Origin of the sequence: Streptomyces sp. NPDC006602 (assembly GCF_042870385.1) — a bacterium.
Taxonomy (GTDB): Bacteria; Actinomycetota; Actinomycetes; order Streptomycetales; family Streptomycetaceae; genus Streptomyces.
In genome coordinates, this window is record NZ_JBIAHG010000010.1 from 55,081 (window position 1) to 262,783 (window position 207,703).

At 70.9% G+C, this 207,703-nt stretch carries 168 protein-coding genes and 9 pseudogenes; 72 read left to right on the forward strand and 105 right to left on the reverse strand.

The annotated features are described in order from the left end of the window. Positions 1-227: 227 nt before the first annotated feature. From ACFYO2_RS24830 to ACFYO2_RS24845, 4 genes and pseudogenes are all read left to right on the forward strand, one after another. Positions 228-473 (forward strand): annotated as a pseudogene (locus ACFYO2_RS24830) (MFS transporter); the annotation flags it as partial. Positions 474-520: 47 nt separating this feature from the next. Then, positions 521-1,035: pseudogene (locus tag ACFYO2_RS24835) on the forward strand (SDR family NAD(P)-dependent oxidoreductase); the annotation flags it as partial. Between the two features lie 162 nt (positions 1,036-1,197). Then, positions 1,198-2,259, forward strand: coding sequence for a hypothetical protein (locus ACFYO2_RS24840; RefSeq protein ID WP_388352959.1), 1,062 nt, complete (start codon positions 1,198-1,200; stop codon positions 2,257-2,259). Between the two features lie 52 nt (positions 2,260-2,311). Next, entirely contained in the window at positions 2,312-3,421 is a 1,110-nt protein-coding gene (locus tag ACFYO2_RS24845; protein ID WP_388352961.1) for a CapA family protein, read from the forward strand. A gap of 39 nt (positions 3,422-3,460) precedes the next feature. Here ACFYO2_RS24845 and polX read toward each other — a convergent pair whose 3' ends face one another. The 6 genes from polX to ACFYO2_RS24875 all read right to left on the reverse strand — a co-directional run bounded on the left by polX (position 3,461) and on the right by ACFYO2_RS24875 (position 12,035). Further along, complete coding sequence (gene polX, locus ACFYO2_RS24850) at positions 3,461-5,200, reverse strand: DNA polymerase/3'-5' exonuclease PolX (RefSeq protein WP_388352964.1); 1,740 nt, start codon at positions 5,198-5,200, stop codon at positions 3,461-3,463. Between the two features lie 150 nt (positions 5,201-5,350). Next, positions 5,351-5,620: a hypothetical protein gene (locus ACFYO2_RS24855; RefSeq protein ID WP_388352966.1), complete on the reverse strand. Its 270-nt coding sequence runs from the start codon at positions 5,618-5,620 to the stop codon at positions 5,351-5,353. Between the two features lie 134 nt (positions 5,621-5,754). Further along, positions 5,755-6,225 carry an SPW repeat protein gene (locus ACFYO2_RS24860; RefSeq protein WP_388352970.1) on the reverse strand — a complete coding sequence of 157 codons (471 nt, stop codon included), beginning with the start codon at positions 6,223-6,225 and terminating at the stop codon, positions 5,755-5,757. A gap of 202 nt (positions 6,226-6,427) precedes the next feature. After that, entirely contained in the window at positions 6,428-7,306 is an 879-nt protein-coding gene (locus ACFYO2_RS24865; protein ID WP_388352973.1) for a 3-hydroxybutyryl-CoA dehydrogenase, read from the reverse strand. Positions 7,307-7,368: 62 nt separating this feature from the next. Further along, positions 7,369-10,611, reverse strand: coding sequence for a fused isobutyryl-CoA mutase/GTPase IcmF (gene icmF / locus ACFYO2_RS24870; RefSeq protein WP_388352976.1), 3,243 nt, complete (start codon positions 10,609-10,611; stop codon positions 7,369-7,371). Positions 10,612-10,769: 158 nt separating this feature from the next. After that, on the reverse strand, positions 10,770-12,035 hold the full coding sequence (locus ACFYO2_RS24875) for an acyl-CoA dehydrogenase family protein (protein ID WP_388352979.1): 1,266 nt from the start codon (positions 12,033-12,035) through the stop codon (positions 10,770-10,772). 172 nt (positions 12,036-12,207) lie between these two features. Between ACFYO2_RS24875 and ACFYO2_RS24880 the strand changes: the two genes are divergently transcribed. The 7 genes from ACFYO2_RS24880 (at position 12,208) to ACFYO2_RS24910 (ending at position 19,895) form a co-directional block, all read left to right on the forward strand. Further along, entirely contained in the window at positions 12,208-13,032 is an 825-nt protein-coding gene (locus tag ACFYO2_RS24880; protein WP_388352981.1) for an enoyl-CoA hydratase/isomerase family protein, read from the forward strand. 149 nt (positions 13,033-13,181) lie between these two features. Beyond that, positions 13,182-13,814 (forward strand): hypothetical protein, encoded by a 633-nt coding sequence (locus tag ACFYO2_RS24885; RefSeq protein ID WP_388353520.1) that lies wholly within the window; start codon positions 13,182-13,184, stop codon positions 13,812-13,814. Continuing rightward, the gene (locus ACFYO2_RS24890) at positions 13,811-16,387 is read left to right on the forward strand and encodes a putative PEP-binding protein (protein WP_388352984.1); all 2,577 of its coding nucleotides are present in this window, start codon (positions 13,811-13,813) and stop codon (positions 16,385-16,387) included. Before ACFYO2_RS24885 ends, ACFYO2_RS24890 begins: the two co-directional genes overlap by 4 nt. Next, the gene (locus tag ACFYO2_RS24895) at positions 16,384-17,526 is read left to right on the forward strand and encodes an acyl-CoA dehydrogenase family protein (RefSeq protein WP_388352987.1); all 1,143 of its coding nucleotides are present in this window, start codon (positions 16,384-16,386) and stop codon (positions 17,524-17,526) included. The genes ACFYO2_RS24890 and ACFYO2_RS24895 overlap by 4 nt, the downstream gene beginning before the upstream one ends. Before the next feature lie 32 nt (positions 17,527-17,558). Continuing rightward, entirely contained in the window at positions 17,559-17,978 is a 420-nt protein-coding gene (locus tag ACFYO2_RS24900; protein WP_388352990.1) for a Zn-ribbon domain-containing OB-fold protein, read from the forward strand. Further along, positions 17,975-19,129, forward strand: coding sequence for a thiolase family protein (locus ACFYO2_RS24905; protein WP_388352994.1), 1,155 nt, complete (start codon positions 17,975-17,977; stop codon positions 19,127-19,129). Before ACFYO2_RS24900 ends, ACFYO2_RS24905 begins: the two co-directional genes overlap by 4 nt. Before the next feature lie 55 nt (positions 19,130-19,184). Next, positions 19,185-19,895 (forward strand): SDR family NAD(P)-dependent oxidoreductase, encoded by a 711-nt coding sequence (locus ACFYO2_RS24910; RefSeq protein ID WP_388352997.1) that lies wholly within the window; start codon positions 19,185-19,187, stop codon positions 19,893-19,895. 44 nt (positions 19,896-19,939) lie between these two features. Here the strand turns inward: ACFYO2_RS24910 and ACFYO2_RS24915 are convergent, their stop codons facing one another. Next, on the reverse strand, positions 19,940-20,599 hold the full coding sequence (locus ACFYO2_RS24915) for a TetR/AcrR family transcriptional regulator (protein ID WP_388353000.1): 660 nt from the start codon (positions 20,597-20,599) through the stop codon (positions 19,940-19,942). A 140-nt stretch (positions 20,600-20,739) separates the two neighbouring features. On the opposite strand from ACFYO2_RS24915, the gene ACFYO2_RS24920 reads away from it, so the two are divergent. Beyond that, positions 20,740-21,348 carry a TetR/AcrR family transcriptional regulator gene (locus ACFYO2_RS24920; RefSeq protein ID WP_388353003.1) on the forward strand — a complete coding sequence of 203 codons (609 nt, stop codon included), beginning with the start codon at positions 20,740-20,742 and terminating at the stop codon, positions 21,346-21,348. A 33-nt stretch (positions 21,349-21,381) separates the two neighbouring features. Here ACFYO2_RS24920 and ACFYO2_RS24925 read toward each other — a convergent pair whose 3' ends face one another. From ACFYO2_RS24925 to ACFYO2_RS24965, 9 genes are all read right to left on the reverse strand, one after another. Further along, a complete protein-coding gene (locus tag ACFYO2_RS24925) occupies positions 21,382-23,454 on the reverse strand; it encodes an ATP-binding protein (protein WP_388353006.1) in 2,073 nt (690 codons plus the stop codon). Positions 23,455-23,498: 44 nt separating this feature from the next. Then, entirely contained in the window at positions 23,499-25,040 is a 1,542-nt protein-coding gene (locus ACFYO2_RS24930) for a glycosyltransferase (protein ID WP_388353009.1), read from the reverse strand. Next, entirely contained in the window at positions 25,037-26,095 is a 1,059-nt protein-coding gene (locus ACFYO2_RS24935) for a HEAT repeat domain-containing protein (RefSeq protein ID WP_388353012.1), read from the reverse strand. Before ACFYO2_RS24935 ends, ACFYO2_RS24930 begins: the two co-directional genes overlap by 4 nt. A 38-nt stretch (positions 26,096-26,133) precedes the next feature. After that, positions 26,134-26,508 (reverse strand): response regulator transcription factor, encoded by a 375-nt coding sequence (locus ACFYO2_RS24940; RefSeq protein ID WP_388353015.1) that lies wholly within the window; start codon positions 26,506-26,508, stop codon positions 26,134-26,136. After that, positions 26,493-26,861, reverse strand: a complete 369-nt coding sequence (locus ACFYO2_RS24945; protein WP_388353018.1) for a response regulator — start codon at positions 26,859-26,861, stop codon at positions 26,493-26,495. Before ACFYO2_RS24945 ends, ACFYO2_RS24940 begins: the two co-directional genes overlap by 16 nt. A 158-nt stretch (positions 26,862-27,019) precedes the next feature. Continuing rightward, positions 27,020-28,462: a 2-oxo acid dehydrogenase subunit E2 gene (locus ACFYO2_RS24950; protein WP_388353021.1), complete on the reverse strand. Its 1,443-nt coding sequence runs from the start codon at positions 28,460-28,462 to the stop codon at positions 27,020-27,022. Between the two features lie 4 nt (positions 28,463-28,466). Beyond that, a complete protein-coding gene (locus tag ACFYO2_RS24955; RefSeq protein ID WP_388353024.1) occupies positions 28,467-29,492 on the reverse strand; it encodes an alpha-ketoacid dehydrogenase subunit beta in 1,026 nt (341 codons plus the stop codon). Between the two features lie 5 nt (positions 29,493-29,497). Then, on the reverse strand, positions 29,498-30,508 hold the full coding sequence (locus tag ACFYO2_RS24960) for a thiamine pyrophosphate-dependent dehydrogenase E1 component subunit alpha (protein WP_388353026.1): 1,011 nt from the start codon (positions 30,506-30,508) through the stop codon (positions 29,498-29,500). Positions 30,509-30,626: 118 nt separating this feature from the next. After that, positions 30,627-31,121, reverse strand: coding sequence for a VOC family protein (locus ACFYO2_RS24965; protein ID WP_388353029.1), 495 nt, complete (start codon positions 31,119-31,121; stop codon positions 30,627-30,629). Between the two features lie 245 nt (positions 31,122-31,366). Here ACFYO2_RS24965 and ACFYO2_RS24970 point away from each other — a divergent pair, with 245 nt between their 5' ends. From ACFYO2_RS24970 to ACFYO2_RS25005, 8 genes are all read left to right on the forward strand, one after another. Beyond that, complete coding sequence (locus tag ACFYO2_RS24970; RefSeq protein ID WP_388353032.1) at positions 31,367-32,632, forward strand: aromatic ring-hydroxylating dioxygenase subunit alpha; 1,266 nt, start codon at positions 31,367-31,369, stop codon at positions 32,630-32,632. Continuing rightward, entirely contained in the window at positions 32,629-33,453 is an 825-nt protein-coding gene (locus ACFYO2_RS24975) for an SDR family NAD(P)-dependent oxidoreductase (protein ID WP_388353034.1), read from the forward strand. The genes ACFYO2_RS24970 and ACFYO2_RS24975 overlap by 4 nt, the downstream gene beginning before the upstream one ends. Positions 33,454-33,485: 32 nt before the next feature. After that, on the forward strand, positions 33,486-35,222 hold the full coding sequence (locus ACFYO2_RS24980) for a PEP-utilizing enzyme (protein WP_388353037.1): 1,737 nt from the start codon (positions 33,486-33,488) through the stop codon (positions 35,220-35,222). A gap of 74 nt (positions 35,223-35,296) precedes the next feature. After that, a complete protein-coding gene (locus ACFYO2_RS24985) occupies positions 35,297-35,611 on the forward strand; it encodes a putative quinol monooxygenase (RefSeq protein ID WP_388353039.1) in 315 nt (104 codons plus the stop codon). A gap of 144 nt (positions 35,612-35,755) precedes the next feature. Then, positions 35,756-38,668, forward strand: coding sequence for a SpoIIE family protein phosphatase (locus ACFYO2_RS24990; RefSeq protein ID WP_388353042.1), 2,913 nt, complete (start codon positions 35,756-35,758; stop codon positions 38,666-38,668). Between the two features lie 58 nt (positions 38,669-38,726). Further along, positions 38,727-40,283 carry a sugar ABC transporter ATP-binding protein gene (locus ACFYO2_RS24995; RefSeq protein WP_388353045.1) on the forward strand — a complete coding sequence of 519 codons (1,557 nt, stop codon included), beginning with the start codon at positions 38,727-38,729 and terminating at the stop codon, positions 40,281-40,283. Continuing rightward, on the forward strand, positions 40,280-41,380 hold the full coding sequence (locus ACFYO2_RS25000; protein WP_388353048.1) for an ABC transporter permease: 1,101 nt from the start codon (positions 40,280-40,282) through the stop codon (positions 41,378-41,380). The genes ACFYO2_RS24995 and ACFYO2_RS25000 overlap by 4 nt, the downstream gene beginning before the upstream one ends. Before the next feature lie 79 nt (positions 41,381-41,459). Then, positions 41,460-42,602 carry a substrate-binding domain-containing protein gene (locus ACFYO2_RS25005; protein ID WP_388353522.1) on the forward strand — a complete coding sequence of 381 codons (1,143 nt, stop codon included), beginning with the start codon at positions 41,460-41,462 and terminating at the stop codon, positions 42,600-42,602. 68 nt (positions 42,603-42,670) lie between these two features. Here the strand turns inward: ACFYO2_RS25005 and ACFYO2_RS25010 are convergent, their stop codons facing one another. The 4 genes from ACFYO2_RS25010 to ACFYO2_RS25025 are packed head-to-tail and all read right to left on the reverse strand — an operon-like array spanning position 42,671 to position 45,664. After that, positions 42,671-43,714, reverse strand: a complete 1,044-nt coding sequence (locus tag ACFYO2_RS25010) for an NADP-dependent oxidoreductase (RefSeq protein WP_388353050.1) — start codon at positions 43,712-43,714, stop codon at positions 42,671-42,673. A 4-nt stretch (positions 43,715-43,718) separates the two neighbouring features. Then, complete coding sequence (locus ACFYO2_RS25015; RefSeq protein WP_388353052.1) at positions 43,719-43,937, reverse strand: transposase; 219 nt, start codon at positions 43,935-43,937, stop codon at positions 43,719-43,721. A 3-nt stretch (positions 43,938-43,940) separates the two neighbouring features. Continuing rightward, positions 43,941-44,261, reverse strand: coding sequence for a 2Fe-2S iron-sulfur cluster-binding protein (locus ACFYO2_RS25020; RefSeq protein WP_388353055.1), 321 nt, complete (start codon positions 44,259-44,261; stop codon positions 43,941-43,943). Then, positions 44,258-45,664, reverse strand: a complete 1,407-nt coding sequence (locus tag ACFYO2_RS25025; RefSeq protein ID WP_388353058.1) for an SRPBCC family protein — start codon at positions 45,662-45,664, stop codon at positions 44,258-44,260. Before ACFYO2_RS25025 ends, ACFYO2_RS25020 begins: the two co-directional genes overlap by 4 nt. 440 nt (positions 45,665-46,104) lie before the next feature. Here ACFYO2_RS25025 and ACFYO2_RS25030 point away from each other — a divergent pair, with 440 nt between their 5' ends. The 4 genes from ACFYO2_RS25030 to ACFYO2_RS25045 all read left to right on the forward strand — a co-directional run bounded on the left by ACFYO2_RS25030 (position 46,105) and on the right by ACFYO2_RS25045 (position 51,067). Next, positions 46,105-47,247: a sugar ABC transporter substrate-binding protein gene (locus ACFYO2_RS25030; protein ID WP_388353061.1), complete on the forward strand. Its 1,143-nt coding sequence runs from the start codon at positions 46,105-46,107 to the stop codon at positions 47,245-47,247. A gap of 67 nt (positions 47,248-47,314) precedes the next feature. Next, positions 47,315-48,901 carry a sugar ABC transporter ATP-binding protein gene (locus ACFYO2_RS25035; protein WP_388353064.1) on the forward strand — a complete coding sequence of 529 codons (1,587 nt, stop codon included), beginning with the start codon at positions 47,315-47,317 and terminating at the stop codon, positions 48,899-48,901. Position 48,902: 1 nt separating this feature from the next. Next, the gene (locus ACFYO2_RS25040; protein WP_388353067.1) at positions 48,903-50,021 is read left to right on the forward strand and encodes an ABC transporter permease; all 1,119 of its coding nucleotides are present in this window, start codon (positions 48,903-48,905) and stop codon (positions 50,019-50,021) included. 2 nt (positions 50,022-50,023) lie between these two features. Then, positions 50,024-51,067 carry an NAD(P)-dependent alcohol dehydrogenase gene (locus ACFYO2_RS25045; RefSeq protein ID WP_388353070.1) on the forward strand — a complete coding sequence of 348 codons (1,044 nt, stop codon included), beginning with the start codon at positions 50,024-50,026 and terminating at the stop codon, positions 51,065-51,067. Positions 51,068-51,299: 232 nt separating this feature from the next. Here the strand turns inward: ACFYO2_RS25045 and ACFYO2_RS25050 are convergent, their stop codons facing one another. Genes ACFYO2_RS25050 through ACFYO2_RS25060 form a run of 3 tightly spaced genes read right to left on the reverse strand, consistent with a single transcriptional unit; the run spans position 51,300 to position 54,133 of the window. After that, complete coding sequence (locus ACFYO2_RS25050) at positions 51,300-52,079, reverse strand: ThuA domain-containing protein (RefSeq protein ID WP_388353072.1); 780 nt, start codon at positions 52,077-52,079, stop codon at positions 51,300-51,302. A 3-nt stretch (positions 52,080-52,082) separates the two neighbouring features. After that, positions 52,083-52,847, reverse strand: a complete 765-nt coding sequence (locus ACFYO2_RS25055; RefSeq protein ID WP_383865529.1) for an SDR family NAD(P)-dependent oxidoreductase — start codon at positions 52,845-52,847, stop codon at positions 52,083-52,085. Between the two features lie 44 nt (positions 52,848-52,891). After that, positions 52,892-54,133, reverse strand: a complete 1,242-nt coding sequence (locus tag ACFYO2_RS25060; RefSeq protein ID WP_388353075.1) for an acyl-CoA dehydrogenase family protein — start codon at positions 54,131-54,133, stop codon at positions 52,892-52,894. A gap of 249 nt (positions 54,134-54,382) precedes the next feature. Between ACFYO2_RS25060 and ACFYO2_RS25065 the strand changes: the two genes are divergently transcribed. From ACFYO2_RS25065 to ACFYO2_RS25080, 4 genes are read left to right on the forward strand one after another with little or no spacing between them, the layout of a single operon-like run. Next, positions 54,383-55,921 carry an AMP-binding protein gene (locus ACFYO2_RS25065; protein WP_388353077.1) on the forward strand — a complete coding sequence of 513 codons (1,539 nt, stop codon included), beginning with the start codon at positions 54,383-54,385 and terminating at the stop codon, positions 55,919-55,921. Positions 55,922-55,972: 51 nt separating this feature from the next. Beyond that, entirely contained in the window at positions 55,973-56,578 is a 606-nt protein-coding gene (locus ACFYO2_RS25070; RefSeq protein ID WP_388353080.1) for a histidine phosphatase family protein, read from the forward strand. Positions 56,579-56,632: 54 nt separating this feature from the next. Beyond that, complete coding sequence (locus ACFYO2_RS25075; RefSeq protein ID WP_388353083.1) at positions 56,633-57,820, forward strand: acetyl-CoA C-acyltransferase; 1,188 nt, start codon at positions 56,633-56,635, stop codon at positions 57,818-57,820. Positions 57,821-57,875: 55 nt separating this feature from the next. Beyond that, positions 57,876-58,880 carry a PDR/VanB family oxidoreductase gene (locus tag ACFYO2_RS25080; protein ID WP_388353086.1) on the forward strand — a complete coding sequence of 335 codons (1,005 nt, stop codon included), beginning with the start codon at positions 57,876-57,878 and terminating at the stop codon, positions 58,878-58,880. A gap of 426 nt (positions 58,881-59,306) precedes the next feature. On the opposite strand, the gene ACFYO2_RS25085 is transcribed toward ACFYO2_RS25080, so the two are convergent. The 7 genes from ACFYO2_RS25085 to ACFYO2_RS25115 are packed head-to-tail and all read right to left on the reverse strand — an operon-like array spanning position 59,307 to position 66,677. Continuing rightward, on the reverse strand, positions 59,307-60,086 hold the full coding sequence (locus tag ACFYO2_RS25085) for a DUF6879 family protein (RefSeq protein WP_388353089.1): 780 nt from the start codon (positions 60,084-60,086) through the stop codon (positions 59,307-59,309). Next, a complete protein-coding gene (locus ACFYO2_RS25090; RefSeq protein ID WP_388353093.1) occupies positions 60,080-61,060 on the reverse strand; it encodes a hypothetical protein in 981 nt (326 codons plus the stop codon). Before ACFYO2_RS25090 ends, ACFYO2_RS25085 begins: the two co-directional genes overlap by 7 nt. Positions 61,061-61,119: 59 nt before the next feature. Continuing rightward, positions 61,120-62,070: an SCO2521 family protein gene (locus ACFYO2_RS25095; protein ID WP_388353095.1), complete on the reverse strand. Its 951-nt coding sequence runs from the start codon at positions 62,068-62,070 to the stop codon at positions 61,120-61,122. A gap of 1 nt (position 62,071) precedes the next feature. Beyond that, positions 62,072-63,067 (reverse strand): SCO2522 family protein, encoded by a 996-nt coding sequence (locus tag ACFYO2_RS25100; protein WP_388353098.1) that lies wholly within the window; start codon positions 63,065-63,067, stop codon positions 62,072-62,074. Then, entirely contained in the window at positions 63,064-63,984 is a 921-nt protein-coding gene (locus tag ACFYO2_RS25105) for an SCO2523 family variant P-loop protein (RefSeq protein ID WP_388353525.1), read from the reverse strand. The genes ACFYO2_RS25100 and ACFYO2_RS25105 overlap by 4 nt, the downstream gene beginning before the upstream one ends. Positions 63,985-63,986: 2 nt before the next feature. After that, complete coding sequence (locus tag ACFYO2_RS25110; protein WP_388353101.1) at positions 63,987-65,849, reverse strand: SCO2524 family protein; 1,863 nt, start codon at positions 65,847-65,849, stop codon at positions 63,987-63,989. Positions 65,850-65,897: 48 nt separating this feature from the next. Beyond that, on the reverse strand, positions 65,898-66,677 hold the full coding sequence (locus tag ACFYO2_RS25115; RefSeq protein WP_388353104.1) for an SCO2525 family SAM-dependent methyltransferase: 780 nt from the start codon (positions 66,675-66,677) through the stop codon (positions 65,898-65,900). Between the two features lie 152 nt (positions 66,678-66,829). Here ACFYO2_RS25115 and ACFYO2_RS25120 point away from each other — a divergent pair, with 152 nt between their 5' ends. Next, complete coding sequence (locus tag ACFYO2_RS25120) at positions 66,830-67,294, forward strand: GNAT family N-acetyltransferase (protein ID WP_388353106.1); 465 nt, start codon at positions 66,830-66,832, stop codon at positions 67,292-67,294. A gap of 54 nt (positions 67,295-67,348) precedes the next feature. Here ACFYO2_RS25120 and ACFYO2_RS25125 read toward each other — a convergent pair whose 3' ends face one another. From ACFYO2_RS25125 to ACFYO2_RS25140, 4 genes are read right to left on the reverse strand one after another with little or no spacing between them, the layout of a single operon-like run. Beyond that, the gene (locus ACFYO2_RS25125; RefSeq protein WP_388353109.1) at positions 67,349-68,737 is read right to left on the reverse strand and encodes an acyl-CoA reductase; all 1,389 of its coding nucleotides are present in this window, start codon (positions 68,735-68,737) and stop codon (positions 67,349-67,351) included. Continuing rightward, on the reverse strand, positions 68,734-70,077 hold the full coding sequence (locus ACFYO2_RS25130; protein ID WP_388353112.1) for a hypothetical protein: 1,344 nt from the start codon (positions 70,075-70,077) through the stop codon (positions 68,734-68,736). Before ACFYO2_RS25130 ends, ACFYO2_RS25125 begins: the two co-directional genes overlap by 4 nt. Positions 70,078-70,087: 10 nt before the next feature. Then, complete coding sequence (locus tag ACFYO2_RS25135) at positions 70,088-70,813, reverse strand: ABC transporter ATP-binding protein (RefSeq protein ID WP_388353116.1); 726 nt, start codon at positions 70,811-70,813, stop codon at positions 70,088-70,090. Positions 70,814-70,824: 11 nt separating this feature from the next. Beyond that, complete coding sequence (locus ACFYO2_RS25140) at positions 70,825-72,069, reverse strand: ABC transporter substrate-binding protein (protein ID WP_388353118.1); 1,245 nt, start codon at positions 72,067-72,069, stop codon at positions 70,825-70,827. Positions 72,070-72,198: 129 nt separating this feature from the next. Between ACFYO2_RS25140 and ACFYO2_RS25145 the strand changes: the two genes are divergently transcribed. Further along, a complete protein-coding gene (locus ACFYO2_RS25145; protein ID WP_388353121.1) occupies positions 72,199-74,916 on the forward strand; it encodes an ATP-binding cassette domain-containing protein in 2,718 nt (905 codons plus the stop codon). A gap of 16 nt (positions 74,917-74,932) precedes the next feature. On the opposite strand, the gene ACFYO2_RS25150 is transcribed toward ACFYO2_RS25145, so the two are convergent. The 7 genes from ACFYO2_RS25150 to fabG all read right to left on the reverse strand — a co-directional run bounded on the left by ACFYO2_RS25150 (position 74,933) and on the right by fabG (position 84,211). After that, positions 74,933-76,933 (reverse strand): primary-amine oxidase, encoded by a 2,001-nt coding sequence (locus ACFYO2_RS25150; RefSeq protein WP_388353124.1) that lies wholly within the window; start codon positions 76,931-76,933, stop codon positions 74,933-74,935. After that, a complete protein-coding gene (locus ACFYO2_RS25155; RefSeq protein ID WP_388353127.1) occupies positions 76,930-78,507 on the reverse strand; it encodes an APC family permease in 1,578 nt (525 codons plus the stop codon). The genes ACFYO2_RS25150 and ACFYO2_RS25155 overlap by 4 nt, the downstream gene beginning before the upstream one ends. 134 nt (positions 78,508-78,641) lie before the next feature. Then, positions 78,642-79,436 (reverse strand): SDR family NAD(P)-dependent oxidoreductase, encoded by a 795-nt coding sequence (locus ACFYO2_RS25160; RefSeq protein WP_388353130.1) that lies wholly within the window; start codon positions 79,434-79,436, stop codon positions 78,642-78,644. 16 nt (positions 79,437-79,452) lie between these two features. Beyond that, positions 79,453-80,661 carry an acetyl-CoA acetyltransferase gene (locus ACFYO2_RS25165; RefSeq protein WP_388353133.1) on the reverse strand — a complete coding sequence of 403 codons (1,209 nt, stop codon included), beginning with the start codon at positions 80,659-80,661 and terminating at the stop codon, positions 79,453-79,455. Beyond that, a complete protein-coding gene (locus ACFYO2_RS25170; RefSeq protein WP_388353135.1) occupies positions 80,661-82,106 on the reverse strand; it encodes an OB-fold domain-containing protein in 1,446 nt (481 codons plus the stop codon). The genes ACFYO2_RS25165 and ACFYO2_RS25170 overlap by 1 nt, the downstream gene beginning before the upstream one ends. 1 nt (position 82,107) lies before the next feature. Next, entirely contained in the window at positions 82,108-83,394 is a 1,287-nt protein-coding gene (locus ACFYO2_RS25175) for an acetyl-CoA C-acetyltransferase (protein ID WP_388353137.1), read from the reverse strand. A gap of 70 nt (positions 83,395-83,464) precedes the next feature. Beyond that, complete coding sequence (fabG, locus tag ACFYO2_RS25180; RefSeq protein WP_388353140.1) at positions 83,465-84,211, reverse strand: 3-oxoacyl-ACP reductase FabG; 747 nt, start codon at positions 84,209-84,211, stop codon at positions 83,465-83,467. A 113-nt stretch (positions 84,212-84,324) separates the two neighbouring features. On the opposite strand from fabG, the gene ACFYO2_RS25185 reads away from it, so the two are divergent. After that, the gene (locus ACFYO2_RS25185) at positions 84,325-85,542 is read left to right on the forward strand and encodes an acyl-CoA dehydrogenase family protein (protein WP_388353143.1); all 1,218 of its coding nucleotides are present in this window, start codon (positions 84,325-84,327) and stop codon (positions 85,540-85,542) included. On the opposite strand, the gene ACFYO2_RS25190 is transcribed toward ACFYO2_RS25185, so the two are convergent. Together ACFYO2_RS25190 and ACFYO2_RS25195 are read right to left on the reverse strand one after the other, a co-directional pair. Beyond that, complete coding sequence (locus tag ACFYO2_RS25190) at positions 85,539-86,117, reverse strand: DUF2889 domain-containing protein (RefSeq protein ID WP_388353146.1); 579 nt, start codon at positions 86,115-86,117, stop codon at positions 85,539-85,541. The two genes, ACFYO2_RS25185 and ACFYO2_RS25190, sit on opposite strands and share 4 nt — an antisense overlap. Beyond that, positions 86,114-87,001 carry an enoyl-CoA hydratase-related protein gene (locus ACFYO2_RS25195; RefSeq protein WP_388353149.1) on the reverse strand — a complete coding sequence of 296 codons (888 nt, stop codon included), beginning with the start codon at positions 86,999-87,001 and terminating at the stop codon, positions 86,114-86,116. Before ACFYO2_RS25195 ends, ACFYO2_RS25190 begins: the two co-directional genes overlap by 4 nt. 179 nt (positions 87,002-87,180) lie before the next feature. Here ACFYO2_RS25195 and ACFYO2_RS25200 point away from each other — a divergent pair, with 179 nt between their 5' ends. Both ACFYO2_RS25200 and ACFYO2_RS25205 read left to right on the forward strand, forming a co-directional pair. After that, on the forward strand, positions 87,181-87,984 hold the full coding sequence (locus ACFYO2_RS25200) for a FadR/GntR family transcriptional regulator (protein WP_388353152.1): 804 nt from the start codon (positions 87,181-87,183) through the stop codon (positions 87,982-87,984). 110 nt (positions 87,985-88,094) lie between these two features. After that, positions 88,095-89,276 carry an amidohydrolase family protein gene (locus ACFYO2_RS25205; protein ID WP_388353155.1) on the forward strand — a complete coding sequence of 394 codons (1,182 nt, stop codon included), beginning with the start codon at positions 88,095-88,097 and terminating at the stop codon, positions 89,274-89,276. A gap of 61 nt (positions 89,277-89,337) precedes the next feature. On the opposite strand, the gene ACFYO2_RS25210 is transcribed toward ACFYO2_RS25205, so the two are convergent. Genes ACFYO2_RS25210 through ACFYO2_RS25235 form a run of 6 tightly spaced genes read right to left on the reverse strand, consistent with a single transcriptional unit; the run spans position 89,338 to position 94,172 of the window. After that, the gene (locus ACFYO2_RS25210; protein ID WP_388353157.1) at positions 89,338-90,465 is read right to left on the reverse strand and encodes a serine hydrolase domain-containing protein; all 1,128 of its coding nucleotides are present in this window, start codon (positions 90,463-90,465) and stop codon (positions 89,338-89,340) included. After that, positions 90,455-91,921, reverse strand: a complete 1,467-nt coding sequence (locus tag ACFYO2_RS25215) for a class I adenylate-forming enzyme family protein (RefSeq protein WP_388353160.1) — start codon at positions 91,919-91,921, stop codon at positions 90,455-90,457. Before ACFYO2_RS25215 ends, ACFYO2_RS25210 begins: the two co-directional genes overlap by 11 nt. Before the next feature lie 4 nt (positions 91,922-91,925). Further along, a complete protein-coding gene (locus ACFYO2_RS25220) occupies positions 91,926-92,348 on the reverse strand; it encodes a MaoC/PaaZ C-terminal domain-containing protein (RefSeq protein WP_388353162.1) in 423 nt (140 codons plus the stop codon). After that, the gene (locus ACFYO2_RS25225; RefSeq protein WP_388353165.1) at positions 92,345-92,797 is read right to left on the reverse strand and encodes a MaoC family dehydratase N-terminal domain-containing protein; all 453 of its coding nucleotides are present in this window, start codon (positions 92,795-92,797) and stop codon (positions 92,345-92,347) included. Before ACFYO2_RS25225 ends, ACFYO2_RS25220 begins: the two co-directional genes overlap by 4 nt. 18 nt (positions 92,798-92,815) lie before the next feature. After that, a complete protein-coding gene (locus tag ACFYO2_RS25230) occupies positions 92,816-93,658 on the reverse strand; it encodes an enoyl-CoA hydratase-related protein (RefSeq protein ID WP_388353167.1) in 843 nt (280 codons plus the stop codon). Between the two features lie 22 nt (positions 93,659-93,680). Further along, a complete protein-coding gene (locus ACFYO2_RS25235) occupies positions 93,681-94,172 on the reverse strand; it encodes a PaaI family thioesterase (protein ID WP_388353170.1) in 492 nt (163 codons plus the stop codon). Between the two features lie 145 nt (positions 94,173-94,317). On the opposite strand from ACFYO2_RS25235, the gene ACFYO2_RS25240 reads away from it, so the two are divergent. After that, complete coding sequence (locus ACFYO2_RS25240) at positions 94,318-95,529, forward strand: CaiB/BaiF CoA transferase family protein (RefSeq protein ID WP_388353173.1); 1,212 nt, start codon at positions 94,318-94,320, stop codon at positions 95,527-95,529. 6 nt (positions 95,530-95,535) lie between these two features. Here ACFYO2_RS25240 and ACFYO2_RS25245 read toward each other — a convergent pair whose 3' ends face one another. From ACFYO2_RS25245 to ACFYO2_RS25260, 4 genes are read right to left on the reverse strand one after another with little or no spacing between them, the layout of a single operon-like run. After that, positions 95,536-96,291, reverse strand: coding sequence for an SDR family NAD(P)-dependent oxidoreductase (locus ACFYO2_RS25245; RefSeq protein ID WP_388353176.1), 756 nt, complete (start codon positions 96,289-96,291; stop codon positions 95,536-95,538). Continuing rightward, entirely contained in the window at positions 96,291-96,803 is a 513-nt protein-coding gene (locus ACFYO2_RS25250; protein WP_388353179.1) for a nuclear transport factor 2 family protein, read from the reverse strand. Before ACFYO2_RS25250 ends, ACFYO2_RS25245 begins: the two co-directional genes overlap by 1 nt. Further along, positions 96,800-97,978 (reverse strand): acyl-CoA dehydrogenase family protein, encoded by a 1,179-nt coding sequence (locus tag ACFYO2_RS25255; RefSeq protein ID WP_388353182.1) that lies wholly within the window; start codon positions 97,976-97,978, stop codon positions 96,800-96,802. Before ACFYO2_RS25255 ends, ACFYO2_RS25250 begins: the two co-directional genes overlap by 4 nt. Before the next feature lie 19 nt (positions 97,979-97,997). Beyond that, a complete protein-coding gene (locus ACFYO2_RS25260) occupies positions 97,998-99,128 on the reverse strand; it encodes an acyl-CoA dehydrogenase family protein (RefSeq protein WP_388353184.1) in 1,131 nt (376 codons plus the stop codon). A gap of 109 nt (positions 99,129-99,237) precedes the next feature. Here ACFYO2_RS25260 and ACFYO2_RS25265 point away from each other — a divergent pair, with 109 nt between their 5' ends. Continuing rightward, positions 99,238-100,059, forward strand: coding sequence for an enoyl-CoA hydratase/isomerase family protein (locus ACFYO2_RS25265; protein ID WP_388353187.1), 822 nt, complete (start codon positions 99,238-99,240; stop codon positions 100,057-100,059). A 23-nt stretch (positions 100,060-100,082) separates the two neighbouring features. Further along, a complete protein-coding gene (locus tag ACFYO2_RS25270; protein ID WP_388353189.1) occupies positions 100,083-100,583 on the forward strand; it encodes a MaoC family dehydratase N-terminal domain-containing protein in 501 nt (166 codons plus the stop codon). 14 nt (positions 100,584-100,597) lie between these two features. Here ACFYO2_RS25270 and ACFYO2_RS25275 read toward each other — a convergent pair whose 3' ends face one another. From ACFYO2_RS25275 to ACFYO2_RS25285, 3 genes are all read right to left on the reverse strand, one after another. Continuing rightward, positions 100,598-102,013 carry a family 1 glycosylhydrolase gene (locus tag ACFYO2_RS25275; protein ID WP_388353191.1) on the reverse strand — a complete coding sequence of 472 codons (1,416 nt, stop codon included), beginning with the start codon at positions 102,011-102,013 and terminating at the stop codon, positions 100,598-100,600. Positions 102,014-102,127: 114 nt separating this feature from the next. Beyond that, positions 102,128-103,729 carry a GMC family oxidoreductase gene (locus ACFYO2_RS25280; RefSeq protein WP_388353192.1) on the reverse strand — a complete coding sequence of 534 codons (1,602 nt, stop codon included), beginning with the start codon at positions 103,727-103,729 and terminating at the stop codon, positions 102,128-102,130. Continuing rightward, a complete protein-coding gene (locus ACFYO2_RS25285) occupies positions 103,726-104,619 on the reverse strand; it encodes a crotonase/enoyl-CoA hydratase family protein (protein ID WP_388353194.1) in 894 nt (297 codons plus the stop codon). Before ACFYO2_RS25285 ends, ACFYO2_RS25280 begins: the two co-directional genes overlap by 4 nt. A 95-nt stretch (positions 104,620-104,714) precedes the next feature. Here ACFYO2_RS25285 and ACFYO2_RS25290 point away from each other — a divergent pair, with 95 nt between their 5' ends. From ACFYO2_RS25290 to ACFYO2_RS25300, 3 genes are read left to right on the forward strand one after another with little or no spacing between them, the layout of a single operon-like run. Beyond that, complete coding sequence (locus tag ACFYO2_RS25290) at positions 104,715-105,512, forward strand: enoyl-CoA hydratase/isomerase family protein (RefSeq protein WP_388353197.1); 798 nt, start codon at positions 104,715-104,717, stop codon at positions 105,510-105,512. 3 nt (positions 105,513-105,515) lie between these two features. After that, on the forward strand, positions 105,516-106,670 hold the full coding sequence (locus tag ACFYO2_RS25295) for an acyl-CoA dehydrogenase family protein (RefSeq protein WP_388353200.1): 1,155 nt from the start codon (positions 105,516-105,518) through the stop codon (positions 106,668-106,670). Continuing rightward, positions 106,667-107,689 (forward strand): TIGR03617 family F420-dependent LLM class oxidoreductase, encoded by a 1,023-nt coding sequence (locus tag ACFYO2_RS25300; RefSeq protein ID WP_388353204.1) that lies wholly within the window; start codon positions 106,667-106,669, stop codon positions 107,687-107,689. The genes ACFYO2_RS25295 and ACFYO2_RS25300 overlap by 4 nt, the downstream gene beginning before the upstream one ends. 7 nt (positions 107,690-107,696) lie before the next feature. Here the strand turns inward: ACFYO2_RS25300 and ACFYO2_RS25305 are convergent, their stop codons facing one another. The 10 genes from ACFYO2_RS25305 to ACFYO2_RS25350 form a co-directional block, all read right to left on the reverse strand. Next, the gene (locus tag ACFYO2_RS25305) at positions 107,697-108,482 is read right to left on the reverse strand and encodes a FadR/GntR family transcriptional regulator (RefSeq protein WP_388353207.1); all 786 of its coding nucleotides are present in this window, start codon (positions 108,480-108,482) and stop codon (positions 107,697-107,699) included. Between the two features lie 89 nt (positions 108,483-108,571). Next, positions 108,572-109,168: an ATP/GTP-binding protein gene (locus ACFYO2_RS25310; RefSeq protein WP_388353210.1), complete on the reverse strand. Its 597-nt coding sequence runs from the start codon at positions 109,166-109,168 to the stop codon at positions 108,572-108,574. Beyond that, a complete protein-coding gene (locus ACFYO2_RS25315) occupies positions 109,149-109,517 on the reverse strand; it encodes a DUF742 domain-containing protein (protein WP_388353528.1) in 369 nt (122 codons plus the stop codon). Before ACFYO2_RS25315 ends, ACFYO2_RS25310 begins: the two co-directional genes overlap by 20 nt. Before the next feature lie 17 nt (positions 109,518-109,534). Continuing rightward, a complete protein-coding gene (locus ACFYO2_RS25320; protein ID WP_388353530.1) occupies positions 109,535-109,963 on the reverse strand; it encodes a roadblock/LC7 domain-containing protein in 429 nt (142 codons plus the stop codon). An 8-nt stretch (positions 109,964-109,971) separates the two neighbouring features. Further along, entirely contained in the window at positions 109,972-112,326 is a 2,355-nt protein-coding gene (locus ACFYO2_RS25325; protein ID WP_388353213.1) for a nitrate- and nitrite sensing domain-containing protein, read from the reverse strand. 239 nt (positions 112,327-112,565) lie between these two features. Then, entirely contained in the window at positions 112,566-112,961 is a 396-nt protein-coding gene (locus ACFYO2_RS25330; protein WP_388353216.1) for a Zn-ribbon domain-containing OB-fold protein, read from the reverse strand. Beyond that, positions 112,958-114,109, reverse strand: coding sequence for a thiolase family protein (locus tag ACFYO2_RS25335; RefSeq protein ID WP_388353220.1), 1,152 nt, complete (start codon positions 114,107-114,109; stop codon positions 112,958-112,960). Before ACFYO2_RS25335 ends, ACFYO2_RS25330 begins: the two co-directional genes overlap by 4 nt. Before the next feature lie 4 nt (positions 114,110-114,113). Continuing rightward, a complete protein-coding gene (locus tag ACFYO2_RS25340) occupies positions 114,114-115,688 on the reverse strand; it encodes an AMP-binding protein (protein WP_388353223.1) in 1,575 nt (524 codons plus the stop codon). A 36-nt stretch (positions 115,689-115,724) separates the two neighbouring features. Continuing rightward, positions 115,725-117,215, reverse strand: coding sequence for an aldehyde dehydrogenase family protein (locus tag ACFYO2_RS25345; protein WP_388353225.1), 1,491 nt, complete (start codon positions 117,213-117,215; stop codon positions 115,725-115,727). Between the two features lie 103 nt (positions 117,216-117,318). Next, a complete protein-coding gene (locus ACFYO2_RS25350) occupies positions 117,319-118,461 on the reverse strand; it encodes an acyl-CoA dehydrogenase family protein (RefSeq protein WP_388353228.1) in 1,143 nt (380 codons plus the stop codon). Positions 118,462-118,546: 85 nt separating this feature from the next. Here ACFYO2_RS25350 and ACFYO2_RS25355 point away from each other — a divergent pair, with 85 nt between their 5' ends. The 6 genes from ACFYO2_RS25355 (at position 118,547) to ACFYO2_RS25380 (ending at position 123,937) form a co-directional block, all read left to right on the forward strand. Further along, positions 118,547-119,302, forward strand: coding sequence for an SDR family NAD(P)-dependent oxidoreductase (locus ACFYO2_RS25355; RefSeq protein WP_388353231.1), 756 nt, complete (start codon positions 118,547-118,549; stop codon positions 119,300-119,302). A gap of 10 nt (positions 119,303-119,312) precedes the next feature. Continuing rightward, on the forward strand, positions 119,313-120,083 hold the full coding sequence (locus ACFYO2_RS25360; RefSeq protein ID WP_388353234.1) for an enoyl-CoA hydratase/isomerase family protein: 771 nt from the start codon (positions 119,313-119,315) through the stop codon (positions 120,081-120,083). A gap of 63 nt (positions 120,084-120,146) precedes the next feature. Then, on the forward strand, positions 120,147-121,301 hold the full coding sequence (locus ACFYO2_RS25365) for a CaiB/BaiF CoA transferase family protein (protein WP_388353237.1): 1,155 nt from the start codon (positions 120,147-120,149) through the stop codon (positions 121,299-121,301). Between the two features lie 23 nt (positions 121,302-121,324). Beyond that, positions 121,325-122,236, forward strand: coding sequence for an SDR family NAD(P)-dependent oxidoreductase (locus ACFYO2_RS25370; RefSeq protein ID WP_388353240.1), 912 nt, complete (start codon positions 121,325-121,327; stop codon positions 122,234-122,236). Further along, the gene (locus ACFYO2_RS25375; protein ID WP_388353243.1) at positions 122,233-122,751 is read left to right on the forward strand and encodes a DoxX family protein; all 519 of its coding nucleotides are present in this window, start codon (positions 122,233-122,235) and stop codon (positions 122,749-122,751) included. Before ACFYO2_RS25370 ends, ACFYO2_RS25375 begins: the two co-directional genes overlap by 4 nt. 28 nt (positions 122,752-122,779) lie before the next feature. Then, the gene (locus ACFYO2_RS25380) at positions 122,780-123,937 is read left to right on the forward strand and encodes an acyl-CoA dehydrogenase family protein (RefSeq protein WP_388353246.1); all 1,158 of its coding nucleotides are present in this window, start codon (positions 122,780-122,782) and stop codon (positions 123,935-123,937) included. A 75-nt stretch (positions 123,938-124,012) separates the two neighbouring features. Here ACFYO2_RS25380 and ACFYO2_RS25385 read toward each other — a convergent pair whose 3' ends face one another. The 7 genes from ACFYO2_RS25385 to ACFYO2_RS25415 are packed head-to-tail and all read right to left on the reverse strand — an operon-like array spanning position 124,013 to position 130,971. Further along, positions 124,013-125,128 carry an acyl-CoA dehydrogenase family protein gene (locus tag ACFYO2_RS25385; RefSeq protein ID WP_388353249.1) on the reverse strand — a complete coding sequence of 372 codons (1,116 nt, stop codon included), beginning with the start codon at positions 125,126-125,128 and terminating at the stop codon, positions 124,013-124,015. After that, a complete protein-coding gene (locus ACFYO2_RS25390; protein WP_388353252.1) occupies positions 125,125-126,369 on the reverse strand; it encodes an acyl-CoA dehydrogenase family protein in 1,245 nt (414 codons plus the stop codon). The genes ACFYO2_RS25385 and ACFYO2_RS25390 overlap by 4 nt, the downstream gene beginning before the upstream one ends. A 29-nt stretch (positions 126,370-126,398) precedes the next feature. After that, complete coding sequence (locus ACFYO2_RS25395; RefSeq protein ID WP_388353255.1) at positions 126,399-127,547, reverse strand: thiolase family protein; 1,149 nt, start codon at positions 127,545-127,547, stop codon at positions 126,399-126,401. Beyond that, complete coding sequence (locus ACFYO2_RS25400) at positions 127,544-128,002, reverse strand: Zn-ribbon domain-containing OB-fold protein (protein ID WP_388353258.1); 459 nt, start codon at positions 128,000-128,002, stop codon at positions 127,544-127,546. Before ACFYO2_RS25400 ends, ACFYO2_RS25395 begins: the two co-directional genes overlap by 4 nt. Position 128,003: 1 nt before the next feature. Then, positions 128,004-128,915, reverse strand: coding sequence for an SDR family oxidoreductase (locus tag ACFYO2_RS25405; protein ID WP_388353262.1), 912 nt, complete (start codon positions 128,913-128,915; stop codon positions 128,004-128,006). Positions 128,916-128,938: 23 nt separating this feature from the next. Further along, positions 128,939-129,649: a hypothetical protein gene (locus tag ACFYO2_RS25410; protein WP_388353265.1), complete on the reverse strand. Its 711-nt coding sequence runs from the start codon at positions 129,647-129,649 to the stop codon at positions 128,939-128,941. Continuing rightward, positions 129,649-130,971 carry a phenylacetate--CoA ligase family protein gene (locus tag ACFYO2_RS25415; protein ID WP_388353268.1) on the reverse strand — a complete coding sequence of 441 codons (1,323 nt, stop codon included), beginning with the start codon at positions 130,969-130,971 and terminating at the stop codon, positions 129,649-129,651. The genes ACFYO2_RS25410 and ACFYO2_RS25415 overlap by 1 nt, the downstream gene beginning before the upstream one ends. Before the next feature lie 161 nt (positions 130,972-131,132). Here ACFYO2_RS25415 and ACFYO2_RS25420 point away from each other — a divergent pair, with 161 nt between their 5' ends. The 6 genes from ACFYO2_RS25420 to ACFYO2_RS25445 all read left to right on the forward strand — a co-directional run bounded on the left by ACFYO2_RS25420 (position 131,133) and on the right by ACFYO2_RS25445 (position 138,169). Further along, entirely contained in the window at positions 131,133-131,894 is a 762-nt protein-coding gene (locus ACFYO2_RS25420) for an electron transfer flavoprotein subunit beta/FixA family protein (RefSeq protein ID WP_388353533.1), read from the forward strand. Between the two features lie 88 nt (positions 131,895-131,982). After that, complete coding sequence (locus tag ACFYO2_RS25425) at positions 131,983-132,945, forward strand: electron transfer flavoprotein subunit alpha/FixB family protein (RefSeq protein ID WP_388353270.1); 963 nt, start codon at positions 131,983-131,985, stop codon at positions 132,943-132,945. A gap of 98 nt (positions 132,946-133,043) precedes the next feature. Further along, positions 133,044-134,123, forward strand: coding sequence for an amidohydrolase family protein (locus tag ACFYO2_RS25430; protein ID WP_388353273.1), 1,080 nt, complete (start codon positions 133,044-133,046; stop codon positions 134,121-134,123). A 38-nt stretch (positions 134,124-134,161) separates the two neighbouring features. Further along, the gene (locus ACFYO2_RS25435) at positions 134,162-136,600 is read left to right on the forward strand and encodes a GNAT family N-acetyltransferase (RefSeq protein ID WP_388353276.1); all 2,439 of its coding nucleotides are present in this window, start codon (positions 134,162-134,164) and stop codon (positions 136,598-136,600) included. Further along, entirely contained in the window at positions 136,597-137,571 is a 975-nt protein-coding gene (locus ACFYO2_RS25440) for an LLM class flavin-dependent oxidoreductase (protein WP_388353280.1), read from the forward strand. Before ACFYO2_RS25435 ends, ACFYO2_RS25440 begins: the two co-directional genes overlap by 4 nt. A gap of 46 nt (positions 137,572-137,617) precedes the next feature. Beyond that, positions 137,618-138,169 carry a PaaI family thioesterase gene (locus ACFYO2_RS25445; protein ID WP_388353283.1) on the forward strand — a complete coding sequence of 184 codons (552 nt, stop codon included), beginning with the start codon at positions 137,618-137,620 and terminating at the stop codon, positions 138,167-138,169. On the opposite strand, the gene ACFYO2_RS25450 is transcribed toward ACFYO2_RS25445, so the two are convergent. After that, positions 138,163-139,314 carry an acyl-CoA dehydrogenase family protein gene (locus tag ACFYO2_RS25450; protein WP_388353286.1) on the reverse strand — a complete coding sequence of 384 codons (1,152 nt, stop codon included), beginning with the start codon at positions 139,312-139,314 and terminating at the stop codon, positions 138,163-138,165. The genes ACFYO2_RS25445 and ACFYO2_RS25450 overlap by 7 nt on opposite strands. A 170-nt stretch (positions 139,315-139,484) precedes the next feature. After that, positions 139,485-140,717: a cytochrome P450 gene (locus ACFYO2_RS25455; protein ID WP_388353289.1), complete on the reverse strand. Its 1,233-nt coding sequence runs from the start codon at positions 140,715-140,717 to the stop codon at positions 139,485-139,487. Between the two features lie 257 nt (positions 140,718-140,974). Between ACFYO2_RS25455 and ACFYO2_RS25460 the strand changes: the two genes are divergently transcribed. Continuing rightward, positions 140,975-142,390, forward strand: a complete 1,416-nt coding sequence (locus ACFYO2_RS25460) for a DEAD/DEAH box helicase (protein ID WP_388353291.1) — start codon at positions 140,975-140,977, stop codon at positions 142,388-142,390. A gap of 137 nt (positions 142,391-142,527) precedes the next feature. Here ACFYO2_RS25460 and lpdA read toward each other — a convergent pair whose 3' ends face one another. Beyond that, positions 142,528-143,940: a dihydrolipoyl dehydrogenase gene (gene lpdA, locus ACFYO2_RS25465; protein WP_388353294.1), complete on the reverse strand. Its 1,413-nt coding sequence runs from the start codon at positions 143,938-143,940 to the stop codon at positions 142,528-142,530. Between the two features lie 231 nt (positions 143,941-144,171). Here lpdA and ACFYO2_RS25470 point away from each other — a divergent pair. After that, positions 144,172-144,263: pseudogene (locus ACFYO2_RS25470) on the forward strand (transcriptional regulator); the annotation flags it as partial. Positions 144,264-144,463: 200 nt separating this feature from the next. Here ACFYO2_RS25470 and ACFYO2_RS25475 read toward each other — a convergent pair. Further along, positions 144,464-144,922, reverse strand: coding sequence for a GNAT family N-acetyltransferase (locus ACFYO2_RS25475; RefSeq protein WP_388353298.1), 459 nt, complete (start codon positions 144,920-144,922; stop codon positions 144,464-144,466). Between the two features lie 986 nt (positions 144,923-145,908). Here ACFYO2_RS25475 and ACFYO2_RS25480 point away from each other — a divergent pair. Beyond that, positions 145,909-146,562: a hypothetical protein gene (locus tag ACFYO2_RS25480; RefSeq protein WP_388353301.1), complete on the forward strand. Its 654-nt coding sequence runs from the start codon at positions 145,909-145,911 to the stop codon at positions 146,560-146,562. 60 nt (positions 146,563-146,622) lie between these two features. Here ACFYO2_RS25480 and ACFYO2_RS25485 read toward each other — a convergent pair whose 3' ends face one another. The 3 genes from ACFYO2_RS25485 to ACFYO2_RS25495 form a co-directional block, all read right to left on the reverse strand. After that, complete coding sequence (locus ACFYO2_RS25485) at positions 146,623-147,375, reverse strand: DUF4097 family beta strand repeat-containing protein (RefSeq protein ID WP_388353304.1); 753 nt, start codon at positions 147,373-147,375, stop codon at positions 146,623-146,625. Positions 147,376-147,786: 411 nt separating this feature from the next. Next, complete coding sequence (gene gap, locus ACFYO2_RS25490; protein WP_388353306.1) at positions 147,787-148,785, reverse strand: type I glyceraldehyde-3-phosphate dehydrogenase; 999 nt, start codon at positions 148,783-148,785, stop codon at positions 147,787-147,789. A gap of 103 nt (positions 148,786-148,888) precedes the next feature. After that, positions 148,889-149,845, reverse strand: a complete 957-nt coding sequence (locus ACFYO2_RS25495) for a GlxA family transcriptional regulator (RefSeq protein ID WP_388353309.1) — start codon at positions 149,843-149,845, stop codon at positions 148,889-148,891. 284 nt (positions 149,846-150,129) lie between these two features. On the opposite strand from ACFYO2_RS25495, the pseudogene ACFYO2_RS25500 reads away from it, so the two are divergent. The 4 genes and pseudogenes from ACFYO2_RS25500 to ACFYO2_RS25515 all read left to right on the forward strand — a co-directional run bounded on the left by ACFYO2_RS25500 (position 150,130) and on the right by ACFYO2_RS25515 (position 153,442). Beyond that, positions 150,130-150,806: pseudogene (locus ACFYO2_RS25500) on the forward strand (ATP-binding cassette domain-containing protein). Positions 150,807-150,832: 26 nt separating this feature from the next. After that, positions 150,833-152,203: a histidine kinase gene (locus ACFYO2_RS25505; protein WP_388353312.1), complete on the forward strand. Its 1,371-nt coding sequence runs from the start codon at positions 150,833-150,835 to the stop codon at positions 152,201-152,203. Next, positions 152,200-152,868 (forward strand): response regulator, encoded by a 669-nt coding sequence (locus ACFYO2_RS25510; protein WP_388353315.1) that lies wholly within the window; start codon positions 152,200-152,202, stop codon positions 152,866-152,868. Before ACFYO2_RS25505 ends, ACFYO2_RS25510 begins: the two co-directional genes overlap by 4 nt. 84 nt (positions 152,869-152,952) lie before the next feature. Next, positions 152,953-153,442: pseudogene (locus tag ACFYO2_RS25515) on the forward strand (carboxymuconolactone decarboxylase family protein). Positions 153,443-153,560: 118 nt separating this feature from the next. On the opposite strand, the gene ACFYO2_RS25520 reads toward ACFYO2_RS25515, so the two are convergent. Next, a complete protein-coding gene (locus ACFYO2_RS25520; protein ID WP_388353317.1) occupies positions 153,561-154,034 on the reverse strand; it encodes a MarR family winged helix-turn-helix transcriptional regulator in 474 nt (157 codons plus the stop codon). A gap of 50 nt (positions 154,035-154,084) precedes the next feature. Between ACFYO2_RS25520 and ACFYO2_RS25525 the strand changes: the two genes are divergently transcribed. After that, positions 154,085-154,267 carry a hypothetical protein gene (locus ACFYO2_RS25525; RefSeq protein ID WP_388353320.1) on the forward strand — a complete coding sequence of 61 codons (183 nt, stop codon included), beginning with the start codon at positions 154,085-154,087 and terminating at the stop codon, positions 154,265-154,267. Continuing rightward, positions 154,260-154,975 (forward strand): annotated as a pseudogene (locus ACFYO2_RS25530) (LLM class flavin-dependent oxidoreductase); the annotation flags it as partial. The gene ACFYO2_RS25525 and the pseudogene ACFYO2_RS25530, both read left to right, overlap by 8 nt. A gap of 145 nt (positions 154,976-155,120) precedes the next feature. Here the strand turns inward: ACFYO2_RS25530 and ACFYO2_RS25535 are convergent. Together ACFYO2_RS25535 and ACFYO2_RS25540 are read right to left on the reverse strand one after the other, a co-directional pair. Further along, a complete protein-coding gene (locus ACFYO2_RS25535) occupies positions 155,121-155,831 on the reverse strand; it encodes a hypothetical protein (RefSeq protein WP_388353323.1) in 711 nt (236 codons plus the stop codon). Between the two features lie 326 nt (positions 155,832-156,157). Further along, the gene (locus tag ACFYO2_RS25540; RefSeq protein ID WP_388353325.1) at positions 156,158-157,303 is read right to left on the reverse strand and encodes a glycoside hydrolase family 76 protein; all 1,146 of its coding nucleotides are present in this window, start codon (positions 157,301-157,303) and stop codon (positions 156,158-156,160) included. 147 nt (positions 157,304-157,450) lie between these two features. On the opposite strand from ACFYO2_RS25540, the gene ACFYO2_RS25545 reads away from it, so the two are divergent. Continuing rightward, a complete protein-coding gene (locus tag ACFYO2_RS25545; protein WP_388353328.1) occupies positions 157,451-158,215 on the forward strand; it encodes a DeoR/GlpR family DNA-binding transcription regulator in 765 nt (254 codons plus the stop codon). Positions 158,216-158,230: 15 nt separating this feature from the next. Here ACFYO2_RS25545 and ACFYO2_RS25550 read toward each other — a convergent pair whose 3' ends face one another. Further along, the gene (locus tag ACFYO2_RS25550) at positions 158,231-158,764 is read right to left on the reverse strand and encodes a GNAT family N-acetyltransferase (protein WP_388353330.1); all 534 of its coding nucleotides are present in this window, start codon (positions 158,762-158,764) and stop codon (positions 158,231-158,233) included. Positions 158,765-159,116: 352 nt separating this feature from the next. On the opposite strand from ACFYO2_RS25550, the gene ACFYO2_RS25555 reads away from it, so the two are divergent. Together ACFYO2_RS25555 and ACFYO2_RS25560 are read left to right on the forward strand one after the other, a co-directional pair. Then, positions 159,117-160,373, forward strand: coding sequence for an amidohydrolase family protein (locus tag ACFYO2_RS25555; RefSeq protein ID WP_388353333.1), 1,257 nt, complete (start codon positions 159,117-159,119; stop codon positions 160,371-160,373). Positions 160,374-160,458: 85 nt separating this feature from the next. Next, a complete protein-coding gene (locus ACFYO2_RS25560; protein ID WP_388353336.1) occupies positions 160,459-160,941 on the forward strand; it encodes a carboxymuconolactone decarboxylase family protein in 483 nt (160 codons plus the stop codon). Between the two features lie 41 nt (positions 160,942-160,982). Here the strand turns inward: ACFYO2_RS25560 and ACFYO2_RS25565 are convergent, their stop codons facing one another. Further along, positions 160,983-162,206 carry an MFS transporter gene (locus ACFYO2_RS25565; RefSeq protein WP_388353339.1) on the reverse strand — a complete coding sequence of 408 codons (1,224 nt, stop codon included), beginning with the start codon at positions 162,204-162,206 and terminating at the stop codon, positions 160,983-160,985. A 93-nt stretch (positions 162,207-162,299) separates the two neighbouring features. Between ACFYO2_RS25565 and ACFYO2_RS25570 the strand changes: the two are divergent. Beyond that, a pseudogene (locus ACFYO2_RS25570) lies at positions 162,300-162,554 on the forward strand (saccharopine dehydrogenase); the annotation flags it as partial. Positions 162,555-162,647: 93 nt separating this feature from the next. Here the strand turns inward: ACFYO2_RS25570 and ACFYO2_RS25575 are convergent. Then, positions 162,648-163,283 (reverse strand): DUF6629 family protein, encoded by a 636-nt coding sequence (locus ACFYO2_RS25575; protein WP_388353342.1) that lies wholly within the window; start codon positions 163,281-163,283, stop codon positions 162,648-162,650. Positions 163,284-163,385: 102 nt separating this feature from the next. Between ACFYO2_RS25575 and ACFYO2_RS25580 the strand changes: the two are divergent. The 4 genes and pseudogenes from ACFYO2_RS25580 to efeB all read left to right on the forward strand — a co-directional run. After that, positions 163,386-163,570 (forward strand): annotated as a pseudogene (locus ACFYO2_RS25580) (DUF2269 domain-containing protein); the annotation flags it as partial. A gap of 228 nt (positions 163,571-163,798) precedes the next feature. Further along, positions 163,799-165,190 carry a Tat pathway signal sequence domain protein gene (locus tag ACFYO2_RS25585; protein ID WP_388353344.1) on the forward strand — a complete coding sequence of 464 codons (1,392 nt, stop codon included), beginning with the start codon at positions 163,799-163,801 and terminating at the stop codon, positions 165,188-165,190. A 248-nt stretch (positions 165,191-165,438) separates the two neighbouring features. Beyond that, the gene (efeU, locus tag ACFYO2_RS25590; protein WP_388353347.1) at positions 165,439-167,550 is read left to right on the forward strand and encodes an iron uptake transporter permease EfeU; all 2,112 of its coding nucleotides are present in this window, start codon (positions 165,439-165,441) and stop codon (positions 167,548-167,550) included. A gap of 97 nt (positions 167,551-167,647) precedes the next feature. Continuing rightward, positions 167,648-168,937 (forward strand): iron uptake transporter deferrochelatase/peroxidase subunit, encoded by a 1,290-nt coding sequence (efeB, locus tag ACFYO2_RS25595; protein ID WP_388353350.1) that lies wholly within the window; start codon positions 167,648-167,650, stop codon positions 168,935-168,937. A 62-nt stretch (positions 168,938-168,999) separates the two neighbouring features. On the opposite strand, the gene ACFYO2_RS25600 is transcribed toward efeB, so the two are convergent. Next, positions 169,000-169,719, reverse strand: a complete 720-nt coding sequence (locus tag ACFYO2_RS25600) for a DUF6766 family protein (RefSeq protein WP_388353353.1) — start codon at positions 169,717-169,719, stop codon at positions 169,000-169,002. Between the two features lie 83 nt (positions 169,720-169,802). Beyond that, positions 169,803-170,210, reverse strand: coding sequence for a hypothetical protein (locus ACFYO2_RS25605; protein ID WP_388353355.1), 408 nt, complete (start codon positions 170,208-170,210; stop codon positions 169,803-169,805). A gap of 255 nt (positions 170,211-170,465) precedes the next feature. Here ACFYO2_RS25605 and ACFYO2_RS25610 point away from each other — a divergent pair, with 255 nt between their 5' ends. Further along, the gene (locus ACFYO2_RS25610; RefSeq protein ID WP_388353358.1) at positions 170,466-171,587 is read left to right on the forward strand and encodes an acyltransferase family protein; all 1,122 of its coding nucleotides are present in this window, start codon (positions 170,466-170,468) and stop codon (positions 171,585-171,587) included. Between the two features lie 59 nt (positions 171,588-171,646). On the opposite strand, the gene ACFYO2_RS25615 is transcribed toward ACFYO2_RS25610, so the two are convergent. The 6 genes from ACFYO2_RS25615 to ACFYO2_RS25640 all read right to left on the reverse strand — a co-directional run bounded on the left by ACFYO2_RS25615 (position 171,647) and on the right by ACFYO2_RS25640 (position 178,770). Beyond that, positions 171,647-172,465, reverse strand: coding sequence for a hypothetical protein (locus ACFYO2_RS25615; protein WP_388353361.1), 819 nt, complete (start codon positions 172,463-172,465; stop codon positions 171,647-171,649). A 2-nt stretch (positions 172,466-172,467) separates the two neighbouring features. Further along, positions 172,468-173,733: a glycosyltransferase family 4 protein gene (locus ACFYO2_RS25620; protein ID WP_388353364.1), complete on the reverse strand. Its 1,266-nt coding sequence runs from the start codon at positions 173,731-173,733 to the stop codon at positions 172,468-172,470. Between the two features lie 112 nt (positions 173,734-173,845). Beyond that, positions 173,846-175,291 (reverse strand): glyceraldehyde-3-phosphate dehydrogenase, encoded by a 1,446-nt coding sequence (locus tag ACFYO2_RS25625; RefSeq protein WP_388353367.1) that lies wholly within the window; start codon positions 175,289-175,291, stop codon positions 173,846-173,848. 386 nt (positions 175,292-175,677) lie between these two features. Next, positions 175,678-177,411, reverse strand: a complete 1,734-nt coding sequence (locus ACFYO2_RS25630) for a PLP-dependent aminotransferase family protein (protein ID WP_388353369.1) — start codon at positions 177,409-177,411, stop codon at positions 175,678-175,680. A gap of 43 nt (positions 177,412-177,454) precedes the next feature. After that, a complete protein-coding gene (locus ACFYO2_RS25635; RefSeq protein ID WP_388353372.1) occupies positions 177,455-178,156 on the reverse strand; it encodes a B3/4 domain-containing protein in 702 nt (233 codons plus the stop codon). A 2-nt stretch (positions 178,157-178,158) separates the two neighbouring features. Continuing rightward, complete coding sequence (locus tag ACFYO2_RS25640; protein WP_388353375.1) at positions 178,159-178,770, reverse strand: LysE family translocator; 612 nt, start codon at positions 178,768-178,770, stop codon at positions 178,159-178,161. A 189-nt stretch (positions 178,771-178,959) separates the two neighbouring features. On the opposite strand from ACFYO2_RS25640, the gene ACFYO2_RS25645 reads away from it, so the two are divergent. Then, a complete protein-coding gene (locus ACFYO2_RS25645) occupies positions 178,960-179,430 on the forward strand; it encodes a hypothetical protein (RefSeq protein ID WP_388353378.1) in 471 nt (156 codons plus the stop codon). A gap of 27 nt (positions 179,431-179,457) precedes the next feature. Here the strand turns inward: ACFYO2_RS25645 and ACFYO2_RS25650 are convergent, their stop codons facing one another. Continuing rightward, positions 179,458-180,321 (reverse strand): DUF1932 domain-containing protein, encoded by an 864-nt coding sequence (locus ACFYO2_RS25650; protein ID WP_388353380.1) that lies wholly within the window; start codon positions 180,319-180,321, stop codon positions 179,458-179,460. Between the two features lie 47 nt (positions 180,322-180,368). Here ACFYO2_RS25650 and ACFYO2_RS25655 point away from each other — a divergent pair. Then, positions 180,369-180,620 (forward strand): annotated as a pseudogene (locus tag ACFYO2_RS25655) (lamin tail domain-containing protein); the annotation flags it as partial. Positions 180,621-180,659: 39 nt separating this feature from the next. Here ACFYO2_RS25655 and ACFYO2_RS25660 read toward each other — a convergent pair. From ACFYO2_RS25660 to ACFYO2_RS25705, 10 genes are all read right to left on the reverse strand, one after another. Further along, positions 180,660-180,806, reverse strand: a complete 147-nt coding sequence (locus ACFYO2_RS25660) for a hypothetical protein (protein ID WP_388353383.1) — start codon at positions 180,804-180,806, stop codon at positions 180,660-180,662. A gap of 138 nt (positions 180,807-180,944) precedes the next feature. Further along, positions 180,945-182,144 carry a serine hydrolase domain-containing protein gene (locus tag ACFYO2_RS25665; protein ID WP_388353385.1) on the reverse strand — a complete coding sequence of 400 codons (1,200 nt, stop codon included), beginning with the start codon at positions 182,142-182,144 and terminating at the stop codon, positions 180,945-180,947. Positions 182,145-182,503: 359 nt separating this feature from the next. Beyond that, positions 182,504-183,283: an alpha/beta fold hydrolase gene (locus tag ACFYO2_RS25670; RefSeq protein ID WP_388353388.1), complete on the reverse strand. Its 780-nt coding sequence runs from the start codon at positions 183,281-183,283 to the stop codon at positions 182,504-182,506. 67 nt (positions 183,284-183,350) lie between these two features. Beyond that, the gene (locus ACFYO2_RS25675) at positions 183,351-184,487 is read right to left on the reverse strand and encodes an alpha/beta hydrolase (protein ID WP_388353391.1); all 1,137 of its coding nucleotides are present in this window, start codon (positions 184,485-184,487) and stop codon (positions 183,351-183,353) included. Continuing rightward, on the reverse strand, positions 184,484-187,267 hold the full coding sequence (locus ACFYO2_RS25680) for a thioester reductase domain-containing protein (RefSeq protein WP_388353394.1): 2,784 nt from the start codon (positions 187,265-187,267) through the stop codon (positions 184,484-184,486). The genes ACFYO2_RS25675 and ACFYO2_RS25680 overlap by 4 nt, the downstream gene beginning before the upstream one ends. A 51-nt stretch (positions 187,268-187,318) precedes the next feature. Then, on the reverse strand, positions 187,319-201,040 hold the full coding sequence (locus tag ACFYO2_RS25685) for an SDR family NAD(P)-dependent oxidoreductase (protein WP_388353397.1): 13,722 nt from the start codon (positions 201,038-201,040) through the stop codon (positions 187,319-187,321). A 152-nt stretch (positions 201,041-201,192) separates the two neighbouring features. Beyond that, positions 201,193-202,917: a fatty acyl-AMP ligase gene (locus ACFYO2_RS25690; protein ID WP_388353400.1), complete on the reverse strand. Its 1,725-nt coding sequence runs from the start codon at positions 202,915-202,917 to the stop codon at positions 201,193-201,195. A 308-nt stretch (positions 202,918-203,225) separates the two neighbouring features. Continuing rightward, positions 203,226-203,462, reverse strand: coding sequence for a hypothetical protein (locus tag ACFYO2_RS25695; protein ID WP_388353403.1), 237 nt, complete (start codon positions 203,460-203,462; stop codon positions 203,226-203,228). A 662-nt stretch (positions 203,463-204,124) separates the two neighbouring features. Continuing rightward, complete coding sequence (locus ACFYO2_RS25700) at positions 204,125-205,669, reverse strand: helix-turn-helix domain-containing protein (RefSeq protein ID WP_388353406.1); 1,545 nt, start codon at positions 205,667-205,669, stop codon at positions 204,125-204,127. A gap of 123 nt (positions 205,670-205,792) precedes the next feature. Next, on the reverse strand, positions 205,793-206,788 hold the full coding sequence (locus ACFYO2_RS25705) for an aldo/keto reductase (RefSeq protein WP_388353409.1): 996 nt from the start codon (positions 206,786-206,788) through the stop codon (positions 205,793-205,795). A gap of 131 nt (positions 206,789-206,919) precedes the next feature. Between ACFYO2_RS25705 and ACFYO2_RS25710 the strand changes: the two genes are divergently transcribed. Next, positions 206,920-207,703, forward strand: a 784-nt coding sequence (locus tag ACFYO2_RS25710) for a LysR family transcriptional regulator (protein WP_388353412.1), incomplete at its 3' end; no start/stop codon positions are given.

Below are 207,703 nucleotides of genomic sequence, written 5' to 3' on the forward strand. Positions count from 1 at the left end.
AACGTCCCGCATGGTCGGAGACGGGGGCCGGATGACGCCGGCCCGCCCGCTGCGAAGAAAGCTTTTAGCCGCACCGGATGCGCTCACGGTCTGCGCCGCGTCTCGCGCGTGCCGCGCAACCAGAATCCGCTGCGAGGAAGAGTCGGGCTGTCTGTCGTGCAGGATCCGCGGACAGCACCTGACGAACGCACGGGCCTGCGGCGTGGTGAAGCGCATTCACAGCGTGGATGACCGGTTCCCTTCCGCCGCCGCCTCTCACCGCGGTCGACGACGCTGCTCCGTCACCCGCCGCCGTGTCGGGCCCGGCCCATGTGCTGCGCGTGAGCCTGTTGATGGCGGGCAGCTGTCTGCCGATCCTGGGGGCGGTGCTGATCGCCCCGGTGCTGCCGAAGATGCAGGACCACTTCGCGTCGGTCCCGGGAGTCAAGGCGCTGGTGCCCCCCGCCCTGACCGTTCCGGCGTTGGCGCTGGCACCGTCTTCAACGACTGGTCCGCCCGCGACCTGCAGTCCGCCGAGAACAACAACGCGGGCGTCACCTGGCGCGCCCGCATCGACGAGGTACGCCCCGAGGACATGGCGCGGGTCCACGCGGTCAATGTCACCGGCCCGCTCCTGGGCATCCAGCACCTGTTGCCGCTGATGGGCCCGGGTGCCTCGATCGTGAACGTCGGTTCGTCGGCGGCGCTGACCGCCCACTACCCGGTCGCGTACACGGCGAGCAAGTGGGCGCTGCGCGGCCTGTCGAGGACCGCCGCCATGGAACTGGGGCCCCGGGGCATCCGCGTGAACACCATCACCCCGGCTTCATCGACACGGACATGACCGCCTCCGCGGCGCCCGCGTTCCGCGAGGCGAACCTGCTCGGTACGCCACTCGGCCGCACCGGAACCGTCGACGACATCGCCCCGCTCGTGGTGTTCCTGTTGTCCGACGACGCGTCCTTCATCACGGGAGCCGAGGTCCCGGTCGACGGCGGCCTCACCACGCACGGTGGCGCCAAGCCGATCTCGGACGCCCTGCGCGCGGACGCCTGAGCACACCGAGAGCCGGCGCGGACCTGATGTGCAGGTCTCGCCGGGCGATCTTGGCGTACGTCCTGCAGGATGGTCCCGGTTGCCCGGCCACGGAGGCTTGTGAGGCAGCCCCCTTCCCCTGCGCGGCGGAGTGCCGCCCCATCGTTCACTCAGGGAGCCCGTATGGCAGTGATGGCGGAGGAACTCGTACCGGTGCTGGAGGACGCACGCCAGGCTCATACGGCGGTCCTCGACCGGTTCCGGGCGGATGCGGCGGTCACCCCGCCGGGTGCGTACCGGCAGATGCTCGAACGCCAGGCGACGGAGGTGCAGGTCAGCCTCCAGCGCATCCAGCACCGGGTACGCGATCTGCGGCCCCGGGGGATTCTCGACACCGCAGCCGGTGTCACGCGGTTCGTCTCGCACGGCGCGGTCCGCACGGTCATGCTGCCGCTGACGATCACCACGGGGATCGTGCGGGACATGCTGCCCGGCGGCGGCCCGGCCGATGCACGGCAGCTGCTGAGGAACGCGGAGGACGAGTACGCGGCTGCGGCGCGGGCACTTGCCGCGTGCCGGGCCGGGGAGGTGCTCGCCGAACAGGTGGACGACGAGGACACCGCCGAGCTGCTCGGCGCGCTGCGCCGCCAGGACGAGGAACTCCTGCAGGCGCTGGAGGACAGCCTGGCCGAGCAGGCGCGCGCCGTCGTGGCATCCACCAACGGCTCCGGCCCACGCGGGAATCACCACGGCGGTGTGGCCGACACGGCAGGCCGGACCATGCGGACCGTTGTCGACCGGGCACGTCATGTCGCTCGGAGCGGTGTCCGACGTGCCAGTGGTGCCGACACCACGAGGACGGTGCGGGGTGTGCCCGAGCCCGGCCCCATGGCCGAGGAGGTCCTGGGGGCGGTCAGGCGGGAGGAGGACCTGCCGATCCCCGGGTTCAGCCAGCTCAGCACGGAGCAGATCCAGCGCCGGCTGCCCTCGCTGTCCCAGTTGGATCTCACGGTGATCGAGGGCTACGAGCACGCACATGCGCGCCGCAAGAGAGTCCTGGACGCCATCGAAAAGCTGCGCGGAGCCGAGCCGTGGACCGGCTACGACGCCATGCACGCGGACGACGTCGTCGCGAGCCTGCAGGACGCTCCCTCCGACCAGGCCCGTCAGGCACTGGAGTACGAACAGCGCCACCGCCGACGCCAGAAGGTCATCTCCGCCGCGCAAACACGCGTCTCCGGCTGACGAAGAGCCGTGGGCCTGATCCGATGCGACAGGCGCCGCCTAGGGTGGAGGTATGGGCGACGGCGTGGTGACGCTGTTCCTGTGCGGGGACGTGATGCTCGGGCGCGGCGTCGATCAGATCCTCCCGAACCCCGGTGATCCGGTGTTGCGGGAGGGCTATGTCGTGGACGCCCGGTCCTACGTCCGGATGGCGGAGGCGGTGGGTGGCCCGATTCCGGCTCCCGTCGATCCGTCCTGGCCGTGGGGTGAGGCACTGCGGCTGCTGGAGGAGGCCGGCCCGGACGTCCGGATCGTGAATCTGGAGACCGCCGTGACGCGCAGTAAGGCGTTCGCGCCGGGCAAGGCGGTCCACTACCGCATGCACCCCGACAACCTGCCCGCCCTCACGGTGGCCCGGCCGGACGTCTGCGTCCTGGCCAACAATCACGTGCTGGACTTCGGCCGCGCGGGCCTGGACGAAACCCTCGGCTCGCTGGCCCGTGCGGGTCTGCGGACGGCGGGCGCGGGGCAGAACGCGGACGAGGCGTACGCGCCCGCGGCGGTCCCGGTCTCTCCAGGTGGCCGCGTCCTTGTCTTCGCCCTCGGGGCACGCTCCAGCGGCATCCCGTCCGACTGGGCGGCGACCGCGGACCGCTCGGGCGTCGCTCACGTCCCCGAACTGTCGGCCTCAGCGGCCGACGCGGTGGTCCGCAACGTGGAGGAGACAAGGCGTGCGGGCGACATCGTGGTGGTGTCCGTGCACTGGGGTACCAACTGGGGTTATCTCGTCCCCCGCGACCAGGTCCGTTTCGCGCACGCCCTGGTGGACGCCGGAGTCGACCTCGTCCACGGACACTCCTCGCACCACCCCCGCCCGCTCGAGGTGTACCGGGAGCGGCTGGTCCTGCACGGCTGCGGCGACTTCATCGACGACTACGAGGGCATCCCCGGCTACGAGGAGTACCGCGACGACCTCCGGATCGCCTACGTCGTCACGGTGGCGGCGGACACGGGACGGCTGACCGGCCTGCGCATGGTCCCCCTGCGCGCCCGCCGCATGCGGCTGGAGCCCGCGCCGACCGGGGACCGCACCTGGCTCCGCACCACCCTCGACCGCATCAGCCGCGGCGTGCGCATCATCCTGGAGTCGGACGGCACCCTCACGGCGGCGACCGGGCCATGACCCCATGGCTGCGGCTGATCCTGCCGTCCTGCCTGCCGCTTACGTCGGTCGGCCGCCCTTCTCCAGGAAGCGTCGCAGCCGGGTGCGCGGCCAGGTGTTGATCACGTCCTCCTTGGTGAGCCAGCCGCGCTGTGCCGTGCCCACGCCGTACCGCATGTGGGCCAGGTGGAGGGCGGAGTGGGCGTCGCTGTCGATCGCGAACTTCACGCCGTGCCGCCGGGCCCGCAGGATGTCCTCGTCCCGCAGGTCGAGCCGGTCCGGATGGGCGTTGACCTCCAGGGCCGTGCCGGTGCGGGCGCAGGCGGCGAAGATCTGGTCGAGGTCGGCGTCGATGCCCGGCCGCTTGCCGAGGATGCGGGTGGTGGGGTGGCCGATGATGTTGACGTACGGGTTCTCGCAGGCCCGCACGATCCGCCGGGTCAGCGCTGCGCGGTCCTGGTTGAAGTGCGAGTGCACCGAGGCCACGCACAGGTCGAAGCCCGCCAGGAAGCCGGCCGGCCAGTCCACGCCGCCGTCCGGAGCGATGTTCAGCTCCACACCGTGCAGCAGCCGCATGCCGTGCTCCTTGCCGTACGCGCGGTCGAGCTGCCTTACCTGATCGCGCTGGGCGAGCATCCGCTCGTCGGTCATGCGCTGCATGTACAGGTCCGGTCCGTGATCGGTGATCGCGTAGTAGGCGTAGCCGCGCTCCGCCGCTGACCGGACCATCTCCTCCAGCGGGGCGAGGCCGTCGGTGAGGTCGGTGTGGGTGTGCAGGTCGCCCCGGATGTCGGACTCCGTGACCAGGTCGGGCAGTTCACCGCGCTGCCCGGCCTCGATCTCGCCGCGGTCCTCGCGCAGCGTGGGCTCGATCCACGGCAGGCCGAGTCGGGCGTACACGTCCTCCTCCGTCGCGGAGACGATCTTCTCGCCGCTCTCGGCGTCGAACAGCCCGTACTCGGAGAGCTTCAGCCCCTGGTGCACGGCGATCTCACGGATGCGGATGTTGTGCGCCTTGGAGCCGGTGAAGTACAGCAGAGCGGCGCCCCAGGAGTCGGGCGGCACGACCCGCAGGTCGATGGCCAGCCCCTTGCCGGTGCGGACCGACGTCTTCTTCTCGCCGTGGGCGATGACCTCCGTGACGTACGGCAGCTCGGTGAAGGCCCGCATGACGGGCACCGGCTTCGTCGCCGCGGCGAGGACGTCGATGTCACCGATCGTCTCCCGGAAGCGGCGCAGTGACCCGGCGTACGCGCACAGCCGGCAACCGGTCACCCGGGACAGCTCGGCGACGGTCTCCTCGGCGAGGTCGAGGGCCACGTCGAGCAGGACTCGCTCCCCGGAGGACTGCAGGAGCTCGATGCCGTGGAGGATGTTCTCCTCGGTCCTGGGGCCGAAGCCCTTCAGGTCGCGCAGCCGCTCCGCGTGGATCGCGTCGGCCAGTTCCTCGACGGAGGAGATCCCCAGCTCCTCGTGGAGCACCAGGGCTTTCTTCGGGCCGAGCGTGGGGATGGCCGTCAGCTGCCGGACCCCGGCGGGGATCTTCGCCCGCAGTTCCTCCACGGCGGACACACTGCCGTCGCGGAAGTACTCGACGACCTTCTCGGCGATCGACTTGCCGACACCGGGGATCTGCTGCAGGCCCTTCACGTCGAGCGTGCCGACATCGGCGTGGTGACCGCCGATCGCGCGGGCGGCCTTCTCGTAGACACGCGCCTTGAACGCGTCCCCGCCGGTGATCGAGATCAGGTCCGCATACTCGTGGAACAGAGCGGCGACCTCGTCGTTGGACCGAGCCACAACTCCTGGGTAGGCACGGAGCCGTGGGTCAAACCCCGCCGACCAGGTTCGCCCTGCCTCAACCGGGCGAACCGCACAGCCGGGGCGTGGGTGCCGCACCACGAGCCTGTCGTGGCCGCCGGGCACCAGCCACGGGGCCTGTCTGCGGGATCAGCTGTCCTTGCCGCCCATCGCCTTGCGCACGGCGTCGCGGGTACGGTCGACCACAGCCGCCACGGGCCCGACGGCGAGGTTCTGGGCCACGGACTCCACGCCCGGATGCGGGCGGGTGGGCGCCATGGCCTCGGCGGCCCGGACAGCCGTGGCCATCAGGGAGAGCTGCTGCGCACCGGTGTTCTCACGCAGCCGGGGAAACTCGTACTGCTCCTCCGAGGCCGCGTGCTGCAGCACGTCCGCGCGCAGATCCCGGAACCCACCCATGAATTTGGGGTCGTCAGTGCCGACCGCCCCGGCCCAGGCCGGGGCGGCGGGATGCGGTCCGATGATGCGCCGTGACGGTGACCGCGTGCCCCCGCGGTCACCGTCACTTGGCAGGCCGGCGCGCAGCACCCCGGTCAGGGGGTCATCCGGGCGGAGCGGCCACGACCGCCCCGGTCGGTGCCGCCCGCCGCCGAGCTTGCCGCGAGCGCGAGCAGCAGGGCGACGGCGCCGACGATGATGTTGTTGACCACGGTGCGTGTCGTGTCCACGTTTCCGGACACCACCCACGGCGCGACGATGGTCCAGACACCGATCATGGCGGCGGCCCACGCGCGGGCATGCGTGCGCTCGTAGGCTTGGCCGAAGCCGCCGAGGAGCAGTGCGTAGGCGATGCCGGTGATCAGGTTGTTCACGGCCAGGGTGGTGAAGCCGTTGAAGCCCGCGATCCAGGGGGATGCGGCCAGATAGACGCCGGTGGCGAGCGCCAGCGCTTCGACGGCCTGCCCCCGCTGGGTCGTCACGGCCCGCTCTGCCCGGGTGTGGCGTTCCCGCATATCCAGGATGTCCGGGTGCGACTCCATGGTCGTATGGGTCCGCTCTGTCATGATCGCCTCCAGATCGAGGGGTCACGTTCGATGTGGCCCGGCACCTGCCCGTGTACCCACCGGACGGCCGCAATCCCGCATTGACACCGATCCGATCAGAGGCGGCCCGAGCCCTGTGCGTGGCTGAACATGACCGCCTCGAGTTCGAGCCGGCAACGGGTGACCAGCCGCCAGGTCGCCCCGAGCCGTGCCGTCCGCGTTCTCACTTTCGCGTGGCGGTGTGGTCGTAGAACCCGTGGCCGCTCTTGCGGCCCAGCCGGCCGGCCGCGACCATGCGGCGCAGCAGCGCGGGGGGCGCGTACAGCGGCTCCTTGAACTCCTCGTACATCGACTCCGCGACCGCCTGCGCGGTGTCCAGGCCGATGAGGTCGAGCAGGCGCAGCGGGCCCATGGGGTGGGCGCAGCCCAGTTCCATGCCGCGGTCGATGTCCTCGGGGGTCGCGGATCCGGACTCCACCATGCGGACCGCGGCGAGCAGGTAGGGCACGAGGAGTGCGTTGACCACGAAGCCGGAGCGGTCGGTCGCCTCGACGACCTCCTTGCCCAGGGCTTCGGAGGCGAAGGCTCTGGCCCGTACAAGGGTCTCGGGACTTGTGGTGAGGGCCGGGATGATCTCGACGAGGGTTTGTACGGGCACGGGGTTGAAGAAGTGGATGCCCAGGACCTGGCTGGGCCGCTCGGTGGCCACCGCGAGGTCGACGATGGGGATCGACGAGGTGTTGGTGGCCAGAACGGCTTCGGGATCGGTGACGACCTGGTCGAGGGTTTTCAGGACGCCGGTCTTCAGGTCGCGGTTCTCGGCGACGGCCTCGATGACGAACTGGCGGTCGGCCATGGCCTTGAGGTCGTCGGTGAAGGTCAGCCGGGAGCGCGCGCCGTCCCGCGCCTCCTCGCTGATCTTGCCGCGGCGCAGAGCGCGGTCGAGGGATGCCTCGACGCGTCGGCGGCCGGCCGCGGCGGCGTCGGCGGACGACTCGGCGACCAGTACGTCGATGCCGCTGCCGCTGAGGGCGGCGACTTCGGCGATGCCGGAGCCCATGAGACCGCAGCCGACGACACCGAGACGCGAGACAGTTTCCATGCGGGTGGCCTTTGCTTGGGGCGAAGAGACGAAGAGGCGAGGAGGCGAGGAGACGGGCGTGTTCAGACGTTGCGGCGGTACTCTCCGCCGACTTCGAAGAACGCCTCGGTGATCTGCTGGAGCGAACACACCCGGGCGGCGTCCATCAGCACGGCGAAGGCGTTCTCGCCGCTGGTGGCGGCGCGCTTGAGTTCAGTGAGGGCGGCTTCCGCCTCGGTGCGGTGACGTCCGCGGAAGTCCTCGACGCGGGCGAGCTGTGACTGCTTCTCCCCCTCGGTGGCGCGGGCCAGTTCCACCGCACCGTGTTCGCTGTCACCGCCGGGCTTGCGGAAGGTGTTGACGCCGATGATCGGCAGCGTGCCGTCGTGCTTGCGCTGCTCGTAGAGCATCGACTCGTCCTGGATGCGGCCGCGCTGGTAGCCGGTCTCCATGGCGCCGAGGACTCCGCCGCGCTCACTGATGCGCTCGAACTCGGTGAGTACCGCCTCTTCTACGAGGTCGGTGAGTTCGTCGATGATGTACGAGCCCTGGAGCGGGTTCTCGTTCATCGCCAGGCCCCACTCGCGGTTGATGATGAGCTGGATGGCGAGGGCCCGGCGGACGGAGTCCTCGGTGGGGGTGGTGACGGCCTCGTCGTAGGCGTTGGTGTGCAGGCTGTTGCAGTTGTCATAGATGGCGATGAGGGCCTGCAGGGTGGTGCGGATGTCGTTGAAGTCCATCTCCTGGGCATGCAGGGAGCGACCCGAGGTCTGGACGTGGTACTTGAGTTTCTGACTGCGCTCCCCCGCCCCGTACTTCTCGCGCATGGCGACCGCCCAGATGCGGCGGGCGACCCGGCCGAGGACGGTGTACTCGGGGTCCATGCCGTTGGAGAAGAAGAAGGACAGGTTGGGCGCGAAGTCGTCGACGGACATGCCGCGGGCGAGGTACGCCTCGACGTAGGTGAAGCCGTTGGTGAGGGTGAAGGCGAGCTGGCTGATGGGGTTCGCGCCGGCCTCGGCGATGTGGTAGCCGGAGATGGACACCGAGTAGAAGTTGCGTACGCCCTGCTCGATGAACCACTCCTGGATGTCGGCCATCATCCGCAGGCTGAACTCGGTGGAGAACAGGCAGGTGTTCTGGCCCTGGTCCTCCTTGAGGATGTCGGCCTGGACCGTGCCCCGCGTGTTCTGCAGGACGTAGGCCCGGATCTCGGCCGTCTCCTCGGCGGTCGGTTCGCGGCCCTGTTCGGCGGTGAAGGCGTCGAGTCGCTGGTCGATGGCGGTGTTGAGGAAGAAGGCCAGGACGGTGGGCGCGGGGCCGTTGATGGTCATGGAGACCGAGGTGGTGGGGGAGGTGAGGTCGAAGCCCGCGTAGAGCGCCTTCATGTCGTCGAGGGTGGCCACGGAGACGCCCGAGGTGCCGACCTTGCCATAGATGTCGGGACGCAGGGCCGGGTCATGGCCGTAGAGGGTGACGGAGTCGAAGGCGGTGGACAGCCGGGTGGCCTCGCTGTCCTTGGACAGATAGCGGAAGCGGCGGTTGGTGCGCTGCGGGTCTCCCTCGCCGGCGAACATCCGTGCCGGGTCCTCGCCCTCGCGCTTGAACGGGAACACCCCGGCGGTGAAGGGGAAGCGGCCGGGCAGGTTCTCCGCTCGCAGGAAGCGCAGTAGTTCGCCGTGGTCCACATAGCGGGGCAGGGCGACCCGGGGGACGAGGTTGCCGGACAGGGACTCGCGGACCAGGGCGGTGCGCTGCTCGCGACCGCGGGTGACGGTGACCAGTTCCTCGCCCGAGTACGCCTGTACGGTCTCCGGCCAGTCCTCCAGCAGGTGGCGCGCGGACGCGTCGAGGCCGTCCTCGGCGTCGGCGAGCAGTTTCTCGACGTCGGCGGTGGATGCTTCGACCGCGGTCAGTTCGTCGCGTACGGCGGTCAGACGCTGGACGCGCCGGGCGGCGTCGGCCTGCGTGGCGGTGTCGGCGTGGTAGCCGCGTACGGTCTCGGCGATCTCGGCGAGGTAGCGCACCCGGGTGGTGGGCACGATCTGCGCCGCGCCGCTGGAGTGGCGTACGTCTGTCACCGGGAGGGTGCCGGCGCCGGCCGGGAGGCCGTGTTCGGTGAGCAGGCCGAGCAAGTGCTGGTAGAGGGCGGTGACGCCGTCGTCGTTGAAGGTGGCGGCGCTGGTCCCGTAGACCGGCATGTCCTCGGGGCGGGAGCCGAACGCCTCGCGGTTGCGGACCAGTTGGCGGCCGACGTCGCGCATCGCGTCCGCCGCGCCGCGCCGTTCGAACTTGTTGATGGCGACGACGTCGGCGAAGTCCAGCATGTCGATCTTCTCGAGCTGGGAGGCGGCGCCGAACTCGGGCGTCATGACGTACAGCGAGACGTCGGAGTACGGGGCGATGGCGGCGTCGCCCTGCCCGATGCCGGGGGTCTCCACGATCACCAGGTCGTATCCGGCGGCCTTGCAGGCGGCGATGGAGTCGGTGAGGCCTTCGGGGAGTTCGTGATGGCCGCGGGTGGCCAGGGACCGGAAGAAGACCCGGTCGCCGTCGAGGCTGTTCATCCTGATCCGGTCGCCGAGCAGGGCTCCGCCGCCGCGCCGCCGGGTCGGGTCGACGGCCAGCACGGCCACGCGCAACTTGTCCTGCTGGTCGACGCGCAGCCGCCGTACGAGTTCGTCGGTGAGGGAGGACTTGCCCGCGCCACCGGTGCCGGTGATGCCGAGGACGGGTACCGAGCGGGCGGCCGCGGCGCGGCGGAGCGCGTCAAGGTCCTGGTCCGGGACGGTGGCCGTCTGCAGGGCGCTCAGCAGCCGGGCGAGGGCAGGGCGTTCGCCCGCGAGTACGGCGGCGAGCTGGGCGGGGGTGTCCTCCCAGGGTGCCGAGTCGCAGTCCCGGATGATCGTGTTGATCATGCCGGTGAGGCCGAGGCGCTGCCCGTCCTCCGGAGAGAAGATCCGTACTCCGGCGTCGGCGAGCCGCTGGATCTCCTCGGGGACGATCACCCCTCCCCCGCCGCCGAAGACCTTCACATGGCTGGCGCCGCGTTCGCGGAGGAGTTCGGCGAGGTATTCGAAGTACTCGACATGGCCGCCCTGGTAGGAGCTGACGGCCACGCCCTGGACGTCCTCCTCCAGGGCGGCGTCGACGACCTCGCCCACCGAGCGGTTGTGACCGAGGTGGATGACCTCGGCCCCCTGCGCCTGGAGGATGCGCCGCATGATGTTGATCGAGGCGTCGTGGCCGTCGAAGAGGCTGGACGCGGTGACGAGGCGCACCGGGTGCTGCGCTTGGTGAAGCTGCGGTGTGGTGCCATCGCTCACGGTGTACTCCGGACGGCCTGCCCGTGGGGACGGGCGACGGGTGGGGGGCCAGGTTACTAGGACGTCCTAGTAAATTACTAGGACGTCCTAGTAAACCCTCATCAACTGGCTGTAGTCAATGACAAGAAACTAGGGTCTGGCAGGTGACCGACGCTCCGTCAGGAGTCGGCGGCTCCGGCCGGACGCGGCCGCCGGTACGGCTTCACCGCGCGGCGCGCGATGGCGAAGCGATGAGTCTCGGACGGGCCGTCATAGATCCGGAACGGACGCACCTCCCTGATCAGTCGCGCCAGCGGGGCGTCCTCGGCCGAGATGCCCAGCGCGCCACAGATCTGCACCGCCCGGTCGACGATGCGGCCCACCGCCTCCGCCACGAAGACCTTGGACACCGAGGAGAACTGCGCAGCACCGGCCGAGCCGTTGTCCAGCTCCCAGGCGGTACGCCAGATCAGCGCGCGGCTCGCCTCGATGTCGATCTCCGAGTCGGCCAGCATCTGCTGCACCATGCCGAGATCGCCCAGCAGCGAGCCGAAGGCCTCGCGGGTCCCCGCGCGCTCCAGGGCGACGTCCCGGGCACGCGTCGCGGCGCCGAGCCAGCGCATGCAGTGCGTGAGCCGGGCGGGACCGAGGCGGACCTGGGCGTTCTCGAAGCCCCGGTGCACCTGGCCGAGCACCTGGTCTTCGCCCACCACGCATTCCTCGAACACGACCTCGCTGTGTCCGGCGAAGAGGCTCTCGTCCAGCGTGTGAATGTTCCGGACGATGCGCATGCCCGGGTTGCCGGCGTCGACGAGGAACATGGTGGCGCCGCCCGAGCCGCCGGGGCTGCCGTCGGTGCGGGCCATCACGATGGCGAAGTCGGCGCCACTGGCCCCGGTGATGAACCACTTGCGCCCGTCGATGCGCCAGCCGCCGGGGACGCGAACCGCCGTGGTCCGCAGCGCGCGGGGGTCGCTGCCGGCGCCCGGCGCCGGTTCGGTCATCGCGAAGCAGGAGCGGTACTCGCCGGCGGCCAGCGGGCGCAGATAGCGCGCCTGCTGCTCCTCGGTGGCGACCTTCTCGAGCAGGTGCATGTTGCCCTCGTCCGGGGACGCGCAGTTCAGCGCCAGCGGGCCGAGCACGGAGTACCCGGCGGCCTCGAACACCACCGCCTGCCCGCGCAGGTCGAGCCCCTGTCCGCCCCATCGCTTCGGGACGTGCGGCGCGAACACACCCGCCTCACGGGCGGCTTTCTGCAAGGTCTCCCGTAGGGCCTGTGGTGCGTCATGGACGGACCCGCCGCACTCGCGCTCGGCCGGGATCACCACCTCGCGGACGAACTCGGCCGTGGCCTCGGCAAGCCGGGCGACTGACGGATCGACATCGAACTGGATCGGCACGGTTCCTCCCGCCGACAGGCGTACGGGCGCCGGTGCCCGTCGCATCGCCGAAACTGTACAACGGGTCAAGTATCTCGCCTACCAGGTCAGCGAAGAATGCTGTGCGGCGTGGCTCACTCGGGGAGAGCAGAGGGCGGCCCATTGCCGAAACTGTAGAGCGGGCCCAGTATGTGAGCGCCATTCTCAAGCAGTTCCCGATGACGGGAGAACTCCGCCGATGAGCACCCAGCCGGTCCGGATCGTCCGCCACTCCGACTCAGTCGTCGAGCTGTTGCTGGACGACCCCGGACGTGGAAACGCCCTGGATCTACCGACCGCCGAGGCCCTGCGCGACGCGGCCGCAGAAGTCACCGCGGATCCGGGCGGCGCCGTCCTGCTGCGGGCGGCGGGCGGCAACTTCTGCGTGGGCGGTGACCTGCGCGCCTTCGCCGGTCGGGGCGCGGACACCGCCTCCTATGTGCACGCGGTCGCCTCCGCCGCGCACGAGGCCGTGCAGGCGCTGCACGAGCTGCCCGTGCCCGTGGTGAGCGCCGTGCGCGGGGCGGCGGCGGGCGGCGGAATCGGGCTGGCCCTGGCGGGCGACCTCGTGGTGGCGGCCCGGTCGGCGCGCTTCCGGCTGGCGTACACAGCGATCGGGCTCACCCCGGACTGCGGGGCCTCATGGATCCTGCAGCGCCTGCTGGGCCCTCGGCGAGCGGCGGACCTGATCCTCACCAACCGGGTCCTGACCGGCGAGGACGCCGAGCGGTGGGGACTGGTGTCCCGGGTCGTGGAGGACGACGAACTGGACGACACCGCCTACCGGACCGCCGCCGAGCTGGCCGCCGGCTCCGGTACCGCGCTGCGGGCCGCGAAGGAGCTGCTGCGGGCGGGCGCCGAGGCGCCGCTGGAGAAACACCTCGCCGCGGAGGCGCGCTCGATCGCCGCCCTGGCGGGCGGCGCGGAGGCCCAGGCCGCGATGGAGTCCTTCCTCGCCGCACGGTCTCGCGGCAGGGCGCCTTCCGCCCGGTCGGCACAGGAAGAGCCGCAAAGTGTTTCTTGAGTACCTCTTCACTAACAGGGTCGCTCGGGCGTAACCTCCGGGCAACACAGATCGCAGTCCCTGCGACCCACCACCCGTCGCAGTTCCTGCGACCCGGCAACCGTCGCCGCGCGGCCTGAGCCCGCGCCCCACAGGAAAATGGTGTGGAGATGCATTCTGCTGCCGCGGAGCGGACAGACACGCTCGACAAGTCCCTCACCGATGCCGTCATCGACCTCGTCCTGCGCGGCATGTGGCGCGGAGTGCCGGAGGACCGGTACCGCCCCCTGGTCGACGCCGGGCTCGCCATGGTGAAGGGCCCGATGGTCCTGCCCACCGAGCACGCCAAGAACGCCGCGGCGAAGTTGCTGCGGATTCCGGCGGGCTCGGAGCTCCAGGACCAGATCAACGCCGTCTACGAGGCGTTCCTGCCGGTCAACAGGAAGGTGCGCGAGGTCTGCACGGCCTGGCAGTGCCGCCCGGACGGCAGCGTCAACGACCACACCGACAGCGTCTACGACGCCGAGGTGCGCGAGATGCTGGAGGACGTGCACGAGGCCATCCAGCCGGTGCTGCGTCGGCTGGAGCGGCTGCTCGCGGGCAGCGGCCGGTATCTCACCGGCCTGGAGGAGGCGCTCGACCGGTTCGACGACGGCGGCGCCCAGTGGCTGGCCTCCCCGCTGTGCGACTCGTACCACACCGTGTGGATGCGCCTGCACCAGGAACTGCTGCTGGTCCTGGGGATCAGCCGGGCCGACGACGAGGCCCTCGAGGAAAAGCTGGTGCGAAGGAGCCGAGGTTGAGCATCACCGACCGGCCGACGGGCACCGTCGCCCACCCGGAGGCCACCGGCCTGGCCCTGGTGCCGTACGGCCAGGGACGGATCCGCGGACTGGACGCCGACGAACTGGGCGCGCACGGCATGGCGATGGACCGGCTGGTGGCCCTGGGGCTGCCGGTGGTCCCGGGGCTGACCGTGCCCGCGGGCTCCGCGCGGGCGCTGGGCGAGCCCGGCACCGCACAGGCGGCCGTCGAACTCGTCGAGCAGCTGTCGGGACGCCGGGTCGGCGACGCCGCCCGGCCGCTGCTGCTGCGGCTGTCGGCGAGCGCGCCCGGCGAGGTCGCCGGGCTGCCGCCCGACCTCGCCTGTCTCGGCGCCACCCCGGACAACGCCGGGGACCTGTGCACCGTCATCGGCCGCGCGGACGGACTCCACGAGGTGTGGGCGGCCACGGTCCGCATGATCGCGGAGTACGCCCTCGACATACCGGCCGCCGTACTGGACGACGCGCTCCTCGACGCCCCCGAGCCCCGCGCCCGGGTCGAGGCACTGCTGTCCCTGGTCGCACGGCACGCCGGACGGCCCTTCCCCGACGACCCGGCCGAGCAGCTCGCCCTGGCCGCCCGGGCGGTCCTGGCCCGCTGGGACTCACCGCGCGCCAGAAGGTCCCGCAAGGCTCAGAAACTCCCCGCCGACCTGGGCATCGCCCTGCACGTACAGGCGCTGCGCGTCGGTCCCTCGGACCGCTCCGGCTACGGCACGGCGGTCAGCCGCCACCCCGAGACCGGCCGCTTCTCGGCCGAGGGCTCGTTCTTCCGGGGCGTACGCCGCAGCGCGCCGCCCCCGCACACCGGCGAACCGCTCAAGAAACTGACGGCGGGCACGACCCTCCTCGAGCATTCGCTGCTCACCCTCGAACGCCATCTGCACGCACCGGTCTGCGTCGACTTCGAGGTGCGCGACGGCGAGATCTCCCTGCTCGCCGCCTCCGTACAGAGCCGTCCGCCGCTGCGCGCCTCGGTGTGCCTCGCGGCGGACCTGGCCCAGGACGGGGCACTGGAGAAAGAGGACGCGGTACGCAGGATCAGTCCCGCGCAGGTGCAGGAACTGCTGCACCCGCAGTTGAAGCTGACCGGCGACGAAGACCTTCTCGTCCGCGGACTGCCCGCGTCCCCCGGGGCCGCGACCGGCGTCGTCGCGCTCTCCAGCGAACGCGCCCTGGAGCTGGCGGCGAAGGACACGCACGCCGTCCTGGTGATGCACGAGACCACACCGGCCGACGTCCCCGGCATGCTGGCCGCCGCCGCGGTCCTCACCGGCAGTGGAGGCATCGCCTCACACGCGGCCGTGGTGGCACGCGGCGCCGGCACGCCGGCGGTGTGCGGTGCCGAGGGACTGCGGGTGGACCGTACGGCCGGCACGGTACGGATCGGCGACCGGGTGCTGCACGAGGGCGACTCGGTGTCGCTCGACGGCCGCACCGGCGCCGTCTACGCCGGAACGCTGAGCATCAGCGTCGCCGGACCGCCGCCGGAGCTGTCCACCCTGCTCGAGTGGGCCGATGACGTGCGGCGGCTCGGAGTACGGGTCAACGCCGACACCGCGGCGGAGGTGAACACCGCCGTCGCCCTCGGCGCGGAGGGTGTGGGCCTGTGCCGTACGGAACACCAGTTCCTCGGCGAGCGGCTGCCCCTGATCCGCAGCGTCATCCTGGCCGCCGACCCCGCGGCCCGCGACGAGGCGCTGGTCGCCCTGGAGCACGCACAGCACGAGGATTTCAAGGCGCTGCTGGCCGCGGTCGGCGACCGCCCGGTCACCGTGCGCCTGCTCGACGCGCCGTTGCATGAGTTCCTGCCCGCTCCCGGCGAGGCCGGGGACGAGGCGGCGGAGCAGCGGGCCGCGTCACTGCGCGAGGCCAACCCCATGCTCGGGCTGCGCGGCGTACGTCTCGCGCTGCTGCACGAGCGGCTGTACCCGGCACAGGCCGAGGCGCTCTTCTCCGCGTGGGCCGATGTCGCCGCGACCGGTGTCCGGCCCCAGCTGGAGGTGATGATCCCGCTCGTCAGCCTGCCGGAGGAGCTTCAGGCCGCGGCCGGGTTCGTGCGCGACGCCGCCGCGACGGTGGCCGCTCGCACCGGTGTGGAGGTGCCGTACCGGCTCGGCACGATGATCGAGACGCCGCGGGCCGCCCTATTGGCCGCCGAACTCGCCGAGCACGCCGAGTTCTTCTCCTTCGGCACGAACGACCTCACCCAGCTCACCTACGGCTTCTCCCGGGACGACGTGGAACGCCAGGTGCTCGCCTCGTACCAGGAGCGCGGATTCCTCACCGCCAGCCCGTTCGCCCGGCTCGACCCGCACGGCGTCGGCGCGCTGATCGCCCTGGCCGTGGAGCGGGCGAGGAGCGTACGGCCGGACATCAAACTCGGCGTGTGCGGTGAGCACGGCGGGGATCCCGAGTCGATCGCGTTCTGCGACGACCTGGGACTGGACTACGTCTCCTGCTCGGCGCACCGCGTGCCGGTCGCCCGCATGGCGGCGGCGCACAGCGTGCTGCGCGGGCGTGGGAGCGAACGGAACGGGACAGCGACATGACCACTGTGACCGACCCCGCCGGCGAAGTGACCGCGGCCTCCGAGTCCGGACTGTCCGAGTCCGAACTGGAGGACCTGCGCGAGACCGTACGGTCGGTGTGCGCGGACGCCGGCGGCGTCGCGGCGGTGCGCTCGCTCGACGAGCACTCCCCCGGCATCGACGCCGGCCTGTGGGACACCCTCGGCCGGCAGGTGGGTCTCGCGGCCCTCGGCCTGCCGGAGGACGTGGGAGGCATCGGCGGCCTCGCGGAGATCGCCGTGGTCTGCGAGGAACTCGGCAGGACGCTGGCGCCGGTGCCGCTGCTGTCCTCCACCGTGCTGGCCGGACAGGTGCTGGCCGGCTGCGGTACCGCCGCGAAGCCGCTGGCGGAGCTGGCCGAAGGACGCGTGCACGCGCTGGCGGTGGCCGCGCCCGACGGCGTGTGGCGGCCGGACGCCGTGCCGGTGGGGGTTACATGGCGAGGTGGCGTCGCAATCCTTGACGGCACCGCGCCCTTCGTACTGGACGGAGCCGACGCCGAGACCCTGGTGGTCGCGGCCGCCGGTCCCGACGGCGTGGACCTGTTCCTCGCCGACCCGCGCGAACCGGGCGTGACCGTGCGCCGGGTGCCCACCCTGGACCTGAGCCGCGGCCAGGCGGTCGTCACCTTCTCCGGCGCCCGGGCTCGTGCCCTGACCGCCGGAGGCGAGGGGACGGAGGTCGTCACCCGCGCCCTGGACACCGCCCTGGTGGCGCTGGCCGCCGAGCAACTCGGCGGTGCGCAGGCCGCGTTGGACATGACCGTCGCACATGTACGGGACCGAACCCAGTTCGGCAGGGCGCTCGGCAGCTTCCAGGCGGTCAAGCACACCTGCGCGGACATGCTGCTCCAAGTCGAGTCCGCGCGGTCCGCGGTCGTCCGGGCCGTCCGCGTGGCCGGGTCTCCGGAAGCGCTCGCGGAGGCCGCCGCGGTGGCTCAGTCCTGGTGCGGCGAGGCGTTCACGTTCGTCGCGGCGGAGTGCGTCCAGTTGCACGGCGGCATGGGCTTCACCTGGGAGCACGACGCGCACCTGTACTTCCGGCGCGCGCAGTCCGACGCCGTGCTGCTGGGCGGCACCGCGCACCACCGGGAACGGCTCGCCGGGCTGCTGGGGTGGTAGCCCGTGGACCGGCAGGAGAACAGGACGACAGAATGACCACCAGACCCATCGACGACGGCCTGTTCGACGGCGCCGATCCCCCGCGCCTCGTGGGGGCGCGCTGCTCCGGATGCGGCACCGTCGTCTTTCCCCGGCAGGACTCCTGCCCGAGGTGCTCGGACGGGACCATGTCCGCGCACCCCCTGCCGGTAAGGGGCCGGGTGTGGTCGTGGACGCTGCAGGCGTTCGGGCCCAAGCCGCCCTACCGGCCGCCGGCCGATGGCCACCGGCCGTATCACATCGGCTATGTGGATCTCGGTGAGGTGCTGGTCGAGGCGCGGCTGGAGGTGTCCCGCCCGGAGGTACGGATCGGGCTTCCGGTTCGGCTCACCACGGTGCCCGCGTACCGGGACGAGGACGGGACCGACGTGCTGACGTTCGCGTTCCGTGCGGATCTGGGAGGACAGCGATGAGCCGGGCCGACGACATCTACGTGGTCGGCTGCGGGATGCATCCCTTCGGCCGCGACGAGTCCGTGACCGGGATGGACATGGCCGTGGGCGCGGTGCGGGAGGCGCTGGCCGACGCCGGTGTCGCCTGGGAGGACATCGGGTACGCGGCGGGCGGCTCCGACGTGTCCGGCAAGCCGGACACGCTGGTGGGCCGACTGGGGCTGACCGGTGTGCCGTTCGTCAATGTGCAGAACGGCTGCGCGACCGGCGCATCGACGGTGCTCGCGGTGGCCAACGCGCTGCGGGCGGGCGAGGCGTCACTGGGGCTGGCCGTGGGGTTCGACAAGCACGAGCGGGGCGCGTTCCATGTGTCGGCGGCCCGTTACGGTCTTCCTGACTGGTACGCGGAGACCGGGATGATGCTGACGACCCAGTTCTTCGCCCTCAAGACACAGCGCTATCTGCACGAGCACGGAATTCCGGAGCGGGCGCTGGCGATGGTGGCCGCGCGCGCCTTCCGCAACGGCTCCCGCCATCCGCTGGCCTGGCGGCGCAAGGAGCTGACGGTGGAGGAGATCCTCGACTCCGCCGAGGTCAGCCCGCCGCTCACCCAGTACATGTTCTGCTCCCCGGGCCAGGGCGCGGCAGCGCTGGTGCTGGCCCGCGGCGACCGCGCGTTCGACCTGTGCGAACAGCCGGTCAAGCTGGCCTCGTTGGCCTTCCGGACCAGGCGGTTCGGCTCGTTCGAGGTGTTCTCGCCCTGGCTGCCGCCGGGGCCGCACCGCAGCCCGAGCGTCGACGCCGCCCAGGCGGTGTTCCAGGGGGCCGGTCTGCGGCCCGCCGATGTGCGGGTGGCCCAGTTGCAGGACACCGACAGCGGCTCGGAGTTGATCCACCTGGCGGAGACCGGGCTGTGCGAGCACGGCGAGCAGGAGCAACTGCTGGCCGCGGGAGACACCGACCCCACGGGCCGCATCCCCGTCAACACCGACGGCGGGTGCCTTGCGGGCGGCGAACCGGTCGGAGCCTCGGGGCTTCGTCAGTTCCACGAGGTCGTTCGGCAGTTGCAGGGCCGCGCGCCGGGAGCGCAGGTACCGGGCGGTCCCCGGGTGGGCTTCACCCATGTGTACGGGGCGCCCGGGATCAGCGCGTGCGCGGTGCTGACGGTCTGAGCGGCCCAGCCGCGCGCGCCCATGGCCCGCCGGCGGAGAACGAGGGAGAACTCTCATGAGCGAGCACAGAACCGCCCTGGTCACCGGCGGTGCGCGCGGGATCGGCGCGGAGATCTGCCGACAGCTCGCGGACCGGGGGCTGCGGGTCCTGGTCGGGGCGCGGAAGCGGGAGGCCGCCGAGGAGGTCTGCCGCGCCATCGGCCCGGCGGCGCTGCCGCTCGCCCTGGACGTGGGTTCCGCGAAGAGCGTCACCGATGCGGTGCGCGAGGCCGGGGAACTGATCGGCGGCGGGGGCCGAATCGACGTACTGGTGAACAATGCCGGGGTGTCCCTGGACGGCGAGCTGCGGCCGCCGCACCTCGACGAGGAGGTCCTGCGCTCCACCCTGGACATCAACCTCGTGGGGGCCTGGCGCATGGCCGAGGCAGTCGTCCCGGGCATGGTGCGGGCGGGTTACGGACGCATCGTCAACCTCACCAGCTCGTACGGCTCACTCGCGCTGATGGACTCCGGCCGGCATCCCTCCTACCGCGTCTCCAAGACCGCGCTCAACGCGCTGACCCGGATGCTCGCGGGTGAGTTGGCCGGCACGGGCGTCCTGGTCAACGCGGCCGACCCCGGCTGGACCCGCAGCGGTATGGGCGGCCCGGCCGCGCCGCGCGGGCCGGAGGAAGGCGCGGACACGCCCGTCTGGCTGGCGACCCTGCCGGAAGGCGACGGGACGACAGGCGGGCTGTTCGCCGAGCGCAGACCGCTGCCCTGGTGAACCGACGCATCCTCGTCCAGGGCAGCCTGTCCGCCGGACAGGCCCTATGCCGGTGTGGCCGCGGGCTCGGCCTTCTGGCCGGCGGCGACGATGCGCAGTGCCAGCGACCTGACCGCCTCGTGCACGGACCGGGCCGGCATCCGGGACAGCGGCCCGCCCTCGGCGCGCAGCGCGGTCACCAGGATGGTCGTACTGATCAGCGTGCGCACCGCGAGCGCCTGCGAGGCGTGCCGTGCCTTGGCCGCCCGCGGGCTGCGGGTGGAGCTCTCGGGCAGGTAGTCGTACGCACGCTGGATGTGTCGCTGCTCGAACTCGTCGCGCAGCAGCTTGATGTTGCCGTTGGCGGAGGCGATCTGAACCTGGTAGAGCCGGGCTTCGTCCGGATTCCCCTCCACCCAGTCCCACACGGCGTCGATGACGCGGATCAGTCCCTCGGCGTCTCCGGGCTCGGTGTCCGGCCGGGCCGTCTCCACGACCGTGTTCAGCTGGTCGAAGACCCGCCGCATGGCGAGTTCGAGCAGCTCCTCCTTGCCCGCGAAGTGGTAGTAGACGGCCGTGGGCACCACCTGTGCCTCGTCCGCGATGTCCTGCACACTGGTCTCCGCGAAGCCGTTGCGGCCGAAGACCCGGACGGCGGCGCTGATGATGTGCTGACGTCGCGAGGGACGGTGGGCGGGCTGCTTGCCGTTCGTGGTGGCCATCATGCTCCCTGGCGGTTGCCGCGACCGGTGCCTGTGAGCCCCGGCGTAGTGACCATGTTATCCAGTTACTCCCACAGGTCGAGTCCGTAAACCCTGGTACCTGCGTGGCTCCGGAGTACCAAGGTCACGGCATACTTGACACCATGACTACATCCGGAACCCGCGCAGCTCACCGCCCTTCGCGCAGGCAGTGGGTGATCGAGGCAGCCACGGAGCTCTTCGCCACTCAGCCTCCGGACGAGGTGACCGTGGCCGACATCGCGGCTCGGGCGGAGATGACGTCGGCCGCGGTGTACTACCACTTCTCTTCCAAGGACCAGGTCCTGGTGGAGGGTATGAGGGTGTTCGCCGCCGCGCTGCGCGAGCAGTTGGAGACGCTCACCGAGGCGCACGAGCCCGGCGCGGACATCGGTCCGGCCGTCACGGCGCTGGTGGTCTGGCTGGGCGAGCACCGGTCCGCCGCGACCGTCTTCTTCGTGTCCTCGGCCGGCATGAGCCAGGAGGCGGAGGCGCTGCGGCACGAGATCCGGACGCAGTTGCTGGAGGAGCTGGTACGGCTGATCCGCAAGGGCCGTGAACCGGTCACGGACGCGGAGGCGGCGGTGATCGGCCTGGGGGTGCTGGCACTGCTCGAAGCCGCGGCGGTCTCGCAGGTCCGGGGGGACGACGTCTACCGCTCCCTCGGGCACCGTTCGTTCCTCCACGAAGTGGGCCGGCTCGCCGAGCGGATCGCCGGGGCGACGGGCGGATGACGCCCGCGGGACTCGCCGGGCGAGATGGGAGGATCAAGTGGGCTGCGCGGTACCGTCCACTGCCGCCAGCGGCAACCGCGCGGTGACGGTGGTGCCCTCGCCCTCCTGAGAGCGCACCTCCATCTCACCCCCGTGGTTCGCGACGATCGTCCGGACGATGGTCAGGCCGAGCCCGGTGCCCGGGATGGCCGCGTCGGTGGCGTTCGAGGCCCGGAAGAAGCGGTTGAAGAGTTCCTTCTGGTCCTTGGCGGGGATGCCGATGCCGGTGTCGCTGACGCTCAGTTCCACCTCGCCGTCCCGCGCGGCGGCCCGGACACTCACCTGCCCCCCGCCGGGCGTGAATTTCACCGCGTTGGACAGCAGATTCATCAGCACCCTGTCCAGTTGCTCGCTGTCCGCCTCCAGGATGAGCGGCTCCTGCGGGCAGTCCGTCTCCAGGTCGATGGAGGCGGCCGTGGCGGCCGGCTGGATGGCGTCCACCGCCGAACTCACCAGTCGGCGCAGGTCCACCGGCGCCTTCTGCGAGCTGAACGGGCCCGACTCGATCCGGGAGAGGGTCAGCAGATCCTCGATCAGTGCGCGCAGCCGGTTGGCATTGCGGTCGACGACGTCCAGCATGCGCCGCTGCGGCTCCGAGAGCGGGCCGGTGTCCTCGTCCATGAGCAGCTCGATGTATCCCACGATGCTGGTCAGCGGAGTCCGCAGCTCGTGGGAGACGGTGGACAGAAATTCACTCTTGGCCCGGTCCAGGCCCCGCAACTCCTCCACCAGGCGCGCCTCCTGGCTGTAGAGCAGTGAGTTGTGCAGGGCGCGGCCGAGACCGGATGCCATTGACTCCGCGATTTCGATCTCCACTTCCCGCCAGCGGTTGTCCGGTCGACAGCGGGAGATCAGCACGGCGCCGAGCGGCTCGTCCGCGACGACTCCGATCGGGGTGACCACCACCGAGCACAGGCCCAGCGCCTCGGCCGCGGCGCGTGCGTCCTTCGGGAGTCCGGCCTCACCGAAGGAGCCCGGGGCGTTCGGTAGGGCCGTGCCCTCGGACAGATAGTCGGGGAGATTGTGGATGACCCACGTGGTTCCCTGCCGGTAGTGCTCGCGCACCACCTCGGCGGGGACGGGCGGGAGCAGGTCAGGGTGGTTGGCGGAGAGCAGGCCCTTTTTCGCAGACCATCCCCGCGCAACGGGGACGACAGGGCTCTCACCCTCGGTGAGCATGACGAACACATGGTCGGCTTTCAGGCCCTCGCCGATTCCCGCGCAGGCCGCGTCCAGGACCTGGTCTGCGTCGAGGCGCTCGCGGATCTCGATGCCGACCCGCCGGGCGACCTCCGACAGCCGGCGCCGGTCGTTCTGGATCCCGCGCAGCCGGTCGCCTTCGTCGGCGAGCGTGTTCACCGAGCGGGCCACGGCCCGGATCTCGGTGGGGCCCTGCTCTTTCGCCCGGGCCGAGTGGTCCCCGGCCGTAAGCCGACCGAGTGCGCGTTCGACATCCTTGAGCGGTCGGACCAGACCACGGGTGGTCCGCAGCGCCGTGTAGACGGCGGCGGCCATGGCCGTGGCCAGCAGGACGCCGAACCCCGCGGCGCTGGCGTGGAGGATCGTGTCGGCGCGGTCCTGCAGCTGGCGCTCCTCCACCGTCAGCTGACGCTCCAGCTCGTGGTTGGTGACTTCGAACGCCTCGTACCGGGGCCCGGCCTCCCGGGTGAGCCTGGCGGCCTCCGCGCTTCTCGGTACGGCTTTGGCCTGTCGCTCGGCGTAGCTCAGATACACCTTGAGTTGCTGTTCCTGCTTCGCCAGATTCCGGTCGGTCTCAGGAGAGCCATGGTCACGGGCATCGGCCAGTACCGCCGGGTACCTGCGGAGCGCCTCGCGGTAGTGCTCCAGCTGCTCCGGATCGCCGGTGATCAGATAGCCGCGGATGGAGCGCTGCATGTGGTCGGCCTCGCCATGCAGGCGCAGGTTGTCGGCCAGGGACGGCTGCACCCGGTCGACGATCTCGTCGTTGGTGGCGTTCTCGAGAAGGGCACCGGTCAGCACGCCGCCCCCGACCAGCACGATGAGGCCGGTCAGTACGCCGAAGGCGGTGCCGAGCCGCCGCGTCATGGATTCGCCGGCGTGCCCGGCGCTTCTCCGTCTCCTGCCGCCGCTCACGCACGATCACCTCCGCTCGACCGCGCCTGCCCGGAGTCGGCGAATCCGCTGCGGGTCATGGAGCCCCACACCTGGGGAGAGTGGTGCAGCGCGTCCCACATCCCGCGCAGCCGCCACCACGCCGTGAGCTGGCGGTATCCGAGGTTCTCGGCGATCACCCCGACGAGGGCGCCCGCGGTGTCCCGCCATCGAGGGAAACGGTGGAAGGCGTACTCCTCCGTCACCAGCGACACCAGGCTGACCACCACGGCGTAGCCGTACGCGACGAGCAGGAAGCGCCACAGGAAGTCCACGTCGACCGCGCCGAGCAGTACGCCCAGCGGGACCAGGACGAGACCGGACAGTTCGACGATCGGGGCGAGCAGCTCGAAGACCACGTAGAACGGCAGCGCCAGCAGTCCGATCCGGCCGTACCGCGGATTGCCGATCATGCGGCGGTGCTTGAGCAGGATCTCCGTCAGACCGCGATGCCACCGCCGCCGCTGCCGGGCCAGGACCCTTGTCCGCGACGGCGCCTCGCTCCACGAAATCGGCTCGCTGACGAACACGATGCGGTACTCGCGGCCCTGCTCGCGCAGGTGCCGGTGGAGCCGGAAGACGAGTTCGGCGTCCTCACCGATGCAATCCGGATCCAATCCGCCCACCGCCACCACCATGTCCCGGCGGAAGAGGCCGAAGGCGCCGGCGATGACCAGCAGGCCGCCGATCTTCGACCATCCGGTTCGGCCGAGCAGGAAGGCGCGCAGATACTCGACCGTTTGGATGCGGCCCAGCAGATCCCGGGGCATCCGCGCGTCGACCACCCGTCCGGCCACGACCTCGCAGCCGTTGGCGATGCCGACCACGCCTCCGGTGGCCACCACCCGCAGCGGGTCGTCGGAGAACGGCTTGGCCACCGAGAGCAGCGCCTCGGAGTCCAGGATCGAGTCCGCGTCCACCATGCAGAGCAGGGGATAGCGCGCCAGATTGATCCCGACATTGAGCGCGTCGGCCTTGCCGCCGTTCTCCTTGCGGGCCACCACGAGCGGCACCGGGCCGCCTCTCGGCAGATGGACGGACTCCATGGCGCCGCGCACCGGAACGTCGTCGGGCACCACACGCTCCACCTCGACGAGGTCGAAGGCGTCCCGCAGGGCGTCCAGCGTCCCATCGGTGGAGCCGTCGTCGACGACGACGACCTCGAAGACCGGGTAACGCAGCAGGAGCATGGCACGGACCGCCTCCGCGATCCCCGCCTTCTCGTTGTACGCCGGCATGATCAGCGACACCGGCGGGGTGAAGGGGTTCCCGGACGCGTCGTCGTACCCGGCGAACGGCGCCCGGCGCAGCCTCCTGACGAACTCCGCCACGGCGAGGACGATCAACACCAGATAGCTGGTGTTGATGACGAAGAAGTACCCGATGATCACGTCGTCGCTCACGGCGATCAGGGTGCGCGCCGCATCGCCGAGCCACGGCAACGGCCCGTCGCCCCCCGCGCTCAAGGGACCGATGGCGTGCGTGGAACCCACCGCGCCGAGGGCGACCGTCTCACTCATGGGGCCACCTCGGCGACGTGACCGAAGGACGCGCCCGCGACCGACGACTCCGCCAGCGCCGCCCTGGCCTGCGCCGCCGCCCGGGCGCCGAAGCGGCCCGCGGCGGCAGCCCGCAATTCGGCGCTGCCCGCCTCACCGAGCCGCAGCAGCGAGCGGGCCGCGGTGGCGGCGACACGCTGGGCCGGGTCGTCGAGCAGTTCCCGCAGCCGGCCCGTCGCGGCTACCGCGCCCAGGTTCCCGAGCGCCCCCGCGGCCACCGTGCGCAGGGCGAGCGGCTGCCCCGGGTCCACGGCGGCCAGCAGCGGCTCCAGTCCGTCGGGCATACCGAGTCTGCCCAGCGCGCGTGCGGCCCTGATCCGCACCTCCGGATGAGGATCCTCGCTGAGAGAACGCGCGATTCCGGCGGTCCTGGAGACCCCGCCGATCGCGCCCAGGGTCTCGATGGCCACGGCCCGGACGACTGGTTCGCGGTGCTCCAGACCCGCAGCGATACCCCGGAGTGCCTCCGGCCCGAAGAACGTCAGCGCCCGGGTGATCACGGCGGGCGGTACCGTCCGCTGCCCGTGAAGGCTGTCCAGCAGCCGCGGTACGACCGACGGTTCCCCGATCCGGCCCAGGGCCCGTGCCGCGGCCGACCGCACTTCCGGGTCGCGGTCACCCAGCAGGCGGCAGAGCGCCGGCACGGCGGGCCGGTGACGGAGCCGTCCCAGTACCTCAGCCGCACGGCCTCGCCGGGCGGCGCTCCGGCATCCCAGGTCCGCCACGGTCTGCGTGGCGGCTCTACGCTGCTCGAACACCTCGATGAGCGCGGTCTGGGCTCGTCCGACGACTTTGCCGAGCATCGCCACCACGGTCGGTTCCAGGGCCGCCCAGGTACGGTCGTCGAGTTCCGTGAGCCTGGCCGACGCCTCGCTCTCGGACTCCTCCTCACCGCAGACGAGCTCCAGGAGCGCTCCCCGCACCGGTGCCACGATCCGGTCCTTGCGTCGCTGCCGGAGCCGACGGGTGATGCGAAGGCCGACGAGCAGCAGCAACATCAGGACTACCGACGCCATCAGGCACACGAGGGCCCCCGTGACGAGACCGGTGGCGATCACCGTCCGGCCCTCGTCAGCACGGCCTGAACTCGGCTGTTCAGCTCGCGCGGGCTGAACGGCTTGACGATGTAGTCGTCGGCTCCCGCCGCGAAGCCGGTCTCAATGTCTCCTTCCTGGGAGCGGGCGGTGAGCAGAATGACGGGAAGCGCGGCGGTCTCGGGCGCGGCGCGCAGTTCCCGGCAGACGTCCAGGCCGGACATCCCAGGCATACGAATATCGAGCAGAGCGAGGTCCACCGGCTGGTTGCGCGCTGCCTGGAGCGCGGCCATGCCGTCCTCCACCACGGTGACCTGGTGACCGCTCTGCATCAGCTTGAACGCCACCAGGTCCCGGATGTCGATGTCGTCGTCGGCGATCAGGACAGAAGCCATCGCCCCTCCCCCGACCCGGAACTCCGGAAGGAGTCCAGAAGCTGCGCCACCGTCGAGCGCCGGAAGGGTTTGGCCAGGAGTGCGTCCGCACCCAATTCGGCCATGTCCTGCTGGTCGAGCACAGAAGAGACGACGAGACGGCACTTTTTGGTGCGCTCGTCCGCACGCATCCTCCGGATGACCTCGCGACCGTCGATGCCGGGGAGCAGGATGTCGATGATCGCGATGTCCGGAGCGTTCGCGAAGGCCAACTCCAGACCTCGTTCACCGGTACCCGCGACTGTCACCCGGCAGCCCACTGCGCGGAGGTGCTGCTCCAGCAGTGCGCCGACATCCCGGTCGTCCTCGATCACGAGTACATGGGGAAAGTCCAATGGGTGTCCCGTCCCACGTGGCAGGGGTGTCATTCCTTTCACGCTAGGCACGATTCGCCTCTTCTGCCACATTTGTGGCAGCCCCTCGCCCGGGTCGGTCACGTTCGCGAACCGCGTGACCGCCCCGGGCGGCGGTTTCAGACCAATAGGCGCAGCGGCTTGCGCAGCAGGGCACCCACAGTCCGCAGATACTCGGCGGCCGGTGCCCCGTCCACGGCGCGGTGGTCGAAGGTGAGGCTCAGGGTGAGCACCTGGGTGCGCCGCGGCTGGTCGTCCACCCACTCGACGCCGTCCTTGAGCCTGCCCACGCCGAGGATGGCGACATTGCCGGGGTTGATCACGGGAGTGAAGAAGTCCACGCCGTACCCGCCCAGCGACGTGACGGTGAACGTCGCTCCTTCCAGCAGCGCCGGGGAGATCCGGCCGGATCGGGCACGGTCCGCCAACTCCCTTGACCTGCGGGCCATTTCGGGCAGCGACAGCTCCACCGCATCCTCGATCACCGGGACGAGCAGGCCGCCCGGCACCGCTACGGCGAACCCGAGGTGGATGCCCTCGTACAGGTGAACGCCGTCCTCGAGCACCGCCGCGTTGAGCAGCGGGTGTTCCCGCAGGGCGAGTGCGGCGGCCTTCATCAGGAAGTCGCCCAGGCTGGGCACCGGCAGATCACCGTCGGCCCACTCCTGCTTCAACTGGGCCCGCAGGGCCACGACGGCGTCCATCCGCACCTCGTAGCCGTGCGTCAGCTGCGCCATCTCCTGGAGGCTGGCGTGCATCCTGCGGGCGATGACGCCGCGCATCCCGGTCAGCGGGATGACGTCCCCGGGCTGTGGCGATGCGGTGGCCTGGCGGGCCGGCGCCGGCGCCGGCGCCGGGGTCGGTGCCGGTGCGGCCGCCGCGGTGGCGGCGTCGAGGTCGGCCCGCCTGATGCGTCCGCCCGCACCCGTGGGGCGTACGTCCGCGAGATCGATGCCCCGTTCCTTCGCCAGCCGACGGACCAGGGGCGAGGTGGGTGTCACCGGGTCCGCCGAAAGGACAGTGAGCGGCTGCGCCGCCGAGGCGAGCAGGTACTCCTCCACGTCCTCGGAGACGATCCGGCCGCCGGGCCCGGTGCCGCGTACTGCGGTGAGGTCGACGCCGGTCTCGGCCGCCACCCGGCGGGCGTTCGGGGAGGCCAGAAGCCGGCCCCCCGAGCCATTGAGCCCAACGGCCCCCCTGAGCCCCACAGCGCCGTTGAGCGACGGCGCCACGGAGGCATCGCCCTCGGCGGCCGGCACCGCGTCCGTGCCAGGGGCCACAGACCCGGTGGCCGGGGCCGTGTCCTGCGACCCCGGCGGCTGCTCCCCTTCGGCCAGCAGCCAGCCGATGAGCGCCCCTGCCGGAAGGGTCGCCCCGGCCTGGACCGCGGGGTGGAACAGTCCCCCGGCCTCCGCCTCGACATCCACGTCGACCTTGTCGGTCGCCAGCCGCAGCAGCGCGTCGCCCTCCGCGACGGCACCGCCGGTCGGCACGAGCCACTCGTCGATCGTGCCTTCCTGCATGGTCAGGCCGATCTTCGGCAGCAGAACCTCGACCGCCATTCGGTCACGACCTTTCGAGGAGACGACGGCAGCCCTGCACGATGCGGGCCTGGTCGGGCACGTAGGCCTTCTCCAGGACCGGGGAGAAGGGCACCGGGGAGAAGGGCGCGCCGATACGCAGGACCGGCGCGTCCAGGTAGTCGAAGGCCGCGTCCTGGATCTGGGCGGCGATCTCCCCGCCGAGCCCGCCGAAGGTCACGGCCTCGTGCACCACGAGAACCCGGTTGGTGCGGCGCGCGGAGGCGATCATGGTCTCGGTGTCGAGGGGCTGCACGGTGCGCGGGTCGATGACCTCGACCTCGATGCCTTCGGCGGCCAGTTCCTCGGCCGCCGCGAGGGCCTCGCCCACCATGCGGCCCAGGGCGATGACGGTGACGTCGGAGCCCTGCCGCGCGGTGTGGGCCTGGCCGAGCGGGATGCCGTAGATCTCCTCGGGCACCTCGCTCTTGCTGCCCAGCAGGACCTTGTTGAGCATGACGACGACCGGGTTGTTGTCCCGGATCGCGGAGACGGTCAGGCCCTTGGCTGTGTAGGCGTCGCACGGCATCACGACCTTGAGGCCGGGCACGTGGCAGAGCCAGGCCTCCAGGCTCTGGCTGTGCTGGGCGGCGGCGCCGAGGCCCGCGCCGGAGGCGGTGGTGATGGTGAGCGGCACGGAGACGGAGCCGCCGAACATGTACTTCATCTTGGCGGCCTGGTTGACGATCTGGTCCAGGCAGACGCCGATGAAGTCCATGAACATCAGGTCGACGACGGGGCGCAGCCCCCGGGCGGCGGCGCCCACGCCCAGGCCGACGAGCGCGGCCTCGGAGATCGGGGTGTCGATCATGCGGCGGGGGCCGAACTCGTCGAGCAGGTTGTCGAACATGCGGAAGACCCCGCCGTACCCGGCGACGTCCTCTCCGGCGACGAAGACGTTCTCGTCCTCGCGCATGACCTGCGCCAGGCCCTCGTTGAACGCCTTGACGTAGGTGAGCTTGCGGCCCGTGCCGTCCGGGGCAGGGGCCGGAGCTTCGGTGATGGTGGTCATGGCGGTCATCCCGAGTAGACGTTGAGGAGCAGGTCGGCGGTGTCGGGCAGCGGGCTGGCCTCGGCGTAGGCGATGGCCTCGGCGATCTCGTCGCGGGTGCGCTGCCAGGTGTCGTCCAGCTCGGCGCGGGTGGCGGTGCCGTCGGCGAGGGCGCGGGCCTCCAGCAGGTCGATCGCGTCGCGGGCCTTCCACTCCTCGACCTCCGCGTCCGAGCGGTAGGGGTGACGCAGTCCCTTGACGCCCTGGTGGTCGTAGTAGCGGTAGGTCTTGGCCTCGATGAACATGGGGCCCTCGCCGGCCCGGGCGCGTGCGACGGCCTCGACGGTGGCCTGGTGGACGGCGAGCGCGTCCATGCCGTCGACGATCACGCTGGGCATGCCGTAGGACGCGGCCCGTTCGGCGACGTCGGTGATCAGCATGTGCTTCGACTGCGGGGTGAACTCGGCGTAGCCGTTGTTCTCGCAGATGAACAGGACCGGCAGGCGCAGGATGGCGGCCATGTTGGCGCCCTCGTGGAAGCTGCCGATGTTGGTGGCGCCGTCGCCGAAGAAGGTGACGGCGATGTTGTCCTCGCCGCGGTACTGGGCGGCGAAGGCGGCGCCGACGGCGATCGGGACACCGGCGCCGACGATGCCGTTGGCGCCGAGCATGCCGAGGGTGACGTCGTTGATGTGCATGCTTCCGCCGCGGCCGAGGCAGGCGCCGGTGACGCGGCCGTACAGCTCGGAGTACATGTGCTTGAAGCTGACGCCCTTGGCCACGGCGTGTCCGTGTCCGCGGTGTGTGGAGGTGATCTGGTCGTCGTCACGGAGGGCCGCCATCACGCCCGCGGCGACTGCCTCCTGGCCGACGTAGAGGTGCAGGAAGCCTGGCAGCTTGCCGGCTTCCATGAGTTTTCCCGCCTCGGTCTCGAACAGGCGGATGCGCACCATGCGCTCGTGCAGATCCCTGACGACCTGCGCGGATGCCTGGTTCGCGACCGGATCGGCCGACTTCTTCGATGCCCTTTGAGCCATCGTCCGCCCCTTCGCCCCGAGCGAGGTGTGTCACGCAATCGGACTTTGTTGTGCCGGTCTACAGTAACCAGCTGGGGGCACCTTACTGAAGACGTTCTCTAATTACTACGGGCGGGACTCAACCGGCTTCGAGGCCGCCGCCACGCCGGTCCACGAGCTCCACACCGTTGCCCTCCGGATCAGCCCAGAAGGTGATCCGCCGGCCCCGTGCCGACACCACGACCGGCGACGACAGCGGCCTGGCACCGGCAGCCGGCAGCGCGGCAACAAGGGGCGCGATATCGTCCACGTGGAAGGTGAGGTAGGCCAGACCGCAGCGCTCGGCCAGCGGCACTGCCGACGGGAACGACGCCGCACCCGCCCGAGGGTGGATCAGCTTGATCCGGCCCCCGGACGGCACCTCCAGCCAGACGACGAGGAGCTGTCCGCCCAGTCCGGCCGGGCCGGCGATCTCCTGCGGGATGTGCGAGCGGTGCACGGGGACGCAGCCGAGCACCTCACCATAGAAACGCTCCATCACTTCCAGGTCCCGCACGACGACTCCGGCCTCGAAGGGCTGGGTCATCCGCGCCCTCCCGGGCACCTCGGCCGGACCGGTCGTCTCATCGGTCACCGGGCCACCTCTCCGTCAGCGGCCAACCATCTCACCGCGGCAGCTGGAGCCGTTCAATAGAAAGATCCATTCGAGTCGAGCGTGCACCTGCCACAGAAGGCAAGGGTGACCTGCGTAATTCCGCCCGGCGAAGTTCGGCACTTTCTATTGACACACAACACTAACTCCTGTTCTTGTGGCGGTCGCAGCGCAGCTGTAGCACCAGGACCCTTCACCAGCTCGCGGCTGGGAGGATTGAGGACATCGTGGTCCAGATCAATTCACCGGAGACCCAGGCGGCGGACGAACGTCCCCTGCCGCCCCCCGCTCCGGAATACAACTCATGGATCGGCCAGGACCGCTCCACAGACGCCGCGGGCACGGCGATGCGGCAGGACGCGGCCGAACTCGCCGAGCGTGTCGTCGAGCACTACATCAACAACACGACTCACGAGGCCGAGGAGCAGTGGACGGAACCCGTCGACAACTACCTCGACGCCGACCGCTGGCTGCGGGAGATGGACGCCGTCCACCGGAGCGTTCCGCTGCCGCTGGCGATGTCGTCGGAGCTTCCCGGACCGGGCACCTACAAGGCCCTGGACGTGCTCGGCGTCCCCATCCTGATCACCCGGGACCGCAAGGGCGTCGTCCACGCGATGATCAACGCCTGCCGGCACCGCGGCGCCGAGCTGGTCGAGCCGGGCTGCGGCGTGGCGAAGCGGATCACCTGCCCGTACCACGCCTGGTCGTACGACCTGTCGGGCGAGCTGCGCGGCGTGTACGCCGAGAAGACCTTCGGCGAGGTACCGCGCGAGAAGCGCAGCCTGATCCAGCTTCCCGCCGGTGAGCGCGCGGGCATCGTCTTCGTGTCGCTCGACCCGGCCGCCGAGCACAACCTGGACGCCTGGCTGGGGGATCTGCAGCCGCTCCTGGAGGGGCTCCGCTTCGCGGACTGCCACCACTACGCGACCCGTGAGCTGACCAGCCCGAACTGGAAGGTCACCCTCGACGGGTACCTGGAGACCTACCACTTCGCGTCACTGCACACGAAGACGGTCTTCGAGACGAACTTCTCCAACATGATGGCCCACGACACCTGGGGCCCTCATCAGCGCCTCGCTGCGGCCCTGCGGCCCATCGCCGACCTGGCGGAGCTGCCCGCGGAGCAGCGCGATCCGGGCGACATCGTAGGAGCCATCTACTGGCTCTTCCCCGGTCTGGCCATCGCCGGCACCTGGCGCAACAAGATCGCCGTCTCCATCGTGATTCCCCGTACGGCCACCGAATCGGTGACCCAGCAGATCATCCTGCTGCGTGAGCCCGCCGTCACCGAGGAGGAACGCCACGCCGCCGACCAGTTCGGCGAGTGGTTCTACGAGGTGGTCCGCGACGAGGACTACGCGACCACCTACGGAGTGCAGCGGGGGCTGAAGGCCCTCGCCGGGACCGACTTCGTCTTCGGACGCAACGAGCCCGGGCTCCAGCACTTCCACCGCACCATCCACCGCCTCCTGGACGAAGCGTCCAGATGACCAACACACAAGACTCGCAGGAGAACAGCATGGTGGCTACGGGCAGCCTCGACGGACGTGTCGCAGTGATCACGGGCAGCACGCGCAGTATCGGCCGCGCCATCGCCGAGGCCTTCCTGGCCGACGGGGCGACGGTCGTGCTCAGCGGCCGCTCGGAGGTCAAGGGCAAGCAGGCCCTGGAGGAACTCCAGGCCGGTGACAAGGCCGTCTTCCACGCCTGCGACTCGAGCAGCCAGGCGGACATCGAGGCACTCGTCGACTGGACGGTCGAGCGTTTCGGCCGGCTGGACATCATGGTCAACAACGTCGGCGGCACGGAGGGCTTCGCGCCCGTCCACCAGCTGAGCGACGAGGCGTGGCACAAGGCGCTCGACCTGAACCTCAACGCCTACTTCTACGGCACGCGCCGTGCGCTGAAGCCCATGCTGGACGGCGGCTGGGGCCGGGTCATCAACATCTCCTCGGTCGAGGGCAAGCAGGCCAACAAGCCCGCGATCAGCCACTACATCACCAACAAGCACGCCATCCACGGTCTGACCAAGGCGACCGCCTTCGAGTACGGCACCCTGGGCATCACCTGCAACGCGATCTGCCCCGGTGCCGTCGACACCGACCTGATGCGTGCCGCGGGACCGGCCGCGGCCGAGGCCGAGGGCATCAGTTACGAGGAGTGGCTGGGCCGGTTCGCCGAGCACGCCGCAACCAAGAAGATCACCACCGTCGAGCAGATCGCGTCAGTCGCCAGGCTGCTCGCGAGCGACGCGGGCGCGGGCATCACGGGCACGCTGATCAGCGTCGACGGCGGCACGGCGCAGTGGTGAGCGGCGCGACGGACGGCGGGAGCCCCATCACCATGAAGCACTGGATCACCGACTGGCAGCGCAACGAGCGACTGCCCCACTACACCCGCGCCAACGCGGGCGAGACCCTGCCGGAGCCGGCCAGCCCGCTGGGCTGGAGCCTGGTCTGGGGGCGCGGACTGCAGGGCTGGCGCCGCGGCTTCGTCGACTTCGGCATCTACCGCGAGGAGGAGATCGCCGGCGCCCGGCCTCCCTTCGTCGGAATCTTCGGCGGCTACTTCTACCTCAACCTCTCGCACCTGCGGCTGTTCGGCATCCGTATGGGCCAGACCGCGGCCGACATCGACGCGGCCTTCGTCGGCCAGCGCTCCGACACCCCGGTGTACGTGGCGCACCCCGACGACCAGGACGCGGAGCTGACGGCCAAGGCCGGCGGGATTCTGGGGCAGATGCTCGGCCAGACCGGCTACCCGGAGGGCGACGCCGATCATGAGCGGCTGCGCCGGATCCGCCGCGAGCGGCCCGACCTGACGCAGTTGTCCGACGCCGAGCTCGTGGTGCGTGCCCACGGCCTGCTGGACGAGGTGGAGACCACCTTCCAGAGGCATGTCGAGTCCTCGCTGCCCGCGTCGGTCGGACCGGCGATCCTCGGTCCGCTGTGCGCGAGCATCGACCGTCCCGGCGCGATGCTCGACCTCATCAGCGGTCTGGGGGACGTGGACTCGGCGGGCCCCTCGGCGGGCCTGTGGACACTGTCCCGGCAGGTGGCGGCCTCAGACGAACTGACGGCACTGTTCGACCAGGGACCGGCCGCGGTGGAGCAGGCGCTCGAGGGAGCGACCGGGGACGTGAAGACGTTCCGGGACTCGTTCGACGAGTTCCTCGCCGAGTCCGGCGACCGCGGCCCCAACGAGTGGGACATCCACGCGCTGTCCTGGGAGGCCGCCCCGATCCAGGCGCTGTCCCTGGTGGACCGGATCCGGCACAGCTCCGACGGTGATTCTCCGGCCGCCCGGCACGAGCGGCTCACGGCACACCGCCAGGCGACGGCCGCGGAGGTGCGTGGCGCCCTGCCCGAGGACGCGCAGCCGATGTTCGACGCCGGAATGCACGCGTCCAACGTGTGGATCCCGGCGCGCGAGCGGACCAAGGCGAACTGCGTCACCGTCATCAACGAGATCCGGATGGCGATCCGCGAGCTCGGCCGCCGCGGGGTCGAGGCGGGACGCTTCGCGCAGCCCGAAGACGTGATGATGCTGCTGGACACCGAGCTCGACGACTATGTCGCCGATCCGGACCGCTTCGGCTCCGTCATCGCCCAACGGCTTCAGGAGTACGGCGAACTGCGCGAACTGGAGCCGCCGTTCTTCATCGCGGACGACTCCCGGACCGAGATCGACAGCTGGCCGCGGCGCAGCGACGAGCACACCGAGGCCGCTGTCGGGGGCGACGTCCTCAAGGGCGTCGGTGGCAGCCACGGCACGTACACCGGCAGGGTACGGGTCGTCACCGACCCGGCCTCGTGCGAGGCGCTGGAGCCGGGCGAGGTGTTGGTGGCACCGATCACCGACGCCGCCTGGACCCCGCTGTTCCTCGTCGCCGGGGCGGCCGTCGTGGACGTCGGCGCGCTCAACAGCCACGCCGTCGTGGTCTGCCGCGAGCTGGGCATCCCCGCCGTCATCTCCGTCGAGGACGGTACCCAGCGGCTGCGGGACGGCATGGTCATCACGGTCGACGGCACCAAGGGCACGGTCACCGTGGACAGCGTCCCGGCGGCACTCGCCATCTGAACGGCCCGCGGGCCCGTCGTTCCTTCCTGACAGAGGGCGGCGGGCCCACGGGCATGAGTATGGAAAGGACCACCGTGGCAGAGGAAATCATCGTCGCCGGCTGGATGGACTACGAACCGGCGGACCGCGACACGATGCTGGGCCACCTCGTCGAGGTCGGAAAGCGTACCCGTGAGGCGGAACCCGGCTGCCTGGACTACGCCATGACGGCGGACCCGTCCGACGAGCGCCGGATCCGGGTGTACGAGCGGTGGGTGTCCCAGCAGGCCCTGGACGAGCACTTCACCACGGCGCACATCAAGGACTTCCGCGCGGCCACGTCCGGGCTGACCCGGGTGGGGGTCTCCCTGAAGACCTTCAGCGTCGCGGCGGCGCGGTCCATGCGCTAGCCGACCCTCGCAAATTCCTCTTCCAGGGCGAAACAAGCTTACTCATGGACATAGTTCTAATATCTACATGAGAGCGGGCGGCTTCTCGAACGGCGAGCGACCGGGCAGCAGCCGACCGCGGTCCGAAGAGGGAAGTGATCCGACATGGGATTTGTGGGGGATTCCATCGGTCCCTCACGTGCCCGTGAGCGGTTCCTGGAGGGCGGGCTGGTCGAGGGAGGCGTACGGGACCTGATCCTGAGTTCCTGGCAGCGCTCCGTGCTGCTCGGGCTCTCCCCGGACCAGTCCGAGCTCCCCTACCGCGAGGACGTCGATCTGGACAGCCGGCTCGTGCACGCGGCCGGGCCGGTGCTCGACCGGCTGCAGTCCAGGTTCGCGGGCAGCCGCATGAACGTGGCTCTGGCCGACGCCAGCGGGACGGTGCTGCAGCGCCGCTTCGGCGAGGCGTCCATGGCCTGGCAACTCGCCCCCATCCAGAGCGTTCCGGGGTTCGTGTTCGCCGAGGAGGTCGCCGGAACCAACGGCATCGGCATCGCGCTCGCGGAACGGCGGCTGTGCCAGGTCTACGGCGCCGAGCACTTCGCGGAGCGCTCACAGTCGAACGCCTGCTCGGCGATCCCCGTGCGTGATCTGCTCAGCGGAAGTGTCGAGGGCATCCTCTCCCTCGGATGTCCGCGCACCGAGGTGGATCCCGCGATGGACACCGTGATACGCGAGGCGGCAGGCGCCATCGAGCGGCGACTCCTGGCGGAGAACTCGGCGCGAGAGCGTGGGCTGCTGAGCGCGTATCTCGACACCAGGCGCCGGATGCGGGCCGGTGCGACGGGCGGGGACGGGTGCCTGGTCCCGGTGGACGAGCTGGTCCACAGCGGACTCAACCGGCGTGATCAGACGGTCCTCACGGAGAAGGCCGCCGAGTTGATCGCCTCGGCCCAGCGAGCCGGCGTCGAGGTGACCCTCTCGGACGGCCGGCAGGTTGTCCTGCTGAGCCATGTCGTGACAAGCGCCTCCGGTGTGGCAGGCGTCGCCGTCGAGGCGGTCCTCACCGACGACTCACCGGGGCAACGGCTCGCGGCACTCACACACCCGGGTGCGCGGCTCGGCCCCGCGCCACACAAAGCCGTCCCACCTGCCGTCCTGCCGACCGGACGCCCGGCCCACGTCACGCCCTTGCGGACCACCCACGCGGAGACCGGGGCGCAGGCCCGGCCCACAACCTCCCGCACGGCCGAGCCGGCCACCGCGCCCGACATCACCGACGGCGGCACCGACGGCGTGGACGGCGGACGGCTGGTGCTGCTGGGCGAACCGGGCGTGGGCATGCACGCCGTCGCTGCACGGCAGCGCCTGGAGCTGCTGTCCGAGGCCAGCGCCCGCATCGGAACCACGCTGGACGTACCCCGCACCGCCCGCGAACTCGCCGAGATGGCCGTGCCGCGCCTGGCCGACTTCGTCACCATCGACCTTCCCGAGGCGGTACTACGAGGCGAAGAGTCCGCCGATCCCCGCACCGACCTGCACCGCCGGGTGATCCACGGCATCCGCGACGACGGCCCCTTCCAGGCGCTCGGCGAGCGGATCCACCTACGTCCCGCCACTCCCCAGCTCCGCTGCCTGGCCGACGGACAAGCGGTACTGGAACCCGAATTGAGGGTCACCGCCGGCCGGTTCTCCCAGGACCCGGAGCACACCGGAGGCCTTCTCGCGTACGGGCTGCGCTCCCTCGTCACCGCCCCGCTGCTCGCCCGCGGCGTCGTCCTGGGCATCGTCAGCTTCTACCGCACGCGAGAGCGCGCCCCCTTCGGGGACGACGACCGTTCGCTGGCCCAGGAACTCGCCACCCGTGCCGCCGTCTGCATCGACAACGCCCGCCGCTACACCCGCGAACACAGCATGGTCCTGGCCCTGCAGCGCAGCCTGCTTCCGCAGCGCCTGCCCGAGCAGGACGCCGTCGAGGTCGCCCATCGCTATCTGCCCGCCGAGTCCGGAGTGGGCGGAGACTGGTTCGACGTCATCCCCCTCTCCGGCACCCGCGTCGCCCTTGTCCTCGGCGACGTCGTCGGCCATGGCCTGCACGCCGCCGTCACCATGGGCCGGCTGCGCATCGCCGCACGCAACTTCGCCGAGCTGGACCTGTCGCCCGACGAGGTCCTCACCCAGCTCGACAACCTCGTCGCCCGCCTCGACCGGGACGAAGGCGGCGAGGAACCGGGCACCGACGGCACCGGCATCATCGGCGCCACCTGCCTGTACGCCATCTACGACCCCACCTCGCAGCTGTGCACCCTGGCACGCGCCGGCCACCCCCCACCCGGGCTGGTGCATCCCGACGGCACGGTGACCTTTCCCGACCTGCCCGCCGGACCGCCCCTCGGACTGGGCGGCCTGCCCTTCGAGACCGCCGAGATCCACGTCCCCGAAGGCAGCCGGCTCGTCCTCTACACCGACGGGCTCATCGAAGACCGACACCGCGACATCGACACGGCCCTCGACCAACTGCGGGACGCCCTTGCCCGTTCGGGCCCCTCGCCCGAGGACACCTGCCAGGCGGTGGTGGACGCCGTGGTGCCCGATCACCCCGCCGACGACATCGCGCTGCTCGTCGCCCGCACCCAGACCCTGGCCCCCGACCGGATCGCCACCTGGGACCTCCCCGCCGACCCGGCTCGCGTCTCCGGCGTGCGCGCCGACGTGACCCGCCGGCTCACCGACTGGGGGCTCGACGAGGCCGTCTTCTCCGCCGAGCTGTTGCTCAGCGAGCTGGTCACCAACGCCATCCGCCACGCGAGCGGCCCCGTGCGGGTACGCGTGATCCACGGCCGCACCCTGATCTTCGAGGTCTCCGACACCAGCAGCACCGCCCCCCGGCTGCGTCACGCGGCCTCCACCGACGAGGGCGGTCGCGGCCTGTTCCTCGTCGCCCAGTTCGCTCAGGCATGGGGGACCCGCTACACCGCCGACGGCAAGGTCATCTGGGCCGAGTGCGCTCTGGATGTCCCTACGGGAATGCCGACCGTCGCCGGGATAGATTGGGACGATATTCCCGACATCGAATAGGTGAGCCGATCCGGTGCAGTCGGGATGGAACGCGGAAGCCGATCCCCGGAGAGAGTCTGTGCACGACGCTCCCGACGCCCCGACAAGCCGATCCGCAGGCCGCGGCCAGGACCCTCTGGTCTGGATCCGGGGTCTCGGCAAGCGGTTCGGAGGTACTCGCGCGTTGACCGAGGTCGACCTCGACGTCCGGTGCGGTGCCGTCCTCGCCCTTCTGGGCCCCAACGGCGCCGGGAAATCCACCCTCATCAAGGTGCTCGCCGGTGTCCATCGCGCCGACGAGGGCGAGGTGACCGTGGCCGGCCACCCGCTCGGCACGGCCGCGGCCTCCCGGCACATGGCCTTCATCCACCAGGATCTCGGTCTCGTCGAGTGGATGACGGTCGCCGAGAACATCGCCCTGGGCACCGGCTACCCGCGCCGCCGGGGCCTGATCTCCTGGCGGACGGCGCGGACGCGCTGCGTGGAGGCCCTGGAGATCGTCGCCGGACATCTCGCGCCCGACGCCCGCATCGCCGACCTGACCCGCGCGGAGCGTTCGCTGGTCGCCATCGCGCGGGCCCTGTCGAGCCGTGCGGAACTCGTCGTGCTCGACGAGCCGACCGCCAGCCTCCCCGCGGCCGACTGCGCCCGCCTCTTCGACGTCCTGCGCCGGCTGTGCGACCGCGATCACGGCATCATCTACGTCAGCCACCGGCTCGACGAGGTGTACCAGGTCGCCGACTCCTTCGCCGTCCTGCGCGACGGCCGGATCATCAGCCAGGGCCGCCTCGCAGGCCACAGCCCCGCTCGCCTCGTGCAGGACATCGTGGGCCGCGACCCTGCTCGCAGACCACCCGCCGCCGCCGTTCCCGGCCCCGAGGCCCCCGCCGTCCTGCGCCTCGACGGCGTACGGACCGAGAACGCCGGCCCGGTCGACCTCCGACTGCGCCCCGGCGAGATCCTGGGCATGGTTGGCCTCATCGGCGCCGGACACATGGACCTGGGCAGGGCGCTGGCCGGAGTCCGGCCCTTCGTGGGCGGGCGTGTGCTGCTGGACGGGCGGCCCTACCGTCCGCGTACGGTCGCCGCCGCCGTCGGTGCCGGTGTCGGCTTCGTGACCAGCAACCGGCTGGAGGAGGGTTGCGCCGCCGAACTGACCGTGCGGGAGAACCTGCTCGCCAACCCCCGCGCCGACGGCATGCCGGGGCCGCGCTGGATCAGCCCGCGGCGTGAGCGCGCCACTGCCACGGCTCTCGTCGAACGCTTCCGGGTGCACCCCCTCGACAGCGAGACCCCGATCGCCGTCCTGTCCGGCGGCAACCAGCAGAAGGTCATGCTCGGCCGGTGGCTCCACAGAAAGCGCCGGCTGCTGATCCTCGAGGAGCCGACGGCCGGCGTGGACGTGGGCGCCAAGGCGGAGATCTACCGCCTGCTGGACGAGGAGCTGGCCGCAGGGCTCGCCGTTCTGCTCATCTCCACCGATTTCGAGGAGGTCGCGAACGTGTGCCACCGCGCCCTGGTGTTCGTCCGCGGGACCGTGGCGGCCGAGCTGACCGGCGAAGCCCTCACCGTGACCCGGCTCACCCACACCGCGTCGGCCGTACCGCCCCTCACCGGAACGGAGACGGACGGATGAGCGAGGAACCGACGGGCGACGGGACGAACCGGCCGACGTCAACGTCACCCGCGCGCCGATCACGGCCGAGCCGCCCCCACGGGCACTTCATCGGCGCGTACGGACTGCTCGCCCTCGCCGTCCTGCTCTTCCTCGCCTTCTCCCTGTCCCTGCCCGACACCTTCCCCACGCTCGACAACATCTCCTCGATCCTGTCCAACCAGTCGGTCCCCGCGATCCTCGCGCTCGGCGCGATGGTCCCCATCGTCACGGGCAGGTTCGACCTGTCCATCGGCTACGGTCTCGGCCTTGCGCACGTCATGGTGCTCCAGCTGATCGTCAGCGAGGGCTGGTCCTGGCCGCTCGCCTGCGCGGCCGTGATCATCGGTGGAGCGGTCGTCGGCGTCCTCAACGGCGTCGTCGTCGAGTTCGCCCGGATCGACTCCTTCATCGCCACCCTCGGCACCGGCAGCGTGCTGTACGCCGTCACCGGCTGGATCACCGGCGGAACCCGCATCGTCTCCGGGCCGAACGGACTGCCGCCCGCCTTCACCGACCTCTACGACTCCAAGTTCCTCGGCCTGCCGGTGCCCGCGTTCTACGTCCTCGGGCTGGCCGTCGTCCTCTGGCTGCTGCTGGAGCGCCTGCCGCTGGGCCGCTACCTCTACGTCATCGGTTCGAACCCCCGCGCCGCCGACCTGGTCGGCATCCCCACGCGCCGCTACAGCGTCTACGCCTTCGCCCTGTCCGGTCTGATCGTCGGCTTCGCCGGCGTCCTGCTGGCGGCGCAGCAGCAGATCGGCAACCCGAGTGTCGGCCTGGACTACCTCCTGCCGGCCTTCGTCGGGGCCCTGCTCGGCTCCACCGCGATCAGACCCGGCCGCCCCAACGCCCTGGGCACCCTCGTGGCGGTCGCCATCCTCGCCATCGGGCTGGCCGGCATCGGCCAGCTCGGCGCGCAGTTCTGGGTCACCCCGCTGTTCAACGGCGCCACCCTGCTTCTCGCCGTCGGCTTCGCCGGGTACTCCGCCCGCCGTCGGCTGCGCTCCGGCGCCACCGCGAACCCTCGTGGCAGCAAGGTGGCGGGCACCTCCCAGGAGGCCCAGGACGTTCCGTAGCCCGTGGCCCGCTCCGCGTCCGTTCCTGACCTGCGGACGCGTCCCCTCGTAGCCATCACCACAGCAAGGAGCACCCGTGATCTCGTACCGCAGGTCCGCCCAGGCCCTCGCGGCCCTGACCACGGTCGTCGTCACCGTCGTCGGGTGTGAGCGAGGCTCGTCCACCGGCCCGGGAAACCCAACCGAGGGGGTCACGGCGGGCTGCCCGGCCGCCCTCGCCGAGGCGAGGTCCGCCGTCCGGCAGGCCGAGAAGGTGGACGTCTCCTGGAACGGCCCCACCACCGGCCCCGCGGCTCTGCCGGACAAAACGATCGTCTACGTCGCACAGACCATGACCAACCCCGGAGTCGCCGGCGTCGCGGACGGGCTGCGGGATGCCGCGAAGGTGATCGGCTGGAACGTCAGGGTCATCGACGGGCAGGGCACGCCCGCCGGCATCCAGGCGGCCCTCAGCCAGGCGGTCGGCGTCAGGCCCTCCGGCATCGTCCTCGGCGGCTTCGATCCCAATGCGACGTCGGCACAGGTCGCACGGGCCGACGCGGCGGGCATCCCGCTCATCGGCTGGCACGCGGTCGGCTCGCCCGGACCGAGCAGGCAACCCAAGCTCTTCACCAACGTCACGACCCAGGTCGAGGACGTCGCGCGGATCAGCGCCGACTGGATCATCGCGCACTCCAACGGCCGGGCGGGGGTCGTCGTCTTCACGGACGCCTCGATCCCCTTCGCCAGGAACAAGTCCCAGCTGATCGAGAAGCAGCTGGCCACCTGCGCCGACGTGCGTCTCCTGGCGTCCGAGAACATTCCCATCCCGGACGCGAGCAGCCGCACCCCTCAGGAGGTCTCCTCGCTCCTCTCCCGCTTCGGCAGCAGGTGGACGTACTCCGTGGCCATCAACGACCTGTACTTCGCCGACGCCGCGCCCGCCCTGCGCGAGGCGGGGCGGAAGGGCTCCGGTCCCCCGTTCAACATCGGCGCCGGTGACGGCGACTCCTCGGCCTTCCAGCGCATCAACAGCGGGCAGTTCCAGGCCGCCACCGTCCCGGAACCGCTCGCCGAACAGGGCTGGCAGATCGTCGACGAGTTCAACCGCGCCTTCGCCGGGGAGCCCGCCAGCGGATACGTCGCCCCGGTCCACATCTCCACGGCCGCCAACAGCAGCGGAGCGACGACCTGGGACCCACCCGGCTACCGCGAGGCGTACCTGAAGATCTGGGGCAGGTGAGAGCCGTTGGTCACGCGTCGTGCGTGACCGGATCCCGCGTCTCCCGTCGCCCCCAACGCTCTCTCCCCTCAAGAACGGCTGTAGGAATCCTCGGCCAGCCGGACCAACATCTTGCCGACGTTGCCACCGTTCAGCAGGGCCAGCAGGGCCTGAGCCGCGTTGTCGAGGCCGTCCGTCACCGTCTCGCGGGCGGTGATGCGGCCCGAACCGAGCCAGTCCGCGACGCGGCTTTCGAACTCGGGCCGCAGATCCTCATGGTCGCGGACGATGAAGCCGCGCAGGGTGAGCCGCTTGAGGACCGCTTGGATCAGCTGGTTGATGTCGGTGGACCGCCGCTCGCCGCCGAACTGCGACATCATGCCGCACAGGGCGACACGGCCGCCGGTGCGCAACGCGTGCAGGGCGGCGGCGAGTTGCTCCCCGCCGACATTGTCGAAATAGACGTCGATGCCGTCGGGTGCCAGCCTGGCCAGGGCGTCACGCACCGGCTCGGCTCGGTAGTCGGCGGCGTCGTCGTAGCCGAACTCCTTGACCAGCAGGGCGCACTTGTCCGGCCCTCCGGCGGTTCCGACGACGCGCTCCGCGCCCAGCAGCCGGGCGAACTGTCCGGCGGCGGTGCCCACCGCCCCGGCCGCCGCCGAGACGAACACGGTGTCGCCGGGCCGCACCTCGGCGATCCGCGCGAGCCCGACGTAGGCGGTGAATCCGGTCTGTCCGAGCAGCCCCAACCACGTGGGCAGCGGGGCGAGTTGCGGGTCGATACGGCCCGCGGCATCGGTGTCCGCGGCGTCGAGCACGGCCCACTCCCGCCAGCCGAGCTGGTGGCGTACGAAGGTGCCCGGCGGCACGGAGGAAGTGCGGCTCTCCTCCACGACGCCGAGGGCCCGGCCGTCCAGCGGCGATCCGGGCGTGAAGTTGTGCGTGTAGTGCTTCTCGGTGCTCTCCAGCCGCCCGCGCATCGACGGGTCGACGCTCATGTAGAGGTTGCGTACGAGCAGCTGCCCCTCGCTCAGGGGCGGGAGCGGGCGCTCCTCGACGGCGAAGTCCCCGAGGACCGGCTCTCCCTCAGGTCGGCGCACCAGGCAGACCACCCGGGTGGTACGGGGCGGCATCGGCTCACTCCCCCGGCCGGCGGACGCCGCGCCGCTGGGCGAGGCGGCCCACCCAGCCGGCCATCTGGAGGTCGGCGTGGCGCAGTTCGCCGGACTGCCAGCGGGCCTGGAAGTCGAAGATGCCCTGCGCCCCGGTCCTGGGGTCGGTCACCTCCACCAGCCCGTCCTCGGTGAGCCGGTACACCTGCCCGGTCAGCGGATGGGTCACTTGCTTGGCGCTCACGGCTCACTCCTGCGGTCTGCGGCGTACGCCGCGTTTGGTCACGGTCACCGGGCCCTGGACCAGAAGCCGGCAGGCGAGCCGGGTCAGGCCGTCCACCGGCTTGCGCAGGGCCTCGATGCCCTCGCGCTCCAGCGGGCCCACGGGCGAACAGTTCTCGGCGCCTTCCTCGACCGCCACGAAGCAGGTGCGGCAGGTGGCCTTGCCGCCGCAGAGGGTGGGCCAGCGGTAGCCGAGCCGCTGGGCGGCGCTGAACAGGTCCTCGCCGTCCCGCACCTCCAGCTCGACCCCGGAGGGCCGGACCGCGACCCGGTGGGTCACGGTCACTTGTCCATCCACTGCTCGAGCGTCTGGTTGAAGTGGCGGATGCGGCTCTCCTGGTAGTTGGCCAGGGTGATGCCCGGCTTGCGCATCGTCTTCAGGCCCTGCTGGACGTAGGGGAGGTTCTCGCAGTCCTGGTCGAAGACGGGCCCGAGGACACCGAGTTCGGGGATGTCCGCGAAGAGCATCTCCTCCGGCACCCAGCGGATCTTGACCGGGGGCGGCATCTCGCCGGGGTTCTTCGGGGCCGACATGAAGATGATCTCGGCGGTGCAGGAGTCGGGGTCGAGGCCGTTGGGCTTGAACCGGTAGATGATGTTGGACTTGGCGCCGCCCCAGGGATTGAAGTTGGGGAACAGCAGGTAGTTGATGGCGTCCAGCAGCTCGGTGTCGGCCGTCTTTGAGAAGTCCTGCTGCGAGGTGGCCGCCAGTTGGGCGCGCATCCGTTCGGCGAGGACCTGGCGGGCGGTGCCGCCGGGAGGGATCGCGGGCATCTCGTCCCCCTCCTGGATCACCAGGTCACGGCCCTGGGCAGCCGCGTAGAACGCCCGTGAGTCGTAGAACGTCTCCAGTACGTCCTCCTCCGTGACGGAGTCGGCCACGTGCGGGCTGGGGGCGCCCTGGATGTTGATCATGCGGTTCCAGTTGGGCTGGTCCGCCATGACGTCGTACTGGGAGTTGGCGTCGGCGAGCCAGGGCAGCATCTGCGGGTGCGTGGCGATCACGTGGAAGGACTCGATGAACGCGTCCTGGGCGATCTTCCAGTTGCAGGGCAGCACCTTGGCGATGTGCAGCGACTTGTAGCGGTCCTGCAGCGGCCAGATGTAGTACTCGTCGAAAGTGCCGCGGTAGCTGTCGAAGGACTCCGCGTACGGGTCCATGTTGATGAAGACGAAGCCGCGCCAGGTGGCCACCTTGGCCTCGGGAAGTGCGAACTTCTCGGGGGTGACATGGGGGAAGTCCCAGGCGCAGGGCGGGGTCTGCATGGTTCCGTCGAGGTTCCAGGCGAAGCCGTGGAACGGGCAGCGCAGCTCGGTGACGTTGCCACTGGACGTGCGCAGTTTGCGGCCGCGGTGCAAGCACGCGTTGACGTACGCGCGGATCTCGTCCGGCGCCGTGCGCACGATGATCAGCGAGTCGTCGCCGATCTCGTAGATCTCGTGGTCGCCGACCTCGGGGATCTCGCTCACCAGGCAGGCGAACTGCCACACGCGGCGCCATACCTGGCTCATCTCGCGCTCGGCCCATTCGCGGGAGGTGAAGCGGGTGGTGTCGATGTCCTCGCTGCCGAGGTAGTCGTTGTTGACGTACCTCAAGGCGGGGGGAACCGGCCGGCTGTCCCGGTCGAGGTAGTCCTGGACGCTGGGCCCGGGACACCGCGCCGTGCCCAACTCCGACGTTTCGTCCATGTTCTCTCCTCCGGCAGAAACTTTAGAGTGAGTGTAGTTATTAGTCCCGGCCGGGAGCAATACTCGCGACGCCGTCCAAGCCATCAGAGACCCGGTTCTCCGAAGGTGTCGACATTGCCCACCTTGAATTCGTTACGAACGGCCCCCTCCCCAAGTCCGTCGGAGCGTGCCACACTCCGTCGCACCCGAGGCTGTAGAGCCTCACAAGTTTCTCCGTGGCCGGGGGCAATGTCTGCCCCGTGTCGGCCACAGCGTCGCCGGGCTCTCCCGGCGGCCCGCGCCGTCCCCCACGACGGCGGTCCATACAGCCCACTCGATCACTGCACGTGCCGTCCCGGCCCTGGGGCGGCACAGGATCAGCCTGCACAGAGCCGACCGCCGCGGAAGCGCGAGCGACGCGGACCACGGCAGTCAGGCCCACACCACGGGAGTACTCAACGATGAGTTCCACACCCGGACGCGCGGTTCGTCGCGCGCTCACCGCGATCGTCCCCATCACCACTCTGCTCACCCTCGCGGCGTGCGGCACCGACGCGACTCCGGCCGCTGATTCCGCGAAGGCCACGGGTGCCGACTCCCCCGGCCTGACTGCGGCCAAGAAGGCGGCGGAGGAATACTCCCAGCGCCCGACCCAGATCCCGCTGACCCAGCCGGTGGGCAAGAAGATCCCCAAGGGCAAGACGGTCGACTACATCCTCTGCGGGGTCCAGTCCTGCAAGGACCTCGCGGACTTCTTCACCGCGGGCGCCAAGGAACTCGGCTGGAAGGTGAACCAGATCGCCACCCAGGGCACGCCGGAGTCCGTCCAGGCCGCCTACGAGCAGGCACTGCGCGACAAGCCGGACGCCGTCGTCTCCTCCGGATTCCCGCGCGCCGTCTACGCGAAGCAGCTCGCCAAGCTGAAGAAGGCCGGCATCCCCGTCCTCCAGTCGAACGCAGACGAAGTGTCGGGCGACGGCATCTCCCTGCTGAAGGCCGGGCCCGAGGAAGTCGTCGGCAACGGCGAGATGCTCGCCTCCTGGGTGGTGTCGAACAGCGGCGCCAACGCCAACACCGTCTATTTCGACCTCCCCGCGTACACCATCCTCAAGCCCGTCCTGAAGGGCTTCCAGGACAAGTACAAGGAGTGGTGCGACGGTTGCGCGATGGACGTCGTCGACGTGCCCATCACGGCGGTCGGCAAGGACATGCCGGACCGGGTCGTCTCCTACCTCCGCTCGCACCCGAAGGTGACGCACATCGTCTTCTCCCTCGGCCTGCTCAATGTGGGCGTCCCCGCCGCGATGAAGACCGCCGGGATCACCGGCAAGCACATCCTCGTCAACGTCGGTGACCCGCAGAACTACCAGTACATACAGGGCGGCCTCACCGACGGCGCGCTGGCCCTGGGCTCCCAGGAGCTGTCCTGGATGCAGGTCGACGCGCTGGCCCGCCAGTTCACCGGGCAGTCCATGGACGTCGACCAGAAGGCGGTGGCCAAGAACATGCTGGTCACCAAGGACAACCTGCCGTCGACCAAGGGTGACTTCCCGATCGTCGAGGACTTCCAGGCGCAGTTCAAGGCGCTCTGGGGCCTGAGCTGACCAACCCGCGCCGCCGTCGGCAGCACGCCGGCGGCGGCGCCATTGCCATTCGACCAATGGAGTAGCGGTGCACGCTGATACGTCAACGACGACGTCACGCGGACCGGTCGGGACGGACAAGACCGAACGGCCGGTGCTGCGGGTGACCGGGCTGTCGAAGCAATTCGGCGGGACCCAGGCACTGAAGGATGTGGACCTGGACATAGCCCACGGCGAGATCCACGCGCTGATCGGGCCCAACGGTTCCGGCAAGTCCACCCTCATCAAGATCCTCGCCGGATATCACCACGCGGAGCCGGGAGCGGTCGCCGAACTCGACGACGAGCCGTTCGAACTGGGCCATGTCACCGGTTCACGGCACGACCGGCTTCGCTTCGTCCACCAGGAACTGGGGCTGGTGGAGGAGCTGAGCGCCACGGACAATCTCGCGCTCAGCCGTGGCTTCGCCCGTACGGCCCTGGGCAACATCCGCTGGTCGGAGATGGAGCGCCGGACGACGGCGCTGGTCGAGCGGTTCGGCCTCGGCATCGATGTCCGCCGGCCACTGGCCCTGGCCACACCCGTTCAGCGCGCCGTGGTGGCCATCGCCGCCGCGCTGCAGGGCTGGGAGGGCCGGCGCGGCGTGCTGGTGCTCGACGAGCCGACCGCCGTACTGCCGCCCGGAGAGGTGGCCCGGCTCTTCGACATCGTGCGCGAGATCCGCGACGCCGGTGCCAGCGTCCTGTACGTCTCCCACCGCATGGACGAGATCTTCGCACTGGCCGACCGGGTCACCGTGATCCGCGGCGGACGCCGGATCGCCACGCGCGCCGTCTCCGAGCTCACTCCCCGGTCGCTGGCGGAGCTGATGGCGGGCGAGGAGATGGAGACCGAGCACCGGCCGCAGCCACCCTCCGGTCCGGCCGATGCCGTACTGGAGGTCCGCGACCTGTGGGCCGGACCGCTGCGCGGAGTCGGTTTCGACCTGGCGCGGGGCGAGCGGCTGGGCATCACGGGCCTGGTCGGCTCCGGTCACGAGATCGTGCCGTACGCGGTGTGCGGAGCGTATCCGGGCCCGGTGCGGGGCACGGTGCGGCTCCCGGAGCGCTCCGAGCGCTGGGCCGACGCGAAGGACGCCGCCGGGCTGGCCATCCCGCTGGTCCCCGCGGACCGGGCCACCGAGGGCGTGATCGGTGACTTCTCGGTCGGGGAGAACCTCACCCTGCCCCTGCTGGACCGGCTCCGCGCCCGGGCCGGACGGCTGAACCGACGCCGCGAATCCTCGCTCGCCGAGGAATGGATCCAACGGGTGGGCGTGCGCACGGCGGGACGCGGCGCACGGATCACCACCTTGAGCGGCGGCAACCAGCAGAAGGTCGTCATGGCCCGCTGCCTGGCCCAGGAGCCGCCGGTACTGGTGCTGTGCGAGCCCACGGCGGGCGTCGACATCGCGACCCGTCTGCAGCTCTATGACCTGATCGAGCGTCAGGCCGATGACGGCATGGGCGTGATCGTGTCCTCCTCCGACACGGAGGACCTGCTCGCGCTGTGCACCCGCGTCCTGGTGGTGCGGGACGGCCGGATCGTGCGGGAGATCAGCGGCCGGGACATCACCGAGTCCGCGCTGGTGCATGCCATGGAAGGGACCGAGTGGTCCTTGGAAGGAACCGAGTGAGATGACATCCACCCCGACCCGGGCCGCCGAGCCGCGGACCGCTTCACCGGAACTGCCGGCGGTGTCCGCCGTCAGCGCATGGGCCACGCTCGGCCGACGTGCGACGGCCGCCCTCTCGTTCCGCAACGTCGGCGCCGTCTATGTGTGGCTGCTGATCGTCGTGCTCTTCTCCATATGGGTGCCGGACACATTCCCGACCGCCATCACGGTCAAGCAGGTCCTGAACGGCAACTCCGTGGCAGGGCTGGTGGCGCTCAGCGTGGTGCCTCCGCTGGCCGCGCGGGTCTTCGACCTGTCGGTCGCCTACACGATGTCGCTGACCAGCGTGCTGACCGCCCACTTCCTGGTCTCCTCGGGCTTCGGCCCCGCGACCGCGATCGCGCTGGCGATGACGGCCGCACTGCTCGTCGGGGTGGTCAACGGGATCGTGGTGGTGGTGCTGCGGGTCGACTCGTTCATCGCCACGCTGGCCACCGGCGCGCTGATCCAGTCCCTCATCACCATGGTGACCAACGACAGCTCCATCACCGGGGTCCAACTGCTGGCCAAGCCGTTTTCGAGCATCGCCCAGCTGGACATGGGCGGCGTCACGCTGCCGGTGCTGTATCTGCTCCTCGCCGCGGTGGCCATCTGGTTCCTGCTGGAGCACACCGCCACCGGACGCCGTCTGTACGCGACCGGGTTCAACGAGAACGCGGCACGTCTTCAGGGTGTGCGTACCGACCGGCTGCGCTTCATGACCCTGGTCACGTCCGCGCTGCTGTCCGGTTTCGCCGGAGTCGTCTTCGCGTCCTCCGTCGGGTCCGGGTCGCCGACCGCCGGTACGCCGTATCTGCTGTCGGCCTACGCGGCGGCCTTCGTCGGAGCGACCCAGCTGCGTGCGGGCCGCTTCAACGCCTGGGGCACGGTGATCGCGGTCCTGCTGCTCGGCACGGGCATCACCGGGCTCGGGCTCGCCACCAGCGCGCAGTGGGCCACGAGCCTGTTCACCGGCTCGGTCCTGATCATCGCGCTCGTCCTCACGGGTGGACGGATCGCCCTGCCGGCCGTGTTGCGGCGCCGGAAGCCCCCGGTCGTCGCCGAGGCTGACGGCGTGCCCGTTCCGGGCAGGAAGGTCTGACGGTGAAGGCGGTTCAATACCGGACGGTGGGGAGCCCACCGGAGGTCGTCGAGGTTCCCGTGCCCGAGCCGGGGCCGGGCCAGGTGCTGCTGAAGGTGACGGCAGCGGGGCTGTGCCACTCGGACCTGGCGGTCATGAGCTGGCCTCAGGAGCAGTTCCCCTATCCCCTGCCCATGACGCTCGGTCACGAGGGTGTCGGCACCGTCGCGGCCCTGGGCAGCGGCGTCACCGGGGTGGCGGAGGGCGCGGAGGTGGCGGTGTACGGCCCGTGGGGCTGTGGCCGCTGCCGCAAGTGCGCCGAGGGCAAGGAGAACTGCTGCCCGCACGCCGCCGGGCTCGGCATCATGCCGCCCGGGCTCGGCTCACCGGGCGCTCTCGCGGAGTACATGGTGGTGGATTCGCCGCGCCACCTGGTGCCGCTGAACGGGCTGGACCCCGTACAGGCCGCCCCGCTCACCGACGCCGGGCTGACGCCGTATCACGCGATCCGCGCGTCCCTGCCCAAGCTCGTGCCGGGCAGTACCGCCGTGGTGATCGGCGTGGGTGGGCTGGGCCATATCGCCGTGCAGCTGCTACGTGCGCTGACGCCGGCCCGGGTGGTCGCCCTCGATGTGAGCAAGGAGAAGCTCGAACTGGCCCTCGCCGTCGGGGCCCACGAGACTCTGCTCTCCGACGGCGCGGCGGCTGCTCGGGTGCGGGAGCTGACCGGCGGCATCGGGGCGGAAGTGGTGCTGGACTTCGTGGGGGCGGAGGCGACCCTGGCGGTGGCCGCCGCGTCGGTGGCGGTGGCGGGTGATGTGACCGTCGTCGGCATCGGCGGAGGCACGCTCGCGGTCGGCTTCGGTGGTGGTCTGCCGTTCGAGGTGTCCGCCTCCGCCCCCTACTGGGGCAGCCGCCGCGAACTCATCGAGGTCGTCGACCTCGCGCGGCAGGGGCTCGTCTCCTCCCACGTCGAGACCTTCTCGATCGAGGACGCGCCGCTGGCGTACGAGCGCCTGCACGCCGGGGAGATCAACGGGCGTGCGGTGGTGCTGCCGCACGGGTGAGCGGGAGGGCGCGGTGGTGGTTCTTCGCCCCCGCCGCCCCTTCCCGTCCCGAACCTTGGGGGCTGCGCCCCCGAACCCCCACTCCTCAAACGCCGGAGGGGCTGATTTCAGCCCGTCTGGGGGTCCCCCCTCTGGGGGAGTTTGAGGACGAGGCCCGTTCAGGGCCGAAAGGGGGTCTGGGGGCGCAGCCCCCAGGGACGGGACGGGTAGGGGCGGCGGGGGCGAAAACCTGTCAGAGCCGCACCCGGTCGCCCACCATCCGGTCCACGCAGCGCTGGAGCACCGTCAGGAACTCCGGCGTCTCCCAGGGCCCCCGGTCCACGCGCCCGGTGTCGTCCACACCGAGGTCCTGCATGTCGTACCTGCCACGGCAGTGGCCGAGGGTGAAGTAGCAGACCTCGCCGAGGCCGTGCCGCTTCAGGTACAGCACGGGACGGGGCGCGTCGTCGAGCGCAGCCGTGTCACCCTCCGCGAACCCGCGACACGGCCCCGTGTACTCGGCGTGCAGCAGCACCTCCAGCTCCCCGTGCAGCTCACACACGTACAACTCGTCGGTGACCGTGAACGGCTCGATCCCGGCGACCAGCGGATGGTCCGGCCGGGTCACGCGTACCTCGTACGGCGCGATCGGCGGGTGGGCCAGGAACTGGCTGCCGAGCACCCCCGCCAGTTCACCGAACAGCCGCGGTGTGGTGAAGACCCGGGGCCCACCGTCGGCCGACGCCTCGATCACCGAATTGGTGCCGTGCAGGGCCAGCCAGCGCCCGCCCCGCTCCACGAACCGTGCCAGCGCGGCCCGCTGGGACGGGCGGGGCCGCACATCGCAGGTGTAGGTGACCAGCAGGTCGGCCTGTTCCAGCGCGGGTTCGCAGTCGTAGTCCTGGTGGACGGTGGTGCGGACTTGGGCGTGGTCGCCCAGCAGGTCCAGCAGCCGAAGCCGCGCGTAGTCGAAGTCGTGCCACTTCCCGCCGCAGACCAGTACGGCGTCCAGCCGGCCTGCCGGGCCCGCCACGGCTCAGTACTGGACGCGGGTGAGCAGCCCGCCGTCCACCACGAGGTTGACTCCGACACAGAAGGAGCCGGTGCGGCCCAGCAGGAAGGCCACTGCCGCGGCCACGTCCTCCGCGGTGCCGTAGCGGCCGATCGGCAGCTTGGCGAGGACCTCCTCGTACACCTCCGGACGGCTGGTGCGGATGGTCTCCCAGGCGCCGCCGGGGAAGTCGATGGGGCCGGGCGAGACGGTGTTGACCCGGATACCCTTCGGGGCCAGGGCATGGGCGAGGGCCGAGGCGTGCTGAACGACGGCGGCCTTCAGGGCGGAGTACGAGTTGGCTCCGGCCGGGCGGGCGGTGTCGGAGGCGTTGGTGGTGCCGATGGCCACGACGGCGGCCCGGTCCGAGGCCTCCAGATACGGCAGGGCCGCCTCGACGAGTCCCGCGAACGGGATCAGGTCGCCGCGCAGGCTGGCCTCCCACGACTCGGGGCCCTTGACGTTGCCCGCCGAGACGTTGGACACCAACAGGTCCAGGCCGCCGAGTTCACCGGCCGCCCGCTCCACGAAGCCCGCGAGCGCCGCCGGGTCGGTGACGTCGACCGGCTCTGCGAACACGGTCGCTCCCTCGCCGCGCAGTTCGGCGGCGGCTTTCGCGAGGGCCTCCTCGCCGCGGGCGCACAGTGCGAGTGCGCAGCCCTCGGCGGCGAGGGTTCCCGCGATCGCCCGGCCGATGCCCCGGCTCGCTCCGGTCACCAGTGCATTCGCACCTGTCAGTCCCAGATCCATCGATGTCACTCCTCAGTTGTTGCGGGTGTCGTCCCACCCATGGCTCAGTTGCCGGACAGTTCGGAAAAGGGCACCTTGTCGACCCGCGGCTCCCCCGGCAGCTTCAGCACCCGCTCGCCGATCAGGTTGCGCTGGATCTGGTCGGTGCCGCCGGCCAGCCGGTAGCCGGGGGCGCCGAGGAGGTGTTCGGTCCAGGCGAAGGTGCCCGGCTCGCCGGTGTCGGCGGTGATCCGGGCGCCCATCAGTTCGGCGGCTGCCTGTCCGGTGCGGGTGAGCAGGTCGGATGCCATGAGCTTGGTCAGCGAGGCCTCGGGGCCCGGCCGTCCGCCGGCCGCGCTCGCCCTGGCGACGCGGTCCACGGTGGCGGCCCGCAGTGCGCTGCGCACGTACAGGTCGGCGAGTTGTTGGCGCACCAGCGGGTCCCCGGTCCGGCTCAGCGAGCGCGCGAGGGCGAGTACGTCGTCGAAGGTGCCGCCCTTGCGCCGGTTTCCGGAGCCGGATGCGGTGCGCTCGAAGGCGAGGGTGGCATTGGCGACCTCCCAGCCCTGGCCGGGGCGGCCGATCCGCAGCCCGTCGGGGACGCGTACGCCGCTGAGGAAGACCTCGTTGAAGGAGGCGCCGCCGCTCATCTGGCGGATCGGGCGGATCTCCACACCGGGGCTGTCCATCGGGACCAGGAAGGCGGTGATGCCGGCCTGCTTGACCACGTCGGGGTCGGTACGGGCGAGGAGCAGGCCGTGGTCGGCGAACTGGGCGCCCGAGGTCCACACCTTCTGGCCGTCGATCACCCAGTCCTCGCCGTCTCGGCGGGCGCGGGTGCGCAGGGCGGCCAGGTCGGAGCCGGCGCCGGGTTCGCTGAAGAGCTGGCAGGCCAGCAGGTCCGTACGGAGGAAGGCGCGGGCGTAGGTCTCGCGCTGGTCGGGCGTTCCGAACAGGGAGACGGACATCGCGACCAACCGCACCGTGACGCTGATCAGCTCGGTGGACGGCGGTACGTCGAACGCCGCCTCCTCCTCCGCGAAGACAGCCGCGTGGGCGGCGGTCAGGCCCTGACCGCCGTTCTCCTCGGGAAGGGTGAGGGCCTGGTAGCCGGCCTCGTGCCGGACTCGCTGGTACGCGCGGCAGCGGTCGAGCAGCCGCCGCTCCTCTTCGTCCGGGAGGTTGTGGAACACGGCCAGATCGGCGGCGGTGTGACCGGTGGTCTCGGCCGCCCGCCGGGGTTGGAGCGTCCGGGCCAGCCACTGCCGGACCTCACCCCGCCACTCGTCCACATTCGGTTGGGGCATGGTGACCTCCTCGGCACACGGGTCCGTACGGCACTTACCAGACGGCTGCTTCAGTAAGAGTGACTCGGAGCTGAGCAGCGCACCCACACAACAAGGGGGTGTTCCTCCGGCTCGGGTCAGAGTGTTCCGTACTTTCTTGATAAACGCTACAGTCTTGGCGTCGACTCTCCCACCTGCCCGGCCGCTGGGCAGACGGGGTGCACCCGGTGGAGCGAGAGAGCCGACGAACCGAGGAGCGCCGGAGGATCCATGTCCCTACAGCCACTCGACCTGCGTGCCCGCGAACTGCCGAACGCGACCGCGCTGGCCGATGACACGGAAAGCCTGTCCTGGTCGCGGCTGGCCGACCAGGTGGCCCGCCTCACCGGGCGGTTCCTGGAGGTCGCGCCCCGGCCGGAGGACCGCGTCGCCGTCCTGGGCGACAACGCCGTGGCCACGCTGGTGGCCCATCTCGCCGGTCTGCGGGCCGGCGTCGGAACGGTGGCCGCCTCCCGGCAGCTGACCGCCCGGGAACTGGTCGACCTGCTCACCGACGCGGGTGCGAAGGCGGTGATCAGCGGCCCGGCGGGCGAGTCGGCCGCCCGGCAGGCGGGCGCGGAACTCGGCCTTACGGTCGTCGTGCACGGCACGCCGGCCAAGGACGACGCCATCGACTGGGCCCAGTGGCTCGCCGAAGCGGAACCGGTGCCGGCGCCCGTCGGCCGCCCCGCCCGTCCGCCGTTGGTCTACACCTCGGGCACCACGGGGCGGGCCCGCGGCACCGAGGTGCGCTGGGTGCAGGGCCCGGTGACGGACAGCGCCGCCTACCTGGAGGCGGTGGCCGCCCGCCCCGGCTTCCCGCCGGGACCGCACCTGGTGTGCGGACCCCTGCAGCACAACGGGCCGCTCACCTCACTGCGCCATCTCGCGGCCGGCCGGCCGGTGGTGATCCTCGGCAGGTTCGACGCGGAGGCGTTCCTGCACCGCGTGGAGCGCTGGCGGGTCACCTCCTCGGTGATGGTGCCGACCCACTTCACCCGCCTGCTCGCCCTGCCGGACGAGGTGCGCGAACGCTACGACGTCTCCAGCCTGATGCAGGTCGCGCACACCGGCTCCGCATGCCCTCCCGAGGTGAAACGGGCCATGATCGACTGGTTCGGCCCGGTGCTGACCGAGTCGTACGGGGCCAGCGAGGCGGGCACCGTCGCACGCATCAACAGCACCGAATGGCTGGAGCACCCCGGTTCGGTGGGGCGCGTCCAGTCGCCCTTCGACGTCCTGGTCACCGGCGACGACGGTCGTCCGCTGGCCGCCGGGGAGCTCGGGCTGCTGGCCTTCCGGGCGCCCGAGGGCCGCGGCGTGCGCTACCACGCGGACGAGGAGAAGACCAAGGCCGCCTACGTCTCCCCCGGCGTCTTCACCCTCGGCGACATCGGCTACGTCGACCCGGACGGCTACATCTTCATCACCGACCGGGCAGCGGACGTCGTGGTCTCCGGCGGGGTGAACCTGTACCCGGCGGAGAGCGAGGCGGTGCTGCACGAACACCCGGGGGTCGCCGAGGTGGCGGTCATCGGCGTGCCCGACCCGGACTTCGGCGAGTCGTTGCGGGCCCTGGTCGTCGTGACCGACAGCAGCGAACCGGCGGACGGGGAACTGGACACGTTCTGCCGCGAGCGGCTGGCCGCGTACAAGTGCCCGAAGTCGTACGAGGTCGTGCCCGAACTCCTCCGCAACGCCATGGGCAAGCTCGACAAGCGCGCGATGCGCCGCCCCTACTGGGGCTCCGACCGGACGATCGCCGGCTGAGCCGACCAGCACCCACGCCCCACAGCCATGTACCAGTACGAAGGATCATTCATGACGGAACTCCTGCTCGTCCGGCACGGCCTGCCCGTGGCCGGCGTGTTCGATCCCGGACTGTCGCCGGAGGGCATCGCCCAGGCCGAGCGCCTCGCCCCCTGGCTGGCGGACGAAGGCATAGACGCCCTCTACACCAGTCCCTTCGTGCGTGCCCGTGAGACAGTGGCGCCCCTCGAACGGCTGACGGGCATGACCGCCACCGTGCTGGACGACCTGCGCGAGTGGGACACCGACGTCTCGCACCCCTACACGCCGCCGGAGCAGATCAACGCGGACGACCCCCGGTCGGTGGCGCTCTCCGAGGGACGGTACGAGGACTTCGTACCGGACCTGGACTGGGACGCCTTCCGGGCCCGGGCGGTGCGGGCCATGAACACCATGCTGGACGCCCACCCAGGCGGGCGGATCGCGGCCGTCTGCCACGGCGGGATCACCAACACCTACCTGGCGACCGTGCTCGAGATTCCCCGGATGTTCTGGTTCCATCCCGGCTACACCTCGGTCAGCCGGGTGCGCCGCATGCCCGGTGGGCGGATCGTGCTGCACTCCGTCAACGAGACGGCCCATCTGGTCGCGGAGCGCGCCGTCGACCCGGTCGGCTGACACCCCGTTCACGCCGTCCCCTCAACTTCCCCACCCCCTCAGGAGGCACCGGACATGCCCGGATCCGTCATCGTCGCCGGAGCGAGAACACCCGTCGGCAAGCTCATGGGCGGGCTGAGCAGCCTGTCCGCCGCCGACCTCGGCGCCCACGCCATCCGCGCCGCACTGGCTGTGGCGCAGCTGGACCCGGCCGCCGTGGAGGCCGTTGTGATGGGCCATGTCGTCCAGGCCGGGGCCGGCCCCAACACGGCCCGGCAGGCCGCGGTGGCCGCCGGCATCCCGTTCTCCGTACCGGCGAGCACCGTCAACAAGCTGTGCCTGTCCGGGCTGCACGCCATCGCCCTGGCCGACCTCATGATCGCCTCGGGGCGCCACGAGGTGGTCGTGGCGGGCGGCATGGAGTCCATGTCCGGCGCCCCGCATCTGCTCCGCGGGTCCCGCACCGGCTGGAAATACGGGGCGGCGACCGTTGAGGACGCCCTCGACCGCGACGCGCTGACCTGTGCCTTCGACGGGGTCTCCATGGGCGCGGCCACCGAGCGCTACCAACAGCCCTTCGCCCTCACCCGTGAGGAACAGGACGAGTACAGCGCCCTGTCGCACCAGCGGGCCCACCGCGCCCAGGAGTCCGGCGCGTTCGCCGCCGAGATCGCCCCGGTCACGGTGGCCGGGCGCCGGGGCGAGACGGTGGTGGAGTCCGACGAGGGCATCCGGCCGCAGAGCACCGCTCAGAGCCTGGGCCGTCTCAAGCCCGCCTTCTCCTCCGAGGGCACGATCACCGCGGGCAACGCCTCACAGTTGTCCGACGGCGCGGCCGCCGTCCTCGTGATGAGCGCGGAGCGCGCCCGTCGGGAGGGCCTGACCCCGCTCGCGGAGATCGGCGCCTACGGCACCGTGGCGGGCCCCGATCCCTCGCTGCTCGTGCAGCCGGCCGGCGCGGTCCGCGACGCCTTGTCCCGGGACGGCCGACTGAAGGCCGCAGACCTCGACCTGTTCGAGATCAACGAGGCGTTCGCCGGGGTCGCCCTGGCCTCCGTACGTGAACTGGGCGTCCCCCTGGACAAGGTGAACGTCAACGGCGGCGCCATCGCCCTCGGCCACCCCGTCGGCATGACCGGCGCCCGGCTCGTACTGACCCTCGCCCGGGAACTGCGGCGGCGCGGTGGCGGTACCGGTGCCGCCGCCCTGTGCGGGGGCGGCGGCCAGGGCGACGCACTGCTGCTGCACATACCGGGCGTCTGAGGTTCCTGACCTCCCGCCCTCGTCCCCCACCCGTACGAGACTCAGGTTGACGCACATGACCAACCAACCGCTCCAGGTCCTCCGGGGCCCCGAGGCACCGCAGTCCCAGGCCGACCACAGCGAGGCAACCCTCGTCGTGGACGCCCGCGTCGATGTCGCCGACGGCGTCGTCTCCCTCGTCCTGCGCCACCCGGACGGCGATCCGCTCCCGGCCTGGGCGCCGGGTGCCCACATCGACGTGCTGCTGGACAACGGCCTCATCCGTCAGTACTCCCTGTGCGGAAATCCCGCAGACGGTGCCGCCTGGCAGATCGCCGTACTGCGCGCACCGGAGGGCCGGGGCGGTTCCTCGTACGTCCACGACCGGCTTCGGGCGGGCTCGGCCGTGCGGGTGCGCGGGCCGCGGAACAACTTCCCGCTGCGCCCTGCCGAGCGCCATCTCTTCATCGCGGGCGGGGTCGGCATCACCCCGATCCTGGCGATGGTGGAGGCCGCCGAGGCCGCGGGAGCCGACTGGCGGCTGCTGTACGGCGGCCGCACCCGCGATTCCATGGCGTTCCTGGACCGCCTGACGCCCTACGGTGACCGGGTGCTGATCCGGCCGCAGGACGAGTACGGCCTGCTGGACCTCGCCGCCTTCGTCGGCTCGCCCCGCGAGGGCACGCTGGTGCACGCCTGCGGTCCGGAACCACTGCTGCGGGCCGCGCAGGAGCAGTGTGCCGGCTGGCCCGCCGGCACCCTGGGCATCGAGCGGTTCGCCCCGGTCCAGCCCGCGGCCGGGGCCGCTGCGGCCGACACGTTCGAGGTGGTGCTCGCCCGGTCGGGGCGCACGCTCACCGTGCCGCCGGACCGGTCGGTGCTCGAAGTCGTGGAGGACGCGGGCGTCCCGGTGCTGTTCTCCTGCCGGGAAGGCACCTGCGGCACCTGTGAGACGGACGTCCTGGACGGTACGCCGGACCACCGGGACTCCCTGCTCGACGAGGACGAGCGTGCCGCGGGCGACACCATGCTGATCTGCGTCTCGCGTTCCTGCGGCCCCCGGCTGGTACTCGACCTCTGACCGCGGACCGGGTCCTGGGACAAGGAGCCTCTCACTCCGGGTCGGCAACGAGGACTGGCAAGCCGGAGGTGTCGAACTGGTGTCAGTCGCCTCGTCGGCCACCCACCGCGCTGGTCGGCCACTACTACAGTGCGGCCATGGAGATCAGGTATGCGCAATGCCAGAGTGTTGACCTTCAGCCCGGTTTCGTAGAAGACGGCGGTGACCACTCCAACGGCTACACCCGCTGGATACCCGGACAGCTGGAGCGGGGGCTCTTGGGAGGAGGCCAAGCGCTGGGGGCGCCCTCGCTTCCAGATCGATGCCTACCGATGCCCCTCCTGCGGCCACTTGGAGCTCTTCGCCCCGCATGAAGTCTGACGACCGAGGTCGTCGCCGTGCCCCACAGCGGAGCCAAGGGACCAAGACGGAGACGCTACCGAGTAGTCAGAGGTCGGCCGGGTCTGCAGCGTTCCACAGCAGGTCGAACCGGCGTACGAAATGCTCGACCTGTTGCGCGTCGGCGTTGATCGTGGTTGCGGATGTCTCACCGAGTCGGTCGAGGTGAACCTGGTAGGACAGCGCCCCGTCGAAAACGATGAAGTCGATCATCAGGCCCCGCTGGAGGATGGGCCGGAGTTCCTCCAGGACCGCTGTGCGGACTTGGATGCCCATCTGCCGCTGCTCGGTGCAGATCGGTGCGAGGGCGGCCAAATCCTCGTGGCGTTTGACGATGAACAGACGCCTGACGTTGATCAGCCGTTCGGCGATCGCCTCACCCTGGGCGCCCAGATAGCGGGCGGCCGGTTCGGTGTTCCAGAAGTCGTCGTCGACGGTGGTACTGACGGCGTCGATGCCCTTCCTGGCACACCTGGTGAGTGTCAGGAGCCAGTCGTGGTTCTCGCCGGGGCACTCGGCACCGAGCTGGGTGAGGGCCTGCAGGTGTGCGGCGAGACGGTCGGTCTCCTCGTACGCGAACTGGCGCAGGATGTCGGGTCCCACGGAGTCGACCTCGGTGGCGTACGCGGCGAGTCGGGGCACCGCGTCGCCGCGCAGCCTCTCCACCTGGCCGAAGAGCCTGGTCGCCTCGGTCACGTCGGCGAACCGCTTCCCCACCTCGTCCCTCAGATCGTTCAGCTGGTTCGCTACGGACGCCATGAACCGCATGGTCACCACGATGCCGACACACAGCACTGCCGACACCAGGACGGCAAGGAGCCTCACCACGCCGGCGGGCGTGGTGAGGGTTCTGGCCGGGGATTCGGCTCGGCGGCGGCCTCCCACAGGTCGTTGAAGCGCCTGACCTGGCCGTCGACACGACGGGCGTCGGCGTCGAGCCTGGTCTGGAGATTGCTCTGCTGCCGGTCCGGTTCGAACTCCAGATACAGCGCGCCATCGAAGATCACGATGTCTCGTGCCGCTGCCCGGGTGTGCCGCTGCGGGGAGAGGACCATGTAGCGCACTTTGATACCCAGGTCACGCTGTCCTTGGCAGAGCGTCATGAACCTGCTCATGAACTCATCGTCGCTCTCCTCGGCTGCATTGATCATGAAGAGGCGCCGGATGATCACCTCCGCAACCCGCATCGCCTCGATCTGTGCGTCCAGGTAGTGCCCAGCCGGGTCGGTGTCCCAGAAGGGCCGGTCGACGGAACTGCTCGTGGCGTCGATGGTGCGCCGGGCGCATTCGGTGAGCCTGATGAGCCACTCGTTGTTGTCCCGCTGCCAGTGGGCACTCATCCCGGTCAGATCCGTGACGACCGAGGCAAGGCTGTCAATCTCGGCACGGGCGAAGGCCTTCACGATCTCCGGGCCCTGCAGTCCCACCTGGCTCGCGCTCTTGATCAGACGCCTCGCGTCAGCAGTGCTCATGCCCGCCTGATCCAGCTCGTTCAGGAGCCCGGCAGCCTCACTGAGCTGGGTGAACCGGTGGCCGAGCACCTGTGTCTGGGTGTGCTGGCCAGTCTCCACCGCGCCCAGGCGCTTCTCGAAGTCGACCATGTACTGCACGATCAGTGCCGACCCCCCGATGACGACGGACATCGCGAGCTTCCACAGCTCGTCCTGGGACTGGTCGATCAGGTTGGTGATGACATAGGCGACCGTGCCCACGACCACGGTGATCAGTGTCTTGAGCACGACGGGCGCTATCCGCGCTCCGCTCGCCGCGCCCGGCCCCGGTGTGCCCGGTTCTCCGGCCATTCCTGCCCCCTCCCCGCCAGGTGTTCGTAGATGGTGCCCGGTCAGTGCGAGGTCAGCACCTAGTTCGTCAACCGGATGGCACGGAGCGCCAGTTGGTCGCGGATGCGCTGTGTCAGGCTGCTCCATTGCCTGCTGTAGCCCGAGTTCTCGTCCAACTCCTCCCAGGCGGTGCGCAGAGGGCGGTCGACGCGGCTCTGCGGCATCCACAGGTGCAACAGGTGATCGACGAGTGGGCGCAACACCTGGAGGACGGCTCTGTCGTCCGCGGAGGCGACCCGCAGTCCGTCGAGCTTGTCCGCGACCGTCGTCAGCAGCCAGTCGTGCAGGGCGAGGTCCTCGCACAGCTCGGCCGTGGCTGCGGGCGCGGTGCCACGGGGCAGCCGCAGCTCCACGGTCCGCAGCCCGTCGTCCGCCCTGGTGAACAGCACGGATGCCTCCATACCGTCGGTGGCCGGTGCCACGGTCCAGCGCAAGGTGGTGTCGGCGGTGTTGAGCGGCGGATCGTGGTCGAGGATCCGAAACTGTCGGGAGATCCTCGCCATCAGGCTCTCGGCGATCGATCCGACGTCCAGTTCGCCCGGTTGACGCCCCGCCAGGAACCCTTCGGTGACCGACCTCTCGGGAAGCCGGCCGACCGGGACCAGACAGCCGGGCCGGGCCAGGTAGTAGCCCCAGGGCCGGCGCCGGTCGGGGCCGACGCCCGGAGCGGAGAAGTACGCCGTGGACTGCAGGACCCGGCCCTCGACGAGCGCCGCCCGGGCCGTCACCGTGCCCACCGCGCGGCTCCTGGCGCCCGTGGCGGTGGGCAGCAGGCAGTCGACGCCGGTGAGGACGTCCGGGGAGACGGCGTGCCGGTTGGGGTGCCGGGAAAGCCTGACCCGTTCGTCCGCTCGCAGCCGCAGCAACTGTTCGGCGGCCCGCTCCTCCACCGCGTCGCGGGTGGGCAGCAGGCAGGTGCGCACCTCACCGCAGACAAGGACGGGACCGGAGACGATGCCCAGGCCGCTCATGTCACAGACCTGGCGGGAACACGTAGTAGGTGCGGTCCACGACCCCCGCGGGCAGGCTGAAGTCCTCCGCCGCGCATCGCTCGGCCACCTGCGTGAATGCCCCGGCCTCGACCTGGACCTGGTCGAGAATGACGCGTACGGCGTGCTCGACGGGCAGGAAGCGGGTGGGGAGCACGCTGCAGGTGACGTACGCGGTGAACGGCGCGGCCCGCGGGTTGAGGCGCAGTACGGGTGGCAGTGCGTCCCAATCGGCCGGGAACTTTTCGTCGTCCCAAGGGGTCGGGGTGAGCACGGCGCGTCCTTTGTCCCGCAGCAGTCCGAGACGGACCAGTTGCCAGACCGCGGCGAGGAAGGCGCAGGACCAGGTGCGCTCCTCCTCGTGACCGCTCCACAGTTCGACGTCCATGAAGACGGAGTGGCCGCGCGCGCCGGTCTCACTGGGCGGCTGCCAGACGGCGCCGGTGGACTCCAGGGCTGCGGAGGTGCGCTGGGCGGGGGCGCGCCGGCCGTTGGAGAGCCAGCCGGTGCGGCTGACAGGCTGGCGGAAGCCGGTGCTGCCGGGCGGTGGTGACTCGACCAGCCGGTGCAGGACGCACTCGGCGAGATCGGCCCGGTCGCGGTGGGCGGAGTCGCCGCGGAGGGGGCCGGCGCAGCCCGACTCGCGGGCCAGGTAGTCGATGGTCAGCCCGGCTGCGGCGGCCGTCTCCAACAGCGGCGGTATGAGTTCGGCGGGGGTGGACAGGCGGGAGAAGTAGTCGTCGATCAGGAAGCAGGTGCTGATGCGGGGCCGCCTGCCGGAGTGCGGCGGGCCGAGGACGGTGCGGGCGGCGTCCGCCCAGGGCCGCACCGCCGCGAAGTGCCGGCGCAGCCGGGAGGGTCCTTCGGCGAAGTCCTCCATGTACAAGTGACCCAGCTCCAGGGAGAGATGCGAAAACGGCACCGCTTCGGTGCGCGGCTCGGCGCTTGTTTCCCGGAAGACGGACTCCGTACCGCTCACACCTGCCCCCAGAACGTGTCGTCGGTCAGCCGCTGCGCGAGGTCTCCCATCGCCCGCCAGGTCTCGTTGTTGGCGATCCCGCGGTCGTGCACGTCCGCGTCGGTGATGAGGCGTTCCTGCCACTGCAGCACCGGCTCCAGCGGAATGGACGCCAGCACCCTGCTCCTGCCGATGCCACGGCCGGCCGCGAGTTCCTCGAGTTCCTTGTCGCACTGCCGCATCCACGCGTACTGGGCGGGCGACACCTGCGACCACAGCGGCGACTCCAGATCGGGAACGGCGGCTCGGACGAAGCGGATCGAGCCTCTGAGGGTGTCCGGCGGATGACCCATGTCTGTGCCGGCCCGCACGATTCCCTTTTTTCCGTAAGCGAGTTCGGCGGCGGCCATCACGTGCTGGCGGGTCCAGCGGTGAAAGACGAGCCAGCGGTTCCTGATCCGGCCGAGGCCGCCGCGCGGTGAGGTGGCCGCGAGTACGAGATCCACCGCGTAACTGCGTCCAGCGCTCAGGTCCACGATGACGACGTCGAATTCGCGCTGGAGTCGCACGACGAGATCCACACAGCGGTCGAGGTTCTCCTCGTCGGTGACGAATTCGCCACCCGTGCGGTCACCGGGCACCAGGACGAGCCGACCGGATCCGGCGGGCCTGCTGCGCAGGACGGGATGTTCGGTGCGAGACCAGACGTCGACCCGCAGCGGCTCGCCCGTCCGGCCCTTCAGATAGGAGTGCATTCCGCGCCCTTCGGCTTCGGAGACCACCTCGGGCAGGTCGAACACGGAGGTGGCGGTGGGCGATCCGAAGTCGAAATCCAGAAAGCAGACGTCGTCCCCGTCCAGCGACCGCTGGTAGGCGAGGTTGGCACTGGTCACGGAGCGACCGGTGCCTCCCTTGTCCGAGGCGGCGAAGACCAGCACGGTCACACCCCCTGGAAGCCGTTGCCCCGGGCGCGGGCGAGGGTGTCGAGTCGCGTCAGCACCCTGAGGGACAGCGCGTAGGCGATGCCGGGCTGCTTGTCGACCACGTGCCGGGCGCGGCGCAGGTCCGCCTCGATCCCCTTGATCTCTTCGCCCTGGACGCTTTTGGGGGCGGGAGCGGGGTGTTGCATCTGCTCCTTGCCCAAGAGGTGGGCAGCCTCACTGATCGCTGCCCGGGCCAGCTCGGACAGTTCAACGCTGCGGATCGGATCCTGGGCGTACAGCGCATGCGCGGCGACCATGCACTCGGTGACGCGCTGCGTGAGGCTCCAAGACAGTAACGGCCCCCGTCGGACGGGCGATTCGGGGTAGACCGCGTGCACGTCGTCCCACAAGCCGACACCTTCACCGTCGCTGATGCGCCGCTGCCAGAGGTGGCCGAGGATGTCCTCGGCGAGTCTGAGCAGCCGGTCCTGCGAGCCGATGTTCCGTGACAGCGTGCCCAGTTGGATGGCTCGCTTGAGCAGCTGCGCGGAAAAGTCGTTCATCGTCCACGTCATGGCGGGCCCCAGTTCCTCGCTGCCCAGCAGGGGCATGGTGACCCCGGGGTTGTGCAGGCCGATCGCCGGGTCTTCACGGGTGGTGCCGCTGGTGATCCGGCCGCGTTCGGCGAGGCGTTCCATGACACCGACGATGCGGGTGAGGTAGTGGTCGGTGGCGTGGCGGCGCATGAGGTCGTGGACGAGAATGGAAGCCACGCAGAGGGAGAAGTACTCCGACTCCCGTTGCCGGAGCGTAGCGCGCCAGGGAAGGTCTTCCAGCGGCCAGGCTCCGTCGCCGAAGCGGGCGATGGCTGACCAGTACTGCTGGGTGATCTCCCAGCGCAGCCTCAGCGCCTCGGCCAGCTTCTGCTGCTCGGCGTTGAGCAGGCCGAGGACGAGGGTGCGCTCGGAGAAGACGTCGACGATGCCGTCGAGGGCGACGACGGTGAAGTACAGGTAGGGCACGGGGCGGGCCACGCCTCGCGGCTGCCCGCCGATGTCCTGGGCGGTCACCGGCTCCACTTCTACCTCGGGTGCGCCCTTCACCGCACTCCACGCCCAGCCGCACTCGAACAGGCGGTTCTCATTGCGCAGTTGATCGCGGACGTCGGTGTCGAGGCCGAGCGTGACGCTCTCGGTGATGAGGGCCCGCATGGACTTGAAGCGGTGCTGGAAGCGGTGCAGGACCTGCCGGTCGGAGAGCCGGCCCCGGCCGAGCAATCGGGCGAGTGCCTGTCCCTGCTCGGAGGAGATGTCGACGACGTCGACCGTGAAGGAGCGCAACAGGCCCACCATGGCGGCCGTGAGCCGGGCGCTGGTGTCACCCCGGAGTTGGTCGATGCGGGCGACGGTGGACGCCCGCTGGGTCCGGCCCCGGAACACCTTGAGGAAGCCGAGGGTGGCCAGGCACAGGCTCACCGACATGGAGTAGGAGTCGACGACGCCCACTTCCCGCTGTTCCTTGGAGAGTTCCTGCTCGGGATCCTCCGGGGCGAAGTAGTGGCCGCCGGCGAAGGTGGGGCCATCCTCGCCGCGGTGCTTCTTCATGAAGTCGCCGATGATCTCCACGAGTCGTACGGGAATCTCGCTGGAGTCACCCGCGTTCCGCAAAGCCCGTTCCACGTCCTGCTCGGTGGTGTCGGGGTCGTCCAGACGGAAGGGGGCGATCTCCGTGGCGGGGTACAGGAGACAAAGCAGCCGCTCCGCGTCGGCCACACTGCTGAGCCCGCCCCACGCGCCCCAGGACCACTCCCCTTCGTCGAAGGAGTGACGTGCCACGGCCTGCCAGATCTCCAACAGGCGCTGACGCGGCTTGATCAGCATTCTGTGGCCCCCTCACAGATCACTTCTTTTCCCCACCCGAAAAGCCATTCAGGAGCTACCCGTTCGGCGGAAACCGCAAGCAAGGATCATGGAGGTGTAGCCCGGACGCACTTCCCCCGGTTCGCCGACCCGGTAGATCCGTAGGCGTTCGGCGAACTCCTCGATGCTGTCACGGATGTCGGATTCGCTCACGTCACAAGCGGGAAAGGGCGTCTCCCCCACCCAGTAGCCCTCGGAGTGTTCCATGAACGCGGCCGCGAAGGGTGCCCCCGGAGTGAGGGACCGCAGAAAGCACTCCACTCCCTCGCGGAACTTCTTGTCGGCGGTGGAAAGGGATTCGGCGACGAAGAACATGGTTCCGAGCTGCCACTGTTCCGGCCGGTCGACCAGCGCGCAGATGTCGCCCTGCTCGACCCGGGCGATCTCACTCAGCCGCTCCCAGGGCCCGCCGGGCAGGGCGGCATAGGCATCGTCCAGGCACAACTCCTGCCAGAAGGCGTCCCAGCCACGGTCGTGTTTGTCGAGTTGCTGCTCCAGATAGTGCAGGTTCGGCGTCGCCCGGTCCAACAGGGTGATCTCGTCGCACCAGGGCAGCATCATGAAGGTGGGATAAAGGTTGGCTCCGGCCCCCACGTCGATACCCCGGACCCGCAGGCCGGGAATTCCACGGAAATGATCACTGAAGTGGGCACGGACGATCGTCATGATCTCCGCATCGACAGGGAGCACTGTGCGGTAGTTCTTCCGGACGTAGGCCACGGGGTCGAAAGCGTCCCACCGTGCCTCCGCGTTCAACTGCGCCGGATTTCCCGGTGATCCCAAAGACATGCCCCACCGTATCAACACGGTCGATCCCCGGCTTCTCTTCCCTCCGATCGGCTCCCGGAGGAGGAGGTACGAGGGGCGCACGGCAGCATTCGTCACCAGACACCTGATCGCAGGACTTGTACGGTCCCGGATGATCGGGCAATTCTGGTTCGATGCCAGCACTTCGCCCATCCGTACGGGTACGCAACGCCGACGAGCGGGATCTGTCCGACCTCTCCCGGCTGGATCATGAGGCCTTTCCCCACGACCCGTATCCCTATTCCGTCCTGCGCCAGTTCATGGACGCGTTCGCAGAACATCTGCTGGTGGCGGAGGACGACGGCATCCTGTGCGGATACGTGCTGGCCACGCCACCGAACGAGGGGCGGAGCTGGATCTTCAGCCTGGGCGTCGCGCCCGCCATGCGGCGGCAGGGGCTGGGCCGGCAGCTGATGGTCGAAACGCTGATGAGACTCCGTGCCCAGGGCGCGCACACCGTTCTGCTCTGGGTCGAGCCGGGCAACGACCGGGCCATCACCCTTTACGAGTCCCTGGGCTTCGTGCCCGACCCGGTCGGCCGCCGCGAGAACCACTTCGGCCCCGGCGAGCACCGCCTCCTCATGACGCTCATCCTGTGAGCTCCAACCCGCTCGGGCGGCGCGCAGGGCGCCGCGTCGCCGCGGCAGGCGCCGTCACTCGTCGTTCACCCACCGCATGAGTCGTTGCAGCGGGTAGAAGCCGTCGTGGGAGAGGCCCGGCGGCATGCCCCCCGCCCTGCCGAGGGAGACCACGCGCTGCACACCGGCGCAAGCGAGGGCGTCACGCAGTTCCGCCTTGCGGGTGTCGGGGTACACGCCGACGGTCTGGGTGGCGACCCCGGCGTGTGCGACCGCCTCGGACAGTGCCCCGACGGGGACGACGTCGACGATCTTTCCGTCGGGGTGGAAGTCCACCGGTTCGGGAGAGCGGATGACCAGGCCCCGGCCGTCGTAGCCGCCCCACACCCGGTACTCGGGCGCCAGGGACCGCAGGACATCGATCTCCTCGCGCAGTTCCGCGGCGACCCTCGGGCCGCCGGCCGAGCTGAACTCCCTTGCCACGCCCAGGCGTTCGCACAGCAGGGCGGCGTAGCGGTCGGCGTCGTCCCAGGTCCCCTCGACGAACTGGAAGCGGCTGGCCACGCACGCCTGCTGGTTGAAGAACGTGGCGTCGGCGGCGCCCGCGTCGGCCGCCCTGGCCAGGGTCTCCTCGGACGCGAAGGCCTCGCGGCCGATCATGGAGATGGACGTCTTGGGGTCGAAGGAGACGAGCTCGAATCCCGGACCGACGTACTTCAGCGCCCCGCGGATCGTGGCCTCGCCGCCCCAGGCGACCAGTTTGTCGAAGAACTGCGGGCGGAACAGCACGCTTTCCACCGCCTCGTCGCCGCCGCGCCAGTACACCGCGGAGAACGAGCGCACCACGGGGTGGCCGGGGGCCACCGCGGCCATGGTGCGCAGGATCGCGGTCGCGGTGAACAGGTCGTTCGAGGGCAGCTTCAGGAGGTTGACGCCCTTGGTGAGCGCGCCGCGCACGACGGACATCGCCGCGACGCCGGGTGCGTTCCCGGCGATGATGTGCACCAGGCGCGGCGGGAACGCGCGGATGGCCGCGAGCCGGTCGTCGGGCAGGTGCACCTCGCGCCAGCCGTCGAGCACGTCCGCACCGCCGAGTTCGTTGTCGATCTGGGCGTACAGGCCTGGGCGTTGGAAGCTGCGCCACAGCACGGCGTAGGCGCGTTCGAGCACCTCGGCGGGGAGCGGGCTGACCCGGACCATCCGGTCCAGAGCCTCGGCGAGCAGGCCCTCGCGGTCCGCCTTGAGGGCCTCTCCGGTCTCCACCAGCACGTCGACGATCTCCGCCACAGGCACGTGGAAGGCGGGGCCGGGTTCGGTGCGCGGCCACACGAGGCGGTCCAGTTCGAGGGCCGGTGCGGTGAACCGGCCGAGGTCGAGTGCTGGGCTGTCGTCGACCTCGCCGCGGACCACGTGGACGACGGCCACCGAGCCGGCCGGGGTGCCGTCGAGCGTCGTGCCGCTCATCCGTGGATCATCCCCCGCACATAAGAGTCGAGTGTCGCGGCGCAGGTGATCTTGTCGTCGCCGCCGAGGTCTCCGTAGCGCTGGATGTCGGGCAGGACGACCGGTCCCGCCCTGCCGCAGTCGCACGGGGAGAAGTCCACGAAGACCCGGTCGCCGCTGATCAGGCCGCCCCAGCGGCCTTCCAGGGAGACGTCCAGGAACGCGAACCGCCCCTCGACGACGCCGCGCCCGGGGTCGAGCAGCTTCTCGCCGGCCTCGTCGAGCACCAGGGGGATCACCCACGGCGGCACGTGGTAATTGCCCTTCTCGCAGGCGAGGCAGGAGCCCTGGAGCTCCGTCATGCCGTAGCTGCGAACCCGCCGTACGCCGTCGTAGAAGGCGGCGAACTGCGCCTGGTAGTCGTCGGGCAGCGCACGGCCCTTGTTGCCGCCGCCGCTGAGCACCAGCGTGTCCGGATGGAGGCTCCCGTCGGGGACACCGCGGGCGCGCAGCGCCTGGATCAATGCGAACTGCTGGTTGTTCATCCCGGCGATCAGCAAGGGCTCGTCGCGGTGCGCGGCGATGTCCTCGACGATCCGCTCGACGGCCGCACCCAGCTCCTCCTCGCGGGCCGTGGAGGCGTTCTCGAAGGAGCTGATCTCCTGCGGGGTCGCGGTGCCCTCCGCCATCCGACGGCGCAGCAGGGCGCTGCTCATCAGCTCGGACACCCGCATCGGGTCCTCGGTGAGCAGATGGGTCTCGCCGGGCCGCGCGAAGACCTCCGCGTGCCACCGGAAGCCGTCGACGGAGCGCATCGGGCCGCTCGCCGGGGCGAGCAGGTAGCCGCGGCGGGTGGGCTTCGGCGGGAGCGGATCGGGCCAGCAGGTGAGGTTCTCCAGGATGTCGTGCAGGAAACTCAGGTCGCTCGCGTCGCAGTTGAGGAAGGACACCTTCCCGGAGGTGCCGCTGGTGATGTAGGGGCGGTGGCCGGCGGCGGTGATGCGTTCGGTCCACTCGTCGATGTCGCGTACGCCGTCCATGTCGACGTCACTCGGTTCGACCGCAGACACGGTCGTGTACCAGCGCAGGAGCCGGTCCCACCGGCCGGCGGTGATGAGAGAGACGGGGTACGACTTGTAGCTGGTGTGGGAGAACAGCAGCGGCACGAGGTCATCGAGACCGGTGATCTCGTGCACGCCGGTCTCCTGCGCCCGGGTCCGCAGCAGCGGGATGCGCTCGCGAAGAGCCGCGAAGGCCTCCCGTGCGGCTTCGAGCTGCACCTCGCGTAGGTCTTCGGCGGCTTGGTCGAAGGTGTCGCCGGAGAGGACGAGGGATCGGATCTGCTCGCGTGCGCCTGGCACAGCGTTCACCTCATTCAGTTGCGTACGTTGTCTTGTCCGCTGTGGTTTCCGCGAGGTACGACGACTCGATCGCGTCCAGGTCTCCGCGCAGTTCCTTCGGGGTGCCGGTCATGGTGACGCGGCCGCGGTGCAGGACGTACACGCGGTCCGCGATGTCCAGCACCTTGCGCACGTGCTGTTCGACGAGCAGCGCGCCGAGGCCCCGGTCGGCCGCTTCGCGTACCGCGCGCAGGAGGCGGTCGACCACCAACGGGGCGAGGCCGAGGGAGAGTTCGTCCGCGAGGAGCAGTTTGGGCGCGCGGCACAGGGCGCGGGCCAGCGAGAGCATCTGCTGCTCTCCGCCCGACAGCATGCCCGCGCCGGTTCTGAGGCGTTTTTCGAGTTCGGGGAAGAGTTCCAGCGCCTGCTGGGACCTCACCCGGCCGACCCGCAGGTTGTCCGCGGTGTCGAGCCGGGTGAAGACCGCCCGCTCACCGACGTACGCCAGGCCTTGGCGGGCGCGGCGGTGCAGCGGTGCGCGGCCGGGTTCGTCCAGCCAGCGCACCTCGCCGCCCATGAGGGCGAGGCTGCCGGAGAGCGCCCGGAGCGTGGTGGTCTTGCCCGCCCCGTTGGGGCCGAGCAGGGCGACGACCTCGCCGGGCCGGACCTCCAGGTCGAGTTCGCGTACGACCGGCTGGCTGCCGTATCCGGCGGACAGCGAGCGTGCTTCGATCAGGGGTGCGTCGGTGTTGTCCACGGGTTTGCTCCTCAGCCGGACATCGCGGCCGTCAGCACCTTGCGGACGTCGACGAAGGTCGATCCGGGCTTGGCCCATTCGATCTTTCCGTCGCGGATGGTCAGTTCGGTGGCGGTGGTGTTGTGGATGCGGTCCATGCCCTTGATGGGCAGGGCCGTGGACGCCTTCCAGCTCAGCGGCGGGGTCAGTCCGCCGGTGCTGATGCCCGGGGCGGTGTCGAGCTCCTGCACCAGGGCCTTCGCCGTGATCGTCGGGAGCTTCTTGGCGGCCTCGGTGAAGACCTTGAAGGCCACCCAGGTCGTCTCGTTGGCACCGTTGCTGGTGTCGATGTCCTTGTCGCCCTTGGTGGCTGCGAGGAAGTCGTTCCAGGCGGCGTCGGAGGTCGGCGGGAAGTAGCCGGTGATCGCGGCGCCCTCCAGAGGGCCGCCGGCTCCGCCGGTGCTCTCGGCGAGTTGCGGGGTGAGGTTGCCGACGACGCTGCCGAGCTCGGTCTTGGCGCCGGACTGGACGTACGACTTCACGAACAGGCCGGAGGCGGTGCCCATGATGACGCTCACGCAGTCGCTTCCCTTGGTCGCGGCGGCGACCTGCGGGGCGAGGTCGGTGGCGGTGAGCGGCACCTTGATGTCCTTGGGCGCCGGCGCCCCGGCGGAGACCGCGCCGACGGTGAGGAACTGCGAGACGACGGCGGCGGCGGCCACGTCGTAGCGCACGCCGGAGATCTTCTTGCAGCCGCTCTGCACCAGCTGCCGGCCGTGGGCCGCGAACACCACCGGGGTGCCGCCGTTGACCGGGAACGACAGCGGGTTGGAGAACTCGGCCGCCGAGACTCCGGTGCCGCCGATGTACGGGATGCCGGCCTTCTGCAGGATGGGCATGTAGCGATCACCGGCGAGGCTGTAGGAGCCCACCACCGCGACCACCTTCTCGGCGACCGCCTGCTGGGCGCACTTCTCGGCCTCGTCGGGGTTGCCCTTCTCGTTGCAGGTGAGGACCTTCAGCGGAGCGCCCTTGATCCCGCCGTTGGCGTTGATCCACTTCTCGTACGCCTGCGCGGTGAGCCGGACTCCGGGCTGGGCGCTGCCCTGGGTGTCCTCCGGCGCCCAGACCATCACCTTGACCGGTGTGCCCTTCAGGGCGGAGGTCTCCTCATTCGAACTGCCGGACGCCTCTCCCCCGCAGCCGGCGGCGAGCAGGACTCCGGTCACCGCGAGGGCGCTCGCTGCGGCGGTTCTGCGTCGGCGTGAGTGGTTCATGGTTCCTCCGCTGTGCTCGTCGTCGAGATGCCGAACAGCATGGGGTGCGTTTTGTGGTTAGTGAAGTACTCTCGGCATAATTATTTAAATGAATGTGCTGTCTCGCTCCTGCCCTCGGGAGGTTCCTCGATGGACGACGTCCTGCGTTTCGCGCTGCTCGGCCTCGGGCTCGGTGCCCTCTACGCGCTCACCGCGCACGGCATCGTGCTGGTCTACCGGGGCTCCGGCGTCCTGAACTTCGCGCACGGCGCGATCGGAATGGCCGGGGCCTATGTCCAGTGGGAGCTCGCCACCCAGCACGACGTGCCGTACTGGCCCGCCACCACCTGCGGCGTGCTCACCTCCGCGGTGCTGGGCGTGCTCACCCACCTGTTGGTGCTCCGCCCGCTGCGCAGAGCGTCCTCGCTGGCCCGCCTGGTCGGCACCCTGGCGGTCTTCATCGTGCTCACCGCGATCGCCGTCAAGCGCTACGGCGACAGCCTGGAGCTGGTGCCGGGCAAGCTGCCCACCAAGCTGCTGACGATCGCAGGCGCAACGGTCTCCGAGGACCGCATGTGGCTGATCGGCATCGCGGTCGTCGTGACCGTGCTCCTCCATCTCCTCTACAAGCGCACCCTGTTCGGCCTGGGCACCAGCGCGGTCGCGGAGAACGAGGGCGCGGCCGCCTCGCTCGGCTGGTCCCCGGACCTGATCGCCACCGGCAACTGGGCGCTGGGATCGGCGCTCGCCGGGCTGACGGGCATCCTGATCGTGCCGGTCATCGGTCTGTCGGTGACCGGGCTGACCACCCTCCTGCTGAGCGCCCTGGCCGCCGCCCTGGTCGGCAGGTTCTCCTCGTTCCCCGTCACGCTGGCGGGTGGCTTGGTCATCGGCGTCGTGCAGTCCGAACTGACCCGCTTCGGCTCCGACGTCACCGGGCTCGCCGCCTCGGTCCCCTTCCTGTTCATCGCCCTGGTGCTGGTCGCACGCGGCCGGGCGCTGCCGCTGCGTGGCACCTTCCTGGACCGGCTGCCCGGTCTGGGCACCGGGAAGGTCCGCCCCCTGCCGTTGGCACTCGCGGTCGTGGCCGGGCTGTCGCTGGTGAGCCTGGCGACGCCGCTGTGGGCCGACGCGATCACCACCACCCTGGTGCTGTCACTGATCATCCTGTCGATCGTCGTGGTCACCGGGTACGCGGGACAGGTCTCGCTCGCGGCCTACGCCCTGGCCGGGACCGGCGCCTTCCTCGCCGGACACGCGGCGGCCGACTGGGGGTGGCCGTTCGAACTCGCCCTGCTGGCAGGGGTGTTGGGTACAGTGCCGATCGGCTTGCTCTTCGCGCTCCCGGCGGTCCGTACCCGCGGCGTCAATCTCGCGATCATCACGCTCGGCCTCGGTACCACGCTGGAGGCGATGGTCTTCCAGAACACCGACCTGTCGACGACCCCCGGCAGCGACGGCATCGCCGTGGGCAAGCAGACACTCTTCGGGATCAGCATCTCCGGCGTCGACCATCCGCAGCGGTACGCCGCCGTGGTGCTCGTGTTGTTCGTCGCCGCCGCGCTCGTGGTCGCCAACGTGCGGCGCAGCCGGACCGGCCGCCGGCTCATCGCCGTACGGGCGAACGAGCGGGCCGCCGCCGCCCTCGGCATCGACGTCCGCGCCGCCAAGCTCTACGCCTTCGGCCTGTCCGCGGCCATCGCCGCGCTCGCCGGAGTGCTCACCGGCTTCCGCTCGACCTCGGTCGTCCTGTCCGACTTCGCCAGCTTCGGCTCCATCACCGCGCTCGGCCTCGCGGTCATCGGCGGGGTCGGTTTCCTCGTCGGCCCGCTGTTCGGCGCGACCTTCGCCGCGGGCACGGTGGGTGCCCGGTTCGGGGACCTCGTGCTGCCCGGGCTCAGCGAGTGGATGCCGCTGATCGGCGGAATCATCCTGGTGCTGACGCTGGTGGGCAACCAGGACGGCATCGGCAAAGGGCTCGGCACACGGGCGGCGGGGAGCCGGCGCAAGCTGCCCCCGAAGCGGCCGGCGACCGTCCCGAAGGACGAGCCGTCAGCCGCCCCGACCGTGACCCGTGCCGCCCCACTCCCCCTCCAGGTACGGGACCTGACGGTCCGTTACGGCGGTGTCGTCGCCGTCGACGGGCTCTCGCTGGACGTCGAGCCGGGCCGGGTCGTCGGCCTCATCGGTCCCAACGGCGCCGGCAAGACCTCCGCCATCGACGCGGTCACCGGCTTCACCCGGGCCGCGTCGGGCAGCGTGCGTCTCGGCGACCGGGACGTGACCCGCCTGCCGGTCCATCAGCGGGCCGCCGCCGGGCTCAGCCGGTCCTTCCAGTCACTGGAGCTGTTCGAGGACATGACCGTCCTCGACAACCTCTATGCGGCCTGCGACCGGCCCGGGCGCTGGGCCCACCTCACGGACCTGATCCGCCCCGGCAGCCGCCCACTCCCCGCCCATGTGCTCGTCGCGGTACGGGAGTTCGGTCTCCAGGACAGTCTGGACCGGCCGGTGGGCGACCTGTCGTACGGGGAACGGCGGCTGCTGGCCATCGCCCGCGCGGTGGCGGCCTCACCGTCCGTGCTGCTCCTCGACGAACCGGCCGCGGGCCTGTCGGACGACGAGACCCGGGAACTGGCCCATCTGGTGCGGCGGCTCGCCGAGGACTGGGGCATGGGGGTGCTGCTCGTCGAGCACGACGTCGACATGGTCATGAGCGTCTGCGACCAGGTCGTCGTCCTGGACTTCGGACGCCGGATCTGCGCCGGCACCCCCGAGGAGGTGCGGCGCGATCCGGCGGTCCGGGCGGCCTACCTGGGCGACTTGACCCCGGACGAAGCGGCGGAAGAGGACGCCGTGAGCGCCTGAAGCACGTGGGGCGCGCTCAGCAACAGGCCGCGGCGTCGTCGGTGCGGCAGTGCGTGCTCTGGCTCGGCGGCAGGTCGAGAGCCGGATTGCCGTCGAAGAAGCCGCTCGGCTTGAGCATGAAGCCGATGGTGCTGACCGGCATGACCGGCCAGTCCTCCGGGCGGACGACATGGTGGGCGCCGAAGGTGTACCAGACCACCACGTCGGTGTCCTCCAGCGGACGGTCGGCTGCCGCGTAGGCGGGCAGCCCCTCCCCGCCGGGGTTCTGGTTCGGATAGTCACCGGCGGCGAAGCGCTCGGCGGGATCGTAGGCGGTGACCCACAGATGGCTCGCGGTGAAGCCGGCTCGGGGAGCGAACAGCGCCTCCGGCGGGTACATCGGTACGGTGTTGCCTCCCGGCATCAGCGTGTACGCCACCGGCTCGCCGAGCCCGGAGAGCTTCCCCGGGTTCTCGATCTTCCAGTACCGCGCCTTCGTCGGATCGATCTGCCGCTGGGCCGCCGACTCCTGCGCCAGGACGTTCCGCCGGGTCTCCCAGGCGTTGTTGTGCGGATTGCCCGGCCCCGCCGGGCTGGCCACCGAGTCGATCTCGACCACGGTGTTCTCCGGGCCGTCAACGCTCATGTCGAGGCGTACGCAGAAGAAGTGCTGGTGGTGCGGCCCATAGAGACCTGGCGCTACGAGCGTGCCGTGCCGTGGCTTCTCGCCGAGGGGCAGCGCGCCGGTGGAGATGACGCCGGTGAGCTTGACCTCGTACTCGATGGTGCCGTCGTTGTAGAGGTACCAGAAGTAGCCGTACTCGTAGTTGCCGACCGTGGCGATCATGGAGATGACCAGGCGCCGCCGGCGCCGCACCTGTACGGCGCCGGTGCGGAAGTCGGTGTGCTTCCAGGCGATTCCGGCGTCCTCCTCGTGCATGCACACGGCGTTGGGGATGGTGACCGGGGCACCGTCCTGGTCGTTCACCACCCCGTCGAAGTACTGGATGTGCCCGACGCAGTCGCAGCCGAGGGTGAGGGAGTTGGCGAGCCATCCGACGCCGTACTCGCCCTGGTCGAAGACGTTCTTGAAGCGGTGGGTCGGCGCCGGGTCGCCGTAGGGGACGTACATCTCCGACAGGGAGGCGCGGTAGAGCACGGGGCGCAGCGTGCCCCGGTCGTCGTAGCCGACCTGGTGCAGTACCAGGCCCTCGCGCGGGGTGAAGCCGATCCGCAGCCGCCACTTCTGCCAGCTCACCTCGTGTCCGTCGACGCTGAAGCTGGCGCCCTCGGGCTGGGTGATCTCGATGGGCCGCACATCGTCGCGGTACGCCGGGAAGGCGGGGACGTTGTCCGGGTCGAACTGGAACTCCGGTTCGTAGTTGCCGGGCCGGGGCGGGAACGGTACGACGCCATGGTCCTCGACCTCGACGACCTTGCGCTCGTCCAGGTCCACGACCACCACCAGGCCCTCGACGGGGCGGGCGTAGCCGTGCTCGCCGGGCGCGGAGCGGACCCAGGTGAGCGGGCGGGCGATGCGCCGGGCCGTCGGGGCGTCCTGCGACCCGGTCCAGCTCGCCGCCCAGGGGTCGACCATCGTCAGGGAGAAGTCCTCGACACCGCGGCGGCGCATCGCCTCCTGCCACCGCGGATCGTCGCGCACGATGTCCTCGCAGGCGTTGAACTCCTCGTCCATGATCGGGGGTTGCACACCCTCGATGTGCCGCCAGGACACGACCCCACCGGCGGTGAGTGACACCACCGCCTCGTAGGTGCGCCGCTCCGCGCGCTCGTAGAGCAGGACGAACGCCTCGCGCGGCAGCGAGGGTTCGCCGGGCTGCCACGCGAGGACGTCCGGCTTGGGGGGCTCGTGCAGCGTCACGAAGACGAAGCGGGCGGACGCGGCGAGTCCTCTGGCCTCGCGGAGGAGTTCGGCGGCCGCCGCGATCTCCGGGGCCGACAGCGGTTCGAGGGGATGCGCGGGACGTGCGGGGCCGATGGTCTCGGCAGGGTCACCGGCGGCGGTGGTCGTGGTCATGAGACGGCCACCGCCGGCTCACCCGCGGCGTCTTCCACGTCGGGGTCGGCGAGCTCGAAGTGTCCGAGTGCCGCGTACTTCTCGGGGCTGAGTGAGCGCAGTACGACGGAGATGACGACACCGGCCAGGAACATGGCGAGCACGATCCACGGCAGATAGGTGATGAACGGGACGTCCTCGGCGCCCGCCAGCACGGTCCGGTTGTCGATCAGCAGATAGCAGGCGCCGATCATCGCCGCGCCGCCGAGGACGGGGGCGACGAGCGTGGCGAACCAGTGGAAGCCGTCGCGCGCGGTGGTGAGGAAGTAGCGGATGATCGCCGCCGAGGCCAGGGCCTGCACACCCAGGATGCCCAGCACGCCGAGCAGCGGCGACCAGGTCCCGAGCTTCAGCAGTGCTCCTTCGGCGCTGGAGTCGTAGATCACGAATGCCAGCACGTACAGGCCCACCGTGGCGCTCACGGTCATCGCCGCGACGATCGGGCTGTGCCGGCGCGAGGTGCGGGCCAGGACGGACGGCAGGACGCCTTCCCGGCCGAGCGAGAACAGATAGCGCGCACCGGTGTTGTAGAAGGCCATGGCGCAGGCGAAGGAGCTGGTGATCGCGAGCACTTCCATGGCCGTGGTGAGCGGGGAGCCGACGTACCGGTCGGACAGCGGGTAGAAGGCCGAGGCGAACTTGCCCGCGAACTGGTCCTTCACCGCCTGCACCGACTCCGGCAGGCCCCATCCGGTGACGTACACGTAGGACACGAACATGTAGAACACGCCGAGGCCGATCACGGAGCCGTAGGTCGCGCGCGCCGCGATCTTGTGCGGATCGCGCGACTCCTCGGCGTAGTTGGGAGCCATCTCGAAGCCGACCCAGGACCAGAAGGCGGCGAAGAGCGCCACACCTGCGGCCGCCGAGCCGAAGACCTTGGTCGCGTCGTCGTTGCCGAACAGCTCGCCCGGGTTGAGCGGGGCCGCCGAGAGGCCGTGGGCTCCGCCGTCGATCATGACGCCGATCCCGAGCACCAGCAGGACCAGTACCTCCGACACGAGCAGCACGCCGAGGACCTTGGCGGTCAGCTCGATGTGGAACCAGGCGAGCAGGCTCATCACCGCGAGCCCGCCGAACATGTAGACCGCCACCGGGACGGACACTCCGGTCCACTCCTCCACGCTGGTCGCGGCGAAGTAGCCCATCACGCCGATGACGGCGGCGGAGAAGATGATGTAGCACAGAGCGATGAGCACACCGGAGCCCACACCCGTGATCCGGCCGAGACCACGGCTGATGAACGTGTAGAAACCGCCGGTGGACGTCACCCGGCGGCTCATCGCGATGTAGCCGACGGAGAAGACCGTCAGGGCCACGGTGGCCAGCAGGAACGCGGCGGGCGCCGCGTAGCCCCCGCCCATGACGGCCACGGGGACGTTGAACAACATGGCGGTCATCGGTGCCGCCCCGGTCACGATGCAGAACAGCACGGACGGCAGGCCGAGCGCGGCGGAATCAAGACGGCCGTGCTGGGGTACGGGGGTGGCTTGTGGATCGACGAGCGGGCTGGTGGAGACGGGGACATCGGTCACGGCGGCCTCACGGGGGATCGGAAGCGGAACCATCACACCTGGTGCCCGGACCGTAGGAAGGGTTCATTGCTTCACAATTGCCACCCGGTAAAAACGCCGCCCTGTTCGGCGAGGGAAGGAAATCAGCCAACTCCTCATCCAGAGCGCAGATCTGCCACATACGGCTGGTGGGACAGCAGCCCGCCGTCCACGCGCAGGGTGTGCCCGGTGATGAAGGCCGACTCGTCGCAGGCGAGGAACACGACCGCCGACGCGACGTCCTCCGGGCGCCCCAGACGGGGCGTGAGGTGATGGCGCAGCATCGCCTCCCGGATCGCCCCGTGCGCGGAACCGGAGCTGGCCGGCGTGACGATGAACCCCGGCGCGATGGCGTTGCAGCGCACGCCCTGCTTGCCGTACTGGGTGGCCACGTACTGGGTGAGGTTGATGAGGGCGGCCTTCGAGGCGCCGTACGCCGGGTTGCGCAGGTCGCCCGAAAGCCCGGACCCGGACGAGGTGTTGATGATCGAGCCGCCGCCGCGCGCGATCATGTGCGGGACGGCGGCCTGGATGGCGACCATGGTCCCGCGCAGGTTGATGCGCATCGTGTCGTCCCAGACCGCCGGATCGGCGTCGACGACGGCGAGGTCCTGGCGGGCGGCCAGGTGGGTCGCCGCCGCGTTGTTGTGCAGGACGTCGAGACCGCCGTACGTCTCGACCGCCGCGGCCACCATGGCCCGTACGCTCTCGATGTCGCCGAGGTCGACCGGAACCGCTGTCGCCGAGCCTCCGGCGGCACGGATCTCCTCCGTGACCGCCTTGGCGCCCTCGAGGTTCAGGTCGGCCACGACCGTGTGGGCGCCCTCGGCCGCCACGCGACGCGCGGTGGCGGCGCCGATGCCGGACGCGGCCCCGGTGACGACGGTGATCTTGTCTTCGAGTCGCCCCATGGTCGAACCACCTTTTCTATGCGGTGAGTTGGCTGCCTACGACCGACACGAACGAGACGCACTCGCCGGGTCCGCCGCCGAGGTTGTGGGTCAGGGCGAGCGAGCGTCCTTCGGCCACGGACTTCACCGTCCGCTCGGCCGGTGCCTCGCCCCGCAGTTGCAGCCACGCCTCGAACATCATCCGCAGGCCCGAGGCGCCGATGGGGTGGCCGAAGGCCTTCAGGCCGCCGTCCGGGTTGACCGGCAGTGAGCCGTCCAGGTCGAACGCCCCGCTGCTCACGTCCTTCCAGCCCTGACCGCGCTCGGAGAAGCCCAGATCCTCCATCAGCACCAACTCCGTGGGCGTGAAGCAGTCGTGGACCTCGGCGAGGGCGAGCTCGGTGCGCGGGTCGGTGATGCCCGCCTGGCGGTAGGCCTCCTGCGCGGAGGCGACGACCTCGGGGAAGGTGGTGAAGTCGTACTCCGGGTCGAGGAGTCCGTCCGCCGGGCCGGCGACGAAGGACAGCGCCTTCACGAAGATCGGCTTGTCGGTGTACCGGTAGGCGTCCTCGGCGCGGACGACGATCGCCGCCGCCGAGCCGTCCGAGACGCCCGAGCAGTCGAACACGCCGAGCATGCCCGCGACGATCGGGGCCGACCGGATGCGCTCCAGCGGCACCTCCTTGCGGAACTGGGCGCGCGGGTTGCGGGCCCCGTTGACGTGGTTCTTCCAGGCGATGCGGGTGATGACGTCCTTCATCTCCTCGTCCGCCAGGCCGTACTTGGCGGCGTAGGCGGGGGCGAGGAGGGAGAAGTTGGCGGGGGCGGTGATCTCCCCGCGGCTGTCGTCGCCCGCGCCCGGGATGACGGTGCCGGACAGCCCGGACATACCGGAGTCCTTGAGCTTCTCCACGCCGACGGCCATCGCGACGTCGTAGGCGCCGGAGGCGACGGCGTAGCAGGCGTTGCGCAGGGCCTCGGAGCCGGTCGCGCACATGTTCTCGACGCGGGTGACCGGTTTGTTGGGCAGGTGGAGCGCCCGGCTCAGGGTCAGGCCGGACACGCCGGAGGCCTGGGTGCCGAACCAGTACGCGTCGATGTCGTCGAGGGTGATCCCGGCCGAGGCGACCGCCTCGCCCACGGCGTCGATCAGCAGGTCGTCCGCCGAGCGGGTCCAGTGCTCGCCGAAGGGCGTGCAGCCCATGCCGACGATCGCGACCCGGTCGCGTATTCCGTGCGAGCCCATCAGTGTGTCCCCTCGGTCTCGTCGGTCTCGCCCGAGCGCACCGGCCGGGCCTTCCAGAAGTAGTTGTGCACTCCGGACGCCGTGACGGTGCGCCGGAAGGTCATCTCCACCCGGGCCCCGATGACGGCGTCGGCCTCAGTGGCGTCGGTGAGCTGGCAGCGGAACCGGCCGCCGCCGTCGTAGTCGACGACCACGACCAGCATCGGCGGACTCGGCGTGGCCGCCAGGCGGTCGACGGTGAACGTGGCGACCGTGCCGCGCACGTGCGCCATCGGCTCGTCGGTCATGGCGTCGACGCTCCGGCACGACACGCACACCCGGTCCGGTGGCAGATGCCGGGTGGCGCACTTCTCGCACCGGGAGGCGACGAAACCGTACTTCCAGCCCGTGCGGCGGTGTGCGGGCGGGGCGTAGGGCGGCTCGGGGTCCGGGCGCCGGGGTGGTTCGCGGTCGAGGAAACCGCGCCAGGACAAGTAGGTGGCGTACGGCATCGGGGCGCTGCCCGCGGCGATCTGCGCGGCGACTGGGCGGGCCGCGCGGTGTGCGGGGAGTGCGTCGGTGGTGCGCAGCAGCAGGACTCCGGCGCCGTCGCCGAGCACTAGCAGGGCGATGACCTCGCCAGGCCGGGCCCGGTCCAGGACGTCGGCGAGGAGCAGGCCGGGCTGGGCGGTGCCGGCGTTGCCGATCGCCCCGGTGAGGTCCGGCGTCACCGCCTCGGGTCGTACGCCCGTCGTGCGCCGGACCGCCGCGCAGGCGCGCGCGTGCAGGCCGGAGACGACGAGGTGGTCGATCGCCCCGAGGTCGAGGCCCGCCTGGTCGAGGGCGGCGCTGAGCGCCTTGTCCGCGAGGGACACGTAGATCTCCTCGGCGAAGCGCTCCTCCCAGACCCGGGACGCGGGCGCGCCCGGCAGCCGCCAGCGGTCGAGGATCTCGTCGCTGACCGTGTCGTGGGCGAGCAACTCGGCGATGACCGGGGCACCGTTGCGGTGTCCGCCGAAGACGAACGCCGCGGCGCCGTCGCCACCCGCGACCTCGTCGCTGCCGCCGGGCAGGCCGGTGCGCAGGTCGGACAGGACCGTCAAGGTCGGTACCGGGGACCGGGCGGCCGTGACCAGGGCGCCGAGGCCGGAGCGCACGGAGCCGGCCATGTCGGCGGCGAGCACGTGCTGGTCGAGGCCGAGCGCGGCGTGCACGGCGGTGGCGTTCGTCTTGTCGAGGTAGGCGGGTGCGGCGGTGGCGAGGAAGAGCTGGCTGACGCGGGCGCGCAGGCCGTCGCGGGCCAGCGCGCCGCGGGCCGCCTCGACGGCCATGGACGTGGTGTCCTCGTCGTAGCCCGCGACCGCGCGGGTTCCCTTGCCTCCCCTGCCGCCCAGGGCGGCTGCGACGTCCGTCCGCGCGAGGCGGTGGTACGGCACGTAGGCGCCGTATGCGATCAGTCCGGCCATGTCAGCGTCCTCCATGAGCGTGGGTTGCGTCGGTCGGCCGTTCGAAGACCGCGGCCAGGCCCTGGCCCCCGCCGAGGCACATGGTCTCCAGGCCGTAGCGGGCCTGGCGGCGGTCCAGTTCGCGCAGCAGGGTGGCGAGGATGCGGCCGCCGGTGGCGCCGACGGGGTGGCCCAGCGAGATGCCGGAGCCGTTGACGTTCAACCGCTCGAAGTCGGTCTCGGTCAGGCCCCATGCGCGGGTGCAGGCCAGTACCTGTGCGGCGAAGGCCTCGTTGAGTTCGATCAGGTCGATGTCGGCGAGCTTCAGACCGGCTCGCTCCAGGGCCCGGGCGGTGGCGGGGACCGGCCCGATGCCCATCGTCTCGGGGGGTACGCCGACGACGGCCCAGGAGACCAGGCGGCCGAGCGGGCGCAGACCGAGTTCGGCGGCGCGCTCGGGGTGGGTCACGACGCACAGTGCGGCGCCGTCGTTCTGTCCGCTGGCGTTGCCGGCCGTGACGGTCGCCTCGGGGTCCTGGCGGCCGAGCACGGGACGCAGCGACGCGAGCTTCTCCAACGAGGAGCCGGGGCGTGGGTGTTCGTCGGTGTCGATGACCGTCTCGCCCATGGGGGTCCCCCCGCTCGAGCGAAGCCGAGAGTGGGGGAGGGTGCGTACGGTGACCGGCACGATCTCGTCGGTGAACCGGCCCTCCCGCTGGGCCGCGACGGCCTTCTCGTGCGAGCGCAGGGCGAGTTGGTCCTGCTCCTCGCGGGGGATGGCGTACTCGCGTCGCAGGTTCTCGGCGGTCTCCAGCATGCCGCCCGGGACCGGGTGGTTGACGCCCCCGGAGGTGACCCGGCCGCGGGCCAGCCGGTCGTGCAGGGTGGTGCCCGCACCGCGTACGCCCCAGCGGACGTCGGTGGTGTAGAACTCGGCCTGGCTCATGGACTCGACACCGCCGGCCAGCACGAGGTCGCTCGCGCCGGTCTGCACCTGCATCGCCGCGGTGATGATCGCCTGCAGTCCGGAGCCGCAGCGGCGGTCGATCTGCAGTCCCGGGACCTCCACCGGCAGACCGGCGTCCAGGGCGGCCACCCGGCCGATGGCCGGCGCCTCTCCGTTGGGGTAGCACTGGCCCAGCAGGACGTCGTCCACGGCTGCGGGCGGTATGCCGGTGCGTTCCAGTACGGCGCGGACGACCGTGGCGGCGAGTTCGGCCGCCGTCACGTCGCGGAAGACGCCGCCGTAGGCGCCGACGGGGGTACGCAGGGGTTCGCAGATCACCGCGTCACGCAGGAGGGCGGGCATCGGGTGGGCCTTTCGTGAGGGTACGGGCGTGGGGGCGGCGCTCACTTGCGGGCGAGGCACGTGCAGGCGCTCACATGTACCGGCCGCCGGTCACCTCGACGACGGCTCCGGTGACGTAACTCGCCAGGTCGGAGGCGAGGAACAGGACGACCTGGGCGACCTCGGCGGGCTCTCCGGCACGTCCCATGGGGATCTCCGCGAGCTTCGCGTCCCAGGCGGCCTTGGGCATCGCCTCGGTCATGGCGGTGCGGATCAGGCCGGGTTGCACGGCGTTGACGCGGATCCCGGCCCGGGCGAGTTCCTTGGCGGAGGCCTTGGTGAGGCCGACGAGTCCGGCCTTGGCCGCGCTGTAGTTGGTCTGCCCGAAGTTGCCGACCTTGCCGGCGATGGAGGAGATGTTGACGATGCTGCCGCCCTGACCGTGCGCGCGCATCGCCTCGGCGGCGTACCGGGTGCCGTTCCAGGCGCCTGTCAGGTGCACGTCGACGACGGCGCGGAAGTCGGCCAGGGCCATCTTGCGCAGGGTCGCGTCCCGGGTGATCCCGGCGTTGTTGACCATGACGCCGACCGGTCCGAAGGTGTCGGCGCAGTGGGCGACGAGGGCGGCGACCTCGTCCTCGTCGGTGACGTCACAACGCAGCGAGGTGGCCGCCACGCCGTTCTTGGCGAGGCGTTCGGCGGCTTCCGCCGCGGCGTCCTCGTTGATGTCACCGAGGACGACGGACGCGCCCTCGGCGCCGAGGACGCCGGCGATCTCGTATCCGATGCCCTGTGCGGCGCCGGTGATGACCGCGTTGCGGCCGTTCAGCAGTCCCATGTCAGCCCGCCCCTGACTCGACGCTATTCCTCTTAAATAGATAACCTATTATGCTGAAACAATCAATACAGTCATCGGCTGTGCGAGCGGGGCCGGACGAGGAGAGTACGCAGGTGGACATCAGCTATCCCCCCGAGACCGAAGCGTTCCGCACGGAGGTCGGGGCGTTCCTCGCCGAGACGCTGCCGACGGGCTGGACGGGCATCGGCGCCCTCGACGAGGAGAGTGCGTGGGCCTTCGCCCGCGACTGGCGCCGCCGGCTCGCCGAGCGCCGGTACCTCTCCCTCACCTGGCCCGAGCAGTACGGCGGCCTGGGCCTGTCCAAGCTCCACCAGGTCGTCCTGATGGAGGAGCTGGCCCTGGCGGGTGTTCCGTTCGGGCTGCCGCAGGACACCTTCGGGGTGAAGATGCTGGCGAACACGCTGTTGCGCTGGGGTACGGAGGAGCAGAAGAGCCATTTCCTGCCCCGCATCCTGAGCGGGGAGGACACCTGGTGCCAGGGGTACTCGGAGCCTGACGCGGGCTCGGACCTCGCCTCTTTGCGGACGCGCGCGGTGCGTGACGGCGAGGAATGGGTGATCGACGGCCAGAAGGTATGGACCTCCGGCGCCCACCACAGCGACTGGATCTTCGTCCTGGCCCGCACGAACCCGGACGCCTCCAAGCACCGAGGCATCTCGTTCCTGCTCGTCCCGCTCGACCAGCCCGGCGTCGAGGTGCGGCCCTTCCGCATGATGAGCGGACAGCTGCACTTCAACGAGGTCTTCTTCAACGGCGCCCGCACCCGCGCCGATCTCGTCGTCGGCGGCGTCGACAACGGCTGGACGGTCGCCCAGAGCCTGCTGGGCGTGGAGCGCGGGGAGGAAGCGGCGACCAACCCCATCCTCTTCAAGGCGGAGGTCGAACGTCTCGTCGAGCTGGCGCGTCTGCACGGCAAGGACCAGGACCCCGTCATCCGGCAGCGGATCGCCTGGTGCTGGTCCAAGGTCGAGATCATGCGCTATCTCGGCTACCGCATACTCACGGGCTGGCTCAAGGGCGCGGACCCGGGCCCCGAGACGTCGATCGCCAAGCTGTACTGGAGCGAGTACCACACCGAGGTCACCGACCTGGCGATGGACATCATGGGCCTGCACGGCCAGGTTCCGGTCGGCCGTCCGCCCCTGCGCACCTACCGGACCGACGACCCCGGCGCGGCGAACTCGTCGGCGTCCTGGTCGACGACGTACCTCATCGCCCGCTCAGGCACGATCTACGCAGGCACGTCCCAGGTGCAGCGGAACATCCTCGCGGAGAAGGTGCTGGGGCTGCCGCGTGAGCCACGGATCTAGACTTCACCAGCGTTTTTGAAGGTTCTGAGCTCCGGCACCGGGCGCGGCCCGGTGCCCGGGACCCAGCCCGCGTCGAGCTTGCGCAGGCCCACGCCGTTCGGCGCCCAGATGTGGCAGCTGTTCAGGACGCCCGCCGTGGAGCGCGGGTCGTGGGACTGTTCACCGGCGTACCGCAGGCCCGCGTTCGCCGAGATGGCCGCCTGTACGACCGCGGGGCCCAGAGCGCGGGTCAGCTCATGCAGGTGCGAGCAGCCCGACACTCCGCGGAACCGCTCCTGGATCGCCCGGTTGTATCCGGCGGCGACACTGAGCCCGACCAGGCCGTCGAACACCGGAGTGATCAACGGACACTCGGCGTGCGGGAAGGTCCGCATGTCCGCGTCGGCTCGGACGATGACCATGTCGGCGAGGCGTACGCGGACTGCGAGCGCCATCCGGTGGACGACGCCGGCCGACGGCTCGGCCCAGGGGCGCACGTCGCTCAGTTCCGCCTCGACCGAGATCTCGTCGCCGTCCTCCGCGTACGCGGTGACGGTGATCGTACGGCGGTGCAGCGGAAGTTCGGAGCGCGTCATGAGGAGGCCTCCCGCGGGAGCGCCGGGGCTGGGGCCGGGGCCGGGGCTGGGGCCGGGGCCGGGGCCGGGACTGGGGCCGGGGCCGGGGTCTCCCCCAGCCCCGCGAACTCCGGTTGTCTGCGCTCGATGAAGCTGCGCACGCCCTCGCGGTAGTCCGGGGCGCGTTTCGCCGTGGCCAGGAGGGCGGCCGCGTGGTCGCGGCTCTCGGTGAAGGTCCTCGCCTGGTCGTCGGCGAGCTGCCGCTTGATGAGGGACATCGCGTACGGGCTGGCCGAGCGGGCCAGATCGGTCGCGTAGGCGAGCGCCGCCGGGAGCAGGTCCTGCGGTTCGACCAGGCGGTTGACCAGACCCATGGCCAGGGCCTCCGTCCCGGTGATGCGGCGCGAGGACAGCAGCAGATCGCCGGCGTTGCCGTAGCCGATCAGCCGGGGCAGGATCCAGGACACGCCGTCCTCGGCCACCAGCCCGCGCGCGCTGAAGGCGGCGGCGAACTTCGCGTGCGGCACGGCGAACCGGACGTCGCACATCAGCGCCTGGTTGAACCCGATGCCCGCGCAGGCGCCGTTGACGGCCGCCACCACGGGCTTCGGGAAGGACATCGGGCGGGTGCGCGGGGGCAGCTGGTCCGTCGGCCACGGGCGGGCGCCCGACGAGGCGGCGTCGAGCACACTCATGTCCATGCCCGGGCAGAAGCTGCGCCCCGCACCGGTGAGCACCACGGCCCGCACCCGCGGGTCCTGCTCCGCCTGGTCGAACAGCTCGTTGTAGAGCAGCTCCATGTCCAGCGTCCAGGCGTTGTGCCGCTCGGGCCGGTTCAGGGTGAGCAGCATGACCCCGTCGTCGGTGAGCTCGGTGAGGATCACCGGGGTCGGGTTCTCGGTCATCGAGGTCACTCCCACGGGGTCCGTTTGCTGGGCTCGGGCTAATAGATAGATGAATCATCTATATACCACCAGCCGCCCCGGGCACCAGGTCAGGTCGCGCAAAGAGAAGATCACCCATGCCTTGACCTGGTACCCTCGATGCACTAAGACGATTCATTTAGCTATACGAGGAGCCCACCGTGGCCGAGGCAGCCCGCACCGCAGAAACGGCGACCGTGCCCGTCCCCGCTCGCACCCGCGTCGGACGCCAGGTGCGGGTGCCGAAGACCGCCGAGCTGGTCGCCGCGCACCTGCGTCGCCAGATCGTACGGGGTGAACTGAAGCCCGACGACGCGCTGCCCCCGGAGTCCGGGCTGATGGAACAGTTCGGCATCTCGCGGCCCACGCTGCGCGAGGCGTTCCGCGTGCTGGAGTCGGAGTCCCTGATCACGGTGCGCCGCGGCGCCCACGGCGGCGCCCGGGTGAGCGCGCCGGACTCGGATGTCGCCGCCCGCTTCGCCGGCCTGATCCTCGAGTACCGCGGCGCCACCCTGGGCGACATCTACCGTGCCGCCGCCCTCATCGAGCCGCCCTGCGCCCGCCAGCTCGCCACCAAGCACACGGCGGACGACATCCAGCGCCTGCGCGACGCGGTGGCGGCCGAGAAGGCCGTCATGGACGACCCGCTCGCCCTGGTCGACGCGCAGGACGCCTTCCACGCCCTGCTGGTCGAACTCACCGGCAACCAGACCCTGATCCTGCTGTGCGGCATGCTGCGCAACATCATCGACCGGGCCAACGCCTCGTACACCGCGGGCGCGGCCGATGCCGAGGCGCAGAAGACGCAGGCCCTCAAGGGACACCGGGCACATGTGCGGATGGTCGGCCTGATCGAGTCCGGCAAGGCGGACGAGGCCGAGAAGCTGTGGCAGCGGCACATCTCCAGCGCGGACGACGTCGTGAACGCCGCGGGACCCAAGACGGTGCTCGAACTCCTCGACTGACCGGCCTCACCGCACGGCGGACCCCGTATCCCCACCCCCTTGCGCTCTCTAATCAGTTAGATAATTATAGAAGGCGTACTGAATAGTTCCTGGGGCCCGGAGGCGACGCCATGGCCGAACAGCGCAAGCGCATCTTCGACTGCGACCAGCACATGTATGAGGAGCGGGACTCTTTCACCCGCTACCTTCCCAAGGAGTTCCTCGGTGCGGCGGTCGCGCCGGTGACCCTGCCGGACGGGCGAGAGGTGATCCTCGCCGGGGACCGGATCGTCGTGTGCCTGGAACCGGAGTTCGGGCAGGTCTACCGTCCCGGTTCGCTGAAGGAGATGCTCAAGGCGATGGCCTCGGGCAATCCCGAGGAGACGTACCAGTTCGAGCCGATGCACGAGTCGTACCAGAACCGCGAGGCGCGGCTGCGGGTCATGGACGAGCAGGGACTGGATCAGACGATCATCTACCCGGGCGGCTGGGCACTGGTCGCCGAGGAGTACGTGAAGGGCGTGGAGCCGCTCTACGCCAACTACCACTCCTTCAACCGGTACATGAACGAGGTCTGGGGCTTCAACCACCAGGGCCGCATCTACGCCCCCGCGCTGCTGTCGCTGCGCGACCTGCCCAGCGCCGTCAAAGAGCTGGAGTTCGTCCTGAACCAGGGCGCCCGCTTCATCCTGCTGCCCACCGGACCGGTGTACGGCCGCTCGCCCGGCGACCCGTACTTCGACCCGTTCTGGAAGCTGGTCAACGAGGCCAAGGCGAGCGTCTGCTACCACATCAGCGAGTTCTACTACAACTCGCAGGTGGCGCCCTCCTGGGGCTACGACCCCCACCCCATCCACTTCCGGATGTCGGCCTGGCAGTGGCAGAACACCTACGGCCAGCGCCCCATCGAGGAGACGCTGTCCGCGCTGATCTTCGACAACCTCTTCGGCCGCTTCCCCGACATCAACGTCCTGGTGTCCGAGTTCGGCGCGGAGTGGGTGCCGCACTTCGTGCGACACATGGACAAGAGCCGGGGCATGGGCCGCAACGGCCCGTGGATCGGCGGGCAGTTGGCCGAGCGGCCCAGCCAGGTCTTCCGCAAGCACGTCCGCGTGGTGCCCTACCCCGAGGACGACACCGTGAGCCTCGTCAAGCGCCTCGGCTACCACGAGTCCATCGTCATGGGCTCCGACTTCCCGCACGCGGAGGGCCTGGCCAACCCGGCCGACTTCCGCAAGCTCCTCGCGGGGCTCGACGAGTCCGCGCAGGACGACATCATGTACAACAACGCCCAGCAGCTCATCAGCCGCTGAGCGTCGCGGGGAAAGAGATGTCGAGCCCGGTACCGGAACGCGGTACCGGGCTCAGGTCCGACTAGACAGTGAGATCCGCCGCGAGGTTCGCGATGTTGGTGACCAGTGCCGTGCCGCGCCGGGAGTGGTCGTAGCCGGCGAGGGGGTAGCCGTTGCTCAGGCAGGCGAAGGACAGGCCGGTCTCCGGGTCCATGAAGCCGAGTTGGTAGGCGGCTCCGGCGCTGCCGAAGAGGGCGGGCGAACCGGTGGACGGCAGGTTGCTGCCCGCGTCGGGTCCGGCCACCGTGACGAACAGACCCATGCTGGTACGGCGGTCGGAGCCGCCCCCGTAGATCTGCTCACCGTACGGGTGGTCCGTCAGCCGGATCCGGTTGCCCTCCGCCACGGCCTCCGGCTTCCACAGGCCGGAGTGTTCCAGCGCCTGGAAGTACAGGGCCACATCGGCGGCCGTGGCGACGAGCGCGTGGCTGGGCTCCCCGGCCGCGAGTACCCGCGGGTCGGACAGATACCAGGGGCCCCAGGGATCTGCCTCCTGGTCGTCGCTCGTGCGGTCGGTGGCGGTCATCGGGGCGACGGTGCCGGGCTGCCGGTCGACCGGTACGCCGAGTTCCATCGAGGTCAGGCCGAGCGGTCCGGCGATCCGCTCGCGAAGGTAGTCGGCGAAGGCCAGGCCGGTACGCCGTTCGACGATCTCGGCGATCAGCCAGGCCGCCGAGGTGAGATGGAACTGGAAGCGGCTGCCCGGCGGACAGTCCAGCCGCCAGCGGCCGAAGGCGGCGAGGCGCTGGTCGCGGTCGAGCATCTTCGGGTACCCGAGCGGTGCGAAGGGGAAGCCGGCGGTGTGAGTGAGCACCTGCTCGACCGTCACCGTCTCCTTCCCATTGGGCGCGAACTCCGGGATGATCGCGGCGACGTGCTCGCCCACGTCCAGGAGCCCTTCGCCGATCAGCTTCCACACGACGCCGGCGACGATCGACCGTCCGACGGACTGCAGGACGTACCGGGTGTCCGGTTCGGCGTCTCCCCACGTCTCGAAGGCCACCAGCCTTCCGCCTCGGGCCACCGCGACCTGCGCGGAGGGCAGCGGTCCCTGCTCGACCTCCAGACGGATCCGGCGCAGGAGCACGTCCAGCCGGTGCGGGTCGACACCCGCGGTCTCCGGGCTGACGACAGCGTGGTCAAGCGTCATGTGTTCCTCCCTGGCACGGCTCGCGCAGGCGGCGGCGTACGACCTTGCCGTTCGCGTTGCGCGGCAGGTCGTCCACGAACCACCAGCGGACGGGGACCTTGAACCCGGACAGCCGGGCGCGGGTGTGGCTTCTGAGCGCCGCCGGCTGCGGCGGGGCGTCGGGATCGGCCGGTACGACGAAGGCGACGACGGTCTGGCCGAGCCGCTCGTCGGGAACGCCGGTGACCGCGACGTCCGCCACGCCGGGATGCGCGGACAGGACCGTCTCCACCTCCAGCGGGTGGATGTTCTCGCCACCACGGATGATCATGTCGGTGCGTCGGCCGAGCAGGTAGAGGTACCCGTCCTCGGCCACGCGGCCCAGATCGCCGCTGTGCAGCCAGCCTTCGGTGTCGATCCGGAAGAGGTGGTCGGCGCGGGCGTGGATCTCTCCGATGTCGTCCGGGCCGGGGTTGTGGACCCTGACCTCGACGCCGGGGGCGGGCCGCCCCACTGACCGCAGTAGCTCGGTGCGTCCCGCGACCGCCTCCCGGTGGTCCTCGGGGGTGAGCACGCTGATGGGCGAGCCCTCGGTCTGGCCGAACATGTTGAGCATGCGGACGCCGGGCATCGCCTCGTACGTCCGGCGCAGGGTGCCGGGGCGGACGGGCGCGCCGCCGTACTGGAGGGTCCGCAGCGTCTCGTGGCGGGCCTGTCCGGCCGCCAGCAGGGTCTCCAGCATCGCGGGGACCATGCTGGTGTGCGTGATGCCGAGGTCCCGCAGCAGGGCCCAGCCCTCGACGGTGAAGCGGGGCAGTCCGGTGATCAGCGCGCCCGCGGCGAGGGCGACGGCGATGTTGCCCAGGCCCGCGATGTGGTGGAAGGGCGCGCTGCCGCCGTAGAAGCTGTCGGGGTCGAGCCCGCACAGCCGCCCGTTCACGCGGGTTCGGGCGGCCAGCCGCCGCTGGCTCATGGGGACCGGTTTGGGCAGGCCCGTCGTCCCGGAGGTGTGCAGGACGGCAGCGAGGTCGTCGGGATCGGCGGTCAACGTCCTCGCGCTGGTGGGCACTTCGGGCACGATGGCGATCCGCCGGCCGGACAGTTCGGCGACCTGCCTGCCGAGGTCGGCGAACTCCGGCTGCGCCAGCAGGACTTGGGCCCGCGTCTGCTTGACCACGGCGGCGATCTCGTACGCCGTCATCCGCACGCCCAGCGGTGCGAGCGGGTGGCCGGATCCGGCGCCGCCGATCACCAGCGCGAGGGCGTCGGCGGAGGTGGCGACCAGTGCCGGCACCGGTTCGCCGGGCTCCAGGCCGAGGGTGTCCAGCCAGTCGGCCGCGCCGGCCGCACGGTCGAGAAGTTCACGTCCGGTCCAGGCGAGGTCGCCGAACCGGGCGGCGGGGCGGGCATGGTCGTAGGCGCGGCTCACCATGGCGGTCCAGGTGGCCGCCTGCACCCCTTCCTGCGCGGCGGCCATCGGCTCAGGGCTCCAGGCGGGCCGCCGCGGTGCCCGAGACCACCTCGGCGCCGTCCTGGTTGACGGTGCGCAGGACGAAGCGGGCGACCGGGCCGGTCGGTGTGTCCTCGATCGACTCGACGGTGACCGTGGCCGTCAGGGTGTCGCCGGGCCAGACCTGCGCCTTGAAGCGCACGCCGTAGCGCAGCAGCGCCTCGGGGCCGACCCAGTCGGTCAGGACCCGGCCGGTCATGCCCATCGTCAGCATGCCGTGGGCGAACACGCCGGGATAGCCCGCGGCCTCGACGGCGAACCGCTCGTCGGTGTGCAGCGGGTTGAAGTCGCCGGAGGCGCCGGCGTACTGCACGATGCGGGTGCGCTTGAGGTCGTCGACGAGGACGCTCTCGCGGGTCTCGCCGACCTTGATGTCGTCCGGGCTCAGGCTCATCGGGGGTCCTTCGGGGTTGCCGGGCCCTCGGGGACGACGGCCACGGTCACGGCGCTGACGACCGGCTCGCCGTCGGCGTCCCGGTACTCGGTGATGCGCTCACTGAAGAGCAGGCGGCCGGTGCGGCCCTGCTTCTCCCAGCTGCGTCCGGTGCTGTTGTGCGCGTAGAGGGTCTCGCCGGCGCGCACCGGGCGGTGGTACTCGAAGTGCTGCTCGGCGTGGAGCCCGCCACCGCCCTCGGCCATGACACCGGCGTCACGCCCCGACCCGAACCACTCCTCGTCCGGCTTGGGACGCAGGTGGTAATCGGGGTCGTACTGGGCGCCGGCCATGGTGAAGGTCGGCGGTGCGAGCGCGGACTGGCCCTGGTACGCCGGGTTCTCGTCGCCGATGGCTCGGGCGAACATCATGATGTGCCCGGCCTCGACGGGGAACGGTTGCCCTGTCATCTGCGTGTGCTCCTCGAATCAGTACGGCAGAAACGCGTCGCGCGTGGCCTCGTCCGGGTCGAAGTCCGGCGGAAGTCCCTCGAACTTCGGCTCCCGTTTCGCCACGAAGCTCGCCACGCCCTCGCGGAAGTCGGGTGAGCCCGCGAAGAACTCCATGGCGGAGTAGGAGCGGGCGAGTGCGTCGGTGAAGGTGCGGTCCAGGTCGCCGTACACCTGGTGACGCAGGACGGCCATGGCCCGCGGCGAGCAGTTGCGGGCGATGTCCCGGGCGTAGGCGCGGGCCGCGTCGAGCAGGTCCTCGGGTTCGACGACACGGCTGACCAGGCCGAGGTCCTTCGCCTCGTCGGCGTCGAAGACGCGGCCGGACAGCAGGAGGTCGAGCGCGTTCTCCAGACCGATGACGCGCGGCAGCACGTACGGCAGGTTGTACTCGCCGGCCAGGCCGCGACGGGTGAAGGCGGTGGTGAAGCGGGCCCCGCGGGCGGCGAAGCGGACGTCGCAGATGAGTGCCTGGACCAGACCGATGCCCGCGCAGGCGCCGTTGACGGCGGCGATCATCGGCTTCGGCATGTTCCGCCGGCTGTACATGGGGACGCGGGCATGGAGGTTGAGGGACTCGCCCGGTTGCGAGTTCTGCTCCAGGCGCTGCATGTCCATTCCCGGGCAGAAGGCCCTGCCCGCCCCGGTGATGATCACCACCTTGACGGCGGGGTCGTGCGCGGCCTCGTCGAGGAGCGCGAAGAAGCGGCGCTCCACGGGGATGCTCCACGCGTTCTTGCGCTCGGGCCGGTTGAGGGTGACGGTGGCGACGCCGTCCTCGTCGACCTCGTACAGCACCAGATCCAGGTCTTCGTCAGACACCACGGGTTCCTCGGGCATCACGTCACTCCTCGTCGAGCGGTTCGATCGGGTCGCCGACGCCGGCCCGCTCCCCGGAGATGGTCACCACCACCTGCCCGCGGGCGCAGATGCGTCCGTCGGCCATCACGTCGACGTCGGCGAAGTGCACCCGGCCGCCCCGCCGCACACAGCGCGCGTACGCGACCGCCTCACGGCCGCGGGCGGGGGCGAGGTACTGCACCGACATCGACACGGTGCTGAGCCGGCTTCCCTTGCTGAAGTCGTGCCCGGCGATCACTGCACCGGCGCCGGCGGTGTCGATGAGCGAAGAGATCACTCCGCCGTGGAAGACGTCCTCGTGGGCGGAGAGGGACTCGGCGTAGGGAAGCACGATCTCGACCCCGTCCGGGTCCCAGCGCGTCACCCGGATGCGGCAGCGGCGGTTGAAGGCGACCCCGCGCTCCCAGCGGGTCCGGAACCACGCCCGGCGTTCGCGCTGTTCCTGTTCGGTGAGGGTCCTCGCCGCGACGGTCATCAGCACGCCCTCCGGTCCCGGCCTGTCGGCCGATCCATATAGTTACATGAATTGGATAGATGGAGCAATCAAGCGGGGCCGATCACCGGTCCAGATGTATTATTTATATAACTGATTCGCTGTCCGTGAACAGAGGGAGACCCAGATGCCGTCGACCGCACTGGCCGGGATCCGCGTGCTCGATCTGTCCCGCATCCTCGCCGCGCCGCTGGCCACCCAGATGCTGGCCGACCTGGGCGCCGAGGTGATCAAGGTCGAGCGGCCCGGATCCGGGGACGACTCCCGGACGTACGGCCCCCCCTTCGCGCCCGGGCCCGAAGGCGACCGGACCGACACCGCCGCCTTCTACCTCTCCTGCAACCGCAACAAGCGGTCGGTCACCGTCAACCACGCCACCGCCGAGGGGCAGGAGGTGATCCGCGCCCTCGCCGCGCGGTCGGACGTGCTGGTCGAGAACTTCCGGACGGGCACGCTGGCGAAGTACGGCCTCGACCACGAAAGCCTGCGCGCACTCAACCCGCGCCTCGTCTACCTCTCGGTCACCGGCTTCGGCCAGACCGGCCCGTACGCCGACCGCCCCGGCTACGACGGCATCTTCCAGGCCATGTCCGGGATGATGAGCGTCTCCGGGCACCCCGAGGAACCGATGAAGGTCGGCGTCAGCATGATCGACATCCTCACGGGGCTCTACGCCTCCACGGCCGTCCTCGCGGCCCTGCGCCACCGGGACGTCACCGGCGAGGGCCAGTTCGTCGACCTGTCCCTGCTGGACTGCGGCCTGGCCTCGCTGTCCCACTTCGCGATGAACTACCTGGTCTCCGGCGAGGTTCCGCAGCGGCGCGGCAACGGCGGGTACGGCGGGATCCCCTCGCAGGCCTTCCCCTGCAAGGACAAGCCGATCTTCCTGGTCGCGGGCAACGACAAGCAGTTCGCCGCGTTCTGCGCGGCGGCCGACCGCGCCGACCTCCTGCAGGACCCCCGGTTCGCCACGACCTCCGCCCGGATCGCCCACCGCGAGGAGATCCTGCCGGTTTTGGAGGCGATCCTGCACACCCGCACCCGGGACGAGTGGCTGGCCGTATTCGACGAACACGACGTCCCCGCGGGCCCGTACAACGAGATGCCCGACGTCTTCGCCGACCCGCAGATCCAGCACCGGGGGATGCTGATCGAGGTCGGGGACCCCACCTCCGGGCACCTGCCGATGCTCGCCAACCCGATCCGGTTCACGGCGACGCCGGTCGAGGGGTACGCCCCGCCGCCGGCGCTGGGCGAGCACACCGCCGAAGTACTCACCGGCCTTGCGGGGTTGACGCAGGATCAGCTGGCAGGGCTGCGGGCCCGGGGCGTTGTGTAACGGCCGTCACCCGATCAGGGTCCGGCCGCCCTCCAGCATCAGCGTCGCACCCGTCAGATAGGCCATGTCGTCACTGACCAGCGCGGCCACCGCCCGGCCGATGTCGGCCTCCGGGTCCCCGAGCCGGCCCAACGGGATCTGCCGGGCGAGCTCGTCCGCCTTCTGCGGGTGCGCGGCGAGGTAGTCCTGTGCCGCCGGGCTCAACGCGGCCGGACAGATGACGTTCACGCGTATCCCGTACGCGCCCCACTCGCGTGCGGCGACCCGGCTCAGGCCGCGGATCGCCTCCTTGGCCATCGCGTACGCCGCGAAGGTCGCCTCGCCCTGCACGGCGGCCGAGGAACCGAGGTTCACCACGCTGCCACGGCTCTCCTTGAGATGGGGCAGGGCGGCCTGCATCGCGTGGAAGGCCGCCAACGGTCCGCTGCGGTAGGTGAGTTCCACGTCGTCGTACGACGTCTCCGCCAGCCTGCGCTGCACCGAGGACTGCGCGTTGTTGACGAGCACGTCGAGGCCACCGAACTCACGTACCGTCTCGGCCACCATGCGGTCGACGTCGTCCCGCTCCCCCACGTCCCCGACGACGGTGTGCGCCCGCCCCCCACGCTCGACGATCTCCCCGGCCGTGTCCTTCAGCTTGCTCTCGGTGCGACCGGTGATCACCACGGCCGCCCCCTCGGCAGCCAGCGCGAGCGCGATACCGCGGCCCACGCCCTGCCCTCCACCGGTGACCAGCGCTGTCTTCCCTGACAACCGTGCCATCACGTTTCCTTCCAGAAGGCCGACCAAGAAGGGAAGGCATCGGGCAGCGCCGGCTCTCCGGCGCCCTCCCAGCCCTTGAATCCCACCGACTGGGGGCGCTCGGTCACGTCCGCCGCGTACCAGTGCCGCTCACGGCGCCGGGAGAAGTACCACTCGCTGTCCACGCGCGCGTAGTCGTCCGCGTAGCAGATCGCCATCACGATCCACCGCTCCCCCACCTCGTGCTCGGCCCGGCAGTACACCGCGCCGGTCGCCGTGTCGCGGCCGGTGAACTCGACGCGATGGCCGCAGATCTGGTGGACCGACCGGTGGAAGCCGCGCACCTGGGGCTCGATGTGCTGCCGTAGGACATCCCGCCCACGGCCGTGGCGCCCCATGTCCACGTCGGGTCGGAAGCAGCCGACCCAGGCGTCCAGGTCGCGGCCGTCCACGGCGAGGGCATAGCGGATGGGCAGCTGCTGGATGGCGAGCTGCGACTCGATGCGGTCGAGACGGTCCTCGATCGACGTCACGGGCGCGGCTCCTTCGGCAGACCGAGGACCTGCTCCCCGATGATGTTGCGCTGGATTTCGCTCGACCCGCCGTAGATCGTCTCGGCGAGGGAGAGCAGGAAGGAGCGTTGTGGGGTGTCCAGGCCGTAGTCCTCGCCGACGACCTGTCCGGCTGGGCCCGCCAACTCCATGGCCAGATGACCGAGTTGCTGGTGCCGCGTCGAGGCGTACAGCTTCGCCGTCGTGGCCTGCGCGCCCGGCGTGCGGCCGGCGGTCAGTTCGGCGATGGTGCGCAGGTTGGTGGTGCGCATGATGCGTACGGATATCCAGGCGTCGACGATGCGGCGGCGCAGCATCGGATCGTCGAGCGCGCCCCGCTCGCGGGCCAGGTCGATCAGTGCCTCGGCCTCCCGCTCGAAGGTGAGCTGCTGGGGCAGAAGCGTGGTGCCGCGCTCGATGCCGAGCGTGGCCATCGCCGTGCGCCAGCCCTGGCCGACCTCGCCGACGACCATGTCGGCGCCGGTGCGGGCGTCGGAGAGGAACACCTCGGCGAACTCGTCCTGGCCGGCGAGGTTGCGGATGGGGCGAATCTCCACGCCGGGCTGGTCGGTGGGCACCAGCAGCAGGCTCAAGCCCTTGTGCCGCGCGGACTGCGGGTCGGTGCGGGTGAGGACGTAGAGCCAGTCGGCGTGGAGGCCGAATGACGTCCACACCTTCTGTCCGCTGACCACCCACTCGTCGCCGTCCCGTTCCGCCCGAGTGCGTACGGACGCCAGGTCGGAGCCGGCGCCGGGTTCGCTGAAGCCCTGGCCCCACAGTTCCTCGACGGCGAGGATCGGCGGCAGGAAGCGCTTCTTCTGCGCCTCGCTGCCCATCTTGAGGAGCATCGGACCGAGCAGGTCGAGGGCGTTGACGGTGGCCCGGTACGGGGCGTTCACGCGGGCGTACTCGTACTCGAAGACGATCTCCTCCAGCAGCCCGAGCCCGCGTCCGCCGTACTCCTGGGGCCAGCCGACGCCCAGCCAGCCGCCTGCGGACAGCTCACGGTCCCAGGCGAGGCGTACCTCCCAGGCGGCGCCGTCGGTGGGGCCGCCCACGCCCCGGTGCTCGGCGAACTCCCCCACGAGGTGGTCCGCCAGCCAGTCCCGCACCTCCTCGCGGAAGTCGCGTACGGCGGGCCCGAAGTCCAGCTCCATGTCTGCTTCTCCCTGAGTCTCAGATACCGAGCCGGGTGGCGAGCAGTGCCCGGTGGTACGACGGTGTGCCGAGCAGTACCTCGGAGCTCTTGGCCCGCTTGAAGTACAGGTGCGCGGGGTGCTCCCAGGTGAAGCCGATGCCGCCGTGGACCTGGATGTTGTCCGCGGCGACCTTGGTGAACGCCTCCGAGCAGAAGGCCTGCGCGAGGGCGGCGGCGATCGCGATCTCCGTCTCGTCGCCCGCGTCCAGGGCCCACAGTCCGCCGTACGCGGCCGAGCGTGCGGACTCGATCTCCATGAGCATGTCGGCGCACTTGTGCTTGATCCCCTGGAACGAGCCGATGGGCCGGCCGTACTGCTCGCGGATCTTGGCGTAGGCCACGGCGGCGTCCAGGGCGGCCGCGGCTCCCCCGACCTGTTCCGCGGACAGGAGTACGGCGGCGGTGGCGAGGGTGCGCTCCAGGGCGGGCCATGCCGCGCCCTCCGGACCCAGGAGGCGGGCGGGGGTGTTCGTGAAATCGAGCCGGGCTTGCTTGCGGGTCTGGTCGAGGGTGGGGAGGGAGGTGCGGGTGAGGCCTGGTGCGTCGGCGGTCTCGACAGCCAGGAGGCTGATGCCACCGGGCGTGCGGGCGGCGACCAGGAGCAGGTCGGCGAGGTGTCCGTCGGGGACGTAGGTCTTCACGCCGGTCAGTCGCCAGCCGCCACTTACGTCGTCGGCGGCGGCTGCGGTGAGCCGGATGCCCTGCTCGTCCCAGCGGCCGCTGTCCTCGGTGAGCGCCAGCGTGGCCACCGTCTCGCCGGACGCGATGCCCGGCAGGAGGTCGTGTCGCGCCTGCTCGTCGGCGCAGCGCAGCAGTGCCTCGGCGGCCAGGGCGACCGTCGCGAAGTACGGCCCGCACAGCAGCGCGCGGCCCGTCTCCTCGAAGACGATGCCGAGATCGACGTAGCCGAAGCCCGAGCCGCCGTACTCCTCCGGTACGGCGAGTCCCTGCAGGCCCAGTTCGCCGGCCATCCGCCGCCAGACGACCGGGTCGTGACCGCGGGGGTCGGCGGCCAGGCGACGCACGTTCGCCTCGTCGGAGTGCTTGGCGAGGAACGAGCGGACGACCTTGCGCAGTTCGTCCTGTTCCTCGCTGAAGGTGAGATCCATGCCGAGCTTCCCGTCCTCCGTGCAACGTCACGTGCGGCCCGCTTGCCGCCCACCCTTCGATACAGTTAGATAATTATAGTATCCACACTGAATACACCAGGAGCGCGACGTGACCGATCCCTACGCCCCGTTCACGAGCCTGACCTTCGAGCGGCCCGCGCCCGGCGTGCTCCGGATCGTGCTCGACGCCCCGAACCTCAACGCCGTGGATCCGCGGATGCACGGCGAGCTCGCCGACATCTGGTCCGTCGTGGACCGGGACGAGGAGACCCGAGCGGTGCTCGTCCAGGGGGCGGGCAGGGCGTTCTCGGCGGGCGGGACCTTCGACTCCATCGAGGCCCTGACCGAGGACTACGCGGTGCGCGCCCGGGTGATGCGGGAAGCGCGGGACATGGTCTACGGCGTGCTCAACTGCTCCAAACCGGTGGTCTCCGCGATCCACGGCCCGGCGGTCGGGGCGGGTCTGGTCATCGGCATGCTGGCGGACATCTCCGTCGCCGCCCGCACGGCGAAGATCGTCGACGGGCACACGCGGCTCGGCGTCGCGGCCGGTGACCACGCCGCCATCTGCTGGCCGCTGCTGTGCGGCATGGCCAAGGCCAAGTACTACCTCCTCACGTGCGAGACGCTCACCGGCGAGGAGGCCGAGCGGATCGGGCTGGTGTCGAAGTGCGTGGACGACGCGGACGTGCACACCGAGGCCCTGCGGGTGGCGACGGCGCTGGCCGCCGGGCCAGCCAGCGCGATCAGCTGGACCAAGCGGTCCCTCAACCACTGGTACCGCACCGCCCAGCCGATCTTCGAGGCCTCGCTCGGGCTGGAGTTCTTCGGGTTCGGCGGGCACGAGGTCGTCGAGGGACTCGCCGCACATCGCGAGAAGCGCACCGCGGACTTCGAGGGCGTCGGCGGCAAGCACCCGCTCGACCTGTGACCACCGTACGAGAGGAACCGATCATGGCGCCGCAGCAGACCACCACCCAGGCCCCCCTGCTGGTGAAGGGGCTGACCTATGAGGAGATGCCGGTCGGGCAGGTCTTCCGGACCGCCCGCCGCACCATCACGGAGACCGATCTGGTCAACTTCATCACCTGGGGCGGCTTCACCGAGCCCCTCTTCTGGGACGCCTCGCACGCCGCGGACGGCGGCTACACGGGGCGACTGGTCCCGGGGGGACTGACGTACTGCATCGCCGAAGGGCTCGTCCTCCAGACCAACGTGCTGCACGGCACGGGCCTCGCCTTCCTGCACATGGAACTCACCGTGCGGGGTCCGGTGTACGTCGGAGACACCGTGTACGCCGTCGTGGAGACCACGGACTCCCGGTCCTCCAGCAAGCCCGGCCGGGGCGTGGTGACCAGCCGGATCACGGTACGCAACCAGCGGGACGAGGACGTCCTCGTCTACACGCCGGTGCGGCTGATCCGCGGCAGGGACTACGAGGCTCCGGCATCCTGAGTCCGGAGCAGGGACTACGAGGTTCCGCTGCCCCGAGTCCGGGGCGTGGCCGGCACCAGACTCAGACCGGCGGCGCGCCCCGCCTCAGGCACGGCGGCGCCGGCGAAGGCGCCCCGGTGCAGCCAGTCGGAGGGGATCGGGGGGCGCGGCGGGGCCTCGTGGTCCGGGACCGCCATCGTGTACAGGCGGGTGTAGCGGAACTTGGCGTCCAGGTTGTCGAGGACCGACCAGTACTCGTAGCCGCACACCTCCACACCGGCCGCGGTGAGTCCGGCCAGCCAGGAGAGGCGGGCGCGCAGCAGGGCCCGGCGCCGGTCGTCGTCGCTGTGTCCCGTGTCGTCGACCAGGTCCAGGTCGCCCATGCCGTTGTCGATGACGGACAGCGGCGGCAGCACATCGCCGTACAGCTCGTACAGGCCGGAGACGGCGTCGGCGAGCCCTTCGGGAATGATGGGCCAGCCGTAGGCGGTCGTCTCCACGTCGTCGAACGGGACGATCGCGAAGCCGAGGCCCACGAGCAGGCGGTTCACGTCGTTGAGGGCGCTCTGGCACTTCGTTGACGGCAGCACACGGGGCAGATTCTCCGGTGCGGTGACGCGGAACGGGGTGTGCCAGGACAGGCCCAGCAGGTCCTGGGGGGTGGCGATGACCTCCAGGTCACCGAGGCGGACGCAGCCGGTGGCCTCGACCGGTGAGACGTCGTCCTCGGTCACCATGTGCCGGCCCAGCAGCAGGGGGTCGAGGAAGAGGCGGTTGGTCCAGCTCTCCAGGCGCTCCAGGGCCAGACGGTCGTACGGGTCGTCGGTGGCCGCGTAGCCGCCGACGAGGGTGACCGTGGTCCCGATCCGTCCGCTCACGCCGACGGCCCTGAGGGCCTGAGCGGCGAGCCCGTTGGCGAGCAGGATGTGGTGGACCGTGGGCAGTCCCGCCAGGCCGATGCCCCGGCCCGGTGGATACATTCCGGCCACGTGGTCCGCCAGCGTCGGCCCGGCCAGGTCGGTGGAGGTGATCCAGCGTTCCACCCGGTCGCCGTAACGGCGGCCCAGTTCGGCGGCGTACGCGGCGAAGTGCTCGGCGCAGTCGCGGGCGAGCCAGCCACCGGCGGCGTCCAGCCACGGCGGCAGTGAGCGGTGCAGCAGCGTCAGGCTGGGCCGCAGGCCCTGCGCGAGCAGGGAATCGAGCGCGCGGTCGCAGCGGTCCAGGGCGTCCGGGTCCCAGCTACCGGGGCCGTCGGGCTGGAGCTGCGGCCATCCGGCGACCATGCGGTGCGTGTCCGCGGCGACGCCGGTCAACTGCCGGATGTCGTCGGTCCACTGCCGGAAGTGCCCGCCGCGTTCCGGCAGGGGCGGCGGCGGGGCCGCGATGGTGTCCGCGGTGGCGACCCCCCAGTCGACATCGCGCAGGGATTCGTGCAGGAAACCATCGCTCATGGTTACCGTCCAGGCGGTCAATGGTTTAGCGCATTCAACTGAATGTCCGCCGACCGGACGCTAACAGTTCAAGCAAACTACGACAATGTTTCGGCCAGATCTCCCGATACGGGATCAGCCCGTCCCCAGGATGAGGTCGGCCGCCCTCCAGGCCATGGCCATGATCGGTGCGTTCAGATTGCCGGACACCATGGTCGGCATGACCGAGCAGTCGACGACCCGCAGGCCCTCGATGCCGCGTACGCGCAGCCGGCCGTCGACGACGTCGTCGTCGCCCGGGCCCATGGCGCAGGTGCCGATGGCGTGGTAGCCGCAGCGCCCCTGGTCGAGACCTGCGTCGATGATGTCCTGGTCGTCGCGGACCCCGGGGCCCGGCAGCGTCTCGGCCGTGATCCGGCCGGCGATCGGATCGGTCTCGAACAGTTCCCGCATGCGCCGGAAGAGGGCGGCCCCCACCGTGCGGTCGTGGTCGGAGCCGTAGTAGTTCGGCGTGATCGTGAGAGGGGCGTCGGGGTCGGCCGACGTGATGTGCAGGCTGCCCTCGGCGGTGGGGCGCAGGATGTAGCCGAGGCCCATCACCCCGGGCTCGCGTTCCACGCCGGTCTCCTTGCCGGGGACGTCGGGCAGCAGGGACACCGGCGCGATGAGCAACTGGGCGTTCGGGCGGGCGAGTTCGGGGCGGGTCTTGAAGAAGGCGATGACGTCGAAGGCGGGCGTGGACAGCGGTCCACGGCGGGTGGCCAGGTATCTCGCCCCCGACAGGGCCTGCCGCAGCGGTGTACTCAGGGCCTTGTTGTAGCCGAGGTCGTCCTTCAGCCGGTACTGGACGACGAAACAGCGGTGCTCGCGCATCCGGCCGCCCACGTGCGGACTGTCGACCAGGACGTCGACGCCCGCCGACTTCAGCGTCTCGGCCGGGCCGATGCCGGACAGCTGGAGGATCTTGGGCGTGGCGATGCTGCCGGCGGAGAGAATCACCTCGCGCCGAGCCCGGAAGTCGGTCTCCCGGCCGTCGCCGCGGGCGTGCACGCCGACTGCTCTGCCCTGCTCGGCGAGGACGCGCGTCACGACGGTGTCCACCGCCACGGTCAGGTTCGGCCGGTCCCCGACGGGGTGCAGAAAGGCGCGGGCAGCGCTGAACCTCTGCCCCTTCTTGATGGTGGCCATGGCGTAGCCGATGCGTTCGTCGTCGCTCGCGTTCAGGTCCTCGGTGCGGCGCCAGCCGAGTCCGGTCCCGGCGGCGATCGCCTCCTCGCAGAGCGGCTCCGGCCGCGGTGCGGTCGAGATGTGCAGCGGGCCGCCCGCGCCCCGGGCCCGGGAGGCGCCGAGCGCGTTGTCCTCGATCCGCTTGAAGACCGGCAGCATGGTGTCCCAGCCCCAGCCGGGGTTGCCGAGCCGCTCCAGCTCGTCGTAATCGGCGCGGTCACCGCGGTTGTAGACCATGCCGTTGACCGAGCTGGATCCGCCGAGCGTCCGGCCCCGGACCCAGTGCTCGACGCGGCGGCTGGGGCCCACCGGCTCGACCGGGTAGTGCCAGGCGAACCGTGGATCACCCAGCAGCTTGCCGAATCCCTTGGGCATCCTGATCAGCGGTGTGGCGTCCCGGCCACCGGCCTCGATCAGCAGCACGGACGTCTTCGGGTCCTCGGAGAGACGGCCCGCGAGCACGCAGCCCGCGGAGCCCGCGCCCACCACGATGTAGTCGAACGTCGTCATCGCTGACCCTCCTGCGTCTGCGCCTGCTCATCGAGGGGGCGGAATTCCTCCTCCTGCCACCAGGGGTAGAGGGGTGGCATGTCCTTGCTGACCCGGCCCGGGAATGCGGGCGGCCGTTTGGCGAGGAACGACTGGACGCCCTCCACGGGGTCCGGGCCGCCGCCGATCTGGCTCATGATCCGCGAGTCGAGCCGGTGCGCGGTCATCGGGTGGGGCTCGCCGAGCATGCGCCACATCATCTGGCGGGACAGGGCGACCGAGATCGCGGAGGTGTTCTCGGCGATCTCACGGGCGAGTTCGTACGCCGCCGGCAGCAGCTCCTCGGGCGCGTGGACGGAGCGGACCAGCCCGGCCGCGAGCGCCTCGTCGGGGCCGAAGACCCGGCCGGTCGCCACCCATTCCATGGCCCTCTGCATACCCACGGCCCGCGGCAGGAACCAGCTCGCCGCCGACTCCGGCACGATGCCCCGGCGTGCGAAGACGAAGCCGAACTTCGCCGAGGTCGACGCCAGCCGGATGTCCATGGGCAGGGTCATGCTGGCACCGACGCCCGCCGCCGGGCCGTTGATCGCCGCGATCACCGGCTTGGTGCTGGAGAAGATCCGCAGCGCCACCCGGCCACCGGTGTCCCGGTGCCAGGCGCCCGCCTCGCGGTGGTCGAAGGACGAGCCGCCGGAGCTGACGTCGGCGCCGGCGCAGAAGCCGCGTCCGGCGCCGGTCACCACGATCACGCGGATGTCGTCGTCGGCGTCTGCGGCGTCCAGGACGTCGATCAGGTCGGCCATCATCCGGGGGTTGAAGGCGTTGAGTTTTTCGGGCCGGTTGAGGGTGACGGTGAGGATCCGGTCCGCCACCTCGGCCCGCACGGTCTCGTACTCATGCTCGGGCATACGCGTCCTCCGTCACTCCAGCGAGCCGTTTCCAGAAAGCTTAATTAGTTATAGCATTCAACTCTACTAACTCGTTTCTGAACGATGGATGACTGATGGCGGTGGAGATGACCGACCTGGTGGTGACGGCCGTCGGGCCGGTCCGGCTGATCGAGCTGAACCGGCCGGACCAGCTCAACGCGATGAGCGAGGAGTTGCACTCCGCTCTCGCGTCGGTCTGGGACTCGCTCGCCGATGACCCGGAGGCCCGGGTGGTCGTCCTCACCGGGCGCGGGCGGGCGTTCAGCGCCGGGGGCAACTTCGACATCATGACCCGGGTCCAGCGCGACCGCGCCTTCCGGCAGCACAACGTCGACGAGGCGCGGCGGATCATCACCGGGATGGTCCGCTGCCCGCTGCCGGTGATCGCGGCGGTCAACGGGCCCGCCGTCGGCCTCGGCTGCAGCCTGGCCCTGCTCAGCGACCTCGTGCTGATCGCCGACGACGCCTACGTGGCCGACCCGCACGTCCAGGTCGGGCTCGTCGCGGGCGACGGCGGCGCTCTTGTCCTGCCCCTGCTCGTCGGCCTGACCCGCGCGAAGGAACTGCTGTTCCTCGGCGACCGGGTGAGTGCCGAGGACGCGGTCCGGCTGGGCATCGCCAACCGTGCCGTACCGAAGGACAAGCTCCTGGACGAGGCCATGGACCTGGCCGGACGGCTGGCCGCACTGCCCGTGCAGGCACTGCGCGAGACCAAGCGGGCGGTGAATCTGCATCTGGAGCAGGCACTCGCGACGGTGCTGGAACCCGCCCTGCTCGCCGAGCGGGACAGCATGCACGCACCGGACCACATCGCTGCCGTCGAGAAGATCATCGCGTCGCGCGGTCGTCGACGAGCCCGCGAGGAGGGCTGAGGTATGGACTTCGCGTTCAGTGACGAGCAGGAGGAACTGGGCCGCACGGTACGGGCGTTCCTGGCGGACACCTCGCCCGCGACCGAGGTGCGGCGCCTGATGGAGACCCCGGAGGGCTTCGACCGGGCGCTGTGGCACCGCATGGGGACGGAGCTCGGCCTTCAGGGGCTGACCGTCCCCGAGGAGTACGGCGGTGCCGGGTGCGGGCCGGTCGAAGTGGGCGTGGTCATGGAGGAGATGGGCCGCGCGCTGCTGTGCGCGCCGTTCCTGTCCTCGGCCGTGCTCGCCACGACCACGCTGCTGCGCTGCGCCGACGAGGACGCCCGGAAGTCCCTCCTGCCGGGCCTGGCCTCCGGAGAGCTCGTCGGGACGCTGGCCCTGACCGAGGACTCCGCCCGCTGGGACGCGGCCGGTGTTCAGCTCACTGCCCGTGAAACCAAGGGCAGTTGGCTGCTGACGGGGCAGAAGATGTTCGTCCTCGACGGCGCCACCGCCGATGTCGTCCTCACCGTCGCCCGCACCGGCGACGGCATCGGCGTCTTCCGGGTGGACGGCGAGGCGGCCGGCCTGACCCGGGAGCCGCTGCCCACGATGGACCCGACCCGCCGGCAGGCGCGCCTCGACTACCGGGACGTACCGGCGACCCGGCTGCGTACGCACGGCGACGGCTGGACCCTGGTGTCGGAGGTGCTCGACCGGGCCGCGGTGGCGCTGGCCGCCGAGCAGGTCGGAGTGGCTTCCCGCGCGCTCGACATGGCGGTGGAATACGCCAAGGTGCGCCACCAGTTCGGGCGTCCCATCGGCTCCTTCCAGGCCGTGAAGCATCTGCTCGCCGACGTCCTCCTCGAGGTGGAGTCGGCGCGCGCCGCCGCCCACTACGCACTGCTCGCCGCCGAGAACGCCGACAGCGCCGACAGCGCCGACCCGGAGCTGCCCGCCGTGGCGAGTCTGGCGAAGGCGTTCTGTTCCGACGCGTGTGTACAGGCGACGGCGGAGAACATCCAGGTGCACGGTGGCATCGGCTTCACCTGGGAGCATCCGGCCCACCTCTATCTGAAGCGGGCCAAGACGTCACAGCTGCTGTTCGGGGATCCGGCGTACCACCGGGAACTGCTCGCACGGAGAATCGGCATGGACACGAACAAGGGAGCGGCATGAAGGTCGACGGCAAGCTCAACGTGTGGGGCACAGCGGCGGTCGTGGAGGAGGCCCGGCACCACGAGAAGGCGGGCTACGACGGCCTGTGGGCGTCGGAGTCCAAGCACGACCCCTTCCTGCCGCTGGTGCTGGCGGCCGAGCACACCGACCGCCTCGAGGTGGGGACGGCCATCGCGGTGGCCTTCGCCCGCTCCCCCATGCAGCTCGCGTACACCGCGCACGACCTGCAGACCTACGCCGACGGGCGGTTCTCGCTGGGTCTCGGCAGCCAGATCAAGCCGCACATCGAGCGGCGCTTCGACATGCCGTGGAGCCGGCCCGCGGCCCGGATGCGGGAGTACGTGAGCGCGCTGCACGCCATCTGGGCCGCCTGGAACGAGGGTGAGAGGCTCAACTTCCGCGGCGACTTCTACTCGCACACGCTCATGTCACCCTTCTTCTCTCCCCCGCCCGCACCTGGCGGCCCGCCGAAGGTCTTCGTGGCCGCGGTCGGCGAGGCGATGACCCGGGTGGCGGGTGAGGTCGCCGACGGGCTCCTCGCCCACGGCTTCACCACCGAGCGGTACCTGCGGGAGGTCACCCTGCCGACCGTGGAGGCAGGACTGGTCGCGTCGGGCCGCACACGGGGCGACTTCTCCGTCTCCCACCTGCTGCTGACCGCGACCGGCCGCACGGAGGAGGAGATGGCCCGCGCGATCGACGGCACCCGTGGTCAGATCGCCTTCTACGGCAGCACGCCCGCCTATCGCGCAGTGCTGGAGCTGCACGGGTGGGGTGAACTCGGCGACGAGCTGCACGCGTTGTCGACGTCCCGGCGCGAGGACAAGTGGGAGGCGATGAGCGGGCTCGTCGACGACGAGGTGCTGCACACCTTCGCCGTCGTCGCGGAGCCGGAACAGGTCGCGGGCGAGATCCGGCGCCGGTACGGAGCGCTCGTCGACCGGGTGTCCTTCTACACCGCGTACGAGATCGGCGCCGAGGTGTGGGAGCCCATCGTCGAGGAACTCCACGGCAGTTGACGTCGCGTCAGCCGAGCAGGTCCAGGACGGTGGTCATGGACCTGTTCCGCAGCAGGTAGTCCTCGGCCTCCTGGAGGTGGAGGCGCCACAGCTCCTCGGCGGCCTCAGTCCGGCGCGCGGCGACAAGCTCGACGAGGGCGCCGTGGGCGCGGAAGCCCCGGCGGTTGGCCCGTACGTTCTCGGGGCTGCCGGCGTCGAGGTCGACGTGGGACCAGTTCGCCTGGTCGATGATGTGCCGGACCATGCCGTTGAGGACGCTCAGCGTCTCGTTGCCCGCCAGTTCGACGACGAGGGCATGGAACTCCATGTGGGCGCGGATGAAGGCCGAGGGGTCGTCCATGAGCAGCTCGGCCTCGGCGACGGCGGCCCGCAGCCGCTCCAGGTCCTCGTCCGTGCGCCCCTCGGCCAGCAGCCCGGCGCACGGCGCCTCGATGACCGTACGGGCGTCGTAGACGTCCTTGAGGGTCGTGCCGCGATATTCGAGGACCACCCCGGCGTACCGGGCTGCCACCGTGCCCTCCGGGATCTGCACCCGTGCCCCGCCCCGGGCGCCCCTGCGCACGCTGATCAGCGACTCCGACTCCAGCACCCGGAACGCCTCACGCAGCGTCGGCCGGGAGACGGCGAACTCCGCCATCAGCGCCGTCTCGGCCGGCAGCGCCTGCCCCTCCGTCAGCTCCCCGCGCACGATCTTGCGACGCAGCTGTGCCGCCACGAGTTCGGCCATCTTGGGGACCCGGACCTGGACACCGTTCACTCCGCGACCGCCACCGCCCTGCTGCCCCGTACTCATCACCGGGCTCACCTCCGTCCGACCCACAGGTGCGGGACACCGCCCCGAGCACCGGGTAGACGGCCAACCCTACTAGATAACTGATTGAACTAGGTTACCGAGTTCGTCGCAATGAGATGTTCGGCCAGTGCGAGCAGCAGATCGCGGCCGACCGACCGCTGCCGCATGTCCCCGATGACCAAGGGGACTTCCGGGTCGAGGTCCAGCGCTTCGCGGATCTCCCACTCGTCGCGTTCCTGGCGGCCGTGGAAGCAGTTGACGCCGATCACGAAGGGGATGCCGCGGCTCTCGAAGAAGTCGATGGACGCGAAACTGGAGTCCAGCCGTCGGGTGTCGGCGATGACCACCGCACCGAGCGCGCCGTGCACGAGGTCGTTCCACATGAACCAGAAGCGCTCCTGTCCGGGCGTCCCGAACAGGTAGACCACCAGGCGGGGGTTCACCATGATCCGGCCGAAGTCCATGGCCACCGTGGTGGTGGACTTCCGCTCGACGCCTTCGATGTCGTCGACGCCCACGCTCGCGACGGTCAGGTACTCCTCGGTGCGCAGCGGCGCCACCTCGCTCACCGCCCCGACCAGGGTCGTCTTGCCCACGCCGAAGCCACCGGCCACAAGGATTTTGACCGCCGCCGGCGCCGAGCCGTCGTAGGCCCGGCCCGCGGGATCAGAGTCTGCGAAGGCCATCCCTCACCGCCCGAAGAAGTGTCATGTCCAATGTGTTTCCTACTGCTACAGCGATGGGTGGACGGGTTGTCGCCCTGCCCAGCGCGACCAGGTCGTCGATGAGGATCTTCGTCACCGCCACGGGCAGGTTCAGTTCCGCGGCGATCTCGGCCACCGCCGCGGGTGTGCGGCACTGCTGGAGGATCGAGCGGTGCTCGGGTTGCAGGCCGCGCAGACCGGCCCGGCCGGGTGGCGGTTCGACGGTCGTCACGAGGGTGATCAGCGTGAGGTCGTCGCGCGCGGGTGCCGTGCGGCCCTGGGTGATGGTGTAGGGCCTTACCGACAGCTCTTCAGCGTCCCCCGCTTCCAGGCCGTCCATCCAGTGGCTCACTCACGTACACCGCCCTTGTCGGCGGGCGCACCGAAGCGTGCCTCGGTGCTCATGCGCTGGCCCACTTGCTGCATGAGGGTGTGCATGGCCACGGCCATCAACTCGGCGTCCACTTCCTGGGAGGCCACGACTGCCAGATGCGTGCCTCGGCCCGCGGCAGAGATGAACAGCCACAGGTCGGTCATCTCGACGATCACCTGATGCACCGAACCGCCGCCGAACAGCTCGCCGACCCCCCGGGCCAGGCTCTGCTGACCGGTGGCCACGGCGGCGAGGCGCTCGGCGTCGCCGCGGGCGATGGTGCGGGACTGGCTGACCACCAGCCCGTCGTCGGACAGCACGATGGCATGGTGCGTGCCGGGAACCTGTTCGACCAGGCCGTCCAGCAACCAGTCGAGGTCCGGATGAGTGGCGGTCGTTCGCATTGTCATGGTCAGTCTTCCGTAGGGATCCGTCTACGCTGCGGCAGCACGTCGGTGGGTTCGTGGTCGGTCGGGGAAGCGTCACGCCGGACCATCCGGGACTGGCGTTGGAAGGCGCCGATCGTCGCGCCGGAGCGGGCGGGCGCGGACCGCCGAGCCGGCATCTGCTCGTCGGTCGCCGGCGCCCGCAGGGCCGCGGTCGGGTCCCGCAGTTCGTCGGCGAGACTGGCCAGGCGCACCCGTTTGGGGAGCGGTTGCACATCCGGCGCGACATTCACGCGCGGTGCGCCGTTCACGTGCGGCGCGCCGGCCATCTGCGGCACTCCGCGGGGACGCGGCGGCCGGGTCCACACGTCACCGGGGGGAACCGCGGCTCCGGGTGGGCCGACGCGGCCGGTCACCAGCGTGTCCACGTCCGGGGCCGTCCCGTTCTCCGGGCCGGGCGCGTCCTCCACGGCCCCGTCGTGGGCCGGCCGGGCGGCGTCGGCTCCCTCGGGCATGGGTCCGGTGGGCCCAGGAACGTCGACGACGAGTTCGTCGGGGATGAGGACGACCACCCGGGTGCCACCGAACGAGGAGGGCCGCAGTTCCACATGGATGCCGAGGCCGCGCGCCAACCGGGCGACCACATAGAGGCCGAGCCTGACGTCGTCCGCCCGGGACATGACGTCCAGGCGGGGCGGCTCGGTCATCAGGCGGTTGGCTTCGTCGTACTGCTCCGGGTCCATGCCGACGCCGCGGTCCTCGATCTCCACGGCGAGACCGCGCCCCACCCGGGCGGCGTACACCTCCACCGGCGTCGGCGGCTTCGAGAAGCCCACCGCGTTCTCCATGAGTTCGGCCAGCACGTGGATCACCAGACCGACCGCGCGCTCGGCCAGCCACACGCGCTCCTCCACGTCGATCTGGATCCGCCGGTAGTCCTGCACCTCGCTCTGTGCGGAGCGCAGCACATCCAGCAGCAGGACGGGCTTGCGCCAGCGTCGCTGCGGCTGGCCGCCCCCGAGAATCACCAGGTTCTCCTCGTAGCGCCGCAGCCTGGCGGTCAGATGGTCGAGGTCGAACAGGCCCTCCAGGACCTCGGGATCCTCATGCCGACGCTCCAGCTCACTGAGCTTCTTCATCTGGAGTCCGATGAGCAGCTGGGTGCGCCGGGCGATGCGCTGGAGCAGCTTCTCGAAGCCGCGGAACTGCGACACCTGAGCCATCGTCGTGTCCAGTGCGCTGTGGCGCGCGAGGTTCAGCGCCTGGCCCAGCTGGCCCAGTTCGTCGCCGCCGTGCTGGATCGCGGGGAGTTCGGCGTCCAGATCGACCGCCTCTCCTCTGCGCAGGCGTTCGACCACGTCCGGCATGCGGGTCTGCAGGTCCAGGGCGGCCGCGCGCAACGCGGAGATCCGCCGGCGCAGCGTCCGGGTGAGCAGTGCGGTGACCAGCGCGACCAGGAGAACCGCCACCGCGCCCATCACGCTGGTGACGATCAGTCGCCGCACCATCGAGTGCAGCTCCCTCTCGGTGGCGGCCGTCAGGGTCACGGAGTAGGCGGCGTTGAGCCCCTGCAGCTGGGCGGCGACCGGCCCGACGCTGTCGCGCCACGTCGTGCCGAGTCCCTCGGAGAACTTGTCCGGATCGGTCCCGGAGGCTGAGCCGGACAGCACCTTCCGCTCGGCGGTCGTCTTCTGCTTCCACGCGCCGCCCGCCATCAGCTTCCGGTAGAGCGCGGCCTGGTCGCCCGGAACGAGGGGCACGATCTTGTTGTCGTAGAGGAATCCCTGCGAGTCGATCCATCCGGCCAGTTGCCCGCGTTCGGTGTCGGAAAGCCGTCCGGTCACCGAGCCGCGGGTGAAGAGCGCGTTCTCCCGCGAGATCATCTCCATGCCCCAGACCGAGTCGATGGCCGGCCTGGCGAGATAGTCGATGTTGGGCAGACCCACGTGGCTCAGTACGGTGAACAGGTTCAGCTGGCCGGAGATGAGGCTCGTATAGCGGTCGAACGTCTGCTGCTGCGAGGCGGTCCGCTGGTCCACCCCCGCCCGGTAGTCGGCCAGTTTCCGCAGGTTCCTGCCCACCTGGACGACGTTGCGGCGGATGTCGTCCGGGGCGCTCCAGTTGCTGTTGGGCAGTTCCTGGACGCTTCTGACGTCCGCGTCGGTACGGCTGCGCTGCTCGCGCAGCGCCTTCCGGTAGCCCGCAGGATCAGCCAACTCCGCGCCGCTGAGCCGCCGTTCTTCCTGGAGGTCGAAGAAGGCGGCCATGATCGGACGTGCCGCCGCGTTGGAGGCCGCGTTGCGGTCCTTCTGCTTCTTCCAGTCCGTGTAGAGCTGCGCGGAACTCGCCAGCCACAGGGCCACGAGTGTCACGCTGGGCACCAGAGCCAGGATGAGCAGAACCGTGCGCAGCGATGGCTGTCGCCGGGTTCCGCTGCCTCTTTGGCCTTGTCTCTTCGACGCACGCGCGTGCACTGCCACTGAGGTCCCCAGCGATGCTCCAAGTGACAGGCCGCTCCGATGGGCCCGCACGATGACGGGCCGATGCTATCCGCTGATACCGCTATCTAAATACACTTAGAGCACTACTGTTTCACAGGCATCGGTTTGAACGGATGCCTTCAACACTCCGGCACGAAACAGGGCAGCGTGATCTCGTCCGTGAGGGGCCGGAAGTCGACGCGTACGCGCATGCCGATGTCGACGCCGTCCGGATCGCCTGCGTCGACGTGGGAGAGCAGGGTGGCGCCGTCGTCGAGGTCGATCACGGCGAGCGCGAAGGGCGTGTCGAAGCCGGGGCCGGGTGCGCGGTGCACCACGGTCACCGAGTAGACGGTCCCCCGGCCCGCGCTGGGCACGTACCGCCAGTCCGGCGCCATGCATCCGGGGCAGGCGGGCTCGGGAACGAAGAAGCGCAGGTCGCAGGTCGAGCAGTACGGGACGACCAGGTCGCCGCGTCGGGCCGCGTCCCAGAACGGTTCGGACAGTTCGGTGGGGACGGGTACGGGCCGGCTCATCGCGCTCTCCCCAGCAGGCTCATCTCGTAGTGCTGTGCGCCGGACCCGGCGTTGCCGACGACCGCCAGCTCGGCGCCCTCGACCTGGTGCACGGCGGTGCCGCGCAACTGCCGTACGGCCTCGACGACTTTGAGCGTCATCTGCTGCGTGCCGTTCCAGGCGTACGACAGACAGCCGCCGTCGGGATTGACGGGATGCTTGCCGCCCACGGCGATGGCACCGCTGGCCGCCAGCGGTCCGCCCTCTCCCTCGCCGCACAGGCCGAGTGCCTCCAACTGCCGGATGATCTCGAAGGAGTTGGGGTCGTACAGGGAGAAGACGTCCACGTCGTGCGGGCTGACGCCGGCCATGGCGTAGGCGCGGGACGCGGCGTCCCGGCCGAGCTGCCCGACTTCTCGGTACAGCGCCGGGTTGGCGTACGCGGCCTGGTGGTACTCCATGCCGCCGCCGAGGACGGCGACGGCCGGGTGGGGGAGGTCGCGGGCCCGTTCGGCGGTGGTCACCACGAGTGCGGCGCCGCCCTCGCCGACGATGCAGCAGTCCAGCAGGTGGAAGGGCGTGGCCACCATCCGGGAGGCGAGGACGTCGTCGGCGGTGTACGGTCCGCGGCCGTACATCATCGCCTCCGGGTTGGTGGTGCCGTTGTTGCGGATCGTGGCGGCGACCTCGGCGAGCTGACGGGACGTCGTCCCGTACTCGTGCATGTGCCGTGCCGCCACCAGCGCGAACTGGGCGACGACATAGCTGCCCCACACGTCGGCGAACTCCAGGGGCACACCGGCTCCGACGGGACCGGCTCCGCGCGAGACCAGCTTGCAGCCGCCGACGACGACGGTGTCCGCGTATCCGGCACTGATGGCGGCGGCCGCCTTCAGCAGGCCCCGTGAGCCGGCGTTGTCGAGCATCGAGTCGCTGGTCCAACGCAGGTCCCTGCCGAGCATCCGCGCCCAGGAGCTGCCCTCGCCGGGTACGCCGCCCGGGCCGGGCCAGTCGACCTGGGCGCCGTCGACGTCGGCCGGGATGAGCCCGGCGTCCGCGATCGCACCGCGCACCGCTTCGAGGGCGAGGTCCATGGCGTCACGGTCGGGCAGCATCAGCGCCTGCTCGGTGGCGTGCACGCCGACGACTACGGGTTGGCGGCCGTTCACGTGGTCACCGTCCCGCGCCGAGGGTGTCGCCGCCGGGATAACCGCCCCCGCCAAAGCGCTCGTCGAGCGCCTCGTAGTCCTTGGCGTAGTCCTTGGTGCGCGGCAGTGCCTCGACGAACTCGACCGTCTTCGGCTTCTTGTACGAGGCGATCCGCGCCCGGCAGTGCTCGATGACGTCCGCTGCCGTGACCGGCTCGGCGCCCGGCTGCAGCACCACCACGGCCTTGACGTCCTGCGCCCAGCGCTCGTTGGGCACGCCGATCACGGCCGCCTCTTTGACCGCCGGATGCGACTCGATGCAGTTCTCCACCTCGGCCGGGAAGATGTTCTCGGCCGCCGACTTGAGCATGCGGGTCGTCGTCCCGAGGAAGCTGATCGTGCCGTCGCTCTCGCGCCGGCCGAGGTCGGTGGTGTGCCACCAGCCGAAGCGGAAGCGTTCCTCGTTGATCTCGGGCCGGTTCCAGTAGCCGAGGTGCACGAGGTCGCCGCGGACACAGATCTCGCCGGCCTCGCCGGCCGCACACTCCTGACCGGTGCCGTCCAGCACGCGTACGGCGGTGAAGGGCCCCGGACGCCCCGCGTTGCCGGTGCCCGAGCCGCCGTAGGCGCCGGTCACGGCGAAGCCGGTCACCTCTGTCTGCCCATAACCGCGGCCCTCGCCACCGCCGTTGCGGGTGAAGCGGCTGGTGTCGGTGGGGATGGTGCCCTGCCACAGGGGTGCGGCGACGCTCGCGCGCAGGTGCGAGAGGTCGTGGCCGGCCTCGCGGTTCAGCTCGACGAGTTGCGCGATGGTCGGCGGCATCAGATAGGCGTGGGTGCACTGCTCCGCCGCGAGGAGCGGGAGCAGTTCCTCGGCGACCACGCGGCGGACGACCACGTTCTTGCCGCCGTGCACGAAGGCCGGGACGCCCCAGAACTGGTAGTTGCCGATGTGGAACATCGGTCCGGCGCCGAGGAAGGCGGTTTCCGTGCCGATGTCCCCCATCCAGGCGCCGCTCGTGCCCATGGCGAGCAGGTTGCGGTGGGAGAGCATCGAGCCGGACTGCCGGCCGGAGATCGCCGCGGTGTAGATGACCAGCAGGGCGGCGTCGGGGTCGACCTCGGCGACGGGGTCCTCGGGCGAGCCGGAGGCCAGGAAGGACTCGTAGGAGTCGGCGTCTTCGGAGTCGTGGCGCAGCCACAACGCCCGGTGGTCGCTGCCGAGTTCGGCGCGCGCCTTGGCGACCGTGTCGCCGATCTCCTCGTCCTGCCAGACGACGACCTTGGGGTCGAAGTCCTCGACGGCGAAGGCCATCTCGGGGGCTGCCCAGCGCCAGTAGCCGGGGCAGACCATGGCGCCGATCTTCGCGGCGGCGCCGAGCAGCTCCCAGATCCGGAAGGAGTTCTGGCCCAGCCACAGGATGCGGTCGCCGGGGCCGACGCCCGCGTCCGTGAGGGCGCCTGCGATTCGGTTGGTGCGCTCGTCCAACTGGGGCCAGGTCAGCCGGACGTCGCCGTCGACGAGGGCGACTTGGTCGGGGAAGGACCTTCGGTGCTCACGGATGATGTCGCCGAACGTCAGGCGGCGGGCGGAATGCATGCTGTTGGCTCCAAAGGCTTGGAGAGGTGGGGGCCGTCAGACGCGGCCGATGCCCACGCCCTTGACGTTGATGAACTCGTCCAGACCGGCCTTGCCGCCTTCCCGCCCGAACCCGCTCACGCCGACACCACCGAACGGCGTGGCAGGCGAAGTGATGGGATTCGGCCCGGGGTTGACGTAGACCGTCCCGGCCTTCAGGCGCGGCACCAGGCGGTTGACGCGCGCGATGTCACGGGACTGGATGTAGGCGGACAGGCCGTACTCGCTGTCGTTGGCCAGGGCGACGGCCTGGTCCTCGGTGTCGAACGGGGTGATGGCCAGGACCGGGCCGAAGACCTCCTGCTGGGCGAGGTCACTGCGGTTGTCGACGTCCGCGAAGACGGTCGGCGAGACGAAGTAGCCGTCGGATTCGATGCGTTCGCCGCCGAACACGAGCCGGCCGGCACCGTCCTCGACCGCCTTGTCGATCATGCCCTGCACGCGTTCGCGGGCGGCTTCGTTGATGAGGGGTCCGATGTACGTCGTCGGGTCGAGCGGGTCACCCACGGGCAGGTGGGCGATCACACCGGTGACCCGCGCGATGACCTCGTCGTAGATCGGGCGCTCCACCAGGAGCCGGGTGGGCAGTGCGCAGCCCTGCCCGGTGTTGCTCATGGCGAAGGCCGCGCAGTACGGGACGACGGTGTCCAGGTCGGTGTCGGCGAAGAGCAGGTTGGCGGACTTGCCGCCGAGCTCGAACACCACCGGCTTGAGGCTCAGTGCCGCGTCGGCCATGATGCGGCGCGCGGTGGCGGGACCGCCGGTGAAGGAGATCTTGTCGACGCCGGGGTGGGTCACCAGGGCCGATCCCGCGTCGCCGAGCCCGGTGACGACGTTGATGACGCCCTCGGGGATGCCGGCCTCGCGGGCCAGGTCGGCGAAGAGCAGCGCGGAGAACGGCGTGGACTCGGCCGGTTTGATCACCACGGTGTTGCCGGCGGCGAGCGACGGCGGGACCTTCATCGCCAGTGACAGCGCGGGCGAGTTCCAGGTGATGATGTGGCCGATGACGCCGTACGGCTCGGCGATCGTGTACTCGACGTTCTCGTGCGGGCTGTAGGCCGCGCCGACCATGCCCTCGATCTTGTCGGCCCAACCCGCGTAGTACTCGGTCCACTCGGCGACGTGCGGTCCGACGTTCTCCGCCCAGCCGCCGATGCACACGCCGTTCTCCAGCGGGCAGATGGCCGCGAAGTCGGGGATGTGGTCGCGCAGCAGTCCGGCGAAGCGGGTGAGCAGCCGGCGGCGCTCGGCGGGGCGCATGGTGCCCCACACCTCGAAGGCCTGGTGGGCGGCCGCCACTGCCTGGTCCACCTCGGTGGGCCCGGCGAGCGGGATGTGCGCCTGGATCAGGCCGGTCGCCGGGTTGCGGTGCTCGTAGAGTCCGCCGCTGGTGTCGGTGACGTCCTTGCCGCCGATGACCAGACGCGGCTGCGGCAGGTCGTGCTCCGCCCTGTCCTGGTGCAGCTTCACATCGACCGTGACCACGGATACCTCCTAGAGACCGCGCAACACTGCGCACATCCAGGCTAAATAGCTAACCTATTTATCCAAGGTAGTCAATAAGTTCAGAACACCCCCTGACCGTGGACTACAGGCCCAGCGACCGCCCGATGATCTCCAGCATGATCTCCGAGGTTCCGCCGAAGACCCGCTGCACCCGGCTGTCCCGCCAGATGCGCGCGATCTCGTACTCGTTGACGTAGCCGTAGCCGCCGAAGAGCTGCATGCAGCGGTCGATGACCTGCCAGCCGGTCTCCGAGGTCCAGTACTTGGCGGCGGCGGCCTCCTCGGCCGTGAGTTCGCCCTGGACCAGGGCCATGATGCAGCCGTCCACGTAGACCCGGGCGGCGTTCAGCTTGGCCCTGATGTCGGCGAGCGCGAACCTGTTGGCCTGGAACTCCCCGATGGGCTGCCCGAAGGCGGTACGGGTCTTGGCGTACTCCAGTGCCAGCGCGTAGGCCCGCTCGGCAGCCGCCAGCGAGGAGACCGCGATGGCGAGCCGTTCCGTGGGGAGGTTTCCCATCATGTGGTAGAAACCGCGGCCCTCCTCTCCGATGAGGTTCTCGGCCGGGACCCGGACCTCGCGGAAGAAGAGCTCGGCGGTGTCCTGGGCCTTCATCCCGACCTTGTCGAGCTTGCGCCCGCGTTCGAAGCCCTCGGCGCCGCGCTCGACGACGATCAGGCTGATGCCCTTGTGGCCCGCCTCCGGGTCCGTCTTGCAGGCGACGACGACCAGGTCGGCCAGGATGCCGTTGGTGATGAAGGTCTTGGAGCCGTCGATCACCCACTCGTCGCCGTCCCGGCGGGCGGTGGTGTGGATGCCCTTGAGATCGGACCCGGCGGACGGCTCCGACAGCGCGAGCGCGCAGATCGTCTCGCCGCTGATCACCCCGGGCAGCCAGCGGGCCTTCTGCGCAGGTGTGGTGAGGTTCATCAGATAGGGCGGGATGACGTCGTTCTGCAGCCCGAGTCCGATGCCGACCGAGCTGGTCGCCGCCATCTCCTCCGCCATGATGGCGTTGTAGCGGAAGTCCCGGATGCCCTGGCCGCCGTACTCCTCCGGGAACTGCCAGCCGATGAGTCCGGCCTTGCCCGCCGCCGCCCAGGCGGCCCGGCTCACCTGCCCGTCGCGCTCCCACTGCTCGGCATACGGGGCGCATTCGCGCAGGTAGAAGGTTCGGGCAGTCTCGCGGAAGAGCTCGTGCTCCTCGGTGAAGATCGTTCGGCGCATGCTCGACTCCACTCACATATCTCGCTTATTTAGCTGAAGTAGTTATACGATAGCGCTGTATCGGGACCTGGGCGAGGGAGGGCGCGTGAGCGTACGGGACAAGGTGGCACTCGTCACCGGAGCGGGACGCGGCATCGGCGAGGCGATCGCCGACCGCCTCGCCGCCCAGGGAGCCGCGGTCGCCGTCTGCGACCTGGACCCGGAGGCCGCCGCCAAGGTCGCGGGCCGGCTCGTCGAGCGGTACGGGGTGCGGGCGACGGGGGTCGGCGCGGACATCTCCGACAGCGCGGCCGTCCACGCGGCCGTGGAACGGGTGACCGTCGAGCTCGGTCCGGTGGACGTGCTGGTCAACAACGCGGCTGTCGACGTCATCGGCCGCTTCCTCGACAGCGCCGAGGACACCTGGGACCGGATCATCGCCGTCAATCTGCGCGGCACGATCACGATGACCCGGGTCGTGCTCGACTCGATGACCGGACGCGGCGGCGGCCGGATCATCCACATCGCCTCCGACGCCGGCCGGGTCGGCTCGTCCGGCGAGGTGGTGTACTCCGCGACCAAGGGCGGGGTCATCGCCTTCGGCAAGGCGCTGGCCCGCGAGGTCGCCCGGTACGGCATCACCGTGAACAGCGTCTGCCCGGGGCCGACCGACACGGCCCTCCTCGGGCAGGTCGCCGAGTACAGCCAGAAGATGTACGACGCGACCGTGCGGGCCATCCCGCTGCGCCGCGTCGCCCAGCCCGACGAGATCGCCGGTGTGGTGGCCTTCCTCGCGTCCGACGACGCCGCGTACATGACCGGGCAGACGCTCTCGGTCAGCGGCGGACTCACGATGGTCTGAGGTGAGCTGCGTGCTGCGTGTCGAACTCCGGGACCGGATCGCCGTGTTGACCCTCGACCGGCCGGGGCAGCTCAACGCCATCGGCTCCGAGACCGTGGCGCAACTGAGACAGGCCCTCGCCGGCGTCCGCGACGACGACGACGTGCGTGCCCTGGTTGTGACCGGGGCGGGACGGGCCTTCTCGGCCGGTGCCGACCTCGGTGAGATCGAGTCGTTCACGGCGCCCGGGCAGTTCCGTGACTTCGTGGGGCGCCTGACCGAGACGTTCGCGCTCCTGGAGGACTTCCCCAAGCCCTCGGTCGCGGCCGTCCACGGGTTCGCCTTCGGCGGCGGTCTGGAGCTGGCCCTCGCCTGCGACCTGCGGGTGGCGGAGCGGGGCACACGGCTCGGCCTGCCCGAGATGAAGCTCGGCGTGCTGCCGGGCGCGGGCGGCACCCAGCGGCTGCCGCGCCTGTTGCCGCCGGCGATCGCCAAACAGATGATCCTCACCGGCGAGCCGATCGGCGCGGAGCGCGCCCACGCGCTCGGGCTGGTCAACGAACTGGCCGAGCCGGGCGGCGCGCTCAAGGCCGCGGAGGAGTTGGCGGCGCGGCTTGCCGCCGGAGCTCCGCTGGCGCTCGCGGCGGGCAAGCGGCTGATCGACTACGGGCTCGGCATGGACCTGGAGGCGGCCATCGCGTACGAGCGCGAGACCGTCTCGGTGCTGTTCTCCACCGAGGACCGGGCCGAGGGACTCAAGGCCTTCCGGGAACGCCGACCGGGCGACTTCCGCGGCGTATAGCAGGCGTACGGCAGGCGTGAAGCAGGCGTGAAGCAGGCGTCCCGACAGATCTGGAGGTGGGCCGTGCGGCCACTGGAGGGCATTGCCGTGGTCGAGCTGGGCATGTGGGTGGCGGCACCGGCCGCGGCCACCATGCTCGCCGACTGGGGCGCGGACGTGGTGAAGGTGGAGGCGCCGACCGGCGACCCCAACCGTTACACGCTCAAGCACGTCGGCCAGGACATCGACAGCGCGCCCCCGTTCGAGACCGACAACCGCGGCAAGCGCGGGATCGTCCTCGACCTGCGCTCGCAGGACGGCAAGGACGTGCTCGAGCGGCTGCTGGAGCGGGCCGACGTGTTCGTCACCAACCTGCGCCCGGGCGCCCTGGAGCGGCTGGGCCTGTCTCCGGACGCGCTGCGCACCCGCCATCCCCGCCTGGTCGTCGGCACGTTGACGGGTTACGGCTGGACGGGCGCCGAGCGCGACCGCGCCGGGTACGACGTCTCCGCGTTCTGGGCCCGGCCCGGCATCGCCGCCATGCTCAACCCGGCCGGTCAGCCGCCGCCCGGCATCCGGCCCGGCCTCGGGGACCGTACGGCCGCGGCCAACCTGGTCGCCGGCGTGCTGGCCGCGCTGCTGCGCCGCGCACGCACCGGCGAGGGCGGGGTGGTGGACGTGTCGCTGCTGCGGTCCGGCACCTACGCCAACGGCAACGACCTCGCCCTGCAGAACTTCTTCGGCAAGCGCGGCCGTACCCGTCCTCGCACCGAGCACGAGTCGCCGCTCTACAACTCCTACCGGGCCGCCGACGACCGCTGGTTCTGGCTGGTCGGCCTGGAGGGCAACCGGCACTGGCCCGGTGTCGTCAAGGCGCTCGGCCGCCAGGACCTGGAGACGGACGAGCGGTTCGCGACCGGCAAGGCCCGGCGCGGGCACGTACGCGAGCTGATCGCCGTGTTCGACGAGGAGTTCGCGAAGCGGCCGCTGGAGGAGTGGGCCGAGCGCTTCGACGCCGAGGGCGTGTGGTGGGCCCCTGTGCAGACCCTGGCGGAGGTGGCGGCCGATCCGCAGGCGGAGGCGGTAGGGGCGTTCGTCGAACAGCCCGGTATGGGTGACGCGCCGCCGCTGCGGACGGTGGCGACTCCCGTCGCCTTCTGGGGCGTCGACGAGAAACCGCGAGGCGGCGCGCCGACGCTCGGCGAGCACACCGACGAAGTGCTCCGCGAACTCAACTGAACTCTCACATCTGGAGGTACGGCGTGGGCATCCTCGACGACAAGGTCGCCATCGTCACCGGCGGCGGCAGAGGCCTTGGCCGGGCGCACTGTCTGGCGCTCGCCGAGGCCGGCGCGACCGTGGTGGTGAACGACCTCGGCTCGGGCATACACGGCGAGCAGACCGGCGACTCCCCCGCCGACGAGGTCGTCGCCGAGATCACCAAGCTCGGCGGCCGGGCGATCGCCAACCACTCCTCGGTGACGGACTGGGCGGCGACCGAGACCATGGTCGCGGACACCGTCGCGGAGTTCGGCCGCCTCGACATCGTCGTGAACAACGCGGGCATCGTGCGCGACCGCATGCTGTTCTCGATGACCGAGGCCGATTTCGACACCGTCATCGCGGTGCACCTGAAGGGCAGCTTCGCGCTCACGCGGCACGCGTGCGCGTACTGGCGCGAGGCGTCGAAGCGGGGCGAGCGGGTCGCCGGCCGCGTGATCAACACGACGTCCGGGACCGGCCTGTTCGGCAACCAGGGCCAGTCCAACTACGGGGCCGCGAAGGCCGGAATAGCCGGGCTCACCGTCCTCACCGCCCTGGAGATGCGCCGGTACGGCGTCACCGCGAACGCCATCTCGCCGATCGCGGCCACGCGGATGACCGACGGGCTGGCCGTCGGCGAGTCCCTCCAGGCCGTCGAGGGCTTCGACCCGCGCGATCCCGCCAACGCCTCCGGTGTCGTCGTCTACCTGGCCTCCGACAGCGCGGCCTGGCTGACCGGCCAGGTCCTGCGCATCGAGGGCAACCGGCTCAACCGCCTGCAGGGCTGGACCGTGGCCGGCGTGCACCCCAGCCAGTCGGGACAGGCCCTCACCTACGACGAACTCGTCGACGCCGTACCGCAGTTGTACGGCGCTGTCCCCGCCGGCCGGGCGACGGGAGCCGGCCAGTGAAGGGCCACGACACCGCCGCCCTCGTGCTGCGCGCGACCCTCGGCCCGATGCTCTTCGCGCACGGCTGGAACAAGGTCGCCGGACCGGGCGGGCTCAAGGGCACCACGGGCTGGTTCGAGGCGCTCGGTCTCCAGCCGGCCGAGGTGCACGCCCGGATGGCGGCCGGCACCGAGATGGCGGCCGGGGTGGGCATCGCGCTCGGCGCGGCCAACCCGCTCCCCGCGGCGGCGGCCGTCGGCCTGATGACCGTGGCCGCGCGGACCGACCACCGCGGCAAGGGCTTCTTCGTCTTCAAGGGCGGCTGGGAGTACGCCGGTGTCGTGGGCGGCGCGGCCGTCGCACTGGCGGCCCTGGGCAACGGCCGGTACTCGCTCGACGGCCTGCTGCGCCGCCAACGTGCGGGCACCAGGCACGCGTTGCTGGCGGCCGGAATCGGCACGGCGAGCGCGGCGGCGCTGCTGGCGCTGTGCTACCGGCCGCAGCAGAAGCCGGACGAGACCGAAGCAGATCACTGAGTGCAACCGGGAATATCAGGGAGTCGACATGGACGCGGCTGACTTCAGCGCGGTGCTGTCCGAGGTCCGGCGTTTCGTCCGGGACCGCGTCGTGCCGCTCGAGGCGGAGATCGACGAGAAGGACGAGATGCCCGCGGACATCCGCGAGGCGGCCAAGAAGATGGGCCTGTTCGGCTTCGCGCTGCCCGAGGAGTACGGCGGACTGGGTCTGTCGATGCTCGAGGAGGCCCAGTTGATGTTCGAGCTGGGCTACACGACCCCCTCGCTGCGTTCGATGTTCGGCACGAACAACGGCATCGCGGGTCATGTCCTCATGGTCGGCGGTACGGAGGAACAGAAGGCTCAGTGGCTGCCGAGGATCGCCTCGGGCGACGTTCTGGCGTCGTTCGCGCTCACCGAGCCGGAAGCGGGTTCCGATCCCTCGACGCTCACCACGAAGGCGCATCTCGACGGCGACGACTGGGTGATCAACGGCGCCAAGCGCTACATCACCAACGCCCCGCTCGCCGACGTCTTCATGGTCTTCGCCCGTACCGACCCCGACGCCCCGCGCACCCGGGGCATCTCGACCTTCCTGGTCCCGGCCGGTACCCCGGGCCTCACCGTGGCCCCCAAGGACCACAAGATGGGCCAGTTCGGCGCCTGGACCGCCGACGTGTTCTTCGACGACGTCCGTGTGCCGGCCTCCGCGCTCGTCGGCGGTGAGGACGGCCTGAACCGGGGCTTCGGCACCGCGATGGGCTGTATCGCGCACGGCCGCGTGCACATCTCGTCCCTCTGCGTGGGCATGGCCGAGCGGCTGGTCGACGAGTCCGTCGAATACGCCCGCACCCGACGCCAGTCCGGCAAGCTCATCGGCTCCTTCCAGCTCATCCAGGGCCTGATCGCCGACTCGATGACCGACTACTACGCGGGCCGCGCCACCGTCCTGGAGGCCGCCCGCGCCTTCGACGCCGGCACGGACACCAAGATCGGCCCGTCCTGCACGAAGTACTTCGCCAGCGAGATGGTGTGGCGGGTCGCGGACCGCGCCGTGCAGATCCACGGCGGCGCGGGCTACATGCGCGGGGTCGCCGTCGAGCGCTTCTACCGCGACGCCCGGCTGTTCCGCATCTACGAGGGCACCAGCCAGATCCAGCAGGTCATCATCGCCAAGGCACTGCTGGGCGAGGCGGCGCGCGGCTGAGCGACTGAGCGGCCCAGCGGCCCAGCGACGAAAAGGTGAAGGCCCCGGTCCGGGGCCTTCACCTTTTCGCGCCTGTCAGATCCCGAGCCGGTCCAGCAACCGCTCGTGGTACACCGCCGGGCCGCCGAAGAGCAGCTGCGAGGACTTGGCCCGTCGGAAGTACAGGTGGGCCGGGTGTTCCCAGGTGAAACCGATGCCGCCGTGGACCTGGATGTTCTCCATGGCGGCGACCATGTACGCCCGTGAGCAGCAGGCGTGGGCCACGGCCGCGGCGACCGGGAAGTCCGGGGAGTCCTCGTCGGCCAGCCGGGCCGCCTCACGGGAGGCGGCTTCGGCCAGTTCCACCTGGACGAGCATGTCGGCGCACTTGTGCTTGACCGCCTGGAAGGAGCCGATCGGCCGGCCGAACTGATGACGGACACGGGCGTATTCCGCGCTCGCTTCCAGGCACCGGCGTGCTCCGCCCGCCTGCTCGGCGGCCAGCCCCACCGAGGCGATGTCCAGGACCTTGGCCATGATGCGCCCGCCCGCCCCCTCCGCCCCAAGGCGCGTCGCGGGCACGGCGTCGAAGGTCAGCCGGGCCATGGCCCGGGTGGCGTCCAGGGTCTCCATCGGTTCTGCCGCGAGTCCCGTGGCGTCCCGCTCCAGGGCGAAGAGGGTGGGGCCGGCAACGGTACGGGCGACGACGAGGATCAGGTCGGCCGTCGTACCGTCGATGACGAAGCACTTGCGGCCGCGTACCGTCCAGCCGCCGTCGCCGTCCGGCACGGCGCGCGCGGAGACCATGGCGGGGTCCCAGGAGCCGTGGTCCTCGGCGACGGCGAGGGTGGCCGTGGTCCGTCCGGCCGCGATGCCGGGGAGAAGACGCGCACAGGCCTCCTTGTCCCCCGAGGCCAGCAGGGCCTGGGCCGCCAGGACGACGGTGGCGAAGAAGGGGGCGCAGAACAGCGCACGGCCCATCTCCTCCAGGACGACGCCGAGTTCGACGAGGCCGAAGCCGTCGCCGCCGTACTCCTCCGGGATCGCCAGGCCCGGCAGACGCAGTTGGTCGGCCGCCTGGGACCACACCGCCGGGTCGAAGCACGGCTCGCTCTCCATGAGCTTGCGTACCGCTTCCTCGGGCGACTTGGCCTCCAGGAACTCCCGTACAGACGCCCGCAGTTCCCGCAGTTCGCTCTCGTCGGCGGTCACGACCGCACCTCCTTGGCAGCGGTGGTCACCGGTTCCTTGGGCAGGCCGAGGACGCGTTCCGCGAGGATGTTCTTCATGATTTCCTCGGTGCCGCCGAGGATGCGCAACGCCGGGGTGGCCAGGAGCAGTTCGGTCCAGGCGTACGTGCCCCACTGGCCGGTGTCGGCGATGATCCGGGGGCCGAGCACGTCGGACACGAAGTGCGCCGCGTGGGTCAGGTTCTGGCCGTACATCAGCTTCGAGACGGACATCTCGGGGCCGGGCGCGACCCCGCCGCGCAGCTTGCGCAGGGCGCGGGCGTTGAGGTGCTCAGTGGCCAGAGCGTCCACCAGGAGTTCGGCGAGGCGGGCGCGCAGGGCGCGGTCGTCCCAGGTCCAGGTGGCCCGCATGAGCGCCGAAAGGTGTTCCGGGGACAGGGCGGCGGCCACCGGGCCCGCTCCCTCGCTGCCGACTGTCGCGCGCTCGTTCATCAGGGTGGTCAGGGCGACCGTCCAGCCGCCGTCGACCTCGCCGAGTCGGTGGTCGTCGGGGATGCGGACGTCGGTGAGGAACACCTCGTTGAAGTCCGCGCCGCCGGTCATCTGCCTGAGCGGCCGGACCTCGACTCCGGGGGCGTCCATGGGGACCAGGAAGGCGGTGATCCCACGGTGCTTGGGCGCGTCCGGGTTCGTCCGGGTGAGGGCGAGGCCGATCTGGCTGTGCTGGGCGACCGAGGTCCACACCTTCTGCCCGTTCAGCACCCAGTCCTCGCCCTCGCGGACGGCCCGGGTCGCCACGCTCGCCAGGTCGGATCCCGCGCCGGGTTCGCTGAACAGCTGGCAGGCGATGGCGTCCCCGCGGTACATCGCGGGCAGCCAGCGGTCCTTGATGTGGGGCTGGGCGTGGGCCAGGATCGTCGGCCCGATCATGCCCAGGCCGATCACACCGAGCACACCGGTGTCGGCGACGTCGTACTCCGACTCGACGGCGTCGTAGAGCAGGTCGTGGACGGGGGTGAGGCCCCGGCCGCCGTACTCCACCGGTCCGGTGATCCAGCCGAAGCCGTTCTCGTGGCGGATCCGCTGCCACTCCCGGGCCCGTTGCACGAACTCTTGCTCCTCGTCGGGCGGGAGGCTGCTGAAGTACGCCATCGAGTCGTCGCCCTCGCCCCAGGGGCGGGCGGTGCGGTCGGGGGCCTTGGCCACGTGTGCGTCGAGGAACCGGCGCGCCTCGGCGACGAAGTCCTTCATGTCCTGTTCCATCGCGGGTCCCTGCTGCTCTCAGGTCGATCTCAGGTCGAGAGGATCGTCACCGCCGACGCACCGGGCGCGCCGTACAGGTGGGTGTAGCCGACGCGCGGTGTGCCGGGGATCTGGCGCGTGCCCGCCGTACCGCGCAGCTGGAGGACGATCTCGTGGATCTGGCGCAACCCTGAAGCGCCGATCGGCTCCCCGTTGCCGAGCAGTCCGCCGTCGGTGTTGACCGGGAGCCGGCCGCCGATCTCGGTGGCGCCCTCGGCGATGAGGCGTTCCTGCTCGCCGTCCTTGCAGAGGCCGTTCTCCGCCATGTGGATGATCTCCGACCCGGCGTCGGTGTCCTGGAGCTGGGCGACGTCGACGTCCTCGGGGCCGATGCCCGCCCGTTCGTACGCCTCCCGGGAGGCGTCCACGGACGGGCTGTCCACGGACTCCCCGACCGGGAACGACGGGCTCTGCACCTCGAACGCGCCGAGCCTACGGCTGCGCAGGGCGGAGGCGCGGACCCGCACGGGGGTGGAGGTGTACTTGTGGGCCTGGTCGGCCCGGCACATCACGACGGCCGCGGCGCCCTCGTTCGGGCCGCAGTACATGAACTGGCGCAGGGGGTAGTTGAGGACCGGGGAGGCGAGGACCTCCTCGGGCGACAGGGGCGTACGGCGCCAGGCCTTCTCGTTCCCGGTCGCGTTGCGGAAGTTCTTCGAGGCCACGCGGGCGAGCGTCTCGTGGGAGATGCCGTGCTCGTGCATATAGCGGTTGATCTTCATGCCGAAGAAGTGGGTGGTGAGGAAGAGCCCGGTCTGCCCGTACCAGGAGGGGATGCCGGCCACGGACGGGTCGGCGGCGAACGCGCCGCGCGGGTGCTTGTCCAGGCCTATCGCGATGGTCAGGTCGTGCTCGCCGGACTCGATCGCGCGGGCGGCCAGCGCCACCGCCGTACCGGCCGTCGCGCAGCCGTTGAAGACACCGCGCAGGGGTACGCCGGTCAGGCCGAGCCGGCCGACGATCGCGTCCGGGTTGGCGACCTCGTAGCTGCCGATGTAACCGCCCTGGATCTGCGGCCAGTTCACGCCCGCGTCGGCGAGCGCCAGCCGTACCGCGTCCGCGCCCATGTCCAGCGCGGGCTTGCCGGGGAACCGGCCGAAGGGGTGGAGCCCCACCCCGATGATGACGGCCTCGGTCATGACGCCTCCTCCTCGATCTCGGTGGACTCTTCGACCGGGGCGAACGCGAAGGTGACGACCTCGGTTCCGTCGTCCTGCACGGTGTAGGGCACGAGCGTCAGCCGCATGTCCTGCCCGATCCGCAGCTTCTCCGGGTCGGGTTCGGTGAGCCGGGCCTCGACCAGCAGCTCGCCGGGGAGTTCGATGTATCCGACGGCGTAGGGCTCGAAGGTCTCGGGGCCGTCGTACGGCGGGGACGGCGGGCGGAAGCCCTGGGTCGTGTACGTCCACAGCGTGCCGTGGTCCGCCAGGAGCCGTTCCTTCGCCTCGTCGCTCGCGCACCGGACACAGATCGCGGCCGCCGGGAAGCTCACCAGGCCGCACTCCCCGCACTCGGAACCGATCAGCCGAAGGGGCGCGGCGGCCGGCGGCCAGGTGAACAGGCCCTCGGCAACAGGGCGTTGTGTCGTCGTCATCTCAGGCCCCGTTCCGGTTGCCCAGGACGTCGGCGTTCGGAGCCGCCTTGGCCACCAGGTTCGGGACGACGGAGGACAGCTCCTCCGGCGTCCAGCGGGTGTCGGCACTCGCGGCGGGGCCGTTGACCCAGCCCTCCAGAACGTTGATCCGGTTGCCGACGACGCCGAACACCCGGCCGGTGACCTCACGTGAGGCGGCTGAGCCCAGCCACACCACCAGCGGCGAGATGGCCTCGGGGGTCAGGTCCTGACTCTCGGCGGCCTGCTTCATCATCTCGATGTCCTCGGTCAGCCGGGTCAGCGCGGTGGGCGCGATGGCGTTCACCGTCACGCCGTAGCGGGCGAGTTCGGCGGCGGCGATGAGGGTGAGGCTGGCGATGCCGGCCTTCGCGGAGCCGTAGTTGGACTGGCCGGGGTTGCCGAAGATGCCGGACGGGGAGGTCGTGTTGATCACCCGGGCGTCGTTGTCCTGGCCTGACTTGGCGCGCTCGCGCCAGTACGCGGCCGCGTGGTGCAGGGTGGCGAAGCTGCCCTTGAGGTGGACGGCGATCACACTGTCCCAGTCCCGCTCGGTCATCGACACGATCATCCGGTCGCGCAGGATGCCGGCGTTGTTGACCAGTACGTCCAGGCCGCCATAGGTGTCCACGGCCTGCCGGACGAGCCGGCCGGCGCCCTCCCAGGTGGAGATGTCGTCCGTGTTGGCCACCGCCTCGCCACCGGCCGCGACGATCTCGTCGACCACGGTCTGCGCCGGCCCGGCGGAGGCGCCCGCGCCGTCCCGCCCGCCGCCCAGGTCGTTGACGACGACCTTCGCCCCGTGCGCGGCGAACGCCAGGGCGTGCGCCCGGCCGATCCCGTTGCCGGCGCCGGTGACGACCGCGATCCGGCCTTCGACCACTCCTTCAGACATGCTCAATTCCTCCATCGGAAAGGTCAGTTGGCCTCGGCGAGCAGGACTCGCGGGTTGTCGCTGCCGCAGCCGCACCGGCCCACGACGACGCGGCCGGTGATGCCGAGCGGTGTCTCGGGCAGTGGCGAGGTGCGCCCCTCCCCCGCCTCCACGGTCAGCTGTCCGTCGCGCTCGCCGAACCGCCATTCGGCGGCGTTGACATGTGCGCCGCTCCGCTCGGGGCACTCCAGTGCGAGAGCCGGTCCCACCGCCGAGATCACGGAGGCGGTCACCCCCACTCCGCGCAGGAGGGGGACGGCGGCGGGCCGGGCCAGCACGACGGGCGTGGACCGGAACATCTCGCCGATGTCGGCCATGCCGGCGAGCCCCTCCAGCGTCTCCGCCGACAGGCCGATCACCGCGTGCGGGGTCAGCTCGCGGTGGAAGACCGCGGTGCGACGGTGGTCCCAGCCCATCGCCTCGGCGATGCCGTAGGGCACCTTCAGCGTGCGCAGTGCGCCGATCACCGCGTGGCCCCAGAAGCCCTCGAAGCCGGAAGCGGTCAGCAGGGCCCGTTGCCCGGCGGCGAGGCCGTGTTCCCGCAGCCGTGCGGTGGCCCACTCGGTGTCGCGGGCGAGTTCCGCCCAGGTCAGCTCCAGGTCCCGGACGCCGTCGGCGGTGGGGAAGCGCATGAGATAGGCAAGTTCGGGGCGGTCGAGCGTCCTGGCACGGGCCAGGGTGTCGGCGCGGGCCATCAGGTCTTCACCACCCGGGGGAATTTGGCGACGCTGGTCATGGTCTTCAACAGGTCCTCCTCGGTGCGCATGTCGAGCACCGGCTTGACTCCGGTCCGCTCGCGCACGGCCTCGCTCAGGCGTCCGGCCAGGGCGTCGACGTCGCCGGTGAGATGGGGGTCGTAGCCGACGCGCAGCCGCAGTTCGTCGACCTCGCGCCGGTCCCGGACGATCTGGAAGACGCCCGCGACGGTCTCCGGCTGGTCCTCCACCGCCTGCCAGACATCCCGCAGGACCACGGAGCGTCCCTGGACCACCGTCTCGTCGCCGCGCCGCCCGGCCACCCACATGCGGGCGTGGGTGCGGCCGCAGCCGCAGGTGTCGCGGGAGAGGCGGACGAGGTCCTCGCTGCGGTAACGGATCAGCGGCGCGGCCCGGTTGTCCAGGTCGGTGGCGACCAGTTCGCCCAGGTCGCTCTCGGGGACGTCGTGCCAGCCGTGCTCGTCCACCTCGACGCACTCGGCGAAGACGGTGTCCTCCCAGAGGTGGAAGCCGTCGTGCTCGCGGCACTCCCAGGCGGTGCCGGTGTCGGCGGCGCTGGTGTACTCGTAGACGTCGATGCCCCAGTCGTCGCGGATCCGCTCGCGCATCTTCCGGCTGAGGGGCTGGCCGGCGCAGGAGGCGCCCTTGAGGGAGGAGAAGGCTTCCCTCAGGTCGGTCTTCTCGGCCAGGTGCTCCAGCTCCACCATCTGCGGATACATCATCTGCAGGTAGGCGGGGCGGTAGGTGCGCAGGGCCTCGACGACCTCGGGCATGTTCCCCATCCAGGTGTCCACCTCGATGACCACCGCGCCCAGCGCCTGGAAGCCGGCGTCCATGAAGTTGCGGAAGGTTCCGGGCGGGCTCAGGACCCGGTCCCCGGGCCTCAGGCCCAGCTCCCACAGGTCACGTACCTGTGCGGTCACCAGGGGCGGGGCGTCCTGCCAGATCTCGGCGAAGAACTCCGGGTCGCCGGTGGTTCCCGAACTGGAGGAGACCGAGGTCAGCTCCTCGACCGGGACGCAGAGCAGGCCGGCGAAGGCATCGCCGGTGCGGCTCCGGTAGGCGCGGATCACGTCCTTGGTGATGAACGGGATGCGTGCCCGGAAGTCCTCCAGGGACCGGATGTCGCGCGGGTGGACCCCATGCTCGTCCCATAGCTCGCGGTAGAAGGCCGAGTTGGCGTAGGCGTACTCCACGAGCTCCAGGAGCTTCTCTTCCTGCCGCGCGCGCAGTTCCTCGCGCGGCATGGTCTCCACCCGGGGCTCGAAGTACCTGTCAGCGGTGTCCCTGTCACCGACCATGGCGCCTCCTCGCGGCTCAGTGCCCAGATCTTCCAGCTATCAGCGCAATCAGTCAACCAATTCGACGGATTGAGCGCGAGACTCGCGCTCCGCCGATCTATATAGTTAACTATTAGTACTCATTGAACCACAGGAGGGCTGCCGTGAAGATCGTTGTCTGCGTGAAGCACGTTCCCGACGCCACGGCGGACCGCACCTTCACCGAGGACGGCACCACCGACCGGGCGTCGGTCGACTCGCTGCTGTCCGAACTCGACGAATACGCCGTCGAGCAGGCGCTGCGCCTGGCCGAATCGGACGCCGACGCCGAGATCAGCTATCTCACCGTCGGACCCGACGACGCACGCGACGCCCTGCGCAAGGCACTGGCCATGGGCGGTGACGCGGCGATCCATGTCAGCGACGAGGACATCGAGGGCAGCGACGCGTTCGGCACGTCACTCGTGCTGGCCAGGGCGATCGAGCGGCACGGCTTCGATCTCGTCCTGTGCGGGATGGCCTCGACGGACGGCACCATGGGCGTCCTGCCGGCGCTGCTGGCCGAGCGGCTCGGCGTCCCGGCCGTCACCCACCTCGAAGACCTGGCGATCGAGGACGCAACCGTGACCGGCCGCCGCGAGGGCGACGGTGCGACCGTACGGATCCAGGGCGCCCTGCCGGCCGTCGTCTCGGTGACCGACCGCTCTGGGGACGCCCGCTACCCCTCCTTCAAGGGGATCATGGCCGCGAAGAAGAAGCCGCTGGAGACCCTCGACCTCGCCGACCTCGGCATCGAGGCCGCCCAGGTCGGCCCGGCCGGCGCGCGGTCGGCCGTGGACACCGCGACCAGGCGCCCGCCGCGCACCAAGGGCGAGATCGCCGCCGACGAGGGGATGGGCGGCGTCGGACTGGCCGCGTTCCTCACCACCAAGAAGTTCATCTGACCGCGCCGCCTTTACCGCGCCGCCTTTACCGCCCCATCCATCGCCCGTTCATCGCCGTCCATCGCCGTCCAGAAGGAGTTGCATCACCGTGGCCGAGATCCTCGTCCTCGTCGACCACGTCGACGGTGCCGTACGCAAGCCGACCCTCGAACTGCTCACCCTGGCCCGCCGCTTGGGCGAGCCCTCGGCCGTCTTCCTGGGACCGCGCGCGGACACCGCGACCGAGGTTCTCGGCCGGTACGGCGCACAGAAGATCCATGTCGTGGACGCCCCCGAGGTCGACGAGTACCTCGTCAGCCCGGCCGTCGACGCCCTCACACAGATAGCCGAGCGCACCGGCCCGGCGGCAATCCTGGTCCCGTCCGGTCCGGACGGCAAGGAGATTGCCGCGCGGGTCGCGCTGCGGCTCGGCTCCGGGCTCATCACCGACGCCGTCGACGTCACCGCCGGTCCGAATGGCCCGGTCACCGAGCAGTCGGCGTTCGCCGCGACGTACCAGGTCACCGCGCACGTCACCCAGGGCGTGCCGGTGATCACGGTCAAGCCGAACGCCGCCGCCCCCAAGGCCGCCCCCGCCGACCCCGTCATCGAGAAGCAGGACGTCACCTTCGGCCCGGCCTCGCACGCCGTCCGGATCCTGTCCCGCAGACCGCGGGAGCGCGGCGACCGGCCCGAGCTGACCGAGGCCGACATCGTGGTCTCCGGCGGTCGCGGCGTGAACGGCGCCGAGAACTTCGCCCTCATCGAACGGGTCGCCGACGCACTCGGCGCGGCCGTCGGGGCGTCCCGCGCGGCCGTGGACGCGGGCTGGTACCCGCACAGCCACCAGGTCGGCCAGACGGGCACCCAGGTCTCCCCGCAGCTCTACCTCGCCGCCGGCATCTCCGGCGCGATCCAGCACCGGGCGGGCATGCAGACGTCCAAGACCATCGTCGCCGTCAACAAGGACGCCGACGCCCCGATCTTCGAGCTCGCCGACCACGGCGTGGTCGGGGACCTCTTCGAGGTGCTGCCGCAGCTGGTGGGCGAGATCGAGCGGCGCCGGACCTGATCTTTCAAGGGTCCGGCCTTCCCTTCAGCCATCCATACAACTAAAATCGCTAACTGATTGCATCCATTGAGCTTGCAGCCTTGACCCGAAGGGACGTCATGACGAAGATCTGGGTCAACTCCGGGGACTCCCACGTGATGGAACCCGCCGACGTGTGGACCGAGCGGATGTCCGCGCGGCTCGGCGCGCGAGCGCCGCGCAGTGAGCGCGGCGAGAAGTACGAGATGCTCTACATCGACGGCGAACGCATCGACCGCCAGCTCGGCGACTTCATGGACGCGATGCGCCCGCCGGGTGCCTGGGACCTGAAGGTCAGGCTCAAGGACCTCGACCAGGAGGGCGTGTGGGGCCAACTGGCCTTCCCCTCCATGGGATTCTGGCTCGTGTCGATCACCGACCGGGAACTCGCCCGGGAGACGGTGCGGGCCTGGAACGACTGGGCCCACGACGAGATCCTCCGCAAGAACAAGCGCGTCATCACCACGGCCTGCGTCTCGACGGCCGACATCGACGACGCGGTCGCCGAGGTCGAGCGAGTGGCGGAACTGGGCTTCCAGGCGATCTTCCTCCCGTGCTCGACACGACCGGGCGAGGAATACGCCCTCGACCGCTGGGAGCCGCTGTGGACAGCGGTCGAGCGGGCGGGGCTGGTGCTCGGCTTCCACATCGGCACGGGCGCTCAGAACGTCGTCTTCCGTGGGCCCGGCGGCGCGGTCGTCAACTACATGGAGACGACCTACCCGGGGATGCGGGTCGTGTCCCACATGGTCGCGGGCGGCGCTCTGGACCGCCACCCCGACCTCAGGATCCTCATCGCGGAGGGTGGCGCGGGATGGGTTCCGGCCATCGGCGACCGGATGGACGAGGCGTACCGCCAGCACGGCATGTTCGTCCGGCCGAAGCTGAGCCGGCTGCCCAGCGAGATCATCAGGCAGCAGGTGTACGCCTCCTTCCAGCACGACAAGAGCTCGGTGGAGATCGTCGAGTCGACCGGCTACCGCAACGTGATGTGGGGCGACGACTACCCCCACCTGGAAGGCACCTACGGCCACACCCAGTCCACGCTCCACGACCTGTTCGACGGCGTGCCGGACGACATCCGCGAGCGCGTCACGCGCGGCACCTTCAACGAGCTCTTCCGCCTGCCGGAGCAGACTCCCCAGGAGGCGGCCGTCTGAGCGGCGCCGACGACGCGAGGCGTGCGGACGGACCACGTGTGACCACTCCCTCATACCCCTCGTATCCTTCGTATCCCGAAGACCTGGAACGGCCCGGACTCGTCAGGACCGGGCGGTCGACCTTCGTCCGTCCCATCCGGCCCGAGGACGCCGACCGCCTGGTCGCGTTCGTCGGCACCCTGTCCCGGGCCACCCTGGCCTACCGCTCCCTCGGGCCGGTGGTCCGCGCCCGCGACGACGTCATCCGGCGCGGTGCCCACGTGGACTACCTCAACGAGCTGGCGCTCGTCGCCCTGGCCGGTGACGAGATCGCCGGCCTGGTGCGCTACGTCCGCGACCCGGAGGAACCGGAACACGCCGAGGTCACGTTCACCATCCGGGACGACCACCAGAGCGAGGGATTCGGCAGGCTGCTCCTGGAGCACATCGCCGCCGCCGCACGTGCGCGGGGCATCCGGGTGCTGGAGGCCGACGTCCTCGCCGACAACGCCCGGATGATCAACGTGTTCCTCGGCTCCGGCTACCGGATCGAGACCGGCCCGCCCGGCCAGATCATCCACTTCGAGATCGCCGTCGACCCACAGGCCCAGGCCGTGGCGCGGGCCGAGCGCCGCGAGCAGACGGCCGTACGGCGCTCGCTCAGGCCCTTGCTCGAACCGCGCTCGGTCGCCGTGATCGGCGCCAACCGCGACCCGCTGACGATCGGCCACGAGATCGTCGCCAACCTGCTGCGGGGCGGCTTCGGCGGCAGTGTGTTCCCGGTCAACCCACGGGCCGGGCAGATCGCCGGGGCGCGGGCGTACGCAAGCGTCCGGGACCTTCCCGAGCCGCCGGAACTGGCGCTGGTGGCCGTACGGGCCGAGGCCGTACCCGGTGTCGTACGGGAGTGCGCGGAGGTCGGGGTCAAGGCGGTGGTCGTCGTCTCAACGGGCTTCGGAGAGACCGGAGTCGAAGGACGAGCCGGCGAGCTGGAGCTGGCCCGTTTCGCCCGTGCCTCCGGAATGCGGCTGGTGGGACCGAACTGCATGGGCGTGGTCAACACGACCCCTGCGGCGCGGCTGGCCGCGACCTTCTCGCCCGCCCTGCCGACGCCCGGCCGGGTGGCGATGTCCAGCCAGTCCGGGCCGCTCGGGCTCGCGGTACTCGACTTCGCCCGGCGGCTGCGGCTCGGCTTCTCCGGCTTCGTGTCGGTGGGCCACGCCGTCGACGTGTCCACCGACGAACTGCTCCAGTGGTGGGAGGAGGACCCGGGGACCTCGGTGATCCTGCTGCACGTCGAGACCTTCGGCGATCCCCGCCGGTTCGCCCGCGTCGCCCGCCGGATCGCGCCGCGCAAACCGATCGTCGCGGTCCACCCGGGCCATGCGGATTCGGCGGTGAACTCGCTGTTCGCCCAGTCCGGCGTGATCCGCACCCGCAGCCTCCAAGAGCTGTTCGACGTCGCCCTCCTGCTCGCCCATCAGCCTCCCCCGCCCGGCAACCGGGTCGCCGTGATCACCAACGCGGGCGGCCCCGCGGCGCTGACGGTCGGAGCGTGCGCGGCGAGCGGCCTGTGCGTGCCCGCACTCGGTGAGCGCACCCGGCAGACGCTCCGTTCGGCCCTCGCACCCCATGCGGACGTCTCCAACCCGATCGACCTGACGCCCACCGCCACGGCCGCCCACTACCGGCAGGCGCTGGACGCCGCCCTGGCGGACGACGGCATCGACGCGGCCGTCGTCCTGTTCATGCCGCCACTGGCGGACAAGCCCGACGAGGTGGCGTCGGCGATCCTCGACGCGGCCGCGGCCCGGCCCGACAAACCCGTGCTGGCCAGTTTCCTGGGCGGCGCGGGCGTCGCCGATCTCCTGCACCGGGGCGACCTGGTGGTACCGACGTACACATTCCCCGAGGCGGCGGCCACCTCGCTCGGACACGCGGCGGCCTACCAGGCCTGGCGCAGTACCCCCGCGGGCGTGGTACCCGACCTCCCGGGAGTCGACGCCGAGCGCGCCCGGTCACTGATCGCCTCCGCCGCCCCCGGCCCGGTCCCCGCGGCGGTTGCCGCCGAGCTGCTCGCCTCGTACGGAATCGCCGTACGCGACAGCGAACCGGGCACCGGACCGGACGCGTTCCTCGCCGTCCGAGCCGACCCGGTCTTCGGCCCGGTGGTCGCCTTCGGCCTCACCGGGGACTACGCCGACCTCATGGCGGACGTCGCCCACCGCGTCACCCCCCTCAGCGACCGCGACGCCCGCGAGATGGTCCGCTCGCTGCGGGCCACCCCACTGCTGGACGGCAGGACCGGGGGCCCGGGAGTGGACCTCGCGGCCCTTGAGGAGACCGTCCTGCGCATCTCGGCGATGGTCGAGGACCACCCCGAGATCGAGGCGCTGGAACTGCGCCCGGTACGGCTCCTGCGGCCCGGGGACGGAGTGAGCGTCGCGCACGCGACGATCCGGCTTGCCGACAACCCAGCAGCAGGAGGTTCCTCGTGAAGGTGGGCATCTACTTCGACCTGCGCAACCCGCCGCCATGGCAGCAGAGTTGGTCGCGGGTCTACGGGTTCGCCCTGGAGATGTGCGAGGAGGCGGACCGCCTCGGTCTCGACTCGGTCTGGTTCTCCGAACACCACGGCTTCGAGGACGGCTATCTCCCCCAGCCGCTCACCATGGCCGCCGCGGCCGCCGCCCGCACCCGCCGGGTCCGCCTGGGCACCGCCGTCATCCCCGCACCGCTGCACGCGGCCCCCGAGATCGCCGAACAGGCCGCCATCGTGGACATCATCAGCGACGGCCGCCTGGACCTCGGCCTCGGCACCGGCTACCGCGTGCCCGAGTACCGGCTCTACGGAGCGGACCTCGCCAAGCGCTACACCACGACCGATCAGCGGGTACGGGAGATCCGCGGCCTGTGGGCCGAGTCCCTGGTCACCCCCGGCCCGGTCCAGGATCCGCTGCCGATCTGGCTCGGCTACCAGGGCCCGCAGGGCGCCCGCCGGGCCGGCCGGCTCGGCACCGGGCTGCTGTCGCTCAATCCCGCGCTGCTGACGCCGTACCGGGAAGGGCTCGCCGAGAGCGGGTACGACCTGTCGGCGGCCCGTATGCAGGGCTCGTTCACCACGTTCGTCACCGAGGACCCCGACGGCGACTGGCCGGTCGTACGCAGGCACCTGGCGTACCAGTGGGACAGCTACCGCCGGTACATGGTGGAGGGGACCGACCAGCCCGCACCCCGCCCCATCGACCCCGAGAAGTGGCGGGAGACGGGGTTGAGCGCGACCGGTGTCGGTCAGTTCCTCTACGGCACACCGCAGGAGACCGCCGACGCCATCAAGGCGTACGTGGCAGGGTTGCCGGTCGAGGGCGTGTTCCTGTGGGCCTCGCTGGCCGGGATGCCCGAGGAGATGGTGGCCCGGCAGGTGCAGCTCATCGCCGGGAAGCTGCGTCCGCTGCTCGCCGATGTCTGACACTCCGACACCCGACACTCCGACGCCCGACAAGAGGAGTCACACCATGTCCACGACGCCACCGACCGGACCCTGGGCGGGCGCGGACTTCCAGGAGCCGCCCCGCACTCCTGGCGGGGTGGCCCTGTGCGGGGCGTGCCGCGCCGCCGGTTCCTGCCGGCTGGGCGTGGAGCATGAGCGGCTCGACGAGGACGGCTCGGCACGGTTCGAGCTGTCCTGCCCGCGTGACCAGGAGGGCGGGCCCGATGTCGCGCACGGCGGCTGGACCGCGGCCGTCCTGGACGACTGTCTCGGCCATCTGCCGCTCTTGCACCGGGTGTTGAGCGTGACGGCCGAACTGACCGTGAGCTTCGTGAAGCCGGTGCCGGTTCAGCGGCCGCTGGAGGTCCGGGCCTGGGTGGAGAAGCGGGAGGGCAGGCGCTGGTACATCGCGGGCGAGATGGTGCTGCTACCGACCCGGGCCGTGCTGGCCCGGGCCTCCGGGATCTGGGTGACCCGGGACCAGGGCCACTTCGCACGGCACCAGGAGTGGCTGGCCGGTCAGGACGGCGAGGCTCAGAAGGAATGGCCGGCAGGCCAGGGCGGCGGGGCTCAGTAGGACCTGAGCCCCATGCTGCGGGCTATGCCGTTGCGCTGGATCTGGCTCGTGCCCCCGGAGATCGTGGCCACGATCGACTCCCGGTAGCGGAAGCTCATCACGCTCTCGGTGGAGAAGCCGTGACCCGCGCAGACCTGCATCCCGAGCCGGGCGGCCGCCACGTACGTCTCGGATCCCTTCAGTTTCGCCATCGACCCTTCCCGCGTGCACGGCTTGCCCTGGGCGAGCAGCCAGGCGGCGCGGTGGGCGAGCAGCCGGGCGGAGTCGATCTCGGTCTGCAGGTCGGCCATGGCGTGGGCGAGCGCCTGGAAGTTGCCGATCGGACGACCGAAGGCGTGCCGGGTGCGGGCGTAGTCGAGCATCTCGTCGAGCGTGGCCTGAGCGGCGCCGAGATAGCCCCCGCTGATGATCACTTTCTCCAGCTCGATGTTGGAGAGCATCACCTTCCAGCCCTCGTCGCGCGGGCCGACGAGGTTCTCCTTCGGCACCAGGGCGTCGTTGAAGAAGACCTCGTTGGTGCCCAGGATGTGCCGGGCCAGCGTCGGCGTCCGGCGCACCTCGACGCCCTCGGTCGCGGGATCGACGAGCAGCAGGCTGATGCCGCCGTGCTTGGGCTCCCGGGGCCCCGTCCGCACGTACGTGGCGATGGTCGTGTCGGGCAGGCCGCCGCCCGTGCACCATGCCTTCTGGCCGCGGACGAGGAAGTTGCCCCCGTGATCCTCCGCGGTGGTACGCAGCGCCGCGGCGTCGGACCCGCTGTCCGGCTCACTGAGGCCGACAGCGAGCCGGTGGCGGCCCGTCATGACCTGCGTACGGATGAACTCGCGCTGGGCCTCGCTCCCCCACCGGAACACCGTGATCCCGGGGATGAGCACCCCGATGTAGCACATGGCGACGTCGAAACTGGCCCGCCCGAGCTCCTCGGCGATCAGGATGAGCTCCAGCGGCCCGCCGCCGTCGCCGCCCTCGTCCTCGGCGAACGGGAGCGAGAACCACCCGAGGTCGGCCATGCCCCGAAACAGCTCGGGGGGTACGACGCCCTCCTCGTCCCACTGCTTGGCCTTCTCGGCCGGGCACACGTCGGCGACGAACTGCCGAGCCGTCGCGCGCAACAGGTCCTGCTCGTCGGTCAGCCCGAAGTCCACGGCCACTCCTCGCCAGCACTAGGCTATTCATCTATCTAATTATTCTATGTTAGCGGATAAGGAGCAGTGGCAGTACTGCCGCACCGCGGCCACGTGCGCGCGCCGGTTCCGGGCGGCCGTGGTGGCCCGGAACCGGCGTCCGTGTGGCAGGGCAGGGAAGCGGTGGGGCGCTACCAGGTCACCGGCAGTTCATAGACGCCGTAGACGATTCCGTCGTCCTTGAACGGGATCTTCTCCAGCTCGGCGGCCCGACGCAGGGTGGGGATGCGGCGGAAGACGGTCTGGTAGACGACCTGGAGTTCCAGGCGGGCCAGCGGCTGGCCCAGGCACTGGTGGATACCGAAGCCGAAGGCCAGGTGGCGGCGGGCGTCGCGGCGGACGTCGAGCCGTTCGGGGTCGGGGAAGACGTCGCCTTGCCAGTTGCCGGTGGCCCCCGGCATGATGACGCCCTCGCCGGCCCGGATGAGCCGGCCACCGACCTCCAGGTCCTCCAGGGCGAGGCGGCGCTGGCCGCTGTGGACCACGGTCAGGTAGCGCAGCATCTCGTCCGTCGCGGCCGCCAGGACCTTCGGGTCGTCGGTGTCGCGGACGATGGCGAGCTGGTCGGGGTGTTCCAGGAACGCGAGGATGCCCAGGGCGAGCATGTTGGCGCTGGTCTCGTGCCCGGCGCCGAGCAGCAGGATGCCCAGCATGGCGGCTTCCGTGCGGGTGAGGTCACCGACCTGCATCCGGGCGGCCAGCTCGGAGAGCATGTCGTCGGCCGGGTTGGCGAGCTTCGCGTCGAGCCTGCCGTCCAGGTACTGGAAGAGCGCGCCGAAGGAGGCCCGTACCTCCTCGGGGTTCACGTCCCGGCGGAGCCCCACCTTGCTGTTGCTCTGGAAGAAGTCGTGGTCCTCGTACGGGACACCGAGCAGCTCGCAGATCACCAGCGACGGCAGCGGCAGTGTGAGCGCCTCCACCAGATCGACCGGCTTCGGCCCGGCCAGCATGGCGTCGATCAGGTCGTCGGTCATCCGCTGAATGGCGGGCCGCATGGCCTCGATGCGTTTGATGGCGAACGGGGCGGTGACCATCCGGCGGATACGCGCGTGGTCGGGATCGTCCATGTTGAGGAAGGACGGCGGGGTCTTGGACGCGGTCTCCCGGAAAGCCTCGTTCAGGTAGGGGAAGCCCTGCCGGGTGGTGTCGACGCTGAGGCGCGGGTCGCCGTACAGGGCCTTCTGGTCTTCGTAGCGGGTGACGAGCCAGTGCGTGCTGCCGTCCCACAGCCGGACCTCGGAGACCGACTTCTCGGCGTGCAGCTTCATCATCTCCGGCGGCGGGGCGAACGGACATCCGGCCGCCCTGGGCATCGGGAAGTCGGGCACGGCCTCGTCCTGGGGGTCGGCAAGGTCGTTGGTCATGTCACTCCTCGGTGGGGGAAAGAGAGTCGCCGCCAGGTAATCCTGCGAACCTGACAACTCGCCGCCGGCTTGCTGACAAAAGATCGATTGGCTGGATCGGTGCGGTGAGTTCCGTCGATGCGGACAGCACCCGGCTGGGCGTCGAATCGCGGCCGGACGCCCGCTGGTAAAATGGGGCCACGCTTCGAACCGCCGGGGCCCGTACCACCAGGTACGGGCCCCGGCGCGTTCCGGGCGTCGGATCAGGAAGGTTCCCCATGAACGCGAAGCCGTCGGCCCCTGGGCTCTCCCGTGCCGGCAAGCCCCAGCGGGCGACAGCGCCGCTGGGCGAACTCCCGACACCGCAGACGGTGTCCCCGGGCCTGCCGCCGGCCGCGTCCTTCGACGCACTCGGGCTGCCTCCGGAGCTGGTCAAGACGATGACCGGCCTCGGGGTGACGGAGCCTTTCCCGATCCAGGCGGCGACCCTGCCCAACGCGCTGGCCGGCCGCGATGTCCTCGGCCGCGCGCGGACCGGCTCCGGCAAGACGCTGGCCTTCGGGCTTGCGCTGCTCGTCCGGACGGCAGGCCTGCGAGCGGAGTCGAAGCGGCCGCTCGCGCTGGTCCTGGTACCGACCCGGGAGCTCGCGCAGCAGGTGAGCGACGCGCTGGAGCCGTACGCGCGGACGCTGAACGTGCGCATGGCGACGGTGGTCGGCGGGCTGTCGATCAACCGGCAGTCGGCGCAGTTGAAGACCGGCGTCGAGGTGGTCATCGCGACGCCGGGGCGGCTGGCCGACCTGGTGTCGCGGCGGGACTGCCTCCTGAACCAGGTGCGGATCACGGTGCTGGACGAGGCGGACCAGATGTGCGACCTGGGCTTCCTTCCGCAGGTCTCGGAGATTTTGGACCAGGTCCGCTCCGACGGGCAGCGCCTGCTGTTTTCGGCCACGCTCGACCGCAACGTCGACCAACTGGTGCGCAGCTACCTGCACGACCCGGTTCTCGCCTCGGTCGACCGGCTCGCGGGCTCGGTCACCACGATGGAACACCACGTGCTGAACATCCACGCCGCCGACAAGTACGCGACCGCGACCGAAATCGCCGCGCGGGACGGCCGGGTACTGATGTTTTTGGACACCAAGGCCGGCGTGGACCAGTTCACCCGTCACCTGCGGGCCAGCGGCGTACGGGCGGCCGCCCTGCACAGCGGGAAGTCGCAGCCGCAGCGCACGCACACGCTCGGCCAGTTCAAGGACGGTGAGATCACCGTGCTGGTGGCCACCAACGTCGCGGCGCGGGGCATTCACATCGACGCGCTCGACCTCGTCGTCAATGTCGACCCGCCGGCCGACGCCAAGGACTACCTGCACCGTGGCGGGCGCACCGCGCGCGCCGGGGAGTCCGGGAGCGTGGTCACCCTGGTCACCCCCAACCAGCGGCGCGATGTGAACCAGATGATGTCCGACGCCGGGATCCGGCCGACGGTCACACAAGTGCGCTCCGGCGAGGAGAAACTGACCGCCATCACCGGGGCGAAGCGCCCGCCGACGGCGGCCAAGTCCAGCGGCAACGCCCCCTTCCGCGGCCTCGGCACCCGTACGGGCCGCCCCGCGAAGGAGTCCCGCAAGACCGCCGAGGCCCGCAAGACCGCGGAAGCCCGCGCGGCGGCCCGGGTACGCAAGGGCCGCTGACGCCGGACGGACCACGGTTCATCGCCACCGGTGAGCCGAGGTCCCTGTGAGCGGACGGGCACGGTCTGTGGTCACCGGCCGCCCTTGGGATCAGCTGGTTTCTGCCGCGCCCTTGCGGGTCAGGGCCCTTGCCCTTCTCACATGTTGATCATGTGTCCCGCGAGGCCGTGGACGGCCTCCTTGACGGCCTCGCTCAGGGTCGGATGGGCGTGGACGTTGCGGGCCACCTCGTGGACGGTGAGGTCCCACTGCTGGGCCAGGGTCAGCTCGGGGAGGAGTTCGGTGACGTCAGGGCCGATCAGGTGGCCACCGATCAGCTCGCCGTACTTCGCGTCGCTGATGAGCTTCACGAAGCCACTCGCGTCGCCCAGGCCGTGCGCCTTGGCGTTCGCGGTGAAGGGGAACTTCGCGACCTTGACGTCGTAGCCCTTCTCGCGGGCCTGGGCCTCGGTGTAGCCGAAGCTGGCGATCTGGGGCTGGCAGAAGGTGGCGCGCGGGATCATCGCGTAGTCGAGCTCCATGGTCTCGGCGTCCGCGAGGGTCTCGGCGGCGATGATGCCCATCGCCTCGGCGGCGTGCGCGAGCATCAGCTTCGCGGTGACGTCGCCGATGGCGTAGATGTGCGGGACGGAGGTGCGGCAGCGCCCGTCGACGTCGATGGCGCCGCGCTCGGTGACCGTCACGCCGGTCTTCTCCAGGCCGTAGCCGCTCACGTTCGGGGCGAAGCCGATGGCCTGGAGGACCTTGTCGGCCTCCAGGACCTGCTGGGTGCCGTCCTTGCCGGTGACCGTGACACGGACCTGCGGGCCGGACTCGTCGATGGACTCGACGCGGGTGGAGGTGAGCACGTCGATGCCCAGGCGCCGGTACTGCTTGGCCAGTTCGGCGGAGACCTCGGCGTCCTCCAGGGGCGCGACCCGGTCCAGGAACTCGACGATCGTGACCTTCACGCCGTAGTTGCGCAGAACGTAGGCGAACTCGATGCCGATCGCTCCGGCGCCCGCGATCACGATCGACTGCGGCAGGTCCTCGGCCAGGATCTGCTCCTCGTACGTCACCACGCGGGAGGTGCGGCGGGCGCCGGGCAGCAGCTTCGGCGTCGCACCGGTGGCGATGATGCAGTGGTCGAACCCGATCGTCTGCGTCGAGCCGTCGAACAGGGCCACGTCGAGCGTGTGCGGGTCGCGGAACGTGCCGCGCCCACTGATCTCCGTGATCTTGTTCTTCTTCATCAGGTAGTGGACGCCCTTGACCCGGCCGTCCGCCACCTTGCGACTGCGCCGGAACGCCTCGCCGTAGTCGAAGGACACCTGCCCCTCGACCTTGATGCCGAAGGTCTTCGCCTCGTGTGTGAAGATGTGCGCCAGCTCGGCGTTGCGCAGCAGGGCCTTGGTGGGGATGCAGCCGACGTTCAGGCAGACGCCACCCCAGTACTTCTCCTCCACCACTGCCACGCTCTTGCCCAGCTGGGCGGCGCGGACGGCTGCGACATATCCGCCGGGGCCCGCTCCGAGGACGACGACGTCGAAGTGCTCGCCCTGCTCATCCATGGAAAATTCCTTTCTGCTGGGGTGGCCGACCTCGTACGAGGGGCCGGCGCGCTCCCGGTCGAACAGCTGATTCATCAATTCGGCGACGGCCACCCGGCCGGACGTCCTCCGCCAGCATGCTCCATCAGTCGGAGCGGCCCGGCACGCCGGTCGCGGCCGGTTTCGTGAAGTGAGGCTGGTCGCGGCGTGACCTGACTGTCGATGCTGAAGTCAGGTGGCCAACGATAGCGGGTGAGGTGGCTTGAGGTGAGCGGGAGCACTGCGCGGTCCAGCGCACGCTCGACGTGGTCGGGGAGAAGTGGACGCCGCTGATCCTGTCCGATGTCACCGTCCTGCCGGACCCTGCTGCCCGGGCCTCATCCATGACCTTCATGCCCGCATGGCCCATGCGCCGGTTGGTGAGGCCGGCCGCGGTCGTCCAGCCCGGGCTGCTCACAGTCCTGCTCGCGGGCTTGGGGTCATGACGGCGGACGAAGCATCGATGGACCGGCCACCAGCAGAGGCGATGTGGGGGTCGGCATGATCAATCGCCGGTCCGGTCCTGGGACGGTTTGCGCACCATGAACACGTCGACTCTGTCCTCGGCATCGAGAGTGAACCCGTACCGCTCGTACAGCCGTCGGGCCGGACTGCCCTGCAGGACGTTCAGCCGTACAAGGACTCCGTCGCGGTCACACCTCTCCAACAGCTCGCGCAGCACACCCGAACCGATACCACTGCCCTGCAGATGCGAAGCCAGGTAGAAGTGCTCCAGCCAGTGAGCATCCCTGGCCGGTCGCAACGCCACACAGCCGGCGAACGCGCCGCTCACCTCGATCACCCAGGTGTACGACGGGTCGAAGCCGTCCCGCAGCCGTTGTCGCACTCGATGCGGGTCGTACCGCCCGAGCCGTTCCAGGTCCGCCCGCAGCACCACGGCACGCAACTCGGCCACCGCCTCGATGTCCGCCACCGACGCCGGCCGGATGTCCCAGTCCACCATGATCAACACGTTACCGCGCCAGCCTCTTGCGTCGTCGGCGAAGTGAAGGCAACGACGGCAGGAGCGGGAGGCGTTGACCGGAGGCCAGACGCCGTAGGCGGCGGTGACCTGGGTCCGGCTCACTCAGGACGCAGACTCGGGCCGATCCGTGCCATGCCAGTTCAGTGCTTGCGTGACCTGGTGCTGCGTCTCTTCAGCCACCAGCCGGGCTTCCGCAACGGCGTCCCCGCGTTCACGCACCAAGCTCTCGTAGACGGGCAGGTGATCGTTTTCGGCTGGGGTGGGTGTCACAGAGCTGATCCTTCTCGGTGTCGTACTTCTTGATTGCTCACTGATTTCCCGTTCTGACGCATGATCCGGCAAGCCGGAGCAAGGCAATGTCTCTGCGCCCCGCGGGCGACTCTCGCACGGGTCCGTGTAGGTCTGCGTCACGCAACCGCCGCCGCGTTACACGCTCCCCAGACATTCCGCATTCGGGCACAAGTGCTGCGGATTTCCCACTGAATGTGCGGGCGCGGTGCTCCTGGACACCTGCGGTACGTCGGGGCCCCGCCGCCTCGGAGGACCTCCACACTCGCGCATCTCCCCATCACGAGGGCTCGGACGGCCGGACACCCACCGCGCACACGCACAAGCCCGAGAATCCCTGCACGAGCCTCACTTGGTCTGCACATGCCCTTTCGAAAGCGTCGTTAGTGTTACTGGCCAGTCGGCTTCACATGCAAACGTGACCGGGCGGTGGCCCGGCGGGCCGACGGCATGTCAACTCAGAAAGACCGCAGATGGATTACTGCTCCACGTGTCGCAGGCATCTCAATGGCGCCCTGGTGTGTCCCGGGTGCGGCGCCTACGCCCCCGACATCGCTCCGGCCAACTTCGACCGTCACATCGTCCCGACGCCTGCCGCCACAGCAGTGACGGGTGCGGCGGAAGCATCGGAGTCCACGGCCTGGGGCACGTGGCACGGCGGCCGACTCCATGGCGAGGTGGACGAGGCGGCGGTCGGCGGCGATATGGACAGGGGCCCGCAGACCGACCCGTCCGGCGATGTCGAGGACGTGCCGAGCGTGCCGCAGGGGCGGGCGGCACGGCGTCGACAGCGAGCCCGCTGGAAGAAGAACCAGCGCCGGGCCGTGGTCGCAACCGCCGTCGCACTCGTCGGTGGCGGCCTGACGCTGGCCTCGACGAATCGGCAGTCCAGCGACCAGACACAGGCGGCCACGGCGCCGACGGTCCCGGGAGCGAACGCCCCGGAAGAACAGGCGGCGCAGGACGCACAACCGACATCGACACAGCCGGACGCACACCGCTCCTCGCCCACCCCGCCCACACGGTCGTCCGCGCCCGAGGGCACGCAGCGGCGATACACCACCGCCTCCCTCTACGGCACGCCGCCCAAGGCTCAGTCGGACGCCTCTGCCCCTCCCCGTACGACAGTGTCGGACCCGCAGCCACAGTCCATCGCAACACCCTCCGGCTCCACGGTGTCCGACACCACCGACACGGTGAATACGACGCCCACGCAGACGCCTGCGCCCGCTACCACCAGCGGCACGGACTCAGGAACGTCTCAAGCGCGCACCGAGCCCACCACGACCTCGCCGCAGGAAATCTGCCTGCTCGTGCTGTGCCTGGGCTGACCACCCCCGGCCGCGTCGGCCGGGTCCTCTTGCGTACTTCGGCCGACGCTTGCGCCAGGTTCACTCCCGACGTACGTCGACGTCACCGTTGACCGTGGTCAGCGTCATGGTGTGGCTGTCGGGGACATCCCGGGTGGGGACGGCCACCGTGACGCGGCCATGGTCCGTGCCTGCGGTGACCCGGTAGGCAGGGGCGTTGCGCGGGACGGTGGCGCCGACCGAGCCATTGGCCGTCGTCGCGGTGACGCTCGAGGGCGCGGTGGCGCTCGCGAGGATGACGTCCCCGTTGGTGGTTGCCGCGTACAGCCGAGCCGTGTCGAGGGCCGTGGCGCGCACCGAGCCGTTGCGGGTGGACAGCCGCACCGCCGCATCCTCGCGTCCGGAGCGGGTGACCGTCACATCGCCGTTGACGGTCGTCACGTCCAACGCCGCAGCGATGCCCGCCACGTCGACGCCCGCGTTGCGGGCACTGACCGTGACGCTCACGCCGTCCGGGACCTTCACGTAGGGCATGCGGGGACACGCGCCCTCGTTCTGGGACCGGTCCGAGCACGAGAGGTCGAGGGTCCAGGTGCTGTCGCGGTGCGACCAGTGGCCATCGACACGGTCGTCCACGGTGACGCGGTGGCCGTCCGTGGGGCGTAGCAGCAGCCCGTTGTCGGTGATGATGACAAGGTGACGACCGGATGCCGCAAGGGCGGGTCCCACCGCCACCGAGCCGTTGGACTCCCCGCGTCCGTGGTCGCCGCACGACACGACGACGGGGACGACCGTCAGCACGACGGTCACCCGCAGCCCCCGACTCGTCGGCATCGCCTTCATATTCCTACGAGTTCCCCGACTCGGTACCGTCATGACCGCGACACCGGCTGGTGCCGACGGCCTGGACAAGTCCGTTGGCCCCGGAGAACTGCCCATCCGGCAATGGCGTCTGCCGGCCCGTCAGGCCACGGGATCGAGATCCCTTCCGCAGCGCCCCTTGCTCGGCGCGAGCAGCAGCCGCTCGTCACCCTTTGGACGACGGGATCGACGGTCCCCGCCCCGGTCGGCCTACTGGCCGGCGGCCCGCTGATCACCCTGACGGGCACGAGCACCTTCCTGGCCCTCTCCTGCCTCATGACCCTGCTGCCGGCCCGCCGGCCGCCCGGGGCGTGCCGACCCGGGCGACAGCCCCGAAGGCGAAGGCCTGAGCGACAGCGCCTCCAGGAAGCGGGAACTGCCAGGTCAGCGGGTTGCGAGGAGCTCGAGCGTGTCGATCACACGGTTCGAGAAGCCCCACTCGTTGTCGTACCAGGCGACCACCTTCACATGGCGGCCGTCGACGCGGGTGAGGGCCGAGTCGAAGATCGCCGAGGCCGGATTGCCCGTGATGTCGGAGGACACGAGCGGGAAGTCGGAGTATTCGAGGATGCCGGCCAGCGGCCCATCGGCCGCGGAGCGGTACGCCGCGAGCACATCGTCGCGCGTGACGTCGCGCGTGACGGTCGTGTTGAGCTCGACGATGGAGCCCACCGGAACCGGTACGCGGATCGAGTCGCCCGACAGCTTGCCCTCCAGGTTCGGCAGCACAAGGCCGATCGCCTTGGCGGCGCCCGTCGTGGTCGGCACGATGTTGACGGCGGCGGCTCGGGCCCGACGGGCGTCGCGGTGCGGACCGTCCTGCAGGTTCTGCTCCTGCGTGTAGGCGTGCACCGTCGTCATGAAGCCGTGCTCGATACCGGCGAGTTCGTCGAGAACCGCGGCCAGCGGGGCAAGCGCGTTGGTCGTGCACGAGGCGTTGGAGACGATCGTGTGCATGGCCGGGTCGTACGCGTCGGTGTTGACCCCGAAGGCCAGCGTGACATCGGCGCCGTCCGACGGCGCGCTGACGAGCACCTTCTTCGCACCCGCGTCGAGGTGGGCGCGGGCAGCCTTGGCCGACGTGAACCGGCCGGTCGCCTCAAGGACGATGTCGACGCCGAGTTCGGCCCAGGGCAGCTGCGCCGGTTCGCGTTCGGCCAGCACCGTGATGCGCCGGCCGTCGACGACGAGGGCGTCCCCGTCGACGGTCACCGGACGGCCGAGTCGGCCGGCCGTCGTGTCGTAGGCGAGCAGCCGCGCCAGGGTGGCGGGCTCCGTGAGGTCGTTGACGGCGACGACCTCGAGTTCACTGTCGCGTTCGAGCAGTGCGCGCAGCACATTGCGTCCGATGCGGCCGAATCCGTTGACGGCGATGCGAGTCATAAGTGGTGTCCCTTCCCTTTGCCACCAGGCTCGCTCGCGGCTTCCACCGTCGACAGTGGCGTGGTTGCCACGGTTCAAAAGGATCGCGCCATGGGGTCGCGGACTACTCGCCCTGGGCGAAGGTGCGCCGGTACTCGCTCGGTGTGGTGCCGAGGAGGTGCTGGAAGTGCAGCCGCAGATTCGCACCGGTGCCGAGGCCGACATCGGCGGCGATCTGCTCGACGCCGCGCTGCGAACGCTCCAGCAGCTCGCGGGCCATGTCGATACGGGCGCGCATGACCCACTGCATCGGCGTGCAGCCGGTCTCTTCGACGAAGCGCCGTGAGAACGTGCGCGGCGAGACCGCGGCCTGCCGTGCCAGTACCTCCAGGGTGAGGGGCTCGCCGAGCCGGTGCAGCGCCCACTCACGGGTGGCGGCGAAGCGCTCACCGAGCGGCTCCGGCACGCTGCGCGGCACGTACTGCGCCTGTCCGCCGCTGCGGTAAGGGGCCGCGACCAGTCGCCGGGCGGCGTGGTTCGACGCGGCCACCCCGAGGTCGCCGCGCAGAATATGCAGGCACAGGTCGATGCCCGAGGCGGCGCCGGCCGACGTGAGCACGCTGCCCTCGTCGACGAACAGCACGTTCTCGTCGACCTGCACAAGCGGATGCCTCGCCATCAGCGGCCGCGTGTAATGCCAGTGCGTGGTGGCGCGCTTGCCGTCGAGCAGCCCGGTCGCGGCGAGCGCGAAGGCGCCCGTCGAGATGGCGGCGAGTCGGGTGCCCCGCTCGTGGGCGGCGACCAGCGCATCGACGACCGCTTGCGGCGGATCGTCGCGGTCCGGGAACCGGTAGCCGGGGAGGAACACGATGTCGGCCCACGCAAGCGTGTCGAGGCCATGGGCGACGTGGTACGAAAGGCCGTCGCCGCCGGTCACGAGACCAGGTGCCGCACCGCACAGCCGCACCTCGTACGGCATGCTCGCGCGCGTGGTGAACACCTGCGCCGGAATGCCCACGTCGAGCGGCTTGGCGCCCTCGAGCACAAGAACGGCGACACGACGCAGGCGGGAGGCAGACACGGGGACAGGGTACGCAGGGGTCCCGGCCGCGGTGTCGGTACGCGGAGGGCGGCGACACGACGGCTCGACGACCTACCGCCTGACGGCTTGACCGGGCACCCTCCCCCGCCGGGTCTCCACCGGGAGTCGCCGCACAAGTGCGCCCGAGTGGTACCGCGGTACCACTCGGGCGCGGAAGTGTCCCCCGTGGTCCCAGAGTTCCGGCCGGCCACCTTCCTACGGTGAACACAGAGATGCCCGCGGTACAGGCGGGGCCGAGTCCAAGGCGAGGAAGACCCACACCCATGATCGAATCGCATGAGCTGACGAAGCGGTATATGGGGACAAGACGGTGGTCGACCGTCTGAGCTTCACCGTCAAACCCGGTGAGGTGACCGGCTTCCTGGGCCCCAACGGCGCGGGCAAGTCCACGACCATGCGCATGATCATCGGCTTGGACTCCCCCACCGGAGGCTCGGTCACCGTCAACGGACGCCGCTACGCCCAGCACGCCGCCCCGTTGCACGAGATCGGCGCCCTGCTGGAGGCCAAGTCCGTCCACCCGGGACGTACCGCCGTCAACCACCTGATGGCGCTGGCGCACACCCACGGCATCTCGCGCCGGCGGGTGGACGTGGTCATCGAGCTGGCAGGGCTGGGCAGTGTGGCCGGCGCCGGCCTCTACCTGGGCCTGGTCGGCGTGTTCGGCGTGGCTCTGGGAGTCCTGGTCCGCTCCACCGCGGGCGGCATCGCCATCCTGGTCGGCGTCCTGCTCATCCTGTCCGGCCTGACCAGCCTGCTGCCCGACTCGTGGGAGGACACGATCACCCCCTACCTCCCGAGCAACGCGGGGTCCGCCATGTACGCCCTGCACGACACCTCGGACGCCCTCTCACCAGGGGCCGGGCTCGCGGTCTTCGCCGGCTGGGTGGCGCTGACGCTCGCCGGAGCGGCGTACCGGCTGGTGCGAACCGACGCCTGACCAGCGAACCGATGACAATGGGTTATATGAATCCAAAACCGTCGGCAGCCGCCGCGGACACGGCCCAGGGGACGGCGCTCCCGCCCTCCCCTGGGCTCGACGCCGCCTGGGCTCACCCGCTCCTGGGCCGTCTGCTGCGCGGGCAGAGTCGCCAGCAGCGGCTGGACCGACGACATCCATGGCTGCTCGACACCGCGGGGGTCCTGGCCGTCGCCCTCGTCAGCCTGCCCGACGTGTTCTCCGGTGGCTCACACGACGGTCCCTTCGGGGACACCGGCAACCGCGGCGATCTGCCGACCGCCGTCCTGCTCGGATTCGCCGTCGCGCTCATCGCGCCGCTGTGGTGGCGTCGGAGGGCTCCGGCCGTCACGTTCTTCGTGGTCGCGCTGGTGGCACTCGCCCAGTGGTCACTGGGCATCTGGCAGCAGGCCGGCATCAGCCTGCTCGTCGCCCTGTACAGCCTTGCCCTGCACGGTTCGCTGCGGGCGCTGGGCTGGGCCGCGGCACTGACACTCGTCGAACTGGTACCGGCCGTCTGTTTCCTGGTGCCCGTCGAGCATCCGCTGCCCGGACTTTTCTTCCTGGTGGGGACGGCGACCGCGGCCGTCGCCGTCGGTCTCACGCTCCGTATCCGCCGGATGTACCTGGCAGCGCTGGAGGACCGGGCCGCGCGACTGGAGATCGAGCGCGACCAGCGCGTCCAGCTCACCGCCGCGGCCGAACGCTCCCGGGTCGCCCGCGAGATGCACGACATCGTCGGCCACAACCTCTCCGTCATGGTCGGACTCGCCGACGGCGCCTCGACCCTCGCCGCCAGCAGGAACGAGAAGTCGGCCGAAGCCCTGCGGATCATCGGCGACACCGGCCGGCAGGCCATGGGCGAACTGCGCCGCATGCTGGGCGTTCTGCGTGAGGAGCAGCAGGAGGACGTACGGCTGCTCAGCCCGCAGCCGGGGATCCGTGATCTCGACGCGCTGCTGGCCCGGGTCCGCGCCGCCGGACTGACGGTGACCTACCGGACGACGGGCGATCTCGACGCGCTGGGCAGCGGGGTCCAGCTCACCGTGTACCGCATCATCCAGGAGGCGCTCACCAACACGCTCAGGCACGCCGGTACGGGCTCCGCCGCCGAGGTCACCGTGGCCGCCGACACCCGGGACGTACGAATCCGGGTCGCCGACACGGGAGCACCGCCCGGGGCGGGCGTGCGAACGGAGCCGAGAACCGGGGCCGACGAACCCGGGCACGGTCTTGTCGGCATCCGCCAGCGGGCCGCCATGTACGGCGGTGCTGTCACCATCGGCCCACGCGGGAGCGGCAACGGCTGGATCGTGGACGTGGTCCTCGACGTGCCCGCCGCACCCGCCCTGTCGGCGTCAGGAGAACATCGGCCATGACCACCGTGCTGATCGCCGACGACCAGCCCCTGCAACGCCTCGGCTTCCGCATGCTGTTGCAGGGCACCCCCGGCATGACTCCGGTCGGCGAGGCCGGGCACGGCGCAGAAGCCGTCCGCCTCACCGCGGAGCTGCGACCCGACGTCGTCCTGATGGACATCCGCATGCCCGGCATGGACGGCATCGAGGCGACCCGCCGGATCGTCGCCGGTGGCGGCCGTACCCGCGTGCTCATCGTGACCACCTTCGACCTCGACGAGTACGCGTACGAGGGGCTGCGGGCCGGTGCCAGCGGGTTCCTCCTCAAGGACGCCCGCCCCGAGGAACTCGTCGCGGGCATCAACGCGGTCGCGACCGGCGACGCCGTCGTCGCCCCGAGCCTGACCCGGCGACTGCTGGACGCCTACGCCCACCAGGTGCTGGCACCGTCCGACGCCCCCGCACCCGAGGATCCCCGGCTGCGCGCGCTCAGTGACCGGGAACAAGAAGTACTGGTCGCCATCGGCCAGGGCTGGACGAACGCCGAGATCGCCGAACGCCTCGTGCTCACCGAGTCCACGGTGAAAAAACACGTCGGCCGGGTCCTCGCCAAGATCGGCGCGCGGGACCGCATCCAGGCCGTGATCATGGCCTACGACGCGGGGTTGGTCAGGGCCAAGCCATAGCGACAGGACAGCAGCCTCCCTTCCCACGGCGCTCGCCGAGACCACCTCCCGACACGTTCTAGTTGTCGCATCAACTACTATGACATGAAGAGCAGGGGCCACACCACCGGATCCGCGCTCCGGAGGGTCTTCATCGACAAGCAGAGCCCCGAGGCCTACAAGGCGATGGTGGAGACCTCTACGGCGGTACGCGCGGTCGCCGCCGACGCCGGACCGGACCACCGTGGAGCTGATCAACCTCCGCGTGTCACAGCTGAACGGCTGCGCCTACTGCCTCGACATCCACACCGGGGCGGCCCTGCGCGCCGGCGAGTCGGCACAGCGACTCGGAGTGCTCGCGGCCTGGCAGCACACCGACGTGTTCACCCACGCGGAGCGCGCGGCACTCTCACCGGCCGAGGCAACGACCGATCCGACGAACACCGAGACGCAGACGTCCGCCTACGAGACGGCCCGACAGGTCCTCACCGACGACCAGACCTCCGCCGCCATCTGGGTGGCCATCACCATCAACGCGTTCAACCGGGTCTCGATCATGAGCAAGCACCCGGTTCCGGCACCCCGCAAGTCGTAGGCGCCACCGGCGGACACCCCGTCCCCGCGCCGCACGATCGCCGGAACGGCTACCGTCGGCCGACGCACGCCCCCAGCCCGTAACGGCGACCCCAGCGCCGGAGCGGACATCGGGGCACTCAGACCCTGCCCAGCGCCTCGAGTCGGGTACGAAGCGTCGCCGCGATCTGTTCGACCGCGGCGAGCTGGTCCGGCGTGAGGGGACTGACGAACAGTTCCCGGACGGCCCGCAGATGAGGCACGGATGCGTCCCGGAACGCTTCCGCGCCCCCGGCTGTGAGCACCACTTCAGCGCCTCGGCTGTCGGTCGCGCACTCTTCACGCCGGATCATCCCTCGCCGCTCCATCCGCCCGAGCTGGTGTGAGTGGCGGCTGCGCTGCCAGCCGATGCGGGCCGCCAGTTCGGAGGGGCGCAGCCTGTGCCCCTCCGCTTCCCGCAGCGCGAGGAGCACGGCGTAGTCGCTGAGCGACAAGGAGGACTCATCCTGCAGGCGTGACGCCAGTTCGGAACGGAGCGCTTCCGTCGTCTCGATGAAGTCGCGCCAGATCCGCAGCTCCTCGGCGGTGGGAAACAGCTTGCGTCGCTCTGACATGTGGCCGCCATTGCTCTAGTTGACGCGTCAATCATATTGCGCGATGATTGATGCGTCAACCAGTCAGCCGCGAGACCACCACGGTGGTCCGCGACCTGAGCCCGACCGTCTCGACCTCGGAATACGACGTCATGAACCTCCCCCGCGAAGCCCGCGCCCGCACGATCGAACCGCTGGGCCGCGAAGTCGCACTGGTGCAGCAACTGTTCACGAAGGAGCCCACCCATGTCTGATCTCGTCTTCGGCCTGGACACGTTCGGCGACGTACCGCAGGACGACTCCGGCACCCTCGTGTCCGACGCGAGGGCCATCCGGCAGGTCGTCGAGGAGGCCGTTCTCGCGGAGGAGACCGGCGTCGACGTCCTCGCGCTCGGTGAGCACCACCGTCCGGAGTTCGCGATCTCGGCACCGGAGACCGTGCTCGCCGGCATCGCCACCCGCACCGAGCGGATCCGCCTCTCCTCCGGCGTGACCGTGCTCAGTTCCGACGATCCGTCCGGGTCTTCCAGCGGTTCTCGACCGTGGACGCGCTCTCGAACGGCCGGGCCGAGGTCATCCTCGGGCGCGGTTCCTTCACCGAGTCGTTCCCCCTCTTCGGATACGACCTGAGCGACTACGACGTGCTGTTCGAGGAGAAGATCGAGCTTTTCGCCAAGCTGCTCGAGGAGAAGCCCGTCACCTGGAGCGGCACCAAGCGGGCCGCGCTCGACAACGCCGACGTCTTCCCCAAGACGGAGTCCGGGCGCCTGACGACCTGGGTCGGTGTCGGCGGTTCCCCCCAGTCGGTCGTCCGCACCGCGCGCTACGGATTCCCGCTCATGATCGCCATCATCGGCGGCAGCCCGGAACGCTTCGCGCCCTACATCGACCTCTACCAGCGCGCCACAGACAAGTTCGGCACGACCGCCCACCCGGTCGGGATCCACTCGCCGGGCTTCATTCGTCGACGCCGAGGAGTTGCGAGCGATGCTCGGCCGTTTCCCGGAGTCGGAGCGCGGACGGACCGTGATCAGCGCACGAACCGCCGCCTCGGAGCCGACCGAACAGACAGCCTGACCGCCAACCCCTGTGGCGGCCCACAGCTGCTCAGCCGGCGCTCTTCCGCCGTGCCGCACGGTCGAGTTCGCGGGTGAGCGCGTCTTCGCCCTGGCCGACCAGGGCCTTCTCGAGGCTGTGGTCGTCGTGCCGTGAGATCCGCTCGCCCTCGGCGAAGCCGTCGGTGTCCAGGTTGCTCCCGCACCACTCACCACGGCCCACGACTTGGTCGTCGAACGGTACGACGGCGCCCTCGCCGAGGGCCACCCAGTGGTCGTCCTGCCACCGCAGGGCGAGGACGTAGGTATGGCCGGGGACAACACGCGGAGCGTCTCCGGCGAGCTCGTCGACGCGGGTGGTGCCGTCCGAGCGGAGGATCTTCCAGCCGGGGGCGACGTAGTCGACGGTGGGGCCCACGGTGGGGTGCGAACGGGTGCGGGAGCTGAAGGGAACGGATTCGCGGGCCAGTTCGACGGTGCGCTCGAGCCGGTAGCGGTAGGCGCCGGCGTCCAACTCGCTGCGGTCGCTCTCCCGTTCCCGGACGGCGCGTCCCACGATCACGACATCGGCGTGGTCGACCCAGTCCCGGGCGGTTTCGGACGGATACGGATTGACGGGAAACCCGCAGCCGTTGACGGTGTCGAATGCCGGCCAGCCCGTCAGTACACCGGCGACGACGCCGACGGCGGCGAGGACCACGACAGCGGGGCGGCCCGGCGCGGTAAGTAAGGGACGTCTGGGGTTCGCGGAGTCTCTCAGCATCCGCTGATCTTGTTCCGGCGGTGATCGATCCGACGTGGTGGAAGCCACACCTCCGGCCACAGTCGTGTCACAGACGAAATCGCTGTGAAGGTCCGGAGCTGGATCCCGACCGGGCGGCCCGCAACCGAAAGAAGCCGTCTTCTGCACTACGCGGTGAACGACTACGCCCCGCACCGGCGGGTCGCGGAACGGGTCGCCATCGCGGGCGACCGCCCGTTCTGACGGCCGCGCACCACCACCGCGCCGTGGCCAGGCGCGAGAAGTGAGCCGCGCGCCGGAACACCGGCCGCGCGGCTCACCACTGTGCAAGGTCACAAGGGCCTGGATCAGAGAACGGAGACGAGCAGCGACACGGCGGACTCCTGTCTGCCGATGCTCGCCTGGTCGAACGCACCGGACCAGCTCATCCCGTACTGGTCAAAGCTGTTGCGGTCGTACCGGTAGGCGGAGCGGGCCTGGGCCAGGAGGTAGCCCCGGTAGGGACGGGCGGGCAGCAGGGCGTCGAGTTCGCCGAGATTGCGGGCGAAGATTCCCTTGAACGCCGCCGCGTCGGACCCGCAGGTGTGGGTCGCCTCGCAGGGCTCCGTCAGAATCCCGTTCGGCGACAGCAGGGGGCTGCCGACCACGGCATCGGCGATCTTCCGTCCGTCCCCGAGCAGTTCTCGGTCGCCGGTGGCCTTGTAGAGCTCGGCGAGTCCGCCGAGCACGACTCCCTGGTTGTACGTCCAGGTGGTGCCGCCGTTGTTGGCGCAGCCGCCGCCCTGTGTGTTCAGCCCGTCGTTGACCAGGTTGTCGCCGTTGATCATGCCGCTGTTCCTGAGCCACTTCCATGCCGTGAGCGCGCGCGTCAGGTAGACGGTGTCGCCGGGAACCCGGTTGTGCAGGGCCGCCGCGAGCTTGATGTACAGCTCGACGCTGATGGCGTTCTTGTAGGTCGTGGCCGGGATGTCCCACCAGATGCCGCCACCGCAGACATCGTCCCAGTACTTGTGCATGTACTCCTCGTCGAGCTTCGCGATCTTCAGGTACTCCTGATCGCGGGTCAGGTCGTACATGCTGGTCATGGCGAGGCCCCACCAACCGGTGTCGTCGGTGGAGTCGGCCCGGAACTCGCCGCCGCCCTCCGGCCACCAGGGCAGGGGCGCCCGCTGCCGCTCGATGGTGTTCTCGATCTGCCGCAGGTATTTCCTGGACCGGGTCTTCGCCGTGTAGTCGAGCAGCGCCTGGAGCGCGTTGCCCGACTGCCACCACGGTGCTTGCGGATCCCAGCGGCCGGTGTCCTCGTCGTAGAACCCCATCATCGCTTCGACGGCCGCAGTGGCCCTGTCGCGCGCGCTCACGGCCGCTCCCGCTGCACCCGACGTACTCGGTGTACTCGCCTGCGCGGGCAGCGCCCCCGCCACCAGCACCAGAGCCGCACCGAGGGCGAACACCCCCACCGCGGCTCGGGCTCTTCGCAACTGTGCCAACATCCCAGACGCTCCTGAGCAGATAGGGGGACACTCTCGGATGCTGCTCAACTATGAGCGTGAGCGCCATGACATGACAAGAGTCGGTCAGTAACGAGCCTGTTTCCTGGGTGGTATGACCGAAGTCGGTCATCCGGTTAGTCTCACCCCGTGACTTCGAGCAAACGACATGCGCGGATCGTCGAGGCCCTCCGTACGACCGGAGTGGCCTCCGTACGCGAACTGGCGGAACGCCTCCAGGTCAGCGAGTCCACGATCCGCCGGGACTTGAAGCTGCTGGACCGCAACGGCGAGCTGATCCGTACCTACGGAGGCGCGGCGCTGTCACTGCGCGCGCCGGCCGGGGAGGAGCCCTTCGGCATCTCGGCGTCCCACGACGGATCCATGAAGGAAGCCATGGCCGAGCGCGCGGCGGCGCTCGTGCCGGACGAGAGTGTGATCGTGCTGGACATCGGCACCAGTACCCAGCGGATCGCCCGCCGGCTGAAGGGCCGGCCCGTCACCGTCATCACCAGCAACCTGGCCGTCGTGGACGAACTGCGGGACGACGAGGCCGTCCGGCTGATCGTGCTGGGCGGAGTCCTGCGCCGCAACTACCAGTCCTTCGTCGGTTCGCTGACCGAGACGGCACTGCGTCAGGTCAGCGCCGACCTGGTGATGCTGAGCTGCACGGGCGTACGCACCAACGGGCACGTCGTGGACGACATGGCCGTCGAGGCGCCGATCAAGCAGGCCATGATCGAGGCAGCCGACCGAGTCGTCCTCATCGCGTCCGAGGCGAAGTTCCCGGGCACGGGCTCACTGCGCATCTGCTCGCTCGCCGATGTGGACGTCCTCCTCACGACCGACGGCGCCGACCCGCACACCCTTGACCTCTGCCGGCACACGGGGGGCGAGGTGATCATTGCCCAGTGATCGACATGCGCCGGTTCACCCGTGGAACTCGGTGAGGTCAATGGCGTGAACGTGCAGCGGGAAGCCGAACACCGGGTGCTCGGTCTCGCGCTCCAGCACCATGCCGAGCTTGCGGATGACGTTCTCCGAGGCGTCGTCACCCGCCCGGATGATGCTGATGACGCGGTCGAGGCCGCGGTCCTGGAGCGCGAACTCGAGCGTGGCGTGGGCAGCTTCGGAGGCGTACCCCTGGCCCCAGAACGGTGAGCCGAGCCGCCAGCTGATCGCCACATCGGACGCCACCTCCGGCAGGAACTCGGGCACGGACAGGCCCGTGAAGCCGGCCAGTTCGCCCGAGGCCAGCAGCTCGACGGCAAAGAGGCCGAAGCCTTCCTCGTCCCACTCCTCCTCCCACCGCTCGATGTCTTCCGCCGTGCGCTCCAGGTCGCGCACCGAGCCGTCGTCGACCCACTGCATCACCTGCGGGTCCGCGTTGATGTCCGCCATGGGCGCGAGGTCGTCGTCATGCCAGCGGCGGAGAAGGAGGCGAGGCGTACGAATCTCGATCATGGCGGTCATCCTGCCGAACGCAAGGGCCCCATCGGTAATCCGCGCTCGTCGGCGTGGCGTGGCTGCCTGATCAGTCCGCCACGCCACCTGATTTCAGTACACCTAATCACGATCAGGCAGGCGGCTGGGCGCCTCGCACATACGACCCGAAGAACCGGCCTTTGTTGCCCCCGGCGGACGCGATGAACCGGGTCGGTCGCACCGGAACTCCCCAACGGCACATGGCCATTGGATGCACTGAATCGTTGACTGGACCGCACGGTACAGGTAACTTCACCCATCATCCGGGGGCACGTTCTGGAACGAACGACGAGGTTCGGAAAGAGGTAAGCCCTGGTTCAAAGAGTTTGTCGTGTCCGGCGATTCCCACATCATCGAGCCGGTCGATCTGTTCAGGACCAGGCTCCCCAGGCATTTTCGGGAACGAGCCCTCTGGGAAGAGGAGTTCACGCTCGAGGAGCCGATCGTGGAGGGCGGGCACACCGAGTTCAAGAAGCTGCACACCATCGGGTACGACGGCTGGACCATCTCCAAGTACCGGCAGTTCGGCGGGGAGACCCCGGACGGCGAGCCGGAGCACATCATCCGGGACATGAACCTCGACGGCGTCGACGCCTCGGTGATGTTCCCCAACCTGTCGCTGTTCGTGCTGTTCACCGACGACCACGCATTGTCGATGGCGCACGCACGCGTGTGGAACGACTACATCGCCGAGCGATTCCTCCAGTACAAGGACCGACTGCGCCCGACAGCGGCCATCCCCGTCACGGACATCCCCGAGGCCGTCGCCGAGATCGAGCGGTGCGCGCGCCTCGGGCTGGGCGCGATCCTGGTCCCGGAGACCCCGCCCCTGTCGTATGCCTCTCGCCACTACGACGCGGTGTGGGCGGCCGCCCAGGCGAGCGGAATGCCGGTGTTCATCCACGTCGCCACCGGCGGGGTGAAGACCAAGGAAGACACGTCCGAGACGGCGATGACCGTCCGGAGCATGATGACGGCCGTCAACATGGGCAAGGGCCAGTTGACCGACGACATGGTGTCGGGCCGGCTGCAGAGTTCCGCGGCCGGGTTCGCCAACCCGCAGCGGATCATCGCCGACCTCGTCGGCGGCGGTGTCTGCGAACGGTATCCGAACCTTCATTTCAACCTGATCGAGTTCAGCGCCGGCTGGCTGGTCTCCTACATGGGCTTCATGGACAAGTCCTTCAGGACCGGCATCGGCCAGGACCCCGACTGGTGGCTCGGCTTCTGGGACGACAGCCGCTCGCCGAAGGAGCAGCCGGCCATGGGGCGGCTGTTCACCGTCAACGAGAAGTGGCCCTATCCCCTCAAGCCGAGCGAGTACATCCAGCGCCAGATCCACGTCCAGTTCGCGGACGACCCCACGGCCGTGAAGGCCCGCCACATCACCGGTGTGTCGACGATCATGTGGGGCAACGGCTATCCCCATGCCGAGGGCACCTTCCGCAGCAGCGCCGACTGCATCGCGTACAACTTCGACGACTCGGTGTCCGACGAGGACCGCGCCGCCATCCTGGGCGGCACGCTGGCCGACGTCGTGGGCTTCGACAAGGGCCGAAAGCTGGCTCCGGTCGCTGAGGACGCCTGAGTCCCGACCGAGCCGCAGGCCGGGCTCGGAGCGACATCGCTCCGAGCCCGGCATCCTCGCACAACGCATGGGACGGAAGTCACGCATGAGAGCCAAGACGGTCAAGGGATTTCCCGCAGCCGAGTCCGACTCCGACTCCGCGTCCGGTGGTACACAGCCCACCCATCCTTCGGCCGAACCCGCCGAACCCGGCGGCGGATCCGATCTGCGGACCGCAGGTCTCAAGACCTTGCGCGAGTTGTTGCCGGGCGTGTTCCCCGAGGGGGACGACATCGATCTCCGGGACGGCCGCCTCGGCGAAGACCTCGTCGAGATCGGCGTAAGCAGTGTGTTCGGCGCGCTGTGGGCGCGCGACGGGCTCAGCCGCCGCGACCGCAGCCTGGTCACGCTGGGCATCCTCATCGCCCTCGGCGCGGAGACCGAGTTGAAGACCCACGTCCGCATCGCGCTGGCCAACGGTCTGACCGAGGACGAACTCGCCGAGGTCCTCTACCACGCCACGGGCTACGCCGGCTTCCCCCGGTCGGTGGCGGCCCGCACCGCCGCCCGCGAGGCGCTGAGCCAGTAGACGCGCCGGCGCCGAACCGGAGACCTGAAGCAGCCTTCCCTTCATGCGTCCGCCTTCTCGACGCGGACGGCCCGGGCCCGGACCACGAAGGGCCGGGAGACGACGGTGACGGCGACGGAGACCGCGGCAAGAGCGGTGACCGCCGTGCCGGGAGTGAGGTACTGGGCGACGCCGCCGGCAAGCGCGGCGCCGATGCCCTGCCAGGTCATCCGGCCGGCGGACTCGACACCCTGGACCTGGCCGCGGACCGGATCGGGCGTCAGCGCGAGAAGCTGCTCCTGCAGGGGCAGGGTGGCGGCGTATCCGGCACTGGCGAAGAACACCGCGGTCGTCGCCACCAGCATGGGCGGATGGAGTGCGAACAGAAGATAAGGCCCGGCGAGCAGCAACCGCAGGGCGAACGCGCAGCGGCGTCGCTGGTCGGCGGTGAGCAGTCGCCCTACGGTCAGGTCCCCGAGGAGCATGCCCGCCGATCCGGCGGCGAGGAGTGCGCCGGCGTGCCCAGGGGCGTAGGAGATGAACAGAGCCGTGCAGCCGACGATCAGCCCGTTGGGGACCCACAGGTTCAGCAGCAGCGACCGCCGGCCGGGGTGGGAGAAGAGCGCGGTGTTCGTCGTCCAGGTCTGACGCAGTCCGGGGCGCCGGGTCAGGCGGATCGAGTGTTCCCGAACGGTCGTCGCCACTACGACCAACCCCAGACCGGTGAGGACTGCGGCGACGACGAAGACTTCCTGCGGGCCGATGTGCCGCAGCAGCAGGGCGCCGATGGCATAGCCGAGGACGGCCATGCCGCCCGAGGTGATGTTCATGAGCGAACGTGCCAGCGCATAGCTGGAGATCGGTACGACTTCGGCGAGCAGCCCCATCCGCGTGCCCGTCCCCAGGGACTGGAAGAATCCCACCACCAGGAGCAGAGCGAACCGGGCGCCCAACGGCAGCCCAGGAATCGCATGCGCGGCAACGCCGACCAGGGCGACACACTGGAGCGCGACCAGGGTCCGGCGAGGACGGCGCCCGTCCGCGACCGACATCAGCGTCAACGCACCGAGCACCGTCGCGAACGTGGCGCCGTACATGCTCACGGCCGTCAGAAACGGAGAACCGGTCTGGTCGTCGACCAGTGTGCCGAGGGCGAAGCCCGACAGGGTGGTCGCGGCGACCGTCAGCGTGAAGCCGGCGTACAGGCCGGCGAACTCACTGTTGCGGACCAGGGCGCGGTAGTTGGCAGGGGGCGGTGCGGTGGGTGCTGATGTGTCAGAAGGCATGAAAAAAGCCTCCGGACGCACCCGCTGGGGCGCCGAAGGCCAACGCGCTCATTCTAACAGCCGAGACGGGCCCGAGCGGGACCGTGTGCGCAAGTGGATGTGGCGGCCGAGATCGAGGCATACGTCGACACGTTCGCGCACTTCACGGACCGCGCCCGTGCCGCGGGAACGATGATCGTCCCCTCGATGGCCTTCTACGGCGGCCTCGGCGACCTGCTGGCCACCGCGGCGATCGCTGACTGGACGGCGGCCGACGAGGCGCACGTGGCCTACGGGCTGAGCAGTTGGCACCCGACCACCGGGACGCGGGCCACGAGCAAGGCCGTCCAGGAGCGGCGCAACGGGCAGACCAAGGCGGTCGGTGTCGGCCTCCGCCGGCGAGATGTTCGACGCGCCCGCCCTGGTCCGGGCGCTGTCTCCGCACATTTCCGTCGAACTGTCTCAGTAGCCAGTGGGCATCTTCGAGGAGGTCGGCCGTGCGCGTACCCAACCGAGCAGCACCACCGAGCAGATGGCCGCGAACGCGCACCAGGTGGATACGAACTCCAGCCGCCACAGAGCCCAGCAGGCCATCGCGCCCACGGCGACCACAATCCCCAGCACCAGCAGCCGCCGGTCCCCGGACAGCAGCAGGGAGCCCACGGTGGCCAGGAGGTAGCCCGCGACGAGAAGGCCTGGATGGGAAAGGTCGAGGGCGTAGCCGACCGTGCGGCCGCGGATCTCGGCCGACACCGGGCCGGTGGCAATGCCGTAAGCGAGCATCGCGGCGGTCGCGGTTCCGGCCGCGAGCAGGAGGATCAGCCGGGGCCGAGCGGGCGGTGGGGCGGCGCTCAACACTCCCGCGGGCACCCACACCGCCAACAGTGGCAACGCGATGACGGCCCAGACCACGGTGGCCGGTCCATCACCCCCGTCCGAGGCCCAGACCACCGACTCGACGATCTGGTGGGCCCCGAGCAGCAGCGGCAGCGCGGCGAGCGGCAGGTCCCGGCTGCTGCGCACCCGCGCCACACAGGCCACCCCGACGCCCCCGACACCGACGCCTGCCACGAGATCGGCCGTCGCACTCCAGCACATCACGCCACCATAGGCCGACCGTCGGGTGTCCGCCTTGCCGTTCGGGTCACGCTACGTCGCGCTCCGCCGCCGGCCCGGGTGCCACGAGGGCCGCCGGACAATCTGCGCCCCGGCGTGAACTCCGCCGTCTCCGCCGTCTCCGCGGGCGGCCGGACACCGGCGACATCCTGTTCGGGCCGGTCGTCTCTCTGACCGGCTACGTCTTCATGACGGTGATCTCGGTCCTCAAGCCCTGGGGCCTGACACGGCGCGGCCGAGACCTGCGGGCGTCCACCCCCGCACGCCCAGCGCTTCCGGGCCTCGTGACGCGGATCAGATGTCTGTCACGCAGAGTCGGTGGCCGGCGTCGTTGGCAGCGAGGCGAGCAGCCCGGCGTGAAATTCTTTCCCTCCGTCCCCAATTGGCATGCCTGTCACAGGCGTTGACCAGGACCTGGCGCAACAGCACAATGAGCGCGCGCACGTGAGAGCGCTCTCAGCGCCGCGCTTCAACAACCCCCACCTTCGAGGAGACCCATGACCGGCAGCCCAGGACCGGGACTCAGCCGCCGTGCGCTCATCGGGACCGGACTGGGTGTCGGCGCCGCGGCCTTCACCGCGGCCGGTTCCGGCGCGGCCCGGGCTGCGGAACGTACGTCCTCCGGCGCAGGCTCCGCGCAGCGTCGGGCGTACGTCTTCCTCGCCGCCGCGATGGACGCCTATCCCGATCACGGCACCATGCGGCTGGCACAGAGCTACACCGACCAGGCCGGCCTGTTCAGCACGGCGTTCACCTACGACAACGCCCTCACTATCCTGGCCCACCTCGCCTCCCGCACCCCGGACGGCCGCTCCAGGGCCGTGGCCCTCGGCGACGCGCTGCTCTACGCCCAGGCCCATGACCCCGGGTACGACGACGGCAGGCTGCGCCAGGCCTACAACGTCGGGCCGTACACCTTCTACGACGGTTCGCCGCAGCCGGACGGCTTCGTGCGAGCGGACGGCACGGCAAACGTCGGAACGCAGTTCGGCTTCACCGGTACGGCCGTGGGCGACATGGCCTGGGCCGGCATCTCCCTGAGCGCACTCGCCCGCCGGACCGGAAAGCGCCGCTTCCTCACGGGTGCCGTGCGGATCGGTGAGTGGATCGAGCGCGTCGGCCGCGCCGGCGAACCCCTCGGCGGCTACAAGTTCGGGGTCAACGGGGCCAACGAGAAACTGCCGTTCACCTCGACCGAGCACAACACCGACCTGATCGGCCTGTTCGGACAGCTGGCCCGGCTCACCGGGGACACGGTGTGGCTGGAGCGGCGGGCGCGTGCCGAGTCCTTCGTCAGGAAGATGTGGGAGCCGTCCGGGGGCTTCTTCTACACCGGCACCAACGACGGCGTGACCATCAACAAGTCCCCTGTCCCCGAGGACACCCAGACCTGGACCCAGCTCGCCCTCTCCTCCCCCGCCCACGCCGGGTCGGTGGACTGGGCCACGACCGAACTGGCTGTCCTGGACACGGCCGACCGGCCCAACAGCTCCGTACCCGCGGGTCAGTCCTACGAAGGAGTCACCTTCAGCTCCGCCAGTCTTCTGGCGAACGAGGACGCCCCGATCGCCGAGGGCCAGCCCAAGCCGAACCGCAACGGCGTCTGGTTCGAGGGAACGGCCCACCTCGCGCTCGCCCTGCGGAACCGGCATGCCCCCGGCGACGAGGCACGCGCCCGACGGCTGATCGCCTCCATCGAGCGGGCCCAGGAGCTTCTGGGCGACGGCCAGACCCTCGGGAGCAAGGCGGTCGCCGCGAGTTCCGGAGTCGTCTCGGCGAGCAGCCCGCTCGACACCGGTTTCGGGTTCGGCTACTACCCCTACCGGCACACGGGTGCCACTGCCTGGTACCTGCTGGCAGCGACACGCACCAACCCCTTGCGGGCCTGAACGCAACTGCGGCGCATGGAGCGCGGCTGTCGAAATGTGCCGTTGTGCGTAGCACGTCCCGGCTTCCTACCGGACTCTTACTCCTCTCCCAACTCCCCTGCCTGGCAACCCATTTGACCGGCCTCTGGGGCCTGAGTACCGCGCGATCCCTTCCGGGGGTCATCGTCGTTGCTAGTTAGGTTTGCCTACACTCAGTCCGCCCTGGCCGGAAGGTGATCTGCCGGGGCGTGCCCGAGAGGAGTTCACCGGTGTGGGACAACGCGCTCCCGAGCTTCCTGATCGGCCTGCGTGAGGGCCTGGAAGCCGGCCTGATCGTGTCGGTTCTGGTGGCCACCCTGGTCCGCTCCGGCCACCGCTCCCGGTTGCCGCACGTGTGGACCGGGGTGCTCGCCGCGGTGGGGGTGTCGATGGGGTTCGGCGCGGTGCTGACCTTCACCTCGGCCGGCCTGTCCGGGCAGGCGCAGGAGGCGTTCGGCGGTGCGCTCAGCGTGGTCGCGGTCGCCTTCGTCACCGCCATGGTGTTCTGGATGCGCCGATCGGCGCGGAGTTTCTCCGGTGAGATCAAGGAGAAGGTCACCGCGGCCGTGGGCATGGGCTCGGGCGTTCTGGTCGTCACCGCGTTCCTCGCCGTCGGCCGCGAGGGGCTGGAGACCGCCCTGTTCCTGTGGACCACGGGGCAGTCGGCCGGCGAGTCCGCCGGGCCGCTCGTCGGTGCGGGGGCGGGCCTGCTGCTGGCCGGCGCCGTCTGCTGGGGTCTGTACCGGCGGGTGCTGCACCTCAACCTGACGCGGTTCTTCACGCTCACCGGCGCCGCACTGATCGTGATCGCGTCCGGGGTGCTCGGCTACGGCTTGCGCGATCTGCAGGAGGGCGGTGTGCTGCCGGGCGCGACGACATATGCCTTCGACCTCTCGGCAGGCATCGATTCCGGCTCCTGGTACGCCACCTTGCTCAGCGGCACGCTCAACCTCACGCCGCAGATGACATGGCTGCAGATCACGGCCTACGGCGGGTACCTCGCCGCGGTGATGACGCTGTTCGCCCGCGGAGTACGCGGCGCGGATGCGCCCGTCGCCGCCTCGCCCGTCGCCGCACCCGTACCGGCGGCACCTCCTTCGGCGCCCGTCGCCGAAGCGGTCGCGCCACGTCCGGCCGTCGCCGAAGCGTTCGGCTCTCCTCCCTCCGTCGCTCCCGGGCGACTCCTGCCCCGGTGGGTCGTGCCGGTGGCCGCCCTCGCCGCTCCCTCCCTGCTCGCGGGTGTGCTGGTGGCGGTCGGCGACTCCAGGCCCGCGTCCGCCGCCACCATCGCCGTCTCCCCCGCGCACTGCGGCAAGGGATTCACCGCCCCCAGACCCGGACGGCAGTCCTTCCAGGTGCGCAACAGCGGCAGCCGTACCGTCGAGGCGTATCTGATCGACCCGGCCACCGCGGCCGTCTACGGCGAGGTCGAGGGCATCGCGCCCGGCACCACCCGCGCGCTGATCGCCACGATCGGCGGCGGGAGTTACGCCTGGCGCTGCGTACCGACCACCGGTGACGCCGTCACCTCCGCCCCGGTCCGGGTCACGGGCGGCGGCACGGTAAGAGCCGTACTGCCCGTCTCCGAGAGAGATCTCGCCGCGCCGCTCGCCTCCTATCGGGGCTACGTACAAAAGGGTCTGGCCCTCCTGCTGGCCAGAACCCGGAACCTCCAAGGCGACATCGAGGCCGGCCGGCTCGGCCGGGCGCGTAAGGACTGGCTGTCCGCACATGAGCAGTACGCCTCGCTCGGCGCCGCCTACGGCACGTTCGGGGACTTCGACGCGCAGATCAACGGGACGACAGCCGGACTGCCCGGCGGGGTGAAGGACTCCGGCTTCACCGGCTTCCACCGCGTCGAGTACGGGCTGTGGCACGGCGAGTCGGCCGACTCGCTCGCCCGGGCCGCCCGGCGGCTCACCGCCGATGTCGCCGCGCTGCGGAAGGACTTCCCCCACCAGGACTTCGACCCCGCCGACCTGCCGCTGCGCACCCACGAGATCCTCGAGGGCACGCTCCAGCACGAGCTGACCGGTGCCACCGACTACGGCAGCGGCACCGGTCTGGCGACCGCCGAGGCCAATATCAAGGGCACCCGGGAACTTCTCGGCCTCCTGCGCCCGCTGGTCGACAAGCGCGACCCCAAGGTCTCTCCCGCGGTGGACAGTTGGCTGCGCCGCACCGAGCAGCTGGTGCTCTCCGCCGGCCAAGAGGACGGGAGCTGGACGCCGGTCGGCAAGCTACCCGCCACCACCCGCCAGAGGATCGACGGCGCCATGGGCCAACTGCTCGAGGAACTCGCCCCGATTCCGGACCTGCTGGAGATCCGGAAGGCCGCCTGAGCACCCTTGCGTCTCACCACCGCCGGCACCACCGGCACCACCGGCACCACCGCACCACCGCACCACCGCACCACCGCACCAGGAAAGGACCACCCCGATGACGCCCCACCAGCCGGCCCCCGAAGCAGGTCACGAGGGTGCCCGCCCCGCGGGCCGTCGTACGTTCGTCAGGACCGCACTCGGTATCGGCGCGGCCGGAGCGGCGCTGGCCGGAGCCGGGTTCGCCGGCGCGGAGTTCACCGGCGGGCTTGCCGTCGCCGCCGACGGCGCCACCACGGGCGGCGGGAGGCTGCCGTTCCACGGCGTCCACCAGGCCGGGATCACCACCCCTCACCCGACCGCGGCCGCCTTCGTCTCCTTCGATGTCGTCGCCGACAACCGCGCCGAACTCACCGACCTGATGCGCACCCTCACCGCCCGGGCCAGGTTCCTGACCTCCGGCGGCACCCCCGAGGACCTGGGCGTGGGCGCGCCGCCCTCCGACAGCGGCATCCTCGGCCCGGACATCCCGGCCGACGGTCTGACCGTCACCGTGGGACTGGGCGCCTCACTCTTCGACGAGCGCTACGGTCTCGCCGCCGCCAAGCCGCGGCACCTCGCGCCGATGCGCACCTTCCCCAACGACGACCTCGACGCGGCCGAGTGCCATGGCGACCTGTCCCTGCAGATCTGCGCGGACCACTCCGACACCGTGCTGCACGCCCTGCGGGACATCGCCCGGCACACCCGCGGCGCCATGCAGGTCAAATGGCGTATCGACGGCTTCCAGAACCCGTCCCGCCCGTCCGGCACCCAGCGCAACCTCCTCGGCTTCAAGGACGGCATCGCCAACCCCGACACGTCATCCACCCGTGAGATGAACAAGCTGGTCTGGGTCACCGAGGCCGACGCCGAGCCGTCCTGGGCAGTCGGCGGCAGCTACCAGGTGATACGGATCATCCGCATGCGCGTCGAGTTCTGGGACCGGGTCTCACTCACCGAGCAGGAGCAGATGATCGGCAGGCGACGGGACACCGGCGCCCCGCTCGACGGCGCCCAGGAGACCGACACGCCCCACTACGCCAAGGACCCGCACGGCCGGGCCATCCCGCTCGACGCCCACATCCGGCTCGCCAACCCGCGCACCTCCCAGACGGACTCCTCGCGCATCCTGCGCCGCGGCTACAACTACGACCGCGGCATCGACCAGGTCGGCGACCTCGACATGGGGCTGGTGTTCTGCTGCTACCAGCAGGACGTGGTCCGCCAGTTCGAGGCCACCCAGGAACGGCTCATCGACGAGCCCCTCGTCGACTACATCACCCCCACCGGCGGCGGGTACTTCTTCACCCTCCCGGGCGTACGCGACCGGTCCGACTGGCTCGGACGAGCCCTGCTGCACGGCTGAACCACCGGCAGGACGACCGGATGCGCCCACTCGATGGGACCCGCGTCCCCTTCGAGGCGATGTCAGCCTTCCACGCCGGTGGCGCCATGGGCGGCTCCGACCGGTTTCGATTCCGGTGAGCCGCGCTGCCGGAGGTAGATCGACAGCACCGCCATCGAGGCGACGGCCAGCAGTTCGGACTGCCAGTTCTGCAGCGTCCGGTTCCAGAAGTCCGCGGCGCCCAGGTACTGGGACCAGCTGATCGGGGCCTGGAGCTGCCGCAAGTGCTGTTCGTTGTAGGCGGCCACGCCGGTGATCGACTGGACCAGCCAGGACAGCAGGAAGACCGTCCCCATGACCAGCAGCAGGGAGTGTGAATAGACCGCGCGTCGCCATCCGCCGACCCGGGCCCATTTGGGTGAGCCCTCCTTGGCGTACTTGCCGATCAACTGCTGCTTGTCGGACTCGGTGCCGCCCTTGTGCAACTCCTTGGACTCCGGGGACCCCCGCTGCAGCAGCCAGACGGTCACGCCGATGTACAGGAAGAACTGGAGGTACTCCGACTGCCAGTTCTCCGCCACGTCGACCGCGAAGTCGGACGACGTCAGGTACTCGGCGAGACTGACCGGTCGGAGCTGATCGGCGACCAACTGGTTGTTGAAGTCGGCGTGTCCGGCGATCGCCTGCCCGGCCAGGGCCAGGAGGAACGTGACGGTGAAGAACAGGCCGAGCCCGTTGTCCCGCGCGAAGCCCCGCGGGCCACGGTGCTCGGGGGGCGTGGTCCGGGACGAGTGCTGGGTCATCGCTGCATCAGTCCCAGGACGGCGAGGTACGCAAGACCGACCGCAATGATCAGGACGACCGCGGTAAACATGGCCCTCATGGCTCACCCACCCTTGATTCGGCACTGGTAGGGCTGTTCCGGCCGCGGGCTGCACCCGGCGGCCACGACCTTCCACCCGGCGGCGAAACGGGAAAGGAACAGCGTGTCCGTGGCAAACACCGCCCGCGCCTGATTGCCGTACACGTCCACCACGCGCGGGGCCCCACCCGAGGCCAGTGATTCCTCGCTCAGTGCCTTCGCGCACGGGCTGCCCGCCGACTGCTCCAACTCCTGCACGGTTCCCGGCGCGAGGGCTGTGCACATACGCCCGTACGCGCCGTCGTCGACCGCCTTCTCGAACGCGATCGCGGCGTCCCGCACCTCGTCGCGCCGCTCCGACACCGTGCCGCACGCGCTCACCGCGCCGGCGAGGACGACGGCCACGGCCACCCGCCACGCTCCTCCGGCCATCCACCCACCTCCGCACCAACCCCGGCACGCCAACCCGACAGCCACCGGCAGTAGACAGTAAGCATCAGCCCTCGAACGGCTTCCACGCCCACAGTTCCCCCACCCGGCCGACTTGGCCAGAAGGAAGGAAGGCGGGTTTACGTCCCGCGGAAGTGGTGAGGCGCGGGGAATGCCGTGCTCCCCCGTCACAGCCGTAACACCAGTGACACGCGTACTGACCTGTGCGCGTTCGACGCATGGCGTGCGGGGGGCGAGGTGAGCGACACCACGCACGCCCCGCACGGTCGTGCGGTGGCGCTCGGGACAACGCCTGCGGCCCGCACCGCGCCCGGGCCGACGAAGCAGCGCGACGCCTTCTTCGACAACGCCAAGTACCTGGCGATCGTGCTGGTGGCGATGGGCCACGCCTGGGAGCCGCTGCGCTCCGACAGCCGTGCCGTGACCGCGCTCTACACGATCGTCTACGCCTTCCACATGCCGGCGTTCATCATCATCTCCGGCTACTTCTCGCGCGGCTTCGACGCGAGCCCACAGAAGATCACACGCCTGGTCACCGGTGTGGTGGTCCCCTACGTCGTCTTCGAGACGGCGTACACCTACTTCACCAGGTGGAGCGACGGCGTCCCGGACCGCCCGGTCAGCCTGCTGGATCCGCTGTATCTGACGTGGTTCCTGGCCGCCCTGTTCATCTGGCGGCTGACCACCCCGATCTGGAAGAACGTGCGTTGTCCGTTGCCGCTCGCGCTCGGCATCGCGGCGCTGGCCACCCTCTCGCCGTCCATCGGCAGCGACCTCGACCTGCAGCGCACCCTGCAGTTCCTGCCGTACTTCGTGCTGGGTCTGTGCCTGAAGCCGGAACACTTCCGGCTGGTGCGCCGCCGACGGGTTCGCATCCTGGCCGCGCCGGTATTCGCAGGCGCGTTCGCCTTCGCGTACTGGGCCGTCCCGCGGATGGACTACGCCTGGTTCTTCCACCGTTATGCCGCCGAGGACTTCGGCGTGCCCGCCTGGTACGGGCCCGTCATGACACTGGCCCTCTTCGGCTGCTCGCTCACCCTGGTCGCCTGCTTCCTCGCCTGGGTGCCCGGGCGCCGGACGTGGTTCACCGCGCTCGGGGCGGGCACGCTGTACGGCTATCTGCTCCACGGCTTCGTCGTCCAGGCCGCCAACCACTGGCACTGGTCCCGCCTCGACTGGACCCACCGGCCGCCCGGCGAGATCGCCGTCAGCCTCATCGCGGGCGCGGTCGTGACCGCGCTGTGCGCGCCGCCCGTCCGTCGTGTCGTGCGCTGCGTGATGGAGCCGACGATGGCCTGGGCGTTCCGGCGGGACACGAGCGCCGAGTCCGTCCGGGACCGCGCCGTAACACACCGGTGAGACGCGAGACCAGGCGGCTGCTCACGCGGGTGATCCGAGCCGGGGCCGGAACGCCGAGATCACACCGCGTCCTTCGTGACCTCCACGGACAGGTCGTTGTCGAGCGTGTAGTAGGGGCGCAGGACGGCGCCGCCGACCGTGGCCGCCGGGTAGACGAACACCTCCTTGCGGTCCGTCACGTCGTCCAGAAGACGGGCGATCCGGATCGCGGGTGCTTGCGCGGCGGGCTCGACGAAGGCGTTCCATATGCCGCCCCCGGTGCCGGTCGCCTCGGCCAACTCGCCGTAGTCGACCGTGAAGGAGAAGCTTCGGCCGTCCTTCCCGGCCCGTGGGTCCAGGGTCAGGACGCTGCCGCTGCCGCCCCGTCGGCGCAGGCGCACGACGGATCCCTCCTGGAGGGTGGCGCCGTGCAGGCGTGCGCCCACGGTCATCGACCGGTCGGCGAGGTCGATGGCATCGACCTCCGCGTGGGCGGGGCGCAGCCATGTCCGTACGGCGAGAAAGCCGTCCTTGGTGGCGTAGGGAATCCGGACGGCCAGTGGGGTCTGCCGGTCCCGCAGGTGTCCGTCGACGAGGGCCCGCAGGTCGCGTAGGCCCGGGCGCAGTCGCTGCCGCTCGGAACCCGGTTCCCGGAGGAGGTACGCGTCCCACCGGCCCTCCGCGAGGACGGGTTGCGGCCCGAGGACGACGCGTTGGCGACCGCCGGCGAGGGGCTCGAGGTCAAGGACGTGGAGGACCTTTTCGGCCTGTCCCTTCTTCGGGCGCAGCCGCAGCAGCAGTTGCTGCCCGTCGGCCGAGCCCGGCGGCAGGTCGAAGGTGATCCGGCCGTCCGCGTCGACCGCGCAGGCAACGCGCGGGGGCTCCGTGTGCTGCTCCATGCTCACCGCTGTCCCTTCCGTACGATGCGCAGCGCACCGCTGGCCGCGGTGAACGCGGCGTCGCGGGCGGCGAAGCCCTGGCTGACCAGGACTCGGCCCGCGCCGGCGCGTTCCGGTGCGGTCGGCCGCCCCGCCTGCCTCGCCGCGACCGCCTCCGCGAGAAGCCGTTCGGCCTGCTCGACCACGGGACCGGGAGCGAACCGCCGTGCGTTGTCCAGAGCCGCGCGGCCCATTCGGCGGCGCCGGTCGTCGTCGCGGACGAGGTCCAGCAGGGCGGCGCCCAGAGCGTCGCGGTCCCCGACGGGCACGAGCCGGCCGTCGACCCCGTCCTCGATGATTTCACCGGGTCCGTAGGGGCAGTCGGTACTCACCACCGGCAGGCCGCAGCGCATCGCCTCGACGATCGTCATGCCGAACGGCTCGAAGTTGGAGGCCGCCGCACCGATCGAGCCCTTCACCCACTCGGCCTCCATGGGGGTCGCGGCACCCATCAGGAAGACGTTGTTCCACAGGCGCAGGTCCGCGATGAGCTGCCGCAGCCGATCGTGCTCCTCCCCCTTGCCGTAGATGCGCAGCTGCCAGTCCGGGTTGTCGGCGGCGACCAGGGCGAAGGCCTGTATGAGCAGGTCGTATCGTTTCACCGGGACCAGCCGGCCGGCCGCGACGACCACCTTCGCACTGCCGTCGGCGGCCGGGAGCACCGGATCGGGCACGCTGTTGGGGAGTGCCTCCACCCGCACGCCGGGCAGCCTCATCTTGCGTCGGTAGGCGGCGGCGTCCGCCTCGGTCACCGTGCTGAGCACGTCGAGTCCGCGGTAGGCCCGGCGCAGCGTGTTGCGCAGCCGTGGCGGATGGTTGTCGAGGGTGAGGTGTTCCTGCCCGAGGCGTCCGACATGGCTTGGAGTCTGGAGCGCGAGATGGACGTTGAGCCCCGGCCTGGTGCCGATGACCACGTCGGCGTCGGTCGTGGCGAGGCATTCGCCGATCCGCTGGTCGGTCAACTCGCTGTACTGCCGGTACCGGTACTCGGCGCGGGGGAACACTTTCGCGGGTCTCAGGTGTAAGGGATGCTCCTTCTCCTGTCTGAGGTCCACCAGCGGCCGCAGCGACACCTTCGGATCGAGGGTGAAGTTCGGGTGCTCGCGGTGCCGCAGCACGGAGACGATCTCCACGTCGTGCCGCTCGGCCAGTGCCTGGGCCAGGTTGAAGGTGGTGGTGATCGTGCCTCCGATTCCGTAGGCGTTGTGAAGCAGGAAAGAAATCTTCATGGCGGGCTAGACCACGACAACTGCCCTTAGGGTTGCGCCCTGTTACCACTTCGTAGTGATCAAGGGACCTGGAGGCGGCGGCCCCGTGCGTAGGGGCGCGCCGCCTCAGGGATCAGGCCAGCGGGGCCGGGTAGGTCGGGTACTCCACCCCGGAGACGTGCTGCACGACGCGGATGACCTGGCAGGAGTAGCCGAACTCGTTGTCGTACCAGAGGTAGAGGATCGCGTTGTCGCCCTCGACCTTGGTGGCGCCGGCGTCGACGATCGACGCGTGGCGGGAGCCGATGAAGTCGCTGGAGACCGCGTCGGGGGCGGTGGTGAAGTCGATCTGGCGCTTGAGCGGCGAGGTCAGGGACACGTCGCGGAGGTGGTCGAGGACCTCTTCGCGGGTCGTCGCGCGAGCGAGCTGGAGGTTGAGGATCGCGATCGAGACGTCCGGCACCGGAACGCGGATCGAGCTGCCGGTGATGGGCGCCTTGAGGTCGGGCAGCGCCTTGGCGACGGCGGAGGCGGCACCGGTCTCGGTGATGACCATGTTCAGCGGCGCGGAGCGTCCTCGGCGGTCGGCCTTGTGGTAGTTGTCCAGCAGGTTCTGGTCGTTGGTGAACGAGTGGACGGTCTCCACGTGGCCGCGCAGGACGCCGTACTCGTCCGCCATCGCCTTCAGCGGCGGGACGATCGCGTTGGTGGTGCAGGAGGCGCAGGAGATGATCTGGTCGTCCGGCTTGATGGTGTCGTGGTTGACGCCGTGCACGATGTTGGGGACGTCGCCCTTGCCCGGCGCGGTCAGGACGACCTTGTCGACACCCGGGCGCAGGTGCTGCCGCAGGCCCTCGCGGTCGCGCCACTTGCCGGTGTTGTCGATGAGGATGGCGTCCTTGATGCCGTACGCCGTGTAGTCGACCTCCGACGGGTCGTCGGCGTAGATCACCTTGATCTCGTTGCCGTTGGCGATGATCGCGCTGTTCGCCTCGTCGACGGTGATCGTGCCCTGGAACTGGCCGTGGATGGAGTCGCGGCGCAGCAGCGAGGCGCGCTTGACGATGTCCTGCTCCCCGCCGCCGCGGACGACGATGGCGCGTAGCCTGAGGCCGTTGCCGGAGCCGGACTTCTCGATGAGCAGGCGGGCGACGAGGCGGCCGATGCGGCCGAAACCGTACAGCACGACGTCGCGTCCCTCACGGCGCTCGATCTTGTTGGCGCCCGTGGCACCGGCGACGGCCTCGGCGGTGAAGGCCGCCACCGACAGGCCGCGGTCGTCGCTCCGGTACGTCGCGGCGAGCATGCCTATGTCGATCTGGGACGGGCCGAGGTCAAGGGTGGTGAGGGCCTGGAGGAACGGCAGGGTCTCGGTGACTGACAGTTCCTCCCCGGCGATCTGCCGGGCGAACCGGTGTGTCTTGAGGATGCTGACCACTGACTTGTTCACCAGGGAACGGCTGTGCAGCAGCACGGTGACGTCCTGCTCTCGGTGCAGCCTCCCGATGATCGGGATCATCGACTCCGCGATCTCCTCGCGGTACTTCCAGTTGGTGAACGAGTCCTCGTTGACAGTCACAGTTTTCTCTTTCGAGCTAGGTGGCGCTCATATGCTAATGCCTCCGTTTCGCAGGTAGGAGGCGGGGTCCAGTCCGGAGAACGGTGGCGCCGGGTTCCGCGCGCAGCCGCTTCTCCGCCCCGCCGCGGTGCGGCGCTCGTGGCGTGCGAGCCGGTCTGGGCCGACCCACAACGGATGTGGTGACCGACACGTCGGCAATCGAGGAGGACCGTGTGCATGTCGTGGTCCAGCACGAAATCCTGAATCCGCAGACGGCGTCAACGTCTGCCACGAGTCGACTCGGAGAAGGCATTCGCCGACCGCCCACTCGGCCTGAGGCCGTCGTCGGCTCCTGTCTGAACAGCTCGGACCCGCGTCCGCGGCGTGGTCCGCCGGTCAGGCCCTGCCTACGTCAGGGTGCGCAGTGCCTCGCCGAGCGCTGCCACGCCCTCGGCGATGGCACCGGGCGGGGTGGCCGCGTAGCCGAGGACGAGGCCGGGGCGGCCGGGGAGTTGGCGGTGCCAGGACAGGGGCTGGCACTTCACGCCCCGGGCTAGCGCGGCGGCGGCCAGTTCGGTGTCGGGTACGTGCGGCTCGTACGTGACGGTCAGATGGAGGCCGGCCGCGGCGCCGTGTACGGTCGCGCCCGGCAGATGCCGGGCGATGGCGTCGATCATCGCGTCGCGGCGGCGGCGGTGACGGCCGCGCAGCAGGCGCAGATGGCGTTCCAGGTCGCCGGAGTCCATGAGGCGGGCGAGTACCAGCTGGGGCAGGACGGCGTTGCCCAGGTCGGTGAAGCGTTTCGCTTCGATCAGCGCGTCGCGGTAGCGGGGCGGGGGTACCAGCCAGCCGATGCGCAGGGCGGGTGCCAGGAGTTTGGAGACGCTGCCCGCGTAGCAGACCTGGTCGGCGAGCAGGGCGCGCAGCGCGGGTACCGGGGGCCGGTCGTAGCGGTGTTCCGCGTCGTAGTCGTCCTCGACGATCAGCCCGCCGTCCTCGGCCCAGCGCAGGAGGTCGCGGCGGCGCTCGCCGCTCATGACCACGCCGGTGGGGAACTGGTGGGCGGGGGTGAGCAGCGCCGCGCGGGCGCCGGTGGCGCGCAGTGCGTCCACGCGCACGCCGTCGTCGTCGACCGGTACCGGTGGGGTGTCGAGGGCTCCGTTCCGCAGGTGCTGGCGGGTGCCGAGCGAGCCCGGATCCTCCACCGCGATGCTGTCGATGCCCGCCGCCCGCAGTACGGGGTGCAGCAGGGTGAGCGCCTGTGCGGTGCCGGCGACGATCAGTACCTCGTGCGGTTCCACCCGGATGCCCCTGCTGCTGGCCAGCCAGCCGGCGACGGCATGGCGCAGTTGAGGGGCGCCGCGCGGGTCGCCGTAGCCGAGCTGCTCGGCGGACAGGTCGGTGAGTACGGCCCGTTCCGCTCGCAGCCAGGCGGTACGGGGGAACGACGCGAGGTCGGGCTGGCCGGGGGTGAAGTCGACGCGGGCGCGGACGGCGCGCAGCGCTTCGAAGACCTCGGCGCCGGGTTCGCCGGCGAACAGCGTGCCCGGTCCGGCACCGTCGGCCGCACGAGCGTGGCCGGTGGGGGACGCGGACGGCGGGAGGGCGGGGGCCGCGACCACCACCGTGCCACCGCGCCGACGTCCCTCGACGTGACCGTCCTCGGTCAGCCGCCGGTATGCCTCGGTGACCACCCCGCGAGACACGCGCAGCTCACCGGCGAGCACGCGGGTGGGCGGCAGCCTGCTGCCCACCGCGAGCCGGCCGTCGGCTATCGCCTGACGCAGCCGCCGGGCCAGCCAGTCGGCCTTGCCGGAACCCGATGCGTCACCGGCGTCGAGCTGGAGGAAGTCGGAGCCGTAGGACGGGGGCCCGGGGTCCGGCGGCGTGGCCTTGCCGGAGGCGCGGGACGCGGAGCCGCCGTTCGCCGACGGGGCTTCGTCAGCGCCGTACACCAGGCTCTGCCCGTCCGCCGTCCGAGCTGTGGCGGAGCCGCCGCCCGCGGACGGGGCCTCGTCGGATCCGTACGACAGGGCGCCGCGGACTGTCGACCGGGCCGTGCCCCGGGACGGGGAGCCGCCGCCCGCCGGCGCGGGGTCGGTGGCGCCGCGTTCGTGCGTCGTCCGGTCCCCCTCGTTCATCGGGTCCATGGTGTCACGCGTCCCTCGGCTCCTCGCGCGGAAATCAGTCGGCGAAGCCGAACTCCGGTGCGGAGCGGCTGAGGACGGCCGATGCCGTGGTGGTCGGCCAGTGCGCGGTCAGTTCCTCGGCGGCGGTCTTGAGCAGTTCCGGTACGGCCTCCGCGCCGCCCTCGTGCATCGCTTCCGTGACCACGAGGATCCGGCTGGTGTGCTCGCCGACCGCGGAGTGGCCGCTCTGGCGGTTGGTCCAGCGGCGGGCGTGTGCCCTGCCGGCGGAGTCGGCGAAGGTCACCTCGCCGGGTGCGGGGTGCTCGGTGCCGCCACCGAAGGTGGTGTAGAGCTCGTCACCGTGGGCGTGGCGCACCTCGAGCAGGGGGCCGCAGATACGGTCGACGTCGAGGACCGCGACCGGTACGCCGTAGGCGACCGAGAGCGCGTTGCACAGGTCGACCACCGGGTGGATGCGGGGCAGTTCGCCCTCCTTGCGCAGTCGCCGCAACAGCGATTCCGAGGCGCAGCGGTACTGCGTCGGCTTGAGCCCCATCCGGGAGAAGGCCCGCCGCCAGGCGAGTACCTCGGGGAAGGCGCTCTCGGAGGCGCCGGCCAGCCGGGTGGTGGCGCGGGAGGTGTACTCGGCGACGCGCCCGGTGACGTCGGCGGTGGTGTCGACGCCGGTGGCGCAGAGCGCGCCGGCGGAGAGTTCGGGGTAGTCGGCCCAGAGGGCGTCCGTGTGCCGGAAGCGCATGCTCACGCCACCGCCAGTCGCGCGCTCAGGCCCACGAAGCAGACGGCGAACACCCGGCGGATGCCGGTCATCACCTGGGGCCGGGCCAGCACCCGGTGACGTACGGCCGCGGCGCACATGCCGTACGCGGCGAAGACGACGAAGGTGAGGGCCATGAAGACTCCGCTGAGCCGGAGCATCGCGCCGAGGGAACCGGAGCCGGACTCTCCGGCGGGAACGAACTGCGGGAGGAACGCGACGAAGAACATCGTGAGCTTGGGGTTGAGCAGGTTGAGCAGCACGCCGGAGAGGATCACGCGGGACGCCGGCCGGGGCTCGGACTCCGTCTCGACCGTCAGCGCGTCCTTGTCGCGCAGCGTCGCCCACGCCATGTACAGGAGGTATCCGACGCCGAGGTACTTCACCGTCTCGTAGGCGACGGCGCTGGCGTGCAGCAGTGCGGCGAGGCCGGTGATCGTCGCGATCAGGTGCGGCACGATGCCGAGGGTGCAGGCGAATGCGGCGACGAGGCTCGCGCGGCGGCCGTGGGACAGCCCGGCGGCGAGGGTGTAGACCACGCCGGTGCCGGGGGTGACCACCACGACGAGGCTGGTCAGCAGGAACGCGATACTCAAGGTGGGCCTCCGCAGGGTTCGTTGTCCCCTCACCCTGTCGCGGTCATGGCCCGCCGGACAGAGCCAAAGCGTGCGGGGTTGAGTGGACCATAAAACTGCTCCGGCCGTCGTTGCGCCGTTCGAGTGGTGCGTGGCCCGACCCCGCCGTAGCGTCGACACAGGTACGGGTGCGGACGGCCGGGAGCGGACATGCGGAGACTCGCGGTGACCAAGGCGGCGGCGCTGTGTGCCGCGGTGGCGTTCGTGGCGGCCATGGGCCCGGCCTCCGCCTCCCCCGCGGCGGCGCCGTCGTCGACGGGGCGGGCCGCGACGCAGCCGGTCAGGGCCACCGTGCTCGTCGACTGTTTCTCGCGGCCTCAGGTGCGTCCCGCCGACTTCATCCTGGCCTGCGGCGACGGCAACAGCCGCCTCGCCTCGCTCCGGTGGACCCACTGGGCCCCCGCGTCGGCCAAGGCCAAGGGCGTCAACTGGGTGAACGACTGCGATCCGTACTGCGCGGCGGGGACCTTCCGCTCGTATCCCGTCGTCGTCCGGCTCGACCGGCCGCAGAGCTGGAAGAAGGATCCGCAGCAGCAGCGCTATGGCCGGATGACGCTCACCTTCCCCGGCGACCGTCCGGAGCGGCCGGCGCGCACGGTGACGTACGCCCTGTGGAACTGAGCCCCCGGCGGAACGGTCCGCCGGCCCTCACCCCGCCTCGTCCGGTCCTCGCCCGATGAGGTCGGCGAGCAGCTGGTCGCTGGTCACGGTCGTGTCGTCCTTGTGGGCGTGCCACCGCTCGAAGGTGTCCGCCGCGGCGTCGGCGAAGATGCCCGGCAGGCCGCTCCCCCGCCAGGCCTCGGCGATCTCCCGCATCTCCGGCTCCCAGCGCCAAGCCCGGGGTCCGGCGCTCGCCCATTGTTCCGGCCGGGCCAGTGGGGTGCCGGGCAGCAGGTGTGCGGCGATGTCGAGGAGGTCGTCGAGGACGCCGTGGCCTTCGGCCAGGGCGCAGGCCTCGGCGGCGAGCGCGTACGAGATCTTGTTGTAGGCGGCGAAGGCCAGCTTGAGCGCCGAGGCGCGGCCGACCGGGCCGGCCAGGACGACCGGGGTCAGCAGCGTGCCGTCGAACAACGCCCGGACCCCCGCCACGACCGTGTCGTCGCCCGACAGATACAGCCGGGTTGTCCCCACCTCACGGGGTGGCGGTCCGGTGATACCCCCGTCGACCAGTCGCGCCCCGGTGCCTTGCAGCGCCTCGGCGATCTGCGCCATGCGCCGGGGACTGACCGCGTTGGCATCGACGTAGACGCCGTCGAAGCCGGCGGCCGCCGCCTGGCGGACGACGTCGAGAGCGGCGGCCGGAGGGCACACGCTGAGGAGCAGCGTGCACTGGGCGGTCAGCTCGGCCATGCTTCCGGCGGATCGCAGTCCCAGCTCGGCTGCCCGCCGCCGGGTTGCGTCCGACCGTTCCCGCGGCAGCCACCAGACCCTGCTGCCCGCAGCCATCACCTGTGCCGCCACCTGTGCACCCATGGCTCCGGGGTGCACGATCCCCACGTCGGTATGAAGCATGCCGGGACCCTATCGCCGTCGGCAGCGACGCCTCGAAGCCGCCTGCCCACGTCGTCAAGGACGCCGTCGGCAACAGCTTTCGCTTCCCCGCCGATCACAGTCTCCAGCCTGGCGACTACGTGAAGCTGCGCGGCGGCAAGGGCACCGACTCGGACGCGAAGAACGTCGTCTACCGCCAGAACTGCAACTTCATCCGGAACAACGACAAGGACACGATCTACCTGTACAAGCCGTCCGGGAGCCGGGCGGACGTGCACGCGTACACCAAGAGCGGTTCCGACCCCGACCGCAACGGTTAGATCACCTTCCACGGCTGACGAACCGTCACGGCCGTCCGGTCACCGGCCGGTACGCCACTTGCTCAGCAGGCGCTTCGCCTGGGCGCGGCGGCGCGGGTCGGACGCGGTGCGCCGCACCTGCTCCACGGTGCGCCGTCCCTGAGGACTCCTCGTGTACTGCTTGATGCGCTGGATGACGCTCGGCATGATCGTCCCTCCTCCGGTCGGCAGGTTTCACTCCCTCGTCGCTGCGCCTACCCGGTGCCGGACCGTTCAGGCCACGGCTCGGTTCCCGGTCCCCTCGGGACCGGGAGCCGTGGGGTCCACCGCGGCCGTCCGTGTGCCTCAATGGCCGCCGCGCAGCAGCGCGCAGACGAAGTTCTCCTGGATGGCACGCAGTTGCCGCAACTGGGCGGGGGCCTGGGTCCGGTTGATCTGACTGGTGACGGAGAACGTCAGTGAGCGGCTGCCGTCCAAAGTGGCCGCGATCAGCTGCGTGTAGCCGGGGAAGTTGCCGGTGTGGCCGAGTACGACACCGCAGCGGGTCGCGTAGCGGAAGATTGCGAGGCCCGCGGAATTGCGTCCCGGGCCTGCCGGTTCGGACGCGCCGGCGATCCAGCGCCGCTGCTCCCGTACCACGCCCTTGCCGTACAGCGCTCCCCCGGCGTAGCCGCGGACGAAGCGGGTCATGTCGGCGGGGGTGGAGACGATGCCTCCGGAGGCCCATACGCCGGAGGCGCCGAGGATCTCACTGACGTCCTCCGGAGGGCCGGGCGGCGTCACGTCGTATCCGTGCAGATAGGGCTCGGGCAACCGGTAGCCCTGCGGAAGACTGGTGTCGCGCAGGCGCAGCGGCTCGTAGACGAGTTCACGCAGCAGTCGTTCGTACGTCGTGCCGGTGGCCGCCTCCGCCATCAGGGCCACGGCGATGTTGTCGGAGTTGGAGTAGCGGTACCGGCTGCCCGGCGGGAACCGCAGCGGTTCGTCGGCCACGTAGTCGAGGAGGCGACGGGAGTCGAAGTGGTGCCGCGGGTCGGCGGTCAGCTCCTCGATGAAGGCGGGGTCTTCGGTGTAGTCCGGCAGGCCGCTGGTGTGGTTCAGGAGTTGCCGCAGCGTCACCGACCCCCAGGCGCTGGGCAGCCGGGGCAGGCGTTTGCGGAGGGTGTCGTCCAGGCGCAGGGCGCGGTGGTCGACGAGGGTGAGCGCCACCGCTCCGCTGAAGGCCTTGGCCGTGCTCGCGATGCGCATGTGGTCGTGCGCGCGGGGCGGCCGGCCCGTGGCGAGGTCGGCGACACCGGCACGCAGGATGTGCTTGTCGTCGCCGCGGCGGAGCACGGCGATGATGCCGGGCGGGCCGCCGGGGCTGCGTACGAACTGGTCGAGCTGGCGCTGCAGCGTCCGGTCGTCCGACGGTCTCGGGGTGGTGTCGGCGGCGGCGCTGACGGCGGCCGGGGTCAGGCCCGCGAGGCAGACGGCGACGACGGCCGCCCGCAGCCGAGTGCGACGGATGGCGGTGCGGCGGGGCGGTGCGGGGCGTGGAGGCATGGCGGCTCCTGAGCGTGAGGTCCGGTGCGGATCCAGCCTCACCGGACGCGAAGGCCGCCTGCTCCTCGTGCTGCTGCATACGGCCCAAGGGAACGGCGACCGGGCGGCCGCCGTTTCTCGGCCTGTGCGACCGCCGCCCCTCGACCGCTCAGTCGTTCAGTCGCTCAGTGGTGCGCAGTGCACGTTGTTCGCACCGCCGCTCTGACTGCCGATCCGCCCCCAGTAGGTCACGCAGTGGCTGGGGTGGCCGATGTACACCGGGCCGGCGTAGGTCGTGCAGAAGCCGTCGTCGAACTCGGGGTCGACGTCCTGGGCATCCGTGAGCGCGGCGGGAGCGAACGGGTCCGTGGCCGGCCTCCTCAGTCCCGGCCACTCACGAACCGGTCGAGCGCAGCGGTGAGTTCCGCGGGCTTCTCCACCGGGAGTTCGTGGCCGGCGTCCAGGATGCGGATGACCGCGTTCGGGTAGGCCGTCGCCATGCGCAGCATCGGGGCGACGGGCAGCTGAACGTCGTGGTAGCCGTGCACCAGCAGGGTGGGGACGCTGATCTCGCCGACGCGGTCGAGGACGTCGAAGGCGCGCATGGCGGAGTAGAGCGTCATCACCACCTCGCGCGGAGTGGCCGCCGACGCGCCGATGTAGGCGCGGATCTCCTCGCGAGGGTAGCCGGGGGCGAAGGCGCGCTGGATGTTGGCGGCGACGAAGAGCTTGAACGGGACCAGGGTGGAGGCCGCCATCAGCAGAGCCCTTCCCCGGCTGTAGGCCATCTTGCTGATGGAGTTCACCAGCACCATGCGCTCGACCCGGTCGGGGTGGGCGAGGGCGATGGTCTGCGCGATCATGCCGCCCATCGAGTGGCCGACGGGGATGAAGCGGTCCACCTTGAGGTGGTCGAGGAGGGCCAGGACGTCACCGGCGAGGTCCTCGATCGTGCGGGCGCCCGATCCGGTGCTCTCGCCGTGGCCGCGCAGGTCGAGACGGATCACCCGGCGCAGTGGAGCGAAGTGGGCCATCTGGTGGTCCCAGCGGTGGCGGTTGGCCGTCCAGCCGTGGATGAACACCAGCGGCGTGGCGTCACCTTCGCGGGGGCCCTCGTCGTCGTACGTCAGTGTGGCGGCGTCGAGGGCTAGCTGTGGCATGGGGCCTGGCCTCCTGCGGTGTCGATGGAGTTACTGCCGAGTACGGTAATGGGCGCTGGGGCCGCCGTCACCGTCGCCGCCCGAGGAAATCCAGGATGTGTCCGAACACGTCGAGGGCGGCGCCCCGGCCGAGGAACGTGTCGAGATGACCGTAGCCGGGGATCTCGGTGTAGGTGACGTCCAGCTGGGGCTGCCGGTGGGCGAGGACGTCGTGGCAGAGCTTCTGGGAGTCCTGCCACAGGCCGTTCTCGCTGCCGGACAGCAGCAGGACGGGGGTGTCGATGCGGGCGGCCGCGTCCAGGGCGTTCTGGGGCAGGGTCCGGTAGCGCAGGTCGGTGTCGTGCCAGCGGACCACCGTGCGGGCCAGTTCGATGCGGCGCAGGTGCGGCAGAATCCACAGGGGCGCGGGGCCGAGGAGTTCGGCGAGGCGGTCGTGGGTGGTCTCGGTGAGGTGCTCGTGGACGAAGAGCGAGGCGCCCGTGCCCCAGGCCGAGTTGTGCAGGATCTGGCAGGTCGGGTCGGGACAGCTCGCCTTGCGGGAGGCCAGCGCGAACAAAGGGGTGTACTTCGACCACAGACCGACCTTGCGGATGTCGACGGGGATGTGGTCGATGCGGGACTTCAGCAGCTCTCCCGCCAGGGTCATGCGCAGGGAGGTGCGGCCGGCGAGCTTCGGAGTGAGGAACACGCCCTGGGACACGACACCGGCCAGGCCCGGCACCAGGCCGGCCGTCATGCTCAGCGAGAGGGTGAGCGAGCCGATGCAGTGGGCGACGACGAACAGGGGCCGGTCGCCGATGCGGGCGCGGATGTGGGCGACGGCTTCGGGGATGTCGTACAGGGCGACGTCGTCGTAGGTGTACTTCTGGCCGGTCTCGTTGTACGGCAGCCGGCAGCTGCCGCGCCAGTCCAGCAGCCACGGCTCGTAGCCGTCGTCGAGGAGGACATCGACGAGGTTGCGGGTCTCCGGCAGCAGGAACATGTCCGCGGAGGCGGTGTGGCCGTGCAGGAGCAGGACGGCGGGACGGTCGGCCTCGCCGCTGTCGACGCGGGTCAGGCCGAGGCGGACGCCGTCGCCCGCGCGGAAGGGGATCTCCTCGACCCTCGTCGGGTCGAGGCGGTGGCGGAGCGGGCGCAGGGCCGTGGTGGTGCGGACCTTGCGGAGCGCGGGCCTGGTCCTGGGGCCGGCAGCCTTGAAGATCATCGGTTGTGCTCCGTGGGGGTCTGGGTGCGGCGCAGGTCGAGCAGGTCGGCGGCGGCCCTGGCGAAGGGGCCGAGCAGGCCGCGGCCCATCTCCAGGCCGAACCAGGCCAGCCAGGTCAGCTTGGCGGCCCGCTTCTCCTGGCCGGTCAGGCGCGGGTCCACCTTGATGCCGTCGATCTGGTCGCGTACGTAGCTGTCGGCGGGGACGACGATCTCGCCCGCCAGGTGGGCGGCCTCGCCCTCGCGGCCGATCTCGACGCTCAGGGCGCGGGTCTGCCGCCAGACGTCGCGGCGGGCGCGGGCGTACTTGCGGCCCTCCAGCCACCAGCGTCCGCCGTCGGGGTCGCGCAACTGAAGCCGGTAGCACAGGAGTTGGTGGCGCAGGCCGTGCTGGTGCGGGATGCCTTCCTCGGGGCGGATCCAGACGTCGCCGCGCTCCACGACGAGCGGTTCGGGGTGGAGGGCGGTGCAGCGGAGTTCGCCGCGCACGTCCACGCGGCGCTCGGTGACCAGTTGGTGCATGCTCGCGATGGAGAGGGTGAGCTCCGTCGAACAGGGGGTGGCGGGCGCCGACGTGCCGATCGGGCGTACGGCGCCCTCGGCGGTCTCCTTGAACCACAGGTAGGGCTGGTCGTCCTTGTGCGGCAGCCGGGCCAGACCGTCGCCGGCGAGCCGCTCGAACGTCTTCAGCTGGGCCCGTGCGTCGTAACGGGCGGCGGGTTCGAGGCCGAGTGCCTCGAGGAGAGCGGCGGTACGGTCCATGGTGGCGGCCGGGCCGGTGAGGGTCGCCTCGCACAGTTTGAGAGCGGCGGGGCTCTGCAACACCCGGGACAAGAAGGACAGTTCGGGTACGGGGTCGGACTGGAGACGGGCGAGGGTGTCCGTGCGCCACTCGTCCCAGTCCTGGACGCGTACGTGCATGCCGCCGAGTGCCATGTCCCGTACGACGTCGTCGAGGGTGTTGGGGACGCCGGTCAGGTTGTAGTCGTAGCCCCAGGCGTCGGGTTCGCATACGGCGGCGACCGCGGCCCGGCTCACCCAGTCCACCGGGGCGGCGTTCAGATGCCGGAAGGCCGGGACGGTCCGGAAGCGGGCGAAGGCCGAGAACAGGCCACTGCTGAGGTCCTGGGGGTTGTAGGCGCCCGTCTTCGTGTGGCCGCCGATACCGCCGGGACGCAGGGCGGTGACGACCAGTCCGTGGTCGCGGGCGCGGCGCAGGGCGACCTCGGCGGCCCACTTCGTCTGGTCGTAGCCCGCGATGAGGCGGTCGACGTGGGCCAGCGGGTCGTCCTCACCCATGGCGGTGATGCCCACCTCGTTGAAGACGGCGATGGACGAGATGTGGTGCAGCGGCTTGGGGCGGCCGGTCGCGGCGAGTTCGGCCAGGGTCAGGGTGCCGAGGACGTTGCTCTGCCGCAGTGACTGGTAGCCGCGCAGGAAGTCCACTGCGGCGGCGACGCCCACGACGCTGTCCAGTTCGTGGGCGAGGGTGTTCCAGACCTCGTCGGACAGGCCCAGGTGCGAGCGGCGGATGTCGCCGGGCAGCACGGTGATCCGGCGGCGCACCTCCGAGGACCAGGGCAGGTGATAGCTCCGGAGCGCCTCACCGAGACGGGCGACGGCCGCGTCCTCGTCTGCCGCGCGGACCAGGCAGTAGAGGTGTGCGTCGCTGTGGCGCAGCAGGTCCAGCAGCATGTGCCCGCCGAGGAAGCCGGTCGCGCCGGTCAGCAGGATCCGGCGGGGCGGCAGCGGCTCGGGAGAGCCGGTGAAGGGCAGGCGGTCGGCGAGGGCGAGGTCGGCGAGGATCTGGTCCAGGTCCTCGCGGCGGGCGGTGGTGTGCGGAGCGTGGGCGGTGGTGTGCGGAGCGTGGGCGGTGGTGTGCGGGGCGTGGGCGGTGGCGGGTGGCGCCGGGACGGCCGCGGAGACCGGGGTCGGTGCCGTGTCGGGCGAGGGGAGGGTGGCGGGGGGTGCGGGTGTGGTCGCGGCGACGGTGGTCGGCGAGGCGGGCGGGATGGCGGTCACGGCGGTCGGCGGTGCCGGCGTGGTCCTGTGCGCGCCGGGGGCCGTTGCGGTCGTGGGTATGCGGAGTCCCGCCGCGGGGGACGCCTTGAGCCAGCGCTGGGCGAGGCTACGCGGGCGGGCGTCCGCGAACACCTCGTCCAGGTCGATCTCCAGGCCCAGTTGGTCCTCCAGCTCCGCGACGAGTTCCACGGCGTTCACGGAGCTGCCGCCGGCGTCGAAGAAGTCGGCGTCGGGAGAGAGGTGTCCGCCGGGGAGGTGGCGGGCGGCGGCGGAGGCGATGAGGGCGGCCAACGCGTCGGTGTCCGGGGAGGGCGCGGAGGCGGGCGTGCCGTCGGCCGCGGAGGCGGACGGCGGTTCGGCGGCGGGCACCTTGCCGAGGGCGGGATCCGTGCCCGGCACGGGCTCAACACCGAGGGTGGGCCCATTGCGGGCCACCGGTTGAGTGCCGGGCGCGGTCGTCATGCCGGGCACGGACCCAACGCCGGGGTCGGGGGCACTGCCGGGCGCGAACCCCGTGCTGGGCTCGGGCACCATGCCGGGCGCAGGCTCAACGCCGGCCTCGGGAACCTTGCCGGGCGGCGGCCCAGCAGTGCGCCCGGCCTGCTGTCCCGTTGAGTCGGCCGTGCGGGCCCCCTCCCTCGGTCGGGTCACCTTTGCCAGGAGCTCGGTCACGCTGAGCCCCGTACCGCCCCGCTCGATCGCCTCGGCGGTGGCCCGCTGTGCGGCGTGTGCCGACGTGGCCTCGTTCACCTCACGCATGAGTGCCCTTCATGATGTGCGCTATCGTTTTCCATGCGGCTGCCGGTCCGATCACCGCTGTCGCCAGGACCGGAACTCCCGAAGCTGTTCCGGCGTGACCACGGTCTCCAGTCGCTCGTCGTCCTGGTCGCCGCCACCGAGCGCGGCCACCAGGCGCCGGGCAGGTACGTTGCGTGGGGTCCGCTCCGCCGTGAGCCGGACCTTGGTGCAGCCCAGTTGTTCGGCCCGGTCGGCCAGCCACTGCAACAGGCGTTCCTCGACGCCCCGTCCGAGTGCGCGGCAGCTCATCAGCCAGGCCAGTACGTCGAGTCGGTCGCCGTCGGCGCGTACGGCCAGGAGGCCGATCTGGCCGTAGTCGCCGAACCGGTCCCGCGCGGCGGCCGTCCACACCTCGCCGTGCTCCCGCCACCGGGCGAGGTCGCCGCCGTCGGCGGACCGGGCCCGGAGGGTGAACTGGTTGGTGCGGCACACGAGTTGATCGGCCCGTTGCACGTCCGCCTCGGCCAGGGCACGGATGTCGACCCGCAACTCCAGCTGCGCGAGGAACTCCTCGAAACCGGCCTGTTCGCGTACGGCGTCCCGTTCCCGTTCCTGTTCGTAGAACCGGGCGCGCAGGGCGTCCTCGGCTGTCGTCGGCGCGGGGACGAGCGGCCACAACCGGCCGAGGAACTCCTCCAATTGGCCGGTCGGCGGGCAGGTGAGCGAGAGCACCTGCGGCAGCGCGGAGCGCATGCCGGCGATCTCGACGGGGTTGTCGTCGAGGAACAGGAAGCTGTCGAGGCCGAGGTTGAGCCTGCGTGCCGCGTCCGCCAGGCGGCCCGACTTGGGACCCCAGGTGGCCGAGAGCACGCTGAAGTGCTCGGCCTTCAGCAGGCTGTCGGGGCGGTCCAGGACGGCCCGGACGGTGTCCTCGTCGTTGTTGCTGACCAGTGCGAGCAGCGCGCCCGCCTCCCGCCACCGCAGCAGCCTGCGTGCCAGCAGGGCGCGCGGACCGGTCAGGTCGACCGCCTCGGGGCCGATCTCCCCGGCCACGCCGCCCCACAGCGTCTCGTCGCCGTCGACCGCGATCACCTTCGGTGCGGGGCGGCGGACCGCCCGTACGATGTCGGCCAGTCGCAGCGCGACCGCTGCCTGGAAGTGCGGGGTGAGGGGCAGGTGGGCCAGCCGTTCGGTCCGCTCGTCGATGCGTTCGTCGACCTCGTGGTACCGGGTCCAGTCGTCGTGGCCGAGCACCGCGATGCCGGGCGACTCGTCCAGTTCCGCGGCGACTTCGCGTTCCCAGCGGGTGAGGCGGTCCGCTGAGCGCGCGGACGGCAGGAAGCCGACGATCAGCGGCTTGCGGGTGCGTTCCGCCAGGGCCCGCAGCGCGGCGGGGTAGGCGGTGCGGAGTTCGGCGAGCAGTTCGTCGTCCACCGGCCCGAACCGCTCGAAGTCCGCCGCCCGCAGCAACACGGCACCCACCGCCGTTGAGGGTTCAGCGAACACGCCGGCAGGGTCCCGCAGGCCCGCCAGCACGTGGTGGTACGGGGCTTCCGCGACCGTCAGTTCCCCGCCCTGCGCGCCTTCGTCGACCGCCGCCTCGCACAGCCGCGGCAGGTTGCCGAGGGCGAAGGTGGCGGCGAGGGCGAGCGTGCCGGGCGCGACAACGGGCGGAGTCGTCCGCACCGGCGCCGTCGGCTCGCCTGCCGTCTCCTCCAGCAGCCGCACCAGCTCCTCCCCCAGCTCGCCCGCGCTCGCCGCGTCCAGGATGTCGAGGTTGTGGTCGAGCCGGATACGGCCCGCGTCCGGGGTCATGGTGATCATCAGGTCGAGGTCGGAGCAGCCGGTGCCGGCGGGCAGGACCTCCAGGTGGGTGAGTGGGCTCGCGGCGGAGCGCACGTAGTTGAAGTACACCTCCACCAACGGCGCGTTCGGCCGGTACAGCCCCTGCTTCGCCAGCGTCGCCAGGACGTCGGAGAACATCGCGCCCTTCGCGAGGATCTTCTCGAGGCGGCCGTCGGTCCGGCGCAGCACGTCCTCGATCCGTTCGTCCGCCCGGGCCTCGGCCGGGAACGGGACCGGCACGCCGTAGAAGCCCACCGCGTCGAAGGCGTCGACGTGGATGCGCGTGTCCACGGGCACGGCGAGCACGAAGCGTTCCCGCTCCCGCAGTCTGGCCAGCAGGACGGTCAGGGTGCCGAGGCAGAACGCGGCGGGGGTCACGGCGAGCTTGCTCGCGGTCGCGGACACACGTTCCATGAGCCCGTCGGGGATCTTCACGGTCACGCTCCCGGCGCGATACGACCGCGTCTGGGGGCGGGGGTGAGCGAGCGTCAGGTCGAGCCGGGCGCTGCCCTGGAACGCCTCGCGCCACTCGGCCGTACCTGCGCCGGGCTCGCCGGTGCGCTGGGCCTCGATCAGCAGGTCGATGTCGCGGTTGGTGACGGTGTCGCCCAGCACGGTCCCGGACAGCTCCGCGTCGATCTCCCCGGCCACCAGCAGCAGCGACTGGAGGTCGCTCACGGCGTGGTGCGCGCCGAACACCAGGACCTGGCCCTGGGCACCGGCGTCGAGCAGCTCGAATCGCCACAGCGGCGGGGCCGTCAGGTCGAACGGCGGCTCCAGCAGGCGCCGCAGCCGGTCGGCGGCGTCGAGCGGCCCGTCGGTGACGGTCGTCCAGCGCAGCAGGGGCTGCCCCAACTCGCGCTCGACCAGCAGCTGTCGCCCGGCCTCCGCGCCCGTGACGATCGCCGTACGCAGTGCCGCGTGCCGTGCTGTGAGCCGGTCGAGGATGCCGGTGAGGGCCTCACGGCTGGTCGGCATCGCAAGCGTTACCGCGAGTCCGACCGCGTGGGCCGCGTCCGGCATGCCGGGCTGGGCGCTGCGCAGGAGTCGTACGACGTCACGGGTGGCGGGCCGCAGTGCGGTCTCGGGTACCTCGGCGACGGCCTCGGCGGGGCGTTCCTCGCGGTTTCCGTCGGGCAGCGCGGTGGCCAGGGCCCGGGCCAGGCCGCGGATGTCGGTCGCCGAGAACACGGCGGCGGCCGGGAGTTCGGCACCGAGTTCCCGGGCGAAGGCGTTGCGCAGGCGGACGAGCATGAGGGAATCCAGGCCCAGTTCCTTCAGGGCCGTGGTCGCGGACACGTCCACGGCTCCCCCCGCGACCTGGACGGCCCGGGCCCGTACGTACGCTTCGAGCCGTTCGGCGCGTTCGTGGTCCGTCGTCGCCGCGAACACGCTCTTGACGAGGCCGTCGGAGCCGGTCGTGGCCGCCGGGGCGCCGACCAGGTCGGCGAGGATCGGGCGGGTGCGTGCCGCGTCCGGATCGAGGGCCAGCAGTTCCCAGTCCAGGGCGAGGGGCGCGAGCTGGCGGCGCTCGGTGCCCAGCACCCGGTCGAACAGTTCGCCGCCCTCCTGCGGGGAGAAGGCGACCAGGCCGGACCGGCCGGTCTCGGCGGCCCGGGTGCCGGACGCGGCGACCATGCCGACGCCCGCCCAGGCGCCCCAGTCCAGGCTCAGCGCCCGGCGGCCGGTGCGGGAGAGGTGATGGGCCCAGGCGTCGAGGAAGGCGTTGGCCGCCGAGTAGGGGCTCTGGCCGGGCGAGCCGAGGAGGCCGGCGGCCGAGGCGAACAGGACGAGGCTGTCGGCCTCCGGGACCAGTTCGGTGAGCAGGGCGGTGCCGAGGACCTTGGGGGCGAGGACGCGCAGGACGCGTTCGTCGGTCAGGTTGGCGACGGTGGCGTCGTCGAGCACACCGGCCGCGTGGACGATTCCGGCGATGGGGCCGGCAACGCGGCGTACGGCGTCCAGGGCGGCGGCCAGGCTGTCGCGGTCGGCCACGTCGGCGCGGGCGAGGTGCACGGCGATCCCGCGCTCCTCCAGTTCCCCGATCCAGCCGACGGCGTCCTCGCTGGGCGTGCCGCGGCTCAGCAGGGCGAGCCGGCGGGCGCCCCGGCCCGCCAGTCGTGCGGCGACGACCCGGCCGAGGCCGCCCAGACCGCCGGTGATCAGATACACGCCGTCCGGGGTGATCCCGCCGTGGCCTTCGTCGTCGGGGCGGGTTCGGGTCAGGCGCGGGACCAGGCGGCTCTCGCCGCGCAGGGCGACGAGGCGTTCGTCGTCGGCGTGGCGCAGCTGTGTCCACAGCGCGTCGACGCCGTCCGTGGGCGGCAGGTCGATCAGTGTGGTCGACAGTTCCGGGTGCTCCTGGGCCACAGCGAGTCCGAAGCCCCAGGCGAGCGCCTGCTCGGGGTGGGTGACCCGGGTGCTGTCTCCGGCGGCCTGGCTGCCTCGTACGACGACGAACAGGCGGGGTGCCCGGCCCTGGGTGCGGTCGGCGAACGTCCGGACCAGGTGCAGGGTGTCCAGGCAGCACACCCGGGCCGCCTGCTCTGCCGTACCGGCGTCCGCGACGGGCGGGGCGTCGAGCGCCGACAGCTGGACGACGCGTTCGGGCGGCGCGTCGGCGAAGGCCTCGTCGAGGAGTCGGGCCAGGTGCCGCGGATCGGCCGGGTCGAGGACGTAACGGCCGGGCCCCTCCGTGCCGTACGTCGATCCCCTGCGGGCGACGACATGCGGCACGGCGGCGGAGTGCAGGCGCTCGCCGAGTGCGTCGGCCACGCCCGTCCCGTCGGCCAGGATCAGCCAACTGCCCTGGCTCGGCGGCTCCTTGGCGACCGGGCGTGACTGCCAGCGGGTTTCGAACAGTGCGCCGTCCAGGGGCGAGAGGGCGGTGAGCGTGAACTCCTCGGCTGCCAGCAGGAGTTGTTCGTCCTCGTCGTACAGGCGCAGGTCTAGGGTCGCCGTGTCGCCGTCCAGGGAGCGCAGGGTGCAGGCCGCCCAGGCGGGTGCCGTACCGCGTCCGGTGAAGCGGAGTCGGCCGACTCCTGCGGGCACGAACGCCCGCCCCTGGGGTGCGTCGCCCGGCAGGGCGGCCGTGTGGAAGGCGGCGTCGAGGACGGCGGGGTGCAGCAGGTGGCCGTCGGCGGGTCTGCGGGTCAGCCTGCCCAGTGCCGCGTCGGCCGAACGGCGGCCCTCCTCCAGACCGCGGAAAGCGGGCCCGTAGTCGATGCCGAGGGCGGTGAGACCGGCGTAGACGGCCGGAAGGTCGGCCGTCTCGTCGCACCGCTCGCGCCACGCGGCAAGGTCGTCGCCCGTGTCCTCGGCGGGTGCGGTGACCGCCACCCGCCCGAGAACGTGCCGCTCCCACGGTGCACCCGTGGCCGCGGAGGCGATGGTGAAGTCCCGGAAGCCGTCCGCGGCCGGGTGCAGGACGAGTTGCAGTCGTACGGGCGTCTCCGCGTCGAGACGCAGCGGCTGTACGAACTTGACGTCGGCCAGCCGGACTCGGCGGCCTTCCTGTACGGCGGTGGCGGCTTCCAGGGCCATGTCGAGGAAGGCGGCGCCGGGGAGCCAGACCTCGCCGGTGACCCGGTGGTCGGCCAGATAGGCGAAGCGGGGATCGCGCAGGTCGACGTCGGTCTGGAAGAGGTGCCGGTCGGGTTCGTCGCTGGACTCGACGTGGGTACCGATCAGCGGCGAGCCGCTGCTCGTCGGGGCGGGTGCGAGCCAGTGGCGTTCCCGGGTGAAGGCGTACGTCGGCAGGTCGACGCGGCGCCCGGCCGGGAACAGGGCCGACCAGTCGGGGGTGTGCCCCGCCGTGTACAGCTCCCCCAGCCCGCGCAGGAGGGCATCCTGTCCGCCGTCGCGGCGGCGCAGTGACGCGACGCCGACCGCGTCGACGCCCTCCTCGGCCGCCACGGCCTCGATCGACGCGCCGAGGGAGGGGTGCGGGCTCAGCTCGACGAAGTAGCGGTAGCCGTCGGCGAGCATCCGCCGGACGGTGTCGGCGAAGCGGACCGGCTCGCTGAGGTTTTCGAACCAGTACCCGGCGTCCAGCCGCTCCCCGGGCATCGGCTCGGCCAGGACCGTCGAGTACAGCGGGGTCGGCGTCGAGGTTCCGCGGACCGCGGCGAAACGGCCGAGGAGTTCCTCACGCAGTGGGTTCATCAAGGGCGTGTGCGAGGCGAACGGGGTCGACAGCCGGCGGGCGGGTATCCGCCGCTCCTCCAGGTGCCCGGCCAGCTCGGCCAGTGCTTCGGCGTCTCCGGAGACGGCCGTGGAGTGGGCGCTGTTGACCGCCGCGACGAACAGCCGGCCGGCGTACGGCGTGAGCAGGTCCTCCACCTGCGGGCGGGGCAGTTCCAGAGCCAGCATGCCGCCCCGGCCGGTCAGTGGTACGACGGCCTGAGCGCGCCCGGTCACCACGGTGACGGCGTCGTCCAGGGTGAGCGCGCCCGCACTGTACGCGGCGGCGATCTCGCCGAGGCTGTGTCCGATCACGGCGTCCGGCGTGACACCGAGGGAGCGCCAGGCGGCGGCCAGTGCCGCGTTGACGGCGAACAGCAGCGGCTGGAGGATCTCGGTCCGGTCGAAGCACGCGGTGTCCTCGGTGTCGCGCAGGACATCGAGCACGGACCAGCCGGCGTGCCTGCCCACCGCCTCGTCGATCCGGGTCAGCTCGTCGCGGAACACCTCCGACTCGGCGAGCAACTGCCCGCCCATGCCGGGCCATTGACCGCCGTGCCCCGAGAGGACGAAGGCGACTTTGCCCGTCTGTTCCTCGCGGGTCGGCGCGATCGGGCTCCGCCCGTCCGCCAACGCGCCGAGTCCTGCGAGGAGTTGGCCCCGATCGCCCGCGACGAGCACCGCGCGCCGCTCGAAGTGGCTGCGGTGTCGGGCCAGCGTGTGGGCGACGCCGGGCAGGTCGGTGTCCGCAGTGAGGTGCGCGGCCAGGCGGGCGGCCTGCTGCCGTACGGCGGTGTCACCGCGTCCGGACAGCACGAACAGCCCTGCACCCGGGCCGGATTGGGACTTCGGAGGTTCGGCCTCCGTGCGCGGGGCCTCTTCCACGATGACGTGCGCGTTGGTTCCGCTGATCCCGAAGGCACTCACCCCGGCCCGTCGGGGCCGCTCGGCCGACGACGGCCACGGCAGCGGCTCCTGGAGCAGACGCAGCCCGCTGTCGTCCCAGTCCACGTGACGACTGGGCGTACCGGCGTGCAGGGTGCGCGGCAGCGTCTCGTGCCGCAGCGACTGCACCACCTTGATCAGCCCGGCGACACCCGAAGCGGCCTGCGCGTGCCCGATGTTGGACTTCAACGAGCCCAGGTGCAGCGGACGGCCCTGGGGACGGGCGTCGCCGAACACCTCGGCGAGGGCGTTCGCCTCGATCGGGTCGCCGAGGGCCGTGCCGGTGCCGTGGGCCTCGACGTAGTCGATGTCGGCGGGCTCCAGCCCGGACAGGTCCAGGGCCCGCCGGATCACCTGCTCCTGCGCCGGGCCGTTCGGCGCGGACAGGCCCTGACTGCGGCCGTCCTGGTTGACGGCGGTGCCGCGCAGCACGGCCAGCACCTCGTCGCCGTCCCGGCGGGCGTCACCGAGCCGCTTGAGTACGACCATCCCCGCGCCCTCGGCCCAGATGGCGCCGTCGGCCCCGTCGGAGAAGGAGCGGCAGCGGCCGGTCGGGGACAGACCGCGCAGCCGGCTGAACTCGACGAAGGTCTGCGGTGTCACCATCAGCGTCACTCCGCCGGCGAGGGCGAGGTCGCACTCGCCCGCGCGCAGCGCCTGTGCCGCCAGGTGGACCGCCACCAGGGACGACGAGCAGGCGGTGTCGACGGTCAGCGCGGGGCCGTTCAGGCCGAGGGTGTAGGCGAGCCGGCCGGAGGCGACGCTGAGGGCGGTGCCGGTGCCGACGTATCCGTCGAGCTGTTCGAGCCGGGAGCCGGACAGGTAGTCGCTGCCGAACATGCCGACGTACACGCCGGTGGTGCTGCCCGCGAGCCGGGCGGGGACGATGCCGGCGCGTTCCAGCGCCTCCCAGGTCGTCTCCAGCAGGAGTCGCTGCTGGGGGTCCATGGCGGCGGCCTCCTTCGGGGTGATGCCGAAGAAGCCCGCGTCGAAGGACTCGATGTCGTCGAGGAACCCGCCTTCGCGGGCGTACGACTTGCCCATCGCCTCCGGGTCCGGGTCGTACAGCGACTCGACGTCCCAGCGTCCGGCCGGGAAGGGTCCGACCGCGTCACGCCCCTGGGTGACGAGCTCCCACAGACCCTCCGGATCGCTCACGCCGCCGGGCAGACGGCAGGCCATGGCGACGAGGGCGACGGGCTCGTCGGTCGCGGGTGTCGTGGGGCGGGTTGTCGCCCGCGCGGGTGCGGTGGGGCGGGTCGTCGCGAGGGCCGAGGTCAGGAGGTGGTCGGTGAGGCGGGCCGGTGTGGGGTGGTCGAAGAGGAGTGTGGCGGGGAGTTTGGTGCCGAGACGGGTGCTGAGGCGGTTGCGCAGTTCGACCGCAGTCACCGAGTCCATGCCCAGTTCACGCAGCGGCTGGTCGGGGCGAACGGCTTCCGCGGAGCGCATGCCGAGGGCCAGGGATGCCTCCTCGCGGACCAGGGCGAGGACGCGGGCGGCCCGTTCGGCCTCGGGCAGTCGGGCGAGACGGTCCGCGAGGCGCCGGCCGACGTCGTGCCCGGTGCGGGGCGCGGGCAGCAGCGAGCGCCAGAGGGCGGCGCCCGGTCCGTCGGTCGCGGCCGCGTTGTCCCGCAGGCGCGGCAGGTCCAGGGCCCAGGCGACCAGGTGCGGGCGGTTCCGGCGCAGGGCGAGGTCGACGAGGTCGCGGCCCAGGTCCGCGGTGAGGGCGCGCTGGCCGAGGCGGGCCATCCGATCGAGGTCCGCGTGCGCGGCGGCCAGGCCCTCGCCCGCCCATGCGCCGAAAGAGACCGAGACGCCGGGCAGTCCCGACGCCTTGCGGTGGTGGGCCAGTTGGTCGAGGAAGACGTTGGCGGCCGCGTAGTTGGCCTGGCCCGCGGTGCCGAGGACACCGGCGGCCGAGGAGACCAGCAGGAAGAGGTCGAGCGGCAGGCCGGCGGTGAGGCGGTGCAGGTGGGCGGCGCCGTCGACCTTGGGGCGCAGGACCTGGGCGAGGCGCTCGGGGGTCAGCTCGGCGACGATCCCGTCGGCCAGGACGCCGGCGCAGTGCACGACACCGCGCAGGGGGAGGTCGTGGCCGACGCGGGCGAGCAGGTCGGTCACCGCCTCGGCGTCCGCGATGTCGCACGCCGCCACCTCGACCTGGGCGCCGAGCGCGGTCAGTTCGGCGGTGACCTCGGCGGTGCGCGGATCTTCGGGCCCCTGACGTGACGTCAGCAGCAAGCGGGAAACGCCGCGTTCGGCGAGCAGGCGGGCGATGTGGCAGCCGACGGCGCCCAGCCCGCCGGTGACCAGTACGGTGCCGTCGGTGGGGATTTCGGTCGGGATTCCGGCCACGTCGGCCGGGCGGGCCCGCACCAGGCGGGGTGCGAGCAACGCGCCTTGGCGTGCGGCCAGTTCGGGCTCATCGGCTTGCCCGACGGCTGCCGTCAGCGCGGCGGCGAGCGCCACCCCGTCGAGGTCCGGGTCATCGAGGTCCAGCAGGGTGAGTCCGAGGTCGGGGTGCTCGGCGCGGGCGCTGCGGGCCAGTCCCCAGAGCACCGACTGGGACAGACCGGGGACGGTGTCGCCGTCGCCGGCCGCGACCGCACCCCGGGTCACCCACACCACCCGGGCGGGCGCCTCCTCGGCCGGCAGGGCGATCAGCGCCTGCAGCTCGCGGAGGGCGGTGGACGCCAGCTCCTGTGCCGCGGCGGCGGTTTCCCCGTCCGGCGCCGGGTGCCGCCAGAACCGTACGAGAACGTCGGTGCCCGTCTCGCGCACCTCGATCCCGGACGCGTCGAGAGCGCGGAGGGCTTCGGCGGCCAGCGGATCGTGCCGGTCACCGACGACGCTCCAGAAGGTGCCGGGCGTCCCGCCCGACCGCGCGTCGACGGCCGTCCACGCCAGCTCGTACAGGTGCCGCCCGTTCTCCGAACCTCCCCGCAGGTCCGCGGGGCTCGCGGCGCGCAGCCGTACGGACTCCAGGCGGCCGACGGGGAAACCGTCGGCGTCCCACAGCGTCACGTCCAGGGTGAGGTCGGTCCCCGAGCCTCCGGTCCGCCGTACGGACGCGGTCAGTTGGGTGGCGCCGCCGGGCGGCAGGACGCAGCGGCCCACCGCGATGGGGAGCAGGACCCGGTCCTCGGACGTGTCGAACGCGGCGGCGACGTGCAGCGCGGCGTCCAGGAGCGCCGGGTGGACCGGATACGGGTCGTCCGCGTCACGGGCCACCGGGGGCAGGGACAGGCGGGCCAGCAGTTCGCCCTCGCCGGTCGTGACGGCCTGCCTTACGGCCTGGAAAGCGGGGCCGTAGCCCAGACCGAGGCCGGTCAGGCGGGCGTACGTCTGCTCGCCCCAAGCGTCTTCGGCGGTCTCCGGCCACACCGGCGGCCGCCCCGCTGTCGCGGAGGCCGGCTCGGCGGCCGACGCCGTCGCGTGCAGCGTCCATCCCGCCGACTCGTCGCCGCGTGGGCGACTGTGCACGGTGATCTCCGGTACCGGGCCGGCGGTGGTCACCTCGACGGACACCTCGACCGTGCCGGAGGCGGGCAGGGTCAGGGGCGCGAGCAGGAGCAGGTCGGTGACGTCACCCGGGCGGGCCACGGCGAGCGCCGCGCGGCACAGTTCCATCAAGGTGGTGCCCGACACCACGGTGCGGCCGAAGACGGTGTGGTCCGGCAGCCAGTCCGTGGTGGCCGTCGACCACTCGTTGCGGAACGTCCAGCGGGTCTCGTCCGGGGACTGGAGCTGGATGCCGAGCAACGGGTGGGCGGCGCGGTCGAAGAAGCCGACGCCCCCGCCGACGCTCGCGGGCTCGATCCAGTGGCGCTGCTGGTCCCAGGCATACGTCGGCAGGTTCGCCGGGTCGGTGTCCGGCACCAGGCGGCGCCAGTCGAGGTGCCGCCCGTGGACGTGGAGTTCGGCGGCGGCGCGGTCCAGGCAGGCGGGGCCGCTCTCGTCGCGGCGCAGCGAGCCGACGGCGACCAGGTCCAGGTCCGTGTCCTCGGCGACCGTGCGCAGGGCCGTCAACAGGGCGGGGTGGGGGCTCAGTTCGACGAAGTGGCGGTAGCCGTCGGCGGCCATGCGCTCCACGGTGGCGGCGAAGCGGACGGGCTCGCGCAGGTTGGTGTACCAGTAGTCCGCTTCGAGTTCCTCGGTGACCGGTTCGCCGGTGACGGTGGAGTACCAGGCGACGGAGGTCGGGTAGGTGGTGACGCCGTCGAGTTCGTCGAGGATCGTTGCACGGACCGGCTCGACCTGAGCGCTGTGGGAGGCGTAGTCGACGTCGAGGCGGCGGACGAACACCTGCTGCCGGTCGAGGTCGGCAAGGAGGGTCTCCACGGAGTCCACGTCACCGGCGATCACGGTCGAGCGGCCGCTGTTGACGGCGGCGACCGAGATACGGCCCTCGTGCTCCGCGAGGCGGGCGGTCACCTCGGTGTGCGGCAGGGCGACGACGGCCATGGTGCCGGTGCCGGACAGGTCGGTCAGGGCCTGGCTGCGCAGGGCGACGACGGCTGCGGCGTCGTTGAGGCTCAGTGCCCCGGCGACACAGGCGGCGGCGACCTCGCCCTGGCTGTGCCCGATCACCGCGTCGGGGCGTATGCCGCGGGCCCGCCACACGGCCGCCAGCGACACCATCACGGCGAAGAGGACCGGCTGGACGACATCCACGCGGTCCAGGGAGGGTGCGCCCGCGTCGCCGCGCAGGACGGCCGCGACCGACCAGGTGGTGAAGGGGCGCAGTGCGGCGTCACAGCGGTCGAGTTCGTCGGCGAACACCGGGTCGCCGTCGAGCAGGTCGCGGGCCATGCCGGTCCACTGGGACCCCTGGCCGGGGAAGACGAAGGCCAACTTGCCGTCCTGTCCGGCCTGTTGCGGCCCGACGACCAGATCGGGGTCGGCCTGTCCCTCGGCCGGCCCGTGCAGGGCGGCCAGCAACTCGTCGCGGTCGCCCGCCTGGATGACGACCCGGTGCTCGAAGTGCGTGCGGTGATGGGCCAGCGTGGCGGCCACGGACGACAGCGGGGCGTACGGCTCGGCGGCGAGGGCCCGGCGGAGGCGGTCGGCCTGCCCCTGAAGGGCGGGCCGGCTACGGGCGGAGAGCGGGAAGAGGCTCGGCGCGGGACGGTCGTCGGTTCTCGGACCGACCTGATTCGACGCGGTCTCCTCGGACAGACGGGCGGGGCCCCGCTCCGACTCCCCACCCGGCCGCGCCGGGTCCCTCGGGGCCTCCTCCAGTACCACGTGCGCGTTCGTGCCGCTGATGCCGAACGCGCTCACGCCGGCCCGCCGTATTCGCTCGTCGTTCCGGGGCCAGGCTCGGGCGGTGGTGAGCAGGGTCAGGCCGCTGTCGGTCCAGTCGACGCGGTCGGTCGGGGTGTCGGCGTGCAGGGACGGCGGGAGTTGCTCGTGGGCGAGGGACAGCACCGTCTTGATGATGCCGCCGATGCCCGCGGCGGCCTGGGTGTGGCCGATGTTGGACTTCAGCGAGCCGATGCCGAGCGGTCGGTCGGCGGGGCGGGCCGGCCCGAACACGGCGGCCAGCGCGCGGCCCTCGATGGGGTCGCCGAGCGGGGTACCGGTGCCGTGGGTCTCGACGTAGTCCAGGTCGCCGGGCCGGAGACCGGCCGCGTCCAGCGCGGCGTGCAACACCCTTTCCTGGGCAGGCCCGTTGGGCGCGCTCAGGCCCTGACTGCGGCCGTCCTGGTTGATCGCCGAGCCCTTGACGACCGCGAGGACCCGGTCCCCGTCCCGGCGGGCGTCCGTCAGCCGCTTGAGCAGGACCAGGCCGCACCCCTCGGCCCACACCACACCGTCCGCACCGGCCCCGAACGCACTGCACCGCCCCGACGGCGACAGCCCGCGCAGCCGGCTGAACTCCACGTGCCCGCGCGGCGTCACCAGCAGCGTGGCCCCGCCGGCCAGCGCCAGGTCGCACTCACCGCCCGCCAGCGCCCGCGCCGCCAGATGCAGGGCGACGAGGGAGGAGGAGCAGGCGGTGTCGACGGTGACCGCCGGGCCCTGGAGGCCGAGGGTGTAGGCGATGCGCCCGGAGGCCACGCTGGACGCCGAGCCGGTGCCTACGTGCCCGTCGAGTTGGGCCAACGGGGCAGAGGCCAGATAGCCACTGTCGTACAGGCCGACGTAGACGCCCGTTGAGCTGCCGTTCAGTGTCTCGGGGACGATCCCGGCGCGCTCGATCGTCTCCCAGGCGGTCTGCAGGAGCAGCCGCTGCTGCGGGTCCATGGCGGCGGCCTCGCGCGGCGAGATGCCGAAGAAGGCCGCGTCGAAGCGGTCGATACCGTCGAGATAGCCACCGTGCAGGGAGTACGCCGTGCCGGTGGCCTCCGGGTCGGCGTCGTAGAGGTCCTGCGTGTTCCAGCGGCCCGGCGGCACCTCGGTCACGACCTCCTCGCCGGCGGACAGCAGTCGCCACAGCGCCTCGGGGTCGTCGGCGCCGCCCGGGAAGCGGCAGGCCATGGAGATGATCGCGATGTCGTCGTCCGCGCGTGCGGGATGCACGGACAAGGACTCGACGACGGCAGGAGCTGGGGCGCCGCCGAACACGGCCTCGGCGAGTGCCTCGACCGTCGGGTGGTCGAAGACCATGGACGGGTCGAGGGCCTGACCCGTCCGCTCCGAGAGTTCCGCGGCCAGGGTCACCAACTGGCGGGAGCCCAGGCCGAATTCGGCGATCGGCCGACGCGGGTCGACGGTCAGCGGGTCCAGCCCGGACGCCTCGGCCACGGCGGACACCAGCCACGCACGCACCGCCTCGGGTGTGGTGACGGACTGCTTCGGGGACTCGTTCGCAGGCATCTGGGCAGGTCCTCGTGAAGTCGGGCTCGGGCTGTTTCCCGTACGGGCGATGGCGATACGGCCGGCAAGGCGGGCTTACGGCTGAACACGTGGCCGGGGTACGGCCGTTGGGGCACCGTCGGCGCGGGGGTGTGCGCCGACGGCGGGCGGTGTCAGCGGGTGGCCGGCGCGGCGAGCACGGCGAGGGTGCCGCTCAGGTGGGCCGTCCGCGTGGCGCGGCGCTGGATCTTGCCGCTGGACGTCTTGGGGATCGTGCCGGGGTGGACGAGGACGACGTCGCGCACGGACACGCCGTGGGCCTCGCCGATCGCGCTGCGGATCAGGTCGGTGATCTTCTCCGCCTCGCCCTCGGCGTCCGGGGCCGCCTCGGCGACCAGGACGACCTGTTCACCGTCCACTCCCCCGTCGACGGAGAACGCGGCGGTGCAGCCGGGACGCAGGGCGGGGTGGGCCATCTCGGCGGACAGTTCGAGGTCCTGGGGGTAGTGGTTGCGGCCGTCGATGACGATGAGGTCCTTGAGGCGGCCGGTGACGAACAGTTCGCCGTCGCGCAGGAATCCGAGGTCGCCGGTGCGCAGGAAGCGGCCGTCGCGGCCGGCGAGGGTGGCGCGGAAGGTCTCGCGGGTGGCGAGGGTGTTGCGCCAGTAGCCCTTGGCGACGCTCGCGCCGGCCGCCCAGATCTCGCCGACCTCGCCCTCGGGGAGTTCCTTGTGGAGTTCGGGGTCGGCGATCACCAGGGTCACGCCCGGGCCGGGGCGCCCGCAGCCGACCGCCGCGGCGTCCGCCTCGCCCGCGTGCGGTCCGGTGTCCGCGGCTGCGAGGAGCGTGGGCGGGGCGCCCACCGTGCCGCCGGTGACCATCACGGTGGACTCGGCGAGGCCGTAGCAGGGGTAGAAGGCCTCGCGGCGGAAGCCGGCCGGGGCGAAGGTCGCGGTGAACCGTCGCAGGGTGGCGGGGCGCACCGGTTCGGCGCCGTTGAAGGCGACCTTCCAGGAGGTCAGGTCGAGTTCGTCGACGAGTTCGGGGCCGGCGTGCTTCAGGCACAGCTCGTAGGCGAAGTTGGGGCCGCCGCTGGTGTGCGGGCGGTAGCGGCTGACGGCCTTCAGCCAGCGGTCGGGCCGCTGGAGGAAGTGCAGCGGGGAGAACAGGGTGGTGGTGAGGCCGAGGTAGACCGTGTTGAGGACCGGCCCGATGAGGCCCATGTCGTGGTACGTGGGCAGCCAGCTGACGATCAGTTCGCGGCCGTACTCCTCGATGGTGTCCGGGGTGTGGCCCATCCGTTCGGTGATGACCCGTTCGTTGTCGAGCAGGTTGCCGTGGGTGACGACCACGCCCTTGGGGGCGGAGGTCGAGCCGGAGGTGTACTGGAGGAAGGCCACCGAGTCGGCACCGAGGTCGGGTTCACGCCAGGAGGCGGCCGACTCGTCAGGGATGTCCTCGGTGGCCACGCAGGTGATGTCGGCGAGCTCGGGCAGCTGCTCGGCCATGCCGGTCAGGGCGGCGATCACTTCACGGCCGCCCAGGATCACCTTGGCGTCCGCGTCGGCTATGAGGCGCTTGGTCCGGGTCAGCGCGCGGTGGTTCTGCGCCCGGCCCTGCGGGGGCACGCCCGGGACGGCGACGACCCCGGCGGACAGGCAGCCCAGGTAGCCGCTGATGAACTCCAGGCCGGGCGGGTACAGCAGCATGGCGCGGGATCCGGTCAGGCCGCGCTCCTGGAGCCAGGCGGCGATCGCCCGGGCGCGTCCGGCCAGCCGCCCGTAGGAGATGTCCTGGATCTCCCCGTCGCAGTCGCCTGTGACGAGGAAGCGGTATGCGATCCGGTCGGGCTGGTGCGAGGCGTGCGTGGTCAGCAGGTCGACGAGGGAACGAGCCATATGTACGTGTCTCACCTGTCTGGATAGGTGGCGAGGGAACTGGAGTTCGAGGGCCGCGTCATGGGTGTACGCGGAGGCCGCGGGCGGACCGGCCCCCTTGCCGTCCGTCCCTCTCGACCACTCGCCCGAAGGTGCCGCGATACAGCTTGCTACCGGCGAGTAACACGTTAGCAAGTCCCCGGGCGCGGCGGAGGCCACAGTGTAAACCCTGTGCGTCAAACGGAATTTGAGAGCTCAACGACATGGCAGGCAAAAGGCCCGGACGCCGAGCAGCTCTCGGTCGTCCGGGCCTGGATGGCCGGTTGCGGTCAGCCGCCGTCGAGTCGGGCGCGCAGAAGCCCCTTGCCCAGTTCGGCACCCTTGCGGCTGTCCGCCTGGGCCTTGCGGAACAGGTCGGCGACCTCGGTGTCCTTCTCGCGCTCCGCGTCCTGGATGTAGCTCTCCAGACGCAGCGCGTTGCTCAGGCACGCCTCCACATACCAGATCAGGTTGTAGTCCTTGTCCGGCGTACCGGTCACGCCGCCGGTCTCCGTGCTGCTGGTCATTCGGGCCTCCTCCAGCGGTAGACGTTCCGGGACCGCCCGGGTACCCGCCGTCCGGCCGGACACACCGCCCAGCAATACCGACAGATGCCACAGAAACGAACAGAGCACCGGCACTTTCGAAGCGATGTGTCCATCGACCGTGCGAGACCGGTCGACGACGGTGGGTACTGTGCTGCGGGTGCCTCATGTGAGGGCTTCTCGCTCCACATCGGCAGCGGGTCGCCGCGCTCGCGGTGCAACAGGCCGCGCGGCGCGCGGACCCCGGCCGTGGGACGCGACGGCCGCGGACGACTCGCCGGTGCTCGGCATGACGGCCGCGGCCCAACTCGCTGTGCCGCGGACGGCGCCGCCCACCTCCGGTACGGCGCCTCGCCGATCGACACCTTCGAGCGGGTCGAGCCGCACGATCTGCGGGCGCGGGTGGATCGGGCGGTGCGTCTTTGGTCGGCCGGGTCGGGCCACGGGCCGAGACCGATCCGGTGGGCCGGTTCGCCCGTCCGCTGCCGACGCTCACGACAGCGGCGGACGCCCGGCGCACCGAGCCGAAGCGCGAGAGCGCGACCGGTCCCCCGTTCCGGTCGTGCCCCCGCGGTGCCTAGAACTTACGTGTGGAACGGAACCGTTGTGAATCGCGTCGATGCCCGCTGTGCCGCGCACATGGCTCACCTGTGCACAGGTGAGTCCGGATGGCCCGGATTCGCCCGGTCGAGGACGGGCGGTTCGAGGTCTCCCAGGACCAGGTGGGCGAGGACGACCTCGTAGAGATCGCTGCCGGCGGCGAGCAGCCGGTGTTCGAGGACGGGTTCCGCACTGCGGACGTGCTCGCGCACGGTCTGCGCGTGCATGCCGAGTGTCTGGGCGGCCCGTTCGGAGTTCCCGCCGGCCGCGATCCACGTGCGCAGCGTCCGGCGCAGGTCACGGGCGTCGCTGTCCAGCCGGCCGAGGAGGGCGTGCGCCCAGGCCCGTACCGCGGTCCCGGCGAGGAGATCGGCGAGCCGGGTGGGGGCCTGCTGTGTGTCGCCCCGCGCGGCCGGGATCTCCGCGAGGCCGATCTGGGTGTTCAGAGCGAGGTGGGCGGCGGCGCGGACGGTGAGGTCGGAGAAGTCGGTGCCCAGCAGGCCTTCGACGCGTTCCATGCGGGCGCGGACCGTGTTGCGGCTGACGCCGAGGACCTTCGCCGCGTTCACGGCGGTGAACTCCAGGCCGAGCCGGGTGGTGGCGAGGAGTTCGGCGCGGGTGTGGTGCGGCAGCGTGTCGAGCGGACGCAGCACACGCGCGGTCCAGTCACGGAGGGCGAAGGGGTCCATCAGGCGTTCGGGGTGGGTGCGCTCGGCGTAGACGGCCGCCTTGTCGGGCCGGAAATGCGCGACGGCGAGGGCGCTGACGGCCTGCCCGTAGGCGGTGGCGGTGCGGGCCAGGCTCTGCCGGACGCTGCCGCCGAGGAAGACGCCGGGGTGGCGCTCGATGAGCGACCGCAGGGCCGCTCCGGCGGCCTCACCCGGAGTCACGACGATCACGTGCCCGTCCACGGCGGGGCAGCGCACCACGAGGGCCTGCTCCCGGGTCGCGTCGAGGCACTCCTCGGCGATGCGGTCGCGCTCCGCGGCGTCGCCTTCGAGGACGTAGACGCAGGCCGTGTCCGTGTCGAGCAGGCCCGGCCACAGACCCGCGGCGACACGGCGGGCGGACACGGTGTCCTCCACCATCAGCAGCTGCAGGATCGCCAGCCTCAGGTCGGAGGTCGCCCGCTCCAGCCGGCGTCCGGCGAGGGCCGTCTCACGTGCCCGCAGCAGCACTTCGACGACCTGCGCGGTGTGCGTCACGATCTCGGACGCCCGCCGGTCGAACGGGGTCGTCCGCGCCACCGCGAGCACTCCGGCCGAGGACGGGCCCGGCCGTTCCACCCTGACGATCCGCAGATGCCGGCCCTCTCCCTCCCACGCGGCGGAGGCGATGCGCCCGGCGACGATGTCCGCGACCAGATCCGCGTCGAGGTCGGCTTCCCTCGGCAGCCGGGTGCCGCCGAGGAGCGCGCCGGTGTGGTCCTGGAGGGAGGCCTCGCCCCGCACGGTGTCGGCGAGCCATGCGACGACCCGGCGTACGTCGCGCCCGGTCGGGCGCAGATGGTCGAGCAACTCCTGTGCCCACACCGCGTCCTGCGGGCCCGTCACCTCCGGGTGACGGAACCCGTCCTCTCGGCCAGCCACGTCGGCCTTCTCCTCCCCCCTCGCATCGTCCGGTATGTCGGTCGGGGACGTTACACGCCCCGTCGCGTACGCGAACCTGCCGGTGGCCGCCGGGAGACTCAAGTCGGCTCGCCGGGGCCTCGGTCAGGTGAGCAGCGAGCCCGTCCCCTGGGGGTCGAAACCGGCGAGGGCCTCATCGATGCGGGCAAGGCTGTCGGCATGCAGGTCGACGCGGGCGGCGGACAGGTTCTCGGCGATGTGGGCCGGGGTACGGCTGCCGGGGATCGGCACCACGTGGTCGTCCTGGTGCAGCAGCCACGCCAGCGCCAACTGGCCCGGGGTCAGGCCGAGGTCGGCCGCGATGCCGCGCAGGGGAGCGTAACGGTCGTTGTTGGCCTTGAGGTTGGCCTCGTCGAAGCGGGAGATGTTGCGGCGGAAGTCGTCCTCGGCGAGGTTGTCCACCTTGCCGGCCAGGAACCCGCTGCCGAGCGGACTCCAGGCCACGATCCCCACGCCCAGTTCGCGGGCGGCGGCGTGCAGTTCGGGGTCGGCGGGCTGCCACATCGACCACTGGGTCTGCACGGCGGCGACCGGGTGGACCGCGTGGGCCCGGCGCAGTTGGCCGGCGGTGACGTTGGACAGGCCCAGGTGGCGCACCAGGCCGTCCTTCACGAGGTCCGCGACGGCGCCGACGGTGTCCTCCAGCGGGACCTGCGGGTCGGGGAAGTGCGGGTAGTACAGGTCGATCACGTCGGTGCCCAGGTTGCGCAGCGACTGCTCGGCGTACCCGCGTACGTAGCGGGGCTCGGCGTTCACGGCGAGCTCGCCGAAGGCGTACGACACCGGGAAGCGGTGGCCCTCGGCGCCCTCGGGGACGCGGAAGCCGAACTTGGTGGCGACGACCACGCCGTCCCGGCGGCCCTTGAGGGCCTCGCCGACGAGGCGTTCGTTGTGGCCGTCGGCGCCGTAGCCGTCTGAGGTGTCGATGAGGGTGGCGCCCTCGTCGAGTGCGGCGTGCAACGCGGCGACGGCACGCTCGTCGTCGATCTCGCCGTACATGCCGGGCGACAGCACCATCGCGCCGAAGCCGATCGCGGAGGTCTCGAGGTCGCCGAGGAAACGGTGGGGCAGGGTGGTCATCGGTTGCTCCTGGTCGTCCGGTCTCGTGGATCTCTGGTGATCTCGTGTGATCTCTTGTGGCCCCAGCCTCTCCTCGGTTCCCTGCCGCCGTCCAAGACATTTCGCTATAACCGTTGGTTATGGACGTTCATGTGCGCGACCTTCGGTACTTCACGGTGCTCGCGGAGCATCTGCACTTCACCGTGGCCGCCCAGAAGCTCTTCATCTCGCAGCCCGCCCTGTCGAAGCAGATCCGGGCGCTGGAGCGGCAGTTGGGCTTCCCGCTGCTGGAACGAAGGCCCCGCGAGGTCGTGTTGACGCCCCAGGGACAGGCCCTGCTGCCGAGGGCCCGGGACCTGGTGGCGGCATGGGACAGGGCGTGGCATCAGGCGCGGGCCGCCGGGCCGACGTTCTCTCTCACCGTCGGCATGCAGACGGCCGTCGGCCGCGACCTGCAGCGTGAGGCGCTGGCCCGGTTCCGGGACCAGGGCTGGCGGATCTCCCTGCGGCTGGTGAGCTGGGAAGATCCGACCGCCGGGCTCGGCGACGGGGGTTCGGACGTGGCGTTCCTGTGGCTGCCGCTCCCGGCGCCGGGCCTCGTCTCCCGCACGCTGGTCCGCGAAGGCCGCTGGGTCGCTCTGCCGCCCGACCACCGGCTGGCCGCCCTGCCGGAGGTGGACCTCGCCGACCTCGCCGACGAACCCTTCGTGGCGCTGCCCCCCTCTGCCGGACCGGTGCGGGACTTCTGGCTGGCCACCGACGCGCGCGAGGGCCGTGAGCCCCGGATCGGTACCGAGGTGACGTCTCCTGCCGACACGTTCGAGTCCGTCGCCTCCGGACTGGGGGGGGGGGGGGGGGGGGGGGGGGGGGGGGGGGGGGGGGGGGGGGGGCGGCGCGGGGCGGCGGGGGGGCCGGCGCCGGGCGGCGGGGCCCGGC

Excerpts from the sequence above, each read along its gene's own strand:
- ACFYO2_RS25280 (WP_388353192.1), bottom strand. The coding sequence starts at position 103,729 with ATGACGACGTTCGACTACATCGTGGTGGGCGCGGGCTCCGCGGGCTGC.
- ACFYO2_RS25140 (WP_388353118.1), bottom strand. The coding sequence starts at position 72,069 with ATGAACCACTCACGCCGACGCAGAACCGCCGCAGCGAGCGCCCTCGCG.
- ACFYO2_RS25685 (WP_388353397.1), bottom strand. The coding sequence starts at position 201,040 with ATGCCTGCGAACGAGTCCCCGAAGCAGTCCGTCACCACACCCGAGGCG.
- ACFYO2_RS25245 (WP_388353176.1), bottom strand. The coding sequence starts at position 96,291 with ATGGCACGGTTGTCAGGGAAGACAGCGCTGGTCACCGGTGGAGGGCAG.
- ACFYO2_RS25675 (WP_388353391.1), bottom strand. The coding sequence starts at position 184,487 with ATGATCTTCAAGGCTGCCGGCCCCAGGACCAGGCCCGCGCTCCGCAAG.
- ACFYO2_RS25680 (WP_388353394.1), bottom strand. The coding sequence starts at position 187,267 with ATGCGTGAGGTGAACGAGGCCACGTCGGCACACGCCGCACAGCGGGCC.
- ACFYO2_RS25210 (WP_388353157.1), bottom strand. The coding sequence starts at position 90,465 with ATGACGCTTGACCACGCTGTCGTCAGCCCGGAGACCGCGGGTGTCGAC.
- ACFYO2_RS24900 (WP_388352990.1), top strand. The coding sequence starts at position 17,559 with ATGACCACCAGACCCATCGACGACGGCCTGTTCGACGGCGCCGATCCC.
- ACFYO2_RS25080 (WP_388353086.1), top strand. The coding sequence starts at position 57,876 with ATGACCAACCAACCGCTCCAGGTCCTCCGGGGCCCCGAGGCACCGCAG.
- ACFYO2_RS25565 (WP_388353339.1), bottom strand. The coding sequence starts at position 162,206 with ATGCCTTCTGACACATCAGCACCCACCGCACCGCCCCCTGCCAACTAC.
- ACFYO2_RS24855 (WP_388352966.1), bottom strand. The coding sequence starts at position 5,620 with ATGGGTGGGTTCCGGGATCTGCGCGCGGACGTGCTGCAGCACGCGGCC.
- ACFYO2_RS25070 (WP_388353080.1), top strand. The coding sequence starts at position 55,973 with ATGACGGAACTCCTGCTCGTCCGGCACGGCCTGCCCGTGGCCGGCGTG.
- ACFYO2_RS25605 (WP_388353355.1), bottom strand. The coding sequence starts at position 170,210 with ATGGCCGGAGGAGCGTGGCGGGTGGCCGTGGCCGTCGTCCTCGCCGGC.
- ACFYO2_RS25090 (WP_388353093.1), bottom strand. The coding sequence starts at position 61,060 with ATGGCCGGAGAACCGGGCACACCGGGGCCGGGCGCGGCGAGCGGAGCG.
- ACFYO2_RS25115 (WP_388353104.1), bottom strand. The coding sequence starts at position 66,677 with ATGTCTTTGGGATCACCGGGAAATCCGGCGCAGTTGAACGCGGAGGCA.
- ACFYO2_RS25485 (WP_388353304.1), bottom strand. The coding sequence starts at position 147,375 with ATGCCGACGAGTCGGGGGCTGCGGGTGACCGTCGTGCTGACGGTCGTC.
- ACFYO2_RS25075 (WP_388353083.1), top strand. The coding sequence starts at position 56,633 with ATGCCCGGATCCGTCATCGTCGCCGGAGCGAGAACACCCGTCGGCAAG.
- ACFYO2_RS24950 (WP_388353021.1), bottom strand. The coding sequence starts at position 28,462 with ATGGCGGTCGAGGTTCTGCTGCCGAAGATCGGCCTGACCATGCAGGAA.
- ACFYO2_RS24885 (WP_388353520.1), top strand. The coding sequence starts at position 13,182 with ATGCATTCTGCTGCCGCGGAGCGGACAGACACGCTCGACAAGTCCCTC.
- ACFYO2_RS25660 (WP_388353383.1), bottom strand. The coding sequence starts at position 180,806 with ATGCCGAGCGTCATCCAGCGCATCAAGCAGTACACGAGGAGTCCTCAG.
- ACFYO2_RS25150 (WP_388353124.1), bottom strand. The coding sequence starts at position 76,933 with ATGACCACGACCACCGCCGCCGGTGACCCTGCCGAGACCATCGGCCCC.
- ACFYO2_RS25270 (WP_388353189.1), top strand. The coding sequence starts at position 100,083 with ATGGCGCCGCAGCAGACCACCACCCAGGCCCCCCTGCTGGTGAAGGGG.
- ACFYO2_RS25405 (WP_388353262.1), bottom strand. The coding sequence starts at position 128,915 with ATGTCTGAAGGAGTGGTCGAAGGCCGGATCGCGGTCGTCACCGGCGCC.
- ACFYO2_RS25695 (WP_388353403.1), bottom strand. The coding sequence starts at position 203,462 with ATGACCAGCAGCACGGAGACCGGCGGCGTGACCGGTACGCCGGACAAG.
- ACFYO2_RS24990 (WP_388353042.1), top strand. The coding sequence starts at position 35,756 with ATGGGATTTGTGGGGGATTCCATCGGTCCCTCACGTGCCCGTGAGCGG.
- ACFYO2_RS24930 (WP_388353009.1), bottom strand. The coding sequence starts at position 25,040 with ATGAGTGAGACGGTCGCCCTCGGCGCGGTGGGTTCCACGCACGCCATC.
- ACFYO2_RS25320 (WP_388353530.1), bottom strand. The coding sequence starts at position 109,963 with ATGCGAACGACCGCCACTCATCCGGACCTCGACTGGTTGCTGGACGGC.
- ACFYO2_RS24935 (WP_388353012.1), bottom strand. The coding sequence starts at position 26,095 with ATGGCGTCGGTAGTCCTGATGTTGCTGCTGCTCGTCGGCCTTCGCATC.
- ACFYO2_RS25120 (WP_388353106.1), top strand. The coding sequence starts at position 66,830 with ATGCCAGCACTTCGCCCATCCGTACGGGTACGCAACGCCGACGAGCGG.
- ACFYO2_RS24840 (WP_388352959.1), top strand. The coding sequence starts at position 1,198 with ATGGCAGTGATGGCGGAGGAACTCGTACCGGTGCTGGAGGACGCACGC.
- ACFYO2_RS25330 (WP_388353216.1), bottom strand. The coding sequence starts at position 112,961 with ATGAGCCGGCCCGTACCCGTCCCCACCGAACTGTCCGAACCGTTCTGG.
- ACFYO2_RS25300 (WP_388353204.1), top strand. The coding sequence starts at position 106,667 with ATGAAGGTCGACGGCAAGCTCAACGTGTGGGGCACAGCGGCGGTCGTG.
- ACFYO2_RS25295 (WP_388353200.1), top strand. The coding sequence starts at position 105,516 with ATGGACTTCGCGTTCAGTGACGAGCAGGAGGAACTGGGCCGCACGGTA.
- ACFYO2_RS25205 (WP_388353155.1), top strand. The coding sequence starts at position 88,095 with ATGGCCGAACAGCGCAAGCGCATCTTCGACTGCGACCAGCACATGTAT.
- ACFYO2_RS25065 (WP_388353077.1), top strand. The coding sequence starts at position 54,383 with ATGTCCCTACAGCCACTCGACCTGCGTGCCCGCGAACTGCCGAACGCG.
- ACFYO2_RS25600 (WP_388353353.1), bottom strand. The coding sequence starts at position 169,719 with ATGACCCAGCACTCGTCCCGGACCACGCCCCCCGAGCACCGTGGCCCG.
- ACFYO2_RS24880 (WP_388352981.1), top strand. The coding sequence starts at position 12,208 with ATGAGCACCCAGCCGGTCCGGATCGTCCGCCACTCCGACTCAGTCGTC.
- ACFYO2_RS24925 (WP_388353006.1), bottom strand. The coding sequence starts at position 23,454 with ATGACGCGGCGGCTCGGCACCGCCTTCGGCGTACTGACCGGCCTCATC.
- ACFYO2_RS25475 (WP_388353298.1), bottom strand. The coding sequence starts at position 144,922 with ATGGTGGACTGGGACATCCGGCCGGCGTCGGTGGCGGACATCGAGGCG.
- ACFYO2_RS25170 (WP_388353135.1), bottom strand. The coding sequence starts at position 82,106 with ATGGCCGGACTGATCGCATACGGCGCCTACGTGCCGTACCACCGCCTC.
- ACFYO2_RS25110 (WP_388353101.1), bottom strand. The coding sequence starts at position 65,849 with ATGCTGATCAAGCCGCGTCAGCGCCTGTTGGAGATCTGGCAGGCCGTG.
- ACFYO2_RS25240 (WP_388353173.1), top strand. The coding sequence starts at position 94,318 with ATGCCGTCGACCGCACTGGCCGGGATCCGCGTGCTCGATCTGTCCCGC.
- ACFYO2_RS25510 (WP_388353315.1), top strand. The coding sequence starts at position 152,200 with ATGACCACCGTGCTGATCGCCGACGACCAGCCCCTGCAACGCCTCGGC.
- ACFYO2_RS25235 (WP_388353170.1), bottom strand. The coding sequence starts at position 94,172 with ATGACCGTCGCGGCGAGGACCCTCACCGAACAGGAACAGCGCGAACGC.
- ACFYO2_RS25560 (WP_388353336.1), top strand. The coding sequence starts at position 160,459 with ATGAGAGCCAAGACGGTCAAGGGATTTCCCGCAGCCGAGTCCGACTCC.
- ACFYO2_RS25505 (WP_388353312.1), top strand. The coding sequence starts at position 150,833 with ATGAATCCAAAACCGTCGGCAGCCGCCGCGGACACGGCCCAGGGGACG.
- ACFYO2_RS25025 (WP_388353058.1), bottom strand. The coding sequence starts at position 45,664 with ATGGACGAAACGTCGGAGTTGGGCACGGCGCGGTGTCCCGGGCCCAGC.
- ACFYO2_RS25535 (WP_388353323.1), bottom strand. The coding sequence starts at position 155,831 with ATGCTGAGAGACTCCGCGAACCCCAGACGTCCCTTACTTACCGCGCCG.
- ACFYO2_RS24895 (WP_388352987.1), top strand. The coding sequence starts at position 16,384 with ATGACCACTGTGACCGACCCCGCCGGCGAAGTGACCGCGGCCTCCGAG.
- ACFYO2_RS24875 (WP_388352979.1), bottom strand. The coding sequence starts at position 12,035 with ATGCGACGGGCACCGGCGCCCGTACGCCTGTCGGCGGGAGGAACCGTG.
- ACFYO2_RS25255 (WP_388353182.1), bottom strand. The coding sequence starts at position 97,978 with ATGGAGCTGGACTTCGGGCCCGCCGTACGCGACTTCCGCGAGGAGGTG.
- ACFYO2_RS25340 (WP_388353223.1), bottom strand. The coding sequence starts at position 115,688 with ATGCATTCCGCCCGCCGCCTGACGTTCGGCGACATCATCCGTGAGCAC.
- ACFYO2_RS24905 (WP_388352994.1), top strand. The coding sequence starts at position 17,975 with ATGAGCCGGGCCGACGACATCTACGTGGTCGGCTGCGGGATGCATCCC.
- ACFYO2_RS25285 (WP_388353194.1), bottom strand. The coding sequence starts at position 104,619 with ATGCCCGAGCATGAGTACGAGACCGTGCGGGCCGAGGTGGCGGACCGG.
- ACFYO2_RS25040 (WP_388353067.1), top strand. The coding sequence starts at position 48,903 with ATGACATCCACCCCGACCCGGGCCGCCGAGCCGCGGACCGCTTCACCG.
- ACFYO2_RS25550 (WP_388353330.1), bottom strand. The coding sequence starts at position 158,764 with ATGATCGAGATTCGTACGCCTCGCCTCCTTCTCCGCCGCTGGCATGAC.
- ACFYO2_RS25215 (WP_388353160.1), bottom strand. The coding sequence starts at position 91,921 with ATGGCCGCCGCGCAGGAAGGGGTGCAGGCGGCCACCTGGACCGCCATG.
- ACFYO2_RS25690 (WP_388353400.1), bottom strand. The coding sequence starts at position 202,917 with ATGGCTCGTTCCCTCGTCGACCTGCTGACCACGCACGCCTCGCACCAG.
- ACFYO2_RS25195 (WP_388353149.1), bottom strand. The coding sequence starts at position 87,001 with ATGACCGAGAACCCGACCCCGGTGATCCTCACCGAGCTCACCGACGAC.
- ACFYO2_RS25010 (WP_388353050.1), bottom strand. The coding sequence starts at position 43,714 with ATGCCGCCCCGTACCACCCGGGTGGTCTGCCTGGTGCGCCGACCTGAG.
- ACFYO2_RS25400 (WP_388353258.1), bottom strand. The coding sequence starts at position 128,002 with ATGACGACGACACAACGCCCTGTTGCCGAGGGCCTGTTCACCTGGCCG.
- ACFYO2_RS25160 (WP_388353130.1), bottom strand. The coding sequence starts at position 79,436 with ATGGGGCGACTCGAAGACAAGATCACCGTCGTCACCGGGGCCGCGTCC.
- ACFYO2_RS25395 (WP_388353255.1), bottom strand. The coding sequence starts at position 127,547 with ATGACCGAGGCCGTCATCATCGGGGTGGGGCTCCACCCCTTCGGCCGG.
- ACFYO2_RS25290 (WP_388353197.1), top strand. The coding sequence starts at position 104,715 with ATGGCGGTGGAGATGACCGACCTGGTGGTGACGGCCGTCGGGCCGGTC.
- ACFYO2_RS25380 (WP_388353246.1), top strand. The coding sequence starts at position 122,780 with ATGGACGCGGCTGACTTCAGCGCGGTGCTGTCCGAGGTCCGGCGTTTC.
- ACFYO2_RS25125 (WP_388353109.1), bottom strand. The coding sequence starts at position 68,737 with ATGAGCGGCACGACGCTCGACGGCACCCCGGCCGGCTCGGTGGCCGTC.
- ACFYO2_RS25220 (WP_388353162.1), bottom strand. The coding sequence starts at position 92,348 with ATGAGCCTGAGCCCGGACGACATCAAGGTCGGCGAGACCCGCGAGAGC.
- ACFYO2_RS25415 (WP_388353268.1), bottom strand. The coding sequence starts at position 130,971 with ATGGTCGGTGACAGGGACACCGCTGACAGGTACTTCGAGCCCCGGGTG.
- ACFYO2_RS25225 (WP_388353165.1), bottom strand. The coding sequence starts at position 92,797 with ATGACAGGGCAACCGTTCCCCGTCGAGGCCGGGCACATCATGATGTTC.
- ACFYO2_RS25030 (WP_388353061.1), top strand. The coding sequence starts at position 46,105 with ATGAGTTCCACACCCGGACGCGCGGTTCGTCGCGCGCTCACCGCGATC.
- ACFYO2_RS24915 (WP_388353000.1), bottom strand. The coding sequence starts at position 20,599 with ATGATGGCCACCACGAACGGCAAGCAGCCCGCCCACCGTCCCTCGCGA.
- ACFYO2_RS25615 (WP_388353361.1), bottom strand. The coding sequence starts at position 172,465 with ATGGAGCAGCACACGGAGCCCCCGCGCGTTGCCTGCGCGGTCGACGCG.
- ACFYO2_RS25430 (WP_388353273.1), top strand. The coding sequence starts at position 133,044 with ATGACGAAGATCTGGGTCAACTCCGGGGACTCCCACGTGATGGAACCC.
- ACFYO2_RS25060 (WP_388353075.1), bottom strand. The coding sequence starts at position 54,133 with ATGCCCCAACCGAATGTGGACGAGTGGCGGGGTGAGGTCCGGCAGTGG.
- ACFYO2_RS25620 (WP_388353364.1), bottom strand. The coding sequence starts at position 173,733 with ATGAAGATTTCTTTCCTGCTTCACAACGCCTACGGAATCGGAGGCACG.
- ACFYO2_RS25000 (WP_388353048.1), top strand. The coding sequence starts at position 40,280 with ATGAGCGAGGAACCGACGGGCGACGGGACGAACCGGCCGACGTCAACG.
- ACFYO2_RS25350 (WP_388353228.1), bottom strand. The coding sequence starts at position 118,461 with ATGCGCCGAACGATCTTCACCGAGGAGCACGAGCTCTTCCGCGAGACT.
- fabG (WP_388353140.1), bottom strand. The coding sequence starts at position 84,211 with ATGGGACTGCTGAACGGCCGCAACGCGGTCATCACCGGCGCCGCACAG.
- ACFYO2_RS24975 (WP_388353034.1), top strand. The coding sequence starts at position 32,629 with ATGACCAACACACAAGACTCGCAGGAGAACAGCATGGTGGCTACGGGC.
- ACFYO2_RS25525 (WP_388353320.1), top strand. The coding sequence starts at position 154,085 with ATGCGTCAACCAGTCAGCCGCGAGACCACCACGGTGGTCCGCGACCTG.
- ACFYO2_RS25410 (WP_388353265.1), bottom strand. The coding sequence starts at position 129,649 with ATGGCCCGCGCCGACACCCTGGCCCGTGCCAGGACGCTCGACCGCCCC.
- ACFYO2_RS24940 (WP_388353015.1), bottom strand. The coding sequence starts at position 26,508 with ATGGCTTCTGTCCTGATCGCCGACGACGACATCGACATCCGGGACCTG.
- ACFYO2_RS25095 (WP_388353095.1), bottom strand. The coding sequence starts at position 62,070 with ATGAGCGGCCTGGGCATCGTCTCCGGTCCCGTCCTTGTCTGCGGTGAG.
- ACFYO2_RS25305 (WP_388353207.1), bottom strand. The coding sequence starts at position 108,482 with ATGAGTACGGGGCAGCAGGGCGGTGGCGGTCGCGGAGTGAACGGTGTC.
- ACFYO2_RS25310 (WP_388353210.1), bottom strand. The coding sequence starts at position 109,168 with ATGGCCTTCGCAGACTCTGATCCCGCGGGCCGGGCCTACGACGGCTCG.
- ACFYO2_RS25585 (WP_388353344.1), top strand. The coding sequence starts at position 163,799 with ATGACCGGCAGCCCAGGACCGGGACTCAGCCGCCGTGCGCTCATCGGG.
- ACFYO2_RS25275 (WP_388353191.1), bottom strand. The coding sequence starts at position 102,013 with ATGAGCGATGGTTTCCTGCACGAATCCCTGCGCGATGTCGACTGGGGG.
- ACFYO2_RS24845 (WP_388352961.1), top strand. The coding sequence starts at position 2,312 with ATGGGCGACGGCGTGGTGACGCTGTTCCTGTGCGGGGACGTGATGCTC.
- ACFYO2_RS25455 (WP_388353289.1), bottom strand. The coding sequence starts at position 140,717 with ATGACCAACGACCTTGCCGACCCCCAGGACGAGGCCGTGCCCGACTTC.
- ACFYO2_RS25175 (WP_388353137.1), bottom strand. The coding sequence starts at position 83,394 with ATGCCCGCCCTCCTGCGTGACGCGGTGATCTGCGAACCCCTGCGTACC.
- ACFYO2_RS24980 (WP_388353037.1), top strand. The coding sequence starts at position 33,486 with ATGAAGCACTGGATCACCGACTGGCAGCGCAACGAGCGACTGCCCCAC.
- efeB (WP_388353350.1), top strand. The coding sequence starts at position 167,648 with ATGACGCCCCACCAGCCGGCCCCCGAAGCAGGTCACGAGGGTGCCCGC.
- ACFYO2_RS25390 (WP_388353252.1), bottom strand. The coding sequence starts at position 126,369 with ATGGAACAGGACATGAAGGACTTCGTCGCCGAGGCGCGCCGGTTCCTC.
- ACFYO2_RS25540 (WP_388353325.1), bottom strand. The coding sequence starts at position 157,303 with ATGTTGGCACAGTTGCGAAGAGCCCGAGCCGCGGTGGGGGTGTTCGCC.
- ACFYO2_RS25145 (WP_388353121.1), top strand. The coding sequence starts at position 72,199 with ATGGACGACGTCCTGCGTTTCGCGCTGCTCGGCCTCGGGCTCGGTGCC.
- ACFYO2_RS25190 (WP_388353146.1), bottom strand. The coding sequence starts at position 86,117 with ATGACGCGCTCCGAACTTCCGCTGCACCGCCGTACGATCACCGTCACC.
- ACFYO2_RS25630 (WP_388353369.1), bottom strand. The coding sequence starts at position 177,411 with ATGAACGAGGGGGACCGGACGACGCACGAACGCGGCGCCACCGACCCC.
- ACFYO2_RS24860 (WP_388352970.1), bottom strand. The coding sequence starts at position 6,225 with ATGACAGAGCGGACCCATACGACCATGGAGTCGCACCCGGACATCCTG.
- ACFYO2_RS25650 (WP_388353380.1), bottom strand. The coding sequence starts at position 180,321 with ATGCTTCATACCGACGTGGGGATCGTGCACCCCGGAGCCATGGGTGCA.
- ACFYO2_RS25635 (WP_388353372.1), bottom strand. The coding sequence starts at position 178,156 with ATGCGCTTCCGGCACACGGACGCCCTCTGGGCCGACTACCCCGAACTC.
- ACFYO2_RS25645 (WP_388353378.1), top strand. The coding sequence starts at position 178,960 with ATGCGGAGACTCGCGGTGACCAAGGCGGCGGCGCTGTGTGCCGCGGTG.
- ACFYO2_RS25055 (WP_383865529.1), bottom strand. The coding sequence starts at position 52,847 with ATGGATCTGGGACTGACAGGTGCGAATGCACTGGTGACCGGAGCGAGC.
- ACFYO2_RS25705 (WP_388353409.1), bottom strand. The coding sequence starts at position 206,788 with ATGACCACCCTGCCCCACCGTTTCCTCGGCGACCTCGAGACCTCCGCG.
- ACFYO2_RS24960 (WP_388353026.1), bottom strand. The coding sequence starts at position 30,508 with ATGGCTCAAAGGGCATCGAAGAAGTCGGCCGATCCGGTCGCGAACCAG.
- ACFYO2_RS25670 (WP_388353388.1), bottom strand. The coding sequence starts at position 183,283 with ATGCCACAGCTAGCCCTCGACGCCGCCACACTGACGTACGACGACGAG.
- ACFYO2_RS25260 (WP_388353184.1), bottom strand. The coding sequence starts at position 99,128 with ATGGATCTCACCTTCAGCGAGGAACAGGACGAACTGCGCAAGGTCGTC.
- ACFYO2_RS25665 (WP_388353385.1), bottom strand. The coding sequence starts at position 182,144 with ATGCCTCCACGCCCCGCACCGCCCCGCCGCACCGCCATCCGTCGCACT.
- lpdA (WP_388353294.1), bottom strand. The coding sequence starts at position 143,940 with ATGGATGAGCAGGGCGAGCACTTCGACGTCGTCGTCCTCGGAGCGGGC.
- ACFYO2_RS24955 (WP_388353024.1), bottom strand. The coding sequence starts at position 29,492 with ATGACCACCATCACCGAAGCTCCGGCCCCTGCCCCGGACGGCACGGGC.
- ACFYO2_RS24865 (WP_388352973.1), bottom strand. The coding sequence starts at position 7,306 with ATGGAAACTGTCTCGCGTCTCGGTGTCGTCGGCTGCGGTCTCATGGGC.
- ACFYO2_RS24920 (WP_388353003.1), top strand. The coding sequence starts at position 20,740 with ATGACTACATCCGGAACCCGCGCAGCTCACCGCCCTTCGCGCAGGCAG.
- ACFYO2_RS25460 (WP_388353291.1), top strand. The coding sequence starts at position 140,975 with ATGAACGCGAAGCCGTCGGCCCCTGGGCTCTCCCGTGCCGGCAAGCCC.
- gap (WP_388353306.1), bottom strand. The coding sequence starts at position 148,785 with ATGACTCGCATCGCCGTCAACGGATTCGGCCGCATCGGACGCAATGTG.
- ACFYO2_RS25445 (WP_388353283.1), top strand. The coding sequence starts at position 137,618 with ATGTCCACGACGCCACCGACCGGACCCTGGGCGGGCGCGGACTTCCAG.
- ACFYO2_RS25165 (WP_388353133.1), bottom strand. The coding sequence starts at position 80,661 with ATGGGCTCGCACGGAATACGCGACCGGGTCGCGATCGTCGGCATGGGC.
- ACFYO2_RS24910 (WP_388352997.1), top strand. The coding sequence starts at position 19,185 with ATGAGCGAGCACAGAACCGCCCTGGTCACCGGCGGTGCGCGCGGGATC.
- ACFYO2_RS25575 (WP_388353342.1), bottom strand. The coding sequence starts at position 163,283 with ATGTGCTGGAGTGCGACGGCCGATCTCGTGGCAGGCGTCGGTGTCGGG.
- ACFYO2_RS25520 (WP_388353317.1), bottom strand. The coding sequence starts at position 154,034 with ATGTCAGAGCGACGCAAGCTGTTTCCCACCGCCGAGGAGCTGCGGATC.